The sequence below is a fragment of the Yersinia sp. 2541 StPb PI genome (assembly GCF_052217145.1).
GTDB classification, from domain to species: Bacteria; Pseudomonadota; Gammaproteobacteria; order Enterobacterales; family Enterobacteriaceae; genus Yersinia; species Yersinia enterocolitica_E.
The window spans coordinates 1,498,343-1,729,028 of the sequence record NZ_JAZGQB010000001.1; the positions used below are offsets into that span (position 1 = coordinate 1,498,343).

Sequence of the window (230,686 nt, forward strand, 5' to 3'; positions counted from 1 at the left end):
TTATTGGTGAAGGGTTGGTCAGAACCGGTGTTGCTTATCAGGTGGGTGATTGGCTGGTCAAGGTCGCCGGTCACAGTGAAACCAAAATGCTGGCGTTATTAATGGTAACAGTTGCCGGATTGGGCGCTTTTATGAGCTCTACCGGAGTGGTGGCAATCTTTATCCCAGTGGTACTGAGTGTTGCCAGCCGGATGAAGATTTCGCCGGGGAGGTTAATGATGCCGCTGAGTTTTGCCGGCTTGATAAGTGGCATGATGACGCTGGTGGCAACGCCGCCAAATATGGTGGTTAACAGTGAATTACTGCGCGAAGGTATCAAAGGCTTTGGCTTCTTTGGCGTTACCCCTATCGGCATTATCATTTTGCTGATGGGTGTCGCTTATATGTTAGTGGCTCGGCGCTGGCTGGGCGGGAAGCAGGAAAGCTCAGAGAAAGAACAGCAATGGAAACGCCGCACTTTCCGCGACCTTATCCGCGATTATAAATTGACTGGCCGTGCGCGCCGTTTGGCTATCCGCCATGATTCTCCTTTGATTGGCCGTTCTCTTGACGAACTGCATCTGCGCGCCCGCTATGGGGCGAATGTGGTGGGGATTGAACGCTGGAAGCGTTTCCGGCGTGTGATGGTGAGTGCCACCGGTTCATCTGAATTACACGAGAACGATGTCTTACTGATCGATATGTCAGATTGCGACATAGATTTACGTGAATTTTGCACTGAACAGATGCTGGAACCGATGGTGCTGCGCGGTGAATACTTCTCAGAGCAGGCGCGCAACGTCGGGATGGCCGAGGTTTCGCTCATTCCTGATTCCGCCCTCTTGGGAAAGAGTCTACGTGAGGTCACTTTCCGTACCCGCTATGGTTTGAATGTGGTAGGTATTCGTCGTAATGGTAAGACTTTGGAAGGCAAACTGGTTGATGACAAATTGCAGTTTGGCGATATCTTACTGGTGATCGGTGATTGGAAACTGATTCGTCAGTTACAGTTAAAGACCCGTGATTTCATCGTACTGAACCTGCCGGCGGAAGTGGATGAAGTGGCACCGGCCATTTCGCAAGCCCCACATGCATTATTCTGTCTGGCGTTGATGGTTGCCATGATGATGACCGACGAGGTGCCAAATGTGATTGCGGCATTGGTAGCCTGTTTACTGATGGGGCAGTTCCGATGTATTGATATGGAAAGTGCTTATCGTTCAATCCATTGGCCGAGTTTGATTTTGATCATCGGGATGATGCCCTTTGCACAAGCATTGCAAAAAACCGGTGGGGTAGATTTGATTGTCCGTGGTTTGATGGATGTGGCCGGTGGGATGGGGCCGCGCGTCATGCTGCTATGTTTGTTTGTGTTGTGTGCCACGATTGGGCTGTTTATCTCTAATACTGCCACGGCAGTTCTAATGGCACCGATTGCGATTGCTGCTGCGCGGGAGATGTCGGTCTCGCCGTATCCCTTTGCGATGATTATTGGTATTGCAGCTTCAGCGGCCTTTATGACGCCAGTTTCGTCACCGGTGAATACCTTAGTATTGGGGCCAGGTGGTTATAAATTCGGTGATTTTGTCCGCATGGGGGTGCCATTTACGATATTAGTCATGATTGTTAGTGTGATGGTGGTGCCGGTGCTGTTTCCATTCTGATTGGGATGCTACAGGGTAAGAGTTGTGTTTAGTTCGGTTGATATGAGATTGGTGCTCACCTTGCCCCTTGGTGCCTCAACCGCCAAAGGGGTCACAAGCGCGTGACCCCTAAAACGGGTGTCATGCCCGTTTTCCTTGCCTATACTCTTCGCTCGACAGCTCAAATGTGCTTTTGAAAATCAACTTCAATTTCAACTTCAACTTCAACTTCAATTTCAACTTCAACTTCAACTTCAACTTTAATCCAGCGAATCGAGGCTGATTTCATCCAGTGACAGGCTAAAGCTGGGCACGAAGACTTCCATAAAGTAATCCATTTCCGGGCTTTGGCGCATGGCGAGGGTTTTCTCCAACCGCGCTTTAGCTTGAATAAACTCATTATTACCGGCGGATAATTCTTCCAAACATTTGAGATAAGCACATAGAGCATCTGCCTGTTTAACCAGTGCTTTTTCCTCTTCGCTATAATAATGCTCATCCAGCAGACAGCGGAAATCTTGCTGTAATTCTTTTGGCAGCATTTCAATCAGTTTTTGTTGAGCAACTTTTTCTATCTTCTTGTATTCATGGGCAATCTGAGGATTGTAATACTTGATAGGGGTGGGTAAATCACCGGTTATCACTTCACTGGCATCGTGGTACATCGCCAGCAGCGCAATACGGTCGGCATTGAGATTGCCGTTAAACTTACGGTTCTTAATGATAGCTAACGCATGAGCGACAAATGCCACCTGCAAACTGTGTTCAGAGACATTCTCAGTGCGAACATTGCGCATCAGCGGCCAGCGGTTGATCAGTTTCAGACGAGATAGATGGGCGAAGAAGTGACTCATAGTTTTCTCTCTATTCAATATATTAACCATAAGATGATGGAAACAATCTGCATACGAGGATAACATCAAATCGATTTTATCAATGAGATAATGAGTTAATTAAATATTCTCACAATGTCTCAATTTTGTTTATTAAACCCTCACTTTATCTTTGTGTTTCATTCTTGCCATCCATTCTATCTCATTAATTATAAAAGAAATTATTTAACATTAGCTCTATTGAATTAGTGATGTGAACTCATTATTCTTTTTTTGTCCATTTTATGGATTATTAAATTTCAGCATATAAATTTTATTTAAATTATAAAGCTAAGGATAGTTATATGAAATTATTATTTATTCCTATGTCAATTTTATTATTCAGTGCGACAACACAAGCTCAGGAGGAATTCTGTGTAGGGGGAAATTTGGGGCCGTTCAGTGAGGAGTTTTGCGCTACGCATAACGCCGCGAGGGATAAGCAGCAAGAGCAACGAAGAATAGAACGTTGCAATAAGCTGATTAAACAACAAGGTTCTGCAATATCTTGGAGCATTAATGATTCGGTGAGGGTTTTAATTGACCGTCAACAAAGGGAAGAACTAGGGTGTTTAAGATAATCACTGCATAAATAAAACAGGGCTTGCTATACAAGCCCTGATTAATTACTGGTGGTAGGTCTCCAAAAACCGCCCCAGTTTCCTCACTGCCATCTCCAGCTCATCCACGCGCGGTAACGTGACAATCCGCACATGATCAGGGTATGGCCAGTTAAAGGCGCTGCCTTGAACCAACAGCACTTTTTCCTGCAATAGCAGATCCAATACCAGTTTCTGATCATCTTTCAGGTTAAAACGCTTCTGATCAATACGTGGGAACATATACAACGCGCCTTGAGGTTTCACGCAGGAAACCCCCGGTATTTGGTTGATCAGTTCCCAGGCACGGTCACGCTGTTCGTACAAGCGCCCGCCTGGCTGAATAAACTCGCTAATGCTCTGATAACCACCTAATGCCGTCTGAATGGCATGCTGCATAGGGACGTTGGCGCACAGACGCATTGATGCCAGCATCTCTAAACCTTCAATATAACCTTTAGCGTGTTTTTTAGGACCATTCAGCACCATCCAGCCCTGACGGAAACCGGCAACACGGTAAGTCTTGGATAAACCATTGAAGGTCACAGTTAACAAATCAGGCGCCAGAGCCGCAATAGAATGATGCTGAGCCTCGTCATATAAAATCTTATCGTAGATCTCATCGGCGAAAATAATCAGGTCATTTTGACGGGCGATTTCAACAATCTCCAGTAACAGCTCTTTGCTGTATACCGCGCCGGTCGGGTTATTCGGGTTGATAATCACAATCCCACGGGTACGCGGCGTGATTTTACTACGGATATCATCTAAATCAGGGAACCAGCCCGACTCTTCATCACACATATAATGTACGGCGGTACCACTTGAAAGCGAAACTGCCGCCGTCCATAACGGATAATCTGGTGCAGGTACCAGCATTTCATCGCCCAGATTCAGCAATGCTTGCATGGATTGCACGATCAGCTCAGAGACCCCGTTCCCAATGTAGATATCCTCGACTGTCAGGTCACGCATATCCCGTGCCTGATAGTGCTGCATAATAGCTTTGCGCGCCGAAAACAGGCCTTTGGAATCGCAATAGCCCTGCGCAGTTGGCAAATTACGGATCACATCCACCAGAATTTCATCGGGTGCATCGAAACCAAACGGAGCAGGGTTGCCGATGTTCAGTTTCAGAACTTTATTACCTTCTTCTTCAAGACGCTTAGCTTCTTTTAGCACTGGTCCACGAATGTCGTAACAGACGTTGTCCAGTTTGCTGGATTTCTCAATGGGGGACATAAAAAATTGAGCCTTTTGCTGGTAAAAGCGTGTCCTCAGCGTGGAACACTGCAAGGTATCCAATGTACTCCGACGCTGCTGCTTTTTGAAGTTCTATGCACATCTTTAGTGCGAATAGCTGCTCTTATTTTAAATGACTGCCAGCTTCATTGGTATGGAATATAACCGATGTTTTCGTCTTTAAATCCACTGGTTTATGCCTTATTTATTAGTTTATCTGAAGTTTTATTTCGGCTGATTGCGTGACATACAGCAGTTACCAACAAAATATATCTATAAGATGAGGTTCACTTTCGGTGCCAAAATCGCGGGTTGATACCGATGATAATGAGACGCGATTATGCTGCATCGTATTAGCTGGGATCTCAATCCAACAATTTATATCATCATACATATTATTAAGATGTGAAAAGAAACAAAATTGTAGATAGGAAAACTATTAAGAATAATTAATGTTAAATAGGCTGAATCTTAGAGAATATCTATGTTAATAGTTGAATTTACTCAATTAGATAAAAAACACACATAGAGATATATTGATATTTTTTGATATTTCGAAAAGGGTTAGTGCAGATTTGTTTAATTAAAATAGCATTGCAGCACTTAAAAATGCCTGAGGAAAAGCAAGATCCTAAAGGGAAAAAATCTTCATTAATCGAAGATTTAGTGGCTTTTTATGACCGTATTCACAAATAAATACATAACTTACTCAATAGATTTTTATAAAAAGAGATAACGGTAACGAAATATAAGTAAATTTTTTGCCCTACTCTAGTGAGTGGGGTACTGTCATACTTAGCGTTGTCCCTTATTGATGGCGCGATACTTATACACCAGGGTAGTTTGTAATTAGAATTCAAAAAAGTGAAGAATACACTATGACAAATGCAAATCGTCCGATAATTAATCTCGACCTCGATCTGCTTAGAACCTTTGTAGCTGTTGCTGACTTGAATACTTTTGCCTCTGCTGCCGCAGCGGTTTGTCGCACTCAGTCAGCAGTTAGCCAACAAATGCAACGGTTAGAACAGTTAGTCGGTAAGGAGTTATTTGCCCGCCATGGGCGTAACAAATTATTGACTGAACATGGTCTCCAGTTACTTGGCTATGCCAGAAAAATTTTGCGTTTCAACGATGAAGCTTGTACGTCACTTATGTACAGCAATATAGAAGGGTCACTCATTATCGGTGCATCTGATGATACTGCCGATACGTTGTTGCCTTTCTTGCTGAACCGAGTGGCGACGCTATATCCTCGGCTAGCGATAGATGTGCGGGTAAAACGCAGTCCATTTATCGCTGATATGCTGAGTAATGGCGAAGTGGACCTGGCTATTACTACAGCCAAGGTCGACACTCATCCTCATGTGATCTTAAGGACATCACCTACGCTTTGGTACTGTTCCGCCGACTATCAGTTCCAGTCCGGTGAATCGGTACCGTTAGTGGTGATGGATGAGCCAAGCCCATTCCGCGATATGGCAATAGAAAACCTGACCAGAGCCGGTATTGCATGGCGAATCGCCTATGTAGCCTCTTCACTTTCTGCCATTCGTGCGGCAGTCAGGGCAGGGCTGGGTGTGACCGCCAGGCCAATAGAGATGATGAGTCCTGATTTACGCGTACTGGGTGAAACAGAAGGGCTACCTCGGTTGCCTGAAACACATTATGCATTATGTAAAGACAATCAGTGTGGCAACGAATTGGCTTTAGCCATTTTCGATGCCATGCAGACGGGCCACCAACATGGCTTGCAGTCTGGATCGGATTTAGTGCTGGATTCTGATTATTTAATAGACGAGAACAGTTGATCGTCTAACGTGACTAAAAAATCGTAAGCCCCTTATTTTAGGGGCTTTTTTTTTATTTATAACTTTTAAAAAAACAGTTTTCTACTGCTCCAGTTTAATTTCATGCTTAAAACGTCGTTTTATTTCATTTAGCGGTATATCTGCGTACTGGATCAGGGGGAATAAACCAGATAAAAATAGTGGTTAATATTTCTTCTCATTTTCTGCTATTTGTTTTTTATTAAAACAGTGTTCCATTATTTATTTTTTTTAAAAAACAACTTTTCATGCCGAATATTTATGAAATAACACTCAAAACGTGTTCTGGATCAAAAAAATACCCCTAGCTAGTGAGTGGAAGAACCGGTTATTCCTGAGACAATGGTATAGTTAAAGCGAAGTTTCCACGTTGGGTTATAGGTGTATGTTCTGACTTAACAAATTACTGACTCGATTTAGCTTTATACTTCGCACCAAATGTTAAGTAAGATCGTGCGTTTGTAAATTAATCTGTAGTTACTTTTGTCAAAGTTGACAAAAGGTTACTGAAAGGAGTAAAAAGCCCACAGTAAAACACTGGCTAAACAGTTGTAAAGACAGTGTGTTTCGTGTGGTTTTTATCCTTCCCTTTGAATCGATGTGGTGCACTAACTGCCAACATAAGAGCAGGATGTCCGACGCCACTTTTGATGAGTAAGCAATGAGTATGTCAACAACCACTGAAGTTATCGCTCATCATTGGGCGTTCGCTGTATTTCTGATCGGCGCTATCGGGTTATGCGGCTTGATGCTATTGGGTGCGTTCTTTCTGGGTGGGAGAGCTCGGGCCCGCGCCAAAAATGTCCCCTATGAGTCCGGTATTGACTCGGTCGGCTCGGCGCGTATGCGTTTGTCCGCCAAGTTTTATCTGGTCGCCATGTTCTTCGTTATTTTCGATGTTGAAGCCCTGTACTTGTATGCGTGGTCAATCTCTATTCGTGAGAGTGGCTGGGTAGGCTTTATCGAAGCAACCATTTTCATTTTGGTGCTCTTGGCTGGTTTGGTTTATCTGGTGCGTATCGGCGCGCTGGATTGGACTCCTACGCGTTCTAATCGCCGAGTGAGCAAACCGAGCATAGTCAAATACGCCAGCAGTCCTCCACAAGATATACCTAACAGTCTTGGTGTTGCAGGTCGGCAGCAAGCGGGCGATAAATCGGTCACGATTTGAACCGCATGTATGCTAGCCCGTAGGGTGAGTCTCAACCATGAGGCTCATTAATCCCGATGAGCTGACTCAAGTCAGTGATTCGGGTGAGTGAAAGTAGCTAACAACCCTGCAGCTCTAAGTACAAAGGGTATAGTGGTCAATAAATACAGCGAGGCATTAACATGGACTATACGCTCACCCGCATAGACCCTAACGGTGAGAATGACCGTTACCCCCTGCAAACTCAGGAAACCGTCAGCGGCGATCCTCTCGAGCAACATGTCCACCGTAGTGTTTACATGGGTAAACTTGAGAACGCCATGCACGACATGGTGAACTGGGGGCGTAAGAACTCTCTTTGGCCGTATAACTTCGGTCTTTCCTGCTGTTATGTGGAGATGGTGACCTCGTTCACTGCCGTACATGATGTGGCACGTTTCGGTGCGGAAGTGCTGCGTGCTTCTCCGCGTCAGGCTGACTTCATGGTCGTGGCGGGCACTTGTTTTACCAAAATGGCCCCGGTTATTCAGCGCTTGTATGAACAAATGCTGGAACCCAAGTGGGTTATCTCCATGGGTGCCTGTGCTAACTCCGGCGGCATGTACGATATCTATTCCGTAGTACAAGGCGTGGATAAATTCCTACCGGTCGATGTGTATATTCCTGGCTGCCCACCGCGCCCTGAAGCTTATATGCAAGCACTGTTACTGCTACAAGAATCTATCGGTAAAGAGCGCCGTCCTCTCTCTTGGGTTGTAGGTGACCAAGGCGTTTACCGCGCCAATATGCAACCAGAAAGAGAACGTAAGCATGCTGAACGAATTGCAGTAACTAACCTGCGTACACCTGACGAGATCTAAGCTTATTATTTTGGCAAAAATAACGGCTCAGGATCGCGGTGCGTAAGTGATTTGTTTTGGGAATGAATGATTTTCTTCCAGAACATGTGTGCGGCAAATGACCACAAAATGACACATTCAGTGTGGTGAAAAAACAGTGTGGTGAATAAATAATGACCGATTTAACGACGTCCGATAGCACTCAGCCTGCATGGCAGACCCGTGACCATCTCGATGATCCGGTGATTAGCGAGCTGTCGAACCGTTTTGGGCCTGAGGCCTTTGTTGTTCAAGCGACCCGTACCGGTATGCCCGTGGTATGGGTAAAGCGTGAGCAATTGCTGGAAGTAATGACGTTCCTGAGAAAACAACCGAAGCCGTATGTCATGCTGTTCGACTTGCATGGTGTCGATGAGCGTCTTCGCACTCACCGCCAGGGCCTCCCTGAAGCGGATTTTTCTGTTTTCTATCATCTGCTTTCCATCGAGCGTAACCGCGACATTATGCTGAAAGTGGCACTGTCTGAAAAAGACTTGCACGTGTCCACAGCGACTAAGATTTTCCCCAATGCTAACTGGTATGAGCGGGAAACTTGGGAAATGTTCGGTATTACCTTCGATGGTCACCCACATCTGACGCGCATCATGATGCCACAGACTTGGGAAGGGCACCCGCTGCGTAAAGATTATCCGGCGCGTGCTACCGAATTCGATCCCTTTGTGCTGACCAAGCAGAAAGAGGATCTGGAGATGGAATCTCTGACCTTCAAACCCGAAGATTGGGGGATGAAGCGCGGCACCGAAAACGAGGACTTTATGTTCCTTAACCTCGGTCCGAACCATCCTTCTTCACATGGTGCGTTCCGTATCGTGTTGCAGCTTGATGGTGAAGAGATTGTCGACTGCGTACCGGATGTGGGTTACCACCACCGTGGTGCGGAGAAGATGGGTGAGCGCCAGTCCTGGCACAGCTACATCCCCTATACCGACCGTATCGAATATCTGGGTGGTTGTGTTAACGAAATGCCTTATGTGCTGGCAGTTGAAAAGCTGGCGGGTATTGAGGTTCCTGATCGCGTTAAAACCATCCGGGTAATGTTGTCTGAATTATTCCGTATCAACAGTCACTTACTGTATATCAGTACCTTTATTCAGGACGTAGGCGCAATGACGCCAGTGTTCTTCGCCTTTACCGATCGTCAGAAAGTGTATGACTTGGTTGAAGCGATTACCGGTTTCCGTATGCATCCGGCCTGGTTCCGTATTGGTGGTGTGGCGCATGATTTACCTCGCGGCTGGGAACGTTTGCTGCGTGACTTCCTTGACTGGATGCCAAAACGGCTCGATTCCTACGTCAAAGCGGCGTTGCAGAACAGTATCCTGAAAGGGCGTTCTATCGGTGTTGCTGCTTACAATTCCAAAGAAGCACTGGAATGGGGTGTGACCGGGGCTGGCCTGCGTGCCACCGGGGTTGAGTTTGACGTGCGTAAATGGCGTCCGTATTCCGGCTATGAAAACTTTGATTTTGAAGTTCCGGTCGGGAATAACGGCGACTGTTATGACCGCGTGATGCTGAAAGTGGAAGAGTTACGTCAAAGCCTGCGCATTCTGGAGCAATGTTATAAAAACATGCCAGAAGGGCCATTTAAGGCTGACCATCCACTGACGACGCCGCCGCCGAAAGAACGTACGCTGCAACATATCGAAACGCTGATTACCCACTTCCTGCAAGTTTCATGGGGTCCGGTAATGCCAGCTAACGAATCATTCCAAATGGTTGAAGCGACCAAAGGGATCAACAGCTACTATCTGACCAGTGACGGCAGCACTATGAGCTATCGCACCCGGATACGTACGCCAAGCTATGCCCATTTGCAGCAGATCCCCTCGGTTATCCGTGGCAGCCTGGTATCTGACCTGATCGTCTATCTGGGCAGTATCGATTTTGTAATGTCTGATGTGGACCGCTAATTATGAGCTACCAAAAAGAGACTCAGAATCATAACGAAAGCCAAAATGTGGTGGATCTGGCAGTCAATGCGGCTGAACCGGCGACCACAACTGAAGTTTTTGAGTTGAGTGCTGAAGAACGTGATGCTATCGAGCATGAAAAACACCATTACGAAGATGCCCGCGCCGCGTCGATCGAAGCACTGAAAATTGTGCAGAAACAACGTGGTTGGGTGCCGGATGGGGCGATTCACGCCATTGCTGAAGTGCTGGGTATCCCGGCCAGCGATGTCGAAGGTGTGGCCACATTCTACAGTCAGATCTTCCGTCAGCCGGTTGGGCGCCATGTGATCCGTTATTGTGACAGCGTGGTGTGCCACATCACCGGTTATCAAGGGATTCAGGCCGCGATTTCGAAGAAACTCAGTATTGAGCCGGGCCAGACCACGTTTGATGGCCGCTTTACGCTGCTGCCAACCTGCTGCTTGGGCAACTGTGATCGCGGTCCGACCATGATGATCGACGACGATACCCACAGCTATCTGAAACCTGAAGATATTGAGAAGTTACTGGAGCAATATCCATGACAACTAATTCGGGTTTTACCAAAGAGGTTATTCGCACGCCAGAAATGCATCCGCTGACCTGGCGTTTGCGCGATGACAAACAGCCGGTATGGCTGGATGAATATCGCAGCAAAAACGGCTACTTGGGTGCTGAAAAAGCGTTAAAAGGCATGGCAGCCCCTGATGTTGTCAATTTGGTAAAAGACGCTGGCCTGAAAGGGCGCGGCGGCGCAGGCTTTTCCACCGGTTTAAAGTGGAGCCTGATGCCAAAAGACGAAAGCATGAACATCCGCTATCTGCTGTGTAACGCCGATGAAATGGAGCCGGGTACCTATAAAGACCGTCTGCTAATGGAGCAATTGCCTCATCTGCTGGTGGAAGGGATGTTGATCAGTGCATTTGCGCTGAAAGCTTACCGCGGCTACATCTTCCTGCGTGGCGAATATATCGAAGCTGCCGTGCATTTGCGCCGTGCGATTAGCGAAGCAACCGAAGCCGGCTTGCTGGGCAAAAACATCATGGGCAGCGGTTTTGATTTTGAACTGATTGTTCATACCGGTGCTGGCCGTTATATCTGTGGTGAAGAAACCGCCCTGATTAACTCGCTGGAAGGCCGCCGCGCCAATCCACGTTCCAAGCCGCCTTTCCCCGCATCGTCCGGGGTATGGGGCAAACCGACTTGCGTCAATAACGTTGAAACCCTGTGTAACGTTCCGGCCATTCTTGAGCACGGCGTTGACTGGTATCAGGGGATCACGGCGGGTAAGAGTAACGATGCCGGTACCAAACTGATGGGCTTCTCTGGCCGGGTGAAAAACCCAGGTCTGTGGGAACTGCCATTTGGTATTTCGGCGCGTGAAATTTTGGAAGATTACGCGGGTGGTATGCGCGATGGCTTGAAGTTCAAAGCCTGGCAGCCGGGTGGGGCGGGGACCGACTTCCTGACCGCTGATCATCTGGATTTACCGATGGACTTCGAGAATATTGCCAAAGCAGGTAGCCGGTTAGGCACTGCACTGGCGATGGCGGTAGACCATGAAATCGGTATGGTGCCGCTGGTGCGCAATCTGGAAGAGTTCTTTTCCCGTGAATCCTGCGGCTGGTGTACCCCTTGCCGCGATGGGTTGCCGTGGAGCGTGAAGATCTTGCGTGCATTGGAGCGCGGCGAAGGTCAGCCGGGCGACATTGAGACGCTGGAACAACTTTGCCGCTTCTTGGGGCCGGGTAAAACCTTCTGTGCTCACGCGCCGGGCGCGGTTGAACCACTACAAAGTGCTATCAAATATTTCCGCGAAGAATTCGAAGCCGGGATCGCAAGTAAAGACTATGGCAATACCCGAGCCATAGCCGGTATTCAACCGAACCTATTAAAAGCGCGCTGGTGATACTTTGGGTAATATATGAGATACGTTGAATGTAGGCTCTCAGTGTACCCAATAAGAAAGTTTTTATAATTAACGCTTGAAAATAACCAAATAATTTGCGTGGCGGCAAGGCGGCAACGAAGAGAAACGCCGGGAGTTTAGTGAACTAAATGACCGGTGTGAACGACGGCAGCCAACACAGCAGCAGCGTAAAGAATGACGGTTATTTCAGGCCACTTGGAAGCATGCATATGGCTACGATACATGTAGACGGCAAAGAATACGACGTAAACGGGGCCGACAACCTGTTACAAGCTTGTCTCTCCCTGGGACTCGATATTCCTTACTTTTGCTGGCATCCGGCGCTGGGAAGCGTCGGTGCTTGCCGCCAATGTGCGGTAAAGCAATACCAAAACGCCGATGATACCCGTGGGCGTTTGGTCATGTCCTGTATGACCCCGGCCACCGATGGAACCTTTATTTCCATTGATGACGGCGAAGCCAAAGCGTTCCGTGAGAGTGTGGTTGAATGGTTGATGACTAACCACCCACACGATTGCCCGGTCTGTGAAGAAGGGGGTAACTGTCATCTGCAAGATATGACAGTGATGACCGGACACAGTTTCCGCCGCTATCGCTTCAGTAAACGGACTCATCAAAATCAGGATCTCGGTCCGTTCATCTCGCACGAAATGAACCGCTGTATCGCCTGTTATCGTTGTGTGCGTTACTACAAAGATTACGCTGATGGCACCGATCTGGGTGTTTATGGCGCACACGACAACGTCTACTTTGGTCGTACTGAGAGCGGCACGCTGGAAAGCGAGTTCTCTGGCAACCTGGTAGAAGTGTGCCCGACCGGGGTATTCACCGATAAAACCCATTCCGAACGGTATAACCGTAAATGGGATATGCAGTTTGCGCCAAGTATCTGCCAGCAGTGCAGTGTGGGTTGTAACACCAGCCCTGGCGAACGCTACGGTGAGTTGCGCCGCATCGAGAACCGCTACAATGGCAGTGTGAACCACTACTTCTTGTGTGACCGTGGCCGTTTTGGCTATGGCTACGTCAACCTGAAAGATCGCCCACGTCAGCCACAACAATTGCGTGGTAATGACTGGATCCACCTGAATGCCGAACAGGCAATGCAGGGCGCGGCGGATATTCTACGTCAGGCGAAGAAAACCATCGGTATCGGTTCACCGCGTGCCAGCTTGGAGAGTAACTTTGCGTTACGCGAGCTGGTCGGTGCGGAAAACTTCTATACCGGCATTGCCGCGAGTGAACAACAACGCCTGCAATTGATGCTGAAAGTGCTGCAAGAAGGTGGGGTTTACACACCATCGCTGCGCGAGATTGAAAGCTATGATGCGGTGCTGATTCTGGGTGAAGATTTGACCCAGACTGGCGCACGTATCGCACTGTCTGTCCGTCAGGCGGTGAAAGGTAAAGCCCGTGAAATGGCCGCCGCACAGAAAGTGGCTGACTGGCAAATCGCGGCGATTATGAATATCGGTCAGCACGCTAAACATCCGCTGTTTATCACTAACGTTGATAACACCCGTATGGATGATATCGCGGCGTGGAACTACCGCGCACCGGTGGATGATCAGGCACGTTTAGGCTTTGCTATCGCTAACGCGCTGGATGCGTCGTCACCGGCGGTCACGGATCTGGACCCTGCGCTGAAAGGCAAAGTGGATATCATCGTGCAGGCTCTGGCGGGCGCGAAGAAACCACTGATCGTGACCGGCAGCAATGCAGGCAGCGAAGCCATCATTGCTGCGGCAGCTAACGTGGCAACCGCGCTGAAAAGCCGTGGCTCTGATGTGGGTATCACCTTTGTTGCCAGTGCAGCGAACAGCATCGGCTTGACCATGATTGGCGGCGGCTCACTGGATAGCGCGCTGGAATTGCTGACCTGTGGTGATGCTGACAGCGTTATCGTGATGGAGAACGACCTCTATCGCCATGCGGCGCAAGACAAAGTTGACGCCGCGCTGGAGCAAGCAGCCAACGTGATCGTGGTTGATCATCAACGCACCGCAATCATGGCAAAAGCAGACTTGATTCTGTCTGCCGCCAGCTTTGCTGAAAGCGACGGTACGCTGGTCAATCAGGAAGGCCGCGCTCAGCGTTTCTTCCAGGTTTACGATCCAACCTATTACGACGACCCGAAAAAACCGGAAAACAACAGCATCATGCTGGAAAGCTGGCGCTGGTTGCACTCCTTGCATTCAACTTATACCAGTCGCCATGTAGACTGGACGCAACTGGATCACGTGATTGCGGCTTGTGTTCGCGCATTACCACAGTTGGAAGGTATTGTTGAAGCGGCACCGGATGCGACCTTCCGTATTCGTGGTCAGAAACTGGCGCGTTCACCTATCCGTTACAGTGGCCGCACGGCTATGCGCGCGGATATCAGTGTGCATGAACCGCGTCAGCCACAGGATATCGACACGCCGTTCGCTTTCTCAATGGAAGGGAACAACAGCCCATTGGCCGATCGTCAGCAGATCCCATTTGCTTGGGCACCGGGCTGGAACTCACCGCAGGCATGGAACAAATTCCAGGCTGAAGTGGGGGGGAGCTTGCGCTTTGGTGATCCGGGTGTGCGCCTGATTGAAGCAGGTGAGGGGACGCTCGGTTACTTTGATTCAGTACCGGCAGCCTTTACCGCTCAGGTTGATGGCTGGCAGATTGCCCCTTACTACCATTTGTTTGGTAGTGAAGAGATGTCGCAGCGCTCAGATGTCATCCAGCAGCGCATGCCAGCACCTTATGTGATGGTCAATCCAGCCGATGCTGCAACGCTCGGGGTTAACCTCGGTACGCTGGTGGAATTCAACTGTGCCGGTCAGACATTGCGTCTGCCAGTGCGCCTGAGTGAAACCTTGGCTCGGGGTCAGGTCGGCTTGCCGCTTGGCTTACCGGGCATTCCGCCGATTATGGTGGGTGCGCGTGTTGAGAATCTGCGGGAGGCAGTATTATGAGCTGGTTTACCCCTGAATTGATTGAGATTTTAATCTCTGTCCTGAAAGCGGTAGTGATTCTGTTGGTGGTGGTGACCTGCGGCGCATTTATGAGCTTCGGCGAGCGCCGCCTGCTGGGCTTGTTCCAGAACCGTTACGGGCCAAACCGTGTCGGTTGGGGCGGGTCATTGCAGTTGGTTGCTGACATGATCAAAATGTTCTTCAAAGAGGACTGGGTTCCGCGCTTCTCCGACAAGGCTATCTTTACATTGGCCCCGGTGATTGCCTTTACCTCACTACTGCTCTCTTTCGCCATCGTCCCGGTCAGCCCGACCTGGGCGGTTGCGGATCTTAATATCGGTATTCTGTTCTTTCTGATGATGGCCGGGCTGACGGTATATGCCGTGCTGTTTGCCGGTTGGTCCAGTAATAACAAATATTCTCTGTTAGGGGCGATGCGTGCATCTGCGCAAACCCTGAGCTACGAAGTGTTCCTCGGCTTATCATTGATGGGCGTAGTCGCACAGGCGGGTTCGTTCAATATGCAGGATATTGTTAACTCTCAGGAACACGTCTGGAATGTGATTCCGCAATTCTTTGGTTTTCTGACCTTTGCCATTGCGGGTGTTGCAGTATGTCACCGTCATCCCTTTGACCAGCCAGAAGCTGAACAAGAGCTGGCCGATGGTTACCACATTGAATATTCCGGTATGAAATTCGGTCTGTTCTTCGTCGGTGAATATATCGGTATCGTGACCGTCTCTGCTCTGATAGTCACTCTGTTCTTCGGTGGTTGGCAAGGTCCGTTCCTGCCGCCATTTATCTGGTTTGCGCTGAAAACGGCTTTCTTCATGGTGATGTTCATTCTGATCCGTGCATCCTTGCCGCGCCCACGTTATGACCAAGTGATGTCATTCGGCTGGAAAGTTTGCCTGCCGTTGACCCTGCTGAATCTGCTGGCGACTGCCGCGGTCATTTTGTACAACGCTCAATAAGGGGTGAATGAACCATGACGTTGAAAGAGTTAGTGGTTGGTTTCGGCACCCAAGTGCGCAGCCTGTGGATGATTGGCCTTCATGCCTTCCACAAGCGTGAAACCCAAATGTATCCTGAAGAGCCGGTTTACCTGCCGCCGCGCTACCGTGGTCGTATCGTGTTAACGCGTGACCCTGACGGTGAAGAGCGCTGCGTTGCTTGTAATCTGTGTGCTGTTGCTTGTCCGGTTGGCTGTATCTCATTACAGAAAGCTGAGCACAAAGATGGCCGCTGGTATCCTGAGTTCTTCCGTATCAACTTCTCCCGCTGCATTTTCTGTGGTTTGTGTGAAGAGGCTTGCCCAACAACTGCTATCCAGCTAACACCGGATTTCGAAATGGGTGAATTTAAGCGTCAGGATCTGGTGTATGAGAAAGAAGACTTGTTGATCTCCGGCCCGGGTAAATATCCTGAATATAACTTCTACCGGATGTCCGGTATGGCAGTAGACGGCAAGCAGAAAGGCGAAGCCGAAAACGAAGCCAAACCGATTGACGTTAAAGGTCTGATGCCTTAGGAGCCGCTTTCCATGGAATTTGCATTTTATATTGCAGCATTGGTGGCAGTGGTGGCGACTATTCGCGTCATCACTCACACCAACCCGGTACATGCGCTGCTGTACCTAATTATCTCTTTACTGGCTATCTCGGCGGTGTTTTTCTCGCTGGGTGCTTATTTCGCCGGTGCGCTGGAAATCATCGTCTACGCCGGGGCCATTATGGTGCTGTTCGTGTTCGTGGTGATGATGCTGAACTTGGGCAACGTCGAACAACAAGAGCGCGACTGGCTGAAACCGAGTTTGTGGATTGGCCCCGGCTTGCTAGCACTGGTGCTGCTGTCGGTACTGATTTATGCCATCAGTTCAGTGACTGATTCCGGTATTAGCGGTGAAATGGTCGATGCCAAAGCTGTGGGTATCAGCCTGTTTGGTCCTTATGTGCTGGCAGTTGAACTGGCGTCAATGTTGTTGCTGGCCGGTCTGGTGGTTGCCTTCCATATCGGGCGTGAACATAAGCCGGGTGACGTGATGGGCGCGAGCGACAGCGCGAAAAGAAAAACGGAGGAACAAGCATGATCCCTCTACAACATGGCCTGATTCTGGCGGCCATACTGTTTGTGCTAGGGCTGACGGGGTTGCTGATTCGTCGCAATCTGTTGTTTATGCTGATAAGCCTTGAAGTGATGATCAACGCAGCGGCGCTCGCCTTTGTTGTGGCGGGCAGTTATTGGGGTCAGGCTGACGGTCAGGTGATGTATATCCTGGCGATCACGCTGGCAGCAGCGGAGGCCAGTATTGGCTTGGCATTGCTGTTACAGCTATATCGTCGCCGTCATACTCTGAATATCGATACAGTCAGTGAGATGCGCGGATGAACCTATTATATTTAACAATTCTGCTGCCACTGCTGGGCTTCTTGCTGTTGGCATTCTCCCGTGGGCGCTGGTCTGAAAATACCTCAGCCACGGTCGGGGTGGGATCGATTGGCCTGACGGCGTTGGTCACACTGTATGTTGCAGTGGATTTTCTTAGCCAAAAGGCCACCGGTGTCCAAGTCTTTAACCAGACGTTGTGGAACTGGATGTCGGTTGGCACCTTCAACATTCCGTTGACCCTGACACTGGATGGCCTGTCGCTGACCATGTTGTCTGTGGTCACCGGCGTGGGTTTCCTGATTCATATGTATGCCTCTTGGTATATGCGTGGGGAGGAGGGTTATTCTCGTTTCTTCGCCTACACCAACTTGTTTATCGCCAGCATGGTGATTTTGGTGTTGGCAGATAACCTGATGCTGATGTATCTGGGTTGGGAAGGGGTGGGTCTGTGCAGTTACCTGCTGATCGGTTTCTACTACACCAATCCTGCCAACGGCGCGGCGGCGATGAAAGCCTTTATCGTGACTCGCGTTGGTGACGTATTCCTCGCCATTGCCCTGTTCATCCTTTATCAAGAACTGGGTACGCTGAATATTCGCGAGCTGATGGTATTGGCACCGCAGAAACTGGAAATGGGCTCTACTGCCATTACCTGGGCGACGCTGATGTTGCTCGGTGGTGCGGTGGGTAAATCGGCACAGTTGCCGTTACAAACCTGGTTGGCCGATGCAATGGCAGGCCCAACCCCGGTCTCCGCGCTTATCCATGCGGCAACCATGGTGACTGCAGGTGTCTACCTGATTGCGCGTACCCACGGCTTGTTCCTGATGGCGCCTGAAGTGCTGCATTTAGTGGGTATTATCGGCGCGGTAACCCTAGTGCTGGCAGGCTTTGCCGCGCTGGTACAAACCGACATCAAGCGGGTGCTGGCTTATTCCACCATGAGCCAGATTGGCTACATGTTCCTGGCGCTGGGCGTTCAGGCGTGGGATGCGGCTATCTTCCACCTGATGACCCATGCCTTCTTTAAAGCGTTACTGTTCCTCTCTTCGGGTTCAGTGATTCTGGCCTGTCACCACGAGCAGAATATTTTCAAAATGGGTGGTCTGCGCAAGACGATCCCATTGGTTTATATCTGCTTCCTGGTAGGTGGCGCGGCATTGGCTGCACTGCCAGTGGTTACCGCAGGCTTCTACAGTAAAGACGAAATTCTGTGGGGTGCATTGGCCAGTGGCCATATCAATCTGATGGTCGCCGGGCTGGTTGGGGCATTCCTCACCGCGCTGTATACCTTCCGTATGATTTTCATTGTGTTCCACGGCGAGCCAAAAACCAAAGCGCATCCGGTTAAAGGGGTAGCTCACAGCCTGCCGCTGATTGTGTTGCTGGTGCTGTCGACTTTCGTCGGCGCGCTGATAACACCACCGCTGGCGGGTGTGTTGCCAGAGCTTCACTTCGGTGAAGAGGGTAAAATGCCACTGGAAATCTTCTCCGGCGTGTTAGTGGTTATCGGGATTGCACTGGCTGCGGCACTCTATCTGGGCAAGCGTCAGTTGGTCAACAGCATCGCGCAAAGTGCGCCGGGCCGCTTCTTTACGGTCTGGTGGTTCCATGCGTGGGGCTTCGACTGGCTGTACCACAATGTGTTTGTCCGCCCGTATTTGTGGATTGCAAGGCTATTGCAGCGTGATCCGCTGAACTCACTGATGAATACCCCGGCGATACTTTCGCGCTGGAGTAATCGCGGTTTGACGCTCAGTGAAAATGGACAGGTGCGTTGGTATGTCGCGTCTATGGGTTTGGGTGCAGTCGTCGTACTGGCTCTGTTGCTTTTCGTTTAATTAGGGACACAAAACGCCATGCTATTACCTTGGCTAATTCTTCTCCCCTTTATCGGCGGCCTGCTGTCTTGGCAGTGTGAGCGCTTCGGTACTAAGGTACCGCGTTGGATAGCGCTATTCGCGATGGGGCTGACATTAGTGCTCTCCTTGCTGTTGTGGGGGCAGGGCAACTATTCACTGGTTAACCCAGCGGGTATCCCGCAGTGGCAATCAGAGTTCATCTTGCCGTGGATCCCACGGTTTGGTATTGAATTCCATCTGGCGCTGGATGGGTTATCACTGCTGATGGTGGTGCTAACCGGCCTGCTAGGTGTGCTGGCTATCCTCTGTTCGTGGCGTGAAATTCAGCGCAATCAGGGCTTCTTCTACCTGAATCTGTTGTGGATTCTGGGTGGGGTTATCGGCGTGTTCCTCGCTATCGACATGTTCCTGTTCTTCTTCTTCTGGGAAATGATGTTGGTGCCGATGTACTTCTTGATTGCCTTGTGGGGTCACAAAGCATCAGACGGTAAAACCCGTATCGCGGCGGCAACCAAGTTCTTCATCTATACCCAGGCCAGCGGCCTTATCATGCTGATTGCCATTTTGGGGCTGGTGTTTGTGCACTACAACGCCACCGGTATCTGGACCTTCAACTACGAAGATCTGTTGAAGACGCCGATGTCCCACAATGTGGAATATCTGCTGATGCTGGGCTTCTTTATCGCCTTTGCGGTAAAAATGCCGGTTGTGCCACTGCACGGTTGGTTGCCAGATGCACACAGTCAGGCGCCAACTGCAGGTTCTGTCGACCTGGCGGGGATTTTGCTGAAAACCGCAGCTTACGGTTTGCTGCGCTTTAGTCTGCCGCTGTTCCCGAACGCCTCTCATGAGTTTGCACCTATCGCCATGTGGTTAGGTGTCATCGGTATCTTCTACGGTGCGTGGATGGCCTTCTGCCAGACTGATATCAAACGCCTGATTGCTTATACCAGCGTGTCGCACATGGGCTTTGTATTGATTGCCATCTATACCGGCAGCCAACTGGCTTATCAAGGTGCGGTTATCCAGATGATTGCCCACGGCTTGTCTGCCGCCGGTATGTTCATCATCTGTGGTCAGTTGTATGAGCGCCTGCATACCCGTGACATGCGTCAGATGGGCGGCCTGTGGGGCCGAATCAAATACTTGCCTGCACTATCGCTGTTCTTCGCGGTAGCGACACTGGGGATGCCGGGCACCGGTAACTTCGTCGGCGAGTTTATGATCCTGTTTGGCAGCTTCCAGGTGGTTCCGGTGATTACCGTGATCTCTACCTTTGGTCTGGTCTTTGCTTCGGTTTATTCGCTTATCATGATGCAGCGTGCTTATTATGGTGCGCCAAAATCACAAGAAGCGTTACCGGGCATGAGCGCAAGGGAACTGTCCATCATCCTGCTGTTAGTGGTGTTATTAGTGTTGCTGGGGGTTTACCCGCAGCCGATTCTTGATACCTCCCATGCTGCGATGAGTAATGTACAGCAGTGGTTCAATGCTTCATCTATTACAACTACAAGGCCGTAATTCGCCATGACAATAACTCCTCAACAACTGATCGCAATGCTACCGCTGTTGATCGTCGGATTGACGGTGGTGGTTGTGATGCTCTCCATTGCGTGGCGACGCGATCACTTTATTAACGCCACCCTGACGGTCATCGGGCTTAACCTGGCGCTGCTGTCACTCTATTTTGTCGGCCAGGTCGGGCCGATGGATGTCACGCCGCTGATGCGGATTGACGGCTATGCGATGTTCTATACCGGGCTGGTGATTGTTGCCAGCCTGGCAACCAGCACCTTTGCTTATCCTTGGTTGAATGGCTATCCAGATAACCGCGAAGAGTTCTACCTGTTGGTGCTGATTGCCACCATGGGCGGCATTCTGTTAGCCAGTGCCAACCATCTGGCGTCGCTGTTCCTGGGTATTGAGCTTATCTCCCTGCCGCTGTTTGGCCTGATTGGTTATGCCTATCGCCAGAAGCGTTCACTGGAAGCTAGTATCAAATACATGCTGCTGTCTGCGGCAGCATCGTCATTCCTGCTGTTCGGGATGGCGCTGCTGTATGCTGAGTCTGGCAGTTTGTCTTTCGCCGGTCTGGGCAAGAGCCTAAGTGACTCCGCTATCCACCAGCCGTTGATTCTGGCGGGCCTCGGGATGATGATTGTTGGTCTTGGCTTTAAGTTGTCGCTGGTGCCGTTCCAACTGTGGACGCCGGATGTGTATCAGGGTGCTCCCGCTCCGGTATCTACCTTCCTGGCGACCGCCAGTAAGATTGCCATCTTTGCGGTAGTCATGCGCTTGTTCCTGTACGCGCCGGCCGCCGACAGTGAAGCGGTGCGTTTGGTGCTCTCCTTGATTGCGGTGGCATCAATACTGTTCGGTAACTTAATGGCTATCAGCCAGACCAACATCAAGCGTCTGCTGGGTTACTCTTCTATCGCGCACCTTGGCTACTTGCTGATTGCGCTGGTGGCGGTGCAGACCCATCAGTTGGCACTGGAAACCGTCGGTGTTTATCTGGCCGGTTACCTGTTCAGCAGCTTGGGTGCGTTCGGTGTGGTTAGCTTGATGTCTAGCCCGTATAAAGGCCCGGATGCAGAATCGCTGTTCTCTTATCGTGGTCTGTTCTGGCATAAACCGATTCTGTCGGCGGTGATGACCGTAATGATGCTATCACTGGCCGGTATCCCAATGACGTTGGGCTTTATCGGTAAGTTCTTTGTGGTCGCAATGGGTGTCAGCGCCAACCTGTGGTGGTTGACCGGTGCGGTGGTCTTAGGCAGTGCCATCGGCCTGTACTACTATCTGCGTGTGACGGTGAGCCTGTTCCTCAGCGCGCCGGAAACACTGGTGCGTGACACACCAAGCAACTGGGCATTGACTGCTGGCGGTGTGGTGGTGCTGATTTCTGCGATTTTGGTGCTGTTCCTGGGTATTTACCCGCAGCCGTTGATCTCGCTGGTTCAGATGGCTCAGCCACTGATGTAATTGATTGTTAAGCCTGTTCCCAAACCCCCTGTTAGCCGAAACGCGCAGGGGGTTTTGTTTTTTACCCGGTGCTGAAATTAATGTTATTTAAGGTGGGGGTGGGGTAAAACATGGAGCGGTGAACACATTTTTTTGAGATATCTTTATCAGTGATTATTTCACTCTATTCTTAAGGATATTTATGTTGTGCTGTATACCTTCACCTCCATCAATTAATGATAATAACTCTTATACAAAATATGATTCTGTGGATGATTTTTTATCGCTATCAGATGAAATAGTTCCAACGGCCGGTTTTTTTAAAGATAAAGAAACAATCAACTTCTTGCTTGATAGGGCGAAGGGAGATGAAAAATTCAATATGGCGATGATAGAAAATGCATATTTAATTACAAATAAAAATGATACATATATGAGAAACCCTTATGTTGACTTAATCGACAAGGTTAACATTTCTGCGATTAACTCTTTGAATATTTTGCAGAAAAAAATAGATGAAGGCAGTGATATTTATATTAAAGCTGGCGAATTGCTCAATAAAGTCATCATTAATCATTTCATTGGCACAGCATCTGACTTAAAAATAGATGATATCAATATTGATAATTGGGTAAATAGAAACCCGCTAACTAAAGCGCTGAAGTTTTGTATTAAAGATAATCATGGGCAGGCTGATATTAATGCGGTTATCTCAGAGAGAGTCATTCAGTACTATCAATCTATAAAAAACGGAGTGTCTTTTTTAGATTGCGACCCTGAGGTACTTACTAATAGACTGCTTTTCAATATTTTTAATTTCCAAACACAAATAACACCATATGCTAATGAAAAGGGTTATTTTAGCGAATGGACAGCAAATGGTGATAAGCAAATTTTTAATAAACGCGCGTGTATCGCGCTTCCAAATTATGCATAGTGTTTATTATGTGACTTTTATCTCATTACAAATGTAATGATAACAACAATATTTATATTTTTGTGACAAAAATACGGAATATTGCTCATCAATTCAGGTAAACTGCTCGACTTTCACTCAATCGATATTGCTTTGATACTTTCGCGCAGGTAACACTGATGAACATTATTCTGATGATTGCCATTACCACCGGCATTCTCTCGGGTGTCTGGGGCTGGGTAGCGGTCAGTTTAGGGCTAATCAGTTGGGCTGGTTTCCTTGGCTGTACCGCCTATTTCGCTTGCCCACAAGGTGGTTTAAAAGGATTACTGATTACGCTGTTAACCTGCCTGAGCGGGGTGTTCTGGGCGATGATGATTATCCAGGGCAGTGCCTTGCAACCGGAATGGACCATCCTTGGGTATGTTTTAACAGGGCTTGTGGCGTTTTTGATGTGCATCCAGGCCTGCCAGCAGTGGTTATCATTTGTTCCAGGTACTTTTATCGGCGCTTGCGCTACTTTTGCCGGTAATGGTAATTGGAAGCTGGTGGTTGCTTCATTGTTAGTCGGGGTGGTATTTGGCTACGCTATGAAGAACAGCGGGTTGTGGTTGGCGGCGCGGCGGGGTCAAGGGAGGCGCTCCTTGGGAGCGCCGGTTGATATTGATTAGATGATCCGGTTCGGTTGATAGTCGTTCAGGTTATCGGTTCGGTTGATAGATACCGGATCAGGTTTCGGTTGATAGTCGTTCAGTTATCACCTTACCTCTATCGCCTCAACCGAGCAGGAGGGCTAGCCGGCCCTCCTGCACCTGCGGCTTGCGCGAAATATTACTGCTATTCGCAGTGCCCTCCGGCAGTCGTTGGCCTTATCGAGCCAGCGCGATTCGCTCCTGCTCAAGCGCGCTTTTCGCCGAGGTATTCGTCCCGTCCTTGGGACTCACCCCTTCGGGGCCACTGCAAGCAGCGTTCAAATCTGCTCCCGGCAGATTTGTCCATGGCGGCTCACTCGGGCCATCGTCTTTGTCGGTAATATTCCTGATTGCGCTCAAGGTCAAAATCAAAACCTTGCTTTTAGGTTTTGACGTTTAAAGCACATTTGAGCTGCCGAGTGAAGAGTGTAGCAAGGGAAATCCGCCATGGACGGCGGATTTAGGCGTCACGCGGAGGGACCCGCGTAAAGCCGTCCCGCCAGCGAAATGATGAGTGAGGGGACCCGCGAAGTGGGCAAGCGATACGTGCGCTAGCGCAGGGGTTCCAAGGGGGTTACGCGCTTGTAACCCCTTTGGCGGTTGAGGCGCAGGAGGTCAAGTGAACACCGATCTCATGTCAACCGAACCGAAAATCTGGACGACTATCAACCGAAACCTGATCCGGTATCTATCAATCGAACCGATAATCTGAACGAATATCCCCCGAAACCTGCTCCGGTATCTATCAACCGAAATAATACCGAATCAGATAAGATGATTCGCCACTTTAACCACGATCTTACGAATCGGTGCGATGTCACCTAATGTTCCCATCGGGCGATGTAACTCGCCGGGGAACAGCAGGGCAATATCACCCGGCGCCAGTGTTAACAAGGTTTCGGTAGTAATACCTTCAAACAACCCATAATCCCGCTCGCTATCAAAATCCATCGTCGGGCGCTGGCCCTGTGTGGATGGCGACGCACCAATCACTTCACTACCTTCCAGCAAAATATGAATATCAATATAGTAACGGTGTAATTCAGGGGCTTGTTCATATAGTGGCTTGGTCGCGGCGATAATATGATTTAAGTAAATCTCACGCCCTTCGATTTCTTGCTCGCCCGCTGGCAGGTTAACCAAATCCATTTTGCAGATAGCCGCTAGGGTGCGGCGGATAACATCTGGATAGATTGGATTATTCGCCGCGCTTTTCAGTTCATCAAGTATCATAACTCTTCCTATATGCTTATGTGGCCCGCGCGTTTAGGCGCAATGACTCACGCTATTTTCATGCTCCAGCGCGGCAATACAGTGCTTAACCACACCGGCGACGTCGGGCGAAATATCTATCTGGATAACATCCGGTTCACTGATACCCGGTACTTCCAGGGTTGCGAATTGGCTTTGCAACAGGCTTTCAGGCATAAAATGCCCAGCGCGCTGCTGCATTCTGTGTAGCACCAAATCGTAATCACCGCTCAGCCACAGAAAACGTATCCCTTGATTGCCGGCACGCAAACGATCGCGATACTGCTTTTTCAGCGCCGAACAGACTAAAAAACCGACTTCATTTTTCTGTTGCAGGCTATAGGCCACATCACTTAACCGTTCTAACCAAGGGGCACGATCAACATCATTTAGCGGCTGACCTGAGGCCATTTTTTGGATGTTGGCGCGCGGGTGTAGGTCATCACCATCAATAAACTTGGCGTTAAGCGCTTGTGCCAGCGCTTGACCGACGCAGGATTTCCCCGTGCCGGATACGCCCATAACAATAATGCATTTCCCAGACATAATGTTCCTCTGTTCCCAGTCAATTGAAGCATTAACCAACGTTATTGATGGGACGAATAACGAAGGTCGCTAATCTCCCAATCACTTCAAGCGAAGGTTAAACTGCAACTAACATCCCGCCATCAACAAACAACAGATGACCATTCACGAAATCAGAGGCTTTGGAGGAGAGATAAACCGCAGCACCAATCAACTCTTCCGGGTCTCCCCAGCGAGCAGCCGGTGTCCGTTTACATAACCAATCAGTAAAGGCTTTATCATCTACCAACGCTTTTGTCATATCCGTTTTGAAATAGCCAGGTGCGATACCATTGACCTGAATATTATAGCGAGCCAGCTCAACACACATACCACGAGTTAGCATTTTTACCGCACCTTTAGAGGCGGCATAGGGGGTAATAGTGTCGCGGCCTAATTCGCTTTGCATCGAGCAAATATTGATAATTTTGCCGCGTTGACGTTTAACCATATAGCGGGATACGGCCTGTGAAACCAAGAATACGGACTTCTGGTTGACCGCAATCACGTCATCCCAATCTTTTTCTGGGAATTCAGTAAAGGCATGGCGGCGCTGAATGCCGGCATTATTAATTAAAATATCTATAGCACCGATGCTACTTTCTATTTGTTCAATGGCTTCATTAACCGCATCGTGATTAGTCACATTAAAGGCGGCAGCATGAGCAATAAAACCGCTAGCACGTAATTCCGCCACGGCTTTTTCCGCTCGTTCTGCGGTAATATCATTAATAATTATCTCTGCACCAAATTCGGCCAGGCCTTTCGCTAATAAAAAACCAATGCCTTGAGCAGATCCCGTAATTAATACTTTGCGGTTTTCTAACGAAAATAAATTCTTCATAATAAATTCCTGATGGAAATGGCGCTTATTAAGCGACATTATAAAATAAATATTATTGAATAATGACTGGGTGAAAACATGTGCATATCAAACCGTTTTCCGCTTGGGTAAACTGTGATGTAGATCACTTTAAATCATGTTACAACAAGCTGTTACCACATACGTGAGCGATATCCCCTTGATGAAGGGGAAATACTGCTGTTAGCCGGTTTTTTTGCTGTTTTATTGCAAGGTTTCAGTTTAACTTATTGATAATAAACTAGATTAATAATATGTCACCTGGCTGTTATTGTATTTTAAAGCAGTAACATGCTTTTCATTACACAAGCTAACAGTGCATAATCATATTACCCATTGCGCACTCTTGTTCCAGGTATTTGCCATGAAAAACCAGCGTGTTACGTTACAGGATATCGCGTTACTTGCAGGCGTGACCAAAATGACTGTCAGCCGCTACTTACGCACGCCGGAAAAAGTGGCTCCAGAGACGGCTGAGCGTATTGCTCAAGTGATGGCGGAGGTTAATTATGCTCCTGATTCTGAAGGGGAAAATGGTTTCAATCAAAAGATCCCGCGTATTGGTATCTTGATACCTTCCTTTAATAACCAGATTTTCTCTGACTTGCTGGCGGGTATTGAATCGGTAACCGCTGCCACCGGCTATCAAACGCTGGTGGTTAACTATAACTATGATAAAGAACGTGAGGAGCAGCAGATCGTTAATCTGTTGTCCTGTCAGATCTCAGGTCTGATACTCACTGATTCAGAACATACCTTACGTGCTGATAAGTATTTGAATGCAGCCGAAATTCCGGTTGCACAAGTGATGGATTTAGAGCCACAGTTCAACCGTATTACCGTTGGTTTTAATAATTATCAGGCTGCTTATGATATGACAGCGACACTATTGGCCAGTGGTAAGCAGAATATTGTCTATTTTGGCTCGATGTCAGATGTACGAGATCGCAAACGTTATCAGGGATATAGCCAGGCGATGATAGATACAGGATTTACGCCATTGCATATCACTCCTAATAAGGTCTCTTCTGTCTCGATCGGGGCTGGGATGCTAGCTCTGGCACGACAAATGTATCCGCAGGTTGATGCTATTTTCTGTACTAATGATGATATGGCCGTCGGCGTGTTACAAGAATGTCTGAAAATAGGCATGGCGATACCGGCTGAAATGGCAATTTCGGGTTTCCATGGCTTAGATATCGGCCAGGCAACCACCCCGGTGCTGGCCAGTGTTACCACCCCACGGTTTGAAATGGGTAAAGTTGCAGCGGAAATTCTGATTAAGAAAATAAATAAAATCCCTACAATTGAACAGGTTGACCTGCATTACCGCATTTCACTCGGTGGGACTATCTGATCTTCTTATCACCGCTAGCAGCCATGGTTCTGGATGATGGCTGCGAATCACTTTGGTCAATGGCCGCTAAATTATCCCTCCGTCAATCAATAACAAATAACGGCAACCGATAACATTTTACTTAGTTAATTCTATAAGTTCTTAACCGGCATTTGCCTGGCTGAAACAATTCAGCACTGGCAATGATAGGTCGATCACGTTACCGGTAACATGTTTTCTTAACATGATTTACAGTGACCTATATCACAAAATAAAACATTGAAAACGGGTCTTATAACGACATTCGCTGAATGGCTAAATCATCCGATGATTACCTGCCGCCATTCTGGTTTTTTATGATTTATTGACATGATCAGGTACCCGTAATGAAAAACAGCAAACAAGCCGTATTAATCATCGCTCCGGTAATGGACTATTTAACTGAAAAATTGGAGCAAACCTTTACTGTTCATAAACTCTTCCAGGTTACCGATCATGCTGAGTTTTTTGCAGAACAGGGGCAGAATATTAAAGGCATCGTGACCCGTGGTGATATTGGTGTCAGCAATGAGGTGTTGGCACTGTTGCCTGAAGTGCAGATAATCTCAATCTTTGGCGTCGGTACCGATGCGGTGGATTTAGCAACCACCCACGAGCGCAATATTATTGTTACTACCACTCCCGGTGTACTGACTGACGATGTTGCTGATACCGCGCTGGGGCTAATCATTGCGACTTCTCGTCGCCTGTGTCTGGCTGATAAATTCCTGCGTGCCGGACAGTGGCCGCACAGTACTTTGCCATTATCATCTAAGGTTACCGGCAAGCGTCTGGGGGTCTTTGGTATGGGGCAGATTGGCCAAGCCATTGCTCGCCGAGCGGCGGGGTTTGATATGCAAATTGCCTATACCGACAAAGCACACAACGAAACTCTGCCCTACCAATATATGCCTGATCTTATGAGTCTTGCCAGCCAAAGCGATATTCTGGTGGTCGCAATCTCGGGAGGGAAAGACAGTGCCGGTTTGGTGAATAAAACCGTTTTTGCTGCGATGCCTAATCACGCCATTTTGATCAATATTGCCCGGGGCAGTATGGTGAATCAGGATGATTTAATCCTTGCGTTGCAGCAGCAAAATATTGGTGGTGCGGGCTTAGATGTTTTTGCCGATGAGCCTAATGTGCCACCAGCATTGATCGAGATGGATAATGTGGTCTTGCTGCCACACATTGCTAGTGCAACGACGGAAACTCGAATTCAAATGAGCGATATTGTCTTCTCAAATATATTAGCCCATTTTTCTGGTGAAAAAGCCCCTACGGCGATCACCTATAAATAATAGATAATTACTTTTAATTAAATATTAAAAATGGCCAGTGAATTTTAATTAACACCAGAAAATAAACTTCTGTTTATTTGCTTGCGGCATTCCCTACACCATTATTCATGGTGCGGGTAATACTCTGCTATTATCATGAGGCGTGTTTATATGGACAGTAAGATCCCTAATGCCCGTTGGTTTCGCGTTATTGTTCCAATAATGATTGCTTGTATTATTTCTTTTATGGACCGGGTAAATATTAGTTTTGCATTACCTGGTGGTATGGAAAGTGATCTAGCAATTACCAGTCAAATGGCTGGTTTAGCGGGCGGTATTTTCTTTATTGGTTATTTATTTCTACAAGTACCGGGTGGCCGTATTGCGGTTCATGGCAGCGGCAGAAAATTTATTGCTTACTCTCTTTGTGTTTGGGCCGTCGTTTCGATTCTGACCGGTTTTGTCACTAATCATTATCAACTGCTATTCCTGCGCTTTGTGCTCGGGGTGTCAGAAGGCGGCATGCTGCCAGTGGTGCTGACTATGGTCAGTAACTGGTTCCCGGAACGCGAAATCGGCCGGGCCAATGCTTTTGTCATGATGTTTGCCCCAATTGGCGGCATGTTCACCGCACCGCTATCGGGTTTCATTATTAATGCTCTGGACTGGCGTTGGCTGTTTTTCCTCGAAGGTTCACTGTCAGCCGTGGTGCTGGTGATGTGGTGGTTTGTTATCAGTGACCGACCAGAGGAAGCTAAATGGTTGTCGGCAAGAGAGCGCGATTATCTGGTGACTGAGTTGGCGCGGGAACGGGCTGAACGGATGCTCGATGCTCCGGTGACCAATGCGCCATTAAAGGCGGTATTCCTGAATAAAGGCTTGATGAAACTGGTCGCACTGAACTTCTTTTATCAGACCGGCGATTATGGTTATACCTTATGGCTGCCGACCATCTTGAAAAACCTAACCGGCGGTAATATGGCTTCCGTCGGTATTCTGGCGATTTTACCCTTTATTGCCACCACTGCCGGTATCTACCTCATTTCTGCCTTGTCGGACAGAACCGGTAAGCGCCGGCTGCTGATTATGGTTTCCCTGTTCTGCTTCGCCGCCGGTCTGGTGACGTCGGTGATTTTCCGCCACAACGTACTGGTCTCTTACTTGGCACTGGTGGTGTGCGGGTTCTTCCTCAAAGCCGCAACCAGTCCATTTTGGTCAATTCCGGGCCGTATCGCGGTGCCAGAAGTGGCGGGTGGCGCACGCGGGGTGATCAATGGCTTAGGCAATCTGGGCGGTTTCTGTGGCCCGTATCTGGTAGGCGTGATGATTTTCTTCTATGGACAGAGCGCGGCAGTTTGCATGCTGGCAGGCTCCCTGATTATTGCGGGATTGATAACCTTAACCCTGCCGAAAGAGTGTGATGTTGAAGTTAGCACGGCGGGGAAGGGCATCGCTGACAAAGGTTTGGCTAAAGCTAAACGCGCTTAAGCCGTGGTGGGGTTTTGGTGGATAACCACTATGCCCCGCCATTTATCACCGGAGAATTTCATGAATCTACAACAGCAATTAGCTCGCTGTCAGCAGCATCAACAACTACTGCAATTGCCTCATTTCAATCATGAAACGGCCTGGCGGTTGGGTGAGAAAATAAAGTGTCAGGCTGAGCGGCAAGGCGTGGCTCTGGCCATCGATATCACGGTAAATCGTCAGACACTGTTTAGTTATGCCATGTTGGGGACTAGCGCTGAAAACCATGACTGGCTGCGACGTAAGCGCAATGTGGTAGAGCTACTTAATACCAGCTCTTATGCCGCTGGCTTGATGTTACAGCAGCGTCAAACCTCACTGGAAGCACGCTATGGTGTCAGCTTGCGGGATTATGCCGCCTTGGGCGGTGGCTTTCCGTTACAGGTTCAACAGGCTGGTGTGATTGGTAGTGTGAATGTATCCGGCGCCCCCCATCTGGATGATCACAATCTGTTGTTACAGGTATTGGCAGATTTTATCGGCCTGCCTCTGAGCAGCATTGAACTTTTAACGCCCTTGAGTGAATAAGGAATGGCGATGAACGCGACCCTCACCCGAGTCACGCAACGTATTACTGCGCGATCCGTAGCCACCCGTACTGCCTATTTGCAACGTATCAGCGCGGCTAAGGAAAATACAGTTCGCCGTTCGCAACTGGCCTGTGGCAATTTGGCGCACGGTTTTGCGGCCTGCCAGCCGGACGACAAAATAGCGCTGAAGAACATGGTACGCAGCGATATCGCGATTATTACCTCCTATAACGACATGCTATCGGCACATCAGCCGTATGAACATTATCCGCAACAACTAAAAGATGCCTTGCATGCTGTGGGGGCGGTCGGCCAGGTGGCGGGCGGTGTTCCGGCGATGTGTGACGGGGTGACGCAAGGGCAGGATGGCATGGAACTGTCGCTGATGAGCCGCGATGTAATTGCGATGTCTGCGGCGATTGGCCTGTCACATAATATGTTTGATGGTGCACTCTATCTTGGGGTGTGTGACAAAATTGTCCCCGGTTTGTTGATGGCGGCGTTGTCATTCGGTCATTTACCGGCGGTTTTTGTCCCCGCCGGGCCGATGGCCAGCGGCCTGTCTAATAAAGAAAAAGTGCGAGTGCGCCAGTTGTTTGCGGAGGGCAAAGTCGATAGACAGGCTTTATTGGACGCGGAAGCTGCCTCCTACCACAGTGCCGGTACCTGTACTTTTTACGGCACCGCCAACTCCAACCAGATGGTGATGGAGGTGATGGGGTTACACTTACCCGGCTCTTCCTTTATCCAGCCCAATACGCCGCTACGTGATGCGCTCACCGCCGCTGCCGCCCGTCAGGTCACGCGCCTGACAGAAACCAGCGGTAGCTATTTACCCATTGGTCAGTTGGTGGATGAAAAGGTGGTGGTCAATGGCATTGTGGCACTACTGGCGACCGGCGGTTCGACTAACCACACCATGCATTTAGTGGCGATGGCGCGCGCGGCGGGGATCATCATCGATTGGGATGATTTTTCTGAGTTATCGGAAGTGATACCACAGTTATGCCGCATTTATCCCAATGGCCCAGCAGATATCAACTACTTTCAGGCGGCCGGTGGTGTAGCGCTGCTGGTAAAAGAGCTGTTGCAGGGCGGTTTACTCCATGAAGATGTCCATACCGTGGCCGGATTTGGCTTGCAGCGCTATACCCAAGAGCCTTATCTGGATCAGGGGCAATTATGTTGGCGTGACGGGGCACAGCAATCGCTGGATGAAACTGTTATCGCCAGTATCGCGATGCCTTTCTCACCACATGGCGGCACCAAAGTCTTAAGTGGCAACCTAGGGCGGGCAGTGATGAAAACCTCGGCAGTACCGCGTGATCATCAGATCATTGAAGGCCCGGCCGTGGTGTTTGAAAGCCAGCACGACGTTGGTCCGGCATTTGACGCAGGCGCACTGGATCGCGATTGCGTGGTGGTGGTGCGTTATCAGGGGCCGCGTGCTATTGGTATGCCGGAGTTGCATAAACTGATGCCACCATTAGGTGTATTACTGGACCGTGGCTTTAAGGTGGCACTGGTCACCGATGGCCGCTTGTCTGGTGCGTCAGGTAAAGTGCCCTCAGCCATCCATGTGACACCCGAAGCGTATTGCGGTGGTTTGCTGGCGAAAATCCGTAATGGCGATCGGGTGCGTGTTGATGGTGTCACTGGCGAGCTTTCACTGTTAGTGGATCAAGCTGAACTGGCTGCCCGCCATACCGACTTGCCAGATATTGCTGCCTTCCACGTAGGATGTGGCCGTGAATTGTTTGGTGCATTGCGCGAACAACTTTCCGGTGCTGAGCAAGGGGCTTGTTGTATCCGTTTTTAGTCATAAAACAGGGGGAAGGGGCATCAGTAACTCTTTTTCCCCTCATATTACTTGCCATACAGATTAATCCTGAAAACTCCATTTCCACCTTGAATCAATATTACGCCGGCTATTTTCGACTATCCTTATGAGATGTCCTTTTTTCACTCATGGAGAACGCATATGAACCGAGATAAAGAACAGCAAACCTCGCTGGATGACGATCTGACTATGTTGACCGATACGCTGGAAGAAGTGCTGCGCGCCTCGGGTGATGCGGCTGATGAAAGCTATCAAGAGATTAAAGCCCGGGCGGAAAAAGCATTAAAGGAGGTTCAGAACCGTTTGAATGGCCGCAGTGAATGCTATATCAAGCGGGCGAAAGCACTGGCGTGTTGCACCGATGATTATGTGCGTGAAAAACCTTGGTGCAGCGTAGGGATAGGGGCGACTGCTGGCTTGATCGTGGGGCTATTGATCGCCCGTCGCTGAAGGATTGACGGCTGATCACTGGATCCATTACCAGGGGCTGCGGCCCCTTTATTTTTCAATTGCCGCTTTGCTGCAACGCGACATAATTGGAGTCTAGCCAGTAGACACCTGTGCTGAGTGCCAGATAACACTTATTGAGTATACAAAACCATCAATATCAAATATTAGTGTGATAACTAACAATAACTTTTGAATCTGACTTTTCTTATTATTCACGCCCCGTATAATCCCACTCTTTCTGTTGATTTGCCGAGGTGGTCGTGAAACAACTTTCTGGTTTGCTGGGTGAATTACGGCAGAAATTACGTGCCGGTTTCCCTGACCAGGCAGGTATCCGGCAAATTATCGTGCCCGCACCGGGTCGAATCGGTAGCCAACTATTAGAGTGGCTGGCCGCCCAATGCCATTTCCCACAATTTTACTGGCTCCATCGCGAAGGTCATGAAGAGGCTGCGGTCTGCGGTCAAACTCGGCTCTTCAATGATATGCAAGCGGCTGATCATTTTATTCAGCAGCATCGGGATGCGAGCGGATTACGTATTTGGGGCTTGAATGCCTTTGAACCGGTGATCGTTAACCAACCCGCTGATGGCGCGCCACTGGCGCAGGCCAGTTTCCTGTTTCTACCCCGCATTGAAATATTACGTCGGGGTGAGCAGACCTATTTAACGCTCAATTTGGCCAGCGACTTCTCCCTACAGCAAGATGCTCTGCACGCAATTAGCTTTATCGACCAACTGGTGGCTGCCAGGCCGTTGCCTGCACTTGATACTCAGGTGCAACATGCCCGCCATATGCCGGAATATCCGCAGTGGCGCCATCTTATTCAGCACGCGTTGGCTGAGATTGAGCAGCAGAAGATGGAGAAAGTGGTTCTGGCGCGTGCCACCCAACTGACGCTGGATAAGCCTCTCTCCAGTGGGGCATTTATGGCCGCCAGCCGGCAGGTCAATCACCACTGTTTCCACTTTATGCTGCGTTTTGATGCGCGGCGCGCATTTCTCGGCTCCAGCCCTGAGCGTCTCTATCTACGCCAGCAGTTGCATCTGGAGACTGAGGCTCTGGCGGGCACGGTATCCAGCGCAGAAACCCCCGAGCAAGCGGCAGAACTGGCCGATTGGCTGATGCATGATGAAAAGAATCAACGCGAGAACTTGTTGGTGGTGGATGATATCTGTCAGCGATTGCAGGGCGGGGTGGCAGCAGTTGATGTAATGCCACCGGAAATCATCCGCTTGCGTAAAGTGCAGCACTTGCGCCGCTGCATTCATGCTCAACTCACCCGCGCCAGCGATACCGATTGCCTGCAACGTCTACAACCGACGGCGGCCGTCGCCGGTTTGCCTCGCAATGTCGCGCGACAGTTTATTGCGCAATATGAACCTTTTTCCCGCGGCTGGTATGCCGGTTCGGCCGGCTATCTTTCGGCAAAACAGACTGAATTTAGTGTCGCCCTGCGTTCTGCCAGGGTAGAAGAACAGCAGGTCCATCTGTATGCCGGAGCCGGTATTGTGGCCGGCTCTGACCCGGAACAGGAATGGCAAGAAATTAACAATAAATCAGCCGGGCTACGCACCTTGCTGGAAAGTCAGCTGTAGGATAATAAAATGCCGTAATTAACCGCACTCATTATGTGGGCGGATTGTGACACCTAAGCGGCAGGTGTAAACTGTGAGCACTTTCCTTACTTATAACCATTAATCAGTCACTCCGGGCTTTTTTAACAGGATGAAGCACTATCCTCATGTTGATTATCGGGGTCGCAGTGTCTGTTAACTGACTGTTGAGCGAACCATGTCGACAAGTGTTTTTAACCGTCGTTGGGCGGCGTTGCTACTGGAAGCCTTGACCCGCCACGGTGTGCGTCATATCTGTATTGCTCCCGGCTCCCGCTCGACGCCGTTAACACTGGCGGCAGCGGCCAATCCTGCGCTGGTTTGTCATACCCATTTTGATGAGCGCGGTTTGGGCCATTTGGCCTTAGGTCTGGCAAAAGCTTCCACCGAGCCTGTGGCCGTTATTGTCACTTCCGGTACTGCCGCCGCCAATCTTTATCCTGCTCTGATTGAAGCCGGGCTGACCGGTGAGCGGCTGGTGTTATTGACCGCAGATCGTCCGCCAGAATTGATTGATTGCGGTGCCAATCAGGCTATTCGTCAACAAGGGCTGTTTGCCAGCCACCCTACACTAAGCCTCAATCTGCCGCGTCCGACCCCCGATATTTCTGCCAGTTGGCTGGTTTCCACACTCGATAATGCGATGGCGCAATTACAGCACGGTGGCTTGCACATTAACTGCCCGTTTGCCGAACCCTTGTATGGTGGTGATGAGCACGCCTATGCCGAATGGTCTGCCACCTTAGGCGACTGGTGGCAGGAGTGCCATCCGTGGCTGCGTCAATCCTTATCTGTGCCACAAGGCCAGCAAGCGGACTGGTTTTTCTGGCGACAAAAGCGCGGAGTGGTGATTGCCGGGCGCATGACGGCACAAGAGGGGCAGCTACTGGCTGAATGGGCTGCTCTGCTCGGTTGGCCGCTGATCGGTGATGTGTTGTCACAAACCGGTCAGCCGCTACCTTGTGCTGACTTATGGCTTGGGCATCCCACCGCTAAAACTATTCTCTCGCAGGCGCAGATTGTGCTGCAATTGGGTAGCAGCCTGACCGGTAAACGGCTGTTGCAATGGCAGGCTGGGTGTCAGCCGCAAGAGTACTGGTTGGTCGATAACCTGCCCGGTCGCCTCGATCCGGCGAATCATCGTGGCCGCAGAATTATTTCACTGGTGAATACATGGCTGGAGGAACATCCAGCACAGCGTCGCACGCCGTGGGCCGGTGAGCTGACCGTCTGCTCGGAGAATGCTCAAGCCCATGTGGCTGAAGCCTTGAATGAGCAATTTAGCGAAGCCGCGGTCGCGCATCAACTGGCAGAATTATTGCCGGATAATGGTCAGTTGTTTGTCGGTAACAGTTTAATTGTGCGTTTGATTGATGCGTTGGGCCAACTGCCTGCTGGCTATCCGGTTTACAGTAACCGTGGTGCCAGTGGCATCGACGGTTTATTGTCAACGGCAGCCGGTGTTCAGCGTGCAACCGCTAAGCCGACGTTGGTTATCGTGGGTGATTTATCGGCCTTATATGACCTTAATGCTCTCGCCTTATTGCGCCAAAGCTCGGCCCCTACGGTGTTGCTGGTGGTGAACAATAATGGTGGGCAGATTTTCTCGTTGTTGCCTACCCCAGAAGCAGACCGCCAGCGCTTTTATTGTATGCCGCAAGATGTGAGTTTTGAGCACGCCGCAGCTATGTTCAGTCTGCATTATGCTCGACCGGATAGCTGGCCCCAGCTCCAACAACAGGTGGCGCAATGCTGGTTGCAAGGTGGCGTTACATTGATTGAAATCGTGGTGCCGCCCAGTCAGGGGGCAGAAACACTGCAACAACTGGTGCAACAGGTGGCCCAATTATGACGCTGGCTTGCCGTAAACTCGATCCCCACCCGCAGTCTCCCGCCCGGCATCATAGTGGGCCATGGTTGGTGTGGTTACATGGTTTGTTAGGCAGTGGTCTGGATTGGTTGCCGGTTGCTGAGTTATGTGGCGATTATCCCTCGCTGCTGATAGACCTGCCCGGCCACGGTAAATCGGCCGCCGGGACTACCTGTGGTTTTGCGGATATCAGCCGTCAGTTAGTACAAACGTTACAGGCTAACGGTATTCGCGAATATTGGCTGGCAGGCTACTCTTTAGGGGGGCGAATTGCGATGTATCACGCCTGCTATGGTAGCCATCATGGTTTGCAGGGCTTATTGGTCGAAGGGGGTAACCTCGGGCTGGAAAGCACTGAATTGCGTGAAAAACGCTTGCAGCAAGACCGCCTGTGGGGCCAGCGTTTTCGCCAAGAGCCGTTGCCGCTGGTGCTGGCTGACTGGTATCAACAGGATGTATTTGCTGATTTAGACCCACAACAGCGCGAGAAATTGGTGTTACTGCGGGCGGACAATCATGGCCCATCAGTCGCTGATATGCTCGAAGCAACGTCACTCGGCCATCAACCTTGGCTGCTACCGGCGTTACAACGGCTCACGGTCCCTTACACTTATCTGTGTGGCGCTCGCGACCATAAATTCCAGCAATTGGCTGTTCAATACCAGTTGCCATTACGCACACTGGCACGTGCCGGACACAATGCACATCGGGCGAATCCCGGTGCTTTTGCCGCGCAGGTACTTTCATTTTTATCACAGTCTTCATTTTTGTCACTCCCCCGTTAAAGGAATGCTTACTATGCTTTATCCGAGCGAAGAACAGTTGTACGCCGCTATCGACTGGCAGGATTGCTCTACTGGATTTGAAGATATTCGTTATCACAAATCCAGCGATGGTATTGCCAAGATAACCATCAACCGCCCCCATGTGCGTAACGCATTCCGCCCGTTAACGGTTAAAGAGATGATTCAGGCGCTGGCTGATGCCCGCTATGACGACAATATCGGCGTGATCATTTTGACCGGCGAAGGCGACAAAGCGTTCTGTTCCGGTGGTGATCAGAAAGTCCGTGGCGACTACGGCGGTTATAAAGATACCAGCGGCGTCCATCATCTGAACGTGTTGGATTTCCAGCGCCAGATCCGCACCTGCCCGAAACCGGTCGTGGCAATGGTCGCGGGTTATTCCATTGGTGGCGGTCATGTATTACACATGATGTGTGACTTAACCGTCGCCGCCGATAACGCTATTTTCGGCCAGACCGGGCCAAAAGTCGGTTCATTCGACGGCGGCTGGGGTGCGGCCTATATGGCGCGTATTGTCGGCCAGAAAAAAGCGCGTGAAATCTGGTTCCTGTGCCGCCAATATGATGCTAAACAAGCCTTGGATATGGGGCTGGTGAATACCGTGGTACCTATCGCTGAACTGGAACGTGAAACCGTGCGTTGGTGTCGTGAAATGCTGCAAAACAGCCCCATGGCACTGCGCTGCCTGAAAGCCGCATTGAATGCTGACTGTGATGGTCAGGCGGGTCTGCAAGAGTTGGCCGGTAACGCCACGATGCTGTTCTATATGACCGACGAAGGTCAGGAAGGGCGTAACGCATTCAATGAGAAACGCCAGCCGGACTTCAGCAAATTCAAGCGTAATCCGTAATGCGCGCGGCCACGCTTTACCACTATAGCCTTCCGATGGAAGCGGGAGTGATATTGCGCCACCAGCGGCTGAAAAGCCGCGATGGGCTATTGGTTAAATTACAGCAGGGCGACCAGATTGGCTGGGGAGAAATTGCCCCCTTACCGGAGTTCAGCCAGGAAACCCTGCCTGAAGCTCAGGTTGTGACACAGCATTGGCTGCAAAACTGGGTGAATGGGGCAGAACCTGAATTTGATGCTTTGCCATCAGTTGCTTTTGGCCTTAGTTGTGCGCTGGCGGAGCTGAATCAAACGCTGCCATTAGCGGCAAATTACCGCAAAGCACCACTGTGCACCGGTGATCCAGATGAGCTATTTGCAGTGTTACAAGCACTGCCTGGGGAAAAAGTCGCCAAGGTGAAAGTCGGGCTGTATGAAGCGGTGCGTGATGGCATGATTGTTAATGTGCTGCTGGAAGCTTTGCCGGATTTGACACTACGGCTGGATGCCAATCGTAGTTGGACGCGGGCGAAAGCTGATGGGTTTGCGAAATATGTCAATCCTGAACTGCGTGCACGCATTGCATTTTTGGAAGAACCTTGTAAAACCCGCGCCGAGTCTCGAGAGTTTGCCCGTGACACGGGGATTGCTATCGCTTGGGATGAGAGTGTGCGTGAGGCTGATTTTAAGGTTGAAGCCGAACCCGGCGTGGTAGCGATTGTTATCAAACCGACGCTGGTGGGCAGCATCAGCCGCTGTCAGCAACTGGTGCAGCAAGCGCATCAGGCGGGATTAGTGGCGGTGATCAGTTCCAGCATTGAATCCAGTCTTGGCTTAACCCAACTGGCACGGCTGGCTGATTGGCTGACACCGGATACCGTGCCGGGGTTGGATACACTGAACCTGATGCAGGCACAGTTAGTCCGTCCGTGGCCGGAGAGTCCCTTGCCTATGGTGACAACCGAACAGTTGGCCGTGCTATGGCACAGTTGAATGATTGGCCCTGGCAATATTCTTCTCCCTGGACTTACTCTTCTCCTTGGAAATACTGGGCCAATCTGCGACCTCAGGCGATCGCCATCCGCTCGGGGTCACAACTGATCAGTTGGCAACAATTGGCGGCTGATATCGATAGCCTGGCGGCAGGTTTTCAACTGCAAGGTGTCGCCCCCGGTAGTGGTGTGGTACTGCGTGGTAAGAATAGTCACACATTGTTGATGGCCTATCTGGCGGCATTGCAGTGTGGCGCGCGCGTTTTACCGCTCAATCCACAGTTACCTGATGCGTTGCTGGCACAGCTTCTGCCCCAGTTGGATATTGATTTTGTGCTGAACCTGGCAGCCCCGCTGTCAGCGGCTCTCTGCTTCACGCCACTGGTACTTGATACCGATAACTCCGTTATGACACCGGTTGTCTGGGATAGTCTACGGCTGGCGACGATGACATTAACGTCGGGCTCTTCCGGTTTGCCCAAAGCCGCAGTGCATTCGCTGGCGGCGCATCTGGTTAGCGCCGATGGCATATTAAAGCTGATGAGTTTCACCTCGACGGATAGCTGGTTGCTGTCGTTACCGCTGTTTCATGTTTCGGGGCAGGGTATTGTCTGGCGCTGGCTGAGTGCCGGGGCCACTTTGGTGTTGCAGGAGGGGATGGCATTGCATGATGCTCTGGCCGGATGTAGCCATGCATCGTTGGTGCCAACCCAACTGTGGCGTTTGTTAGCGAACACTGACACTCGTCTAACACTGAAAGAGGTTTTGTTGGGGGGCGCGGCTATTCCAACTGCGCTGACGGAGCATGCCGAAACCCGTGGCATCCGCTGCTGGTGCGGTTATGGGCTGACGGAGTCGGCCTCAACGGTTTGTGCCAAACGTGCCGATGGCTTGCCCAGTGTGGGGGTTGCGCTGGCGGGGCGCGAGGTAAAACTGGTAGCAGATGAAGTATGGATAAAAGCAGATTGCCTTGCGGCGGGTTACTGGCAGCAGGGAAAGTTGCAGCCCATAACCGACAGCGAAGGGTGGTTTCATACCCGTGATCGCGGGATGTGGCGGCAAGGTGAACTGCATATTCTCGGGCGGTTGGATAATCTGTTTTTCAGTGGTGGCGAGGGCATTCAGCCGGAGGATATTGAGCGGGTTTTGTCACAGTATCCGGGGATACAACAAGCTTTCGTCGTGCCGATGGTTGATGCTGAATTCGGCCACCGACCGGTCGCGGTGATAGATGCTGCCGATGAGGTGGATGAGGTGAGTTTATCAGATTGGCTGATACCACAATTGGCGGTATTCCAACGACCAATTGCGTTTTACCGCTTACCGGCGGCGCTTAAGCTGGGGGGGATTAAGGTATCCAGACAGGCGGTTATTGATTTTGTGGCTAAGTTGATTTGATGATCGGGTTCGGTTGATAGACGATTAGGTGACAGGGTTCGGTTGTTAACTCGGTGCTTTAACAACCGAACCTGATCGCTGGCAACCATCAATTGAGCTGATCACCTAATCGGTTACAATAATAATGCTAATTTAGCCCCAGCGCCTTTTTAACCCCATCACCATAATCCGGGTGAACCTGAGTAAACAACGCCACCTGACGGCGCTGAATCTCTTCCGGTACTTGTGACAACTCACCGGCAATGCGGGTAAACATCCGCTGATGCTCCTCTTCACTCAGCAGGTTAAACAACGCCCGTGGCTGGGAGAAGTAATCATCATCCTCACGGTGATTCCAGTGATCTGCTGCGCCTTCCAGTGTTAATGGCGGTTCGCTGAAATCAGGTTGTTCCTGGAACAGGCCAAAACTGTTTGGCTCATAAGTTGCACCATTACCGCTGTTACCATCAACACGCATTGCGCCATCGCGATGGTAGTTATGGAACGGGCATTTAGCACTGTTGACAGGGATCTGATGATGGTTCACACCTAAGCGATAGCGTGCAGCGTCGCCGTAGGAGAACAGCCGGCCTTGTAACATCCGATCAGGGGAGAAACTCACCCCCGGCACCACGTTAGCTGGATTAAATGCCGCTTGCTCAACTTCGGCAAAGTAGTTTTCCGGGTTACGGTTCAGTTCGAAGAAACCAACATCAATCAGTGGGTAATCGCCGTGTGGCCACACTTTGGTCAGATCAAACGGGTTGTAAGGTGTTTGTGAGGCTTCATGTTCTGGCATCACCTGAATTTGTAGATTCCAGCGCGGGAAGTCTTTACGCTCAATAGCGTCATACAGGTCACGTTGGGAGCTTTCCCGATCAGTTCCAACCAGTTTTTCAGCCTCATCATCCATAAGGTTTTCAATGCCTTGCTGGCAGCGGAAATGGAATTTAACCCAGAAACGCTCATTATTGGCATTGATAAAACTGAAGGTATGGCTGCTGAACCCATGCATATGACGATAAGATTTTGGCAGACCACGGTCACTGAAATCGATCGTTAACTGATGCAGAGACTCAGGGAGTTGGGAGAAGAAATCCCACTTATAAATAGGGTTGCGCAGGTTAGTGCGAGGGTCACGTTTAACCACGTGGTTCAGGTCAGGGAACTTCAGCGGGTCACGTAGATAGAACACCGGCGTATCGTTACCCACTAAATCCCAGTTCCCTTCCTCGGTATAATATTTCATGGCGAAGCCACGAATATCACGTTCGGCATCGGCAGCACCACGTTCACCAGCCACCGTTGAGAAGCGGACAAACATTTCGGTTTGTTTGCCTATTTCTGCGAAAATCTTTGCGCGGGTATATCGGGTAATATCGTGGGTAACAGTAAAGGTACCGTAGGCACCGGAGCCTTTAGCATGCATGCGGCGTTCTGGGATCACTTCACGATCGAAATGGGCCAGTTTTTCCAGAAACCACACATCTTGTAATAGCATTGGTCCACGTCGGCCCGCAGTAACGACATTATTATTATCAACAACGGGTGCGCCCGCGGCAGTAGTTAATCCTTTCTTTTTGCTCATCATTTTCTCCAGTATGGCTGTTGAATTGATTGCTTTCTTAGGTGTTTTACAGCATTACATCGCGCCAAAAGCCTGATTGACAAAATAATAATTTAAACAACAACAAGGGGTTATTCTTTGATCTCCACACTAGTTGTAGCCTTATTGGTTGTATTCAGCAAATAGGCATACCTTATCGTTGTTATTGTTAGCATAATACGGACCTATAGCTTAAATATTTACAATCATTTGAATTACTGTGGTATTTAATCGGTTTTTGGTATGTTTATGCTGTTTTTTTCGGTTAAACTCGGACAGGAAAAACCTGTCGGCCAGAGTTTGCTCACGGGTGACATCACGAATAACGAGAGAAAAATATGAAAAAGCATTTAATCGCGTGTGCAGCCAGCCTGCTGTTTGTGGCGGGTTCCGCCAGTGCCGTGAGTTTTAATGGTGAAGTCGGCAGTGATTACACTAATTTAGGTTTTGGCATGGGCACCAACACTGGCGGTTTGGCTATCAATGGTAACTGGGCACGTAGTGATCACGATGGTGATGTCTACGGACTGGGGCTGGGCTTCAACCTCCCCCTCGGCCCAATGATGGCAACAGTCGGTGGCAAGGGTATCTATATGTCACCGGAAGACGGTAGCAGCGGTGGTGCAATTGCGATTGGCGGTGGGTTAACCTATCCGATCAACAAATCGTTCACTCTGTACGGTGAAGGTTATTTCGCCCCGGAAGAGCTGACCAGTGGCATGAAATCCTATAGCGAAGCTAACGGTGGCTTGCGCTGGAGTGTATTCCGCCCGTTAACCGTGGATGCCGGTTACCGCTATATCAATATGAAAGGTAAAGACGGACATCGGGATAACCGTGTGGCGGATGGCGTGTATATCGGCGCTGGCTTAGCATTTTGATTATCCTTCGTTCTTGAAGCCACAGGGGTGTTAGCTTCGCTTGCGAACCCGAATCACTTACTTGTGTAAGCTCATTGGGATGCGTTCGCTTGCTGCCTACCTGCGACTCCAATTACTTTGGATAATACATGAGTAATATTTGATTAAAAAAGGGCGCATTCCTGACAGGATATGCGCCCTTTTAATTGGGGAGGGTATTAGCCGACAGCCGGTAATGCGCCAGTCACTATCCCCACTTGAATAGCAATGACCATCACACCGCAGGCAAATACCGCAGCCAGTGCTGGTTTCCCACCCCAGACCCGATAGTGCCCTTGATGGACCTTACGGGCTTTCCACGCCAGCATTGCAGGCAGCAGTAATGCCAGAACTGACAGCGCCACCGCAGCAAAGCCCAATGCCATAATAAAGCCACGCGGGTAAAACAGCGCAAACAGCAGCGGGGGGGTGAAGGTGATAACCCCTGTTTGCAGGCGGCCTCGTACTGAATTACGACGTTTAAATAAGTCGGCCAGATAATCGAACAACCCTAAGGCCACACCAAGGAATGAGGTAGCCAGCGCCAGATCTGCAAACAGGTGTACTGCCAGCTCAACGTGAGGTGAGGCCACGACATCGCGTACCGCTTGTAATAAGCCGTTCAAACCCGCCTGTTGCGCCAAAATACCGACAAAGGTATGAGAGGAAATAGCCCCAAGCGTGGTCAACTGCCAGAAGATATAGGCAACCAGCGGAATAGCGCTGCCGATAATAAATACCCAGCGCAACTTGCGAATATTACCGCCCATGTAATTGACGATACTCGGCACACTGCCGTGGAAGCCAAATGAGGTGAATATCACCGGAATAGCGGACAGTGCCAACCCTTGTTCCAGCGGCAGTGTCAGTAGGTTGGTTTTTTCGATATGTGGCATCATCAGTGCCAGCATCACAATCAGAAAAATGATTTTGGCGCTAAATAAGATACGATTGAATAAGTCGACTGAGTGGGTGCCGATACAGACCACACCGCCCGCGACCAGTGTAAACAGTAATACGCCGAGTGAGGTCGGAAACGATTGTTGCGTCCATTGGCTGATACTGGTTGCCAGTAATTCACCGGCGCCGCTGATATAGGCAGCAGTCAGGGCATACATCAGAAACATCATACTGAAACCAGTCAACCATTGGCCCCGGTTGCCAAGATAGCGTTTGGCCAAAGTACCAAGCCCGGTATCTGCCGCTTCATGCTGATAAACTTCAACTAGCAGTAAAGCGGTGTAACACATTAATATCCAAAGAGAAATAAGCAATGCAAGTGTGACACCAAAACCCACGCCTGCGGCTGCCAATGGCATCGCCAACATACCTGCACCAATAGTGGTGCCGGCAACGATAAATATACTGCCCAGAGTGCGATTCTTCACGCTTTCCTCTACTACATGACAATTTATTGGAATTATTGAGTGCAGCAGGGTAGTGGATTGCCCTGTTTGTGTCAAATGGACGTTACGCAAGGTGTAAACTTATAGTTACGTTTGTTGGTGTATTGAAGAGTCGACTTTTATCGGGGTTAATTATTCAGATAATAGATAAACGTTGTGTTTATGTAATCAGATTCATAAAGTGAATATATAAGCACTGACGGAGAAAAAAATGATCAGAGTTGAGATGTTGAGTACCGGAGATGAAGTGCTGCATGGGCAGATTATCGATACCAACGCGGCATGGCTGGCTGACTATTTATTTAATCAAGGCTTGCCAATCAGCAGTAGGGAAACGGTCGGTGACTCACTTTCGGCACTGATAGAAGTGCTGACCGAACGCAGTCAGGTTGCTGATGTGTTGATTGTCAACGGCGGGCTGGGGCCAACCAGTGATGATCTGAGCGCTCTGGCCGCCGCACGCGCCGCCGGAACGGAGCTAGTTGAACACCCGGAATGGATCGCGCGTATGGAGGCTTTCTTCCATGAGCGCGGCAGGGTGATGTCGGCGACTAACCGTAAACAGGCACATATTCCGGCTAATGCTGAAATGCTGGATAACCCAGTAGGTACAGCGTGCGGTTTCGCGTTACGGCTAAATAAGTGCCTGATGTTCTTCACACCCGGCGTGCCATCAGAGTTTAAAGTAATGGTTGAACAGCAAATCATGCCACGTTTACGTCAACATTTTGATGTGGCCGAACCCCCATTATGCTTACGTATGACCACTTTTGGCCGCTCGGAAAGTGATTTGGCACAGGAACTGGACCCACTGCGACTCCCTGAGGGGGTGGTGTTAGGCTACCGTTCATCTGCGCCGATTATTGAATTGAAGCTGACCGGTCCTGCCTCGCAACATCAGGCGATGGAACAGGTATGGCAGCAGGTGAGGGAAGTGGCGGGGAACAGCACCCTATTTGAAGGTACGCGAGGGTTGCCGGCATTGTTAGCTGAGCAATTGAACCAACGCGGCTTGCTACTGGCGGTGAGCGAACAATTTACCGGCGGGTTGATGAACTGGCAGTTGCAGAGTGCTGGTGTGCCATTGGCGGGCGGTGAATTGCTACCGGCGCATTGTCAGGAGACATTAGACGAGATTGCCTGCCGTGCACAATCGTTATCTATGTTGTGCGGTGCGCAAGTGGTGCTGGCGGTCGGCGCTATGCAAAATGATCACCTGAGCGTGGCTCTGTATACCCCTGAAGGAACATTTGCTCAAACAGTACGTTATCAGGCCAGCCGTCATGGTCTGCGTATTCGCCAGGAAAGCAGTGCGATGCTGGCGCTGGATATGGTGCGCCGTTGGTTGAATGGTCGCCCGGTGTGCGGTCAGCATGGCTGGCTGGATGTGGTTAAGATTTTGTAGTTAATCAATAACTCTCGATTATAATATAAAGGCGCGTATTTAAATTGCGCCTTTTTTATTATATTCATATTATTTATTACCCTGGTTTTATATTTATTGCTGCTCTGTTGTTTTATTTTTATTTCTTGTTTTATTTTTACACTTGCGTTATTTTCACTTTATCTATTTAACTGCGTAGGTGCTGACTTATATCGATTTTTTTGAATTACTTGAATCGGGCGGTTTTATTATGATTCGTAATTATTTATATTTTAGTTATGTTAAGTGCCAATTATTATCAAATGCCATCACATGCCAAAAATGAGATGTTATCCTGACTGCTGGCTTGTGTTTGTTTTACCAAAGATACAATCGTCGGTTAATGTTCCTTTTCATAAAAATAAACTACCGCAATGTAAGGAAATATCCACATCTACTAGGGGATTTCTTTTATCGCATATTAAACGTTAAGGAAGGTAATTATGTTTCCTAAGATAAATATAAGTAGTTTGTTATGTGATAAAACACTGGTGAGATATTTTATCATATTATTGATAATGGCTTTTCTGCTAATGTCACCACTCAGTTTTGCCGAAAATCGCCCCGGTTTTGTTTGTGGTAAATTTAATGTTCATGTAATGGAAGTGCCTAAAGAATATATTATCTACTGGGCGGAATATGAAGGGAAAAGTTCCTGGACACCTGGCTTTACTAAAAATAAAAAAGGCTGCGATGCCAATTTTACCTCTTTACCCATGATAGCCAGTTGGCCGGATATGCAACCGGGGGATCAGAATCTGTGGTATGAGCAAAGACTGGAGTATGAAGGGCTAATTATAAGTGTCAGACCATTTAAACGTTCTGATACTGATATCACCTATAAGCGTGATTTTTTTCTAAGAAAACAAAATGATATAACTTTTGAACCAGTTATTTATATCGATAAGTTAGGGTTGTTTTTTGTTAAAGCCACCAAAAAATTAAATAGAGGCCCTCCGCCAGATAAAAATGATCCTTATTGGTCTTATTGGTTTGATGAGAATATTAATGGTTATTACTGGGCGGAAGTTAACGGGAGGATATCAGTGATATTTGATTGTGTCTGGCTCCCGTTGGAGAAAAGGTATTACAGGTGTGAGGCCCTTTTTGTGATGCCGGAAATTGACTCACTTATTGAGGTTTCTTTTACAGCAGAAAAGTTACCACAGTGGCAAGCCATTGTCAGTAATACCCAACAATTTCTTTTATCGCATATTAAACGTTAAGGAAGGTAATTATGTTCCCTAAGATAAATATGAGTAGTTTGTTATGTGATAAAACACGATTGAGATATTTTGTCACATTATTGATAATGGCTTTTCTGCTAATGTCACCACTCAGTTTTGCCGAAAACCGCCCCGGTTTTGTTTGTGGTAAATTTAATGATCATGTAATGGAAGTGCCTAAAGAATATATTATCTACTGGGCGGAATATGAAGGGAAAAGTTCCTGGACGCCTGGCTTTACTAAAAATAAAAAAGGCTGTGATGCCAATTTTACCTCTTTACCCATGATCGCCAGTTGGCCGGATATGCAGCCGGGGGATAAATCGAAATGGTATAAACAGGGGCTGGAGTATGAGGGATTAGCAATCAGCGTCGAGCCATTTAAACGATCCGATACCGATATCACCTATAAGCGTGACTTTTTTCTAAGAAAACAGAATGATAGAACCTTTGATTCGGTTGTTTATATCGATAAATTAGGGCTGTTTTTCGTTAAAGCCACCAGAAAATTATTCCGGGCAGAACCACAGGATAGGAATAGCCCTTATTGGTTTGATGAGGATGTTAATGGTTATTACTGGGCAGAAGTTAACGGGCAAGTGCCGGTGGTATTTGACTGTCAGTGGCTGCCGTTAGAGAAAAGATATTATATCTGTGAGGCCCGTTTTGTGATGCCAGAAATAGGCTCACTGGTTGAAGTCATTTTTACAGTAGAGAAATTACCGCAATGGAGAGCCATTGTTAGCAGTACTCAACAATTTCTTTTATCGCATATTAAACGTTAAGGAAGATAATTATGCTACAGCAAAATAGCAATGCAGGTAAGTTACAACTTAATGCCGCCGATCTGGCCTGCGCCCGGCAATTATTAGAAGCAAATAAGGAGAGTAAAGACCCCGGCCCGATGTATGATTTTTTAGCCAGCAAAGGCGATCGCTATGCCATATTAGCCAATGGTGTAGCCAGGGGGGATTCTATCGCTGGTGCCATGGCTATTCACAATATGGAAAGTGTGGGGGTCCGTCATAATAAACACCTCACTGAAACGGATATTAAGCATATTCGTTATGATATGGCGCACGGCTATCTTAATACCCAACAAAACAGGCTGGGCGATAGCTCGACAGGAATTATCTATGGTGATATTGGCCATAAGCAAGTCGCACAGTTTCACAATAGCGTCTTTAGGAAGCATGGATTACCCGCTGAGGCCTGGACGTTAACCGAGGTTTTCAACGCGATGACTGAAGATAGTCGGCCAATTTATTGGGAACAGACGTTGAGCACAGGCGGCAGGCCATTTGAAGAACTAAAGCACTCGTTTAAAACCTATCAATTGATGGCTTACAGCTCGTCGTTTGGTCCTGATGATACCCAAAAAAGCACCCGCCAATGGTTGGACAGAATGGATTCTCTCCCAGGCTATTGGGCCTTAGCCAAAAGCAGTACCAGCCAACTCTTTAGCTCCGACGAAGAAGTCGCACCAGTCTCAACCGAGATGTGCAATATCGACATCAATATCACCCCAACCCCACAAGCGGTTCAGCGCATTGCCGATGAAGATCAAGCCCAGCGCGATGTCACCAACGGCTATCTGGTGAATAAACCCACTCACAGTTTCTCCTTTACTGACGGCAGCCTGGATAAAACCGATTTTGCCTCGGTGCAGATGGGCGCTATGGCATCGGGCGGGGTTCGCCCGGGTGAAGTTCAGCTTGATCCCAATATCCAGCCCAGCCGCTATTTATCTGATTACTATCTGGAACGACCCAGTTATATGCTGCCGGAAACCGGGCTGTTTGATGCCGCCACGCTTAATGGCTTATCAGCACAAACCACGGTAAACACTTATGTTGACCCGCTGCTGCTGGATTTAAGTGGCAAGGGGGTCTCCATGACCGGCATTGAAGATGGGGTGCTGTTTGATACCGATAACAGTGGCACGCTGAAACGCACCGGCTGGGCAGGGCCGGATACCGGTATGTTGGTGCTCGATAATGGCAGCGGGAAAATCGACAATATCAGCCAAATGTATTCGGAATATTACGGTGGCACGGCCGGTGTGAAGGGGCAGCCGGGGGAAAAACGCTATCAGGACGGTTTTGCCGCACTGGCCAGTGAAGATGACGATAGCAATGGCGCGATTGATAAACATGATCCAATCTGGCACAAATTGCGTATTTGGCAGGATAGCGCCCATAACGGCAGGGTCGATCCCGGTGAGTTGAAAACGCTGGATGACTGGCGGATTACGCAAATCAAAGTTAATGCTAACGCGGTTGAGGATAATCGTCAGGGCAATAGGGTGCTGGCGCGTGGCGTTTTTGTGATTAACGGCAAACTGCAAGAAATGCTGGCGGTGAATTTTGTCAGTTCACCGGTGAGTAACACCGTCACTAAGCGTGGTAATGAGGGGGCAATTATTCGTTCTGTCACCGCTGAAACGACCACCACCGCTTATGTGCATCTTGCTGATAAAGGCGCTGCGTTATCAGCCAATATTCTGAAAACAAATAATATCTATGGCGGCAGCAGGGATGACATCTTAACCGCCAGCCCTAAAGGCAGTTGGTTAGTCGGGCGCGGTGGCAGTAATACCTATATTGGTAAGAGCGGCAACGATGTGTTTGTTATCAGCGCCAGTGATGATCCAACGCGAATTCGTGGCAATGGCGGGCGCGATACGGTGTTGATTGTCGGCGATAAAGGGGTAGCGCTGAATATGGCGCGCAGTGGTATCACTATTGCGCAGGGCGGCGATGGTGACGACATTATTGTCAGTGGCGGCAATAACAGTGTGTTTATTAAAGGCGGTAACGGCAACGCCACACTGGTCGGCGGCGGTGGTAATGACGTACTGGCCGGTGGCAGTGGCAAGAACCGTATTGTCGGCGGTAGCGGTAAAGCGGTTATTTATGCCGGATCACAGGGCGATACCATCTATGCCGCTGAGCAGGGCAGTATTATCCACGCTGGCGGTGGGGCAGATCGCATTTATGGCAATAAGGGCCATGATGTGATTGAGGCCGGTCAGGGCAATGCGCTCATTGATGGTGGCGGCGGTATCAATCTGGTCACCCTGCATGGCAGCTATGCGGATTACGCCATTACCCGCACTGACAGTGGCTACCAGATAAGGGATAGCGTGGCGGGTCGTGATGGCACCCTGACACTGAAAAATATTCAAAAACTGAATTTTGCTGATATCTCTGCGGTAGATCTGAATACCAATAATATTATTCCAGTCGATGATGTGTTGTCGTTTAGTCAAACAGGCAGAGCCATTCATCGGCACTGGGCGCAGCGTATTCCGGCTGCCCGTTTGCTCGCCAACGATTTACAGTTTAATGGAGGAACGCCTGGCTACCTATCTTCGGTCGGCGATGCGGTGGGCGGCACGGTCAAGCTTACTCTTCAAAAGGATGTAATATTCACACCTGATAGAACATTCACGGGAGTAATGAGTTTTAAATATCAAGTAAAGAGTGCCACCGGTGAGCAGGCTATTTCTGTGGTTGATTTATCCAGCGGAGAATCTGCGCTGATGCAGGCAACGGTAACGCTATTAACACCCGATATCCCGCAAGATCCCTTGGTCGCCAAACAAACTTATTTAAATAAAATCAATGTGATACCTGTCTGGTCTGATTATACCGGTAAAGGTGTACGCATTGGTCAGTTTGAACCGGGCGGGCAGTTCGCCACCGGCCCAGAGATTTTTGATATTCAGCATCCTGATTTAAGCGCCAATGTTGACCCCTCCTGGCTAGAAACACAACGGAGCGCCGGAACACTGCCCGCCGATGTTTCCAACCATGCCACGATGGTGGCCGGTGTGATGGTGGCGGCAAGAAATAATCTCGGTGGGGTGGGAGTGGCCTATGATGCCACTTTAGGCGGGCACTATCTTAGCAACGAGGGGGCGGATTTTACCACCCTGGGTAAGATGTCCAGTTATGATGTGGTTAATCACAGTTGGGGCTTCGCCCATGATTTTGCTCTGAGTAACTTACCGGGCAACAGTGTTAATTTACCGAATATACTGAACATGACACTGCAATATGCTGCGGAAAATGGCCGTGGCGGATTAGGCACCATTATTGTTAGTGCGGGAGGTAATCAGCGTGAACAGGGTGGCAGCGCGCAGGGTTCACTCATCAATAACAGCCGCTTTGGTATTCAGGTTGGGGCGGTCAAGGCGTTGGCTGATCTTTCCACCCTTCAGCCGCGGTCAGTGCCTTTCTCTAACCCTGGCGCCAGTTTGCTCGTGTCGGCTCCGGGGAGTCAGGTTATTTCCAGCAGCAACCAGCTTGAAACCGAGCGTGGTGCCGTGTTTGGTGCCAGATACAGCACTGAACAAGGAACCAGTTTTGCCGCCCCCATAGTTTCAGGGATTGCCGCATTGATGTTGCAGGCCAATCGGAATCTGGGTTACCGCGATGTGCAACAGATCCTCGCTTTGTCGGCTCGTCGGGTGGATGATTCAGGCACCCAATGGCGCAGCAATAATGCCAAAAATTGGAATGGTGGCGGTATGCATGTGAGCCATGATTACGGTTTTGGTGCCGTGGATGCGCGGGCGGCAGTACGTTTGGCTGAAACATGGATCCCCCAACAGACCGGTGCTAATCAACAGGTATTGGAGAACAGCTATGATTACCCGGCAGGAGGTAGGCTATCTGCTGGGGAAACAAACGATTCATATCTTACTTTGGCCGATGATCTCAATGTTGAGCAGGTCGAAGTTGATTTTAGCGCCAATGTAGGTCGCTTGGGGGATTTGACCGTGAGATTACTCTCGCCGGGTGGCAGTGAAAGTATTTTGGTTGATGGTGTTGGCAGAAAAAAAAGCGCAGATAGCCCCCATGCTACGGATACCGGTAGCACTCTTGCAGGCGATTTTAACTATACCTTTATGTCTACACATCATCGGGGTGAGAACTCGGGTGGGATATGGCGATTAGCGGTTAAAGATGCCAGTAATGGTTTACCCATCAGGTTGAATAGTTGGTCATTACGGCTGTTTGGTAACAATCTGAGTGCAGATGATACCTACTTTTATACCGACGAGTTTGCCGACCAAGCTGCGCGGCAACCCGCCCGCATGCTGCTTAATGATGCCGTTAATGGGACGGCTGGTGGGCGTAATACGCTGAATATGGCGGCGATATCCGGCGATGTTGTGGCTAACTTAGCCCGAGGGAACGCTAAGTTAGGCGGGGCTAATCTGACGCTTCGCTCACCGGAGACTATCCATAATTTGATCAGTGGTGATGGTGACGATAGCCTCACTGCGGGTGGTGGTGGTAGCTTGCTCGATGGTGGGCGGGGCAAAAATGTGCTAACAGGGGGCACAGGTAAAGACGCTTTTGTGGTTCGTCAGCGCGCCAATGGCCGGGATGAGATAATCAATTTTGATGCCAACAAAGGAGAAACTATCCACCTGGTAGGTTTCTCAGGTTTAACATTCGGTGAGTTACGCTTAAGACAACAGCGGGGTGACATTGGAATATCACTGCCAGATAAGCAAAGTATTCTTATTAAGAATCGACAAATTAATACGTTAGGGCCACAAAATTTTGTCTTTCAGAATACCTTTAGCGCCCCCGTCGGCTATGTAAACAGCACGGTATCGATAAATGACTCAGTGCCAGCAGAACCCGAGCAAATGGGGATTATGCTCGACGGAGGGGCCAGTGGCATCAGTTTAACTGTTGGGGAAAATGGTAAAATGATTGCCTCACTCGCGGGAACGGTCTATCAGCGTAAGGATGCAGAGCCTGGTGTGTTTGTGGTGTTACAGCAAGAGGGTAAAACGGACTTTGGTAATGCTGTTCGGGGGTTCCGACATGGTATTGATAAAATTGATTTGAGTGGCGTGGGGATTCGGAGTTTTAGTCAATTAACGGTGACGAAAAGAAACGCGGTGATTATTAATGGGCTTGCACTTATCCAGGGAGTAAATGTTGACTCTTCAGCGCTCAACCCTGAAGGGGAGAGTATCAACCTGATGTATTTGGATGGGTTGGATGTTGAACAACTCGATGCGAACGATTTTATTTTTTCAGCCACTGATGCCATGCAGGCGGATGCCCCCGTTATCGATGACGATGTGACACACCTGATAACTATAATGCCTGATTTTGTTGATTCTAACCCTGAATTTGCTGGCGTTTATCCACCGCCTAAAATGCCTCAGTTCCTTGCTCATACCCTGACTGCAAGCAGCTATGCACCATGAGCAGGTTATTAGCGACATAATTTAGATACCCACTCAGTTGAATGGGTATTTTTAATGTGGGTTTTTAATGATTTTGCTTATGGTTTATTTTACCTGCGCGTTTCTTACATCTTTGCCTGCTTTCCAAATGCGGTATTTCACATCAACTCCTTTTGGTACATAAACCACGATCGGTAGGCGACTGTTATAGCGCTGCATAGCGGCGTCCCCCAGATTGGCGGCGACAAATTGTGGATGGCGGCTGTTATCCGGGCAAGCCATCATGGTTGAGGCCGGTTCGGAGATTTTATCCATCACCAAATAGTCAAAGCCCCAGCCAGACAAGGTTCTGGTTTCCAGATTGCCACCGAGCATATGGCGGTTGCAATCAACTTCAATGGTTTTACCGATCAGCAATTCAACTTTGAAGCGGCTTTCGTCTTCTTGTGGCTCGAGGAAAATGACCTGGCGGCTCATGCCTTTTTCAGCTTGAGGATAAGGCGCAATCTTCTCTAACGGCTGTTGTTGATTAAGTGGTGGCTCAGTAGCGGCAATAGTGCTGGCAGAGGCGGCCATTAACAGGCTGGTTATGGCGATTGACAGTCTTTTCATCTTTTGTCCCTATGATTTTAATTCCAGATGCAAAAATATCATCTATTCAACAGGCTGATTATAGGTGAAATCCGATTGGCTGATTTATCTATCTGCTTAAAGCTCGATTTCAATATCGCCCTTTGGCTGACAACAACAGGGCAGGATCTCGCCGGCCTGAATAAAAGCTAAAGGTTGCTGCGAATAGCAGACTTCGCCTTTCAGCAAGCGCAGGCGGCAGGAGCCACAATAGCCAGAGCGGCATTGGTATTCGATGGGTACCTGATGATATTCAAGCGTTTCTAGCAAGTTACGGCTGTTCGCGGGCCGGTTAAGTTGAACACCGGTGGTGCTCAACTTGATAATGGATTTCATGGATTACAGCTCGAAATCGCTCAGGTCGTCAGCACTGACTTCTGAATCAATTTGACCGACCAGATAAGAGCTGACTTCAACTTCCTGCGGTGCCACCTGCACGTTATCAGACACTAACCAGGAGTTGATCCACGGAATAGGGTTGGTTCGAGTAGCAAACGGCACACCCAGCCCCACCGCCTGCATGCGGATATTGGTGATGTATTCCACGTACTGACACAGAATCTCTTTGTTCAGACCAATCATGGAACCGTCACGGAACAGGTATTCAGCCCACTCTTTCTCTTGTTGGGCGGCCAGAACGAACAGGTCATAACACTGCTGTTGGCACTCTACGGCAATTTCGGCCATTTCCGGGTCATCTTCGCCAGAACGCATCAAATTAAGAATATGCTGGGTACCAGTTAAATGCAGGGCTTCATCGCGGGCAATCATTTTGATGATTTTGGCATTGCCTTCCATCAATTCGCGCTCCGCAAAAGCAAAGGAGCAGGCGAAACTGACATAAAAACGGATGGCTTCTAGCGCATTGACGCTCATTAGACACAGATAAAGCTGTTTTTTCAGCTCATGCAAATTGACGACGACAGTTTTACCATTAACTTGATGGGTGCCTTCCCCCAGCAGGTGGTAGTAGCTGGTCATTTCGATCAAATCATCATAATAGGCTGAGATATCTTTTGCGCGTTTGAGGATCTCTTCGTTGGTCACGATATCATCGAAAACTATCGACGGATCATTCACGATATTACGGATGATATGGGTGTACGAGCGTGAGTGGATGGTTTCTGAGAATGACCAGGTTTCCACCCAGGTTTCCAGTTCTGGAATTGAGATAAGCGGCAGTAAGGCAACGTTAGGGCTGCGGCCCTGAATTGAGTCCAGCAAGGTCTGGTATTTCAGGTTGCTGATAAAAATGTGTTTTTCATGATCTGGCAGTGCGTTGTAATCGATACGATCACGGGAGACATCTATCTCTTCTGGACGCCAGAAAAATGACAATTGCTTCTCAATCAGTTTTTCGAAAATAGCGTGTTTTTGCTGGTCGAAACGCGCCACGTTAACGGATTGACCAAAGAACATCGGTTCAAGCAACTGGTTATTTTTATTTTGCGAAAAAGTGGTATAGGCCATGATTTCCTCAGGGGACAACAATGCAAGGGCAAATGAAGAATGGCCCTGCGATAACCGTATTTGCGATTATCGCGTAGGGCCAGAACTATAAATCAGATCTTACATGCGCCGCCTTCACAGTCATCATCACCCGGCTGACTTTGAATATCTTCCTGCACATCATCAGCACCGTCGCGGGTGTTTTGATAGTAAAGGGTCTTCACACCAAATTTGTAGGTAGTCAGCAAATCTTTCAGCAATTGCTTCATCGGCACTTTGCCAGATGGGAAGCGGGTTGGGTCATAATTGGTGTTAGCTGAAATCGCCTGATCGACGAATTTCTGCATTAAGCCGACCAGTTGCAGGTAACCATCATTATTTGGCATATCCCACAGCAGTTCGTAAGCATCTTTCAAACGCTCATATTCAGGCACAACCTGGCGTAAAATGCCATCTTTCGAGGCTTTGATACTGACGTAACCACGCGGTGGCTCGATACCATTAGTGGCATTCGAGATCTGCGAAGACGTTTCAGATGGCATCAGCGCAGACAGTGTGGAGTTACGCAGGCCGTGAGTCTTAATATCGTTACGCAGCGTTTCCCAATCGTAGTGCAGTGGCTCGTTGCTGATGGCATCCAAATCTTTCTTATAGGTATCGATCGGCAAAATACCTTGCGAATAGGTGGTTTCATTGAACCACTGGCAGGCACCTTGCTCACGAGCCAACGCGTTAGAGGCTTTCAGCAAGTAGTACTGAATCGCTTCGAAGGTGCGGTGAGTCAGGTTATTAGCGCTGCCATCGGAATAACGCACGCCATTCTTCGCCAAGTAATAAGCAAAGTTAATCACCCCAATACCTAAGGTGCGACGGCCCATCGCGCCACGCTGCGCGGCGGCAATAGGGTAATCTTGGTAATCGAGCAAGGCATCCAGCGCACGTACAGCCAGTACCGCCAACTCTTCTAAATCGTCAAGGCTATCAATGGCACCTAAGTTGAAGGCAGACAGGGTGCAGAGCGCAATTTCGCCATTCTCGTCATTGATGTCATTGAGTGGTTTGGTTGGTAATGCAATTTCCAGACACAGGTTTGACTGCCGCACGGGGGCAATTTTCGGGTCAAACGGGCTGTGGGTGTTGCAGTGGTCAACGTTCTGAATATAGATACGGCCAGTCGAAGCACGCTCTTGCATCATCAGAGAGAATAACTCAACCGCTTTTACCCGTTGCTTACGGATGCTGCTGTCTTGTTCGTATTGGGTATAAAGGCGTTCAAACTCATCCTGATCAGCGAAGAACGCGTCATATAGCCCCGGTACATCCGATGGGCTAAACAGGGTGATATCTTCACCTTTTAGCAGGCGTTGATACATCAGTTTGTTGATTTGGACGCCGTAATCCATATGGCGCACGCGGTTGCCTTCAACACCACGGTTGTTCTTCAACACCAGTAGGCTTTCAACTTCCAGATGCCACATTGGGTAGAACAACGTGGCAGCACCTCCACGCACGCCACCCTGTGAACAGGATTTCACCGCAGTCTGGAAGTGTTTATAGAACGGGATACAACCGGTATGGAAAGCTTCACCACCACGGATTGGGCTACCTAACGCACGGATACGACCCGCATTGATACCGATACCGGCACGCTGTGACACATATTTAACAATGGCACTGGAGGTGGCATTGATAGAATCCAGGCTGTCACCACACTCGATTAACACACAAGAACTGAACTGACGAGTTGGGGTACGCACCCCTGACATAATCGGTGTCGGCAGCGAAATCTTAAAGGTTGAAACCGCATCATAGAAGCGTTTCACGTAATCGAGACGAGTTTCGCGCGGGTAGTTAGAGAACAGGCAGGCGGAAACCAGAATGTACAGGAATTGGGCACTTTCATAGATCTCACCGCTGACGCGGTTCTGCACCAGATATTTACCCTCCAACTGCTTAACCGCAGCGTAGGAGAAGTTCATATCGCGCCAATGGTCGATGAAAGTGTCCATCTGTTCGAATTCTTCTGCGGTATAATCTTCCAGCAGATGCTTGTCGTATTTACCCATTTCCACCATTTTCGCGACATGATCGACGAGTTTTGGCGGTTCAAACTGGCCATAGGCTTTTTTGCGCAGATGGAAAATAGCCAGACGCGCAGCCAGATACTGATAGTCAGGCGCATCGCGCGAGATAAGATCGGCCGCTGCTTTGATGATAGTTTCATGGATATCGGCAGTCTTAATGCCATCATAAAACTGAATGTGTGAACGCAATTCTACTTGAGAGACCGAGACGTTATGTAAACCTTCTGCGGCCCAGTCGATGACCCGGTGGATTTTATCCAGATTGATGCGTTCTTTGCTGCCATCGCGTTTAGTAACAAGTAGGCTTTGGTTCATGTGTTCTTGACCTTTTATCCCCGTTCTTCATGCACAAACAGCACAAATTTACACTCTCTATGATTACGAAAATCATTGAGGCTGTAGTGTATTGTTCAGTATGTAAACACTATATGTAGGGGGTGGGTAGTGGATAGATAACAAGATAGTGAGTATTGCGGCTTTTGGCAAGTGAACAAGATCGCTTAATTGTGTGGATAACTTGGGGGTGAATTGTTACGAAACGCTCTCAGACTGCGCCATCACTGGATCTTACCTACTGTCGCTTTGGGGGATAAGATTTTACTGAAAATCTTAAAAAGTGGATCGTTTGCCGGTTTATTAAACATTAGGAAAATCCCCTTCATCTTTCGCGCCGTAGCGGTGTTGGCTATCCTCACTCACCCCAGTCACTTAGTGGACTAAGCTCCTGGGAATTTGTTCGGTTGCCGCCTTGCTACAACGCGAAATCTATTGGGTATTGTTTGATTTTTATACTCCCCACGCGATGAGTTTATTCGCTATCTCGTTGAGTATGCACCATATAATTCACATCAACATTACCGCCAAGCTTAAAACGATCTGTTATCGGATTGTAATGTAGCCCGATAATGTGGCGCTCACGCAACAGGGTTTGATCAACCCAACCGATAAGTTCTGATGGGCGAATAAATTTTTTCGAATCATGGGTGCCTTTCGGAACCATTTTCAATATATATTCTGCACCGACCACGGCCATCAGCCAGGATTTGGTATTGCGGTTAATAGTTGAAAAGAATACGTGGCCACCGGGTTTGACCAATTGAGCGCAGGCGCGGATAACCGAGGCGGGATCTGGCACGTGTTCGAGCATCTCCATGCAGGTCACCACATCGTAGTGTTGTGGGTGTGCTTGCGCGTGGCTTTCAACTGTTTCTTGTACATAATCCAGTTTGGTACCGGTTTCCAGCGCATGTAGGCGAGCCACTTGCAACGGCTCATAGCCCATGTCCAGACCGGTGACGTGTGCTCCTTCCCGAGCCATGCTTTCGGCCAAAATTCCACCACCGCAGCCGACATCCAGCACTTTCTTATCAAAAATACCGCCAGAGCGCTGTAAAATGTAATCAAGACGCAGCGGGTTAATGCGATGAAGAGGTTTGAATTCACCTTCTAAATCCCACCAGCGAGAGGCAACTGCCTCAAATTTAGCGATTTCTTGCTCGTCGACATTCTGATGGCTAGCTGTGTTATCTACACGCATGGAGAGTTCTCACTGTTCTGTTTCTTTGCGCAGATTATACATGTTCCCTTCCAATTGACGCAGAATAATACCGTTAAGTTAGGCGGATAAGCCCGACATAAAGTCGTTTCGACAAACATCACGTAGTTTCGCCAAAATCTGGGTTTTGTGATATAGTTTCGTACCTTTAAATCCGGTAATTAGTAGAGGGATAGCGGCTCAATGAGCGACCTTGCCAGAGAAATAACACCGGTCAACATCGAGGAAGAGCTGAAAAGCTCCTATCTGGATTATGCGATGTCCGTTATTGTCGGACGTGCTTTACCAGATGTCCGGGATGGACTGAAACCGGTGCACCGTCGCGTACTGTATGCGATGAATGTACTGGGTAATGACTGGAATAAACCATACAAAAAATCGGCCCGTGTAGTCGGGGACGTTATCGGTAAATATCACCCGCATGGTGACAGCGCGGTCTACGACACAATTGTGCGTATGGCCCAGCCGTTCTCACTGCGCTATATGCTGGTGGATGGGCAGGGCAACTTCGGTTCCGTCGATGGCGATTCTGCTGCGGCGATGCGTTATACCGAAATCCGTATGTCTAAAATTGCTCACGAATTGTTAGCGGATTTAGAAAAAGATACCGTTGACTTCGTGCCTAACTATGATGGTACGGAACAGATCCCCGCAGTGATGCCAACCCGAATCCCTAACCTGTTGGTTAACGGTTCGTCAGGTATTGCCGTAGGGATGGCAACCAATATTCCGCCACATAACCTGTCTGAGGTTATTGATGGCTGTCTGGCTCTGATCGAAGATGAAAACATCACCATTGAAGGGTTGATGGAGTTCATTCCAGGTCCAGATTTCCCAACAGCCGCCATTATTAATGGTCGCCGTGGTATTGAAGAGGCTTATCGTACTGGCCGTGGCAAGGTCTATATCCGTGCCCGTGCTGAAGTTGAAGCTGACGCGAAAACCGGCCGTGAAACCATTATTGTTCACGAGATCCCGTATCAGGTGAACAAAGCACGGTTGATTGAGAAAATCGCTGAGCTGGTCAAAGAGAAACGCGTAGAAGGCATCAGCGCGTTACGTGATGAGTCTGATAAAGACGGCATGCGTATCGTGATTGAGATTAAACGTGACGCCGTCGGGGAAGTGGTTCTAAATAACCTCTATTCACTGACGCAACTTCAGGTGACTTTCGGTATCAATATGGTGGCTCTGTCTCAAGGGCAGCCTAAATTGCTTAACCTGAAAGACATTCTGGTTGCATTTGTGCGCCACCGTCGTGAAGTGGTGACGCGTCGTACCATTTTTGAACTGCGTAAAGCACGTGACCGCGCACACATCCTTGAAGCATTGGCAATTGCACTGGCTAACATCGATCCGATTATCGAATTGATCCGCCGTGCCGCCACTCCTGCTGAAGCCAAAGCGGGCTTGATTGCCAATTCATGGGAATTAGGCAACGTGGCGTCAATGTTGGAACGTGCCGGTGATGACGCTGCCCGCCCTGAGTGGCTGGAAGCTGAATACGGTATCCGTGACGGCAGATATTTCCTCACCGAGCAACAAGCTCAGGCAATCTTGGATCTGCGTTTGCAGAAACTGACGGGCCTGGAGCATGAAAAACTGCTGGATGAGTATAAAGAGCTGTTGACCTTAATTGGTGAGTTGATCTTTATTCTGGAAAACCCGGATCGCCTGATGGAGGTTATCCGTGAAGAATTGGTTGCTATCAAAGAGCAATATAACGACGCACGTCGTACTGAGATAACGGCTAATACTTCCGACATCAACATCGAAGATCTGATTAATCAGGAAGATGTGGTTGTGACGCTGTCCCATCAGGGCTACGTCAAATATCAACCGCTGACGGATTACGAAGCTCAGCGCCGTGGTGGTAAAGGTAAGTCGGCTGCCCGTATCAAAGAAGAAGACTTCATTGATCGTCTGTTGGTTGCCAATACCCATGATACTATTTTGTGCTTCTCCAGCCGTGGCCGTCTCTATTGGATGAAGGTCTATCAGTTGCCGGAAGCCAGCCGTGGTGCACGTGGTCGTCCGATCGTCAACTTATTGCCGCTTGAGCCAAATGAGCGTATTACCGCCATTCTGCCAGTGCGGGAATATGAAGAAGGCCGTCACATCTTTATGGCGACCGCCAGCGGCACTGTGAAGAAAACCGCTTTGACCGAGTTCAGTCGTCCACGCAGCGCCGGTATTATTGCCGTCAATCTGAATGAAGGCGATGAGCTGATTGGTGTGGATCTGACCGATGGCAGCAATGAAGTCATGCTGTTCTCTGCATTGGGTAAAGTGGTTCGCTTCCCTGAGTCACAGGTCCGTTCGATGGGCCGTACTGCGACCGGTGTACGTGGTATCAACCTCAATGGTGATGATCGGGTTATTTCTCTGATTATCCCACGTGGTGATGGCGAAATCTTGACTGTGACTGAAAACGGTTATGGTAAGCGTACCGCAGTGGAAGAGTACCCAACCAAGTCCCGTGCGACTCAGGGTGTTATCTCCATTAAAGTCAGTGAGCGTAATGGTAAGGTTGTGGGGGCTGTTCAGGTGGCTCCGACTGACCAGATCATGATGATCACCGATGCGGGTACTCTGGTACGTACTCGCGTATCTGAGGTGAGTGTCGTGGGGCGTAATACCCAAGGTGTGACGCTGATCCGTACCGCAGAAGATGAGCATGTCGTTGGTCTGCAACGTGTTGCTGAGCCAGAAGAGGATGATGAAATCCTTGATGGCGAATCATTAGAAGGTGAAGAGGGCGGCGAAGACGATGCTGCACTGAATACACCAGAAGATGAAGATGCTGCTGATGAAGCAGAAGAAGGCGATGCTGAAGATGAGGACGACAACGTATAATGCGTTGTTGAAAACAAGAGCCAGCTTACGAGCTGGCTTTTTTATGGGCTATTGGTAGTGTATTCTGTTGCTCATGCAGCCTGTCTGGCCCTACTTTCCACCCTGGAATCAGATTGAAATATCTCTCTTCATTTCGCACGACACTGAAAATATCCCGTTACTTGTTTCGGGTATTGGCCATTATGTTATGGTCACTTGGTGCACTGTTGACCACTTTTTATATCCTGAACATCCTCAACGAGAAAAAATCTGACATCCGTCAGGAATATAATACTAACTTTGAGCAGGCTCAGAGCTACATCAGGCACTCTGCCGATATCATCCGCGATATCAAATATATGGCGGAAAACAGATTAAATCAGGATTCGGCGAGCAGTGATATCGCTGCTGGCGCTTTTATCAAAAACAAAACGACACCACAATATCATCCGCTTAATACCGGTGCGGATTGTGCTGCACTTAATTCGTCGCGCCACTCTTCATTAAGTTCTCTTAGTAACCTGATTCTGTACTGGAAAGAGAACTTTGCTGCAGCTTATGACCTTAACCGGATATTCTTTATTGGCAGCGACACTCTGTGCATGGTGGATTTCGATATTCGCAATACCCCGATGGAGCAGGAGAGTCTGCTTAAGTCATTGAATGAAAATATTTTAAAATATCGAGATGCAAAAAATCAGGATAAAGACAGCACGTTGTATTGGATAGTACCGGGTGTGCGGCCTGAAATTGGTACCTTATATGTCCTGACCCCCCTCTATGTGGGCAACAAGCTAGAGGCAATGGTGGGTACTGAGCAAACTATCCGCCTGGAGGATTTTATCTCTTCCGGGACATTGCCTGTCGGCGTGACATTACTTGATCAGGATAATGAGCCGGTATTACGGTTAGCAACAGGGGAACGGTATGCTTCGATGTTAGACGATTACCCTGATTCTCCGTCTTATTTTGGCTACGTTGATGACTACAACTCGCTTATTCTAAAAAAGAATTTACTGCCATCAACCCTCAGCATCGCTTATTCCTTGCCGGTTAGAACGATAATAGATACATTCAAGTTATTAATTTTTAATGCATTTCTTCTGAATGCGCTTTCTGGTGTTGTGATCTTTACTCTGGCGTGGCTATTTGAGCGAAAAATGTTCCATCCAGCAGAAGATAACGCTTTGAGGCTGGAGGAACATGAACAGTTCAACCGCAAAATTGTCGCTTCGGCTCCTGTGGGCATTTCTATTCTGCGCATTAGTGACGGGACCAATATCCTCAGCAATGAATTGGCACATAATTATATTAATTTGCTGACGAATGAGGATCGCGAACGTATTACACGCATTATTTGTGAGCAGCAGGCGAACTTTGTCGATGTCATGACCAGCAATAACAATAATCTACAAATTAGCTTTGTTCACTCCCGTTATCGTAATGAGGATGTGGCTATCTGTGTGCTGGTTGACGTCAGCTCGCGGGTCAAAATGGAAGAGTCACTGCAAGAGATGGCGGCGGCGGCGGAGCAGGCCAGCCAATCAAAATCGATGTTTTTAGCCACGGTCAGCCATGAGTTGCGCACGCCGCTATATGGGATTATCGGTAACCTCGATTTGTTGCAAACCAAAGAGTTACCTCACGGTGTTGAGCGGCTGGTGACGGCGATGAATAATTCGTCAGGCTTATTACTCAAAATTATCAGCGACATCCTCGATTTTTCTAAAATAGAATCTGAACAACTGAAAATTGAGCCGAGTGAGTTCTCTACCGTGGAGGTGATAACCCATATTACGGCTAACTATTTACCGCTGGTGGTCAAAAAACGCTTAGGTCTCTACTGCTTTATTGAGCCTGATGTACCACGACAGATGCTCGGCGATCCTGTCCGTTTGCAACAGGTGATTTCTAACCTGTTGAATAATGCTATAAAATTTACAGATACTGGCTGTATTATCTTGCAAGTACGGGTGCGCGGTGATTATCTGGAATTCCGAGTGCGAGATACCGGCGTGGGGATTAATTCACGTGAGATTAACCAGTTATTTGATCCATTCTTCCAGGTTGGAACTGGAGTGCAGCGCCATTTTCAAGGGACGGGGCTAGGCCTGGCTATCTGTGAGAAGTTGGTCAACCTGATGGATGGCGATGTTGAAGTGGTTTCAGAGCTAGGAATGGGCAGTATTTTTGCTATCCGCATTCCATTATATTTTGCCGAAAATGGCAATCGGGCTAAAAATGCCGTATTACCGCAAAGCGACCGTTGGCAAGGGAAAACCTTGTGGTTGGATATCCGCAATGCGCGGTTGGAAAGCTATTTACTTGATTTATTGCGTCATTTTGGAGCCACGATCCGGCGTTACAGTAATGAACAGACCTTGCAGGATCAAGTGCTGATTTGTGATTACTTACCGCAAATAAACGCACCTCTATCGACGTGGATTCAAATCTCCATTGAGCACATTGGTCTGCCACAAGAGACGCGTCCAGGCTATTGGTTACTGAGCACATCGACCCTACTCGAGATTATCCCGCTATTGGACCAGATATTGCTGGAACAACCATTGGTTGAGTGCGCGCCATTACAGTTGCCAGCACCGAAAGCAAATCAGGATGAGAATGCAGACTTGCAAATTCTGGTTGTGGACGATCATCCCATTAATCGCCGCTTGTTAGCCGATCAGCTCACCACTCTGGGCTACCAAGTGATTACCGCGAATGATGGGTTGGATGCTCTGGCAGTATTGAGTGCCAATAATGTCGATATTGTACTGACTGACGTGAACATGCCAAATATGGATGGTTATCGTCTGACTCAGCGCCTGCGGCAGTTAAACCATCATTTCCCGATCATTGGTGTAACCGCCAATGCATTAGCTGAAGGCAAACAACGCTGTATTGAAGCAGGGATGGATAACTGTTTGTCCAAGCCAGTGACACTGGATACATTGCGCCAGATGTTGGTTTACTATAGTGACAAAGTCCGCCGTTCACGTTAAAGCCTTCGTACTTGAAGCCGCAGGGGTGTTAGCTGCACTCATTCACCCGAATCACTTACGTGAGTAAGCTCTTCGGGATTTATTCGTTTGCTGCCTACCTGCAACTCCAATTACTTTGGCTTATATCTTGGTCTTGAAGCCGCAGGGGTGTTAGCTGTTTAGGTCGTTTGGTTGTTATAACGAGAGTTAATGCATTAATAGCATGAATGGAAAAATGGATAAAAATAAGCCCGAGGTCACTGAGCAAATTTTGCTGAGCAACACCGGGCTTGAGATTATATCGGTAGATAAAGATTATTGTTCTTTATCAACCTGACTAATGGTTACAGATGAAAGATAGTTTAACAGCGCGATATCATTATCTACGCCCAGCTTCATCATGGCCGATTTCTTCTGGCTACTGATGGTTTTAATGCTGCGATTGAGTTTTCTGGCGATTTCAGTCACTAAGAAACCTTCAGCAAATAACCGTAAAACTTCACTCTCTTTCGGTGATAAACGTTTATCACCGTAACCATTAGCACTGATTTTCTCTAGCAGTTTAGCCACGCTCTCTGGGGTGAATTTCTTCCCTTTTTGTAGTGCGGCCAATGCCTTAGGCAAGTCGGCTGGTGCGCCTTGCTTTAATACTATCCCATCAATATCCAAGTCCAAAACTGAACTAAGAATAGCGGGATTATTATTCATGGTCAGAACAATTATGGCTAAATCTGGGTAATGCCTTTTTATATATTTTATCAGAGTGATGCCATCACCGTACTTATCCCCAGGCATGGAGAGGTCGGTAATTAGCACATTGGCATCAAGTTTAGACAAACTGTTAATAAGCGCTGTAGAGTCTTCAAACTCCCCGACAACGTTTACCCATTCAATTTGCTCAAGCGACTTTCGGATGCCAAACAACACAATTGGATGGTCATCAGCAATAATTACATTAAGGTTGTTCATGGTTATGGGTTACCTTGCTGCAACAGTCTGGTGACGAAAGAATCAATTTGACTGATGCTATTTTCGATCTTCAACCGATCGCCATCTGCGATATGCTGTTCTAATGTTTCACATAGCTGTTTGCCAAGTATCAGGTTCAACATAGCAAATACGCCTTTCAATCGATGTGCGGTCTGCGAAAGCGATATGAAATCACGTTGCTGAACTTCAGTATACAGTTTCTTCAGATCTACCGGTACTGTCTCAACAAATAAGGAATAATAGTCACTGGACTTTAGTTGTTGCTCGTAGGTACTTATATCATCAGCAGCAATGGATTCAGACTCTTCAGGTGACTCATCTGATAAGATTCGTTGTTCGATTAATAATAATATTGCATCAATGACAGCGCTGCCCAAATTATAATTTACCCGAATATAATTATCCTGCAACTGCTGTAAACCCACCTCGTCTGAGACTAGCAATAAGGTAAAGTTATCATACTGTTGTGGGTTATCCGTTAAGGTTACATCGTAATCCCGCCCTGGCAAACGATCATCCGCGACAATGCAATTGGCGCCGAATGAATTCAATAACGTGGTGATAATTGAACGTACTTCTTCTGAAGTTATATCTAATAGCGCCGTAACTCCGTCCAATAATTTTTCTTGCTCCTCTACTTGTTCATTTTGGATAGCCATGGATACACGGATAGTATAGCGAGTACCTATATCTACTTTACTGCGAATCTCAAGTTGGCCGTTTAATTTCTTACATAATTGGTTACATAAAAAGAATGTTAACCCCGAGCCATGGTTGTATCGGTCAACCAATGTTTGACTGAGGAAAGGATAATTAAGATTACTGATCTCTTCATCAGAAATACCGACACCAGTATCGGTTATCTGGATAATCAGTTGTTCTGGATGCCCGGGTTCGTGGCCAACATTGAGCGTGATTTTCCCATAAGCTGTGGTGATAACAGAATAATGCAGTAGCAGCGACAGTATTTTACGTAAGATTTTTTCATCGCCGATGTAATCCTGATCGATATTGACATGATAGTGATTAAACAGCGTTAAACCTTTCTGATTTATCGCAGGCAGTACCTCCAGCAGTAGCGCATCGATTAATGCTGATAGAGAGAAGGCCCCCTGTTCAGGCTGCCAGTCCTGAGTCTCCAGCCGCGTCAGGAGGGTAATGTTATCTATCAACTCGGCGATAGTGTCAGTTTGCGCTACCAATTTGGCTTTCAGATTCTGTTGTTGCTGTAAGTCGGTGGTGTTCTGGAGCTCATGGGCTATCTGATTGAGGTTGTTGATAGGTTGATTCAGCTCAATCCCCAAGTTGTGCAACATCAATTTGCGGGCTTGCAGGTTTTTGTCGTATTCACGCCTTGCTTGTTGCAGCTTTTTATTTACCAGTACCTCTTTATCCTGATCATGAAGCAGGAACAGATAGGTTTCTGGTGAAATCTGGCTGCGGAACATCCGAATCTCATAAACTTCATTATTTACCGTGCCCTGAATCACCCCGTGGTGCTGTTCTGCCATATGAGCAATTTTTTGCAGATTTAGATGGGGCATCAGGTTATCGGCAATCTGGTTACTAGCGACTACAGTGCTGTTGCTGAAGTTATAGACCAATAACCCTTGTGGCAGGCTGGTAATAATCTCCTGACTCAGTGATTTCTGTGTTTCTAACTGTTCGACCATATCTGCACTTGGGCGCACATATTGGCGGCGCACAAAATAGATGCCTAAAACAGCCAGTACTAGCAACAATATATTGGACAAAAGGAGCCAAAAGTTGTTTCTCAGCAAATCAATGGCTAACCCCCCGACCGGGACACGATAGACAATTTTCAGCGCGGCATTCGCCAGAGGGGCTGAAAATTCTAGCCAGGAACCATTCAATGCCACGCTGGTTGCTACAATGTCCTCGGGCGCCATACCTTCATTAATGGGAGTCTTATCTTGTTGCAGCAAAAAGTTAGAACGCGCCATGTTGGAAGGTATTAAGTCATTAATTGGTAAGTCAAAAGCGATAACGGTAGCCAAATGCCCAGGATGGTTAAATGTGGTTCTCAGCGTAAAATAGTAGGCGTTCTGAAAGCGAAATTTACGTAACGGTGAGAAACTCTCACGTTCATCTAAGGTATTGGCCTGTTGCAACATTTCCGCGCGCCGAGATTCAGCAGCAACGGTCAGGTAACTTTCTTTAAAACGCGAAGTGACTTCTTTTAATGCCTGGGTGGTGATGAGTGTCAGACTATTATCTTGGCCGTTAAGATAATACATCGAGTAAGTATCATTTTGTGACCCCCAATGGCTATCAAGATAGTCAGATATCTGCAAGATCATCGGCAGTGTTGCTGGCTCGTGATTGCCAAAAATGACCGAGTCAGTTTTTCTGCGCGGCTTTTCGATATAGTAAATATCAGGGCGTAGCCGGACCTCTTGTGCGGAGAGGATACTTTTCTCAGACATATTGGGGTTATTGGCTAAATCGTATATCTGATAGGTATGATAGCGGTAATCATCGATACGTTGTTGCAGGCCTGCGGCGATAGTCGTTAGCGCGTATTTTTTTTCTGCCAGATAGGCATTGGTATAGTTGTAGCTATACAGGCCCATCGTGACGAGCAGCAGGACGATAAACAGCCAGAAACAGCGAGTGATATTCGCAGAACTGGTAGATAACGAGTTATTTTGCATAACGATAATGCATATTCCTTGATTAGCGCGTGACGGCTCTGGCGCTGGCAGTGACGGTCAGTAATAGTAACGCCACACAGCCAAAAGCCACCGATAAATTGCTTAATTGTGCGACAAACCCAATTGCCGCAGGCCCGGCTAAAATCCCGGCGTATCCGATGGTGGTAATCGATGCTACCGCCAAATTGGCTGGCATCACGGTTTGGTTACCGGCGGCGGTAAATAAGATAGGCACGACATTGGATGCCCCAAGCCCTACGAGCATAAAGCCCAAAAGAGCGGCAATTGAGCTATCAACGCTTATCGCAATGATAATCCCAAGCGCAGCACACAGACTGCCACCTAATAATACCTTGTATCGGCCCAATCCGTTGACAATCCGATCGCCATTCAAACGCCCGAGTGTCATGGCGATGGCAAATACCGCATATCCCATTCCCGCTTGTGAGGGGTCCATACCGCGCAGTGTAGTCAGGAAAACCGCACTCCAGTCAAGCATCGAGCCTTCGGCCAGAAACATAACAAAGCACAGGAAGCCAATAAACATCACCCAACCACGCGGCAAAACAAACAGTGGGCCGTCATGGGCTTCTCCGCTACCTCGTAGCAAATTCTTATTGGCAGTGAGCAGGAGAACAATCATTAGCACCACGGTAGCGATAATCGCCGCCAATGGGCTTAGCCCCAACCATAATAAAGCACTCACGCCACCAGCACCGGCAATCCCTCCGACACTAAACAGACCGTGGAAACCGGACATCATGGCCCGGCCACTGGCTTTTTCAACAATAACCGCCTGAATATTCATGGCGACATCTATTATGCCCATAGCAGCACCGAATACGAGCAGAGCGAGAGCCATCGTCACCGGGGTATTCATCAGGACTAACAAGGGAAGATCGAGGCACAGCACTGCCCCTGCCAGTAAAATCACTGGGCGGCAACCCCATTTTGCCGTTAGTACCCCAGTCAGGGGCATTGCCAGCATCGAACCGATACCAATACACAATAGCAGTAAGCCCAACGACGCATCGTTAAGACCGATACGCGCTTTGGCAAAAGGCACCAGAGGGGCCCAAGCGGCCATACCCAATCCTGCAATAAAGAATGCCAGTCGGGTCGAGACTTGCTGTGCAACACCTGGCTGCAATGTTTGTTGGAGTACTTTGGTGGTCATGAGGTATCAGATCTGCGATTGAAACGAACAAGTGATATTGACAGATGTTTCTATCACAAAGAGAAATGCGGGTCGAAGGGATTTGTCTGGATTAGTAGAATAGTTGCTTTTTATATACGGTTGCTTGCGGGCACCCCATGACTCTAAGCCCTATATATGCATGGCATAGCTGGCCTCTCTTTAGCTACTCATTAGGCTAAAATGTGGTTTTTATCATCCTAAATACACCGCAGGATAACCGTATCACTCAATAAGATTGTGGCTTAAAATCAAAAATGATTAGCCGAGGATTATTTCTAGTAGAGAGTGAACCGTTCAATTATTCATCGTTGATGAATAATTGAACGGTCATCCATAGGGCATTATAATCACTGATTAGATATTTTTAAGCTATTTGTGCTTAAATAAAACCATGAAACTATATTATTCGGCTACTATTTCATCTTGTTAATACGTGCTCACTATGAATATACTTAACTATATATTATTGGCAATAAAAAAGCCGGTCAAAGACCGGCCGTAACACTAACTAATTATCTGGCCAGATAAGCCACAATGTGAATAAAAGTAAAAATAATGATGATAGCGGATGTATTATAGCCCTCGATTATTGTATTTTACTTATCAATTTGTGCTGCTGATGTATTTTTTCAACATGTTGTTTTATATGTAAATTATATTTGTTCTTGATTATAAGTGCTATATTTTTAGTGTTTTTAATATTTGTTAAAGTTCGCCAGTATTTACATTTTGAAATACTTTGCTGGGTATATGAAACATTATCCGTCACTTAGTAGCATTTTCTGTATAGATTAATCCTAATCTTATTCCCACAATAGAGAAACCCCATTGGGAGTAATTGCTCGAAAGAGCAGTGGCATAATCAAATCTAATAATAGAGGATAATAACGATGAAACTTCGAGTTCTTTCTCTGCTGGTTCCGGCTTTATTAGTCGCAGGTAGTGCAGGTGCAGCTGAAATTTACAACAAAGACGGCAACAAACTGGACTTGTTCGGTAAAATTGATGGTCTGCATTATTTCTCTGACAATAAAAGCAATGATGGCGATCAGTCCTACATGCGTTTCGGCCTAAAAGGCGAAACACAAATTAATGACCAACTGACCGGTTATGGCGAGTGGGAATATCAGGCAAACCTGAATAAAGCTGAAAGTCAGGATCAAGGCAACTTCACGCGTGTTGGCTTTGCGGGTCTGAAATTTGCGGATTACGGTTCTCTGGATTACGGCCGTAACTATGGTGTGCTGTACGACGTAACTTCATGGACTGACGTGCTGCCAGAGTTTGGTGGCGATACATATGGCGCGGATAACTTCCTGTCTCAACGTGGTAACGGCATGGCGACTTACCGTAACACCAACTTCTTTGGTCTGGTGGACGGCCTGAACTTTGCGCTGCAATATCAGGGCAAAAATGGTAACGGTACTGAAACCAATAATGGCCGTGATGTACAAGGGCAGAATGGTGATGGTTACGGTATGTCCGTATCTTACGATTTGGGCTGGGGTGTGAGTGCGTCTGCGGCGATGGCCAGTTCTCTGCGTACTACTGATCAAAATAACCTGAAATTTGGTCACGGTGACCGTGCAGATGCATACACCGGTGGTTTGAAATACGATGCCAACAATGTCTATCTGGCGGCTAACTATACTCAGACTTATAACCTGACCCGCTTCGGTGATTTCGGCAATAACAATGCCGATGCAGGTTATGCTAACAAAGCGCAAAACATTGAGTTAGTGGCTCAATATCAATTTGATTTCGGCCTGCGCCCATCCGTGGCTTACCTGCAATCCAAAGGTAAAGACCTTGGCAACGGTTATGGTGACCAGGATCTGTTGAAATACGTTGATGTCGGCGCAACTTATGCCTTCAACAAAAATATGTCCACCTACGTTGATTACAAAATCAACCTGTTGGATGAAAATACCTTTACCAAAAACGCCGGTATCAACACTGATGATATCGTAGCTGTTGGTGTGGTTTACCAGTTCTAATTCTGATTACAGGATAAGTTCTGAGGCAGAACGCGGTCAATCTGGCCGCGTTTTTTTGTGTCGGTCATCAGGCTGGTATTGTTAGGACAGGATGTTTATCCGCCGAAGGCAGCTCTTACGTGCATTGAAAACAGCCGATGGTTTATCAAAAGGCGCGCCATTTTTAGCCGCACAGACTTTTTTTGACCAATTTTGGTGTGAAGTTTAACCAAACGAATCGAATTTCAATTTTTTCTAAATGAAACACTAGACATATCATCGCGCTATAGATGATAATGCTGCCCATTGGAAGGATGGCCGAGTGGTTTAAGGCAACGGTCTTGAAAACCGTCGACTGTAACAGGTCCTAGAGTTCGAATCTCTATCCTTCCGCCAAATTTAAAGCCCAAGCTTATTGCAAGCTTGGGCTTTTTGCTTTTTCAGCGGGAACAAACAGAGAGCGGCTATTACTTGGCCTGCGCCTCGAGAGTAAATGTCTCTTGAATCACCGCCATCTCTTTAACCATGATAGTTTCCGTGCGCGCTTTTGCCACGCCACGGCAGCCTTCACCATAGTGTTCACCTTCCCAACGCCCAACCAATGCTGCACCAACTGCGTTACTCATCACATTAGTGGCAGAACGGCCCATATCGAGGAAGGGATCAACACCCATCAGTAGAATCAACCCTGCTTCCGGGATATTGAACTGGCTCAACGTTGCGGCAATAACCACTAATGAAGCACGTGGAACCCCCGCCATGCCCTTAGAAGTCAGCATTAGAATCAATAACATGGTGACTTGCTCACCCATGCTCAAATGGATATTACATGCCTGAGCAATAAATATGACCGCGAACGAACAATATGCCATGGAGCCTACAAGGTTAAAGGAATAACCAATCGGCAACACAAAACTGGCAATTTTGTTGGATACGCCAAACTCTTCTAATTTCTCTAACGTACCAGGGAAGGCCGCTTCAGAACTTGAGGTGGTAAAAGCTAACAGCGCGGGTTCGCTGATGCCTTTAATTAAGCGCAGCGTGCAGCGGCCAATCAGAAGTATCGAACAACCAATCAAAATAAGCCACAGCAGGCCGAGGGTGAGATAGAACTCGCCCATAAAGATACCGGCACTGACTAATACACTTAAGCCACGCTCAGAAATCATGGCTGAAATGGCAGCGAATACGGTCAGAGGGGCAAACAACATGACGTAACCTGTGAGTTTTAGCATCAGGTGTGCCAACGAATCTAATACCGAAACGATAGGGGTAGCTTTTTCACCGATGGCGGACAGGCTAATTCCCATAAATATAGAGAACACAACAATTTGCAGGATTTCATTGCGTGCCATCGCATCCACAATACTGGTTGGGATAGCGTGTGAGATAAACACCTTAGCCGAGAATGGTACTGGTGCGATACCGTCAACAGCGCTGGCAGTTTCCGCCACGAAGTTAATCCCATCACCGGGTCTTAACAGGTTAACAATCACCAACCCGAGCAGAATGGAAATGAATGCGGCGCAAATGAACAAGAACAGCGTTTTTGAGAAAACGCGTCCTAAGGTTTTGGCATCCCCCATTTTGGCAATCCCAACCACTAATGTTGAGATGATTAATGGAGCAATGATCATTTTGATCAATCGCAGGAAAATATCGGTGAAAATAGATATTTCAGATGAGTATGATTTAGCGAACTCAGGGCTGCTAAAGGAATTAATTAAAAATCCGACAATAATACCTATTATCAGACCCAATATGATCATTGTGGTCAAATTTTTTGATTTCATAAGGATTCCATTTATAAGTAGGGTGGTATCGTTGCTCTAAACTTAATTAATAACAGTGCTGATGTTGTATTTGCCTCTATATTAATCACGGTGCAGGACGAAGCGAATGACGCAGCGCAGTGCACCGGATTATTAGAGTGTTTTTTCTATTGCTACAGTTAATGAAATACTAAATGCTAAACTCGAGTTTCAATAATGGTGCATGTTGCTGAGCACCATAGACGTCAGTATCGCCTACTGCACCCGATACCAGGCTGCGCGGCATGACTACCTTGACAGCATTGGCGGGATCGAACCAAACAATGCGGTGTACAAATTTGGGGTCAATTTTATAGAGTTGCGCAATCAGTTCTTTTTTAAATTGCCCTGATGCTTTAATGCTTGAATATATCTCTTTATCCTTAAATAAAATGTCCAGCACTAATTCATAAGGACCGGCATTTTTCGATCTGACAACGTGTGCCAAATCTAAAATTGATTTTTTCATGCTACCACTCCTTCGGTTGTTACATTTTCCAGGCGGAATTTAAATGCAACTTCTGGTGTGTATTCCATCAAATGATAAATGGAGAATTCATAAACCAGTCCCGCTCGAATATCTGACGGAGAGAATGGGAAGGCCAAATTACCCGCAGTAGCTATTCGCCCGGCATAACCATAATGAAGCAGAGTAGAGCGGGCGAGTGAACATATGCTATCAGCCATGGCTTGAGTCGGGGCGACAACATCCAGCAAAATACCCAATTCATAAGAAGTGGTATCCGGCTCTGGCTCCATTTTGCCCATGACACCGTTCTTGCCGTACAGATGAAAATTGAGCTTCACCGCATCAGGATCGATTTTGAGGTTTTTTTCGACACTGTTGCGTACTTCGACCAAAATATTATCAATACCGGCAATCATAATGGAATCACGGGTGCCGGCAATACTCAGGGTACGATAGCCCACCGGACGTGCGCCTTCCAACTTCACGGTGTATGGCGTGTTTTCATGTACTGACCCGCTGACACGAACCTGGCCGTTGCCGACATTTTCAAAGCGACAGGCTTTCAGGTTCAACACGCCGCCGGGGCCGGGTAAGAAATATGGGTCAGATTTTTCATACAAGGTATGTGCCGCGGCCGAGGTTTCGGTAAATTGACGTTTCTCGTTGAAGGTTTTTAAGGTAAAGCCAGTTTCGTCCAGAATACCCATTGCGCAGTCGGAGCCTGATCCCGGTGTTGCTGCAATAGCAGCACATTCCAAAATCTTGCCACAATGCAACGCCAGACCTTCATCGAATCCCCTCATAATCGGTAACGCCGCAAAGCAGGCGGGATCATAAGCACGGCCACCTAACACCACTTGTGCGCCCGCTTGCAATGCTTCCTGAAAAGGCTCGATCCCCATTTGAGCAACGATATAGGTTGTGGCATCAATGGCTTCATGAGTCAGTTCAGGGACAAAATCCAGCGACTGAATCTTGCCGGCATCAAGGGCGGCGTGCACCACTTCTTTACTGACGTCGGCAGGGATAACAGCCAGCGTAAAGTTGAGCGATTCCTCTTTGGCAATCTCTAAAATTATCTGGCGACACCACTCCAGGTGCGGTGCAGCACCTGAACCACCCGCAGTACCGATAACCACAGGAATACCATTTTTCACCCCTGCGGTTATCATATAGCGCAGATCGCGTTTTACTCCAGCGCGGTCGGTAAAAGGTTTACCGGCACCCAAATAGTGAGGGCCGGGGTCAGAGGATCCAGCATCTACGGCGATTAAATCAGGTGACTCCTCCATCGCTTTCATAAAGCTCTCTTCCGGGAATCCGTACCCCAAGATGGCCGTTGGTGAGAGAATTTTAAAGGTCTTAGACATATCAGTTAGCCTTTGCATTAAGTTGCGCGATGGTGCGAGACATCTCGTTGAACACAATGTTCATCCCTTCATCAAAACCCATCCCCGGTTTGATTAGCATCCGCATCGGACGGGAGGCGATAGCGACATGCACACAGGTGCGAGCGCTGATATCGGTTTCGTTACAAGTCCCCCCCTGGTACGCTTCCATCCCTTTTTTATTGCAGTAAAGAACCGCGTCCACGATGTTGTGAATACTGCCCAAATCAGGGGTTTTGATCTGCACCATGTGACAACTACCCGCATCAGTAAAATCGATGATGTCTTGATAGGTGTTACACCATTCATCGGCCACAATTTTGACTTTCGAACCGAGTTTTGCCAGATTGCGGGTAATCTCAGTTAACAGGCGGATTTGGTCTGGTTTATTGCCCGCATCAACCGGCCCTTCGATATACAGATCCAGATCGCCGGCTTGTTCTTGCAGACTGGCGATATATTCAGCGCACCGCATTGGGTCCATATCAAAAATCAGGCCAATGGTGCCGTAAACATCAATATGCAGATTCGGTTTGTAGTTAGGATCAACGCGCAGTTCAGCCACGCGTTTGGCTAACCAACTCACATAGTCACGCAGTTTTTCGCCATTGCGGCCCAGTTTTTCATCAACGTTGTTGATAAGACCATGTGGCAGAACATCGACGCCTTTAACGATCATTTTATCCACAGCGATATAACGGTCATCGCCACTTTGACCAAACAGCGGAATAGGTTTGGCAACCAGCGGCAGATGCCATTCGTCACACACTACCTCGGCTTTTAAACGCCCGGTAGCTAACGCAGTGGCATCCAGCAATGCCTGAGAAAGGCCGTAACGAATGGCGGTATGTAGCTGTTTGCCATCAATGGTCACGTCGTCAAAGAAACGGGCATTCAGACGAAACTCACTGACATCGCGCCCTTCCAGTAGGGGTTTGATATGTTTTTCTAAGAAAGGAACAAAATTTGCTGCGATAAACAAAGGATCACGACCACCAGCGCCTGAGTATTGCACTGCGGCACAGTCACCCACTGCCACGGCCCCATTTTCTAAAATTAATTGGATGTTGACGCATTCACCTGCCTGCCGAATTGACGTGAATCCCTCAGTCACCGGCTTGCCTTGATAGATAAACCCATCCAATTTCGCGCCATTTTTGATTGTTTGTTGGTCATCGAAGTAGAAAGATGAGTAACCTGCGGTGAACAGAGCGTGTTTGATTTTCATTATGGTCTTCCTATTAATTTACTGTGCGATACAGCGTTAATGTCATCAATAATCATTTGGAATGAAGGTACACGGCCTTCTTCTTTAGCGCGTTCAGCAACAAAATCATGGTGGAGTGCTAGTACATCTTCAGGCAGGGGTACTGAACCCGGATCGAAGACGCGGATGGCGCCGTGGTTATCGCGGATAGGCATCATTTTGCCGGAGTTACAGGTGGCGGGGGCAAATGGCACATCAAGGACTCCCGCTTCAAAGGCACGTACGGTACCTATCGCAATATCGCCCTGACCCAGTTCCAGCACTTTGTTCATAACGGCGCGAACTTCACGTTTAATCAGATCAACCTCGCGATCGACCTCCAGACAAGGTGGGAATTTTTGGTCACGAACCATGTTCAGCATTTGGTTCGAGGCTCTTAATCCTTGACCATTTGCCTCGGCAGTTGGGATCCCGTAGGCCTCATGTGGGCTTTTGGTAATCACCTTGGTAGCACCGGCCATCCCCGCTACTGCGGCCCCCCAAGAGATAACCGCGAATGCACGGGACTCATCTTCTGGGAATCCCCCCATCCATTGATGGAACACGGTACTCAACTCGTAATTGTCGTAGCCATTAGCGTGGAAATATTCATGAGCCAGCTCGCGTAATGATTGGATAGCCGCGATATCTTGCACAATATTACCCACCTGGCCGTAGCCCACGGTGATAGACCGGACACCTTGTTCCAGCGCGAGTAAACCTTCAATAATCGCGACCGCATGGGACACAAACGGCGGGATTAAGGTGCCGGTCAATGGGCCAAATGGCTCGCGGTTAATACGAATACCATGCTCTTCATATACCCCAATCAAGCGATCGCAGTACTGCCAGTCACGAATGGATTTCTCCAGCGTTACGCGTTTTGCATAAGGAATGTTGTAGGAGATCCCGCCGCCTTCGTAGCTGGTAAACCCACTGGCCATTGCTATCTCGGCCAGCAGCCGTGCATCAGGTGTTCCGTGACGGATCTGCAACGGTTTAGACAAACTTTCAGTAATGCTGCGACAAGCTGTTACACCGTGGTTGACGACCGGTAAACCATTGAGTTTTGATGTCCCTGCTTCGATAGATTTTTGGATGCCGATGGCTGCATCTTCGTAACGATTAAGGCGGGTATAGGCATCAATCGTGGTGGGTAGGAGGTCGCAATCTTTTTGCAACGCTGTCAGCAGTGCGATATGTTCTTCGATTAATGCGACCCCAGCACGAGGTTGGCTCAACGTAATGCCTTGGCGGTCTGCTTCAAATAATGCCCGGGCAAAATTTTTCGACTCAGGAATTGTTTGCTGATACTTAACGCCATCTTCAAATTTCTCAACGTCTTTGCCGGTGTGCCACGTTTGTAAGACGTGAAAACGTTCTGACATAAAGTGATCTAAAGAAATCTTTTTGTTGCGAAGTTCCATCATGACTCCAGTTTTTACTTGTTCAAAATTCGAACGCCAGTTTGGGCGGCAGCTTTAGGAAAGCGACGGGCGACATTGGCGAGCAGGGGAAGTAAACCTTGTGTATCTCTGTAATATTCAAACTTGCCGGGGAGCAGAACCTGCTTGCCCTCATCATCTAAATTGCGATATTTCAGCCAGTTATGAATATCGAATGATTCTGCTCGGGATAGCCACCCGCCAGTGCCAATCACCTTTTTAACCAGGCTTAAGTCGCGACCGACCTGTAGGTCAATATTGCCTGCGCAGGTACAAACCTGTGTTTTTTTGCCCGCATGACGTTCAGTGGCATATCCGACACAAATCCCAGCCAACAATTGGTCGAAAACAACTTCTTCGTCGCTACGGGGTAAATAGCCCGGATGTGCAGTGATATGGGTTAAATATCGATAAAAAGCATCAATTTGACTTTGTTGGTGTGAGAAGTAATGAGCAATCATCGGCATACCGGTTTCGCCGGCATTCATCGCTGAAACGCGCATCCCCAGGTCACCTTCGACGGTTCGTTTAATCAGCGGTTCTGGGATCCCGTGTATCACGGTGTCGGGCAGCATATGACTGTTATAGGAGGAGTAAACATCGGTGGTGGCGCCCCCCATATCTATCAACATGAACGTTTCCCAATCGGGTACGTATTGGCGAATTTGTTGCACCAGTTCGAAGACTGAATAGGGCGTAGGCAGTGGGTCTTCACCCGTTTGATCAACAATGACGTCTAAACCTTTCCCTCTAATAATCTTCTTAAGGAAAATGTTGCAAATAGCCTTACGCGCATCAAATGGATTAGGGCTGTCGAGATTGGGCAGCACGTTATTAACGATGGTTAAATCTTTATCACCGAGGATCTCCAATACGTCATCTTGCAAGTCGCGATTTCCGGCATAAATAATGGAGCACTTCAATTTAGATTGAGCCAATAGTTTCGCGTTCGACAGGCCATGAGCGTAGTCACCGCCGTCAGTACCACCGGTAAATAACAGGATATCCGGCGGTGATGCTTCTAAAGCCCGTACATCTGATTTATTCAGGTTATAGGCGAAGTGTTGTGACACTTTAGCCCCCGCAGAATGCGCGGTGACCTTGGCGGATTCGAGGGTAATATTGGGCACCAGCCCAATAGCAGCAACCGCTAATCCGCCTTTGGCCGATGAGGAGTAATCAATATTGACCTGCCCTGACGCTAATAAAGGGCGTGCATCGGCAACATTCAGGATCTTATTCAATACCGAAAAAAATCCTTCAGCCAAATGGTGTGGCGTAGTAGGAGATAATGCATAATTCTTCACATCAATATGGTCATCATCTCCCACCTCGAACACTGCCCCTTTTGTCCAGGTGGAGCCGATATCGATAGAAACGGTGATCATTGCACGCCCCCAGCCGCTGCTTCTGGTTGCATGGCATGTTCAATATCGCCTTTCATTAAAGAACAGACTAATTCCAAATCAGTGTCGGGTGCGAAGACGCGGTTGAATCCCATCTCTTTGAATTTTGACTCAATTTCTGAGAATGCATGTTTACCAATAACCAAATTTCCGCCGACATACAGCAAGATTTCGCCAATTCCGCGTTCAATGCAGTTCTCACGCATACCAATACAATCCACTTCACCGTGCCCATAGATAGAGGAGATGACAATGGCGTGAGCACCGGTTTCAATGGCAGCATCAATATATTCATCCTGACTCACCATCACTCCGAGATTGATGACGTTGAAGTTGTGCATTGTAAACACTCGGTCTAGCACCTTATTACCAACAGCATGGCAATCAGCACCAATGACGCCAATAACAATTGTTGGATTTTGCATGTTAAGTCCTCTATGTAGATTACGATCCGTATATTGGTTTTGTGAGTAGAGAGCTAAATTTATTTTTTTAGCCCTCTACGCGTAAATCAAGATTATCTATTTTATTCTTCAGGTATCGATGGCAATTCACTGGGAATTGGCTGGCTTATAATGTGCTTTTCCAACAAATTAAATACAATTGATTTATTGTCAGGACATCTTGAAAAAAATAAAAAAGCAAAATAAATTATTTTAAATTGGCAGTTTAGATTGAGTAAATTCTTTAAAATCAATCTCTTGTTTATGTTATTTGTTTTTTGTTAATGCATGGTTATAAATATAATTAAAAATGAATGTGATTATTTAGAGTGAAAGTGTGATCTATATAAAAGTTATGGGTTAATTCTGTTTGTGTGATGCTGATCATATTTATATTTCTAGGGTTTAGTTTTGTTTTCTGTTGGTTGGCTATATTTAATGAATTAATATGAGATATTTTATAGATGTGAGAGTTATAATGTTAAAGATAATAGTGAGTTATTATCACATTAGCTGAATATTAAAAATCAATGATGTTTGCGAAAATAATATGTTCATCAACGCACGCCACCCACAACCATTTTGACAATATGAATATGCGGATAGTGCTTAATTATCTGTGGTTGATGCAGTGTGCTGATAAGACGGTCTAGATCGTGTCGTTGATGATTGAACAGCAAACCAATAACGCTGCCACTGTGGGCTACGTTCAAACCATAAATTCCGCTGCGCTCAACGATATCCAGTAACTGATGAAATTCAGGCTTAGGCAGCATTGACTGGCTGGCGACGGCACTTAGCGTGGTGGCTTCGCCCAAACGATAGTGGCACTGGGTATCGTTAGCCTGTTGAAACAGTTGCATAGCATTGGCTAAGTTGGCTGCCTGTTTAAGTAACAAGGGTTGGCGATTTCGTTTATGGAACTCTTCGGTTAACAGCGTTTGTGTACTTTCAAGTAGCAGAATGTCGATGTCGGGTCGCCAGGTAAAGGGATGATGACTTTGCGCGGTCTGGTGATCAAAAAGGGTGAGATCTTTAAATATCGTGCTGTCGGTGGGTTCAACTGCCACGCAGAGTTTGGCCAGTGATTCGTCACTCAGTGATTTACCCAGTAAGCGGCTGGTCGCGATAGCTGTTGCGGCAATATCGGCGGTGCTACTGGCTAATCCTTTAGCCACGGGAATAGTGGATTCAAACGCAATGCAGATATTCTCGCTATATTGGGCAGGCTCGCCAAAATGCGCCAACACTTGCCTGACCATGTGACGCATACGCGGTCGTTCACGCCAGCTCGGTTCCCCTTCGGTAACTGAAACGGTGCTAAACCAGTTAATCGGGCAAGAGATAAGTTTTTCTCCGCCAAAAATCCACCCTTGGATCAGTTCACCGCAAGAGGCTGGGCAACGGGCTTCAGCCATGAGAAACAGCCTGTGGCCAGATGTGGTCTGGATGCCTGATATAACTGACGGATTGAATGCCGTTCTTATGCACTACTGGCCCCTTGGAACAAATAACTATTGCTGACAACATACTCAGATTGCCTGCAATAGTGGTTCATGACTGATATCAATTTGGTGGGCAGTAAAAGCCAGAACATCACTAAGATTGACGACATGACCAATCACTAACAGTGCGGGGGCATGTAATTTTTTACGTACAATTTCATCTTTTAGCGTGGTCAGTGTCCCTTTTGCTATCTCTTGCCGTTGCTGGCTGGCATACATCACGGCGGCGGCGGGGGTGTCGGGTGATTTACCTCCGTCGATTAGGCGTTGGCAGATCTCCTCTTGTCGCGTCATTCCCATTAATACGATTAACGTCCCATCCAGTTGGGCCAAAATATCCCAGTTTTGTGGTTCATTTCCCTGACACATATGCCCGGTGACCACATGAAAGCTGGAAGCGTAGTGCCGATGGGTCACGGGGATTCCGGCATAGGCTAAACCGCCAATAGCTGAGCTGATACCTGGAATTATCTCAAAAGGGATCTCTTCATGGGCAAGTGCCTCGGCTTCTTCTCCACCTCGGCCAAATACATAAGGGTCGCCTCCTTTAAGACGAACAACATTTTTCCCCGCCAGGGCATGCTCGACCAAGATTTTATTGATCTGTTCTTGTGGGACTGGATGATGATTTGAGGTTTTCCCCACATTAATAATTTGGCAATGGGGTGGTGCTTGAGAAATTAACTCAAGATTAACCAGACGGTCATGCACAATAACTTGAGCTTCACGAATGGCTAGCAATCCTTTTACAGTGATTAGAGATGCATCCCCCGGTCCCGCCCCAACTAACAATACTTTTCCTTTACTCATTCGAGCAACCTTTATGGCCGATAAGATTTTTAATTTTATTAAAATTAATCACCAGAAATGCGTTATATAAAAACGGCATATGATTATTAAACTCCGCATCATTATTCATAAATATGAGATTATATATTTGACCTTGCTCCCAATATTTAATCATTTTATGGAATGATCTCTTTCAAATATTTCGCATTTGATGTTTGTTTTTGTAACTATATGATTTTCATATTAAATTATGGTTTTATTTTATTTGTGTTAACGCTAAAGCATCAATATTTAAATGTGCAATGTCCTTCGTTATAGTTTTGGTTTATTCGCTTATTTTTTATCTTTAATATGATATTGCTATTGATAATCATGAGGGCTATCACAAAAATGACGGAGACCCATGTCTATCTAAATAGAAATGTGTATTTTAAAAATCAAAAAAAGAAGCGTCGCTATCAATATTTGAATATTAGTTGTGCCCAGGTACACAACTATTTAATCGGTGTTTTATGAAATAATGGGTGAGCTATAATGCGGTGTAAAATTCCTAAAACTGATTTATTAGTGACATTTGAAGCTGTTGCTCAATATGAAAGCTACACGCGAGCGGCAGAAAAGTTAGCGTTAACCCAAAGTGCTGTTTTCCGTCAAATTACAGCATTGGAGGAGCTACTTAATGTGTCATTATTCCACCATGTCCGTAAGCGAATTTTCCTCAATGATGCGGGTCGTTATTATCTTGGTTTAGTCAGAGATACATTGGAGCAACTGGAAAGAGATACGCAAAGCATTATGTCTTACCAGTCAACTCAGCAAGTGTTGGAGCTGGCGGTTACACCAACATTTAGCACACATTGGCTCATTCCAAATCTCAGTGACTTTCATGAGAAGCATCCTGAGATTGTCCTTAATTTAGTGGCGCTGACTACGCCTGCTGATTTTCTGAATTTGAAATACGATGCGGCAATTATGCGTGAGGATTTCTGTAGCCCGTGGGCTGAAAATGAGCACTTGTTTGAAGAAGAGCTAGTGCCTGTCTGCAGCCGGATGTTGTGGCAGGATGAGAAAAAAGTGATGCTTGCAGAGCAGTTGATGGATGAACTTACGTTGCTTCATCAAACAACTCGTTTAGATTCGTGGCATGACTGGTTTACATTATCAGGCGTTAATAGCCCTAAAGTACGAATGGGGCCACGTTTTGATCTTTTATCGATGCTGATTTCTGCTGTGCGCTCCAATCTTGGCATGGCGTTATTGCCCCGATTTGCTATTCACAAGGATTTGGAAAATGGTGATATGGTCATTCCATGTGATTTACCCATGAGCACCGGAAACCACTTTGTACTGACCTACAAAGAAGGTAAAAGAGGGTTGAGAAGCTTGCAAAAATTAAGTCGTTGGCTCCATGATAAATCTAAAGAGGAAGAGCTAAAAAGAGCATGGGTTAATTAATTTTTCAAAGCGACAGATAAAGAATTATATTTTTTAAAATAAAATATATGTTTTGAACGTAGGATTAAATTAATGTCGTGTTCTAAATTTACGATGATAATTGAGTTGTCGTATTTTTATGGCATATTACCATAGCGCAGCCATTTCTGGTGTGTGCCTATTTTTAATGGGTTATTACCTTGATTTTTCTTTCTTTTTCGGCTGTGGAAATTGTTCTGGAGTTATTCACCAATACGCATTATGTGTTGCAGATAGAACAATTGCTTTTTATTTTACTCTATTAATAATAGCACGATGATACCAGCGACTTACTGAGGTTTTTTTATTCTTTGATTTTTTAAATACAAAGGGTCAGCGATATTTTCTTACTATTTCCCATTCAGCTAATCGAGTGAAAATAATGTATAAAAATGATTTTTTTTACCAAGATCTCTTCCCTCTGTCTGAGGACCGCACAGAATATTACTTGTTAACGGATAAGTATGTTTCCACTATCGAGGTTGATGGCAACGAAGTATTAAAAGTTGAACCTGAAGCGCTGACATTAGTCTCCCAGCAAGCGTTCCATGATGCCTCATTCTTCCTGCGCCCAGCACATCAGCAGCAAGTTTCTGCCATTTTGCATGATCCGCAAGCGAGCGAAAATGACAAATATGTCGCATTGCAATTATTGAGAAATTCGGAGATTTCAGCCAAAGGTATTTTGCCGAACTGCCAGGATACGGGCACATCTACCATTGTGGCGAAAAAAGGCCAACGGGTTTGGACTGATACTGATGATGCCGAAGCATTATCACGCGGCATCTATAACACCTTCCGCCAAGATAATCTGCGCTACTCACAAAATGCGGCGTTAGATATGTATAACGAAGTGAATACCGGTACCAATCTTCCTGGGCAAATTGATATTTTTGCTACCTCGGGTATGCAATATTCGTTCTTGTTTGTGAATAAGGGCGGCGGCTCCGCCAATAAAGCAGCGCTTTATCAGGAAACAAAAGCGGTGTTGGAACCGGCAAAACTCAAAGCCTTTTTAATTGAGAAAATGAAGAGCCTGGGAACGGCTGCTTGTCCTCCTTATCATATTGCTTTTGTTATAGGAGGTACCTCCGCAGAATTAACCTTGAAGACCGCTAAACTCGCCTCGACAAAATATTACGATAACTTACCTGGCGAGGGTAATGCGTTCGGTCAGGCTTTCCGTGATAAGGCGCTGGAAGAGGATCTGTTACAAGCTTCACGTGAATTTGGCTTGGGTGCTCAGTTTGGTGGCAAATATTTTGCACATGATGTTCGGGTTATTCGTTTGCCGCGTCATGGTGGCTCTTGCCCGATAGGGATGGCAATTTCATGTTCTTCTGATCGGAACATTAAAGCCAAAATTAATAAAGAGGGCATATGGCTGGAGAAATTAGAGCGCCACCCTGAGCGATATATTCCTGAAGATTTGCGGATTAATAACGAAGGGACGGTAGTTAACATTGATCTTAACCGCCCGATGGATGAAATTCGTCAACAGCTTTCACTTTACCCGGTATCCACCCGCGTATCACTCAATGGCCCGTTAATTGTTGCCCGCGATATTGTGCATGCCAAGCTGCAACAGCGTTTGGAACAGAACCAGCCATTACCTCAATACATGAAAGATCATCCCGTCTATTATGCTGGACCTGCAAAAAAACCGGATGAATTGGTATCCGGCTCGATGGGGCCAACGACTGGAGGGCGCATGGATCCTTATGTCGATCTGTTCCAATCCCAGGGGGGCAGCTTAATCATGTTGGCAAAAGGCAATCGTAGCCAGCAAGTCACCGAATCATGCCATAAGCACGGTGGTTTCTATTTGGGCAGTATCGGCGGTTCTGCGGCCATTCTGGCGCAGGAGTATATCGAAAGTCTGGAATGCCTTGAGTATCCCGAGCTGGGAATGGAAGCTGTGTGGAAGATGGAAGTCAGGAACTTTCCGGCGTTCATACTCGTTGATGACAAAGGCAATTCATTCTTTGATCAAATTCAAATCAAGGCCTGTGCCGGTTGTCAGAAATAACGTTGTGTTGAGGAAACCACGATGTACGAAGAGCGTTATCAGCAGCGGCAGCAACATCTTAAACAACAGGTTGAGGAGCGGGTTGCTGCCGCGACAAAAAACGGCGGGATCATTATTGTATTTACCGGTAATGGCAAAGGGAAAAGTACCGCCGCATTTGGAACCGCAGCCAGAGCCGTTGGCCATGATATGCGGGTAGGTGTGCTTCAATTTATCAAGGGGGACTGGGAGTGTGGTGAACGTAACTTACTGGAGCGTAACGGGGTCGAATTTCATATCATGGCAACCGGTTTTACTTGGGATACCCAAGATAAAGCGGCGGATATCCAAGCGGCCAGACTAGTGTGGCAGCAGGGCGCGCGGATGTTATCTGACCCTGGTTACCAGCTTGTGGTTTTAGATGAGCTCACTTATATGCTCACTTACGGTTATTTGAGCTTGGATGCGGTGTTGGCGGCGTTAAAAAATCGGCCTGTACATCAAAGTGTGGTCATCACCGGGCGAGCTTGCCATCGGGAAATTATCGCACTGGCAGATACCGTTAGTGAGTTACGACCAGTGAAGCATGCATTTGATCATGGAATTAAGGCGCAGAAAGGTATCGATTGGTGATGGGAATCCGATTATGATAACTGCTACGCTTATTTATTCATCAATCTGTTGTTTTATGAAGCGGGATACAAATAATTTGTTGATAACGCTTGATTGTTTGTTCTGAGTTATACTATATTGCGCGCCAAGGAAACGTAGTAACGTTCCAAAAAATTTCGCCGGCATAGCTCAGTTGGTAGAGCAACTGACTTGTAATCAGTAGGTCCCGAGTTCGACTCTTGGTGCCGGCACCAATTAAAAACCCGTTATCTGAATAAGATAGCGGGTTTTTGCCTTTGTACTGCTGCCACTGCTGATTTTCTGCTGTCCCCCCTCCTGGGTTATTTCTTTTTGTGATCCCATTCTCTTTTTGTCTGTTCTCTGCTTGTTATCTATATTCAATTATTGTTGGCTGATCACAGCATGGGCGTTGAACGCCGAGCAGCAACCCAATGACTAAAAGCTATCAGGGAGTTGGCGGTATGGAGAATCGGCTAAACGTGCTATATCAGGCAGGGGTTATTGATAAGGACATCTGCGATGGCATGAAAAAGGTTGTCGCACAGTTGGAAACGGTATGGGCACTGCCGGTGCGCACGGAGCAGGGGGAAATGGCGCTCACGCATATGGCAAATGCATTAATGCGCAGTCGCCGTGGTGAGGAAGTTGGACCACTTGATGATGAATTGTTGGCTGAAATCAGAGCCTCTGACGCGTTTCCACAAATTTTACAGATCCATTTGGCGCTGCTGTCACGGTTTAATTTGGCCCTGCACCCAAATGAAGAGGGGTATTTATTAGCTAATCTGTTGAGCTTGTGGATGGCGCATAAAGGTCAATGCCAGTGAGTTTTGCCTTCATGTTAAATATTCAAAAAAATGATTATTAGGCTTTTAATCTGATGGAGTCTAGCGGCAAGCTATGTCTCCCGGCCTTGCACCTAAGTCATTCGGTGTAGGTAAGTCAGTTTCCGTACTCAGATTTTCGTCACGGGTAGCGATGTGGCACTGGTTTTCGCTATTGTGTCTGGTCACCCAGTACTCGAAGCGCTGTATGACAGACTCGGCAATGTTATTCAGGGGGCAAGGTGAGTAAATTCGTGGTGGTAGTCATAGACAGCTTTGGTGTGGGAAGCATGGCCGATGTGCCTCAGGTCAGGCCGCAGGACCTCGGTGCGAATACCTGTGGGCATATTCTGGAGCGTTTTCCGCAATTGAGTCTAGCGACACTTGAACAATTGGGGCTCATCAACGCTCTGGGGTTCGCGCCGAACGTGATGAAACCTTCGCTAACGGCGGTGTACGGCAGGGCAGCGCTGCAACACGAAGGCGGTGACACCTTTATGGGGCATCAGGAAATACTGGGTACCCGCCCACAGTCACCGCTGCGTATGCCGTTTTCCGAGGTGATCGATAAGGTCGAGCAAAAACTGGTCGCGGCGGGTTGGCATGTCGAACGTCAGGGAAGCCGGTTGCAGTATCTGTTGGTAAATCAGGCCGCGGCGGTCGGTGATAACCTGGAAGCGGATCTCGGACAGGTGTTTAACATCAGCGCTAACCTGAGTGCGATTTCGTTTGCTGATGTCCGTGCCATTGGTGAGACAGTGCGTAGCTGTGTGAAGGTTGGGCGGGTGATTGCTTTTGGTGGCTTGCTAGCGAGCAATGAGCAGCTACTCGCTGCCGCAGAGGAGAAACAGGGTCGTTATATCGGGATTAATGCACCACGCTCAGGGGTTTATCAACAAGGATTTCAGGTCGTACATCTGGGCTATGGCGTAGATGCCAGCGTTCAAGTTCCACAGCAGCTCTATGATATTGGTATTCCAACGGTGCTGGTGGGCAAAGTGGCCGATATCGCACTCAATCCGCACGGTACCAACTATCAAAATCTGGTCGATACCCAGACCATCATGGATATCACCTTGGCGGAATTGCAAAAACCAGGAGATGGATTTATCTGCACTAACATTCAGGAAACCGATCTGGCGGGTCATGCGCAGGATGTGGCGCGCTACGCCGAAAGGTTGCAGGTAGTGGATCAGAATCTGGCGATCTTGATGGGGCGAATGCAGCAGGATGATTGCCTGGTGGTGATGGCGGATCACGGTAATGACCCGACAATTGGGCATAGTAATCACACTCGCGAGAATGTGCCCTTACTGGTGTGGCGACCCGGTATTGCCGGAGGGGAGATTGGTTACCGCACAACGCTGTCTGATGTAGGGGCCACTGTTTGTGATTTCTTTAACGCGGCCCCGCCACAGAACGGCAGGTCCTTTATGGCGCAACTGTGCGCCTTATCTTCCTCACGGCCCGAGAGTTAGCATCATTGAGCGGCAGCATAATTGATGCTACGGGCTACATCTATGCGCAGGTATGTTCGCCCATTGCCGATACCTACCAGCACCGCGGGTTGTGCTGTGCTGGGGCGGTTTGCGGCAAACTGACATCGAATGCCCGCATATGTCGCCTAACAATCTGATACCGAAGCAATACTCACCGAGCTATTATTCGGTCGGTATATCAAAAAGTGCTGGGAACTAAAACGGGCCTATGTTCACCGCAATTGAGCCGATGCTAACTATTCTTCGCCAATTGAGCGACTAATCGATTAACGCCATCACTCATATTAGTAAATTTAGTCAGTTGGGTACGGGTCACTACGACGAAAACCCCAATGTTCTTTTCTGGAATCATCGCCATATAGGTAATAAATCCACCGCCACCACCGGTTTTTTGCATAATTCCTGGTAGTTCGGTATTAGGCGCCATGTAGACCCAGCCTAACCCCAGTGCGTCTGCCTGACCGGCAACATCCATACCTTTTAATGACACCAAATCACGACGTTGGAAATAGAGCGCCTGTTCACGTTTGGCTGAGCTTTTGCGCGCGCTGTTATCAGAAGCTAAGAATTGCTGCATCCAACGCTGCATATCTTCCGGTGTTGAGTAAATCCCACCACTTCCCGCCGCCGCAAGGGTATTTTCACAACGGCTACTGCCTACTCCGACCATCAGACGGTTACATTGTTCTGCCGTTGGGGTCAGGGTGGTGTTTTTCATCCCCAACGGAGCGGTGATTTTGTCACGCAGCAAACTGCTATAAGGCTTGCCTGATGCCCGTGACAGCGCATCGGCCAGCAAGTCGTAGGCCAAATTGGAGTAGGCGGCTTTAACCCCAGGCGGCACGGTGACCGTGGCCTGCTTCATCCATTGCCAGCGGTTATCTTTAGTCGGCCAGGTAAACACCGGCCTTTTTTGTGGGCCACCGGGTTGCTCGCGCGGCAGGCCACTGGTGTGGCTGGCTAGATTCAGCAAGGTAATCGGCTGTTTTGCGTTATAAGCAGGGACTCGTGCGCCCTTAGGTGCGTATTTTCGCAGGGGATCGGTCAATTTTACCGTGCCGTCATCGGCCAGTTTTACCATCACTTCACTGGTCATTAGCTTGGTAATTGATGCAATGCGAATCAGTGAGTCTGGCCGTGGACGCAGGTTGTTACCGGGTTTGGTTTCCCCAAAACTACGGTTTACCACTTGATTGTTATCAATAACCACCAGAGCCATTCCCATGGCACCACTGTTATAGAAAATATGTTCGGCATATTGATCAACAACTTGTGAGGTCAAAAGCTCTGTCTTGGCATCGCTGTGCAATGGAATAGTGAATAGAGCAGCGGCCAGTAGCGGGGCAGTGAAATGTTTCAACAATCTTTTATCCATGTTCAAAAACAAAGTAAGTGGTCGTGTGCTTATAGTAATCGGATATTGGCATAAAACATGCTGAAATTTTCAGACAGACGAAAAATTTACATTACCGGGAAGTACTTGCCGGGGGGCACGCCAAAAACGCGCTGAAATTGATCAATAAAAGCGCTGAGGTTTTCGTAGCCGACATCCAACGCGACATGGGTCACGGGTATTTTCTCTGCCAGCATTTCCAGCGCGCGCATGAAACGTGCGCGTTGCCGCCAGTGGCTAAAACTATAGCCTGTCTCTGCGATGAAACGACGGCTCAGTGTTCGGGGTGACATTCCAGCCCAGTGTGCCCATTGATCCATTCTCTGTTTGTTAGCTAGGTCACTCAGTAACTCATGCGCGACCTTTATCAGCCGTGGATCTTGTGGCATTGGTAATTCAAATGGTTCGGCAGGTAATGATGCAATTTCGTCTAGCATCACCGCCATAATCCGCTGCTGGTTCTCAAGTAATTCCCCTCGGGGCCATTGCGCTGCACGATTTACGGTTTCTCGTAATAAGCCACTTAATTGCATCGTTCGCGGCTGTGTAGCGGTAAAGACGCACAGACATCTTCGCGCAAATATACACTCCAGCCGTGAAAAGGGCCGTGCGAGCGGAAACCGTGCTGTTGATGAGGGGGAAGCCAGACCACATGTGTTGCCGGTACCACCCATTGACCCTCGGGTATGACGATAGTTAGCAAGCCATTTATTGCCGCTAATAATTGGCCCGCACTGTGGCGATGCGGCTGCGTCATTCGCGCTAGCTTGTCGTGACGCTGTACCACGGTCAATACTGGCATCGTTGTCAGCATCAGTTGTGAAGGATCAATTAAATGAGATTGCATGGCGTAAAAACCGTATTGAATGACTCAGATACGTTATCAAGGCCACAAGGATATTGCTAGTCTGGCATTCTCAGCATTGGCGCTGGATAACGGGAGTCACCATGATGAATTCGCAACAGGCAAAACAATTTCTCCAACAGGTATTTACTGCTTTGGTTGACTCGAGCTATAGCACCCAGGATGTTGCTGCATTTTTTTCGACCGATTATCAACAGCAAGCTGATGGTAATCAATTAGATTATGAGGCGTTTATTCGCCATGTGCAGGTGTTGAAAAGCACACTTGCTAGTGGAACCATCACGCTGGAAAAAGTGATGGCGGATGGTGATCAGATTGCCAGTGTGCATCTGGTTGATGTGGTCAAAAAGAGCGGGCAAAGGGTCTTGATGAAAGTTATCGCTTTTTACCGCATCGAACATGGGCTGATTCAGTGTGTTGAAGAATTGACACATCTGATCCACGGCGAAACTCAGGATCGTGATTTAGGATCGCGAGTTGCTCACTAGCGGGATATCGTTAAACGAATGAAATCCTGCGGTTAGTTGAGCAGAATCATAAGGTTATTCTACGTAATAAAAAACGCACCGGTGTTGGCCGATGCGTTTTGTGGTTAAAACCGAAAATCAATTAGCTTTCAGTCACAGGCTTTGGAGCCACATTGGATGATTCTTTCATGCCAAGGTGGTTGTTGCCCCAGCACTGTTCATATTTCCAACCGGTTAGTTCTTCAGCAACCGCTCTGGCATGGGCCGGAATATCTGCCATGGCACCGCCACCTTTAATCCGCTCAATCTCTTCTAGCAGGATTTTGTGATTATTACGGTCCAGTTTCATTTGCGTGGTGTAATAGATAGCCACCAGTGCCAGAGCGATAACGCCGATGGCAAATACCCCTACGATGGCTTGCACGGCAACTTCCGGTTGGCTCGATTGCCCGGAGACAAAACCAAAGCGACTTAATGTCCAGCCCATGGCGAAAACAATAATCGAACGTACCATTTTACCTGCAAAGGTCATGGCTCCGGCGTAGATCCCTTCACGGCGACGGCCGGTCAATACTTCGTCCACATCCGCCAGGAAGGTATAAACCGTCCACGGAATATAATAAATCCCCCCAGTGCTTAAACCGAAAACTGCGGTAATACAGAACAGTACAATGACAGTTGTTGTTTGCGACCAACCAGTGAAATAGAGCGCAGCATAGGCAATCACACTGACAATAACCACTTGCAGAGCGATGCGGAACGGGCGAGCAAAGCCCATTTTGACGCAGATACCGATAAAGACGGCGGTGGAAATCAACTGCATTATTGAACTGAAACTATTGAGCTGAGAAACCAGTGCGGCATCTTGACCTAAACCAAAAATAATAAAGTAGGTAAATGCCGATGCGAATAACCACTCCGCGCCAAAGCCGAACAGATACATACCCAGATGCTTGCGGAAAATGCGCAGATGGAAAGTAGACGCCATATCAACACACAGCTTTTTCAGCGCCTGGCCGAAACTGCTGGTGGTTTCACGGACCACTTCGCTCGCTGGGCGTTCCCATGATGAGCTATAAAGCCAGATCATCGCGCAGCACATAATCAGACCGTAGGCGATACCGGTATAAAGGAAGGGGGTTGCAGAATCTTTACCGTAAATGGCAATAAACTGACCGGGAATGAAAGCGGCCAAAAAGTTTGCTACTTTACCGAAAATGGCTTTAGAACCAGTTAATTTGGAGCGTTTGGCAAAATCGGTGGTCATCTCGGTCGCCAATGTTTCATATGGCACCATGATGGAGGTATAAATCAGTTCAAACAGCGCGTAGGTCAGTAGGTAATACCAAAAGCCAAAACCGCTCATCCATAACATTGGATAGACAAGTACCAGCGGGATACCCAGTAAGATAAAGAAGCGACGACGACCAAAGATGCGGCCCAGTCTGGTGTTATAGAAGTTATCGGTGATATAACCCATTACTGGATTACTAATCGCATCAAGAATACTGGCGATTGAGAAAATAGTCGCAGCCTCTACGACTGATAGCCCGCAAAAGGTGGTGTAGAAATACATCAGCCAGGCTCCGCTGATTGCCAGTGCCCCACTTCCCAGTAAGTTGGCACTCCCGTACGCCAGCGTATGCCTTGTTGAAATCTGTTTACTCATTTTTACTGCCACCTCAAATTAAAACAATGTTTCATTAATAATGGATAATCGTTTTCTTTATAAAGGTATGGCGTTTATAAAAATGAGTGTTCGATCACGAAAAAGGGTTTTTCGGCCAGAAAAGGCGCCTATTACAGTAAAAATTGATATGAATCAAATTAGTAGCTAGGGTGGATATTCAGCAAAAAACAGAATATCCATGATAATGCGAATAATCGATAATGCCATTTTGTGACAATAATGACCGTGACACGTGTGGCAAGATTTTAACCAGCAAAATGAAAGACCATTACTAGAATTAGCGCTATTACTTACAGTGTGAAAATATCACTTTTGTGAAAGGGCGAATTATTGCGGGCATAGCCCATGAATAAATGTTGGTTGCAATCGCGGCTGACAGTGAAGGACGTAGAATGGCAAAGAAAAACCCCTATTATGATGCCAGTAAGCCACACCACACTGAGTTTGGATTTCAGAATCTGGAGCCGGTTGTTCATCATCCACAAGATTTGAAGCGTTGGCGTGAAGAGCGAAAACGCCAGTCGCTACCAAAACCGCCGCAGCAAGGATATGCGCAGTTTGTCACTGATTGGTGGCAAGCGGCAGATTTTAGCGGGCAGCAGGATGCGTTGTGGTGGCTAGGCCATGCGTCACTGTTATTGCGGGTCAGTGGGAAAACGGTTTTGTTTGATCCGGTACTCTCCGGCCGTGCCTCGCCGCTCAATTTTTACGGGCCAGCACGGAGAACACCGGTACCTGCCAGCGTAAAAGAGTTACCCCATATAGATGTGGTAGTGATTTCTCACAACCATTACGACCATTTGGATGTGACAACGATTAGCCAATTATTGCGCCGCTTTCCTAAGCTGATTTTTCTGGCACCGTTAGGGTTAAAAAGTTGGTTACTACAGCAGGGTGCTCGCCATGTTCATGAACTGGATTGGTGGGATAAACACCTCGCAGCTGAATTTGAGTTTCATTGTGTACCGGCACGGCATTGGAGCATGCGTACCCCCTGGGATCGTAACCAAAGTTTGTGGTCTGGTTGGGTGGTCAAGCGTGATGATATTAACTTTTACTTTACCGGTGATACAGGTTATTGCCAGCAACTATTAACCATTGGCGAAAGGTTAGGGCCATTCAATTATGCCGCCTTGCCCATTGGTGCTTATGCCCCGCGGTGGTTTATGCAGGCCCAACATATGGATCCACAGCAGTCGGTGCAGTTATTTAAACAATTACAGCAGCCGATGACAGTACCGATTCATTGGGGGGTGTTTGAACTGGCTGACGAACCACTGGATGAACCACCACAACAACTCAAGCAGGCATTAACTGAAGCGGGTATGAAACACGACAATTTTGCACCGATTAAAATTGGTGCACGAATATTGCTGGGGTAGGGGGGTTCAGTGGGTAATTTTCAACCCACTGAAACCAATCGGTATTTTCTCTATTTATACCGATGCTGAACTAGATCCTAAATTGATTCACGGCACTGGTTAAATCAGCAGCCTGAGCTTGTAACGCCGCAGATGCTGCGGTGGATTCCTGCACCAATGCGGCATTTTGCTGCACCATGGTATCCAATTGCGCGACCGCACTATTTATTTCGTGGATGCCGCGCATTTGTTCATCGGCTGCGTTGGTTATTTCAGACATAATGGTGGTGACATCCGACACGCTGCTGACGATTTCGGTCATGGTATTACTGGCTTGACGTACCTGGCCGGAGCCAGATGCCACACTGCTGACTGTCGATTCGATCAGCGTTTTGATCTCTTTCGCTGCCTGTGCACTGCGCTGCGCCAATGTACGAACTTCCCCTGCGACCACAGCAAAACCGCGTCCTTGCTCACCCGCGCGTGCCGCTTCTACCGCCGCGTTAAGTGCCAGAATATTGGTTTGGAAAGCGATACCGTCGATCACACTGGTGATATCGCCGATCTTGCCAGATGCCGCTTCAATCGATTCCATTGTGGTGATGACTTTAGCTATCACGTCGCCACCACGTGAAGCATCGTTAGCCGCCGAAAGTACCGCAGTATTGGCCTGGCGCGCTGCGCTGGCGGAGTGGGCCACGGTTGCCGAGATTTGTTCCAACGCCGCTGAGGTTTGCTGCAAACTGGCGGCGGCAGACTCTGTGCGGCCCGACAGATCCTGATTACCTGCCGCTATCTCATTGGCTGCAATCCGTACTGATTCGCTGGTATCACGGATTTGCGCCATTACTACACTCAGTTTGTCGGCAAAATTGTTGAACGAAAGGGCTATTTTTGCCACTTCATCACGGCCTTCTACCGGCAGTCGCTGAGTTAAGTCTTCTGAGCCGGAGCTGATAGCATCCATGGCTTTATGCACATGGGTCAGCGGTGCCAGAGCACGTTTGGTAATGAGGCTAATAATGACAACAGCGATTAAAATAATAATCACCAGCGTCACCAGTGATGTGGTCAGTAACGACCGCATGCCGGTGGTAGCTTGAGCTTTGTCCAGGGCGACAACGGTAAACCATTGAGTCCCTGGTACTGCTTGGGCCAGCAGCAATTTACTGTTATCGCCAATATTGGCAGCGACAGGCTCAGTTGCTGTTAACAGTGTTTTAAGGTCCAGCGTCGGCGCAATATCGCTCAGTGGCTTAAGGGCTAGTTTCGCATCTTGATGAGCGATAATGGTGCCATCGGCATCGATTAACATACCAAAACTATCTTCAGTCGGGTGTATGGATTTCACGTTTGCAATCACGCTGTCCATGGTGACATCAGCAGCCAATACCCCTTTAACGCTGCCGTCCTGAATAATCGGCAATGCGAACGTTACCACTAACTGATTGGTTCCAGCATCAACATAGGGTGGGGTGACCACGGGTTTGCCCGCTTTTACCGCTTGTAGATACCATGGCCGCCCAGTGGGGTCGTAGCCAGCTGGAATACCATCGGGATTAGAAAAAATCGCGGTTTTGTTCGCGTAACCGATATACACGTTGATGAAGTTACCTGCGGCTGCAACTTGTCGCAGTGCCGCTGTCGGGTCTGCCGTCAGTGCGCTGTCTTTTAGTGACACAATCATTTGTGTTTTGGAGGCAACCCAATCGGCGATCCCGACACCATGACTGGCGGTAACGGCGGTCAGGGTATTATCTATGGCACTATTGTTATATTTACTGGCAACCGAGTAGTTAAAATAGGTGTTAATGGCCAGAGAGCCTGCCACGATGATGATACAGGCAGCCAAGATACGTGAACGAATGGAATCAAGCATAGAGCGTCCTAAATAAGAGGGAAGGCATGATTCAAGTAACGGCTTGGCAGAGATAAACTTGAGCTGTGTCACAGTAACAAACTGTAATTAATACGCCATTGTTAATACTTCTTTATGTAACGGTGACAAAGTAGGTGGATTTTATTGACATCTATATTCAATAAAAACATAAGCTTGATTATTCCTTTCTGCTTCATTTGAAGGTAAAAATTCAAATAAAGTTGAAAAAAATAGTGACATCAAAAGGGTAAAATTAGCATCAATGCAGCTAAAGCAGAGGTTTTCAGGCTGCATTGATGCTGAGGGATGGCAGTAATAAGAGGGTGGTTAGATTAAAATTTATACTGCAAACCTATAGCGATAGTTTGATGTTGTTGAGCAATGCCGGCGCTATTAGCTACATTTGCAGAAACACCTGCACCAGTGTCGATGATTTGTGTATCTCCTTTTCCTTCGGCATGCCTGTTCCAGGACGCTTCAACAAATAATTTAGTGTTATCGGTGACGTAGTAGCCCGCATCAACCACTACTGCGTAATAGCGAGAGCCTTTGCTGCTGTCTTTAAATGAAAGTTGACGTAAATAGTGTTCATCATCACCATAGGCATTTACCCAACTGCTGTATTTCAGCAAGGTATTAAACTCAAATTTTTGATAATGATAGCTCCCGGCTAAGCCAAGATAGGGCATTTCAAACTTTTGCTTATAACCAATGCCGGTAACACTATCGGAACCTGTAAATAGGTTATTGCCTTTATTGTAATTATAGTTTCCACCATAAGATGTCCAGCTATTATTATTGCGCTGATAACCGGCCATCATACCAATACGGTAATTGTCTTGCTTTAAAAGCCAAAGCTTTGCATTAAGATCGATTTCATTCGCATAATTTAAATTGGTTTTTTCGTGATGAGACCAATCAGTCCACTTCGATTGCCCTAACGTCTTCCAATCATAATCATCCATGACCCCCTTCCCAGGTGATAATGTGGACCATCCGCGCGCGGTTAATGTTAACCGTGATAACAGATCCCATGATATATCCATTTTTACAATAGGCGTGTTTTCCGCTTTCCAATCTATCTGGCTTAGTTTGTGACCATTATATTGGCGCTGATAAACAAACTCTTGTGATTCTGCATTCAATAACCCCAATGAGGAGCTAATCGTCAGACCATCGTTTATATCTGAGTGATAGCTGGCTACTGCTGTATGGCAGGTGATAATCAGCGGTAATACAGCAACACTTCTCTTTACCCATCTATTCTTTTCCATCATTAACCTTTAATCCCTTTAAAAATAGAAGGTAAAAGTTAACATTGACGGGAGATTAATTTTTTAAAATAAAGATTAAAAGAAAATTAAACGTATTAAAAATATTACTTAATAATGGCGCACTATAATGCATTAATATGAGCCGGGCCTGATTACCCGGCTAAATGGTTTTCAAAACTCATTAACCAGCCATTCGTCGGCTTCATCAAACATTTCTTCAACCAACCGGTTCAGTACTGATTTTTCTTGTTTATTAGCATCAGTATTGATGCCATTGGCTTGCATTGGTTTAACCTTAACTTCAGCATCAGGAAACACCCGATGCACCCGCTTGGTTAACTCTGCCTTAATCATTTCAGCGGCGTTGGGTAGGCCGGCGACATTCCGTTTGTCATAAATCAATTCAACACGCATGGCTTTTTCCTGAATGAGTAAATACTGTATTAATATACAGCACTGGCGAGTGGCAGACAACGCTGTTTTACACGGATTGAGGCGAGAAAACGACTATTACTGATTTTTTAACGTCAATAAAATAACCGCAGGTGATTAATTGTGGGAGTCACTGGCGGTTATTTTATGTGTGGGTGCTTATCTGATTGTTTATACAAGTGATTTATTTTTCCAACTACAACTGAGCACCGGTGTTTATCTAGATGGGGGCTAGTTTATTTCCAGCCAGCGAGCATCAACCACCACACCCAGTATCTTACAGTTGCCATTGAGTTCGATTAATCGATAGGAGGGATTCAATGGTTTCAAATACTTAACACCAGCATCAACAATGAGTTTCTTAAATGTTGCTTCGTTATCATCAGTCAGTTTGGCAATAACAAAATTACCGGGTAGCGGCTCTTTTTCCGGGTCAACCAGAATAATCATTCCTTCAGGAAAACTGATCCCTGAAGGCGATGTCATGGAGTCTCCTTTAACGCTGAGCCAAAAAGCGTTGTCATGGGCATTTTTGGTCGATTCCGGCCAGATTTCAATATCACGCAGCGTATAAGGCTCTATTGCCTCATACCAGTTACCTGCACTTATCCAACTGATTAACGGATAGCTGTTAGCAACTGATCCGGCCGGTTTATCATTTAGCCCATTACGCGCCGAGATCGATAAACTTTCGGCCATTTTCGCCAATTCTTTCGCCAGAGAAGGGCTAAAGCTGCTGATTGGTTCATTGAGTATTTTGGCAAAAGCAGCGGCGTTGGTCACATTGAGCGGATTTATGCCGTTAAGGAATTGGTTTACGGCACTTTGCCCAACCCCTAATTCGTGCGCGACAGACTCTTGGGATATACCCAGTACTTTTTTCTTGGCATTAAACAGCTCTTTCAGCCGCTTAGCGTCGTCTAACTGTTCTGGCGTCAATGGCTTCTTTTTCATCAGTCAATTTTATTACCGTTAGCAATAATATCCAATCATCTGCGGTGTTGACTATAAAATCACTTGCGGTAATAATCAATCAAAATATATCAGGGAAACGTATGAGATCGTTCTGGCACGCATCACTGCTATCCAGATATGTAGCATAGGTTGTTCCTGTTTATCACAAGAAGACGGCGGCCAGACTTACGGTGGTTTCCGTTGTTGAGCAATCGATAGGCTGAGGTGTCATCACGGTGCCCTGCCTTTTGTGGAGTAATTATTTATGAGTTCAATAAACGGTACACAAACCGGAAGCCACAGTCAGCAGAACCAAAACATGAGAGATATTCAATTAGTCCTGGCGCGCTGGGGAGTATGGGCAAGATATAGCTCCGGGCTGGATTATTCATCTATCGCTGCGGGCTTTAAGGGGTTATTGCCTGATACGTCTAAGAGTAAAGCCTCCTGTTGTGATGATGACGGTCTGGTTGTCGATGGTTGCGTTGCTCGATTAAAACAATACCGGCCAGATGAATATGAATTGATCATCCGTCACTATGTGCTTAATCAATCCAAGCGAGCAATTGCTCGTCAGCAGAAAAGAGATGAAAAACTGGTGCGAATTAATATGCAAATGGCGGAAGGCTTTGTTGATGGCTGCCTGGCAATGTTGAATGTGAAATTAACTATGGACCCTTTAATAGAGAATTTACATATTTATGAAGAAACACTCACGCGGTCCGCAAAAAGTGTATTAGTCTGACATTACTGGTTAGTTTGTTACGCAATTATCATAATTTAAAATCTCGCTTTGGTGAGGTTTTTTGTTTTTTAGTTGATGTGTATTTAATTAAAAATAAATCTATTTTTTATAAAAAAACACTAACGCGGTCCGCAAAAAGTATATTAGTCTGATATCACTGGTTCGTTACATACTGATTAAGAAAGAGGAAAGCCCCGCATGGTTGGGGCTTTCCTCTTTCTGTTAGTCATACGCGCAAGTGTATCGGCTTGGGAGGTATTAAATGAGTGAACAAAATCCACTGCCGTATTGGTGGGCAGGATCGCTTGCTCTATTTTCAGCGCTGAGTTTACAGGATTACATCTTTATTCTGGGTACTATTATTAGCGTAATATTTACCATCAAAACTTATTACGTTAATTTACGGGAAAAGGACGCAATAATTAAAGAAGAGCAGAGACGAACAGAAATTCTACGGGATTTTTTGCGTAATAAAACAGTGGCCGATATTCCAGCCGCAATTGCGGTATGTAATGACGCGCTACACAAAATGGAGAGCTGACATGACGCCTTCACTGCGTAAGAAAGTTTTGGGTGCCGCAGCCGGTGGAGCAGTAGCCATTGCCGGAACATTGCTGGGTGGGCACGATGGTTTTGAAGGACGTAAGTACATCGCCTACAACGACGTAGTGGGCGTCATGACGCTGTGTGATGGTCACACTGGTAACGACATTATCCAGGGAAAACTGTATAGCGATCAACAGTGTGATGCGTTATTACAGCAGGATTTACTGGTGGTGAAAAAGTCGGTCGATGATGCGATACAGGTACCTGTGGGAGATTACACCCGCGCAGCGCTCTATTCATTTACCTATAACGTCGGTAAAACCGCATTTATCCACTCAACCTTATTAAAGAAACTCAATAGCGGAAATATAACCGGCGCATGCGGGGAGTTGCGGCGCTGGATTATGGCGGGTGGCCAGCGCTGGCAGGGTTTGGTTAATCGGCGTGAGATTGAACATGAACTTTGTCTGACACCGAACCTGACGGCAATGAAAGCGAAAGCCAGGGAGGGCAAATGAATAGGCGTGTCATCACCACGGTGTTGCTCGCGATATTACTCATGGGGCTGATGGCCAATACCTATCGCTTGAGTGCCAAACAAGTGCAGGAGCATGCGGAGTTACAGGCTGAACGAGTTGTTAATCAAACATTGGATAACACCATCGCTGCCTATCAGTTAAACGATGCGGCTAATCGGGCTGCCGTTGCACGGCAGTTGGAAAATGAAAGGGTACTGCGACATGAAACTGAGGATCGTCTCAAGCGTTTTGTGGCGGCAACCGCAACTGACAACTGCGCTGTCAGCCGTATGCCTGAGCCTGGCATTAGTATCTTGCGTGAATAAGCCGGCCCTTCAGGTGGTGAAATCCCCCTTATTACTGCCACCTGAGTCGGCGATGACCCAGTGTGAAATCCCGGAATTTGTTGGTTCCACATGGGGTGACAGTAGTTTATATGCGTTGGCACTCAAGCGAGAGTTACGCCTCTGTAAAGGACGGCTTGATGAGGTCATTCGTTGGCGTAATAACCAAATCGATAATCCACTACCGCCGTGAGACGACAAGCTTATCCCCGAACGGGGCAACCATTTACCAGGAGAATAACTATGACCGGTAGTAATGTCAGATATCTCATTTTTTATCAGGTGAGCCTATGAATGCTGCACTAATCAGGCAACTGGCCGCTGCCGCATTATTGGGCAAAACAGATGCGGAAGGTCGTATCTATTCAACTGATGCATGGCCGGTAACCACTTATCCAGCCATTTTGTTACAGACACCACTTGAAGTAAAAGAGTCTATTGGCCGCAATGTACCGCAGTTTAATACCATGACCACCTTACGCATTAGCGGACATATCCAACTAAGTGAGGCAGTAAATCGAGTCACGGAAGCGGCATCGGCACTTGAGCGTTTGTGTGAACAGATTCAACGGGCAGTGATTAACAGTTATGAACTGACTCGCCAGATTCATCAATTTGCCAAAGTGCGTACCACGATGGGTATCGATACCAGCAGCGAGCAACATTTTGCTGAAGTGAAAATAGAACTCGATCTTGAGTATTACCAAGGGCCGGAAGACTTCTTCCCAGTAGAAACCACGCCACTGACAGGTATCGACATTGCGATTGATATGCCTGATGGCACCACAGACCCGCTGATCGCCATCACCCTTTCGGAGTAACCCTATGTTTGTAAAACCGATGACTGGCCGCGCAGTGCGTGACCCGGTCAAGGGCACCTTTTTGCCTGAATCTGGCGCAGAGGTTCCTGATAACCCATTTTGGCACCGTCGTATTCAAGACGGTGATGTGGTGCAGGTTACGGTAAAAACAGCGAAACCTGCATTTTAAGTGTTAACAACGGAGAGTAAAAAATTATGACAATTCCTTTCACTAATATCCCGAGTAATCTGCGTACGCCACTGTTCTTTGCCGAGTTTGATAATTCCCAAGCTAACACAGCGAGCACCCCTCAACGGACTTTGATTATCGGGCAAACCCTGGCGGAAAGCACTTTGCCCGTCAATGTGCCGCTGCTGGTTTCATCTGTCGCCACCGTTGCCGGTTTGTGTGGTGCAGGTTCAATGCTACATGGGCAAATGGCAGCATATCTGGCCAATGACAGCGCTGGCGAAATCTATCTTCTACCATTGCGCGACTCTGAAGCTATGGTTGCTGCCATCGGTAAAATTACCGTGACGACCCCGGCATCAGCAACCGGTGTTATCTCACTGTATATCGCCGGTATTCGTGTACAAACCACGGTAGTGCCGACTGATGATGCCAATACCATCGCTCTGGCGCTGGCAGCGGCAATCGAGAGTAAACCTGAATTACCGGTAACGGTTGCCCATACTGGTGATGGCGTATCGGAAGGCGCTGTTGTGGTGCTAACAGCCAAAAACAAAGGAGCACATGGCAACAATATCGATCTGCGTTTGAACTATTTGGGGAGTGCCGGTGGAGAGACCACTCCGGAGAGTCTGGTGTTGTCGATCACCCCGATGGCAGGCGGTGCAGGCGCGCCTGAACTGGCAAGTGGCCTGGCAAACTTACAAGATCGTACCTTCGATTTCATTATCAACCCTTACACGGATACCGCGTCATTGGATGCCATCAAGGCATTCCTTTCTGATAGCACCGGGCGCTGGAGCTATAGTCAGCAACTGTATGGTCACAGCTTTGCCGCTCACTCCGGCACCTATGGTCAACTGACTGCGGCCGGTGAACTGCGTAATGACCAACATGCCTCATTGCTCGGGATCCATAACTCGCCGACACCGGCTTACCTCTGGTCAGCCGCGTATGTTGGTGCTATTGCACAAAGCTTGCGTAATGATCCCGGCCGCCCACTGCAAACGTTGGCAGTAAGTGGTGTATTGGCAGCGCCCCTTTCTAGCCGTTTTACCCTGACTGAGCGGAATAACTTGCTGCATAGCGGTATTTCAACCGTGACGGTGGCGGACGACGGGACAGTTCAAATCGAAAATATCATTACGACTTATCAGACCAACAAATACGGTGCTGCGGATGATAGTTATTTGCAAATTGAGACCTTGTTCTTATTGATGTTTGTCACGCGCTACCTACGAACTCAGGTGACCTCGAAGTTTGCTCGCATGAAGTTGGCTGCCGATGGTACCCGTTTTGCACCAGGCTCGGCCATCATCACGCCAAATATCATCCGTGCCGAGCTGATTGCTCAGTATCAGACCCTAGAATTTAATGGCTATGTTCAGGATGCCAAAGGTTTCGCCCGTGGCCTGATAGTTGAGAAAAATGCCAGTAATCCAAATCGTGTTGATGTGTTGTGGACCGGTGTGCTGATTAATCAGTTGCGTATCTTTGCGGTTCTCAATCAATTCCGTCTGCAAGCGGCTGTTTAACCCTTAGCCATTTAATGCACTAACAAAATAGGAAATAAATTATGAGCGATACTTCAAACCGCCTGGCAGGTACGGCTTATGTCACCGTTGATGGCATTACTATTATGGTGGCCGGTCAGTTCAAATACAGCCCTTCAAAGGTAAAACGTGAAACCGTCATGGGCATGGATGGGGTACATGGCTATAAAGAAACCGTGGTGGCACCGTCCATTTCCTGCACTATCCGTGACAGCGGCGGGGTCTCTATCAGTGATTTTAACGACCAGACCAATGTCAATATTGTCTGCGAATTGGCGAACGGCAAAACCATTATTGGTAGCGGCATGTGGTCGGTGAGCACGTTGGTGGTTGACAGCACTGAAGGCACGGTTGATGTGAGCTGGGAAGGCGGTTCGGTGACGGAGAATTGATATGACTGTACTGGAGCGCAGTAAAACTATTTCACTGGTGAAAGCCATTCAACACGACGCAACCAAGACCACCTACGAGGTGGTCGAGCTTAGTGAACCGACACTGTTGCAAGTACAGCAATTCTACGATGAGCAAACCAAGTCAGGTTCGCTCAGCGGTATGGGATTGCTGATTGCCTTGGTCTCAGGGGTGCCGCGTGAGGCTATCAAGAAAATGGCTTTTACCGACTATAAAGCCTGTGAGGTTTATATGATGGGTTTTTTAGCCTACTCCCCAACAGGGGGCGATGGCGCGAAATAATCGCTGACGTCACTTACTATTATAGCTGGGGGCCGGGCGATGCCTGGTCCCTGACCTACAGTAGCTTAATGTGGTGGTGCCAGCAGGCCGGGCGGATTAATAAAATTAAGGCTGGCAAAAATGGCTAATAAATACAATATGAATACGGTTTCTCCATTATCTAAAATACCACCTCAAATATTCAGTAACTATAAATTAGCTGGTGGTGGAAACACAATTATTGCTGTTGGAACTGCGGGAGTGGAATGGCTTAATAATGGTGCTGATGAGGCCCGTAAAATAAATACAGCGGCGAGGAACGTTAATGCACCTATTGATCAATTTAGTCAAATAAGTGGCGCTATGCGTATTCGAGGTGTTGAACAAATGGCTGCGATAAAATCAACTGAGCAGCTCTACAGCAATTTGAATAATATGCTATGGGGCCATAATGTTCAGGGGCTGGCGCAGCTACATGAGTATGGGTTTGACATTATCAGTAATGAAAATGGCACGGTTGATGCTACAGCAACAATAGCTAAAATTGCCGAGGATTTTCCACAAATGGCACCCCAAGTACAAAGTAAACTGACGAATGCTCTGAAAATAGACGGTAATACTATTGAGTTGCTGCGAGAGGGGGCGCAACTAAAAGATTTGCTGGCTAAATCTACTCTATTTGGCCTAACTATTGATCCTGAGCTTAATATACAATTGACAGAGTTAGACCAGAACACCGATGAGTTAAGTGCTGCTTGGGATGGTCTGAAAGATAAGCTATCTAACATCGGATACGAAATTCTTGTCTCTGATGGCTCAGTGGCTGATGGCATTGGTGGTTTAACTGACACGCTGACTTATGGTCCAGATAATTTTGCCATAATGCGTACTTTAGGGGTAATCAGTGGTAATGATTCGGCGAAAATGCGATGGGCATATAATAATACAGATTTTAAAAAACAACTTAATTGGTATGAAATAACCATGCTTAATAGCGGTCTTATGACTGATGGATTTCGTAAGAAATATCAGGATCATATTAAGCCCAATGATGCAGAGAAAATAAATTATCAGACTGAAAGTGCGGGTGATATTTCCGGACGCCGGCCAATTAAAATTGAGTCCACTCCATTAACCGATCTTTTTAATCTGGGATCCGGGGTTGAAGTTGAAACTCAAACACAAACGCAGAACACCTGGAGCAACAATCGCATAACTGAATTCGGTGCTGAAGATCCCTATTCCCTTAGCCCCTCATCTTCTCTTGTACCAGATAATAATATAGGCAGCATCCCTACAGCTGAATCACCTTTTTATACTGACTCAGTGGGGGGCTTTAACGTTAATGCTATTGCTGATGTTATCGCTACCGCGATGCAGAACAATCGGGTGCAGATTGAATTGACGTTAATCGACAGTCGAAGCGGTGAAAGCTTAGTGATCCCAACTCAGGGAGGCAGCAGAATAGCTCACGCCATGCAGATGTAATTCCCTATTAATATCCGTAAAAATTAACCAATCAGCATATCGATATAACCCGCTCCGGCGGGTTTTTTATTTCCTAATGTCTACTACTGGACAGGAGAACGAAATGTCACTTATCAATAACGCACTATCAGCGCTCTTGGGAGGAAGCGACGACAGTTGGCAATGGTCGGAACACCTCCATCAAGCCTCCTTTCGGGGAGTGCCCTTCGTGGTCCTGAATAGCAAGGGCAGTTTTGGTCGTCGTCAGGCAGTGCACACTTACCCTTATCGCGATACCAGCTATATCGAGGATTTGGGGCGCAGTACGCGGAACATTGTTTTAACTGGATTTTTGGTACAAAACAGCCAGATCTATGCCGCACCTGATGTAATGACTCAGCGCGATTCATTGATCGCAGCTTGTGAAATGGCCGGGCCAGGGACATTGGTCCACCCAACCTTGGGTGAGATGACTGTCAGCATCGCTGACACGGGGCTGAAAATTGATGAAGGTGTTGGCAGCGAGCGGGTATTCGCGTTCAGCTTAACCGTTATCGAATCCGGCTTACGTGCCTTTGCCATCACCGGTATGGCTGAAATGAGCGCGTCTGCGCACTCCTCTTGGCTGGGATTGAGCGCCAAAGCAGTCGCTGGTTTTATCTCAACGGTAAAAGGAGAGATGCGCTCGGCCACTCAGGTAATAAAAACCTTGAAAAGTACGGCGGAATTTTGGAGCCGAATGGTAACGAATACTGCCAATGAGGCCAGTAATCTGGGTAACGCACTGCGCTCAACCTTTGGCCGAAACCGTTATGGCCGCTTTAACCACGGTACTGTCGGTGGCAGCAGTTCGGGCGTGACGGAAGCTGTGAACCAGCAAAGTGATACCACCAACTTACCCATGTTAGTGGCGCAACGGCTGGCGTTTATCGTCGAAGGGCGAGCGGCAATCAGTGCTGCCGTGAATGAGTTACTTGCGACTAACAGTGTTGAGGGGCATGCCGACAAGTTACTCACTCTGGTTAACACGCTGCTAAATGGTGGTTTTAGCACACTGGATGTTATCCGCATGATGGAAAGCCTGACAGCGGCTCACTACGACGCCTTCCGAGCCAATAGCAGTGATATCGCAATTGCTGACGCCAGCCATCATTTAATGATGACTTTATGCGCCGGAGGGATGGCTATCGCGGCGGCGCAGTATCAACCGGAAAGTTATGACGATGCTGTCGCTGTACTTGGCAGGGTCAGTAAGGTGATTGATAGCTCAGCACTGGCCGCCGCCGATCGCGGCAATGATGAAACCTACCGTGCACTGATGCAAATGCGCGAATCTATCGTGGCGCTATTGCAACAGTCCGGGGCGAATTTATCTCGCATCAACGAGGTTAGTTTTAACCGCTCACTACCCGCGCTGATGCTGGCGAATCGGTTATATCAGGATGCGCTACGTGGTGATGCACTAGTGAAAATGGCGAATCCGATTCATCCGGCATTTATGCCAATTCGATTTAGGGCATTGAATCTATGAATAATAAAATGCCAAGTGATGACTTAACACTGGAGGTAGGTGGCAGAGCGATCACCGGTTGGAGCAAAGTTCAGGTCACGCGGAGCATTGAAAAATTACCCAGTAGCTTTGAGTTATCGCTGATGGATCGTTATCCCGCCAGTGGAGGGCAGCAGTGGATTAACCCTGGTGCTCCTTGCGTGGTTAAGTTGGGTAATGATGCTGTGTTAAATGGCTATATTGACAGTTGGGATTGCGCTATTGCGGCCACAACACATCAAGTCAGTGCCTCGGGGCGCAGTAAGTGCCAGGATCTGGTGGATTGCTCTGCTGAATGGACAAACAGCGTGATTAGTCAGTCCACGGTGTTACAGATTGCGCAAAAACTGGCCGAACCTTACGGCATCGAAGTGACCTCTGATATTACCGATATGACCATTGTGCCGAAATTCACTCTGAATTGGGGGGAAACGGCGCAAGCGGTGATTGATCACGTCACGCGCTCTGCTGCATTGCTCTATTACGACCAGCCGGATGGCAACTTATATCTGACCCGCGCTGGAACGCATAAAGCTGCAAGTGGTGTGGCACAGGGCATCAATATTCTTAGTGCCAATCTTCATACCGATATCAATCAACGCTTTGTTGATTACATCGGCGTGGTGCTCTCTTCCAATGCCGCAGCCAGGCATTCTGCCTCGGGTGGGGATAACACCTCGGTGCGAGCTACCACGCGAGACACACTATTGGCCGAACAATTTCCGGCCCGCCATCGTAACCGGGTCATTATCGTCGAAAGTACCGTGAACTCGCCACATTTGCTGAAAGATTGCATCGAATGGGAAATGAACCGCCGCTCTGGTCGCGCCAACGTCTTGACAGTGCAAGTTGACAGTTGGCGCGATCGCGATGGCCGGCTATGGGAAGTTAATACATTGATTCCCATTACTATTCCAGCATTTGGGCTTAATGATGAGCTGTGGCTACTCTCGGAAGTGGTTTATGCCAAAGATGAGAAAGGGACGACGAGCAAAATGACCCTGATGCCACCTGCTGCCTTCACATTCCAGCCTTACAACATTAAGTGACATAGGGGCTAACTATGAATGACCTAACCGGGCAAATTTCGACCCTGTACCGGCAGATAAAAATGCTGTTGGGACTCGGGCGAGTGAGTGCCGTTGACGACAGTGACGGGATACAAACTGTGCAGTATCAAACCCAACTGGAAGTCCACTCTGATACCCCCAGGCTGGCTGAGTTTGGTTTTTCATCGGGATTGCCCGCTGGCAGTGACGTGGTTATCGGTTTTCTGGGCGGGGACCGATCCAACGGCCTGATCATCGCCTCCAACCATCCGGCTTATCGCCATTCAGGACTAACAGCCGGAGAAACGGTGATTTATTCCCAGTGGGGGCAATTTATCAAACTGACGGAAAGTGGGGTAATCATTGAGGCTAACAATCAGCCGGTGACAATCAATAATGCTACCGCGGTGACGGTAAACGCATCGGTAAAAGTAAGGCTGAATACGCCGTTACTCGAGGTTAGCGGCGATATTGTTGATAACGCAGACAGCAATAACATCACGCTGAAAACCTTACGTGACGCCTATAACAGCCACAACCATCAACTCAAAAATGTACAGTCGGGCAGCGCGACCCTTACCAGTGAGACGCCCGCTAAGGTGGTGCAATGACAACAGATATTAAAACGGTTTGGGATGTCGATGCCTCATTGGGGGATTGGCAGACAGGTCGCGGGGGAGTGCTGGATGGCGATGATTTGCATACCGCTATTTTACTGAGTTTGTTTACTGACCGTCTGGCGCGAATTGATGATGCTATTGATGGCGATGATCGCCGCGGCTGGTGGGGGGACAGCGGGGCGCTATCAGCTATTGGTTCGCGGTTGTGGTTATTGCGGCGGGAAAAACTTACCACTCAGGTTGCGATCAAAGCCGAGGACTACGCGGCAGAAGCATTGGCGTGGCTGACCGAGGATAGTGTTGTGGCGGCCATAAACACCCGGGCACAAATAATTTACCCCAATACATTGCTGTTGATTATTGCTTACCAACAACCGGGTAAAGCCCAATCTTCAGTGAAATTTTCATGGGTATGGGAGGAGTAATTCATGCCATTTAATCGACCCACGTTAAGTGAATTGCGACAACGCAATCAGTCTTATATTCAATCGGAACTGAAAACCGGCGGCAACTTACTGCGTTTCTCCAATATTGGCGTTATCAGTGACGCAGATGCGGGGATGGCACACCTGCACTATGGCTATCTGGATTATATCGCCCAGCAAGCCACGCCATACCATGCCACCGACGAGTACCTTGCGGCTTGGGCGGCACTGAAAGACGTGTTTCGTAAAGCAGCAAATCCGGCTACTGCGACTGACGTTCGCTTTAGTGGGATAGCCGGACGAACTATTCCTGCTGGCCGCTTGCTTAATCGGGCCGACGGCTATCAGTATCGGCTTGATAATGAAGTGAAGATTTCTCCAGATGGCCACGTCCTGGGAGCTATTACTGCCATTTTACCCCGTCCATTAGAGGATGCGACTGGCGGCGGTAGCCGGGGTAACAGTGCGGCTGACACCCTGCTGACGCTAGATATTGCTATTGATGGTGTTCAGGCCACCGCCACGGCACTGAGTAAAATTTCCGGCGGTGCGGATATTGAATCTGAGGATGCATTTCGTTCCCGTATGCTATTGGCTTACCAGAATATCCCGCAAGGTGGTAATGATACCGACTATCAATCTTGGGCATTAAGGGTACCGGGAGTGACCCGTTGTTGGGTAAAACGGCGGCTGATGGGGGCAGGGACTGTCGGGGTTTATATTATGTGCGATGACAACGACCACGACGGTTTTCCGCAAGGTAGCGACGGTATTTCATCTCTGGAATCATGGGGTGCGGTAAAAGCCACTGGTGATCAACAGCGGGTGGCAGATAATATTTATCCACAGCAACCGATCATCGCGCTGGTCTATGTTTGTGCGCCAGTTGCACAACCCATTGATTTTATTATTAGTGGGATATCGCATGCCGACAGTGCTACCACGACCGCCATCAATGCCGCTATCGATGAGGTGTTTTTCAGCGAAGGTGAACCCGGTGGCAAAATCTTGTGGTCATCACTATTACTGGCAATTGGTGAGATCCCGGGAACCGGGGGCTTTATTATGCAATCTCCGGCGGCCAATATTGAGTTACAAACTGGCAAACTCCCCATTAGGGGTACGGTGAGCTACCTATGAGTCGCTACTCTGTCAGTGAATATACCACCGCTTTGCAAGCATTAATGCCGATGGGATTAGTCTGGCCACGGCGACCGGATGGTGTGCAGACTGATGTCTTGCGGGCGCTGGCGAATGCGTATCAGCGTAGCGATGAAGATGCGCAAGATTTGCTGTCTGCGGCATTCCCGGCAACGGCGACGGCTATGTTACCTGAGTGGGAAGCCACTGTGGGGCTACCGGATCTATGTGCCATTGGTGAAGTAGACAGCATGATCCAGCGCCAGCGGGCAGTGGTGTCGAAATTGTTTGGCATCGGCGGCCAGTCTGCGGCCTATTTTATCCGTGTGGCCAAGGCATTGGGTTACTCCATTGCTATCACCCAATACCGACAAGCATGCGCAGGTATGTCGGTATGTCGTGATGCATTGAACGGTGACGAGTGGCCATTCACGTGGTTGATTACTGCACCCGAAACCACGCTTCATTATGCTCAATGTGGCCTCACTTATTGCAATGATCCGCTGCGGTCATGGGGAAATAAACAACTTGAATGCCGGTTTGCGGTGTTAAATCCGTCTCATAGCATTCTGAAGTTTGGCTACGTTAGCTAACTAATCAATTTCTATTAATTTAAAACGCCTTAATTGGTGAGGTATTACTATGCAAAAAATTGGAGATATTCCTAATTCACGCGCCGACAATAATGGCGAATTTACCGACGGCAATGTCGCCGGCGGCGTTCCCCCAACGATATTACCGGCTGAATGGTTTAACACCTTACAGCGGGAATTAATGAGTGTTCTTTCTGCCGCGAATATTGATGCTGACAGTGAGAAGTTTGATCAGGTGGCGACTGCTGTCTCTAAATTAATTACTGATGGTGGATTTTTAAAAACAGCCAATAACCTTGTGGAAATTAAAAATGCGGGGGCGGCAGCCGTTGCAAGTACTCTCTTAAACCTTGGTTTGGGAGATGCAGCTAAATTAGGTGTTGCGACTAACGCACAAATGACAGCCGGTACTGCGTCAAATCTACTGCCAAGTGTTGCGGCGGTCATGAATCTATTCAACAAACGGGCTTTCACCGCGAATGACTATATTCGAATCCCTGATGTTCCTCGCGGACTAATTGTACAATGGGGGCTGGTAACTTCAGGGGACAGCGGTGATGCCCCATGGATTTACCCGACGCCGTTCCCAAATACACGACTGGGCGTGTGGGGGATATTTCACCGTCTTGGCGTCGCAGGTACGGATTTTCCGACTATCTCGTTCAACAACATTTCAGACCCCACGCCGAAGACTCTGACAAATTTTCACTTGCGCGCTAATAGCGTAGCGGGTGCCTTTTCAGCATTTGTATTCGCAATAGGAAACTAAGATGACTACTGCTTATTTTTCAACATCATTGAAATCATTCATTCCTACAACATGGAAAGAGGATGGAACTTACACCGAGGATTCGTGGCCTGTTGATGCAGTTTTGGCGACAGACGAGGAAGTCGCGATGTTCTGGAAACAGACGCCGCCAAAGGGGAAAATGCTAGGCGTCATAGCTGGACGTTCTGAGTGGGTAGATGTACCACCGTCGCCAGCCCTTACAGCGGATGAACTGGCAGCAAAGGCTCGCAGTTATCGCGATGCTTTTATTATTGCGACCGACCCGATGATGGTCAGTGATTATTGTATCGACGATACCCCACTAACCCAAGCCCAACGTACCGAGCTAACAGCAATCCGCTCTGATTATCGTGCATGGCCAACAAGGGAAAACTGGCCGTTGATTGATTTACCAGAACTGCCACAATGGCTTTTAATTGAAGCTGTCAATCAAGGTTATCGAGTACCTGATTGGCCGGTCGTAAAATAGTGCCAGTGCTCTAAGCCGGGCTTAATAGCCCGGCCTATTCATATTGACTCTACTGAGTAACAGCTATGAGTTCAGTTCTCAGCCACAACTGGCTCGTTAGCGACCCCATTTCATGTTAAATTCGCTATCTTGGGCCATTGCGTTGCATAAGTGCCTTGATTACAGGCGAATCACGGGAATCTAGGTATCAGTATGTTTACATATAAAGAAATATCAGCGCTGAACGAACTGGAATTGATCGTTTATAATTACATCATAAAAAACACTGATAAAGTGATGTATATGACCATCAGAGAACTGGCTGATGCAGCGGGTGTTTCTACTACCACGGTTTTACGATTCTGCAAAAAAATGAATTGTGATGGTTATTCTGAATTCCGGGTGCGGTTTAAATTATATGTAGAGCATGACGAAAAACCACCGGTTAGTTTTGGTATCAGTGAGATAATTAGCTATTTTAAAAGTATTAATAATAGCGAGTTTGATGACTTATTGGATATGGCTGCGGCACAAATAGCCGCCACGCGCCGAATTATTTTTGTGGGTATAGGAACCTCTGGGGCGTTAGGGAAATACAGCGCGCGTTTCTTCTCGAATATTGGCAAGTTTAGTACTTATATTGACGATCCCTATTATCCTATCAACAGCGATATGTATCAGGATGCTATTGCTATCATATTTTCCGTCTCGGGTGAAACCGAAGAGATTATCCGTATTGCTAATCAGTTCAGTTTACATAATTGTAAAATAATCAGCCTGACAAACAGTGATAACTCAACGCTGGCCAAAATGGCCGACCTTAATATCTCCTATCATATGCCACCTATTGTATTGGAAGGGCATTATAATATTACCACTCAAATTCCAGTATTATATATAATAGAAACTATTGGTAAAAAACTCCCGCAATTAATTAATAAAAAAGCACCATAAAACACTGTGTTTTTTGAGTGTAACATATTCCGATTCACGATTTTTGTTATATCGTGACTTCGCTTTTCTTTTTGCTAGAATCCAATCTCAATCGGCTACGAATATTAATAATAAGCCAATAACGCTCTGTTTATCTTACGCTCAGTACCCGCGACAGGAGATTAATAATGGCAATAGATTACGCACTGACCGCTCAGGAAATTATCCAATATATTGGCGGTGATAATAATGTGATTAATGTCACACATTGTGCGACCCGTTTACGGTTTATATTGAAAGACAATAAAATTGTCGACAAAGAACGTTTAAATCGTGTTAAAGGGGTCATCACCGTTATTGAAGCGGGTGGGCAAATGCAAGTGGTGATCGGTAATCATGTCGGCGATGCTTATAAACATGTCATCAGCTTGATTAATGTCGATGAAAGTGCCCCGGTTGCTGCACCCAAGGTCGGTATTGTTAGCCGTTTGATGGATATTATCTCCAGCATCTTCGCCCCATTCCTTTACCCGTTAGCCGCCTGCGGTATTTTACAGGGGATTATTTCATTTCTTGCCGCCATTGGCTGGATGGATGCGGCGAGCGGCACCTACCGTATTCTGAATTTTGTTTCCTGGACCGGTTTTACCTTCCTACCCGTGCTGGTGGCCTTTACCGCTGCCAAAAAATTTAATGTTAATCCTTTCACCGCAGTCATTACCGCTTGTGCCCTGATCAGTCCTGATTATATGAATATGCTGACGGCCAATAAAATTACTACGCTGAATTCGGCCGATCCAGCCGTTCAGCAGCTAATGCAAGAAGCACTGAATAATCCGCAAGTGGCCCATATTTTAAACACTATCGCTGGTATTCCCTTATCATCGCCAACCTTGGATTTCTTCGGTATTCCCGTGCAATACCTGAGCTATACCGCCTCGGTTATTCCGATTATTTTGATGGTATGGGCCATGTCTTACGTGCAGCGCTTCTTTGAGCGGATCCTGCCAATGGTGGTGCGCAATCTATTCACCCCAATGTTCTGTATTGCCATCATGGTGCCACTAACGTTATTGGTGTTCGGCCCGGTGGGTAATCTGATCGGCGGTGCGATTGGTGGTGTTTATAACTCTCTTTATAACCTTAGCCCGGCAGTGGCTGGGTTTATGGTCGGCGCTTTCTGGCAGCCGCTGGTCACACTGGGTGTGCATTGGGGGATCACGCCTGTTACCGTTGGTAACTATGCGACGCTGGGTTATGACACCTTTACTGGCTTACAAGCTTCCGCTGTCTTTGCCATGGCGGGCACCATGTTTGGCGTTTACTTAAAAACCCGCAATAGTGAGATGAAGGGTATTTCACTGTCGGCCGGTATCACCGCGTTGTTCGGTATTACCGAACCGGCAATTTATGGTGTGGCACTACGCCTAAAAAAACCGTTCTTATGCAGTTGTGCTGCTGGCGGAATTGGCGGTGCTATCGCAGGGGCATCTAATGCGGTGTCATGGAGTTACTGCTTACCGGGTATTGCGGTATTACCGGTCTTTTTCAAAGAGGGCCATATGGCGCAGTTCCTTGGTTTCTTGCTGTCGATCACGGTAGCGTTCGTGTTGGGCGCACTTTTCACTTGGTTGGTTGGGTTTACTGATGAGCCTGAAAGTGTGCAACAGCAAAACAGCGCTAAAGCATCTGGCGCGCCGATTACTCAGGCGCAAATGAATCGGGGTTAACCGTTTAAATATTCAGGTGGGCCATCCCGCCATTGATTTTCATTTCAAGGGCCTACAGTTGCCCACAGTATTAAGGGAGAAAATAATGTGCCACAAACAATTACCGAAAGATTTCTTATGGGGCGGCGCAGTTGCAGCACACCAGGTTGAAGGCGGCTGGGATAAAGACGGCAAGGGTGTGAGTATCGCCGATGTATTGTCGGGTGGTGCGCATGGAATTGACCGGGTGATGACTGATGGCGTACAGGACGGCTACCGTTATCCTAACCATGAAGCGGTTGATTTTTATGGCCATTACAAACAAGACATTGCGCTGTTTGCTGAGATGGGCTTCAAATGTTTCCGTACTTCTATTGCCTGGACGCGTATCTTCCCGAATGGCGATGAGCAGCAACCCAATGAGGCCGGGTTACAATTTTACGATGATATGTTTGATGAGTTACTGAAACACGGTATCGAACCGGTCATTACTTTATCTCATTTCGAAATGCCCTGGCATCTGGTGAAAGAATACGGTGGTTGGAAAAACCGTCAGGTGGTCGATTTCTTCGTGAAGTTCAGTGAAGTGGTGATGGCGCGTTATAAAAGCAAAGTTAAATACTGGATGACCTTTAACGAGATCAATAATCAGCGCAACTGGAAGTATCCGTTATTTGGTTATTGCTGTTCGGGCGTAGTGTTTACTGAGCAAGAAAATCCAGAGGAAACGCTGTACCAAGTGCTGCATCATCAGTTTGTTGCCAGTGCTAAGGTCGTCAAGCTTGGTCATGCCATTAATCCTGAGTTCAAAATTGGTTGTATGGTGGCGATGGTGCCGTTGTATCCATTCTCCTGCCATCCTGATGACATGATGTATTCAGTAGAAGCTATGCGTGAGCGTTATCTGTTTGGTGACGTCCATATGCGCGGTTACTATCCTTCCTATATTCTAAATGAGTGGGAACGTCGCGGATTCACCATCAAAATGGAAGAGGGTGATCTTGATACTCTGCGTGATGGCTGTGCTGATTATATGGGGCTGAGTTATTACATGAGTAATGCCGTTTCTGCTACTAACCCTGGCAGCGGTAATTCACTTTCTGGCTTTGAAGGCAGCGTGCCAAATCCACACGTTAAAGCGTCAGACTGGGGATGGCAGATTGACCCTGTCGGCTTACGTTATTCACTGAGCGTATTGTACGAGCGCTATCAAAAGCCGCTGTTTATTGTTGAAAATGGTTTTGGCGCGATCGACAAAGTGGCTGCCGACGGTATGGTCCACGATGATTACCGCATTGCTTACCTCAAAGCCCACATTGAGCAAATGAAAAAAGCGGTATTTGAAGATGGTGTTGATTTAATGGGCTATACCCCATGGGGCTGTATTGATTGTGTATCATTCACTACGGGTGAATATAGCAAACGTTATGGCTTTATCTACGTGGATAAAAATGATGATGGCACTGGTACTATGGCGCGTTCACGCAAATTAAGTTTTGACTGGTATAAGCAAGTGATTGCCAGCAATGGTGAAGTGCTCTAAACCCGCGATAACCCCGTAATGTTGGAAAGGCTGATTATAATTTTGGCCTTTCCATTAATTTCCCCTCGCCCCATTTTACCCATCACTTCAGGTGAACAAACGCAGTTTGTTACATTTCTGGTTGATTAAAAAATATATTTAAATTCAGTTAATTAGAGCTTATTCCTCCTGTCTGTAGGATGTGGCTGACATATCCTTAAAAAAAGCTGGGTTATTCTCTTACCCTAAGCGATAACATCATTCTTTGCATGGGATATTCGTCAGGGTTAATTCAGTTTTTTTGTGTAAAAAGGATTAGAAATGAAAGGGCAGTTATTAGTTGCAGCGCTGTTGGCCGCCAGTTTTTCAGTCTGTGCGGCGGAACATGCTCATTGGGGATATGAAGGTCAGGAAGATCCTGCCCATTGGGGAAAGCTCTCACCGGATTTCTCACTGTGCGAAACAGGTAAAAATCAGTCGCCGGTTAATATTCACGGAGCATTGAAAACCCATCACAGTCAACTCGAGTTGGCTTTCCAACCAGGTAAACAGCAAATCGTGAATAACGGCCATACGATTCAGGTGAATGTCAGCACTGGCAATACCCTGAAACTGGACGGCGATACTTTCACATTACAGCAATTCCATTTCCATACCCCAAGTGAAAATGAGATTGATGGCAAACAGTTTCCGTTAGAAGCTCATTTTGTTTATAAAGATAAAGATGGGGCACTGGCTGTGCTCGCACTCATGTTCCAGCAGGGGGATGCAAATCCACAACTGGCACAGGCTTGGCAGCAAATGCCAACGGCGATTGACCAAATGGCGATATTAAATAAGCCTCTTGATATCAAAGCATTGCTACCCAAAAAGTTTGATTTTTATCGCTTTAGTGGCTCACTAACCACACCACCTTGCTCTGAAGGTGTCAGTTGGATGGTGCTTGAGCAGCCTGCGAGCGCTTCTGCTGAACAAATTAATCAATTCCGCTCTGTGGTTCATCATACGAATAATCGCCCTGTACAGCCACTTAATGGCCGAGTCATTATCGATTAAAACTACGTATGAGTCGCACTATCCTGTCTTCTGGCAGGTAGTGCGCGTGGCTTTTTGCCGTCTGGTTATTTTACACCATAGCCACATCAGTCAAATCCCACAAACAAAAAAACCAACCCTAACGGATTGGTTTTCTTGAGGTATTTTGGTCGGCATGAGAGGATTTGAACCTCCGACCCCCGACACCCCATGACGGTGCGCTACCAAGCTGCGCTACATGCCGATGCTATGACGGTTATACTACATTTTACCGTTATTAATGCAAGACTTGGCAAAACGTTCGCTTGTTTTTTGAGCGCACCAATGCCTGTTTTTAGAGCTAGTTCGCAATAAAACGTTTTATATCCGTCAACACTTGCAGCAGTAATGGAAGCTGAGGCTTTTCATTTTTGATTTCATTGCCTTGCTCATCATAGGCGCGGTATTCACCGTTATTATCTAATACAACGGTTTGTGTTGGCGTAGTAATAACTAACATGCCATTGTCACCGGTTGCCACCCAGTTATTATTGCGCTGTGCGGCGAATAAATCTTCCCCTTGCGAATAATCCTCAGGCGCTGTTTTGACGTGTAACAAACGTTGCATTAGCGTTGTCATGATATCTTCATGGTTGGTCAGTTTATTCACGGCCTGCGCTGGCGTGCCTGGCCAATGAACCACTAATGGCACTTGCAGTTGTTGGCGATTAAAGCTGCTGCTTGCACCCCAGGTATCATTGCCGCTGTCATTAAATTCAACACCATGGGCTGCAGTAATAATAACTACGGTTTTATCGAGCTGACCGCGCTGTTTCAGTGTATCCAGAATAGTCGCAATCTGTTGATCTACATCTTTTGCGCCTGCCTGGTAGTGACGGATAAAGTCAGTCGGTAACGCAACCTTCTGCCCGATTACCGGGTCTTGTGCTTCAACTGCCCCGTTGAGGTTAATGTATGAGAACCATGGTGCATTATTGTTGAGCGTGGACAGCCATTGCTGCCACTGTGCCGTGGTTTCGCTATCCGGTTGCACTGCGGGAGTTGGTAATGTGAAATCAGCTAACAGTGCCTGGCGGTAGAGTGGTGACTCAAAACCATCGGATGAGAACAGACCAAACTGATAACCCTGCGCGCTTAATGCTGTAACAAACGCTGAGGGTTCGCGCGCGGAGAGAATACCGTCTAAATAAGTAGGCGAAATGCCATAAAACAGGCCAAATAAGCCCGTATCCTGACGGTTGCCTGAACTGTAGTGGCTGTCAAACTGAATGTTGGAACGGCCAAATTCGGCCAGGGTAGGCATGTCTTTTTGCAGGCTACTGGCACGAATACCATCAACCACAATAAGCAACAAATTATAACCACTGCCTTTATCGCTGAAGGTAATTGGGTTGAGTGGATATTCAACCGCCAGTGCATCTGGATTACCTTGTTCCACCAGGCGACGCTGATATTCCTGCTGATCGAGCAGGCCGTGTTTCTCAAGGAACTTACGGGCGGTCATCGGGTAAGAGAGTGGCAGGTTTGCGCGTTGCATACTGATTGGGCGATAAAAATTGGCATCGGCCCAAATATAAATCAGATGAGAGGCAAAGAACGCAGAAATAAACACCGCCACCAACGGCTTAACAAAGCGTTGCCGGTTAAGGCTGCGTAGTTTTTGCCAGGCCCAAGTGCCGAAAAGCATCTCGACCAGGAAAATGACAGGCACGGCAATAAACATTAATTGCCAATCACGCGCCAGCTCGGTCTGGTCTGGGTTAACCACCAATTCCCATACCACCGAGTTAAGGTGTAAATGGAAACGGGTGAAAACTTCGGTATCAACCAACAGCAGAGTCAGGCCGGCAGTGGCAAAGGCGGCGGAAAGGAAACGGAGTAGTCGCTGCGACATCACCACAAAGGTGAGTGGGAAGATCACCAACAAATAAGCAGCAAAAACGATAAAACTAAAGTGCCCGAGCCAACTGACGAGGGCATAGATACGGCCAACCAGCGATGAGGGCCAATCGGAGACAAACAGATAGCGGCTACCCAGCACCAGGCTAAACAGGATATTAAACAGGGCGAACCAGTGCCCCCAGCTGATCATCTGGGAGACTTTTTCACGATAGCGCTGACGATTTGTCACCATATTGAGATTGCAGTCTTGGCCGATAAATTAATGAGCTTTATCTTCACTTATCGAAGCTTGAAGAGCTTCAGCGAAAGAACGTGCCAATACTTTGCGCTGCGCTGGGGCCACGCTAGTATTGATCAAATTTGTTACCATATTCCCCAACACCATCAAAGAAAGATTGGTGGGAGTACGGTTTTTTTCCATTACGCTGACCAATTCTGACAGCAGTTTTTCGACTTGTTCGTCGCTATAACGGGATGATTGTGCCATAAAAAGTGTGCTCAATACCTGACAAAGTCCCACATCTTACCGTATAGAGACACGCTTTTCCGCTATTTTATAGCATTAAGAATCATTAGCCATTAATTGAGGGGCGCGAATGCTTTAGGGTTGCAGCTCTCAGGCATCAGTGATTGAATACGCCCCTAGCCAAAAGGAGTATTTATCATGAGTCTGGATATTGACCAGATAGCCTTACATCAGCTTATCAAGCGTGATGAACAAACGCTTGATGTGGTGTTGCGCGATTCTCTGTTACCTGCCAATGCTGTAGTTGAAGAAATGATGGCCGAACTGCATCGTGTTTACAGCGCCAAAAGCAAAGCTTACGGGCTGTTTAATGAGCAGAGCGAGCTGGCTGAAGCGCTGAAACGAAGCCGTAAGGGTGATGAAGACTTCCTCAGTTTTAGCCGTGCTGCCACCGGGCGTTTACGTGATGAGTTAGCCAAATATCCGTTTGCCGAAGGCGGTGTGGTGCTGTTTTGCCAATATCGTTATCTGGCGGTGGAGTATCTGCTTATCTCGGTACTGAGCAGTTGTAATAGTATGCGAGTGAATGAGCAACTTGATCTCAGTACCACTCATTATCTCGATATTAACCGTGCTGATATTGTCGCCCGTATCGATTTAACCGAATGGGAAAATAATCCAGAATCCACGCGTTACCTTACGTTCTTGAAAGGGCGGGTAGGGCGCAAAGTGTCCGACTTCTTTATGGATTTCCTCTCTGCAGCAGAGGGGCTGGACACCAAAGCACAAAATCGGGGCTTATTACAGGCGGTTGATGATTACTGCGCGGATGCTGAACTTGGCAAAAATGAGCGCCAGGCATACCGTCAGCAGGTTTATAGCTATTGTAATGAGCAGTTACAAGCCGGTGAAGAGATTGCGTTGCAGGCGCTTTCTCAAGAGCTACCAACGCTGGGTGAGAAAGATTTTCAGCAATTCTCGGCTGAACAGGGTTATGCGTTAGAAGAGAGTTTCCCAGCAGATCGCGGTACTTTGCGCCAGTTAACCAAATTTGCTGGCAGTGGGGGGGGGGTGAGTATCAATTTTGATGCATTGTTGCTGGGTGAGCGTATTTTTTGGGATGCCGCGACAGATACGTTGACTATTAAAGGCACTCCACCCAATCTGCGTGATCAGTTACAGCGTAATTCAGGCAAAAAGTAACGGTTACCACCGTGACGATAGCCAATAAAAAACGCCGCATAAGCGGCGTTTTTTATTTCGGCGTCCCGAATATCGAAAGCGACGCGATTAAACGCGAACGAAGTCGATATGAGTCAGTTTTGGCTTGAAAGCGTGACGCTGAACAGCCTGTACTTTAACTTTGGTTTCTTTACCGTCAACAACCAGAGTCAGTACGGAATCATAAAAGCCCGGTTTCAATTCAAGGTTCTTGGTGGTGTCATGGTCAAGAGCAATAGAGATAGCTGCTTCAGAACCACCGTAAATGATTGCCGGAAATTTATTTGCTGCACGCAGGCGGCGGCTCGCACCCTTACCCTGGTCGTTACGTACTTCTACATTGATAGTGGTCATTTTGTTTTCTCTTAAAGAAAATTTACCCTGCTACAGGCGACCCAGCAACAGGTTCGATACTCGGCTTTGATTGGGTAAACCCAGAGCAAAGCGGGCGGCATTCTAGCGAAATATCGACCAGACAGCAAATAAAACTGCGAAAATCTCAGGCTAAATGCGGCTCAGGCAAGGGAGTCAGCCCGCCGGAAACGGCCCTGATAATCAAATATCTTTTCTCTAATTTGCCACCATTGCCCACGACGGCGGGCCACGACAAAATCGGGATAACGTAACAGGGCTTGTTGCGCGATGATATCGGCCGCCGTTTGCCATTTCAGCGCCACACCGGGTGCCCGTTGGTGTGGACGCAGGAAAATTTGTTCAAATGCCATACGTTGCGCGGCGGTGGTTAAGCGAAAACGTTCGCTGGTATTAGTGCCGTCTTCGTCGTAGTAGGTGATTTTCAGCCACTCACCCTTTGCGTCATGGCCCGTCTCCAGACTCATACCGCCACAACGCAGCACCAGGGCATCTTTTAATTTTAACGCGGCTTTCAGCATATCATCGGGATCGACCAGAACCTCCTGGCACTGGTGACAACGGCGGGCGGCAATGTCATTTTCCGCCCCACAATGCGGGCAGCACTTAAAGCGAAAGCGATAATCACATTGCGCCCGCACGCCTTGTTGGTCCTCAAACCACCCCTGACAGCGGCGACCATAGTGTTCAATAATGTCACCCGACTCGGTACATTTTCCCCAGAAGATATTGGCAAAGCCGCAATCTGGGCAAAATACCTGAACCGGCTGACTGCCACTATGCGGCTTGCTGGTACCCACTTCAGGGGTAAAAAGGTCATGGGGATTGCCAGCGTAATCCAGAATCAGGCAATCTTCTTTACCCGGTGATAACCGCAAACCTCGGCCGACTATCTGTTGATACAAACTGACCGATTCCGTGGGGCGAAGAATGGCAATCAGATCAACATGGGGGGCATCAAAGCCAGTGGTTAACACCGCCACATTAACCAAATAGCGCAGTTGCTGCTGCTTAAAGGCAGTGATTAACGTATCGCGCTCATTAGGCGGGGTAGTGGCGCTCACCAGTGCAGCCTCGTCTTTTGGCAGCAAGCCATACACCTCTTTGGCATGTTCAACTGTCGCGGCAAAAATCATTACCCCGCGACGTTGAGCGGCATATTCAATTATCTGGTTAACAATATGCGGAGTAATTCGTTGCTGCTGCTTAAGTTCACGGTCTAAATCTGCTTCTCGGAACAGGCCGCTACTGTTGCTGGTCAGGCGACTGAAATCATACTGTACCACGGGCATATCCAACCGCTCTGGGGGGACCAGAAAACCGTGCTTGATCATGTAGCGCAAGGGTAATTCATAAATACAATCGCGAAAAAGGGACTTTTCATCACCACGGGTAATACCGTGATAATGGAATTGATAAATCCAGCCTTTTCCCAATCGGTAAGGTGTGGCGGTCAATCCCAGCAAGCGCAGTCGGGGGTTGGTGGTACGTAAATGCTGAATAATTTGCTGATACTGGCTGTCATCGTCATCACTGATACGATGGCATTCATCAATAATCAGTAGTGAAAAGGCACTATCAAACAGGGGCAGGTTTCGTGCCACTGACTGCACACTGCCAAACACTACTTTTCCTGCGCTTTGGCGTTGCTGCAAGCCAGCGGCGAAAATATCAGCCTCTAAATCGTAGGCGCAATATTTGGCGTGATTCTGTGCTACCAACTCTTTGACATGAGCCAGCACCAGAACGCGCCCGCGAGCCAGTTTCGCCAATTCGGCGATCACCAGACTTTTGCCTGCCCCGGTGGGTAGAACAATCAACGCAGGCTCACTGTGGCGGCGAAAATGGGCAAGAGTGGCATCGACAGCCTCTTGCTGATAGGGGCGCAGTGTAAATGCCATTAGTGCACCAGCCCGATGGTTTTCAACCCATTCTCCCCGCAACCCTTTTCCGCGCGTATGCGTGACATTTCTCTCTCTTTATAATGAAAAACTTTTGACTATTATGCCTGTCGGAGGCTGTTGGCGCGAGGCCCCAAGTTAGCACTGATGGGGTGGCGTGATAGACGCGGCGCACTCTGGGGGTAAGTTGTTTCTCAATAACAACTTTTTACGTAACTGTTCCTAGGATGATATGGCAACCGCCGCTATACTGATGAATCTGGTAGGCAGCAAATGATTTTCTCCCAACTGCTTCATTCATTTCACACCGTATCATGAGCATCCTGCTGTCGTTGGCGGGTGTGATTGCGGGTATCGTGCCCGTCAGCGGTACGACAAGACAACAGGCAAAGTAGATTCAATGCGATTGGACAAGTTTTTATCTCAGCAATTAGGTGTCAGCCGGGCGTTAGTCGCGCGCGAGCTGCGGGCAAAACGAGTCACTATTGATGGCGAAGTGGTCAAAAGTGGTGCGATTAAGCTGACATCGGAACAAGACGTGAGATTTGATGGCAACCCATTACAACAAACCGTTGGCCCACGTTATTTCATGCTGAACAAACCGCAGGGTTATGTGTGTTCGACAGAAGACCCAGATCACCCGACCGTGCTGTATTTCCTTGATGAGCCAGTGGCATACAAACTCCATGCCGCCGGGCGTTTGGACATCGATACCACCGGATTGGTACTGATGACCGACGATGGTCAGTGGTCGCATCGGATCACCTCACCGCGCCATCATTGTGAAAAGACCTATCTGGTGACGCTGGAACACCCATTGGCTGATGATACCGCGCAACAATTTACTGATGGTGTACAGTTGCATAATGAAAAATCTCTCACCAAACCGGCTCAACTTGAGGTTATAGAGCCTCAGTTGGTGCGTTTAACCCTCAGTGAAGGGCGTTATCATCAGGTAAAACGGATGTTCGCGGCGGTGGGAAATCGGGTTATAGAGCTGCATCGTGAGCGAATTGGCGACATTAAACTTGATGACGATTTGGCGCCAGGCGAGTACCGCCCGTTAACCACAGAAGAGATTGCCAGTGTCGGCGCGCCTCATCTGTAATTGATTTTCTATTACAGCGCGGGCTGTCTTGCCGTTGATATTACACTAAATAATTCGAGTTGCAGGAAGGCGGCAAGCGATAGAGTCCCGATGAGTTGACGGGAGTCAATGATTCGGGTGAAAGAGCGTAGCCAACGCACATGCGGCTTGAAGTATGACGGGTATAACCCGCGGTAGGTTATTGAAGGAGTTGTTGAACGTGCATGCCAGTACCCAAAATGAAGAGAAGAACCGGACATCCCACGTTGGCTTGATCTTTATCCTCGGTTTGTTATCGATGCTGATGCCTTTGGCAATTGATATGTATCTGCCGAGTATGCCGATTATTGCACAGGAGTTTGGCGTAGAGAGTGGTGCGGTGCAGATGACTCTAAGCGCCTATGTGCTGGGGTTTGCCATCGGACAAATGTTCTATGGGCCAATGGCTGATAGCCTCGGGCGCAAGCCGGTTATCTTTTGGGGTACGCTAATATTTGCGCTCGCGGGTATGGCTTGTGCCATGGCGCAATCAATCGAACAACTGATTAACTTGCGTTTCCTGCATGGTTTGTCTGCCGCCGCCGCGAGTGTGGTGATTAATGCATTGATGCGCGATATGTTCACTAAAGATGACTTCTCTCGCATGATGTCTTTTGTAGTGTTGGTTATGACCATCGCACCCTTGCTGGCACCGATTATCGGTGGTGCATTGTTGGTATGGTTTAGCTGGCACGCCATCTTCTGGACCATGGCGGGTGCTGCATTGGTCGGCGCGATTTTGGTTGCACTGTTTATTAAAGAAAGCTTGCCGCGAGAGAAACGGCAACGATTCCATTTGCGCACCACTATTGGCAATTTTGCCACGTTATTCCGCCATAAGCGGGTACTGAGCTATATGTTAGCGAGCGGTTTCTCTTTTGCTGGGATGTTCTCATTCCTCAGTGCCGGTCCCTTTGTTTATATCGATTTAAACGGCGTTTCTCCACAAAACTTTGGCTATTATTTTGCGCTGAATATTGTCTTCTTGTTCTTGATGACCTTGATTAATAGCCGCAATGTACGCCGCTTCGGAGCGCTTAAAATGTTCCGATTTGGCATGCTAGTGCAATTTGTTATGGGGATCTGGTTGCTGGTGGTTTGCGCCACTGGGATGGGGTTCTGGGCGTTGGTATTGGGTGTAGCGGCTTATGTCGGTTGCATCGCCATGATCACCTCGAATGCGATGGCGGTTATTTTGGATGATTTCCCACATATGGCCGGTACTGCGTCTTCTCTGGCAGGGACCCTACGCTTTGGTATTGGTGCGGTGGTAGGAACGCTGTTGTCGATGGCGCCATCCCGCAGTGCCTGGCCAATGGTAAGCTCAATGGCATTTTGTATAATTGTGGCCATGTTGTTGTATCTTTATGCCAGTCGCCCACATAAGGATGCGGTGAAATAACTATCGTCGTAATAACTATCGCCGTAATCCTTATCAAGGCTAAGTTGCTGGGGCTTATCAGTTAATGGTTATTGCAAGAAGGTGAGGGGGCGTCTTAGGGCGTTCCCTTCACTGACATTATTTATCCTCAATGTACTCATTATTTATTTATTCAATTATTTTCCTCGTCGACTCATTTATTCCCGTCAATATCGCCCGAATTGCCACTTAAAAATGCGCGGTTCTTGCGTTCAATCAATATAATAAGCATGCATATCATTATTTATTGCATAGTTATGATTGGCACCATATTGTTAACTTTTTGAGCGAACATATAAAAAATCGCAAATTGTTATTGAAGCGTTTTTATCAGATATTTCTGTCAGTCGAATAGTTACGTATGTTAGTAAATTTATATATTTATCAATTGATTAATTTCATTTTGAGCTATAGAGATAACATGTGATTGTTCATCAAATGTAAAAATTTCGCGAGCAATAAGTAATGGGTTTGCAAGAAAAATGGTTGAGATGGTCGCCATAAAGGTATAAATATAACGAAAAATGGGATCTAAATCTCAAACCGGTGGTTTCAGTCTGGATATGCAGGGCTGACACACGATTAAAAAAACAACACAAAAATGGCTTTGTTGGTTTTAAGTTTCTAAATTGTTATCAATGTTGTGTTTTGATGAGGGGTGAATCAGGCACAATGCCAACTTAGCGGCTATAACTTTAGTGAGTGTGAGTCATTGTGGTGCTTTTGTAATTTTTGAATTTTTATTTTTACTAGGAAAAACACGTGAATAATATCCAACTTTCGGTAGTACATCGTCTGCCGCAAAGTTACCGTTGGTTATCAGGTTTTATCGGGGTCAAAGTTGAACCGATACCACTGACGGCGATAGACGATAGCAATAATGATCTTATGGGGCTGAAGTTACTCAGCCACGATGGCAGCCATGCGCAGATTATCATGCAGCGGCTCCACCTCTCTCTACAAGAGATACAAGTGGATTCCGCGATAGTCGAATGGGAAGGCGAGCCTTGTCTATTTGTTCACACTCAGGATGAGAGTGCTACTATGTGTCGCCTGAAAGATGTCGGTGTCGCCATTGCCGAAACCCTGACCGCCTTGTACCCCTTCTAATTAGCTATTGCGCGTTGGTCGGTGTCATGGCGCTTGGGTATGCCCCGCACCAGACCTCAATCTGACGTATCCGCAAATTGTAGCAACTGCTGTGTATACTGCTGTTGGGGCGCGGCAAATATGGCCTGACAGTCACCTTGTTCTACTACCTCGCCTTGTCTTAATACAATCACCTGATGGCAGAGTGATCGCACTACCTGTAAGTCATGACTGATAAACAGATAGCTGAGCTGATAACGCTGCTGAAGGGATTTCAGCAAAGCCAGAATTTGGGCCTGTACCGACTTATCCAATGAAGAGGTCGGTTCATCAAGAATCAGTAACTGCGGTTGCAAGATCAACGCACGGGCAATGGCAATGCGCTGGCGCTGGCCACCAGAAAACTCGGTTGGATAACGATAACGGGTGACCGGATCTAATCCCACTTCTTCCATCGCTTTAATCACCCGTTGTTCACGATGTACCGCACTGAGTCTTTGATGAACTTCCAGCCCTTCGGCGATTATCTGCTGCACATTCAGGCGTGGGTTTAGCGCTGAGTAGGGATCCTGGAATACCACCTGAATTCGGCTGCGATAGGGCAGCATCTGTTTAGGGGTAAACTTGTGTAATGGCTGCCCGCTAAACCAAATCTCACCTTTTGAGGGTAACAAGCGCAGCAATGCCAGCCCTGAGGTGCTTTTCCCTGAGCCTGATTCACCCACCAAACCAAGGCTCTCACCGGGATTCAGGGTGAAATTAAGATCGTGCAAAGCATAATGGTAATCAACGGTACGTCGTAATAAACCACGTTTAATAGGAAACGCCACCTGTAGACCTTTTACTTCAAGCAGGGGTTTTAGACCCGGCGTGAGGGGCAGTGGGTCACCTTGTGGTTCGGCGTCTAATAATTGGCGGGTGTAGGGGTGCTGTGGGGTACTAAACAGCGCCTGACGGCTATTCTGCTCCACCTTGCGGCCTTCGCGCATCACTGCCACGTTATCTGCCAACCGGCGCACGATATTCAGGTTATGGGTGATAAATAGCAAGCTCATGCCCATCTCTTGCTTTAACTCTTTCAGCAAACTCAAAATCTGGGCTTGCACCGAAACATCCAGCGCAGTGGTAGGTTCATCGGCAATCAGTAATTTAGGTTGGGTCAATACCGCCATCGCAATCATCACCCGCTGGCGTTCTCCGCCGGAAAGTTGATGAGGGAAATCGCCCAAACGCCCTTTGGCATTACGAATACCCACCCGGTCGAGACATTGAATAATCTCAACTCTGGCCGCCTCCCGGCGCATACCGCGGTGCAGTGACAACACTTCTGCCAACTGTTTTTCAATGGTATGCAGTGGGTTGAGTGACACCATAGGTTCTTGGAAAATCATTGAAATCTGATTGCCGCGCACTTTTCGCAGCGTCGGTTCATCGGCATGCAGCAGAGATTGCCCGGCAAACAGAATATCACCGCCCGGGTAGACCACCGGTGGTGAAGGCAGTAAACGCAATATTGATAACGCGGTGACACTCTTGCCCGAACCCGATTCCCCGACCAGTGCCAGTGTCTCACCAGCATTGATTTGCAATGACAGCTCGCTGACCACCTCGCGATCAATATTCGCCTGGCGAAATGCAACACTGAGATTTTGAATATCCAGAAGTGGTGAAGTCGCCATATCAGTACACCTTACTTGGGTCAAAGGCGTCACGTACTGCTTCGCCGATAAAGATCAACAGAGATAACAGCACTGCCAATACCAGGAATGCGGTGATGCCAAGCCAGGGAGCCTGAAGGTTATTTTTACCTTCTAATAACAGACCGCCTAATGACGGTGACCCCATCGGCAGGCCAAAACCGAGAAAATCCAGTGAGGTTAGTGTGGTTATCGAACCGCACAGGATAAAGGGCAGGAAGGTTAGTGTTGCCACCATGGCATTGGGCAACATATGGCGCGACATAATGACTCGATCACCTACTCCCATAGCTCGTGCTGCACGGATATAGTCATAATTTCGGGTACGTAGAAATTCTGCTCGCACCACACCCACTAATCCCATCCAGCCAAACAGCACGGTGATGGCTAACAGCCACCAGAAGTTGGGTTGGACGATGCTGGACAGTAGAATCACTAAAAATAGTGTCGGCATCCCCGACCACACCTCGATAAATCGTTGCCCCCACAAGTCAATTTTGCCGCCGTAATAACCTTGTACCGCGCCAGCACAGATACCAATTACGCTGGAGAACAGGGTTAATGTCAGGCCGAATAACAGCGAGATACGGAAACCATAGATGACTTTGGCTAAGACATCGCCGCCAGTACTGTCGGTGCCCAGCAAGTTGGTCCGGCTAGGTGGCGAAGGGAAAGGGACATCAGTCGCAAAATTGATGGTGTTATTGCTAAAACGTATGGGTGCCCAGATGGCCCAGCCATTGTCATTAATCCGGCTAATCACATAAGGGTCTTGATAATCTGCCGCCGTGGTTAAAATCCCACCAAAAGTGGATTCGCTGTAATTAACCATAAAAGGCATATAAATTCGGCCCTGATAGTTCACCAGCAGCGGTTTGTCATTGGCGATCAGTTCGGCAAACAGACTGATAATAAACAGTGTCAGGAAGATCCACAGTGACCAGTAGCCACGGCGATTATTGCGAAAACGCGCCCAGCGGGCCTGATTAATAGCACTTAGCCGTATCATTATTGGCGGCCCTCAAAATCAATCCGTGGATCAACCAGGGTGTAGGTGATATCACTGAGGATATTCAGCAGTAAACCAATCAGGGTGAAAATATAAAGAGTGCCAAACATCACTGGGTAATCACGCTGCAAAGTGGCGTCATAACCCAATAGCCCTAAACCATTAAGTGAAAACATCACTTCAATCAACAGCGACCCGGTGAAAAACATGCTGATAAAGGTGGCAGGGAAGCCAGCGATAACCAACAACATGGCGTTGCGAAAGACATGGCGATACAGAATTTTTTCTTCGGGTAACCCTTTAGCGCGCGCAGTCACCACATATTGCTTGCGGATTTCGTCAAGGAACGAGTTCTTGGTCAGCATCGTCAGCGTGGCGAAGCCGCCAATGACGGTAGCCAATACCGGTAAAGTGATATGCCACAAATAGTCGGTTATTTTGCCGTACCACGGCAGGGTATCAAAGTTACTGGAAACCAGCCCCCGTAGTGGGAATAGATCGAAATAACTGCCGCCGGAAAACAACACCACCAGTAAAATCGCAAACAGAAACGAAGGAATGGCATACCCGATTATAATGAGAGTACTGCTCCAGGTATCAAAAGCTGATCCATTGCGCACCGCCTTTTTAATGCCTAATGGAATAGAAACCAGATAAATAATCAGCGTGCTCCATAGCCCAAGTGAAATAGAGACCGGCAGGCTATGTTTCACTAACGACATTACCGATTCACCCCGGAACAGGCTGTCGCCAAAATCAAAGCGGACATAGCTCCATAGCATATCGAAATAGCGCTGGTGCAGCGGCTTGTCAAAACCAAAGCGTTGTTTGATTTCGGCAATAACTTCTGGGTCTAACCCGCGTGAACCGCGATAGTTGCTATCACCCACTTGTGCCGCATTGAGGCCGACTTTAGCCCCCCCCAGCCCACCATCACCGCCACCGGCGGTAAATCCACTGGAGTGACCCAATTCAATATTGGCAATCGCCTGATCAACTGGCCCACCCGGTGCAATTTGCACAATAAAAAAGTTGATGGTAATGATTGCCCACAGCGTGGGAATAACCAGCAATAGTCGCCGTAATAGATATCCACCCACAGCAGCCCCCTAGTGACGTTCTGTTGGCAGACGAGCTGCCTTGTTGACATCAAACCACCAGCTATCAAACCCAAGCGAATAGGTGGGGCGGTCTGCCGGCATCGAGAATTTATCCCAATAGGCAAAGCGGGCATGGTTGGAGTACCACATCGGAATCATCAGATAGTTCCAGGTCAATACCCTATCAAGTGCCCGGCCAAGGGACTGTAATGCCTCTGGCTGATCCTGATGTTTGATAATCTCTGCGATCAATTGGTCAATAGCCGGATCTTTAATCCCGGAGGAGTTATAACTGGAATCGATATAAGCCGAGCTCCACCAAATTTGCAGATTTGGGCTAGGGTAGGGGAAGGCACTGTAAACCGTCGGGATCATATCGTAATCCCGACTGCGCAGGCGGTTAACAAACTGGGAGCTGTCAACCTCGCGGATATTCATGGTAATGCCCAAACGCTGCAAATTATGTTTAAACGGTTGAACATATTGGAAGTTACTGCCACTGAGTAACAGCAATTCAAAAACAAAAGGCTTACCGGTTTTGCTGTTAACCAATTGCTGATTTTTCACTTCCCAGCCTGCTTCGCTGAGCAATTCCCGTGCTTTTAACAGATTATCCCGTGAGTCGCCGCTGCCATCAGTTTGTGGCGGCTGATAAATCTGTGTGAACACCTCTGGTGGTACTTTGCCCTTCAACGGACCCAGCCAAGCCAGTTCGGCACTATCTGGATAACCTTTTGCCGCATATTCAGTATTTTGGAAGAAACTATTGGTGCGTTGATAACTATTGAAATAGAAGGCTTTATTCATCCAGTCAAAGTCAAAAGCTAACGTCAGTGCCTGGCGAACTCGTCGATCGCTAAAAATCGGGCGCTGAACGTTAAATGCCAGCCATCGGGTATTTTGTGCTGAGTTGTCGACAATATCCTGCTTGGCGATATAATTTTTCGCAAAATTACCCCCGACATATTGTGTCGCCCAACTCTTCGGTGAGGTTTCCTCACGGAAATCGAATGCACCGGCTTTAAAGGCTTCCAATGCGACTTTATCATCCAGATAGTAGTCGTAGCGGATGGTATCAAAATTATATTGGCCACGGTTAACCGGCAGATTGGCTGCCCAGTAATCTCTCACCCGTTCATAGGTAATAAACTGGCCCATCTTATATTTGCCGATGCGATAAGGGCCGCTGCCAACGGGGGGCTTGCTCAGCGGATCACTCAGTTTATGGTTTTGCCAGAAATGAGCAGGCATCACCGGTAAGCCAAACAAACCTAACATTTTATCTTTATTCGGTTCCGGGAATTCAAAACGCACTGTCAGCCGGGAAATGGCTTTTACCTGTACGCCTTTATAAATAATGCGAAATTGTGGCACACCTTCGGTCATAAATTTATTGAAGGTGAAGGCGACATCCTGTGCGGTAATAGGGGTGTTATCATGAAAACGGGCACGTGGATTTATATCAACTTCAATCCAGTGTAAGTCAGGCGCAAAACGTGCGGACTCGGCAATTAATGGATAGTAGCTGCCAATCTCATCGTCTGAGGTACCAAATAGTGAGTCATACAGCCGTTCAGTGCGTATCGCCGGGTTACCGCGCAATGCATAACGGTTAAAGTTATCAAAGGTACCAATGGCCGATAGCGTGATATCCCCACCCTTCGGGGCGGCTGGATTGACGTAATCAAAATGGCTGAAATCGGATGAATACTTAGGTTCACCCAGTATGGCAAAAGAGACGCCTTCTTTGATGGTTTCAGCCTGTAGGCCAAAACTCAGGGCTGAAAGTACCAAGGCAGCAAATAGGCGTGGCAACATATTGGCGGTAAGCTCCTGCGTTTCATTCTGATAATAATAATCTTAAACGAAATTACCAGTTTGCAGGGGATTAAAGCAAACATTAAGCCAAATAACTTACTCGAATCAGCTCATTCGAGCTGTGTATGCGCAGTCAGGCCGCAACGTCAATTACTTTGAATATGTTTTTTTGTTACTATTTTTTATTATAAAATATGACGAGATCTTTAACAGATAATGGTTTGCTGAGTAAGTAACCTTGTAAGTAGTTTACGCCATGATGTGCCAAATACTGGAGCTGTTGCTCTGTTTCAACACCTTCAGCGACGGTTTCAATATTGAGTTTATTTGCCAGCATCAGTACTGCGTCTAATACCGGTGCTGCTACGGTATTAATGCCGATGGTGCTGACAAAACCACGATCAATTTTAATATAATCTAAAGTAAAACGTTCTAAATAGATCAGGGCGCTATGACCGGTACCAAAATCATCGACAGCAATTTGTATCCCCTGAGAACGCAGCCAGGCAAATTGTTTAATAGCGAGCTCTTCTTCAACCATACCACGCTCGGTAATCTCGAATACTGGTGCCAAGATATCCGTATTTAATTGCTTTAACATCTGAGAAACATCTTTGCGGAAGTTATCATCAGCAAGATGGACAGGGGAAATATTAAAGGCCAGTTTAGTCCCAGCCGGAAGGTGGTCTGCTATTAATTCACTGTCTTTGATGATTAACTCAAATAGATGCCGGGTTAATGGCTGAATCAGATGTTGAGCTTCCGCATAGGGAATAAAAAGATCCGGGGATATACGCCCTTCAATAGGATGTTCCCAACGAATAAGCGCTTCAAGGCCAGATAATGAACGATCATGTGAACGAAATACTGGTTGATATTCAACGAAGAATTCGCCGCGTCGAATACCGCGCAAAATTTCAGCTTCAGCACTCTGGCTGGCAATTAAAATATAATAAGCAAGGATTCCAACCAGACCGGCAAGTAATAGCCCTCCTAATAGGGTCATGCGAATGTCATCAGCTGTCAGGCTAGTATGATAAATCAATATTTTAATCGGGTAGCCCGGTAGCTGGATCTCACGCGAGGCGCGTGCCGGTAGCTGGCTGATAGGTAAGACTTTAGAGTCAAAAGTCGTTACCGCTAATTCATCAATAATAATGGCTAAGCCGTTGACTTGATTATCTGAATAATTCAGCAATAAATAAGGGTGTAAGGTTAATTCTAATGTCGCCAATACACCGGTATTGCCGCGCCCAGCTTCACGCAACCACACCCCGACCGCAGGTTTACTGGGCATCATGGGGGTGCCTTGCTGAATTTTAAAGTCCAACGGCTGATGTAAGTTTATTTTAGGATATAGCGCACTGACAGCGACTTGCATATCACCTGTTGCTGAAGAGCAATAAGCGATACTGTCTCTAACCAATAAAAATGCTCTGACACCATTAGTAAATGCAGCCCGATAGTGGAGTGCCGGGCTGGCTTGCTCACAACTTTTGTCACTTAGCGGGATAAGTTGAGACATAGTGGTAGTCAGTTCATTTAGAAACTGGGAGGCGTAGGAGATAATATGATCACTTTGTGTTGTTAATTTACGTTCACTACTGCGATAAAGTAATGACAAAGTAATAATGACAAAGCAAATAAAAAAACAGAGTGCGAGGATGACACTTTTTTTTACAAGATGGCGTCTGGATAAAATATTGCGGGAGAACGCACTGTTTGAACCCATGTTACGCCGCTCCTCAGCATGATCGATAAAGTGTTATGAGTATAAGTTAAGTTAGCAACGCAACGCTACCAGTTTGCCAATGCGCAGGGTTAACAGTAATTAGCCTATCCAATTGAATCTCTATTCAATATAAATAAAAGATGCGGTTTAAATGCATCAAATAACTGAAACAAGCAGCGTTCATTTATACCGATATATTTTTGGCAATATGCTTCGATAAAACAAATCCCCAGCTTATTAACACGACCTATATAATTTTATAAGGATAAATCGTTGGTAGAGATCTCTGATCGCCAGAAAAGTCTCAGCTAAGCGGGAATTATCTTACACAGAAAATTCTTGGATTTCGCGCCCTCCAGCCAAAAAAGGAGGTTTCCTACAAATTGACCGGAAATTGGGCTGGTAGCGGAAGGATAAGGAGGTATGTTCAGACAATAAAAAACGCTGCCAATGGCAGCGTTTTACAGTTTCGTTTGGTATCTCGGACAACAGGAATAAAAATCAGCTAACTGCGCGAACCGCTACTTAGGACACGACGGCCATCGCGATAACGCTTATTCCAATAATCTTCATTTAGGCTCGATATCGTCACACCGACACTGGTCGATGCATGCACAAATTTATCGTTACCTAAGTAGATACCTACATGGCGGCCAGTCGAACCTGCACGGAACAGCACCAAATCACCGGGGCGCAATTTAGTTCGTTGGATTGTTTTGCCAAGATCCTGCTGCTCAGAGGTTGAGCGTGGCAAATCCATACCAAATTGTTCACGGAAAGTGGTTTGTACAAATGCGGAGCAATCAATACCGCGTTTGCTGCTACCGCCTAAACGATAACGAACCCCTTTCCACCCTGCATACTGTTCTAAAATCTTCGACTTGACGTCAACGTTGCGTACCATCGCTTCGAATTCATCCTGAGAGGCTTGCAGTAAAAGCCCATCTTTGTCATTAACTGCACGCATCTCAGTTTGCGCATTATGTAAGTTCGAAGTCTGTGATGAACTACACGCGGATAACATTACCGCTGCTGCAACCGCAGGAATTACCCGCAGAATATATCTCATAATAGGTTGAGACTTGACCATTGTTGTTGTTTTCCCTTGCTGTCCTTACGACGGATGTCGCTACCAAAAAAACCAAACGAATCGAGATTATTGATTGAGATCCGATTAGACAATCACTTAACTGAATAACTGTGCTAGAACGCACAATATTAATCATGCAAGAGGCGAATGACCCAAATCCGAACACAAACGTTTTCGAGATTACCGTAATGATTAATAAAAGGCGAGACCTTTTACATCCATTATTATAGCTAAAGGTTATGTAACATAATGTAAAATTTCAGATTAAAAGTGGATAGCTGGATTTGTAGCCGTTTGGTAACAATAAATGAAGGAAAAGGTTAAGGTGAGAGAAAGGCAAAAAATGAACTTTTTTGCCTTAATATAAAGCCAATAACGCTATTGGCTTTTTGCCCCTGGTAGATTCCGGTTAATCACATCAATTATCTTGTCACTTAATGGCGTCAGCAATACCCAGCTTATCCCAACCAGCACTATCGACAGTGAGCCGACCGCAATGTCAGTAAACCAATGCGCGCCAATCATCACCCGTGGCATTGAAAAAATAACGACGATCAGTAGGGCGATGGCAAAAGCACCGCGGGAAAAATAGCGCAGCATAAAGCAGGCAAAGATCATCAGCATCATGCCATGGTCGCCAGGGAAACTATCACTGGAGGCATCTTTGGTTGGAATACCGGTTAATTCACTGACGCGATTTATATTTTCAAACGTCAGTGTCGGGCTGGGATGCGAAACAGGCAGCAGATGACCTAGTTGATTGAGGACCACCGCAGTTAATAGCATAACAAACCCGGTGACTATCAGGCGGCGGCGACCCGCGGGTGTTTCCTTCATATAGAAGTACAAATAAAGCAGCCCCATAGATATTAGGGAAATAACATCAAAAATCCGGTTGTTGGTGATAGCCACCCAATGCAGAAATGACGTGCTGGACAGCAGGTGTTGGTTAAAATAGAAGAATATTGCCGAGTCTATTTTAAACCAAATGCCATGGTGCGCCGGGATATACCAAGATAAGAACAAAGCAATCCCAAGAAAATTGAGCAGTAGTATTGTCGGTAAATTACGCCGAGTCATGCGGGGCCTATAAATTATCAATGTATGAATTGTGTAACAAATAAAAATCGAGGTATATCATACCCCTTTATGTAGTCTGATAGTCAGTAATTGATGCTGTAGCATGTTCCAATCCGCTTCAGAGGCACTAATCAGCTCAATTCGGCTGTCCAGTGGTGCTATTTGACGTGTTTCTATTTGCAAGTCAGCACCTTGCCGGTTAACCACCAAAGTGCCTTCGGCAATACGCATAACACCTTTGACCCGCTCCACTGGATTTAACCGTATCCATTCCAACAATGGAACCGTATCAAACACTGTCTCAGCATTAAATACCCAACCACAGCTCTGATAACCTTGCCCCTGATTCAGCGCTCGCCGCCAAGGCTCGATCCCTTTTAAACGGAGTGCCGCCAAGCCTTTTTGTCGCCCTGAACCGTGGTGATGGGTACCGTCAGGCAATTCATTATTATTACTGTGTGGGATATCAAGCAGGGCCGCATCTACCTTTCCTTGTTCTGCATAATAAAGTGGACGTGGCATGGATTGGCGGTCATGCCATTGCTGCAATGCACTGTAGTCCTGTGAGGTGTAGGTATCCTGCTTATTTGCCACGATGATATCTGCGGCCGCCAGTTGGTCGCGGAAGTTCTCATTTTCGGTATAACGCGGTTCACTTAACTGGCGGGCATCGACCAGACAGAGGGTGGCACGCAGGTCAATCCAGGGTTGGTAAATATCGGAGGTTAATAAAGACAAGATCTGTTTTGGATGGCCCAATCCAGTCGGTTCGATTAATAACCGATCCGGTTTTGCCTGCTGTAGCAGCATATTCAAACCCACTTGCATCGGTAACCCATTAACACAACACATGCACCCGCCCGGTATTTCTTTTAATACCGCACCGCTGTCTGCTAATAGCGCACCATCAATACCAATCTCACCAAATTCATTAACCAGTACCGCCCATTTTTCATTTTGCGGTTTTTGTGACAATAAATGGCGAATGGTGGTGGTCTTACCGCACCCCAAAAAGCCAGTAATCAAGTTCGTTTTTGTCATCAGAGGCCTCCTACCGTAAATTTATTTTCAATAACCTCTCAAGAAAAGGCTCATGGGTGTCGATGTTATCAGAAGAGGATATAACACCAGCCAAGCTTATTATTAAACGAAAAAGGCTAAAAGGCAGACAATTTCCTAGGTATGTTAGGAACCTCGCCTAATAGCGTTGCAAGACTAAGCAATATAATTCACTTCTACGAGGAATCTTAGTGAGTTATAAACGGAGTCGGGCAATAAAAAATGCTCGCTCATTCCCATCGCTCTGGCTGGAATCCTCTATCATTTAAAATGACAGATATGAGAGTCGAGGTGGTTATGATGAATTTTCGAGTGCTAATTATCGTAGCAATAATGTTTTCATGGATAGTCTCCTTTGCTGCAAGTAGTGCGCAATCTACCCGGTCTGCTACAGGAACAATTACATTTTTTGGTGCTATTGTAGATAGTCCATGTGATACCGCTTTCATCGAGAGTATCATTACCACACGCTGTTATCGTAATGGTGAGACATTGACTCAACGGCAAGTTGTTTCTGCTAATATGCCTCTCACTGCCCGTTTACCTGGTAATTTAGCTTCTTCCCATCTGGAATGGTTGAACCCGCAGCGTAGTCTGGGAATTTTCACCGTCACTTATCTCTAATATATTCAAACAATATGACGCATTCCTACAAGCACGGCTTATCACAGTGATAAGCCGTGTTAGATGGATGATGCGATTCAAATGAAATCATCTTGTTTCGCTACAATGATATTGTTCGACCACATGATATACTAACCCTCATTCAGACACCCTTTGGTCAGGCCAATTTGGTATTAGTCACGCCAATACCTGATGCAGGAAATAAGGTTATGCGGTTATATCAGGAAGTGGGCAGTCAATTGCGTGAGGCGATTGTCAGCGGGCAATACAACTTAGGCGATCGTTTACCGCCTGAGCGTGACATCGCCGAAAATTTCAGTGTCAGTCGCAGTGTGGTTCGTGAAGCACTGATTATGCTGGAGCTGGAAAAATTGGTGGAGGTACGCAAAGGTTCAGGCGTCTATGTGGTTAACGTGCCCGATATGCCAGCAAACGGTGAATCCGCAGTGGCCTCTGATAGTGGTTACGGCCCATTTGAATTACTGCAAGCCCGCCAATTACTGGAAAGCGAAGTTGCCGCTTTTGCTGCCATGCAGGCGACCAAAACCGATATCATCAAAATGCGTCACGCCATCGAGCAGGAAAAGACTGCACTGGCTGCGGGGGCAGTGGATGAAAGCGCTGATGAGTTGTTTCATTGCCTACTGGCACAATCGACGCAAAATAGCGTGCTAGCCAATATGGTTACAGAGGCCTGGCAAGCGCGCAAAACCAGCGCCATGTGGCAGGTTGCTCACCGTCACACCCTGGATTTCAGCTACCGTTGGCAGTGGTTGGAAGACCATCAGAAAATCTTGCAAGCGGTGTTACGCCGTGACAGCAAAGCGGCTAAGCAAGCCATGTGGCAGCACTTGGAAAATGTAAAACTAAAACTGCTCGAGCTTTCAGATGCCAACCATCCTGATTTTGATGGTTATTTGTTTGAGTCTGCGCCGTACCAGCTTGAAGAATAATTTACCCTTCGGCCTTGAAGTTGCAGCGGTGTTGGCTGCACTCACTTACCCGATTGGAATTAATGAGCCTCACTCTTGAGGCTCACCCTGTGAGCGCGCTAAATTAATCCTGCTGCGCCAAACGTTTTACACTCTCTTTCGCGCCAAATTGTTGCAAGCTGAGGTAAGCCTCGGTGACTGCATCAACAAATACCGGCTGCTGTGGTAAGGACTCACCAAACAGCGACTTCAGTGAGAGCAAACTCTGTACCCGGGCCACGCCATCTTCACTGCTGGCGACACATTTTTTAAAGCTGTCAGCCATCGGATCACGGATATCTATGGCCTGGCCGTTATCGTCGATCCCTCCTACATAGCGCATCCAACCGGCGATACCTAATGCCAGACAGCGATAAGCGCCGCCATGTTGTAAATGCCAACGCACGGAATCGAGCATCCGTTGTGGTAATTTTTGGCTACCGTCCATGGCAATTTGCCAGGTGCGATGCTTTAACGCCGGGTTGCTGTAGCGCTCAATCAATTGATCAGCATAGGCATTAAGATCCACCCCGGTAACGCGCAAGGTTGGGGCCTGTTCATCCATCATCAGGCGACGGGCGGTGAGGCGATAGTTACTGTCGGCCATACAATCATTAATATGTTGATAACCGGCGAGATAACCCAGATAGGAGAGGTATGAGTGGCTACCGTTTAACATGCGCAGCTTCATTTCTTCGAATGGCAAGACATCATCGACCAATTGTACTCCAGCCACTTCCCAGTCCGGGCGGCCCGCGACAAATTTGTCTTCAACTACCCATTGAATGAACGGCTCACAGGCAATACCACAAGGGTCTGCTACGCTCAGGGTATCGGCAATTTGTTGCAAGGTTTCAGCGGTGGCGGCTGGAACAATACGGTCGACCATAGTATTAGGGAAGGTGACATGTTGACTGATCCAACTAGCCAGTTCTGGGTCTCGGGCCATAGCCAGGCCGAGGACGGCATTTTTCACGACATGGCCATTTTCTGGAATATTATCGCAAGAAAGCACAGTAAAAGGTGGCAGGCCGCGTGAGCGACGTAAGCGCAGGGCTTCTACCAGAATACCGGGAGCGGAGGTTGGCGCATCGGGTATCGCCAGATCTGCGCGGATAAACTCATTTTGCAGATCCAATTGGCCGCTACCCGGTTCGATGCAGTAGCCTTTCTCAGTAATCGTCAGTGAGACAATCGCCACTTGTGGTTCGGCCAATTTTTCCAATACTTGGATGATGCCATCTAATCGGGCATGGACTGACTCGCATACCGAACCGACAATAATGGCCTGATTACCTTGCGCCCCTTTTTCCAGCACTGAGAAGAGATGATTCTGTTGGCGTAAATTTTGAATCAAAACGTCGCCACCAAACAAGCTGACTTCGCAAATGCCCCAGTCGCCCCCTTGTTTATTTAACACCCGGTCAGTGAGCAGTGCCTGATGGGCGCGATGAAATGCACCAAAGCCAATGTGAACAATGCGGCTTTTCAGTGCTGTTCTATCATAAGTAGGCTGCTGTACGGTTGAGGGAAGGGGGCTGTTGGCAATGGTGTTCATACGTGGCTCCAAAATCATTCACCCCACGATTATTACAAAGGGGCTGACATAAAAGGTGGCAAATAAAAAGTTGTTAGACCAGTTTTAGTCGGCTGTTTGTAGGAAAGAAGCCACACCATACTGACCATTTTCTTTTGCTCGTTGCCATGAATATCGGCTTGCAGTGTAAAGCCATATGACAGAAAATAAAATTGGTAAGTCCAATATTGGTTATATTCGTGAGGTGGATCAACCAATGAGGTTTTGCTTTTTGACACCCAGCGGTTAAAAAGTAAGGATAAAGCTGAGTGATACCTCTTGGAAATCGGTATAACAACATTTTTAGCACCTGAACAGTTTACGCAGAGAAGGTAAAAATAAATGGAACAAACATGGCGTTGGTATGGCCCGCATGATCCGGTGTCGCTGGATGATATCCGTCAGGCGGGTGCAACTGGAGTAGTGACAGCATTACATCACATCCCGAATGGTGAAGTATGGCCGGTGAGTGAGATCAAGCAACGTCAGGCAGAGCTTGCCGCAAAAGGTTTGGTGTGGTCGGTAGTTGAAAGTGTCCCGATTCATGAAGAGATCAAAACGCACAGTGGCAACTATCAGCAACATATTGAAAATTATCAGCAAACGCTGCGTAATCTGGCTGCCTGCGGTATTGATACCGTGTGCTATAACTTTATGCCAGTGCTCGACTGGACACGCACAGATCTGGAATATCAACTGCCAGATGGTTCCAAAGCATTACGTTTCGATCAGATAGCATTTGCTACCTTCGAACTGCATATCCTTAAACGCCCTGGTGCGGTGAATGATTACACTGCGGAAGAACAGGCGCAGGCAGCAGATTACTTCGATGCGATGACTGAAGCGGATATCGCCAAGCTGACGGGCAATATTATTGCTGGTCTGCCGGGGGCTGAAGAAGGTTATACACTGGATCAATTCCGTGCACGTTTGGCGGAGTATGACGGCATCGATAAAGCGCAACTGCGTGAAAATATGGCTTACTTCCTGCAAGCCATTATACCGGTTGCCGAACAGGTTGGTCTGCGTATGGCGGTACATCCCGATGATCCACCGCGCCCAATCCTTGGCCTACCGCGGATTGTTTCCACCATTGAAGATATGCAGTGGCTGAAAGAGACAGTTGATAGTATTCATAACGGTTTTACTATGTGCACCGGCTCTTATGGGGTGCGGGCTGACAACGATCTGGTGAAGATGATCGAAACCTTTGGTGATCGTATTCATTTTACGCATTTACGCTCGACCTGCCGCGAAGGGAACCCAAAGACCTTCCATGAAGGCGGCCATCTGCAAGGCGATGTGGACATGTATTCCGTCGTCAAAGCCATCTTGACCGAAGAGCAACGCCGCCAGACTGCCGGTGATATGCGTCCGATCCCGATGCGCCCAGACCACGGTCATCAGATGCTGGATGATTTGCATAAGAAAACCAATCCGGGCTATTCGGCGATTGGCCGTTTGAAAGGGTTAGCTGAGGTGCGTGGTGTGGAGTTGGCGCTGAAGCGGGCGTTCTTCCCTGAGCTAAAATAACCCGCCATCTTTCAAACTGCAGGTGTGTTGGCTGCACTCAATAACCCGAATCACTTACTTATGTAAGCTCATCGGGGTTATCTTGCTTGCCGCCTTCCTGCATCTTGAAATCTATAGGGTATAAAACAGTTAAGGGCCGGTTTTCCGGCTCTTAACATATTGAAAAATTAAGAATATTGGGTATTATTCAGCGCGGCCCATATAACGGCGTTCTGCAATATGAATACGGATTTTCTCACCCGGGCTAATATATTCCGGCACCTGAATAGATAAGCCGGTGCTCATCACAGCAGGTTTGTTGCGAGCACTGGCCGATGCGCCTTTAATGCTTGGGGCGGTATCAACAATTTCCATATCAACGGTCTGCGGCAATTCCAGCGCCAATAATTGACCATCCATCGTCAGAACCTGCATGCCTGGCATGCCCCCTTCAGGAATAAATAACAGCTCTTCTTCGATCTGTTCTTTTTTGAAGTTATAAGGGGTGAAATCTTCATCATCCATAAAGATGTATTCGTCGCCATCGATGTAAGAGAAATTCACTGATCGGCGGGTCAGGGTGATGGTATCGAGGATCTCATCGCCTTTAAAACGCTCTTCAACTTTTAAACCGGTCCGCACATCAGAAAACCGCATTTTATACAGGGTACTTGCGCCACGGGCGCTTGGGCTTTGCACATCAATATCTTTCACCAGCAGTAACTTGCCGTTGAGGTTGACCGCCATACCACGTTTTATTTCGTTAGCTCTAGCCATTTATTAACCGCCAATCAGGATTGAAGATAAGTTGCGACAAGTTACTCGCGCCGCCAGTTTCAGGCAAGCAAATATCGCCGCCATATTTGAAGTCGCTGGGGGTATTCGCTTGCGGCCTGGCGGCAACAGTAAACGCTTTGGAGATAGCGCTAAAAAGAGTGTTATTCCGGTGTAAAAATGACCCTATTTATAGACCGGTAACCAACCCAATAGTGCGGCAATATGGGTAATGGCATTGATCAAACCAAACAGGATGATAAAACCAATCATCAAACGCCCGCCGGGAGCACGATAAACAGCCAGTGGGAAGCGTTTACGGCTGGCCCGCGCCATCAGCGCTGGCACAATTACCGCCCAAATGGTAGCCGCTAAACCGGCAAATCCAATGGCATATAAGAAACCATTCGGGAACAGCAGCGCACCGAGGGTCGGTGGCACAAAAGTGATCAGTGCTGATTTAGTCCGCCCGTTACGGGTATCACTAAATTTAAAGAAGTCGGCGATATAATCAAACAACCCCAGAGATACCCCAAGGAATGAGCTAGCCAGCGCCATATAAGAGAAGGCATTGAGTAACTGGCTGGTGGCCTGACTGGTCGAAATGGTGTCCATCTGTTTTAGCAGGCTACCGATGTTGCCACCGTCAGCAATCACCTGTTTGAAGGCGTCACGGGCGATATTACCTTGAATAGCATACTGCCATAGGACATAAATGATTAACGCGATCAGGGTGCCGTACAGCAGGCTGCGCACCACTGCTTTGCTGTCTTTGTGGTAGTACTTCACCAGCCCCGGTACATTACCGTGATAACCAAATGAGGTCAGTAAGTAGGGCAGTGCGGCCAGCGCATAAGGTAAATAGTGGGCGCTGCTATCAGTTTGATTGAATAGAATGGCACTTTGTACATGGCTAAACATGTCACCAACCGACATGACAAATGTAATTACCATTCCGCCGATTAATATCGTACTTAAGCGATCCACTGCGCGGGTCGATAACCAAACGATAAATGCGACCAATAACACAAAGATAAAGCCAGCACCGGTCTGACCAATCCCCACGACATTTTGCAGGGTGTGAGAAATGATTGAGCCACCGGCGGAGATATAGGCGTAGGTCAGGATGTAGAGCACAAAGGTTATCGACAATCCATTGATGGAACTCCAGATCTTACCCAGCAGGTCTTGTACCATGGTGTGAAAGCTGGCCCCGGTGGGGTAGTTCAGGTTAGCTTCCAAAATCATCAAGCCAGAAATCAGCATACAAGCCCAGGTATAAATCAGCAGTATTACTGAGCCGCTGAACCATACCCCGGCTGTGACGATTGGGATTGAGAACATTCCCGCACCTACAGCGGTTCCGGCGACTATCATCGCTCCGCCAAGAACGGAAGGGCGTGATAACGGTTGGGATACATCCATCGACATCGGTAACTCCAAATATCCTTCATCTTTGCCGCTACAGCAGAATTTGTTGCCTTGCTGTAACGTTAATGACGCGGGCTATAAATGATAGGTTAGTGGTTCTTTTGTACTAGCTTAATGGTACATGTTGGCGAGGATTCTGTAAACAGACGAATATACTCATGCCGATCATATGATCAGTGATTAGTCTGGTAATGGTATTAACTTGTGATTGAATATCGTACAAACTGGGATTGTAACGGTTAAAAAGTGAACTGATGGTGCGGAGGTGAAAAGCACCGCCTATGGCATGGATCGGTTATTAAACCGCCGAGCAAGGATAGTGCTGGTAGTTAATGGGGGTGATTGCTATTGTCTGCTGTTATTCCACCAGCCTACAGGAGCCTGCTGATGGACTGTCGCTCAGATTGCGGTGCCTGCTGTATTGCTCCTTCTATTTCCAGCCCGATCCCCGGTATGCCATTCGGTAAGCCTGCCAATACCCGTTGTCTGCATTTGGATGAGACTATGCGTTGCGCCATTTTTCATTCCCCTTCTCGCCCGGCAGTATGTGCCAGCTTACAAGCATTGCGGGAGATGTGCGCTGATACCCGAGAACAAGCGTTGGTCTATTTGATTAAGCTGGAAGCGGATACCGCCCCTTCGTGATAGAACGGGCGGCATTATTACGACAGGTCTGATAGGCGCGTTACTTCATATTAGCCATCGGTGTTGCTTCGATGACGAGTGTTTCCAGTGGTTTTAGCGTAACAATCACCGGCTTACTGTAATCGAGTGGCAGAGTTGCATTGGTGCCATATACCGTTTTAAGTGTGAAGCTCGTTGCTTCGCCGCTCGGAATTTCGAAGTTTTTAGTGAGATCTAAATAGTAACTTTGTTCTTTGTCGGATGGATTACGCAATCCAAATACCGCTTTATCTTTATTCCACGAGGCCCAGCCATAAACGTCCAGTGCCGTAGGGTCACCGCCAATCCAATGGGTATCAACCAGCACATCGCTATTTTTCCGTGACCATTTAGCGGCGGTCGCCAGCGTATCCCATTTGTTGTTATTTAACATGGACGGCGTGATGTAAAGCTCTTGTAGTTGGGTTCCCGTTGCAAAGTAGCTCCAGACCTGATCAGCAAAGTCATGGTCGGTCTGCACTTTTTCCAACCCAAAATAGGCATTTTCCGCGCTAACAATGCCGTGGTACATCAGCGAGTTTATCGGGAATAGCGGGCCTTTGCGCACGATGGAACGGTAGGTTTCAGCATCGCGGTAGGTCATCCATTGCTGAGCGGGGGAACCTTTGCCAAACAGGTTGATATCATCGCCCTGACGCCAGATAGCGTCCGCGTAGAACAGCCATGAGGGGCTGGCATCGGTGCCGGTGGTCAGGTTGATAAACAGATCTTTATTGGCCTCGCGCATGTTTTTAATCAGCTCGATGGAGGCGTCAAAGTCAGAGGCGAACTGGCTGCCTGGGATATACGAATTGGCGTTGCCCATACCGTCTAGCTTGAAGGAGGTGATATGTTCGTTTTTGATAAGCTTAATGATTTGCTCATTAAAATTACGGAAGTAATTGGGGCCGGAGAGTGCGAATTTCCCATCAACGGTTTCGAAGCCGTTTTCTTTGGCATGTGAGACGCGAATATCGCGCGGTTTGTTATAGCCTCCCCAAGGTGACAGCCATAAACCTACCGAAGTATGTAAGCTGTCAGCTTTCTGTTTCACTCCCCCGAATCCCTTACTGAATGCTGGGCCGAACAGCCATTTACCGGTGCGGTCATCCCAGCCGTCATCCAGTAGAAAACCATCAAGTTTTACCCCGCGTTTTTTAATCAGTTCGTCGGCGTAGGTATCCATCCGGTTGAGTACTTCTTGCTCGGTGTAGGTGGTGAAGAAACCAATATCCATCCAGCTATTGTAGTGAAGGTAGGGTTGATATGGGCGCGCGCGCATGCTGTTGATAAATTGGTTAAAGCTGCGACGCAACTGGTTGTTTTCTTCAAACGTGCCGAAATACAGGGTGAAGCTGACGGGCGTCTCCATTTTAATCGGTGTTTTTAACGCGACATTCAGATTAGTTGTTGTTTCATATGCATAGGTATTGACGATCGGTTTTTCCGGCAGAATAAAGAAGCTGTCAGCGATAATGGGGGAGCTATTAATTGCGCCGTCCACATAAGGTGCCTGGGATTGCCCTTTGGTTGGGAAGAAGGTGATTTTCGCAACATCCCGTGCCTGACCTTTGGCCTGAATACGGTAGTCAATACTGGCGTATTGACCTTTTAGTACGTTGAGCACCACGGTGACATCAAAATCTTTATGTTCATAGTCGATATGAATTGCATCATCTTTTTGGCTGACATTTTTAATTTTAAAATCGGCTGCGTGAATAACCTCTTCGTTGGGCAGTGTTAGAAAGAACAACTCCACCGGCGCAAGCTTGTGGCCTGAAAGCTTATCTTTCATCACCACCGCTGAGTTTGTATCGTCAAAAGAGAGGGAGATTTTATTGTTATTCAGCAAGTATTCGGAGGCAAAGGCGCCATTGCTCATCAGCAATAATAATAACGAGCTCTTTATGATTGTTCTCATACGATATCCTTGTTATTTGAGGTCCAGAAAGGTTATTTGCATTTTGAGTCGGTGCTTTGAGTCTGATAATGATTAGAATTCATGATGTTACCCGACGGTAGCCGGGCAACATTTTGATGACACAAGATTTATAGCGAGGTTTCAGTTTCGGGGATTAACTTATTAGCTGATCCACAGACGATGATTTTACTGCGCACGACGTCTTTCATGGCATCCATACCGACGCGCATGTAATAGCGTGGGTCGTTACCTTCCGGGTTATCGCCAAACCATTTTTTCACCGCCGCTGCGAAGGCGATTTTCAACTCAGTTGCTACGTTTACTTTGCAAACACCCAGTTCAATGGCTCGTCTGACATAGTCATCAGGGACATCGCTTGCACCATGTAGAACCAATGGAATATCGACGGTTTCATGGATTTCTGCCAGGCGCTGGAAATCAATTTTGGGCCGTTTGGCGTACAGGCCGTGGGCTGTTCCGATCGCAACCGCGAGGCTATCGACACCGGTAAGTTCCACAAAGCGACGCGCTTCTTGTGGGTCAGTGAGAAAAGCACTCTCCTCATCGACATCCATATCGTCTTCCACCCCCCCCAGACGCCCTAACTCAGCTTCAACGCTACAATCGTGGCGATGACAAAAATCGACGACACTCTTCACCAGAGACACATTCTCAGCAAATGGGAAGTGGCTACCGTCAATCATCGCACTGCGTACACCGGCGTTGACCTTGCGGCTGATATCGTCCAGTGACTCGTGATGATCGAGATGCAGCGCGAGCGGCATGCCATAACTTTCAGAGTAGGCTTCGCACAGTGCGTAGATTTCTTCAAAAGCGATGTGCTTAAAGGTGCCGGGCGTACCTGCAAGGATCACCGGTGATTGCATCTCTTTGCAAACTTCTAGAATGGCCTGAATGGTTTCCGCGTTATGGATATTAAAAGCAGGTACGGCGTAGCGCCGAGCCTGCGCATCCTGCAAAAGATATTTGGTAGAAATAATGCTCATGTAGTGATCCTCTCAGCCTTTCCAGGGATGAATAACGACGCCTTTCACTACACGGTTTACCGTGCCGCTGGCGGAAGGCGTGTCGGGGGCGATACCTGCCTTGATAGATTCGCTGAGAGCGAAAATCTGTGTGTACATCAGGAAGCAGAACGCCTGTTCGACATCAATAAATTCTCGGGCTGCGGGTAACAAAATATGCGGGCCTGCGTCGATTTCTGGGCTGGATTCGGCACAAATCGCTACGACGCGCATCGCTTGTTGGTCGCGGCGCAACTCAGCCAGCAAATCGAGGTCGTATTGACGGGTATAAGGGTGGCTTGAAACAAACACCACAACCAGCGTTTCAGCGTTAACCAGTGATTTTGGTCCGTGGCGAAAGCCGGTGGGGGACTCATAAAACGCCGCTAATTTACCAGCCGTTAGCTCCAGCACTTTCAGTGCTGATTCGCGCGCCACGCCTTGTAATCCGCCACTGCCGAGGTAAACAATCCGTTTAAAGGGAAGGTCACCAAATACGGCAGTGCTAAAGTCGCCCTGCGAAGCAACTATCTGCTTACAGCGCGTTGCTACATCCTGAAAACTGGTGCTGTTGATGACCTCGGGGGCGAAGACAGCCAAACAACTGGCCATCATGGTGCTGATGCTACTGGTCATGGCGAAACCACGGTCATGGGTTTCGGTTGGCATTAACAGCGCCAGTGCGTTATCACTTTTCAACGCATTGTGATACAAGCTGCCGGCTTCATTGCAGGTGATGACCAGATGGTGGCACTGGCTGACGAGTTGGTTGGCTAAGTCCACTGCGGCGACGCTTTCAGGGCTGTTACCAGAGCGTGCAAAGGAGATGAGCAGTGTCGGGCGCTGGGGAGATAAATAGTCAGCAGGGTTAGTAACGAGGTCTGTTGTGGGCACTGCGACAAAATTTCTCTCGCTATGGCGCGACAGCCACGGCGCAATAATATCGCCGATAAATGCTGAGGTACCAGCACCTGTCAGGACAATCTGTAGGTCAGATGTTTGCAGGAGCGGCGCAAGGAAAGTGTCGATATCGTTACGTTGACGTTCAATGTTTTTTAACGATCGGATCCAGCTTGCTGGTTGCTGGCGGATCTCTTTTTCAGTCCAGGTTGATGTGCCGCAAGTACCGGCAGATTGGGTTTCGCTCATAACTCAGTCCTTAGTAGTACATATTCAATGGGTCAGTACAAAGTAGAACATGACAATCTTTCGTTTCATTTCATTTCATCAATTTTATGTCTAAGTGAAAATCTATAGAAAAGAAAACGAAAGGTCAATATAAGAAAAGTAATAAAACGAAAAACGTGATCTGAAAGTGGGCTTTTTGTTTTTATTTTATTGATTTATATGAATATATTATATTTATTTAATAAGTGGGTTAGAGCATAAAGAAAGGAAAGGAAAGGTTTGTGGCGGAATTGGCCACAAACCAAAGTGATATATAATGAAAGGTCTACAGGACGATTCGTTGTCCATCAATCCAAATGGTTTGTAGCATGAGCCGTGAATCAAGTGCGATAATGTTGGCTCGTTTGCCTGCCAATAGAGAGCCGTATTTGTGGTCAAGCCCCAGCATTTTGGCAGGGTGCAGCGAGGCCATATGAATTGCATCCGCAGCAGGTACACCCACGTTATTGACCAGATTTCGCACCGCTGCATCCAACGAAAGTGTACTTCCGGCCAGCCCGCCAGAGGCAGTACAGACAATACCCTGTTGCATTGTTACTGGATGACCGCAAATCGCATAGTCACCATCAGGCATGCCAGCCGCGCTCATCGCATCGGTTATCAGCAATATTCGAGGCTTGGCGCAGCTACAGCAAAGGCTCATTACTGCGGGGTGAACATGGTGACCATCTGCTATCAACTCAAGCCATGCTCGCTTATCGGTGAGCCCTGCGCCAACCATGCCGGGATTACGGTGATGAAGACCTGTCATACCGTTAAAGCAATGCACCAGTCCATCGGCTCCCACATCAAACGCACGAATAGTTTCTTCATAGTTCGCCGCGCTGTGGCCGAGCATGACCTTTATCCCCTGGCTTTTTAGATGCTTAATTGCCGCCAGCGCACCCGATTTCTCAGGTGCCAATGCCACAACACGTAATGTGTTTTGTGACACGTCAATCAACCTATTTAGCTCGGTAATGTCCAGCTCACGGAACAGCTCCGGTGGATGTGCCCCTTTGTTCTGCGGGGTGAAGTAAGGGCCTTCAAGATAGCTACCCAACACCGTCGCACCTTGTCCACCTTGATGGTAGCGCTGCGCAATACGCCGCAGTGCACACTCTATTTCCCCAAGGGGAGCGGTGACGGTGGTCGGCAACCAGCCACCCACCCCTTCGCGTGCTTTATACAATGCCAACTGATCCAGTATCTCTGGCGAGTCATCCATGACATCGACACCATCACCGCCGTGGACATGAATATCGATATAGGCTGGGCACAGTAGTTCAACGTCGCGCAGCGTAACCCCTGCGGGGATTGGCTCGATGGCCACGATGGTGTTGCCATCTATGTGTAACTGATGATCGTCGAGCCAGCCATGCTCGGTTAGCACCCGTCTGGCCCGCAACAGTGCTGTCATATTCCTTCCTCGACAGGGGCGGCTTCGCGATAACGGCCCATTTCGTCCACCAAACTGGTCAACCCTCGGTGACCACACTCTAGCGCCTGAAGGCGAAACTCTTTACTACTGAGGCCATCGCGCTCCAGCACCATCTCCAGCAAAAGCTGTAGATTTACTCCGGTGATCACTTCACGTTCTGCTTTCTGCATTGCCAGCGTCGAGGCCACGCGGAAGGGGGTACCTCCGAGCAAATCCGTCAAAAAAATTAGCCCTTCTTTTTCATCCAGATTAGCTAACGCCTCTTCAAACTGAGCGGTAAGCAGCGCGGTGGAGGAGCTTTCAGGAAAATCGATGGCTATCACTTGCTGTTGTTCGCCAAGTATTTGTTTCATCGCTTTTTCCAGTCCGGTGGCAAACCCACCGTGACCGCTAAGAATAATGCTTAACATGGAGTTTCCTCTTGCTTACAAAAAGTGGCCAAATTTTCCAACAACGCCTAATACCACGGTCAGCCCGATGAGTCGCAGAGGGCTCCAGCCACGGCGCACTAACCAGTACATCGTGAGGGTGTATACCAGTGGAAGGAAGGCTGGCATCAGTTTGTCGATAACATCGGTTTGTAGCTTAACCACAGCATCGCCTGCGGTGATTTCAAGCGTGGTGGACAAGCGAACGTAGGTGGCGACAAGTGCACCGATCACCGTCATCCCAACGATAGACGCCGCTCGCCCCACTTTAAGTGTATTGGCTTTGATAAGCGGGATAGCCGCGACACCCATGCGATAGGCATAGTGAGCAAGCCCGAAACGAAGCCCAAGATGGACGACATTAAACATCACGAGAAATACGATGGCGCCGAGGATCGAACCTTGCAGAGCCAAACTGGCTCCAATACCGCCACAGATGGGGAGCAAGGTCAGCCAGAACATCGCATCACCAATCCCTCCCAGTGGCGCACCAACGGCGATTTTCGTACTTTGAATACTGTTCACATCCTGTTTTGAACGTTCCATCGCCAGTATGATGCCGATGACAAACGTCACCAAGAAAGGATGGGTGTTGAAGAACCCCATATGGCCTTTCATCGCCCGCGCCAGATCATTTTTATTGGTGTGGATCTTTTTCAGCGCGGGCAATATGCCATACAGCCAGCCGGAAGCCTGCATACGCTCATAGTTAAATGAGGCTTGCAGCAGCATGGAACGCCATGCCACGCGGTTGATATCTTTCTTTGTCAGCTCCGCACCGATACTTTGGTCTTCATAGATATTGTCGTTGCTATCAATGACCGGCTTTTCAGTGACGTTAGCGCTTGGCAGAACCTGAGTATTAGATGCCATCTTCGAATTCCTCTTTCTGAGTGCTGGAAGTCTGCTGCGGAGTTGAGTCTTTACGCATGAAATCGATTAACGCCATTGCCAAGGCTGCGGCGGCAATCGCCAGTACCGGCAGTTTCAGCCAGGCCGCAGCAACAAAGCCAAGAATGAAGTAGGGGATATAAACGTTTTTCATCATTATTTTCAGCAATACGGCAAAGCCAATTGCAGGCATGATGCCACCGGCGACACCAAGGCCATCTATCAGGCGGGCTGGCAAGACATCAATGACCGTCTTCGCATGCTCAGCACCAAAATAGATGGGCAAGAATGCACACAGAAAATAGAACGTCCCCAGAGCCAGCAGGGCCAGATAATTAACGCGTTCAATGCCGTCGGTATCCGCATTTGCCGCCATCCGGTCGCAGCGCGCCATCACACCAGACATGATAGAGAACAAGAAGGTGATGCCCATTTGCACCGCCACGGCGAACGGCACGGCAACCCCAACCGCGACCTCCGGTTTTACACCGGCAGTAATAGCAAAAGCCGTGCCGACAATAGTACCGATAATCACATTCGGCGGCTGGGCACCGGCCAGTGGAGCAAGCCCCATCCAGACCAGTTCCAGAGTACCACCAGTGAGTATCCCCATATGAAGGTCGCCAAGGATCAGGCCAACCAACGGCCCAAGGACCACCGGGCGGTGCATATGTGTCAGGCCGTTGAACATATCCAAGCCAGCAATAAAGGCCAGAATCCCCAACGCGGATGCCTGTAATAAGCTAATTTCCATAGAAAATACCTCAGAGGAGTTTGTAGAGATCCTGAGCGGGCTCGGTCGGCACGCCCTGAATAAAACATTCCACCCCTGCTTTTCTCAGGCCATAGAAAGCGGCAATATCCTGATCATCGACAGAGACGGTTTTCGCTATTTGTTGTTTACCTTCGGCATAATGCATGTTGCCGACATTGATTCGGGCCACGGGTACGTCACCGTTGACCAGCGTTAGAAAGTCTTCGGGACTTTTGCAGACCAGTAAAATTTTCTGCCGATCGGTTGCACGATGAATATTGTCGATCACTTTTTGCAGTGGCCAGAAGCGCACGGCAATCCCTTCTGCCAGAACCATTTCCATCAGGTTTTGTTGAACCTGATCTTCGGCAACTTCATCATTGGCAACCAACACCAGATTTGCTCCGGCAAAACCAACCCATTGAACACCAACCTGGCCGTGAATCAGGCGCTCATCAATACGACTTAATACAATGTTTGGCATGTTTTATTCCTTATTATCATTGTGTTAATGGGATGACGATGTTCCCATGCAGGCTGCATGGTACTGGCGCAATACATCCTGAATATGGTCAATAATCAGTTCGTGCGGTGTTGCCGCGAGCCGGCCTTCACGGACCTTAACGTATTGAAGTGGCAGATACTGGCTGATCAACGGCAAGGGCAGCGGTTTGTCCGTTAAATTATTTACTAACCGAGCATAAGCCTCGTCAATGTGGTGATCGGGCCAGTAGTAACGAACGCGATCAGAATAGCTGTAGCCGCGCGCCAGACGACGTTCATCGTTATTACCGTGATAATGCTGTTTCCAGTGCTCCGGGTGTTCCTGCATGACGCTTTCCAGCACATCTCGTAGCCCTGAACATTGGTATGCGGGGCGGAGTTCCTGCTCGATAGCGGCCAGTGAAAATAGCGCTTCACGTAACGCGAAAGTGAGTGCCGGACCCACTTTCAAAATGGCAAAGTGGTGCTGAACTAGCTGTTGTAGGGCGAGCGGAGTTTGGTAATCGGTGGAGTGAGCTTCAAAGACCATCGTGTCAAACTCTTCGATAGTCTGGCTCAGAGCAAGAGATTTCTCAGGTTGATAATCAATAACATGAGTATGATCGAATTCTACACCGGGTTGGACGACTAGCCCGATAATGCGTGGCCACAGGTCGTGCAGACCTTGTTGTTCAAAAGCATGACGATGAGCCTCGAGCGTTGCTTTTGCCGCTTGGGGAGAGGTAACCATCAGCGTTGACAGCGTTTCATGTGCTCCTCCTGGAACAGGGACTTCCGTTCCAATAACATAAACCAGATCAGACGAACCTTGTTTTTCCTTGCGGGTCTGTTCTGCAATTAAGGCAAGCCTTGCTGCTCTCCCGGCGACGATTTCATCTGTTAATGGCACTGGGTCATCCGCACAAGACATACTGCAATCAAGGTGAATTTTCTTAAAGCCAGCCGCGACATAATGGCGAATAAGTTCTTCTGCATGAAACATCGCTTCTGCGGCTGGGGCGTTTTGCCAGCGATTTGGCCCCAGATGATCGCCCCCTAACACCAACTGATTGCGAGGGAAGTGGTGTTTATCCGCCATTTGCTCAACAAAACCACGGAAGTCATCTGGGGTCATACCGGTATAGCCGCCATACTGATCCACCTGATTGGAGGTGGCTTCTATTAATAAGATGGATTGCGCGTCCCGGGCGTGGCGCATTGCTGCTTCCAGAACCAATGGGTGAGCAGAACAGACGGCAAAAATGCCACATCGCTTATCGTGCTTATGGTCGGCCACAAACTCGGTTAAATGTTTCACTTTCCTCTCCGTATGGGGTTTTGATTACTTATGCCTTTCGGTTTGTTTCATTGATACTGCTTTATGGGTTGATAAAAACAAAACGAAAGATAATGGAAATGGGATCTGTTTCGCAAAAGAAACATAATGAAAGGCTTTTTTATCGGGTGGTAGCACGGTTTGGCCTGATGTAAAGACTTGCTTTCCGGCAAAAGAAAGGTGTTAATAGATAAAGTGAAATGAAACGAAAGGCTTTTGGGAAGGATCTGATATGAGCAATACCGATTCAGTAATGGACAAGCGTATAACGGGTACCAGTGAAAGGCGTGAGCAGATCATTCAGCGGCTTCGTCAGCAAGGAAGTGTTCAGGTTAATGATTTATCGTCATTCTTTGGTGTTTCTACGGTGACTATCCGCAACGATTTGGCCTTTCTGGAAAAGCAGGGGATTGCTGTACGTGCATACGGCGGTGCGCTGGTGTGTGATGCTGGCACACCTGGCGTTGAACCCACGGTAGAAGATAAAAGCTCCCTTAATATTTCTTTAAAACGCGATATTGCTCGCGTTGCTGCAAATCTGATTAAACCTGGGCACCGCGTGATTCTAGACTCGGGCACGACCACTAATGAAATAGCGCGTCATATGCGTAATCATAAGGAGGTCATTGCTATGACAAACGGTATGAATGTGGCGAACGCGCTGCTTGAGGCTGAGGGCGTGGAATTGCTGATGACAGGAGGGCACTTACGCCGCCAGTCCCTTTCCTTCTATGGGGATCAGGCTGACCAGTCCTTGCAAAATTATCATTTCGATATACTTTTTCTGGGGGTAGACGCCATCAGTCTTGAGCGCGGTGTGAGCACGCATAATGAAGACGAAGCTCGCCTAAATCGCCGAATGTGTGAAGTCGTGGAACGCATCATTGTGGTCACTGATTCCAGTAAATTTAACCGCTCCAGCCTGCATAAAATAATTGATACCCAGCGCATACATATGGTTATCACCGATAAAGGTATTCCAGAGGAAAGTTTGAATGGATTACGAAAAGGTGGGATTGAAGTGCTCCTTGTTGGGGAATAAAAACCGTCTCTTGACCACCTGTTAGCCTACCCCTATTAAAGTAAAGTCCCCGCCAATAGGCCGGGACTTTGTCAGTAATCTAAGGGGAAGCGTGCTGTTCGGGCCGTAAACGACGCGAAACGCCGGAGTGCCCGTTGGTACGCTTAACCCTTGGTTCTTCTGGTGGCTAAGCCCCAGCAGGAACCGCATGCGCGGTGTTTTTCAGCACCGGTCCGGTATACTTCTCAATCTCAAGCTGCGCCATTTGCCCACAGTTACCCTGCGCCAGACTGGAAGAACCAATATCGAAAGTCAGGCAGTTGATATTGCCGTTCTTACAAAGGGAACCCGGTACCGCTGGATCCGCCGGGTCAAACCATGCCCCTTCGCTGATGCGCACCACCCCTGGACGTACATCTTCAGATACCACAGCACCTACCAATATCTGCCCACGGTCATTGAACGCACGGACTAAATCGCCATTAACAATGTTACGCCCCTTGGCATCCTGTGGGCTTATCAGTATCGCTTCCCGATCGGCCACGGCGTATTTTTCACGTAGTGGTGTGTTATCTAACTGTGAATGCAGCCGGTTGATTGGGTGTGCGGTGTTTAGCGACAGTGGATATTTCTTCGCTTCCACCCCGCGATACCATTCATGAGGTGGCATCCAGGTCGGGATCCCCTGACAATCGGCGTATTCCATTTTAGCGATAGTATCGGAGTAGATCTCAATCTTGCCAGATGGGGTACCCAGCGGGTTGAGCAATGGATTGTCACGATAATCAGCAAAGCGTACCCACTGCTGGTTCGCTTCGGGGATAGGGAAGCGAATGTAGTTGTTCGATTGCCAGAACATATCGAATGGCGGCAGGGCGACCCGTGCGGTACGGGCCTGTGACTTCATATCGTCGTACATCGCTTTCAGCCACTGAGTCTCATCTTTGCCCTCGGTAAAGGCATCAATCACCCCCAGCTTGGTGGCCATCGCCGCGAAGATATCAAAATCATTACGCGCTTCATGCTGTGGCGGTACGCACTGGTGCATCGGGAAGACATAAAGTTGTGAGTAGTCGCCGCCCATTTCCAGATCATTACGCTCATAGCTGGTGGTCGCCGGTAATACAATATCGGCGTGCTTGGCGGTGGCGGTCCAATAGGGTTCGTTAACCACAATGGTTTCAGGGTGCTGCCAGGCTTTCACCAGATTGTTGGTATCCTGATGCTGATGGAAAGTATTGCCACCGGCCACATAGACCATTTTGACATCTGGATAGGTGACTTTGGTGCCATTGAAATCAATGACTTTCCCTGGATTGGCCAAACATTCGGCAATCCGCGCCACTGGAATCGGCGATGGTGAGTTCTTCGGTGCACTCCCGGCAGAAATCCCCGGTAAAATGCCGCCCTTGGCCGTTGGGCTACCGCCAGAGGAGTAGTGATAGCTGAAGCCAAAGCCGCCACCCGGCAGGCCAATTTGGCCCAGCATTGCCGCGACCGTGACCAGTAACCAGTGTTGCTGCTCACCGTGATGCTGACGTTGAATCCCCCAACCCCCCATAATCATGGTGCGCTGTTTAGCCATATCTCGCGCCAGTTGGCGCAACACATCGGCATCCACACCACTGATATCCGCCGCCCATTCTGCGTTTTTCGGCTGACCGTCAGTTTCACCGAGCAGATAGGCCTGGAATTTATCAAAACCAATAGTGTAGGTTTTTATAAAGTCAGGATTATGCAGTTTTTCTGTCAATAGCGTATGGGCGATACCGATCAACATGGCGCTGTCGGTATATGGCCGTGGCGCAATCCATTGTGCATTGGTGAATTTAGCACTGTCGTTATGCACCGGATCAATACTGATAACTTTGGTACCTTTCTTTTTCAGCGCTTCAAAACCAGTTTGACCCACATGATCGGGGATATTCCAACTGTTTTTCAAGGTGATCATTGGGTTACAGCCCCAGAGGATCACCAGTTCACTGTTATCTACCACGTTTGGCCAGGCCGTCTGCTGTTCGTAGACCTCCATTGACCCCATGACGTGGGTCATAATCACCTGTGCCGCACCGGTTGAATAGTCACCGGCATAGCCCAAAAAACCCCCACTCAGGTTCATTAAGCGTTGTAGTAGCGTGCGGCTGTTATGTAGCATCCCCACACTTTTCCAGCCATAAGATCCGGCGTACAGCGCTTGCGGACCGTGGTCTTTCTGCACCCGCACAATTTCGCCGCATACCAGTTCAGTGGCTTTATCCCAACTGACGCGTACCCACTCATCCCGGCCACGCAGTTCGGTATGGCTGCCGGGGCCGCCTTCCAACCAACTTTTACGCACCATCGGGTATTTGATGCGGTTATCGGCATGCACCTGATAGGGTGCCATAGTGATCAGGTCATTCGGCCATGGATCATCTTTGACAGGTTGCACACCGATCATCCGGCCGTTCTCAACGATAGCTTCAAATGCGCCCCAATGAGCGCCGGTCAGAATACCTTTTTGCGCCTGACGCAGTGCCAGAAACTGAGGTAATGCCTGACTGATGGCTTGGGCTAATGCAGATTTGGGCCACAGGCCACCAACGATAGGCAATACAGCCAGTGCGCTGGTTCCGAGTAAGAAGCGACGGCGGCTCATTTCTAACGGTTGTTGTTCGTATTTAGTCATTTTCGCCTCTTATTTACAGCTTGGCCGGCATATCACTGGCATGTTTTTGTACATACTGTGTCATCACACGCAACTGTTCCTGAGTCAGGGAGGTGCGTGGTGCCATGCCTTTGATTACCCCAATCCATTGGTTAGCGTTGAAGCGATCCAGTGCGGTTAAACCGTGGCAGCCGGTACAGTTGGCCGACATCATATCTGCGGCATAGCGCCAAATTTTCTGTTGATCATCAACGAGTTGTTTCTTAGATAACCACACCTGTAGTGCAACTTGATGCCAAACCAGATTGGTTTCTGCATCGGTTTGCGTATTCAATGTTTTCAGCGCTTTTTGTGCGTCCTCGCCCAGTAATACACTCAGAATACGTTTCCCTTGTGCGGCATAGAACACTTCGGCCACCCCATCTTGCTGCCAGCCTTTAACATCAACCAACACCTGATCACCTTGCTGTTTTACCACTTCAACTTGTGTTGAGGGCATCAGGTTACCGGCGTTATGGCTGTCACCAGCATTCATAAAGAAAGGCTCGGTGGCGATGGTATATAAAGTGGTCGCCGTTGCGGGTGTTTGTGCCGCCGCCGTTGCCAACTCTGCCGCGCCAGCCTGGGTCACCTCACTCATATCCGGCAGGATATGGGCCACACCTTTATGGCAATCGATACAGGTTTCACCTTGCTTAATTGCCACCGGATGCTGAATCCGCGCTTCAGCACTTTGTCCGGTGATATCCATCGCATCAAAGCTGTGACATGAGCGGCAAGTGGCCGAGTCATTCTCTTTTAGCGTTTTCCATACCGACTGCGCCATGGCGAGTTTATGGGCTTCATATTTCTCAGGTGTATTAATAGTGCCAACCATTTCACCGTAGATATCTTTGACCGCGCGGATTTTGGTCCACAGATAATCAAGCGGTTCGTGTGGCACATGGCAGTCAGCACATTCAGCACGGATGCCTTTGGTGTTTTGGAAGTGGACACTGCCTTGATATTCAGCCAATGGCTGTTGCATGGTGTGACAGGACACGCAGAACGCGGTATCACTGGTTTTATGAAAGACGGTGGCGGTACCTGCTAATAGTGCAGCACCAATAATGATGCCGATCAGCAGGAGCCATAACCATCCCCACCGGCGTCGCTTCACGAAGCCAGTTTGTTTCTTGCTCATAAATTGCCCCACTTAATATATCTAATAGTTATTGGTAAAACGAAGTTATCTAATGCCTCGATACTCAAAAGGCCAGATAATCTGCCAACAGACCCTTATCCACTAGCGATAAGTATTTCCCATAAAATAAGTAGGTCTATTGTAGGGGGATTTGGTGCTGATGACTAACTCGTTAGGGGTATTTAGCAATATTAGTTCAGATTTGCTGAATATAAATGCGAGGTATCAGTCAGTTTTAGCGCTATACCACAAATAACTCTCTGAATTAAAGGGTTATATACCTTGTTATATAACCTAAATAATTCAAGTTACAGGAAGGCGGCAACGAAATGAACCCAAGGAGTTGAGATAACTCAATGACTCGGGTGAGTGATGGCAGCCAACGCACATGCAGCTTGAAGTATGACGGGTATAGCGCTATTTTTTAGTCGAAGGGATAATAGAACTGCTTATTTAACCATAAATCGATGGCATGACGACTGGCTTCAAAATGAGGTTCGGGTAATTCCCGCGGATTGCACCATAGCCATTGCTGACACTTGTCTGGTTCTTTCAGCTCTGGCTGCCCACCGGCGTGTTGCGCCAACAAGCAAACGGAAACGGTATGTTTACCTTCTGCGCGCCAGGTGGCGATGTTATTGCATAACGCGATAACACTTATATCTTTGATATTTAAGCCTGTTTCTTCGGCTATTTCACGTTTTGCGGCTTGTTCAAAAGACTCTCCAGCCTCCATGTGACCACCGGGAATCGACCAATAAGGGGCGTGCTGACCGCAACGTTTACCCAGTAACACCTCACCTTGTTGATTAACGATAATGACACCCACACCGACTGCAACGGACATTGTACGGACTCCTGTTAAATGAAGGTCAGCAACCATCAGCTATTATGGTTTTTTTACTGCTGACGGAGTTATATTCACCACGAAAATGTGCGGGCTGTCAAAAATCCATCAAGAATAGAAGCAGAAAACTTGCATATATTCTCAGTCGGAAACACACTACTTGAAACGTTTCAGCGTTATCTCGTCACCAAATGATAAAGGGTAACGCTCCTTTTTCTCATTAAAGCTGAAACGATTCAATTTCAGCAAGAGAGGAGATTTATGTTCCAGTTATCTACGCAAGATATCCATCTGGCTGCACAGGCAGACAGCAAAAACGATGCTATTACTCAGGTTGCTGCAGCACTTACTCAGGCTGGCTGTGTTGCCGCCGCTTATGTCGATGGCATGCTGGCCCGCGAGCAGCAAACCTCTACTTACCTGGGTAATGGCATTGCCATTCCACATGGTACCACTGATACTCGCGACCTGGTGCTAAACACCGGTGTGCAAGTTTTCCAATTCCCGCAGGGTATTGCATGGGGCGAAGATCAAACCGCCTATATTGTAATCGGTATCGCCGCGCGTTCAGATGAACATCTGGCATTGTTACGCCAACTGACCCATGTATTAAGTGATGATGCCGTTGCTGCACGTCTGGCGAAAACTACCTCGGCTGAAGAGTTACGCAGTTTGCTGATGGGTGAGCAAAAAACCGCTGAATTCCATTTTGACACGTCACTGATCGCAATCGATGTGGCGGCTGACAATCTGATCACGCTGCAAGCACTGAATGCCGGTCGCTTGCAACAAATTGGCGCAGTAGATGCTCATTTTGTCAGCGATGTCATTACCCGTGAGCCACTCAATTTGGGACAGGGTATCTGGCTGAGCGACAGTACTGAAGGTAATTTGGTCAGTGCTGCCACAGTAAGCCGCCCGGTAGCTGCATTTGAGCACCATGGCGAAAAAGTGGCGCTGTTGCTGACGCTCTCCGTGGCCGATGACCAACCGCTGTCGGTATTGAACTATTTAAGTGATTTACTGTTGGCGAAAAAAGCTGACGCTTTGCTGAACGCTGATGCTGCCGCCTTGCTAGCGTTGCTCACCAGTGAGTATGTCGAGCAGAATGAAGTATTAAGCGCTGAGTTTGCTATCCGTAATGAACACGGGTTACATGCGCGCCCAGGGACGATTTTAGTCAATACAATCAAACAGTTTACCAGTGAAATCACCGTGACCAATCTGGACGGCACCGGTAAACCCGCTAATGGACGTAGTCTGATGAAAGTTGTGGCTTTAGGGGTTAAAAAAGGCAATCGCCTGCGCTTTACCGCCAGTGGTGAAGATGCACAAGCAGCATTGGATGCTATTGGTGAAGCTATCGCCGCCGGTTTGGGCGAGGGGGCAGCATGAGCAGAAGAGTTGCAACCATCACGCTGAACCCAGCTTATGATCTGGTGGGTTTTTGCCCTGAAATTGAACGCGGTGAAGTTAATTTGGTGAAAACTGCCGGCCTGCATGCCGCTGGTAAAGGGATTAATGTTGCCAAGGTGCTGAAAGACCTAGGGATTGATGTCACGGTCGGTGGCTTCCTGGGTAAAGATAACCAAGACGGTTTTCAACTGTTATTCAGCGAGCTGGGTATTGCTAACCGCTTTCAGGTGGTACCGGGCCGTACTCGCATTAACGTCAAACTGACAGAAAAAGATGGCGAAGTGACCGATTTCAACTTCTCCGGTTTTGAAGTCAATAAACCGGATTGGGATCGTTTTGTCACTGACTCGCTGAGCTGGTTGGGGCAATTCGATATGGTCGCGGTCAGTGGTAGCTTGCCCGAGGGCGTAAACCCTGATGACTTTACCGATTGGATGAAACGCCTGCGTAGCCAATGCCCGTGCATTATTTTCGACAGCAGTCGTGAAGCATTGGTCGCAGGCCTGAAAGCCTCACCTTGGTTGGTGAAACCCAATCGTCGTGAACTGGAGATCTGGGCGGGTCGTCCATTACCTGAATTGGGTGATGTGGTAGAAGCTGCACACGCTCTGCGTGATCAAGGGATTGCTCATGTGGTGATTTCTCTCGGGGCTGAAGGGGCATTATGGGTCAATGCGTCGGGTGCCTGGTTGGCAAAACCACCCGCCTGTGAAGTGGTCAGTACCGTCGGTGCTGGTGACTCCATGGTCGGTGGCCTGATTTATGGTTTGTTAATGCGCGAGTCCAGCGAGCACACGCTGCGTCTGGCAACAGCAGTTGCAGCTTTGGCGGTGAGTCAGAGCAATGTTGGTATTACGGATCGCCCGCAGTTGGCAGCCATGATGGCAAGAGTCGACCTGAAACCCTTTAATTAATCCCTGGAGGCGAAATGAAAACGCTACTAATAATAGACAGTTCGCTCGGGCAGGCCAGAGGCCACCTTGCGACACTGATGTTGGGTGCTGCGGCGGCAAAAGCAGGACTGAGCTGGGTTGAGAATGCCACTGATGCAGAGCTGGTGATTGTCGCCGGGCAATCAGCCCCGGCTGACAGTGCGCTGAACGGTAAAAAACTCTATATCGGTGATGTGGAAAAAGCGGTGCGCGATCCTGATGGTTTCCTGGCGCAAGCCATTGCGCAGGCTAAACCTTACCAGGCTGCGGTTGCTGTCGCACCCGCGACCACCACGGTGGCTGGCCCGAAACGTATTGTGGCTATTACCGCCTGCCCGACAGGCGTAGCACACACCTTTATGGCTGCTGAAGCCATTGAAAGTGAAGCGAAAAAACGTGGCTGGTGGGTGAAGGTAGAAACCCGAGGCTCCGTTGGTGCCGGTAATGCAATTACACCAGAAGAAGTGGCTGCGGCTGATCTGGTGATTGTTGCTGCGGATATTGAAGTGGATTTGGATAAGTTTGCTGGCAAACCGATGTACCGTACCACGACAGGTTTGGCGCTGAAGAAAACCGTACAAGAACTGGATAAAGCACTGGTTGAAGCTGAAGTCTATCAGCCTAAAACCGGCAGCAGCACCGGTACCAAAAAAACAGAAACCGGTGGTCCTTATCGTCACCTGCTGACCGGTGTGTCTTACATGTTGCCGATGGTGGTTGCTGGCGGCTTGTGTATTGCCCTGTCATTTGTGTTCGGTATTAAAGCCTTTGAAGTGAAAGGCACATTGGCTGCCGCCTTGATGCAAATTGGTGGCGGTTCTGCTTTTGCGCTGATGGTACCTGTTCTGGCCGGTTTCATTGCATTCTCAATTGCTGATCGTCCGGGTCTGACCCCAGGCTTGATTGGCGGGATGTTGGCAGTGAGTACCGGGGCGGGTTTCCTCGGCGGTATTATCGCAGGTTTCCTGGCCGGTTATGTGGCGAAAGCAATCAGCACTAAGCTGCGTTTGCCGCAAAGTATGGAAGCACTTAAACCGATATTGATTATTCCACTGGTAGCGAGTCTGATAGTGGGTTTGATTATGATTTATGTGGTCGGTACGCCGGTGGCAAAAATCATGTCAGGTCTGACTAACTGGCTGCAATCCATGGGTACCGCCAATGCCGTGTTGTTGGGGGCTATCCTCGGCGCCATGATGTGTACCGATATGGGGGGGCCGGTGAACAAAGCCGCCTACGCGTTTGGTGTGGCACTCCTGAGTTCTTCTGTTTACGCGCCGATGGCCGCTATCATGGCCGCAGGGATGGTTCCTCCGCTGGCGATGGGACTAGCAACACTGTTGGCACGTCACAAGTTTGACAAAGGTGAGCAGGAAGGGGGCAAGGCTGCACTGGTTCTGGGGCTGTGCTTTATCTCTGAAGGGGCAATTCCGTTTGCTGCCCGTGACCCGATGCGTGTCTTGCCGTGCTGTATCGCCGGTGGTGCGCTGACAGGTGCATTGTCTATGGCATTCGGTGCGCAACTGATGGCCCCACACGGTGGTTTGTTCGTGTTACTGATCCCTGGGGCAATTCATCCGGTGCTGCTGTATCTGGTGGCAATCATTGCCGGTACCGTATTGGCCGGTGGTCTGTATGCGATGTTGAAACGCGCTGATGTCGTGGTCGCAAAAGCGGCATAAGTCTGGCATCATAAGCTTCACCCATAAAAAACCGGCCTTATGTGCCGGTTTTTTTTATGTTTACTCACTGTGATTCGGCTAAATACCATTCAGCTAAACGTTAGCTTGTGAGTTCAGCTTGTGACTTCAGCCAGGCTATCTCTTCAGCCCAAATATCAGGATTGACCGTTTCTAAAATCAGCGGGATATTATCAAAACGGGGATCACGCATAATATAGCTGAACACGGTTTTACCAATATTGCCCTCACCGAGACTGTGGTGTCGATCGACCCGGCTGTTAAATTCACTTTTCGCATCATTAAGATGCATACCGCGCAGATACTGAAACCCGACGATATCGCTAAGTTGCTTGAAGGTATGTTCGCAATCTTCTTCCGTGCGCAGATCATAACCGGCAGCAAAAGCATGGCAAGTATCAATGCAGACACCGACGCGGCTCTTATCTTCCACCCCATCAATGATGGCGGCCAGGTGCTCAAACTTAAACCCCAGATTACTGCCCTGACCGGCGGTGTTTTCAATCACCGCTGTCACCCCTTCACTGACATCGAGCGCCATATTGATAGATTCGGCAATACGTGCCAGACACTTATCTTCATCAATTTGCAGTAAATGGCTGCCTGGGTGGAAATTCAGTAATGACAGCCCCAGTTGTTGACAGCGGGCTATCTCGTCGATAAAGGCTTCGCGGGATTTCTCTAGCGCTTCAGTGACGGGATGGCCCAGATTAATCAGATAGCTGTCATGTGGCAGAATTTGAGCGGAGCTATAACCGTATAGCTCACAAGCTTGCTTGAACTTCTCTATCACATCTTCTGCCAGCGGTGCGGCACGCCACTGACGTTGATTCTTGGTAAACAGGGCAAAGGCGGTGGCCTCAAGTTCGTGCGCCCGAATAACAGCCTGGTCTACACCACCTGCTGCGCTGACATGTGCACCGACAAATTTCATTCCATTCTCCTTTGATAACCGGGCCATTATGGCACTGATAACGCCATGATTGAATGGGCGAAGCTGCAAGGAAAAGAAAAGGGCCGCGAGCGGCCCTGAAGTGACATGTTTTATGCCGCGATATGTTGCACCAGCAAATTGATGCCGGTCCCACCGACTATCAGCCAGACAAACAGCAGCAGTGCCAATAATAACGGTTTTACCCCAGCCTGACGGATAGAGCCCACATGAGTGGTCAGTCCGAGTGCGGCCATCGCCATCGCCAGCAAAATGGTGTCCAGTGTAATCAGGTGATTCACCCATGCCGCAGGTAATAGATTCAGTGAGTTAAACCCGGCCATCAGAATAAATATCACTGCAAACCAAGGAATAGTGATGGCACTTTTTTCCCGTTTTTCACTGCCGGCTTTGATGTTGCAACGCGCCAAATAGGCTGAGAGTAACAACAGGAATGGAGCCAGCATCATTACCCGGATCATTTTAGTAATCACGGCGGCGTTTTCAGTTTGATCACCGATGGCATGCCCGGCGGCAACCACCTGTGCGACCTCATGAATCGTTGAACCGGCAAAAATACCAAAGGTTTCCTGACTAAACGGCAACCATTGGTAATGCAGGTTTAGCTGATACAACCATGGGTAGACAAAAATGGCGAGCGTGCCGAAAATCACCACAGTGGCGACAGCAACCGCCACTTTGCTGGCATCAGCTTTTAGCACCGGCTCGGTGGCCATAATAGCTGCGGCGCCACAAATACTGCTACCGGCACCAATTAACATTACGGTTTGCTGGTCCAGACCAAATACCCGTTTACCCAGCCAACATGCCAGCACAAAGGTTGAACTGAGGGTCAAAAGGTCAATAACCATACCGGTAGCCCCCACATCCGCCACTTGTTGAAAGGTCAGCCGGAAGCCGTATAAAATGATACCCAGACGCAATAAATGCTGTTTGGCGAAGACGACGCCATCAGAGCAGACGGATTGTACCCACGGATACAAGGTATTGCCGACCACGATGCCAAACAAAATGGCCAGCGTCAGTGCCCCCAACCCCATATTGATAAACCACGGCATATCACCCACGTTGAGCGCCAACCCGGTAATCACGCCGGTTAACACCAAGCCCGCAATATAGCGGCTTAGGGGGAACTGATGTGTTCGAGGGAGTTCTTTAGTATGAGAAGTCGCCATGTTTGTGTCCTGTGTTCTGTAAAGATTGCACACAGTTTAACGACTTCAATCTTAATAGATAAATTCATTATATATTTATAATTAATCTATATAAGTGGTAAGGGCGGTGATGGCAGCGCCCAACACCTGATTTTGCCTATCTCTGTGAGGGAGCGTGAATGGCCATGAAGTTTGGTATGATATACATAACGGAAATGTACACGGGCGGGGGTATCCCCATAACCGTCAAGGCAGCAGTTTTGATATGAAGAAAGCAAAACATGAAAAGTCGCTGTGGGTGATATTGGTGATTGCCTCACTTATTTATTTGTTGATCCCTCCTTATTTGATCGCTTATTTTTTCAAGTTATATAACTTGAATCCTTTTCATATTGTCCCGCTACCCCATTTTAATCCCTTTAAGAGTGAACGTGGGATTCCTTTATCTCAAACGTTTAGCTATTTATTATTTATCTGGTTGATTTTTAACGCGGTTATCAGCGCTATAGTGGCTATTATTTACCGCATATTCTTTTATTCAGATGATAATGAATAGTATTCTTACTGCTTAATTTCATCCGCTGATAACCTCCCGATTTTACTCAAAGGTGTTAGTCTTATACGGTAATAGAGGCTATATACCCGCCATCGTTCATGTTACAGGTGTGTTGGCTGTGCTCGCTCACTCGAATCACTTACTGGTGTAAGCTCATCGAGGGTTCTGTTGCTTGCCGTCGGCCTGTATTTTGAAATCTATTGGGTACACTTTTGTCCGTCAGTTATTGTATTAACAACTAATTAGGTAGCTCGTTTCATCCAGTCACTGACGAACAGAGTGATGATAGCGTCCTCCATTTTTTACTACAGAGACCGTTATGCACATAACCTTACGTCAACTTGAAGTCTTTACTGAGGTGCTAAAAAGCGGCTCTACGACCCAAGCCTCGGTTGTGCTCGCGCTTTCACAATCGGCAGTCAGCGCTGCGTTGGCGGATTTGGAAGGGCAATTGAGGGTGCAACTGTTTGATAGGGTCGGTAAGCGTTTAGTCACCAATGAGCATGGGCGGTTGCTTTATCCCAAAGCATTGGCATTGCTGGATCAGGCAATTGAAATAGAACAGCTTTTTTTGCAGGACTTAGGCGCGTTGCGGATTGCTGCCAGCAGCACTATTGGTAACTATATGTTACCGGGCATGATTGCCAAATACCGGCGTGACTTTCCCGACACACCGCTGGAATTGAATATCGGTAACAGTCAGGATGTGATTGAAGCAGTGGCAGATTTTCGCGGTGATCTGGGGCTGATTGAAGGGCCGTGCCATATGCCGGAACTGATGACTAAAGCCTGGCAACAGGATGAGTTGGTGGTGTTTGCGGCCCCAGATAATCCGTTATGCCATAAGATGCTGACACTGGAAGAACTGGCCGATGCAGCTTGGATCCTACGTGAGCGCGGTTCTGGCACTCGCGAAGTGCTCGATCACTTACTGTTGGCAAAATTACCGCATTTCAAGTTGGTTATGGAGCTTGGGAATTCAGAAGCGATTAAGCGGGCGGTGCGTTATGGCATGGGAATCAGTTGTTTGTCGCGCCGGGTGATTGCCGATCAACTGGCCAACGGCGAACTGATCGTACTCAACATCCCTTTGCCACCACTGATACGAACCTTATATCTGATTCATCATCGGCAAAAACATATCTCTAACGCCTTGCAGCGCTTTCTCAGCTACTGTCAGGAAGAGGTCTGAACCGCAGAATTAGCCGAGAGTGAGTTACTCCTGTAGGGATAAGGTTTTTAAGCGTTTTACACCAATGATATTGGCTATTGCGGCAAGAATACCCGATAGAGAGAGGCTTTTACTGGCAAATGAGCTTTTGCTAATAATTGCACCGGGATCATGAAGGTATCTTATATCAGCGCATTGTTACTATCCGAGTCGGTGGGATTTGTTACAATCCCGCCTTATTTTTTAAGGGTGGATTAGGGTAAGAATGACTCAGCAAAATACTAAAATCCCAGTGCAGCAGGGTGCGCAGCGTTTACGTCGGGAGCTTAAATCACGGCACTTAGCCATGATTGCTATCGGTGGTTCTATTGGTACCGGTTTGTTTGTTGCCTCAGGGGCAACGGTATCGCAAGCAGGCCCGGGTGGAGCATTGCTCTCCTATGCATTGATTGGCCTGATGGTTTATTTCCTGATGACCAGTCTCGGTGAGCTGGCGGCATTTATGCCGGTATCAGGCTCATTTTCAACTTATGGCTCCAAATACGTCGAGGAAGGCTTTGGTTTCGCCCTTGGCTGGAACTATTGGTACAACTGGGCCGTCACTATCGCTGTTGACTTGGTCGCGGCACAATTGGTGATGAATTACTGGTTCCCAGACGCACCAGGCTGGATTTGGAGTGCGCTGTTCCTCGCCCTGATGTTTTTACTGAACTACATCTCAGTAAAAGGCTTTGGTGAAGCGGAATACTGGTTCTCACTGATTAAAGTCACCACAGTCATTATCTTCATCATTATTGGTGTAATGATGATTAGCGGCATTATGAAAGGCGGTGAGAGCGCGGGTTGGCACAACTGGACCATTGGTGATGCACCCTTTGCAGGGGGCTTCTCGGCGATGATTGGTGTGGCAATGATTGTTGGTTTCTCTTTCCAAGGCACTGAACTGATTGGTATTGCGGCCGGTGAATCAAAAGATCCAGGTAAAAATATTCCACGCGCAGTGCGCAAGGTGTTCTGGCGTATTTTACTGTTCTATATCTTTGCTATTTTGATTATCAGCCTGATTATTCCGTATACCGATCCAAGTCTGTTACGTAATGATGTCAAAGATATCAGTGTTAGCCCATTCACGCTGGTATTCCAGAATGCAGGTTTGCTGTCAGCGGCCGCGGTGATGAATGCGGTTATCCTGACGGCAGTGTTGTCAGCGGGTAATTCGGGGATGTATGCCTCAACCCGTATGTTGTTTACCCTGGCCTCAGAAGGTAAAGCGCCACGTATCTTTGCCAAGCTGTCTGAGGGCGGGGTGCCACGTAATGCTCTGTATGCCACCACGGTAGTGGCCGGATTGTGCTTCCTAAGTTCAATGTTTGGCAACCAAACTGTGTATCTGTGGTTACTTAATACCTCAGGTATGACTGGCTTTATTGCTTGGTTGGGTATTGCTATCAGCCATTATCGTTTCCGCCGTGGCTATATGATGCAAGGCCGTGACTTGAACGACTTACCGTATCAGTCTGGTTTCTTCCCGATAGGGCCGATTTTCGCCTTCGTACTGTGTTTGGTTATTACTTTGGGGCAGAACTATCAGGCTTTCTTGCAAGACCGCATTGATTGGTATGGTGTGACTGCAACCTATATTGGTATTCCATTGTTCCTGGTGATTTGGTTTGGCTACAAATTGAGCCGTGGCACTAAGGTTATCAAATACCAAGAGATGGAATTCCCGAAATGGCGTGATGACAGTGAAGATAATCCTGAGCCGACAAAGCCGGTGATGACCGCTGACTAGTTTTTAGCGCTAATCAAAATTAAGCCATAGTGATGGCAGGGCGATAATCTTATCGCCCTTTTTTTGGGCTGTAAGCTGGTGATTATTTAAGCAAAGTTAAGCAAATAATTTCGCTAACTTCTCTTTATTGCCCTTTTGAATGCGGGGATAAATCAGGCTTATTGATTAAATAATATTATAAAATAAGGATTTACATCGTATTGTACCTAATTGTTTATCGCAATCTTATTGATAAGTATTATCGTTTGTTTTATTGTTAGCGCCATCTTATAAGGAACGATAAGGGGAAGCGGTGCAACAGTCGTCACGGAGCATGGCCAAAGGGGGGGTTAGCGATGCTGGTTCACCCGATTCACTTACTCGTCTAAGCGCATCGGGACGCAGTTCACCCGTGACTCTAATTACTTTGGGTATATTTTGGCAGTAACAGATTTCATAAAATAATAATTAGGCAGAAAGGGCCGGAAGCGATATTTCTGCTGTGGTGAGCTATTGCCGACATTAATAAAAAATAAATTTTCACCTGTCCGCCAGGCGGCATTGCTGCAAGTAAAAAACGCCTGCTGAAAAGGTTGTTGATAAATTTACACCTCATGGAGATCGTGTAATGGTTAAGGTTAACAAGGGTTTTAGAAAATCTCACAGTGCGGCATTAGTGATAGCTGCAATTATCTCATCTCAGGCATCCGCCGCTGAAACAAAAAATACCACGGCAACTGACACCATGGTTGTCACGGCATCCGGTTTCCAGCAACGCATTCAAGATTCTGCGGCATCTATTTCTGTGGTTACCCGCGAGCAGATTGAAAATAAAGCCTATCGTGATATTACCGATGCGCTGAAAGATGTTCCCGGCGTTGTTGTCACCGGTGGTGGTAGCCACAGTGATATCAGTATTCGTGGCATGTCCGCTAAATACACCCTGATTCTGGTGGATGGTAAACGTGTTGATACCCGTAGCACCCGCCCTAACAGCGACGGTTCAGGGATTGAGCAAGGCTGGCTGCCACCACTTGCCGCCATTGAGCGTATTGAAGTTGTACGTGGCCCGATGTCCTCTTTATATGGTTCGGATGCCATGGGAGGGGTAATCAACGTTATTACCCGGAAGGTGGGTAAAGAGTGGCAAGGCACGGTGCGCGCAGATGCCACCTTGCAGGAGGATTCAGACTCCGGCGATATATATCAGACCAATGCTTACGCTTCTGGTCCATTAATTGATGGCTTGCTGGGATTGAAAGTTAGCGGGCTTCTCTCGCATCGTAGCGAAGATAAGATAATCGATGGCTACAATGAACAGCGCATGAGAAACGGTGCGGCAACATTTACCCTGACTCCCGATGATAAAAACGAATTTGATTTTGATATCGGCCATTATGTGCAGGACCGAAACTCAACCGCCGGGCGTTCAGTGGCATTAACCGGTAAAAGCAGTGACGTGCAATATGACCGTAATAATTATGCGATTACCCACCACGGTTATTATGATTTCGGTAATTCAACCAGCTATGTTCAACGAGATGAAACCCGTAATCCATCACGTGACATGAAGAGTGTTGATAATATCTTTAATAGCCAAACCTCATTCCTGTTCGATAGCCATACTTTAATTCTTGGCGGTCAATATCGTTATGAAGAGCTGAATGACAAGGGTAATCAACTAGCCTCCGCCAAAGATTTGACTAAATTGACCCGTTGGAGTTGGGCGTTATTTGCAGAAGATGAATGGCAGATGACCAATGATTTCGCGCTGACCGGTGGTGTCCGTATGGATCAGGACGAAAACTACGGTACTCACTGGACACCACGTCTGTACGGTGTCTGGCATCTGGCTGAACAATGGACATTAAAGGGCGGGGTATCTGGTGGCTATCGTTCACCTGATTTACGTCAGGCCACGGAAAACTGGGGACAAATCACCGGCGGTGGTCGGGGTGATCCTGCTATCATTGTCGGTAATGCCAACCTGAAACCAGAAAGAAGCCTCAGCCAGGAAATTGGTGTGCTGTGGGATGATCAGGAAGGTATGAATGCCGGTGTGACACTGTTTAACACTGATTTTAAAGATAAAATCACCGAGGTACGCCGTTGTACTGATACCACGGGCAATGCGTCCGGCCAATGTATGATCAATGGTACCAGCTATAAATTTATTAGTGATCGCACCAACGTGGATAAAGCCATGACCCGTGGTGTGGAAGCGACTTTCGGTTGGGAAATCAATAAAGCCTGGTCACTGACATCGAACTACACCTTTACTCAATCTGAGCAGAAAAGTGGGCAATTCTCGGGTCAACCGTTGAACCAGATGCCTAAGCACATGTTGAACGGTACGCTGAACTGGCAGGCAAATGAAGAATTAGCCACCTGGGTTCGGGCTAACTACCGGGGTAGAACATCAGAGTATCTTGATCGTACCAGTATGGGCAATAAAACGCCGTCTTACACTTTTGTCGATTTAGGGGCTAACTATCAACTGACCAAAGAGTTCCGTTTGATGGGAGGCGTGTATAACGTACTGGATAAACGTGTAGATATCGAAGTTAACGATAAAGTGCTGGATGGGCGCCGTTATATGGTTGGTGCCAGCTACGATTTCTAATCTCCCTTTGTCCTTGAAGCCACAGGGGGGTTAGCGGCGTTCACTCACCCGAATCACTTACTTGAGTAAGCTCATCGGGATTTGTTCGCTTGCTGCCTACCTGTGACTCCAATGACTTTGGGTACTCCCTTTGTCCTTGAAGTCACTGGGGGGTTAGCGGCGTTCACTCACCCGAATCACTTACTTGAGTAAGCTCATCGGGATTTGTTCGCTTGCTGCCTACCTGTGACTCCAATGACTTTGGGTACTCCCTTTGTCCTTGAAGCCACCGGGGTGTTAGCGGCGTTCACTCACCCGAATCACTTACTTGAGTAAGTGATTCGGGATTAAGGAACCTTTTGAGGTTCCTCCTGCATAATTAACTCAAGCCAATATCAATCACTTTTTTGAATGCGGCGCGTTGTGACACACGTTGATACCAACGTTCCACGTTCGGTAGTGATGGACGTTCGATCGACAGGTTAAACCAGGCATAGGCCAGGCACCCTAACGGGATATCCCCAATACCGAATTTATCGCCAGACAGATACGCTTGTTTCTCAAGTGCGTGATCGGCAATTGCCATCAGGGTATTGAGTTGTGTCATACCCTGAGCAATTTTCACTTTATCCTGCTGTTCTGGTGGGGTGCGTACCAACCCGATAAACACCGCTTTAAAGGGTTCCACCATGCTGGAAGTGGCCCAATCCATCCACTTTTCTGCCCCTGCGCGTAACTGTGCATCAGGTAAATAAAGTGCACTATCGCCGTATTGTGCGGCCAGATAGCGGACAATCGTATTGGACTCCCACAGGATGAAGTCTCCATCTTGCAGGCAAGGGATCAGGCCATTTGGATTCATTGAGCGATACAGGGGATCATTGAGCTTGCCATATTGGCCACCGACATCAATGCGCTGATAGCTGATACCCAGTTCTTCTAAACACCAAAGTACTTTTTTGACATTGGTCGAGTTATTCCGACCCCAAACAGTCAGCATATAATTCTCTCTATTTATTTGATTTTTATCTACCAACGCCCCTGAAACAGCGTTATTTAACGCCGTTGCCAATGGTGGATATCCCAGTCATGCAGTATTGCCAAATCCACTAATTCATTACCGGGATTAATCACTGCCGCATGATCAACATATTCCAGTAGCGGCTTGTCATTAATCGAGTCGCTGTAACCGTAGGTATGCTGAAAATCTAACTGAGGCGACGCCATGAGCCACTGTTTTAACCGTTCGACTTTGCCTTCACGGTAAGTCAGGGTGCCATAGGTCTTGCCGGTGTAGCGGTTATCCTCCACCGCAACACCGATAGATAATGCTGCATTGGCAGAGAAATGCTGCGCAATAGGGGTAACCAAATGTTCGCCGGTAGCTGAAATAATCACGATGTAATCACCGCGATTACGGTGCCAGGCCAGTAGCTTCCTGGCTTGCGGATAAATTCGTGGCAGAATATCTCGCTCGATAAAACGCTCAACCCAGCCAGCAACTTCAGCCGTATGTTTGCCGATTAAGGGCGACAATGTTGATTCCATATAACAGGACATCGACATCTGCCCTTGATAGTACTGTTTCATCAAATACTGTTCTTGTTCTGCCAGCTCACTAGGAGCCAGCCCTTTATCAACCAGCCAGCGTAACCAAAGGCCGGAGCTATCATCACTGATCAGCGTTTCATCGAGATCAAACAGGGCCAAATCCATTAAGTCACCTCCCGGCTGACAGAAAGATTGAAGTGAAACTTAACAGTGCATGTGCTGGGCATCTGAAATTCCCCGACGGAAAAAAGGGTATCAACCGTTAAGCTAATACTTTCTAGCAAAACATGGAAGCTTACTTAGCACGGCAGGGTTGCTAGCTCACCCCGATACAGTTATGGATGGCAGATTATCTGAATATTAAGACAACGTTATGACTCTGGTTTTCGATGTTGCCGGGCAGGTGATACGGCATTGTTATCAGTAATGAAAGAAATAACATAGAACGGATTGATATTGGTGAGTTACTCAGTTTCGGTGTTAATTGTTTATATCGTTTAGATATAGATTGTTAAGTATCTAGTCGAGAACGCTCTTAAAACTGCTTTTTATCCTTAAATGACAGGTTATTAACGCGGTTTGTCACTAAACGCCCGATGGCTAAAGAAAGAGTGTTGTCGTCTGTCTGCTTTCACCCCACAGCCCAGGAGCTGATTATGCTGATTATTCGTTTATATGGTTGTCCAGTTTTCATTGGTTCTGAGCAAAAAAAGCAACCGACTGAAAATCCTGGAGTGAAACATGAGTCATCAAACACTAAGCAACCCATTATTTGTTAACCCAACCGCGGTTAACCCATTATCTGCCAACACATTACCACTATTGGATCTTTCCCTGCTTAATGGCAGTGAAACTGAACGTCAGGCATTCTTAGTCGATTTACGCCATGCCGCACGAGATATCGGATTCTTTTATCTCACCGGACATGGCATTGACCCCGCGTTATTACAACAAATCCAAACCTTATCCCGTGAATTTTTTGCCTTGCCTGATGAGGACAAACTGGCGGTGGCCATGGTGCGCTCGCCACATTTTCGTGGCTATAACCGTGCGGCCTCTGAGTTAACGCGAGGCCTACCGGATTGGCGCGAGCAGTTCGATATTGGCGCGGAAAGAGCCCCATTACCGCAAACGCCAGATACGCCAAGTTGGGCGCGGCTGCAAGGGCCAAACCAGTGGCCAGCGGCATTGCCGGAATTAAAACCAACAATACTGCAATGGCAGCGGGAAATGACCGGAATGGCACTGCGCTTGCTGCGGGCTTTCGCTCTGGCATTGGAACTGGATGAACATGCATTTGATGAGTTGTATGGCGATAAACCCAATGAACATATCAAGTTGATTCGCTATCCAGGGCGTGAAACCACACAAAGCGGTCAGGGGGTCGGTGCGCATAAAGACTCCGGTTTCCTCAGTTTCTTATTGCAAGACCAGCAACGCGGCTTGCAGGTGGAGGTGGAGGAAGGGCGCTGGATTGATGCCGCACCACGACCCGGCACCTTCGTGGTCAATATTGGAGAGCTGCTGGAGCTGGCCAGTAATGGTTATCTGCGCGCCACGGTGCACCGGGTGGAAACACCTCCTGCCGGTACAGACCGGTTATCTATCGCCTTCTTCCTGGGGGCGCGTCTGGATGCGGTGGTTCCGCTGTATCAACTGCCAGCGCCGCTGGTGGCGCAAGCGCGTGGGCCAGCCAGTGATCCTCATAACCCGCTGTTTCGTGATGTTGGGCTTAATTATCTCAAGGGCCGTTTGCGCTCTCATCCCGATGTTGCCGAGCGTTACTACCCTGCGCAACTGAAGCTGTAGGGATTGGAGAAGTTCATCGCGGATCGTCTGCTGGCAATCTACCTGGCGCACTGATTTTTGGGTCGCTTGAATTAAAAACTTTATTTTTGGGATGATGATAATGACTAAAACACGTATTTCCGGCCTGATTAGTGCCACCTTACTAACTGCATGGGTGTCTTCTTTTAGTTTGTCAGCACAGGCAGCCGAAGCGCTGCGGGTAGCCGCCGATCCGGTTCCTCATGCAGAAATTCTGCAATTTGTGCAAAAACTCGATCCCTCTCTGAACCTGAAGGTCATCGAGATCCCCAATGGTGTGAACTCGAATGAGTTGCTGGCACACGGTGATGTCGATGCCAACTACTTCCAGCATGTGCCTTATCTGCACTCCCAGGAGCAGGCGCTGGGGCAAAAATTTGCCGTGGCCGCAACGGTGCATATTGAGCCACTTGGCGTCTATTCCCACAAACATAAAACCTTTGCTGATGTCCCGCAAAATGGCACGGTAGCGGTGCCGAATAACGTGACTAATCTCAGCCGTGCGCTCTATTTACTGAAAGATCAGGGACTGATTACCTTGAAGCCGGGCTTTACCGATCCGGCTAAAAATCAGGCGACGCCGAAGGATATCGCGGACAATCCAAAACACCTGAAAATTTTAGAGATTGAATCACCGCAAATCCCTCGTTCATTGGATGATGTTGATTTAGCAGTGATTAATGGAAATTATGCGTTGGAGGCAGGGCTTAATCCGGCGAAAGATGCATTAGGACTGGAGAAAGCTGCCGGTAACCCTTATGCCAATATTCTGGTCACCACCCCCGCGCTGGCCAGTGATCCACGAATCAAACAATTGGCGAAAGATTTACAGTCACCCGAAGTGGCGAAGTTTATCACTGAGAAATACGCCGGTTCAGTTATCCCTGTGGCAGGCCTTAAATCATGATTAGCATCGAACGCCTGAGTAAAACCTATCCACAAGGAGGGCTGCCAATGGTGGCCCTGGAGGAGGTCTCGCTTGAGATCCCGACAGGCTCGGTGTTCGGTATTATTGGCCGTAGCGGGGCAGGTAAAAGTACCTTAATCCGTTGTCTAAACCTATTGGAACGGCCCACTTCGGGCCGTATTCAAGTGGATGGCCGGGAATTAACTACACTTTCAGACCGTGAATTGCGGCTGCAACGGCAAAATATCGGCATGATTTTTCAGAATTTCCATTTACTTCATTCACGTAATGTATGGGACAACATTGCTGTTGGTTTGGAAATTATTGGGATGCCCAAAGCGCAACGCCAGCAGCGCGTTGCGGAGTTATTGGATTTGGTTGGCTTGAGTGACAAGGCTTATGCTTTCCCCTCGCAGTTATCGGGCGGACAAAAACAGCGCGTGGGAATTGCCCGAGCGCTGGCCGCCAAACCGTCATATTTGTTATCTGATGAAGCGACTAGCGCGCTGGACCCTGAAACCACCGCATCGATCCTGGCATTGCTCAGTGATATCAATCGCCAACTTGGATTGACCATCGTGTTGATCACTCACGAATTGGAGGTGGTGAAATCCATCTGTGATAGCGCAGCACTGTTGGAGCGGGGGCGGGTGGTGGAAACCGGCGCTATTGCTGACTTATTGGCATCAACACATTCCCGTTTAGGGCGTTCATTGCTTCCCGCTCGGGGGCCGGCGTCGTTGTCTGGTGCGCCAGTGGCGGAGCTAACCTTTTTCGATACCTTATCGGCTTCCCCCGTGCTCAGTGAGTTGGCGCAGCAACATGCCGTGGGGGTAACCCTACTTGGCGGTGGGGTGGAATCGATAGGTGGCCAGCGGGTTGGGCGTTTGCAGGTTGATTTCAGCCACCCAGACGGCGGGTTGAGTTTAGCTGAGGTCTTACAATTTCTTAATGAGCGTGGCGTGAGGGCAGAACTGATATGAACAGCGGCATGAGTTGGCAAGATCTGCTGGCACTGGTCACCAATGCCACCGGCGAAACCATCTATATGGTGGTAATTGCCACCTTTTTCACTGTATTGATTGGCTTACCACTGGGGGTGTTGTTATTTATTTCGCGCCCCAATGGGGTTTTGCCTGCGCCGCGCTTGAATACATTGGTCGGTGCCATTGTTAATCTGGGGCGCTCAATGCCCTTTGTGGTGTTACTGATTGCGTTGATTCCGATTACCCGTTGGATTATCGGCACCACGTTAGGCAGTACCGCGGCCATCGTGCCAATTACTCTGGGGGCCATCCCATTTTTTGCCCGAGTGGTCGAAGCGGCCTTGGATGAAGTGGATAAAGGGCGGATTGAGGCAATTTTATCGATGGGCGGCTCGGCACGCCATGTGATTCAAAAAGTTCTATTGCCAGAGGCACTTCCCGCTTTATTGGCCGGTATTACCTTAACTGTCGTGATGCTGGTGGGATTCTCATCAATGGCGGGGGTTATTGGTGGCGGTGGATTAGGTGATTTGGCTATTCGTTATGGTTATCAACGTTTTAATAATGAAGTGATGGTAGCGACATTAATCATATTGGTCATTTTGGTTCAGGGCGTACAAAGCCTGGGCGATAGATGGGTCAGGTCGTTGGCTCACCGGCGCTAAAATTTATCACCACCTATATTTGATATAACAGCCGCGGTATTGATTGCTGTGGTTTCACTGCGTAATAATGGACGTTGCCGCTATCAACGCGGCAACGTCCTGTCAGCAGGAGATTAACCGTTTAGTGCTTGTGCCAAGTCCGCAATCAGATCCTCGGTATCCTCAATACCCACCGACAAACGTAGCAATTGTGGCGTAATACCGTGTTTCAGCCGGGTTTCTAAGGGGATGGAGGCATGAGTCATGCTATATGGCTGGCTGATTAAACTTTCCACCCCGCCCAAACTTTCGGCCAGGGTAAACAGATGTGAGCGTTTGATTACCGCGCGAGCGTATTCATCATCCCCTTTCAATCGCACAGAAATCATACCGCCGAAACCCGCCATTTGCCGTGATGCCAGCTCATGTTGTGGGTGGCTTTTCAGCCCTGGGTAATAGACATTTTCAACTTGTGGTTGCCCTTCGAGCCACTCGGCTATCTGCTGAGCGCTGTGATTATGTCGCGCCATGCGCAAAGCCAAGGTGCGCAGTCCGCGTAACGTCAGAAAGCTGCTGAAAGGATCTAAAATTCCGCCCACCGCATTGTGCAGAAAGCCTAACTGTTCTGCCAGTTCAGGGTTATTGCCCACCGCCGCGACGCCAGCGACCACATCAGAATGGCCATTAAGGTATTTGGTGGCGGAATGCACCACAATATCAAAGCCCAGTTCCAGCGGGCGCTGGATGTAAGGGGAGGCGAAGGTATTATCGGCCACACTGATAAGTTGATGCTTTTTGGCAATCGCCGCAATGGCCGCCAGGTCAGCCAGTTTCAGCAATGGATTGGTCGGTGTCTCCACCCAGATCATTTTGGTTTCTGGCAATATTGCTTGTTCTAATGCCTCGGTATCCGCAGGGGAGACATAGGTCACTCGCAAACCGGCCGTTCGGCTGCGAACTTTTTCCAGCAGGCGATAGGTTCCACCATATAAATCATCCACGGCAATGATATGGCTACCCTGATCCAGCAGTTCAAGCACAGTTGAACAGGCTGCCAGACCAGAGGCGAAGGCGTAACCTCGAGTGCCCCCTTCCAGTTCCGCAATCGCCTTTTCCAGCGCGGCACGCGTTGGGTTGCCGCTGCGCGAATATTCATACCCAGTATGCTCGCCGGGAGCGGGTTGTGCGAAGGTGGATGTCGCGTAAATTGCGGGCATCACCGCACCGGTGCTATCGGGGGTATAACCGGCATGAACGGTTAAGGTATCGAACTTTGCCATAATAAAAATCCTTAATATGAGAAGATTAAGCCAGCTTTTGACGCCAGGTATTCAAAACATCAGTGCGGGTAATCAAGCCAAGGAAACGCTCTCCATCCAACACTACTGCTACATGGCCATCATTGAATGTCGCCAGTAGAGAGCGGTAATCGGCCTCTTTTTGTAATGTGTTCACTTGATGGGTCATAGCGGCACTGGCCGGTAATTTGAAATGGCTGGCATCTGCTTGTACGGTGTTCAGCAAGTCCCATTCGTCGATTAACCCGACCACTTTTTCGCCGTCTAATACGGGTAGTTGGGAGATGTCATATAGGCGCATTCGGGCGTGAGCCACGGCCAGCGTGTCCTGCGGTGAAACAGAAATTGTTGCGCCGTCCTCATGACGATAAGTGATGAAATCACGCAAATCGCCATACTGGGGCTTGCTCAGCAAACCTTGTTCCATGAGCCAGTAATCGTTGAACATTTTGGACAGGTACTTGTTGCCGCTGTCGCAAACGAAGGTGACCACTCGCTTTGGTGTGGTTTGCTCGCGGCAATAGCGTAATGCTGCGGCCAGTAGGGTGCCGGTAGATGAGCCTGCCAGTACCCCTTCTTCCCGCAATAGCGCGCGTGCGGTGCTGAAGGCTTCAGCATCATCGATGCGATAAGATTTTTTTACCTGAGAAAAGTTGCTCAGTGGCGGGATAAAATCCTCACCAATTCCTTCGACCAGCCAGCTACCCGCATCGCCAATCTGCGAGCTGTCGACGTAATCTGCCAAAATAGATCCCGCAGGATCGGCCAGTACGAACTCGGTGGCGGGTGAAACCTCGGCAAAGTATTGGCTCAGGCCGCTCAGGGTGCCGCTGGAGCCAACACCCACCACGATGGCATCGACCTGCCCATCCATCTGTTGCCACAGCTCAGGGCCGGTCGATGTCCGGTGCGCCGCGGGGTTTGCCGGGTTATTGAATTGATCGATATAGAAAGCCCCCGGTGTTTCCTGCGCCAGACGCAGAGCATAGTCCTGATAATAAGCCGGATGCCCTTTGCCCACATCCGAGCGGGTCAATAGCACTTGTGCGCCCAATGCTCGCAGGTGGAAAATTTTCTCCTGGCTCATTTTATCCGGTACCACTAATAGCAGTTTGTAACCTTTTAGCGCCGCCACCAATGCCAACCCAAGGCCGGTATTGCCAGCGGTGGCTTCAATGATGGTTCCGCCGGGTTGCAGCAACCCTTCTTTTTCAGCTTGCTCAATCATCGAGAGCGCGACACGGTCTTTAATCGACCCACCGGGATTTTGATTTTCCAGCTTGACGAACAGTTGGCATGGGCCGGTATCAAAGTGGGTCAGTTCCAGTAGCGGGGTGTGGCCGATAAGATCAAGTACCGAGCGTGGGATAGCCATTGCATACTCCAGCATTATTTGTTTAACAGCATAAATTGTTTAACAGCATGAATTTGGATAACAACTGATGGGCTGGATAATAGCGCTAGCGGCTTAAGCATTAAAAAGAACAAATAACCTGTCTATATTACCTTTTGTTATATATTTATGTTTTTTTAGACGTTTAGGTGCTTAGGTGTAAGGATGTTCAGACAGGAAGATGGTTAGCCGTATAGCCATCGATATTCACAAAAAACAGTCTCTTTACAAAACAAAACGTAAAACTACGCCCAATTGAGCCAGCAATGGGATAAATTTAGAAAAGGGACTGAAATATGACTAAGCTAATATTTCAGTCTAAGTGAAAAGACGTTATTTTTTCGCTAATTGGACAGTGGTTGGTTCTGGGAATACCACTTATTTCCAATTATTAGCAAGGATACTCTGGCGACCTCATGATGAAATTTATCCTCCCCTTTAAGATAAAGAAATTAACCTTCAGTGCTGGCTTATTGCTTTTGGTGCTGCCCGCCGCGCATGCGGCTGGAGACCCGGCTGCTCCGCCGGTAGATGCCAAAGCCTATGTGCTGATGGATTACAACAGTGGAAAGGTGTTGGTGGAAGGGAACAGTGACCAGCGCCTCGATCCGGCCAGTTTGACTAAGATTATGTCCAGTTATGTGATTGGACAGGCCATTAAAGCGGGGAAAGTGCACCCTGATGATTTAGTGACCGTGGGGAAAGATGCCTGGGCTACGGGTAATCCGGCATTACGTGGTTCCTCACTGATGTTTTTGAAACCGGGCGATCAGGTAAAATTGTCCGATTTGAATAAAGGTATTGTGATTCAGTCAGGCAATGATGCCAGTATTGCGTTGGCCGATTATGTGGCTGGTAGCCAAGACAGTTTTGTTGGCCTGATGAACAATTACGCCAAAGCCTTGGGCCTGGCGAATACTCACTTTATGACCGTCCATGGTCTTGATGCGCCAGGGCAGTACAGCACTGCGCGGGATATGGCGGTATTAGGTCAGGCACTGATCCGCGACGTGCCGGAAGAGTATGCGCTGCACAAAGAGAAAGAATTCACTTTTAATAAGATTCGTCAGATTAACCGTAATCGTCTGCTATGGAGCACTAATCTCAATGTGGATGGCATGAAAACCGGTTTTACCTCCGGTGCGGGGCATAATCTGGTCGCATCTGCAACCGAAGGGCCAATGCGTTTAATCTCTGTGGTGTTAGGTGCACCCAGTGATCGGGTTCGCTTTAGTGAAAGTGAAAAACTGTTGACCTGGGGCTTCCGTTTCTATGAAACCGTGGTGCCGATTAAAGCCACCAAACCTTTTGTGACGCAGAAAGTATGGTTTGGTGATACCGGCGAGGCCGAGCTTGGGGTGGCAGAGGATGCCGCTATCACTATCCCGAAAGGGCAGATGAAGGATCTTAAAGCCAGTTATAAGTTGGATCAAACGGAGCTGCGTGCGCCGCTGGCCAAAAATCAAGTGGTCGGAACCATCGATTTTCAGCTTAATGGCAAGACGATTGACCAACGCCCGCTGGTGGTATTAAACGAAGTAAAAGAGGGCGGTTTCTTTAGTCGCATCTGGGACTTCGTGATGATGAAACTCAGTCAATGGTTTGGTAGCGTATTTGGCTAGTTTAAAGAAGATGATTGATTAATATGCTAAAAGGGCTACTGAAAAGTAGCCCTTTTAGCATATTAGGTGACCTATCACTGATATAAATCAGTTACAGGCAACGATCTTGATTGCTAACCCCCCTCGGGAGGTTTCGCGGTATTTAGAATTCATATCTTTGCCGGTTTCATACATCGTTTCGATGACTTTATCCAGACAAACACTGGGTTCGCTAGTACGACGTAGCGCCATGCGCGCAGAGTTAACGGCTTGCACCGCAGAAATTGCATTACGCTCAATACACGGCACTTGAACTTGCCCTGCCACTGGGTCACAGGTCAGCCCTAGGTTATGCTCCATCGCGATTTCTGCTGCAATGCACACCTGAGCAGGGCTACCGCCCATCAACTCAGCCAAGCCTGCTGCGGCCATGGAACAGGCCACACCCACTTCGCCCTGACAACCCACTTCAGCGCCGGAAATAGACGCATTCATTTTATACAGCGCCCCAATCACACCAGAGACCAGGAAGTAGCGACTGTATGAGTTCTCATTTACCTGACGAATGAATTTGTCGTAGTAAGATAAAACTGCCGGAATAATGCCACACGCGCCGTTAGTCGGGGCAGTCACGACCCGCCCGCCCGCAGCGTTCTCTTCATTGACGGCTAATGCATACATATTAATCCAATCGACAACCATCATCGGATCCGAGTTATTTTTATCGGTACTAACCAGCATTCGGCGCAAAGCTGCGGCGCGACGTGGTACTTTCATTGGACCAGGCAATAACCCTTCAGTATTGATGCCGCGCTCAATACCGGCACGCATCACTGCCCAGATTGCGGCAAAGTGAGCACTTATTTCGGCTTTGCTGTGCAATGCCAGTTCATTTTGCATCACTAAACCGGACAGTGATAAACCGGTATCTTTACAGTGCTTTTGCAAGTCACGGGCAGACTTGAACGGATAAGGCACAGTAATCGCTTGGCTATCTTCCTGACCAAAGTGTGCTTCATCGACAATAAAACCACCGCCGATGGAGTAATACGTTTTACTGAAAATACAGTCATCACCCGCATGAGCGCTGATGGTCATACCATTTTCGTGCAATGGCAGGTTAGTGCTGTGGAAGTTCATCCCGCCATTGGCCGGGAAATCAACTTCGTGGCTGCCGTTTGCCAACAGCAGACGTTCCCGCAACTCTACATCGCGGATAAAACCAGAGATTGCATCAATATCAACGGTATCAGGCAGATTCCCCGCCAAACCCATAATAATCGCAATATCGGTATGATGGCCTTTACCGGTAAGAGACAAAGAGCCGTAAACATCAACAGTGATTCGGGTGACGGCAGAAAGATGCCCCAGTTCGATTAGGTCATCGGTAAACAGCTTGCCAGCCTTCATTGGGCCGACGGTATGAGAGCTGGATGGACCAATACCAATCTTGAAAATGTCAAAAACGCTGACCATATATCGCCCCTTAAAGGTTCTAATTATTAAAGTGATGACATTGCCGTGGTAGGAAGCCGGAGCGGACGCTCCGGTTTTTGAAACAATTTACAACATCAGACCATGATAACTGGCTGGCCGTGGACGTTGGCCAGCCTCAGAATCATTTACCGAACAGGCTGAACAAGATTGCAGAGATAGCAATCAGGCCCATGATAACCACGAATACGTTGCTGATATGGCCGCTGTACTTACGCATCGCTGGAACTTTATGGATTGCGTACATTGGCATCAGGAACAACAGCATCGCGATGATTGGGCCACCCAAGGTTTCAATCATACCCAAAATGCTTGGGTTCATGGTTGCGACGATCCAGGTTGTTACCAGCATGAACAGGGCAGTAATACGGTTCAGTTTGTCATGATTGATGGTTTTGCCTTTGCTACGCAGAGACTTAATCATCATGCCATTAAAGCCTTCACGTGCGCCCAGATAGTGACCCAGGAAAGACTTGGTGATAGCGATAAAGGCAATAACCGGCGCCATGTAGGCAATTATTGGAGTATTAAAGTGGTTAGCCAGGTAAGACAGAATAGAAATGTTCTGGCTTTTCGCATCCGCCAGATCCGCAGGAGACAGGCTCAGTACGCAACTGAAGACGAAGAACATAACGGTGACAACCATCATGATGTGAGCAAAAGCCAAAATGCGTGAACATTTTTTCTCTGCATCTACGCCGTACTCTTCACGTTTTGATACTGCAAACGCCGAGATGATAGGGGAGTGGTTGAATGAGAACACCATGACCGGAATAACCAGCCACATGGTCATCCACAGACCGCTACCAGTACCGTTGCCGTCCATTGATACATGTTCAAATATTGCACCGGTCCAGTTAGGGATCAGGTACACAGCCAACAACATCAATGCTGCAACAAACGGGAATACCAGAATACTCATTGCTTTTACAATGGCATGCTCACCAAAACGCACGATAGTCATCAGGCCCACGATCAGAATCAGGGACAAAATAGCACGCGGTGGTGATGGTAGATGCATCTGGTGGGTAATGAAGCTATCAACGGTGTTGGTGATTGCCACACTGTATACCAATAAAATCGGGTAGATAGCGAAGAAGTAAAGCAGGGTAATCAACTTACCTGCGCCGATACCAAAGTGCTCTTCAACCACTTCAGTAATGTCTTCACCTGGGTTTTTGCCTGACAGCACAAACCGGCAGAGACCACGGTGAGCAAAGAAGGTCATCGGGAAAGCAATGATGGCCATTACAATCAGCGGCAGAAGGCCGCCGATACCGGCATTGATAGGCAGGAACAATACGCCTGCACCGATTGCAGTACCGTACAGGCCCAACATCCACATGGTGTCACTTTTACGCCATGTGCTTGATGAAACTTTTCCCGGGGAGGCAATAGTGCCTGCTTGAGTAGTGTCCATAAAGATCTCCACTGTGAACACGTTAATTTAAAATTAAGAGCCGAAAGTTAGATACCCGCTATGCATTATCGAGTTGCATAATCAGGCGAAAAATTCAGTCAAAACGATTCGTTTAAAATTGGTGCCCTGGTTATTACTTTGGTGCCGTAATCGTGCTTTATACCTAAATTGTCAAGTGCAAAATTTAACCGATATTAAGAAGATGAATTCGCGGTATCGGATATTTTTGGTGTTCTTGGAAGAACAATAGTTTTTGCTGGCGGCAAGATAGCGATTTGCAGTGAAAACTACCGTGATCATGCTCCCAAATGCTTAATAAACTCGCCGCCGATCATTTGTTACGAATTTAAAACTGATTGTTATGTAAATGTTTATGATTTATCACTAGAAATAATGAAAAGTATACTTTCCCTTCTGGCCGATAAATAAACAGACTATTCTTTATTCCTTGCTTCTTGGCGTGCAATATATTTTAACCACGCTTATGGATCTAGCGGAAATCGATTTTTTCACTGATTTATTGATGAATATCATTAGTTTAAAACAACAAAAATAATTTAACTTGTTGATTTTTAATGTTATTAAATCAATTATCATGTGATGGTGGTTTATGGAATTGATGATAAATTCAACAGGAAAATAAGAGGAAAAAAGACAATAGGCATAGTGAGGGGGAATAAGTCAGCGCATGATTATTAGTATCGAGCCCTATATTTGTCATATAAATTTTTTCTGTCACTAATTTGTCTGACAATAAACTAACGTTATTCTTTTATTTAAATGCGTTAAATGAACACTAAATGTTAAATTAATTTACCTTAAATCTTTATACTGTTGCATGTTCATTTAATAATGGAATTGTGTTTTAGAAATTTGATAGGCAAAGAGTAATTTAACCACAAATATAATATGGTTATTTAATGTTGTGCTATTCTGCTTAAATATAATCCAATTTTTACTTGATATATACGGATAGGTTTATCGACCCGGTATTTACCGGGTTAAGATTTTTGCTATGTAATCAAGTCTAACAGTCGATTTTGATGCCATGTTGTAAAAAGAACTGGCTGAACTCGGCATCAGGCTGGCGGTCGGTGACTAACGCATCAAACAGGGTCAATGCTCCAATGCTGGCAGGTTTTATTTTACCGAACTTACTGTGGTCGGCCACCAGGATTTTCTGTTGTGATTTGGCCATAGCTCGGTGCTTTAACAGAATTTCATCGAAGTTGAAACAGGTGGCGCCATACTCAATTGAAACGCCGGCTGCGGAGATAAAAGCTTTGTTTGGGCAGGCATTGTCCAGCTCATTGTGCTGACTGATCGGTGTGAAAATATAGTTATTGGGTTTGAATTCACCACCGCACAGAATCACTTTACAGTTGGGTTTGTCTTGTAAGGAAAGAAAGGTGTTAAGGGAGTAACAAATGGCAGTAAATACCAGTTCTTCGTCTATCTCGTCGATAATAGAGGGAATTGTAGTGCCGCAGTCAAAAAAAACCGTATCATTTTCGGCGATCAACCTTGCTGCCAACTGACCAATACGGCGTTTTTCTTCCACCTGTTTGGCTTGCTGGTCAGAAACAAAATAGTTATTGGCGTTATTGCTTTTAGGGTCCATCACCACATAACCACCCAACAAAATCACGGCGGTCGGCTCGGCGCTAAGATCACGGCGAATAGTCATTTCAGAGACTCGCAGCAAATTGGCCGCGTCTTTGAGGTGGATTTTGTCGGAACGCTTTAGGGCCTGAGTAAGTTTATTGATTCGTTCTGCACGGCGGGTTTCCATAAGCTATTCCTGACAAACAATTATTAATACCATACGTTGCACTATAGTTTCTTATAATACAACGTATTGCAATAAATAAGCCCGGCAGTAGCCGGGCTGACAATCGATTCGAATCTAAACAATCGATTAATAGACTTACAATGAGTTAGTAGCTTGATGCCACGGCCTGTTGGCCCGAAACAATGGTTACACCAGAGCTGGTACCAATGCGTGTCGCCCCTGCGTTGATCATGATTTCTGCTGTCTTTTGATCACGAACTGCACCAGAGGCTTTAACGCCTATTACCGGACCAACCGTAGCACGCATCAATTTAACATGTTCTTCTTTGGCACCACCGGTGCTGAAGCCTGTTGAGGTTTTCACAAAAGCTACGTCAAGCTCACGACACATTTCACAAACTTGTACGATTTGAGCATCACTTAGCAGGCAGGTTTCTAATATTACCTTCAACGGTGTAGTGGCGCAAATATCACGTACAGCCTTAATATCGGCTTTAACTTCGGCAATTTTGCCACTTTTTAGCCAGCCAACATTGATAACCATATCAATCTCTTGCGCCCCAGCGTTGATTGCTGCCTGAGCTTCAAAGGCTTTTGCTTCAGTCAGACCCGCACCCAGTGGAAAACCAATGACTGAGCACACCTTAACCGTACTACCGGCTAACTGTTGGGCGGCGACTGGCACGTATCCAGAATTAACACATACGGCATAGAAATGATGCTGTTTAGCTTCTTCACACAGCTTGATAATTTGGGCTTCCGTGGCATCCATTGCCAATAGAGTATGGTCAATGTAATTAGCATAATTGATCGTCATGATTTTTATCCTTTTGTTCATCTGTAAGTTATCACTACTGTTATAATAGTAACATTATCAGAGGAAAACAAAGGTAATTCTCACATATTCAACTGTTTTACATTTTATTTTGTTATTTTAATTACATTTTAGCGGCTTAAATGCACCGGTAATCAATAGGTGACTTTCTTTTGTAAATTGATTTTAAAGGATTATTTTATAATGTGACTGGCGGCGGTGGATATTGCCGATCTTTTAGAGCCATCGGCAATGTGAGATTTATAACCTAGCGTGACTAGCTTCTGACCCATCCTCTACTGATAGGCAGAGCAAAACTAATACGATAAAGGCGAGTCATACCACTTGCGATAGCGTCACCGAATAAATTCCATACTAACTGTGCGAATAGGCAACCAATAATCCCTAATAAGAAGGCACCCACCATATCTAATGGCCAATGAACACCCAGGTAAATACGTGACCATGCAATGGCGGCCGCGACGACCATCATGCTGACTGCGGACCAGAGTTTGTGCCAAAAAACAAAGGCTAAGGCAAAGGTGAAAATAGCAGTGCCGTGATCACTTGGGAAAGAACTGTCGGGTGCATGGCTCATAAAGTTATAGCCAAAACCGACAACAAAAGGGCGATCGTGTGGGATAAGCATCCCGATACAAGCCGCTGAAAGCATAGAGAAAGCAAGAGCGATTGCTGCCTTGGTTACCACTGCTCGCTGCAAGTTAATGCTATCTTTTGGCCCCCATAGCCACAGTGCCACCAGTAACATGGGGATAATCATGATCAGGTCACGTGCGATGAAGGTCGCAAAAGAAATCATCCATGGCGGTGATGCCGGGGTCGCATTTATCATGGAAAAGAAAAAATAGTTCATTTGTTCCATTATTCAGTACCTTTATCGCGGCGGTAAAAACCGCTAATCATCCAAAACAGAGCCAACTGGCTCAGCCATACCCACCAACCCGCCCACAGGTTATGAGTAAGAAAATGTGCCCCGCGCATAATTTGACCAAACCCCATCAACATGCCAAGACCAATACCGAGCAACCAACACAGCGAAGCCAACCGAGGCCGCTCGGGGTAGAACAGGAAGAACAGTGCCATCACGGCAAAACCGCTGGATGCATGGCCACCGGGAAAACAGTGGCCGGGACCTGCACCTACAGGAGCGGTACCCATCAGCGCATAACTGATAGCTTTGCCACCGTACTCCACCAGATCCCAAGGGCAGGAGTGGGCGCTGACGGCCTTTAGCACCCCAACTACCAATGGACCGCTGCCAAACAACAACATGGTCGTCACCAAGCGCCCATTACGGCGATAAATCCCCCATAACAATGCCACCACGGCAGTACTGATAATGGTTATTTTCAATAATCGGTGGTTGAGTAAATCCAGCCAGTAATTGTTTTCCCATGGAAAATTTTGCCCGACGGGATCAAACCAGTAATTACTGATAAACCAATCTAGTTGCTCGTTGTTCGACAGCCACAGAAAGAGCAATCCACAGATCACTAACCCAAAAACCTGCCAAAAATAGAAGGATAACGGCAACGAGTAAAGGGAGTTTGTCTTAATTATCTGTGCTGTTGAGGCATTATTTAATGTCACTGGAGTGACATCGGCTTGAGAGGTGGGTTTACTGGTCTTCACGAAGTAACCTGAAGCGGAAATAGGGAATACTAATACTGTAATAATATTGTCTTAAGAAAGCCTTAAGGGGCAGATGGCGCGATATGGACGAGAGTAGAAATAGGCAGAACTCAAATTTCAGGCAAGAAAAAACCCGATTAGTCTTGAACCTAAGAAGGCGGGACTATCGGGCTCCTCAATATGGGGACATCAAAGAAAAGCAGTGGCATTAAATCAGACCCCAGTCCAGTAAGAAAGTTCTGGGGAAATAAAAAAAGTATAAAATAATGTTTAGCTTTTTCCGCAACGGCCTTTTTAGTGTACTAGCCTAATACTCCCGGCCAGATAATAACGATCAACGAACCTGCCAATGTTAATAGTACGTTGGCGATGGCATAAGTCCCTGCGTATCCTAGTGCCGGGATGTTACTGCGGGCAGTATCGCTGATGATGTCCATGGCCGGTGCGCAAGTGCGAGCACCCATAATGGCACCAAAAAGCAGAGCACGGTTCATGCGTAATACATAAGCGCCAAAGAGAAAGCAGATGACGACTGGGACCAGACTCACGATTAGGCCAGAGATAAGCATCTGTCCACCGACCGCGCCCAAGCTGCTATTAATACCGCCACCTGCACTTAATCCGACGCCAGCCATAAAGACCATTAACCCGAACTCTTTCACCATATTCAACGCACCTTGCGGGATATAGCCAAAAGTAGGGTGGTTAGCACGTAAAAATCCGAGCATGATGCCAGCCATTAATAGGCCGGCAGCATTACCAATGCCGAAACTGAAATTACTGAATTGGAAGGTAATTAAACCAATCATCAATCCGAGAATAAAGAAGGCACAGAAAGCCAGCAGGTCGGTGACCTGACTGTGAATAGAGATAAAGCCAATTTTTTCTGCCACGCTTTTAACGCGCCGTGCATCACCGCTGACTTGCAGTACGTCGCCTTTATTCAATACTACGTTGTCATCAATCGGCATTTCAATTTGGCTGCGGATCACCCGGTTTAGGAAACAGCCGTGGTCAGTCAATTTTAAGTGGCTGAGTCGCTTTCCAACAGCATTGCTATTTTTAACCACAATTTCTTCGGTAACAATGCGCATGTCCAGCAGGTCACGGTCGAAAACTTCTTTACCGTTACGAAAACTGGGATCAAGACGGGAGTGAGCGTCAGGGTAACCGACCAGTGAAATCTCGTCTCCCACTTGCAGCACCGCATCACCATCTGGGTTGGCTAAAATACCATTGCGGCGAATACGCTCAATATAACAACCCGTCTGGCGGTAAATACCTAATTCACGTAGATTTTTACCATCTGCCCATGCCACCAGTTCCGGGCCAACCCGGTAAGCGCGAATGACAGGCAAATAGACCTTACGCTGGCTATCGGTATCCAGACCGCGCTCCCGAGCAATCTGCTGAGCACTGGTCGGTAAGTCCTGGTGTTGGAGTTTGGGCAAATAACGTGCGCCCAAAATCAGGCTCACCAGCCCGATAAGATAGGTTAGGGCGTACCCGAGGCTCAGATTATCCTGCGCGTGTTGCAACGCCGGGTTATTGGCGATGGTATGGCGCAACGTATCACCTGCACCGACCAAAACCGGTGTGGAGGTCATGGAGCCTGCCAGCATCCCGGCAGTCAGGCCAATATCCCAGCCAAATAATTTACCCAGCCCCAACGCCAGAATCATTGCGCTACTTACCATGACCAGAGCGAGCATCAGGTAGTTTTTACCGTCGCGGAAAAATATAGAGAAAAAGTTTGGACCGGCTTCAACACCGACACAAAAAATAAATAGCATAAAGCCCAGATTCAGCGCTTCAGTATTGATGGTAAAGTGCTGTTGCCCAAGCAACAGTGATACCACCAACACACCAATAGCATTACCTAATTGAATAGGGCCGAGTCGCAGTTTACCCAGGCACAACCCCAAGGCTAAAACTACGAATAACAGCAAGATGTAATTGCCGTTTAACAGATTTGCGACGTTTATATTCACGAGTATGACTTTCTATTTAGCTCGAATGACCACGATGTATACGCTCTTGGTTTAAAGGTAGAAGGGGCATTTCTTTAAACTCAGAATATTTATCGCTAAACAGCACATAAAGGCAGGCGATAGTGGGAGTTATTCTAATCTGTCTGCTGCGAGACAGCCAGTAATAAGCAGGAAGTTTGGTCTCGCTAGAAGGATATGCTTTGTTACCAATTATAGATGGGCTTATATGTTGTTTGTAGGTCGCTTCGTCTGGTTTCCTGAGGCGGTTTTTACTGTGTGGTACTAGAGTCCCAGCAATAAAAAAAGGGCGCTAAGCACCCTTTTTCGAATAAAACCAAATAATATTGGCGAGGAAACGCTCTGTGCGGCTGACCAGATTACTGGAATAGGCTCAGATTTTCTTTAGCGTATGCTTCAAAATCTGTGCAACCGCCAATGTGTTTCTCATCAATGAAGATTTGCGGTACGGTTTCTACCGGTTTGCCGACGGTTTTTTCCAAATCAGCTTTGGTGATACCTTCCGCATGAATATCGATGTAACGGAATTTAAAATCGTCGCGTTCAGTTTCCAGTTTTTCTGCCAGTTCTTTAGCACGGACACAATAAGGACATCCAGGACGCCCGAAAATCACAGCAAACATGTAAAACTCCTTAATTAAATTGAGCTATCCCCGCCATTTCTCAAACAGGGGTAATCACTTCGCCAACAGCTCTTTCTATCTTCAACTGTTAAATGACTTCTAGCGCATTACTCACTCTTACTGCGGTCTACTATGCCCTTTGACGCGGTGAAAAAAAAGCAGGATTTGCCTGTTAGTTTGATTAATCGTACCTATTTGCTTATCGGTACTGTTACAAGTTGTGGGGATTCAATACACTGTATAAACGCTTATGCAGAGCCTATCGGAGGTAAAGATGCGCTCGTTAGGAGATATGCCCCGCATTGTGATTATTTCAGAAGTGCTGGGGATGCTGTTACTGGTTGTTGCCTACCTAAGTATTAATGGCTACTTGTCATTATCTGGTTCAATGGGAACACCAGCTGTCGCCATTATTATGATTTTTGTCGGGATTGGCCTGATGCTCCCTGCCGCTGCGTGTATTGTTTGGCGCGTAGCGAGTGGTTTTGGCCCACTATTAGGTAGCGCCGATAGAATATCAAGGCCGCCATCCAACAAAGAATCAGAGGCAGAGCAGAGCAAAAAGGATAATAAACCCGATCAGGATAATGACTGAGTCTTTATAAGGGCATTAAATTTGTCGGTATTGATCATAGCACTGTCGGTTAATATTCCGTAAGCTATGCCACTTTTCGTCTTATGAGAATCGTGAGGTAGGTAGTTATGGATTCACTCATCGTCCCGGATTTAGCCTTATTACGGCGTTGGCTGGATCAACTCGGTATCTCATTTTTTGAGTGCGACTCCTGTCAGGCGCTGCATTTGCCGCATATGCAGAACTTTGAGGGCGTGTTTGATGCCAAAGTTGATTTGGTTGATAACATCATCTTGTTCTCGGCGCTGGCTGAAGTCAGGCCGACGGCCCTTATCCCGTTAGTCGCGGATCTGAGTCAAATAAATGCCAGCTCGCTGACGGTTAAAGCCTTTATCGATATTCAGGATGATAATTTGCCGAAATTGATTGTCTGCCAGTCACTGACGGTAGAAGTGGGTGTCACATTTGCTCAATTTGGCTATTTTATGCAGCAGTGTGAAGAGCAGATTTCGATGATCATTCTGGAAGCGCGTGCCAATGATTTACTGTTTATTGGCAACAGTGACGACGATGAATCGCTACAGACGGCGACGGCTTATCCGGTTATCCACTAATATCCCTTCATTAAATGTGCCGCTGATAGCGGTGGCACACTGTTATTTCCCCTGTAAACCATAAGATATTCTGCTTTTTACCCTACTTTGCCAGATATTTATCGCCGTTTATGCCATTAGTGGCGCATTACATAGATAGAATGTGCATAAAAAATCGATAAAAGGCGTTTTTTACCCTAGAGTATGGTACGGATTGCCAAGTGCGGTTATGCTGCTGTTTCTGCAAAGGGCATAATATTCCTCCGCCTAAACAGTGATTATTCTTACTAGGTGAATAATCACTCACCGTGCATAGTCATGCATCTGGTGCAGGTGGCAATAGCACTCGGCAGGGCAAAGGTGTTGTATCCTAGCGGATACAAATTTAGCGCACGACTTCACCCCCTATTCTGGAGGAGTTAACGGATGTTCACCCATCGTAAAAAGTGGTTATCGGGTGTTGCTGCTGGCTTATTAATGGCCGCGTCCGTCTCAGCATCTGCTGAGGAAAAAACACTGCACGTTTACAACTGGTCCGATTATATCGCACCCGATACGCTGGCTAATTTCCAAAAGGAAACCGGCATTAAGGTTGTCTATGATGTGTTTGACTCCAACGAGGTGTTGGAAGGTAAGTTGATGGCCGGGAGTACCGGGTTTGATTTAGTGGTGCCATCAGCTAGTTTCCTTGAGCGCCAATTGTCTGCGGGTGTCTTTAAGCCGTTAGATAAAAGTAAGCTACCTAATTATAAAAATCTCGATCCTGAGTTGTTGGCGCTGGTCAGCAAACACGACCCAGAAAATAAATATGCTATTCCTTATTTGTGGGCGACAACAGGTATCGGCTATAACGTCGAGAAAGTGAAAGCTGCGCTGGGGAAAGATGCGCCAGTAAACAGTTGGGATCTGGTGCTGAAACCTGAAAATCTTGAGAAGTTGAAAAGTTGCGGTGTCTCTTTCCTGGATGCACCAAGTGAGATCTTTGCAATTGTACTCAATTACTTAGGTAAAGACCCAAACAGTATTCAGGCGACCGACTACACCGGTCCTGCCACTGAATTATTGCTGAAACTGCGGCCGAACATCCGTTACTTCCACTCTTCACAATATATTAATGATCTGGCAAATGGTGACATCTGCGTCGCTGTCGGTTGGGCCGGTGACATCATGCAGGCCTCTAATCGGGCCAAAGAAGCGAAAAATGGCGTGAATGTGGCCTACAGCATTCCGAAGGAAGGCGCATTAGCCTTCTTTGATGTGTTTGCGATGCCATCTGATGCTAAAAATCAGGATGAAGCCTATCAGTTCCTGAATTACCTGATGCGCCCTGATGTGATTGCTAATATCAGTAATCATGTGTTCTATGCCAACGCCAACAAAGCGGCAACGCCATTGGTAAATGCAGAAGTACGTGATAACCCTGGTATTTATCCGCCAGCGGATGTGCGCGCCAAAATGTTCACGCTGAAAGTACAAGACCCGAAAATTGATCGTGTGATCACCCGGGCTTGGACAAAAGTGAAAAGTGGTAAATAACCCATTGGTGTGGATCAGTAGCTTGCGTTCAACGCGTGGCTGATATCACATTGATGGAAAGTGAAATGAACGAGGGTAGGGGCAGGGAGTTTATCTTCCTGTTCCTGTTTTTTATTGTGCCGCACCTTAAATGCGGCCTGTTCTGCTTTTACGGAGAGCACGCTGAGTGAATGATGTAATTCCCCGCCCGCAGCCAAAATCCCAGAAGGTGTTTACACCCTTGTTGGAGATCCGCAACTTAACCAAGTCATTTGATGGTCAGGCCGCGGTAGATGACGTCAATCTGACTATCTACAAAGGTGAGATTTTTGCGCTGTTAGGGGCTTCAGGCTGTGGTAAATCCACCCTGTTGCGGATGCTGGCCGGTTTTGAGCAGCCGACTCAGGGGCAGATAGTGCTCGATGGGCAGGACTTGTCTCATGTGCCGCCGTATCAGCGCCCGATCAATATGATGTTCCAGTCTTATGCGTTATTTCCCCATATGACGGTTGAGCAAAATATCGCGTTTGGCTTGAAGCAAGACAAGTTACCTGCTGATGAGATCAAAAGCCGCGTCGCAGAGATGCTGACATTGGTGCACATGCAAGAGTTTGCTAAGCGTAAACCACACCAACTCTCTGGCGGGCAGCGTCAGCGCGTGGCTCTGGCCCGTAGCTTGGCCAAACGGCCAAAACTGCTGTTGCTGGATGAACCCATGGGGGCGTTGGATAAAAAGCTGCGTGATCGGATGCAACTGGAAGTGGTTGATATCCTGGAGCGGGTGGGGGCGACCTGTGTGATGGTTACCCATGACCAGGAAGAAGCGATGACGATGGCCGGGCGCATCGCCATTATGAACCGTGGCAAGTTTGTGCAAATTGGCGAACCGGAAGAGATTTATGAACATCCGAACAGTAGATTCAGCGCTGAATTTATCGGCTCGGTGAATGTATTTGAGGGAGTACTAAAAGAGCGGCTGGATGATGCATTGGTGATTGACAGCCCTGGTCTGCGCCATCCATTGAAAGTGGATTCTGATGCCTCGGTGGTAGACGGTGTCCCGGTATTTGTGGCTCTGCGCCCGGAAAAAGTGATGTTGTGTGAACAAGTGCCAGAAGATGGCTGCAACTTCGCGGTCGGTGAAGTGGTACACATTGCTTATCTGGGGGATTTATCCATTTATCATGTGAAGTTACACAGCGGGCAGATGCTGAGTGCACAGCTACAAAATGGTCATCGCTACCGTAAAGGGATGCCAACATGGGGCGATGAAGTGCAATTATGTTGGGATGCTGACAGTTGCGTGGTTTTGGGTAATTAAGAGCCTTGGGGAGTTAATATCGTGATGTCTAAATCTACCCGTGGGGCAGCAGAACCACCGACCCGTACTGTCGGGCCGATTAAGGCTTTTGTCCAGCGTTACCAAATGGCGCATGGCCGTAAACTGGTTATTGCCATGCCTTATTTGTGGCTATTTCTGTTGTTTATGTTGCCGTTCCTGATTGTATTCAAAATCAGTCTGGCCGAGATGGCGCGCGCCGTACCCCCTTATACCGATCTGGTTACCTGGCTGGACGGCAAGTTGGATATCTCGCTCAATCTTGGTAACTATCTGCAACTGCTCGATGATCCGCTGTATATCGATGCTTACCTGCAATCATTGCAAGTGGCTGCGGTGTCGACGCTATGCTGCCTGATTATCGGCTATCCATTGGCTTGGGCGATTGCACACAGTAAATCATCCACTCGTAATATCTTATTGCTGTTGGTGATTTTACCTTCATGGACCTCATTCCTCATTCGGGTTTATGCCTGGATGGGTATTCTGAAAAACAATGGAATCTTGAATAATTTCCTGATGTGGACCGGGATTATTGATCAACCGCTGATTATTCTGCACACCAATCTGGCGGTATACATTGGTGTGGTCTATTCCTATCTGCCATTCATGGTACTGCCAATCTATACTGCGCTGACCCGACTGGATTATTCGTTGGTGGAGGCGGCGCTGGATCTGGGGGCCAAGCCATTTAAGACCTTTATCAGTGTCATTGTGCCATTGACCAAAGGTGGCATTGTTGCCGGTTCCATGTTGGTGTTTATCCCTGCGGTGGGTGAGTTTGTTATCCCTGAACTGCTCGGTGGGCCGGACAGCATTATGATTGGTCGTATTTTGTGGCAAGAGTTCTTTAACAATCGCGATTGGCCGGTTGCCTCGGCGGTTGCGACGGTGATGTTAGTGCTGCTGATTGTGCCGATACTCTGGTTCCACAAGCATCAGAATAAAGAGATAGGAGGCCCGGTATGAATAACCTACCGGAAGTACGTTCGGTCTGGCGTCGGGTGATCCTTATTGTCGGTTATACCTTCTTGTATGCGCCGATGTTGATGCTGGTTATCTACTCATTTAACAGCTCTAAACTGGTAACCGTATGGGCGGGGTGGTCAACCCGTTGGTATACAGAGCTATTTAATGATTCAGCGATGATATCTGCCGTTGGCCTGAGTCTGACTATTGCCGCCGCCTCCGCCACGATGGCGGTGGTTCTGGGGACAATAGCCGCGGTGGTGATGGTGCGTTTTGGCCGTTTTCGCGGTTCAACCGGTTTTGCTTTTATGCTGACAGCGCCGTTGGTGATGCCCGATGTGATTACCGGTTTATCATTGCTACTGCTGTTTGTTGCTATGGGGCATGCTATCGGTTGGCCAGCAGAGCGTGGCATGTTCACCATCTGGCTGGCGCACGTCACCTTCTGTACTGCCTATGTGACGGTAGTGATAAGTTCTCGTCTGCGTGAGCTGGACCGTTCTATTGAAGAAGCCGCCATGGATTTGGGGGCCACACCACTGAAAGTGTTCTTCGTGATTACCGTGCCGATGATTGCACCGGCATTAATCTCCGGCTGGTTATTGGCCTTTACTTTATCGCTGGACGATTTAGTGATTGCCAGCTTTGTTGCCGGCCCAGGGGCGACAACCTTGCCGATGCTGGTCTTTTCTAGTGTGCGGATGGGGGTTAATCCAGAGATTAATGCCCTTGCCACACTTATCTTGCTGGTGGTTGGGATAATCGGTTTAATCGCGTGGTGGTTTATGTCCCGTTCGGAAAAGCAGCGGTTGCGTGAATTACGAAAAGCTGCCCGTAGCTGATTGCCGTTAAAACTGTTAGGCTTCATTCTGCTTTAACGCCGCTGACCAGCGGCGTTATTGTCAGGGATAACATTAGGTTGCAGCAACCGGACTGAGGGCAGATAGGGCGACATGAGAAAACTATTTTCATCCTTAGCATTTTCATCCTCTGCAACGACGCCAGTACCGGTCCTCATCGCCGGTACTGCCATTATTGCTACCCGTATCCTCGGCGTATTATTATTGGTTGCGACTCTGGGGTGGGTGGGTACCGGCGAATTTATCAGTGAAAGTCTGCAAAGCTGGGATTTTGGCCTGATCTTCTTGGCCAGTGTGGTGCTATTGCTGTTAGAGATTGTCTGCGGCGCTGCGGTGTGTTATCGCAAGAACTGGGCGCGTTGGTGCTATTTGGCGTGTCAGATTATCGCGAGTGTTTATTTGTTGATGGTGTCACTGGACTGGTTGTATTTAGATGTTTTTCGGGTTGAAGGTGATACCGGCAGCGAAATTCTACATAGCCTACTGTTACAGAAGATCCCTGATGTGGTGATTATCGGTTTGCTGTTTTTCCCCTGGTACCGCTATTTCCCTCAGTCAAAATGAGTGTTTAGCGCGGCACAATGCTACAATTCGCCTCATCAACAGCCTCGGCTGCAAATTACTCAACTTCTCAGATTATAACGGTCAATATTAATGCATTGCGCACAGTATACGGCGGGTCGCTGTCGTTCCTGCCAGTGGCTGGATAAACCCTATCCACAACAACTGGCTGACAAACAACATCATTTGGAGAGTCTGCTAGCTGGTCACCCTGTGGTTCAGTGGTTAGCGCCGGTTTTCGGGCGTGAGAACGCTTTTCGTAATAAAGCGAAAATGGTGGTCAGTGGTAGTGTTGAACGGCCGCTATTAGGGATGTTGCATCGTGACGGTACCCCGGTCGATTTATCTGACTGTCCACTCTACCCGGCCAGTTTTGCCCCGGTCTTTACCGTGCTGAAAACGTTTATAGCTCGCGCCGGTCTCACACCCTATAACGTTGCACGTAAACGCGGCGAGCTTAAATTCCTGTTATTGACTGAAAGTACTTATAGCGGTGAGTTAATGCTGCGCTTTGTACTGCGTTCTGAAACCAAGCTGGTGCAATTACGCGCAGCACTGCCATGGTTACAGCAGCAATTGCCTCAACTGGCTGTTATCTCGGCTAATATTCAGCCAGTGCATATGGCAATCTTGGAAGGGGAGCAAGAAGTCCCGTTAACTGAACAGCAGGCGCTGCCCGAACTGTTTAATCAGGTGCCGCTGTTTATCCGGCCACAAAGTTTTTTCCAGACCAATCCTCAGGTTGCCGCCTCACTGTATGCCACGGCACGGCAATGGGTGCGGGAGCTGGATATCAGCAGTATGTGGGATCTGTTTTGCGGAGTAGGTGGTTTTGGTTTGCATTGTGCCAGCACCGAGACGCAACTCACCGGTATTGAAATCAACGCGGAAGCCATCGCCTGCGCACGCCAATCGGCGCAGCAGTTGGGATTAAAGAATGTCAGTTTTGCTGCACTGGATTCCACCCGTTTCGCCACCGCAGAAACGCAAGTGCCGCAGTTGGTATTGGTTAACCCCCCACGGCGTGGCATTGGTGCTGAACTGTGTGACTATCTTGCTCAGATGGCACCTGAATTCATACTCTATTCAAGCTGTAATGCGCAGACAATGGCGAAAGATATCAGCCTATTAGCCGATTACCATATTGAGCGGGTGCAGTTGTTTGATATGTTTCCGCATACCGCCCACTATGAAGTTCTAATCTTACTTACCCTGCGGCCTTGAAGTAGTAGGGTTGTTAGCTACCTTCATTCACCCGAATCACTTACTTGAGTAAACTCATCGGGATGCGTTCGTTTGTCGCCTACCTACAACTGCAATGACTTTGGGGAAGTTATTAAATCAGTTTGGAAACCACTTATCATTGATAGCTTTATATGTCCCATCGGCTTTCACTGCATCAATGGCTTTATTCAACTTCTCCAACAATGCGGTATTCTCCGGGCGTACCGCAATGCCAAGGCCAGTGCCGAAGTATTGTGGGTCGGTCACATGTTCGCCAACTGATGCCAGGTTCGGGTTGGTTTTCAGCCACTCATTCACTACCGCAGTATCACCAAACACCCCATCAATACGGCCATTTTTCAGGTCAATGATGGCATTCTGGTAGCTGTCATAAGCCACCGTCTGAATTTCAGGATGTTTGTCCTGCAAATACTTCTGATGAGTGGTGCCATTTTCCATCCCGATTTTCTTGCCTTTCAGATCGGCAAAAGAACTGAATTTACCTTTTGGTGCAATCACAATGGCGGAGTTTGCATAGTAAGGTTGGGTGAACGCGACCTGCTTGCTACGCTCAGGGGTAATATCCATGCCAGAAATGACGGCATCATAACGTTTGAATTTCAGCGCTGGGATAAGACTATCAAAAGCCTGATTGGTGAAGGTACAGTTGGCCTCCATTTGTTTACACAACGCTTTTGCCAGATCCATATCGAAGCCGACGATTTCGTTATTGGCATCCATTGATTCAAATGGCGGATAGGTGGCTGAGGCAGCAAAACGAATAGTTTCTGCGGCAGTCGCGCTGAAAACCATACCACTTAGTAGGGTTGCCAATAGTAACTTTTTCATGCTTAAACTCCTGTCTGAATTTTTTAAATAAAATGAGCTATTAGTTATTGATTTTATTATAACTGGTGGTTTTTCATCACGTTCTATTTGGATGAATTATGGTATTTACATTGCCATTTTATGAATTTATATGCAAGTAATGTGATTAAAAATTTAATTTTATTTTAATCACTGGAAGGACAGGACAGGCGAGAGGTTTGGGTTTGGTTGACAGCAAATCGGATCTAGTTTCGGTTGATAATCGTTTGTGATCAGGTTCGGTTGACATGAGTGCGGTGATCACCTCGCCATGTGGTGCCTCAACCGCCAAGGGGGTTACAAGCGCGTAACCCCCTTGGAACCCCTGCGCTTGCGCACGTATCCCCAGCCTGCTTCGCAGGTACCCTCGGCTCATCATTTCGGCTAGCGGACGGCTTTATTATGGCCTCTTTGAGGCTAGCCTCCGGGCCAACGCAAGCGTTGTTCAAAACTGCTTCGCAGTGTTGTCGCGTCCCTGCTCATGACGCCTCAACCCGCCGTCCATGGCGGATTTCCCTTACTCCACTCTTCACTCGGCTGCTCAAATGTGCTTTTAAACATCAAAACCTAAAAACCATGGTTTTGAATTGGCTTTTGACGTTGAGCGCAATCAGGAATGTTGCCGACCAGGAGGGAGGGTAGAGTGAGCGGGCATGGACAAATCTGCCGGGAGCAGATTTGAACGCTGCTAGCAGCGGCCCCGAAGGGGTGAGTTCCAGGGATGGGACAAATTACCCCCGCGAAAAGCGCGCTTGAGCAGGGATGCGAATCGCGCTGGCTCGTTAGCCCAAAAGACGCAGGAGGTTTACCCGCAGGGCAATATTTCGCGCAAGCGCGGGATTGCATAAGGGGCCACGCTTATGGCCCCTTTGCCGGTTGGTTCATTGGAGGTCAGGTGAGCTGTGAAGCCCTAACAACCGAATATGATCACTAAACAGCTAACAACCAAATTGGTCACAAAATCAAAAGAATAATCTTAATTGCGCCGCTCAAACGCCAGTGCTCTGCGTTCCACCAATCTCATCAGCAACGTCAGCAAACCATTCACGCACAGATAGACAATCCCGGCGGCACCAAACACCATCACGTCATAGGTACGGCCATACATCAGTTGGCTATAGCCCATAACTTCCATCAATGTGATGGTATAAGCCAATGAGGTACTTTTGAATACCAAGACCACTTCATTGGAATAGGATGATAATGCGCGCTTAAAGGCAAATGGCAGTAGGATGCGTAACGATTGGGCTTTTGACATCCCCAATGCTTCGCAAGATTGCCACTGACCCGATGGAATTGCCCTAACTGCACCGTAGAACAGTTGCGTAGTATAGGCCGCACTGTTCAATGCCAACGCAATCATTGCGCACAACCAAGGTTGCGACAATAAGCTCCATAACCACGGATATTCACGGATAGCGGGGAATTGACCTGGACCGTAATAGATCAAAAAGATCTGCACCAGCAGCGGGGTGCCGGTGAACAGTGTGATATAAATTTTAACCAGTGGCGTGATAATCGGTGTTTTTAGCGTTAACACAATGGTAAACAGCAGCGACAACACCAGTGCCACCAACAGTGATGCAATCGTCAACGTCAGGCTGGTATGCAGCCCTTTAAGGATCTCGGGTAAATATTCCAGCATCAGGATGGGCTCCGTTCAAAACGAGTGGTACGGAGTTCAATCCATTTGAGCACATACTGGCTCAGCAGAGTCACCACCAAGTAGATTGCCGCTGCAATTACATACCAAGTGAAAGGTTCCTGGGTCCGGGTTGCAATACTTTTGGTTTGTAGCATCAGGTCATTGACGCTGATAAGTGACACTAACGCCGTGTCTTTCAGCAGCACTAACCACTGATTGCCCAAGCCTGGCAATGCATGACGCCACATCTGCGGCATGATCAAACGGAAGAAGATGGCCGCCTGACTCAAACCCAATGCCTGACCGGACTCCCACTGCCCGATAGGCACTGCTTTCAGTGCGCCGCGTAAGGTTTGCGAGGCGTAAGCAGAATAGAGCAGGGCGAGTGCGATAACACCGCACAAGAACGGACTCACCTCAAAATTATCGATATTGAGCTTAATGGGGAGCTCAAACAGATAAAGATTCAGGGTAAAACCGTCCGACAGCATCATCAACAACTGGGAGGAGCCGAAATAGATAAACAGGACCACCAGAATCTCCGGTAGCCCACGCAAAATGGTGACCCAGCCGGTAGTCAGGTAGCTGACCACTTTCACCCGTGATGATTCACAGACGGCAAACAGCATCGCCAGAACCAGACCGAGGGCCAGTGCACAAACGGCAAGGCCGACGGTCATACCGGCGGCGCTTGCTAAAGGTTGAAATTCATTCATGGGTGTTTAGATTACTGCTGGAACCATTTTTTATAAATTGTCTGATAGGTGCCATCTGCTTTAACTTTCGCCAGTGCAGCATCTAACTTACCCTGTAACTCGGTGTTGTTCTGACGCACTGCGATACCTAAACCGGTACCGAAATAGTCAGCGTCAGTCACTTTGTCACCCACCGCAGCGAGTTGGTTATTCTGCTTCAACCACTCGTTGACGACCGCAGTGTCGCCAAATACTGCGTCCAGACGGCCATTTTTCAAATCAAGAATAGCATTCTGATAGCTGTCATAAGGTACGGCGGTAATTTCAGGGTGTTTTTCCATCAGGTATTTCTGATGGGTAGAACCATTCTGCATCCCGACTCGTTTGCCTTTCAGGGCCGCCAAATCAGCCACTTTACCTTTCTCAGCGATAAACAGTGCGGAGTTATCGTAATAAGGTTTAGTAAAGGCTACTTGTTTTTGGCGCTCAGGGGTAATGTCCATACCTGAAATCACCGCATCAAAACGTTTGAATTTCAGGCTTGGGATCAAGCTGTCAAAGGCTTGGTTGGTAAAGGTACATTCGGCTTGCATCTCTTTACACAGCGCATTAGCCAGATCGATATCGAAGCCCTGCATTTTATTATTAGCATCAATAAATTCGAATGGCGGGTAAGTGGCTTCAGCCGCGAAACGGATAGTTTCCGCGGCAGAGGCGGACAGACTGATACTGGCAAGGACGGCCGCTATTATTAATTTTTTCATCGCAAATTCCCAAATAGATATCAATGTGACAGATAGCTGGCAAAAGCTTCGGTTGTTGGTTGTGTAAAGTGGCTGGCATCACCTTGTTCCACCACATGACCGTTTTCCATGTAGACCACACGGCTGGCCGTTTTGCGGGCCACTTCTACCTCATGGGTAACAATCACCTGAGTGATGCCGGTGCCGGCCAATTCACGGATGATACTGACGATTTGTGCGGTAATTTCCGGGTCAAGTGCCGCTGTGGGTTCGTCAAACAGCAAAACTTGCGGCTCCATCATCAACGCGCGGGCAATCGCCACTCGCTGTTGTTGGCCACCAGAAAGGTGCAGGGGGAAGCGGTCAGCAAAATCAGTCAAACGCAACCGTGACAGCAGCTTCTGTGCCCGTGCCATGGCTTCATCTTTTGATAGACCCAGCACACGGCAAGGGGCTTCAATCAGGTTTTGTACCACTGACAGATGTGGCCAAAGATTATATTGCTGAAACACCATCCCCACATTTTGGCGCAATTCGCGAATCGCTTTTGCACCGGGAGCCTGAGTAAAGTCGAAGTGATTACCGGCGATCTGCAAAGTCCCTGAACGGGGCATTTCCAACAGATTGAGTACGCGCAGTAATGAGCTTTTACCTGCACCGCTTGGCCCTAATAGCACTAAGGTCTCGCCGGCCGGGCAGTCTAATGTAATGTCGAACAGCGCCTGATGTACGCCGTAATAACAGTTAATTCCGTTAAGTTGAATACTCATGCGCCAAATCTGAATAGCCAATGATGCGGTGAATGGTAACTTCCGCGGCATACTTATGCAATCTTTGTGCGTTAAAATTTATTAATAACCAGAATAAACCCAGCAAAACAGCATAACATTTGGATTTGACTGATATCCGAGGGAATTTGTCACGCGATGCATAAATCTGACAGAGCTATCCCCGTTATCTTTCAAATTGCAGGGGGGTTGGCTGCTCTCGCTAACCCGAATCACTTACCAGTGTAAGCTCATCGGGATGCACTCCTTTGCCGCCTACCTGCAATCCGAAATCTATAGGGGATACTCATTTTCTTTCAAATTGCAGGGGTGTTGGTGGCATTTTGGGCTGGTTAGTGATCACCCAGTAGCTGCCGCAAGCTCCCTGCCGGTGCAGATACCCCCATAAAACGGATATCGTCGACAACCCAGCATGTCCCTTCACGTATCATCAGCACTTCGTCTTGCCACATCACCGATTGGCCACCTGCAGTTTGATGCGTCAAATTAACCCGCAGCGGAATATTTCTGGCATCGGTATTGGGAATGGTTGAGGCACTGGCAACGTCGGCACTGGTACTCCCTCCCCGCAGGCTGGTGAAAATATCGCCGTTTATGGTTTGAGTTTTATTCACCTGGGTCGTAGTGCGGTTGCCAGTCTGTTTTCTGGCAATCTGAATTTGCTCGTACAACGCCTGACTCAAATAAGGGCGAAATTGGGCCGAGAGATTATCATCAGGCAAGCCACTTTGATGACCAATTTGTTGCACGCGGAGGTCATAGAATTTTTGCGCTACGGTATCCGGCCCACCTTCAACACAAGGTGCAGTACGGCTGCTGATATCCTTATAAGCGGGATCAACGGTGCTGGTACAGGCGCTAAGTAGAATGGCAAGAGGAAGAACAACGGCAATATTTTTCTTTTTCATATGATGACCTTAGGTGAAAGAATCTGTTATGAAAGTTATTTCAGTATATACCCAAAGTCATCAGAGTTGCAGTTGGTCAGTAAATCAACCATTTCCACCAATTTTTACCTAGGGTGCTGTTTTACTTAGCGCATAACTTACCGTGCTCTTTCAGCCAGCGGGCGGTACGGATAATCCCTTCGTCCAGTGAGACAATGGGCCGATAGCCTAATTCTTCTTCAGCTCGGTGGGTATCCAACGTTAGATCAAAATTGAGCTTAGCGACGCCATAATGTGTCAGCACCGGCTCTTTTTCTGCTTTATTCCCCAGTTTCTCCATGGCTCTGGCCATGATATCCATCATCGGGTAGGGCACGGAGCGGATACGGCATGTCATATCCAACTCTTCCAGTAAATGTTGCACGATGGTGCGCAACGGGCGGGGCTGCTGATTGGTAATATTATAAGCGCGACCGGACAGCGTATTCTCACGTTGAGTCGCCAGCCACATCGCATGCACTGCATTTTCCAGGTAAGTCATATCCACCAACGCATTACCGCCACGGGGTAACAGCAAAGTGCCATAATACTTAATCATCTGTAACAGGCGCGGCAGCATCACGGTGTCGTGAGGGCCAAATAACCCCTGCGGACGTAAAATAGTGAAATGGGTTTGTGGATTGGAAAGTGCTAATTGTTTGATAACCTCTTCACCGGCAGCTTTACTGCGGGCGAACTCGTTAGCAAAACGTGCCGGGCGGAAGTCCTCCTGAATATTTCGATGGTGGTGATAATCGAAATAGATAGCAGGTGAGGAGATATGAATAAAATTCTCCACACCATAGGCTGCGGCCCATTCCCCCAAACGGCGTGTGGCGCGCACATTAGCCAGTTCGAACGCCTGTTCGGTGCCCCAAGGAGAGGTAAAACTAGAGCAATGCCATAGGGTATCGACGTCTGCCAGCATGGCTTTCGCCTGCGAGGAGACCAGGTTTGTCAAATCTGCATGAATAAATTCAGCACCTATTTTTGTCAACAATGCGCCCATCGCCGGATTGTTGCCGGTGGCGATGACTTTAATACCCTGACGACGGAGATATTCAACGGCATTTCGGCCTAACCCACAGGTTGCACCGGTGACCAATACCTTCATAGCGAATTCGGTTCCCACCAAAAATCAGAATGCTAGCGTTTGGAATCATTCGCCCAGCAAATAAGATGCCATTCTTTCGTGAAATGCGGTGCTATGCAATCAGAATCCCCTGCTTACTTGAATTTGCAGCGTTATTAGCTGCAACGCCCATTAAATAGGGGATGCATCACGCCGTTTGATTTAAGGCTCTGATTCGTTGTGCGCGGGTGCGGTAGGTTCACGATCATATTGCTCGGCCAGCGCCGCGATGCGTTTTGCCATTCCACGGAAAATAAACAGGTGTGCTGGCATCATTACAAACCAGTACAGTAAACCGCTAAAACCGGCCGGATGCCACCACGCCCGCACATCAATGCTTCGGCAGCCACCTAAATCCTTGATAGTAAAAGTGAGACGGCCCAGACCCGGCGCTTTCATGCCGAACATCATGGCTAATTGGCGTAATGGTTTGATTGTAATGACTTTCCAACCATCAATCAGGTCGCCTAATGCCAGTGTTTCCCGCTCTGGGCGGCCATATACCACGCCACCACCGGCGATGTCATCCATCCAGGCGCGGATTTTCCATAACGGATTGCCATAAAAATAACCTTCTTTACCGCCGATTTGTTGCACCACGTGCCACAGCGCCTCACTGGAGGCGGTAGTCGATAGCTGGCAACCGGCCTGTTTAGGGTAAAATCCGTAGCCGGGCCGCCAGCGGGCGCGGGCCTCGGGGTCGTAGCCCCAGTCGGCGGAGTCGACCACTTCATCTTCACGGCGCAGTGTCTCTTTGACCGCGTCGTCAAAACTTATCAGCTGTTGTGGGATAAGCGCCTGCAAAGCCTCACCATTGGCTGGTAAATCATGGTTCAATCCGGCAATCAATGCACTGGCAATCGACGTGGGTACCGAGGTGACCAGATTGATGAAATAAACCGAAATAAACCGGGTAGGGAGTGGGATCGGAATCAGCCAACGCCGTTTACCACTGATCGCAATAAAGCGCTCAAACAGGGTCTGATAACTGATGTATTCCGGCCCGGCAACCTCGAAAATTCGGTTATCTTGTGCCGGATGGTTGAGTAATTCAGTCAAATACACCAGCAGGTTATCCAGTGCAACGGGCGAAGATTTAGAACGAACCCAGCGTGGCGGGGTGAGGATGGGCAGGTTATAAACCATATCGCGCATCACTTCAAACGCGGCCGAACCGGGGCCGACGATAATACTGGCGCGCAGTTCGGTGACCGGAATGCCGCTTTGGCGCAGCAGTTCACCGGTTAACTTACGCGCAATCAGATGAGGCGAGCTGTTATCCTCGGGTTGTAATGCACCTAAATAAATAATCTGTTTCACCGTGGGCGATGAGGTTGCGGCGCTGTGTTGTAGCGCCGTTTTCAGATTATTAGCAGCAATACGTTCCTGTTCAATCAAGTCCTGCCCGTCGCCCATACCATGAACCAGATAATAAACGACATCAATATCTTGCAACGCAGCACTGAGGGTGGTTGGCTGATAAAGATCAACGAAGCGACAATCGACTCCCGACCACTGTTGCTCTTTTAACCACTCAATGCGGCGGGCGGCGGCAATAACATGGTGTCCTTGTTGGCTGAGCTTTGGAACCAGGTGCTGGCCGATATAGCCACTGGCACCTAATACCAATATCCGTTGCGGTGTCATGAGCGCTGCTCGGTCAAAAATTCACGCCACAGCGCAACCACTTTCTCCAGATCATGGCGGCTGATATTGAGGTGAGTAATCATTCGAGTTACCGGGCCTGCACTGATCAATATACCGCGTTCACGCATCCAAGGGCCAAGCTTGGCGGCAGCCTCGGCGGATTGCTTAATATACAGTACGTTGGTCTGCGCTCCGGGTGCTGCAATTTCGATATCCAATGCGCGCAGTTGCTGCTCTAGCCATATTGCATTGTCATGGTCATCTTTTAACCGGCTGACATTGTGCTCTAAGGCATACAAGCCTGCCGCGGCCAGAATACCCGCCTGACGCATACCGCCACCGGTCATTTTACGCCAGCGGCGGGCGCGTTGAATATACTCAGCACTGCCGCACAACAGGGAACCCACCGGTGTGCCCAACCCTTTTGAGAGGCAAATCGTCAGGGTATCGCAATACTGGCTGATCTCGCTTAGTGGCACATTTAAGGCGACGGCAGCATTAAAAATACGTGCGCCATCGATATGCAGTGCCAGTTTCTTCTCTCGAGTCAGCGCCCAAGCTTGCTGTAAATAACGAAGAGGCAACACTTTGCCGCTATGGGTATTTTCCAAACTCAACAGCCGGGTCTGAGCAAAATGAATATCATCGGGTTTGATGGCTGCCAACACTTTATCCAGTGGCAGGGTACCGTCATCATTGGCTTCAATAGGTTGTGGCTGAATGCTACCAAGCACTGCCGCGCCACCAGCTTCATACAGATAGTTATGGGCTTTCTGACCGACAATATACTCTTCACCCCGCTGGCAGTGGGTTAATAGTGCCACCAGATTGGCCTGGGTGCCGGTTGGTAGGAACAGTGCCGCTTCCTTACCTGACAGGCTGGCGGCTTTAGCTTCCAAGGCATTAACCGTTGGGTCATCGCCATAGACATCATCACCCACTTCAGCGTTAGCCATCGCATTGCGCATTGCGGTGTCAGGTTGAGTTACTGTGTCACTACGTAAATCGATCAGCATAATTTTCTCGCGGTCAGAATAAGAAGATATTCTTCATCATAGCCAGATTGATAAAACAAGAAAGGAGTGAAAGGTATTATTTAGCTATTTGGTGAGTAATATTTATCGTGATAACTGATAATTAATTCGAATTGGCATTATTGGCTGATTTATTAGGATTTTTCTCGCTGGGCATAGACCAAACACGAAGATGTATTAATTTCCTCCAGGCATTTGCCTTGTTTATCGGTAAAAAACCGCGTTTCCAGTTCGTGGGCATCAGCCTTATCCAATAATATGAAACCGTATTGCTCCAGCAAGGTATCTATGCCGCGGGTAGTGATACCAAACGTCCACTCTTCGCCAATACTGCGCACACGTTCAACACTCTCTTTTGCGCCATATTCCGGGTTGTGCTGGGGTAAGCCTTCTTCGTCGGTTAATACCGAGAGTTCCGTCAACAGATGAGCGTAAACAAAGTCGCAGATAATTTGGCTACCTTCATTGCAGTAGTCACTTATGGCACTAAACAGTGTTTTTACCTGTTCTGGCTCGAGGTACATCAATAACCCCTCCAGCAGAAACAGGCATTTTTCACCCGCCTGTAACGGGATATCCGCCAGAATGTCCGCCAGACTTTGCAGATTAAAATCAAGGGGTAAAAAAGTTAGATTGGTAGGTGGGGTGATATCGCACTCACGGAGTTTCTCTATTTTAGATTGTTGCATGGCTGGATGGTCTATCTCATAAACCCGGCTATGTTGCAGTGCGTGATAGAAACGAATTGCTCTTGAATCAAAGCCCGCACCCAGAATAAATATTTTACTAAATCGACCCGCGGTTTTCTTAAATAGATCATCGATATACAAGGTTCTGGCGACAATATAAGGGTAAATTCCTGCCGGGGTAGCGATATGTAAACTATCATCGCCCAATAGAAAGGTTTTCTGCATCATAGAAAAGAATGAATGGAAGGTCTGGCTTAGAATAACCGCCACGTAATCATCACTTTTAAAATAAGGCCGTTTATCACCGTATGACTTTGCCCGCAGTAAACAGGTTAATTCAGCCGTAGCCGAAGTCCCTGATTTGGCTCTCTTTGACATAATGACACCACCATAAATAAAGTTAGCGTGCTGCTTATATAGCTACTAACAATTATCCTGATAAATAATGGCAACCACTGATTAAAAGACAGTACGCCTCTATTTGCTATTTTGCTGGGTGACGAGTAAAAAATGTCGTTTATGACACATAAAATATAAGGATAATTTCTGTCTCAATCAGAAACTGGAGGGGGGAAACAATGAAAGTGATTAAAAAACCACTTTCATTGCTAATTATTCTGTTACCAGATGGCTTAGGGAATCAGCGGAGCCAGTTGGTTTTTGCCAGCTCGACCACCTCATCGCCACGGCCATTAATGATAGCCCTTAGCATGTAAAGGCTGAATCCTTTGGCTTGCTCAAATTTGATTTGTGGTGGCATCGACAGCTCTTGCTTGGCGGTGACCACATCGAGCAAAACCGGCCCCGGATGAGCGAAAGCACTCTCTAGTGCGGCATCTAATTCGGAGGCTTTCTCGACCCGAATCCCTTTGATACCGGCGGCATTGGCAATGGCGGCAAAGTCTGGATTATGCAAGTCAGTGCCATCGGTCAGATAGCCACCGGCTTTCATCTCCATGGCGACAAACCCCAGAACACTGTTGTTAAACACCACAATTTTCACCGGCAGTTTTAATTGTGCCAGAGTGAGAAAATCCCCCATCAGCATGGTGAAACCACCGTCACCGCATAAGGCAACCACTTGCCTGTCAGGGGCCGTTGCTTGCGCGCCAATGGCTTGTGGCATGGCATTGGCCATCGATCCATGGTTAAACGATCCCAGTAAACGCCGCTTACCGTTCATTTCCAGATAGCGGGCCGCCCATACCGTCGGTGTGCCGACATCACAGGTGAATATTGCGTCATCAGTGGCATGGCGGCTAATCTGTTGTGCCAGATATTGCGGGTGGATGGGTTGATTATCATTGGCGATCGCCAAACCATCCAGATCTTTACGGGTGGTACGGTAGTGCTCTAACGCTTTTTGCAAAAATGTGCTGTCACTTTTGACTTCTAGTTGTGGCAACAGCGCGCTAAGCGTGGTTTTGATATCGCCGACCAGCGCCATATTGACCGGGCAATGCGCACCAATACTGCCGGGGTTGATATCAATTTGGATGATATTGGCGTTGGTTGGATAGAATGCACGGTAGGGGAATTGTGTTCCCAGCAGAATCAGGGTATCGGCATTGAGCATGGCATGATAGCCGGAGGCAAAACCAATCAGCCCTGTCATGCCAACGCTGTAAGGGTTATCCCACTCAATATGTTCTTTCCCGCGTAGGGCATGTACTACCGGGGCTTGCAGCATTTCAGCTAACTTCACCACTTCATCGTGGGCGTCAGCACAGCCGCTACCACACATTAGCGTGATATTTTTCGCCTGATTAAGCGTTTGCGCCAAAATGTTCAACTCACTCATCAGCGGCTGAACTAGCGGTAATTTGGGTGTTTGCCACACGATGGCGGCATCTTCTGGTGCAGGTTGTAACGCCACGTCACCTGGCAATACGATCACTGATACGCCGCGATTGAGGATAGCTTGACGCATGGCGATTTCCAGCACCCGTGGCAACTGTTCCGGGTTAGAAACCAGCTCACAATAGTGGCTGCATTCGCGAAACAGTTCTTGCGGATGGGTTTCCTGGAAATAACCACTGCCAATCTCACTGGAGGGAATATGTGCGGCAATAGCCAATACGGGGACATGATTACGATGACAGTCAAACAGGCCATTAATCAAATGCAAATTACCCGGGCCACAGGAACCGGCACAGACTGCTAACTGCCCGGTGAGTTGTGCCTCAGCCCCGGCGGCAAAGGCGGCCACCTCTTCATGGCGAGTACCCAGCCATTCGATAGTGCCCATCCGATGCAGACTGTCACTCAGGCCATTGAGTGAGTCGCCGGTTACACCCCATATTCGCTTAACACCTGCTTGTTCCAACGTTTTTGCGACCAGTGTTGCCACAGTTTGCTTCATAGTTGTGTTCCCTCAAGGATTAATGGCGAGTCATTATTCTATGAGGTCAAAGTATGGCGCGTTTGGCAATAATTGCGCCATTAATGGAGGCTAATCGGCATTCAGGCTAGTTGGACATCACCTTGTAACTGGCAGCTACAAGCTAACACATAACCTTGAGCAATCTCTTCTGCTGTCAGCGTCATGGTGCTGCTGGTGGTATATTCGCCATGCAGAATACGGGTTTTACAAGAACCACAAACACCCGCGCGGCAGGCGGCCATCACCGGTACTTTGTGTTGTTCCAAGGCGAATAGCAGGGACGTACCCACCGGGACTTTAACACTGCGCAAAGGATGGCTGATGGTCATCGTCAATTCATTACCGCTATCGACAACGTCGTCACGGGTGCGGAACTGCTCTTTCTGGAAATGATCTGCTGGAACTGATTGTTCGCGGCAATACTGCTCAACCCAATCCATATAGGGCGCGGGCCCACAAGTCATCACCCGGCGGTGGGCAATGTCAGGTGCTACCTGTTGCATTATTTGTGCATTGATTCTACCTGCAACGAACCCATCGCTGGCCTCTGATTCAGCCATCAATGTGAGCTGTAATTGTTGTGGATAGCGCTGTAACAAGGCCTGCCAGCTAGCGGCAAAAATGACATCTGCTGGTGAGCGCACATTAAATATCACCCGGATATCTGCTTGTGCACGCCGTGCCAGTAAGTCACGACACATCGACATCACGGGAGTGACACCACAGCCAGCAGCTAGCATCAGGTAGTGGTCATCATCAGCGTGAGCACAAGTAAAATCGCCCTGAGCATCGGAAAGCCACAGGTAATCCCCCACCTTGACTTGCTGGGTCAACCAGCGTGATCCTTCCCCATCAGCTAAACAGCGCACGGTGAGCTGGATAAACGGACTTAAACCGGGTGTCGAGGAAAGCGTATATGCCCGCAGCGTTTCATCACTATTGCGAATGCTTACCAAGGCATATTGGCCCGGTAAATAAGGATAAAAATCGTGATTAATTAACCGCAGGCTCCAGACATCGGGTGTTTCTTGCCAGATGGAATGAACTTGCATGCGGTTAGGGCACAGGGCGGTAGGACAGTCGGTTGGGATAAAATCAGCGGTTGGGATAAAATCGGTCATCAAAACCTCACAACGAATCAGGTCATTTTCGGGCAAAAAAGCCATTAATAGTGCCCGACCAGTGGCAATAAACCACTCTGGCCGGGCAATGTGCCATTACTTAATGAGCCAAAATATTGACTTAACTCCCCAAAATCGCACTCATATCTTGCTCTACGGTGGTAATAGGACGCATACCAAATTTCTCGTAGAGGATGGCCATCAGGTTGTCAGTCAGGAAACCTGGCGCGGTCGGGCCGGTATAAATATTTTTGACACCCAATGACAACAGGGTCAGGAGAATGACAATGGCTTTCTGTTCAAACCATGACAGTACCAGACTGAGTGGCAGGTCATTGACGGTACAACCCAGTTTTTCTGATAATTTAACCGCCAGCATGATGGCGGAGTAAGCATCATTACACTGGCCGACATCCAGCAGGCGTGGCAAGCCTTCCAAGGTACCAAAATCCAGTTTGTTGAAGCGATATTTGCCGCAAGCCAGTGTCATGATGATGCAATCTTGTGGCACACTGCGGGCAAAATCAGTGAAATAGCTACGTTCTGTACGGCTACCGTCACATCCCCCGACCAGGAATACATGACGCAGCTTTTTAGTGGCGACCAAATCAATAACGGTATCTGCCGCATTCAACAAGGTCTGGCGGCCAAAACCGACAGTAATCAAGTGTTCCAGCTCATTATACGGGAAGCCAGCCATCCCCAATGCCTGTTCAATGACGCGGGTGAAATCTTCCCCATCCAGGTGATTAACACCCGGCCAGCCAACAATACTGCGGGTCCAGATACGATCACCGTAATTGCCTACGTTCGGGTCAATGATACAGTTAGATGTCATTAGGATCGGACCGGGGAATTTGGCGAATTCGGTCTGCTGATTCTGCCAGCCACTGCCATAGTTACCCACCAGATGTGGATAGCGTTTTAACTCAGGGTAGCCGTGAGCAGGCAGCATTTCACCGTGGGTATAAATATTAACGCCGGTTCCCTGAGTTTGCTCCAACAGCATTTGTAAGTCTTTGAGATCATGACCGGAGATCAAGATAGCTTTACCGGCAACCGGGCGCACATTCACCGACGTTGGCTGTGGATCGCCATAGGCTTGGGTTTCGCCGTGGTCCAAAATGGCCATCACATTGAAGTTCATTTTGCCAATACCCATTGCATTATTCAGTAGCGTGTCGACATCACGCGGTTGGGTACCCAACCAGGCCATATAAGCATGATAATCAGCATAAATCTGCTCATCGAACTGCCCCAGGACATGGGCATGTTCCATATAGGCCGCCGCCCCCTTCAGTCCATACAAGCACAGCATGCGCAAGCCGTGGATATCGTCACCGACGTCAGCTTTATCGTTGTTTAGCGCAAATTGCAGCGATTGTTGTTGCAGGGTAGGGATATCGTCGGACAGTAGTTGTAGCTCAGCCAGTGGGTGATCAACCGTGATAGTGCTATCAAGCAAGCGGCAACGAATGGCCAGTGATTGGCGCAATAAGATGGCTTCTTTCGCGTAACCGACGATTCTGTCTGAGTCGAAATTCACATTGGTCAGGGTCGAGAAAAAAGCTCTGGGTGCAAAGCTATCAATCTGATGATCGATAATACCAAGTTCGCGGGCGGTCAATGCCCATGCGGAAAGCCCTTGCAGTACAGCAACTAATAGGTCTTGTAAATCAGAGGTTTCGGCGGTTTTTCCGCACATCCCCTGCGCGTAAGAGCAGCCGTTACCCGCAGGTGTTCGGATAGTTTGTTCACATTGCACACAGAACATAATTATTTTTCCTTTTAAAGTTGCATTTGTAATGCGTGTTTAAAAGCATAGAGGTGCACCCGAGGTTTAAAAAGGCTTTTTTAATGCAACTTTCACTTGTTTTGATTTGGCGCAACTTTTGCTGCGAATGAGAATTTATTCACTATTAGGTAGGAACAGCGCACAGTGAATCGGCTGATCCACGGCGCTGGGTAATAAAGTGATTAAGAAAAGAAAGCGATCAATACCGGGGCCAGTAAGCTTAGCAAGAAACCGTGGACGATAGCGGCAGGGACCATCTCCAGCCCACCACTGCGCTGCAATACCGGCAAGGTGAAGTCCATAGAAGTGGCGCCACATAAGCCAAGCGCCGTGGAGCGGCTACTGCGGACTAAGGTTGGAATCAGCATGATTGCCACTAATTCACGCGCCAAATCGTTAAAGAATGCGGCACTACCAATTACTGGGCCGAACGCATCAGTCAGCAAAATACCAGACAGTGAATACCAACCAAAGCCAGAGGCCATCGCCAGCCCGGTTTTAACTGGCAAACCGATCAGTAGTGCAGCAAGCATACCACCGAGTAAGGCACTGATTGCTACCACAAATGCCACCATGGTGCCACGGCGGTTCAACACTATCTGGCGCAGTGTCATACCACTGTTACGCAATTGAATCCCCACTAAGAACAGCAGGAAAATCAGTGCCAACTCGCTGCCTTTGGCGGCAAACTGCAACCACTCCCATTGGCTTAGACCCAACAGGAAGCCAACAATGACTACGCCGCACAGTTTTAATGACTCTAGCGCCATATGCAGACGTGAGGGTAATGCTTCCTGCCGATGAGTATTCTTCCACGGTATTTTGCGTTCGAGCAAAAACAGTGCGAGCAAATTGGCACAAAAAATACACAGAAAAAAGATGCCGGTGTACTGGAAAATGAGCAGCAGGTTAGCGCTGAGGTTTTCCAAAAAGGCCAAGCTGATCCCCATAAAAAATAAAATAACGTAAACCATCCAGCTTAATAAGCGGTTGATTAATTGAATTAATGGTTTGCGACTAAGTGGGATCAGATAACCAATAATTAACGGCAAAAGTATGATCAACAATCCTGAATACACGAGTTATACCGTCCTATACCCTTCTTCATTGACGTTACTGTGGTGTTAGCTGCACTTGCCCACCCGAATCACTTATCGATGTAAGCTCATCGGAATGAATGAACCTACTTGAGACTCACCCTGTGAACGAGCATGAATGTTATGCAAATCGGTTCGAGACCGATTAATCATTCGTTTGTGGACTTGTTGTAACGCCAATGACTTTGGTTATCATGAGCAGATGAATAATGAGCTGTGGCGCAATAAGCTATCTAAAATCAGCGGCAGAGTAAAGCAGTACGCACGGGCCGCGGCACTTGACCCGTAAGGTTTTTTTGCGTCTGGCGTCAAGACAATCGACTATGATTGCTGAGTTAACAGTGTTATCTGTAGTATCAGTATGAATAAATTCGCACCGGAGGCGTAGCATGTATCTTGAACGTGTTGATATTGTCGGTTTTCGCGGTATTAATCGTATTTCATTGAGCCTTGACGATAATACTGTGCTAATCGGTGAGAACGCCTGGGGTAAATCCAGCTTATTAGATGCGCTCACGTTGCTGTTGTCTCCCGAACCTCAACTCTATCATTTTACCGTGCAGGATTTTTATTATCCGGCAGGGGACGAGACGGCTAAAGAGCGCCATTTACAGGTTATTTTTACCTTTTGTGAGAAAGACATTGGTCATTGGCACTCCCCACGTTACCGCCATTTAGCCCCATTATGGATAAAAAATGATGATGGTCTGCATCGTATTTATTATCGGGTCGAGGGGGAACTGGCTGATGATGGCACGGTGTGTACCTGGCGTACTTTCCTTGATTTAGAAGGCCAGCCACTGTCTTTGCACGATATTGAGAAGTTGGCACGTGGCGTTATTCGTATCCACCCGGTATTGCGATTGCGTGATGCGCGCTTTATGCGCCGGCTCCGTAGCAGCACCGAAAACAGCCATGCACCTGATAAAGTGGCGTTGAACCAGCAATTGGATCAATTAAGCCGTGAGTTGGTCCGTAACCCACAGAAACTGACTAATTCAGAATTACGCCAGGGCTTGGAGGCGATGCGCCAACTGCTGGAACACTATTTTGCCGAGTCTGGATCGCAGTCCGCCGGTTTGCGTAATCACCGTTATCGGCCACAACCGGAACGTGAAGCTTGGCTGGCCCTCGACAATATAAACCGGATGGTGGCTGAGCCGAACAGCCGCAGTATGCGGTTGATACTTTTAGGGATGTTCTCAACGTTATTGCAGGCTAAAGGGCCATTGAGTCTCGATCCCCATTCTCGGCCCTTGCTACTGGTAGAAGACCCTGAAACCCGCTTGCATCCGATAATGCTGTCCGTCGCCTGGGGGTTGCTCAGCCAGCTCCCTCTGCAACGGATTACCACGACAAATTCCGGTGAGTTAGTGTCATTAGTGCCGATAGAGAGCATTTGCCGATTGGTGCGCGAATCGGCAAAAGTCGCGACTTATCGTATTGGCTCTCGTGGCATGAGCCCTGAAGATAGCCGCCGTATCGCTTTCCATATTCGTTTCAATCGGCCCTCAGCCCTGTTTGCTCGTTGCTGGCTGCTGGTGGAAGGTGAAACAGAGATCTGGTTACTCAATGAGTTTGCTCGCCAGTGTGGTTACCACTTTGAAGCTGAAGGAGTAAAAGTTATTGAGTTCGCTCAGAGTGGTTTGCGCCCGCTGCTTAAGTTTGCCAACCGGATGGGCATTCAATGGCATGTTCTGACTGATGGCGATGATGCCGGTAAAAAGTATGCCGCCACGGTGCGTAATATGGCGGACAATGGGCGCGATCATGAACGGGATCGCCTGACCATATTGCCAGCACCAGATATGGAACACTTTTTATATCGCGCTGGCTTTGATGATGTCTATCATCGGATCTCAGCAATTCCTGCCAATGCCAAAATGCAGCCGCGTAGAGTGATTGAAAAGGCGATTCACCGTACCTCAAAGCCGGATCTGGCTATTGAGGTTGCCAGTCAGGCCAAAGAGAGGGGGGTAGAATCTGTCCCCCTATTACTGAAAAAAATGTTCTCTCAAGTAGTTTGGCTGGCGCGTGGTCGAGCCGATTAGCACCAGATCACTTCAACACGGGTCACGCCACGTCGTGAGTAAAATGCGTGGCTAACGCCCCCTCAAGTTGTGCAAGTAACTCATAGCGGCGGCGATATTCTGCCCGTTTTTTGCTAGCAATATCTTCAATCGGTTTACGCGCGATTTTGGTCGGTAAATTGAAATGGCCTTCTGTGCACGCTTCTCCGCCAACAGACAACCAAAAACTGTCATAGTCAGCATGCAATTTCTCTTTTTTCTTGGCCCGATAGCGCCAGTTTTGATAAATGTGCGTTTCATTCCCCACGGCTTTAATTTGTGTTATTCCCATTAACTCTGCCAGACAGCATGCGGCTTCCAATACCAAACGTTTAGGGAATAAACCATGACAAGCTTTAGTGCTGGTGTGAATTGCGCTGTGTGGTGTTCCATTATCGGCACCTTGTAACCCACCAATAAACAATGTTTTTTGCTGTTGATAGTAAAACAGGCTGAAAGTCAGCACCGCCAGCGTTTGCTGTTGCTCATTTGCCAGCATCAGCGTAATTTCTCCCTCCTTATTGAGTTTTGGAATAACACCCAAATAAAGAGAATACTTTTCCTCATTCTTGCCAATTAATTCAGCCAGTTTATAGGGCGAAGTATGCAAGTAGTTGCTACGTAATGCTGCAGGCATACATTGGTTTACCAAGAGGAAATGATCCTGTAGCACCCCCAGTTTTTGGCGATTATTGAGCGTGTTAGTCAGATAAGGACGATGCAACTTACAAGGCAAATCGGGTTGTGCGCGCAGTATACTGTTTAGTAACGGTTGTTTTACCAGTACACCCAATAAACGAAAGGTCAGTTTTGGGCTGATAAGGGTCCGGGCGATAAATTTAAGCCGAAACCGCAACTTTTGCCATGAGCCGCCCAGAGCCTGACTACCTTTGAATAGCAATGTAATTAACCCCCAACGGTTAATATTGTTGGGGATTGATGCTGTGTTATTGATGTTATGCATGATTAAATCCGTAATATCGCTGTGTTTCTGGCGCTATTCAAACAAACGGGAACTAAACAGAGGCTCAATGCATCTTAGATTTCGCCTATAGCACGGTTGTATTGATATTTGGTTTAGTTAAATGAGAATTTCTGATGCTATTTTCAGCAGATTGAAAAATTGACGAATAGGGAAGGTAATTGATTTGATTCAGTTCAGTCGCAGTCAGCGCCGATGGCTTACCATAATTGCCGTGTTAATTATCGGGGGGTTTTTCCTCATCAGACATCTGACGGCCCCAGCCCCGGTGCAATACCAAACAGTAAAAGTTGCCAATCGTGACTTGCAACAGAATGTTCTGGCAACCGGCAAACTCGATGCGGTACGTAAAGTTGATGTGGGTGCACAGGTCAGTGGCCAGTTGGAAAAACTGTATGTGGAGATTGGCGATCAAGTTAAGCAAGGACAATTGCTGGCGATGATCGACCCGCAACAGGCACAGAACCAAATTAAAGAAGTAGAGGCGACATTACAGGATTTGAATGCTCAGTTGGCACAGGCGAAGGCTGAAATGCAACTGGCCGCGGTCACCCTGCGCCGCCAACAGGATTTGGCAAAATTACAGGTGGTATCACGCCAAGACTTGGATCAGGCCAGTACCACGCTGGCAGTGAAAAAAGCGCAGGTAGAGACGATTAATGCGCAAATTAATAAAACTAAAGCCAGTTTGGATACAGCCAATATTAATCTCGATTACACCAAAATTTCTGCGCCAATGGATGGCGATGTGGTGCAAATCACCACCTTGCAGGGGCAAACAGTGATCGCCGCTCAGCAAGCGCCTAATATTCTGACGTTGGCGGATATGAGCACTATGTTGGTGAATGCGCAGGTATCCGAAGCGGATGTCATTCATCTTAAACCGGGGATGAAAGCTTCATTTACCGTGCTGGGTGATCCTGGGAAACACTTTGATGGGGTGTTAAAAGATATTCAACCAACACCAGAAAAAGTAAATGATGCCATTTTCTACTCGGCACGTTTTGAGGTGCCGAATCCAGATCGCTTATTGCGCCTGCAAATGACTGCGCAGGTTTCAATTCAACTTGCCAATGTAAAACAGGCAATGGTTATTCCGTTATCGGCCTTGGGTGATGAGTTAGGGACTAACCGTTATCAGGTCGCGGTGCTGAAAGACGGTAAAGAAGAGAAACGTGAAGTGACGATTGGTATCCGTAATAACGTTGATGCACAGGTGATTTCTGGTTTGAATATCGGTGATGAGGTCATCGTTAGCCGCGGTGGCACGGAGGAGACGTAATGACGGCATTGCTTGAGTTAAAAGGCATCCGTCGTAGCTATCAGTCCGGTGAAGAGACCGTGGATGTATTGCAGGATGTCTCACTGACAATTAATGCCGGTGAGTTAGTAGCAATTATCGGCGCTTCCGGTTCGGGTAAATCGACGCTGATGAACATTCTGGGTTGTCTGGATAAGCCTAGTGCTGGTGTTTACCGCGTCGCAGGGCAGGATGTGGCGGTATTGGATAATGATGCACTCGCGGCTCTGCGCCGTGAGCACTTTGGCTTTATTTTCCAGCGTTATCATTTGCTGCCGCATCTCAGTGCTGCCCACAATGTCGAAGTACCGGCGGTCTATGCCGGTTTGGGTAAAAATGAACGCCGCGAGCGGGCCAATATGTTACTCACCCGTCTGGGGCTGGGCGACCGTGTCGGGTACCAACCCAACCAGCTATCTGGTGGGCAGCAGCAGCGTGTCAGTATCGCCCGTGCTCTGATGAATGGTGGGCAGGTGATTTTGGCTGATGAGCCAACCGGTGCACTGGATAGTCATTCCAGCGTTGAAGTTATGGCTATTCTGAAACAGCTACAGCAGCAGGGGCACACGGTTATTATTGTGACTCATGACCCTACTGTTGCGGCTCAAGCTGAGCGGGTTATCGAAATAAAAGATGGCCGCATTATGGCGGATTCAGGCTCGAAAACGGTGCAAGCAGTGGCCGCTTCTGAGGCAATTAGTCTGACGCCACCCGCTCCATCATGGCAGCAACTGGCGGGTCGTTTCCGCGAGGCTTTATTAATGGCCTGGCGTGCTATGTCGGCCAATAAAATGCGCACGGCCTTGACCATGTTGGGCATCATTATCGGTATTGCCTCTGTTGTCTCTATTTTGGTAGTTGGGGATGCGGCCAAACAACTCGTTCTTGCTGATATCCGGGCTATTGGCACCAATACTATTGATGTTTATCCCGGCAAAGATTTCGGTGATGACGACCCCAGTACCCGGCAGGCATTGGTTTATGACGACATGGCAGCACTGAAAGCACAGTCCTACGTCAGTGCTGTATCCCCGACCATCGCAGGCAGTATGCGGCTCCGCTATGGCAATATTGATGTTGCCGCCAGCGTATCGGGGGTCAGTGAACAGTATTTCCGTGTATATGGTATGAAACTCGAACAGGGAACGGCCATTACCCGTGAGCAGGTTGAACGCCAGTCGCAAGTTGCTGTTATTGACCGTAATACCCAGCGCCGCTTGTTCCCGCATATGAAAGACGTCGTAGGGCAGGTCATATTGGTGGGGAATATGCCTGCCACCGTGGTTGGGGTGGTAGAAGAAAAGCAATCTATGTTTGGTAGCAGTAAAGCGCTGCGAATATGGGTACCTTACAGCACCATGGCGAGCCGTCTGATGGGGCGTGCCTACTTTGATTCGATAACTATCCGCATTAAAGAGGGGTATAGCAGCAAAGAAGCTGAGCAGCAGCTAGTGCGGTTGTTGACGATGCGCCACGGCAAGAAAGACATATTCACCTATAACATGGATAGTTTGTTGCAAACGGCGGAAAAAACTACCCGTACCATGCAATTGTTCCTGACACTGGTGGCAGTAATTTCATTAGTGGTGGGGGGAATTGGGGTGATGAATATTATGCTGGTTTCGGTGACCGAACGCACTCGAGAGATTGGTATTCGCATGGCTGTAGGGGCGAGATCCAGTGATGTTATGCAGCAATTCCTAATTGAAGCGATTCTGGTTTGCCTGGTCGGTGGAGCTCTGGGTATCACGCTATCCTTTGCCATCGGTCTGGTTGTAGAGATGTTTCTGCCTAACTGGCAGATAGCTTTCCCGCCGGTTGCATTGTTCAGCGCATTTTTGTGCTCTACAGTGATAGGTGTGGTGTTTGGTTATCTACCGGCCCGCAGTGCTGCTCGACTAAACCCGATTGATGCATTAGCTCGAGAATAAATTGGCTCGAGAATAAATTAGCTGGTGAATAGATCAGTCAAAGGATTGAACTTGGTTCATATGGCCGCATATTAGAAGTATGAGAAATAAAAATGCCAGTCATCGTTGGCTGGCATTTTGAAACGCAATCGATGTTAGTAGCAACACGCCGCCCGGGAAATACCTTTGGCACCAGACTGTTTCGCTGATGGGCAGGTGCAGGCGAGTGAATGCGTGGTGTCAGGCCATTGCAGCGAGCTCCTGCGGTATGGCTTCTTGCAATAGGACCTCTAACCCGAGTGGAACTATCAGGCTGGCATGGTTTCCTTTTGGTCCCTGATGGACATCAAAGTTAACCATCTGACCGGCTTTTAATGTGCGGTAGCCATCCATCTGAATAGTTGAATAGTGAGCGAAGATATCTTCGCCGCCGCCCTCAGGGCAAATAAAGCCAAAACCTTTGGCATTGTTGAACCATTTAACAGTACCCGTCTCCATACTTCTACGTTCCTCGCAAGGCTATTCTAGTTTGAGATGAGGTAATAACTGGTTAAAGTGAGCGCGAATTGGTTAAAACTCCAACAGCTCACGAAAATACACTCTAGTGGAAATGGCCTTAACGTCAAGGGGAGGGCTTTTGTCTGACCAAGGCAGTTATTCAAAGTTTGATGTAGCTAACGCTATTGTGTTTATCTGGTTACAATTTAATCACTTTTAACGCAAAAAAACCGACTTCTTTCTCTGGCGGCGTTATGGCATAAGTGATGTTAAAATAATAATAGATATCTGCATGAAATGGTCTTATAACCGGAGTGAGGTATTGCTCCTGTATGGTTCTGTGAAACGATGGGCAGGCAATGGGTAACAACAACGATTGGCTAAATTTTGAACATTTAGTCAAAGATAAACAGAAAGAGGCGCTCAAACCGCCGTCTATGTATAAAGTTATACTTAACAACGACGATTACACACCGATGGAATTTGTGATTGACGTTCTGCAAAAGTTCTTTTCTTATGATATTGAACGTGCAACACAACTGATGCTCAATGTGCATTATCAAGGAAAGGCGATTTGCGGTGTTTTTACTGCTGAAGTTGCAGAGACGAAAGTCGCACATGTAAATCAATACGCCAGGGAGAACGAGCATCCATTGCTTTGTACGCTGGAAAAAGCCTGATTAAGGCAATTATTGGGAGGTGCCTATGCTCAATCAAGAACTTGAACTCAGTCTCAATATGGCTTTCGCCAGAGCGCGTGAGCACAGACACGAGTTTATGACCGTGGAGCACCTATTGCTGGCATTGCTAAGCAATCCGGCTGCGCGGGAAGCGCTGGAGGCGTGTACGGTTGATCTGGTAGCGTTACGCCAGGAGCTGGAAGCGTTTATCGAACAAACCACACCAACATTACCTGTTAGCGAAGAAGAGCGTGACACCCAGCCTACGCTCAGTTTCCAGCGCGTGTTACAACGTGCAGTTTTCCACGTCCAGTCCTCTGGGCGCAATGAAGTCTCGGGTGCCAACGTGTTGGTCGCCATCTTCAGTGAACAAGAGTCTCAGGCGGCCTACCTGCTGCGTAAGCATGATGTCAGCCGTCTGGATGTAGTGAACTTTATTTCCCACGGCGCTCGTAAGGACGAACCGGGTCAAGCACCGAATGCAGAAAACCCGGTAAATGAAGAGCAGGCAGGAGGGGAAGACCGTATGGAAAACTTCACCACCAATCTGAATCAACTGGCTCGGGTGGGGGGCATTGACCCACTTATCGGTCGCGACAAAGAGCTGGAACGGACTATTCAGGTATTGTGCCGTCGGCGTAAAAACAACCCGCTGTTGGTCGGAGAGTCCGGTGTCGGTAAAACGGCTATCGCAGAAGGCCTGGCCTGGCGTATCGTGCAGGGCGATGTTCCTGAAGTGATGTCGGAATGCACTCTGTACTCACTGGATATCGGTTCACTGCTGGCCGGAACCAAATACCGTGGTGACTTTGAAAAGCGTTTCAAAGCGCTGCTGAAACAGTTAGAAAATGACAAAGATAGCATCCTGTTTATCGATGAAATTCATACTATTATCGGCGCAGGTGCTGCCTCCGGTGGGCAAGTGGATGCAGCTAACCTGATTAAACCACTGCTTTCTAGTGGCAAGATCCGGGTCATTGGCTCTACCACTTATCAGGAATTCAGCAATATCTTTGAAAAGGATCGTGCACTGGCACGGCGTTTCCAGAAAATTGATATTACTGAGCCGACACCGGAAGAGACCGTTCAGATTATTAACGGCCTGAAACCGAAATATGAAGCACATCATGATGTGCGTTATACCGCGAAAGCGATACGCGCAGCGGTGGAGTTGTCGGTTAAGTATATTAATGACCGCCATTTACCGGATAAAGCCATTGATGTGATTGACGAGGCTGGTGCTCGTAGCCGCCTGATGCCACTTAACAAACGTAAGAAAACTGTCAATGTGTCGGATATTGAATCCGTGGTGGCTCGTATCGCCCGTATTCCTGAGAAGACCGTCTCTGCCAGTGATCGCGATGTGCTGAGAAATCTGAGTGATCGGCTGAATATGTTGGTATTCGGTCAGGATAAAGCCATTGATGCGCTATCTGAGGCGATCAAAATGAGCCGCGCAGGATTAGGGCACGAGCATAAGCCGGTCGGATCGTTCCTGTTTGCTGGCCCAACAGGGGTTGGTAAAACAGAAGTTACGGTGCAATTGGCCAAAGCACTGGATATCGAACTGCTGCGTTTTGATATGTCTGAATATATGGAGCGCCATACTGTCAGCCGCCTGATTGGTGCGCCTCCGGGTTATGTAGGTTACGATCAAGGTGGTCTGTTGACCGATGCGGTTATCAAACATCCTCATGCAGTTCTGCTGCTGGATGAAATTGAAAAAGCCCATCCAGATGTGTTTAACCTGTTACTACAGGTGATGGATAACGGCACTCTGACGGATAACAATGGGCGTAAAGCTGATTTCCGTAACGTCATTCTGGTGATGACCACCAATGCTGGTGTGCGTGAAACGCAACGGACCTCAATTGGTTTTAAACAGCAAGATAACAGCACTGACGCACTGGAAGAGATCAAAAAAGTGTTTACCCCGGAATTCCGAAACCGGTTGGATAACATTATTTGGTTCAACCACTTGTCACCTACTGTTATTCAGCAGGTGGTCGATAAATTTATTGTTGAGTTGCAGGCGCAATTAGATGCTAAAGGCGTGTCGCTGGAAGTCAGTGAAGAAGCCCGTAATTGGTTATCTGATAAAGGCTATGACAAAGCGATGGGTGCACGACCAATGGCGCGGGTGATTCAGGAGAATCTGAAGAAACCGCTGGCAAACGAGCTGTTGTTTGGTTCTCTGGTTGATGGTGGCTCGGTCACTGTTGGGCTGGATAAAGAAAAACAACAACTGGCTTATGAGTTTCAGAGTGCGCAAAAACGCAAAACTGAAGGTGCCGTTCATTAAATGTAAGATGTCCGAAATAAGTGGCGTTGCAGTCGATGGCAAATGAAAGATTCCCGATGAGTGAGTATTGAGTGATTCGGGGGATATCGGCGTTACACGACTACTGCGTCAAGTATACCGGGCAATAAAAAAGGGCGATAAGCTATAAACTTATCGCCCTTTTTGTTTTCCACGATTAGTGACTTTTGCATTTTGCTGTTTATTTCACGATGAATAAACCTACTCAATCGATAAAAAAGAAAACGCAAAACGCCCTTGCCATAAATGGGAAGGGCGCCGGAGGGGGACTACATCCTCAGAGCTCGCCAGTCTTAAACTGGCGACAGATTAGCCGATTAACGGCTACGGAAGACAATGCGGCCTTTGCTCAGGTCGTACGGGGTCAGCTCTACAGTGACTTTGTCACCCGTCAGGATGCGGATATAGTTTTTACGCATTTTACCGGAGATATGAGCGGTTACCACGTGCCCGTTTTCCAATTCAACGCGGAACATGGTGTTCGGCAGCGTATCAAGAACGGTGCCCTGCATTTCAATATTGTCTTCTTTGGCCATCGAATCCTCTAGGTGTTACTACCTTAGTTTTTAACCGGCAAGATAATGCCGAAAAACCCACATTATGTAAAGAAGTGTTGGCGGTCATCGCACCATTTCAGCAAAATTAGTCTGCCGGTAAGAGGGGATAAAGCCTAATGTGGGGTACTTTCTCAACGGTTGATCTTTACTGCATCGCGGATGAAAAATTCAACGATTGCGGTAACCAGCATTCAGCCGGTAGTGGACTAAACTGGAGTTGACTCAACTGCTGCATAAAAAAGTTTCGTGGGATCTCAATCGCACCCAGCGACGCAGTGTGAGCGTTGAGGACCTGACAGTCAATCAGTTCTCCACCTTGACGGGTAAAATGATGACAAAAAACCATTAATGCGCTTTTTGAAGCATTGTCAGCTCGGCTAAACATCGATTCTCCGCAAAACAGTTTACCTACTGCAATGCCATATAATCCGCCAACCAGTTCATTTTCCAACCAAACTTCAACTGAGTGCGCGTGCCCTAATGCATGTAATTGGCAATAAGCTTGCTGTACATCCTCGCCAATCCACGTCCCCTCATCACGTTGCGCAGCACAAGCGCTGACCACATCGGCAAAAGCATGGTTAAGTGTGAGGCGATAAGGACAACGGCGCAGAAAGCGGCGCATGCTGCGGCTAATATGCAAATCTTCTGGGAATAACACCGCGCGCGGGTCCGGTGACCACCATAGGATCATCTCTCCGGGGCTAAACCAAGGAAAAATCCCCTTTTGGTAAGCTGCCAGCAGGCGAGGAGCGGCTAAATCGCCCCCAAGAGCCAGCAAACCATTAGGTTCGCGCAGAGCCAGCTCAGGTGAGGGGAATGCAAATGACTGAGAAGATAGCTGTGTAATGCGCATAAATCCCCCTGATGATATCTTCAGGCTCCATAGCCTTGGTACTTGAAGCCACAGCGTTGTTAGCTGTTACGCTCAGTTCGCTGGGTATAATAAATAACAATGAATACCACTTTTTCTTCAGTGGTTTTTATTCATATTAGCGCGAATTATGCTAATTACCTGCTCGCATCAGGTGACTCATTCACAATTCACGCAGCCCACTGTTCAATGGCGTTGATGGAATTGGTAATAGCGCCCTTTGTGTTGCAATAAACTGTGGTGATTGCCTTGCTCGACTATCTTGCCACCATCCATCACGCAGATTCGATCCATATATTCCAGACCGTATAAACGATGAGTGACCATGATCAGGCTCTTGTGCTGACAGTGTTGGCGCAGCAGAGCCAGAATTTGTTGTTCTGTTTCAGCATCTAACCCTTCGGTAGGTTCATCAAGTAGCAAAAGAGGCGCTGGATGTAGCAAGGCACGGGCAATTCCTAAACGGCGCTGTTCACCGCCAGAGAGTGGCCGGCCACCATCCCCCATCCAGGCATTCAGTCCCTCACTGTTATCAAGTAAGTTGGCTAACCCGACGTGTTCCAAAACCGTTTTCAACTGTGCATCAGATGCCGTAGGGCAAGCCAGCAACAGATTTTCACGTAACGTACTGCTGAAGACATGTACCCGCTGGCTGACCACTGTCATCATTTGGCGCAAGGTATTTTCGTCATAATTGGCCAATGGTTCCCCATTAAGCGTGATACTGCCTTGGCTGGCATCCCAGGCCCGGGTTAATAATTGTAACAGTGTGGATTTTCCACAGCCCGTGCGCCCAAGTAGCGCAATATGCTCCCCTGCGGCCAGTGACAGCGATATATTCTGCAAAACGGGCAAGGGCTGCTGTGGGTAGGTAAAACTCAACCCTGTCACTTCTAGCGCCACCTGTGCGGTCAGCTCTGGACCATTGGTCGGGAATGTCACTTCAGGCTGTTGTTCCATCAATTGCGCAACGCGGGTCGCGGAAGCGATAACTTGCCCCAAGTGTTGGAATGCACCAGCCACCGGCAGCAAGGCTTCAAATGCGGCTAAAGAGGTAAAAACAAAGAGCGCCAGTAATGCGCCTGGTTGATTATTCCCGCCAATACCTTCAGCGGCGAGCCATAAAATTAGCGTGACCGTTAGGCCAGTAGCCAGAATCATTAGCGCCTGCGCTAAACCAGCCAAGGATGCTTGCTGTTGTTGGCGTTTCATCCAGCGTTGTTCAATATCCTGCAACGAGGCACGGAATTGCTGCAACGCACCGAATACCAATAACTCTGCCTGCCCCTGTAACCAAGAGGTCAGTTGCGAACGATAAAGACCACGCAGGTCCGTCAGGTCACGACCAATGGGCTTACCGGCACGGTAGAAGATCAATGGGACGAGCAGTAATAACCCCAGCAGAATTGCACCGAGTGTCAGGGCCAGATTGACATCCAGATAGCTTAAACCAAACGTCACGGCAGCAATAATTGCGATGGCGGCCACCAGCGGTGAGATGACGCGCAGATAGAGATGATCGAGGGTATCAACATCGGCGACCAACCGGTTCAGCAGTTCACTTTGGCGAAAACGGGCAATACCGGCAGGGGAGAGTGGTAGGATCTTCTGGAAAGCGAAGACCCGCAGATGTGCCAGTACACGGAATGTCGCGTCATGGCTGACAACTCGCTCTGCGTAGCGGCCCGCCGTACGGGTAATTGCGGCCCCTCGGACACCGGCTGCCGGTAGTAAGTAGTTAAACGTATATAATCCAGCAGGGCCAGCGATGGCGGTACCCGCAAGGAACCAACCGGATAATGTCAGCAAGCCGATACTGGCCAGCAGCGTGACAATTGCCAGCACGATACCCAGACAAATCAGGAACCAATGGCGGCGATACAACGCCAAAAAAGGAAGAAGTACGCGCATAATTAAAGCTCCTCACTGCGATGGGACAGCAGATTGGCAAATGAACCGTCAGACTGGCTGAGGGTGGAGTAATCACCTTGCTGAATCAGAAGGCCACTATCCATTACCCAGATTTGATCATAACCCAGCGTATCTTCTAACTGATGGGTAACCAGTAGCGTCGTCTGCCTGCGAGAGGCTTCCTCTAGTGCTTTCATCACCAACTGTTCACTGTGAGCATCAAGGCTGGCGGTGGGTTCATCCAGTAGCAATAAGCGGCACGGATTCAGTAA

General features: G+C 48.0%; 196 protein-coding genes and 3 tRNA genes (2 of these 199 cut by a window edge). 105 read left to right on the forward strand and 94 right to left on the reverse strand.

What is annotated here, in order from left to right; all coding sequences use genetic code 11:
- On the forward strand, nt 1-1,643 hold the 3' portion of the coding sequence (locus V1953_RS06630) for an SLC13 family permease (protein ID WP_372569382.1). The gene continues 193 nt to the left of window position 1, outside the view; the window shows 1,643 of its 1,836 coding nt (coding positions 194-1,836); its start codon lies off the left edge, out of view; its stop codon occupies nt 1,641-1,643.
- Nucleotides 1,644-1,882: 239 nt separating this feature from the next.
- Here V1953_RS06630 and yfbR read toward each other — a convergent pair whose 3' ends face one another.
- Entirely contained in the window at nt 1,883-2,476 is a 594-nt protein-coding gene (yfbR, locus tag V1953_RS06635; protein WP_372569381.1) for a 5'-deoxynucleotidase, read from the reverse strand.
- 323 nt (nt 2,477-2,799) lie between these two features.
- Between yfbR and V1953_RS06640 the strand changes: the two genes are divergently transcribed.
- Nucleotides 2,800-3,075, forward strand: a complete 276-nt coding sequence (locus tag V1953_RS06640; RefSeq protein WP_032907645.1) for a hypothetical protein — start codon at nt 2,800-2,802, stop codon at nt 3,073-3,075.
- A 45-nt stretch (nt 3,076-3,120) separates the two neighbouring features.
- On the opposite strand, the gene V1953_RS06645 is transcribed toward V1953_RS06640, so the two are convergent.
- The gene (locus V1953_RS06645; protein WP_083158257.1) at nt 3,121-4,335 is read right to left on the reverse strand and encodes a pyridoxal phosphate-dependent aminotransferase; all 1,215 of its coding nucleotides are present in this window, start codon (nt 4,333-4,335) and stop codon (nt 3,121-3,123) included.
- An 878-nt stretch (nt 4,336-5,213) separates the two neighbouring features.
- Between V1953_RS06645 and rovM the strand changes: the two genes are divergently transcribed.
- From rovM to V1953_RS06725, 16 genes are all read left to right on the forward strand, one after another.
- Nucleotides 5,214-6,146: a virulence transcriptional regulator RovM gene (gene rovM / locus V1953_RS06650; protein WP_083158258.1), complete on the forward strand. Its 933-nt coding sequence runs from the start codon at nt 5,214-5,216 to the stop codon at nt 6,144-6,146.
- Between the two features lie 679 nt (nt 6,147-6,825).
- Nucleotides 6,826-7,335, forward strand: a complete 510-nt coding sequence (nuoA, locus tag V1953_RS06655; RefSeq protein WP_420073483.1) for an NADH-quinone oxidoreductase subunit NuoA — start codon at nt 6,826-6,828, stop codon at nt 7,333-7,335.
- Between the two features lie 161 nt (nt 7,336-7,496).
- Nucleotides 7,497-8,174, forward strand: coding sequence for a NuoB/complex I 20 kDa subunit family protein (locus tag V1953_RS06660; protein ID WP_002210278.1), 678 nt, complete (start codon nt 7,497-7,499; stop codon nt 8,172-8,174).
- Nucleotides 8,175-8,326: 152 nt separating this feature from the next.
- The gene (nuoC, locus tag V1953_RS06665) at nt 8,327-10,123 is read left to right on the forward strand and encodes an NADH-quinone oxidoreductase subunit C/D (RefSeq protein WP_083158259.1); all 1,797 of its coding nucleotides are present in this window, start codon (nt 8,327-8,329) and stop codon (nt 10,121-10,123) included.
- Nucleotides 10,124-10,125: 2 nt separating this feature from the next.
- Nucleotides 10,126-10,689, forward strand: coding sequence for an NADH-quinone oxidoreductase subunit NuoE (gene nuoE / locus V1953_RS06670; RefSeq protein WP_227746524.1), 564 nt, complete (start codon nt 10,126-10,128; stop codon nt 10,687-10,689).
- Nucleotides 10,686-12,053, forward strand: coding sequence for an NADH-quinone oxidoreductase subunit NuoF (nuoF, locus tag V1953_RS06675; protein WP_050132658.1), 1,368 nt, complete (start codon nt 10,686-10,688; stop codon nt 12,051-12,053). Before nuoE ends, nuoF begins: the two co-directional genes overlap by 4 nt.
- A 230-nt stretch (nt 12,054-12,283) precedes the next feature.
- Complete coding sequence (nuoG, locus tag V1953_RS06680; protein ID WP_372569379.1) at nt 12,284-15,028, forward strand: NADH-quinone oxidoreductase subunit NuoG; 2,745 nt, start codon at nt 12,284-12,286, stop codon at nt 15,026-15,028.
- Nucleotides 15,025-16,002 (forward strand): NADH-quinone oxidoreductase subunit NuoH, encoded by a 978-nt coding sequence (gene nuoH, locus V1953_RS06685; RefSeq protein ID WP_049613037.1) that lies wholly within the window; start codon nt 15,025-15,027, stop codon nt 16,000-16,002. Before nuoG ends, nuoH begins: the two co-directional genes overlap by 4 nt.
- 14 nt (nt 16,003-16,016) lie before the next feature.
- Entirely contained in the window at nt 16,017-16,559 is a 543-nt protein-coding gene (nuoI, locus tag V1953_RS06690) for an NADH-quinone oxidoreductase subunit NuoI (protein WP_005191305.1), read from the forward strand.
- 12 nt (nt 16,560-16,571) lie between these two features.
- The gene (gene nuoJ / locus V1953_RS06695; RefSeq protein WP_083158260.1) at nt 16,572-17,117 is read left to right on the forward strand and encodes an NADH-quinone oxidoreductase subunit J; all 546 of its coding nucleotides are present in this window, start codon (nt 16,572-16,574) and stop codon (nt 17,115-17,117) included.
- Nucleotides 17,114-17,416 (forward strand): NADH-quinone oxidoreductase subunit NuoK, encoded by a 303-nt coding sequence (gene nuoK / locus V1953_RS06700; RefSeq protein ID WP_032815102.1) that lies wholly within the window; start codon nt 17,114-17,116, stop codon nt 17,414-17,416. The genes nuoJ and nuoK overlap by 4 nt, the downstream gene beginning before the upstream one ends.
- Nucleotides 17,413-19,257, forward strand: a complete 1,845-nt coding sequence (gene nuoL, locus V1953_RS06705; protein WP_083158261.1) for an NADH-quinone oxidoreductase subunit L — start codon at nt 17,413-17,415, stop codon at nt 19,255-19,257. Before nuoK ends, nuoL begins: the two co-directional genes overlap by 4 nt.
- Nucleotides 19,258-19,275: 18 nt before the next feature.
- Nucleotides 19,276-20,799, forward strand: a complete 1,524-nt coding sequence (gene nuoM / locus V1953_RS06710) for an NADH-quinone oxidoreductase subunit M (protein WP_083158262.1) — start codon at nt 19,276-19,278, stop codon at nt 20,797-20,799.
- A 6-nt stretch (nt 20,800-20,805) separates the two neighbouring features.
- On the forward strand, nt 20,806-22,263 hold the full coding sequence (nuoN, locus tag V1953_RS06715; RefSeq protein ID WP_083158263.1) for an NADH-quinone oxidoreductase subunit NuoN: 1,458 nt from the start codon (nt 20,806-20,808) through the stop codon (nt 22,261-22,263).
- Nucleotides 22,264-22,444: 181 nt separating this feature from the next.
- Complete coding sequence (locus V1953_RS06720; protein ID WP_442847680.1) at nt 22,445-23,179, forward strand: hypothetical protein; 735 nt, start codon at nt 22,445-22,447, stop codon at nt 23,177-23,179.
- 158 nt (nt 23,180-23,337) lie between these two features.
- Entirely contained in the window at nt 23,338-23,829 is a 492-nt protein-coding gene (locus V1953_RS06725) for a DUF1097 domain-containing protein (RefSeq protein WP_083158265.1), read from the forward strand.
- A 786-nt stretch (nt 23,830-24,615) separates the two neighbouring features.
- On the opposite strand, the gene V1953_RS06730 is transcribed toward V1953_RS06725, so the two are convergent.
- From V1953_RS06730 to idnO, 3 genes are all read right to left on the reverse strand, one after another.
- On the reverse strand, nt 24,616-25,083 hold the full coding sequence (locus V1953_RS06730; protein ID WP_083158266.1) for a YhcH/YjgK/YiaL family protein: 468 nt from the start codon (nt 25,081-25,083) through the stop codon (nt 24,616-24,618).
- A 33-nt stretch (nt 25,084-25,116) separates the two neighbouring features.
- Complete coding sequence (locus V1953_RS06735) at nt 25,117-25,647, reverse strand: gluconokinase (protein WP_372569375.1); 531 nt, start codon at nt 25,645-25,647, stop codon at nt 25,117-25,119.
- 97 nt (nt 25,648-25,744) lie between these two features.
- Nucleotides 25,745-26,509, reverse strand: a complete 765-nt coding sequence (idnO, locus tag V1953_RS06740; RefSeq protein WP_083158268.1) for a gluconate 5-dehydrogenase — start codon at nt 26,507-26,509, stop codon at nt 25,745-25,747.
- A 382-nt stretch (nt 26,510-26,891) separates the two neighbouring features.
- Between idnO and V1953_RS06745 the strand changes: the two genes are divergently transcribed.
- From V1953_RS06745 to menE, 12 genes are all read left to right on the forward strand, one after another.
- Nucleotides 26,892-27,884, forward strand: a complete 993-nt coding sequence (locus V1953_RS06745; RefSeq protein ID WP_442850773.1) for a substrate-binding domain-containing protein — start codon at nt 26,892-26,894, stop codon at nt 27,882-27,884.
- Nucleotides 27,885-28,249: 365 nt separating this feature from the next.
- Complete coding sequence (locus V1953_RS06750) at nt 28,250-29,203, forward strand: 2-hydroxyacid dehydrogenase (RefSeq protein WP_083158270.1); 954 nt, start codon at nt 28,250-28,252, stop codon at nt 29,201-29,203.
- A 150-nt stretch (nt 29,204-29,353) separates the two neighbouring features.
- Nucleotides 29,354-30,670 (forward strand): MFS transporter, encoded by a 1,317-nt coding sequence (locus V1953_RS06755; protein WP_372559461.1) that lies wholly within the window; start codon nt 29,354-29,356, stop codon nt 30,668-30,670.
- Nucleotides 30,671-30,730: 60 nt separating this feature from the next.
- The gene (locus tag V1953_RS06760; protein WP_083158272.1) at nt 30,731-31,237 is read left to right on the forward strand and encodes a heme-degrading domain-containing protein; all 507 of its coding nucleotides are present in this window, start codon (nt 30,731-30,733) and stop codon (nt 31,235-31,237) included.
- Nucleotides 31,238-31,246: 9 nt separating this feature from the next.
- Nucleotides 31,247-33,058, forward strand: coding sequence for a phosphogluconate dehydratase (edd, locus tag V1953_RS06765; protein WP_372569374.1), 1,812 nt, complete (start codon nt 31,247-31,249; stop codon nt 33,056-33,058).
- 162 nt (nt 33,059-33,220) lie between these two features.
- Nucleotides 33,221-33,529 carry a DUF883 domain-containing protein gene (locus V1953_RS06770; protein WP_083158274.1) on the forward strand — a complete coding sequence of 103 codons (309 nt, stop codon included), beginning with the start codon at nt 33,221-33,223 and terminating at the stop codon, nt 33,527-33,529.
- Nucleotides 33,530-33,789: 260 nt separating this feature from the next.
- Nucleotides 33,790-35,127, forward strand: a complete 1,338-nt coding sequence (gene menF, locus V1953_RS06775) for an isochorismate synthase MenF (protein ID WP_083158275.1) — start codon at nt 33,790-33,792, stop codon at nt 35,125-35,127.
- A gap of 196 nt (nt 35,128-35,323) precedes the next feature.
- Complete coding sequence (menD, locus tag V1953_RS06780) at nt 35,324-36,997, forward strand: 2-succinyl-5-enolpyruvyl-6-hydroxy-3-cyclohexene-1-carboxylic-acid synthase (RefSeq protein WP_442850774.1); 1,674 nt, start codon at nt 35,324-35,326, stop codon at nt 36,995-36,997.
- Nucleotides 36,991-37,800 carry a 2-succinyl-6-hydroxy-2,4-cyclohexadiene-1-carboxylate synthase gene (menH, locus tag V1953_RS06785; protein ID WP_442851305.1) on the forward strand — a complete coding sequence of 270 codons (810 nt, stop codon included), beginning with the start codon at nt 36,991-36,993 and terminating at the stop codon, nt 37,798-37,800. The genes menD and menH overlap by 7 nt, the downstream gene beginning before the upstream one ends.
- Before the next feature lie 13 nt (nt 37,801-37,813).
- Nucleotides 37,814-38,671: a 1,4-dihydroxy-2-naphthoyl-CoA synthase gene (menB, locus tag V1953_RS06790; protein WP_005191245.1), complete on the forward strand. Its 858-nt coding sequence runs from the start codon at nt 37,814-37,816 to the stop codon at nt 38,669-38,671.
- Nucleotides 38,671-39,642 (forward strand): o-succinylbenzoate synthase, encoded by a 972-nt coding sequence (menC, locus tag V1953_RS06795; RefSeq protein ID WP_083158278.1) that lies wholly within the window; start codon nt 38,671-38,673, stop codon nt 39,640-39,642. Before menB ends, menC begins: the two co-directional genes overlap by 1 nt.
- The gene (gene menE, locus V1953_RS06800) at nt 39,630-41,039 is read left to right on the forward strand and encodes an o-succinylbenzoate--CoA ligase (protein WP_442850775.1); all 1,410 of its coding nucleotides are present in this window, start codon (nt 39,630-39,632) and stop codon (nt 41,037-41,039) included. The genes menC and menE overlap by 13 nt, the downstream gene beginning before the upstream one ends.
- Before the next feature lie 127 nt (nt 41,040-41,166).
- Here menE and V1953_RS06805 read toward each other — a convergent pair whose 3' ends face one another.
- A complete protein-coding gene (locus V1953_RS06805; RefSeq protein ID WP_193784627.1) occupies nt 41,167-42,606 on the reverse strand; it encodes a catalase in 1,440 nt (479 codons plus the stop codon).
- Nucleotides 42,607-42,962: 356 nt separating this feature from the next.
- Here V1953_RS06805 and V1953_RS06810 point away from each other — a divergent pair, with 356 nt between their 5' ends.
- A complete protein-coding gene (locus V1953_RS06810; protein ID WP_442850776.1) occupies nt 42,963-43,505 on the forward strand; it encodes a YfaZ family outer membrane protein in 543 nt (180 codons plus the stop codon).
- A 197-nt stretch (nt 43,506-43,702) separates the two neighbouring features.
- Here the strand turns inward: V1953_RS06810 and tyrP are convergent, their stop codons facing one another.
- Nucleotides 43,703-44,911: a tyrosine transporter TyrP gene (tyrP, locus tag V1953_RS06815; protein WP_083158282.1), complete on the reverse strand. Its 1,209-nt coding sequence runs from the start codon at nt 44,909-44,911 to the stop codon at nt 43,703-43,705.
- 229 nt (nt 44,912-45,140) lie between these two features.
- On the opposite strand from tyrP, the gene V1953_RS06820 reads away from it, so the two are divergent.
- The 4 genes from V1953_RS06820 to V1953_RS06835 all read left to right on the forward strand — a co-directional run bounded on the left by V1953_RS06820 (nt 45,141) and on the right by V1953_RS06835 (nt 53,819).
- Entirely contained in the window at nt 45,141-46,334 is a 1,194-nt protein-coding gene (locus V1953_RS06820) for a nicotinamide mononucleotide deamidase-related protein YfaY (RefSeq protein ID WP_442850777.1), read from the forward strand.
- A gap of 536 nt (nt 46,335-46,870) precedes the next feature.
- Complete coding sequence (locus V1953_RS06825) at nt 46,871-47,578, forward strand: hypothetical protein (RefSeq protein WP_442851306.1); 708 nt, start codon at nt 46,871-46,873, stop codon at nt 47,576-47,578.
- 86 nt (nt 47,579-47,664) lie between these two features.
- Nucleotides 47,665-48,363 carry a hypothetical protein gene (locus tag V1953_RS06830; protein ID WP_442848331.1) on the forward strand — a complete coding sequence of 233 codons (699 nt, stop codon included), beginning with the start codon at nt 47,665-47,667 and terminating at the stop codon, nt 48,361-48,363.
- An 11-nt stretch (nt 48,364-48,374) separates the two neighbouring features.
- The gene (locus V1953_RS06835) at nt 48,375-53,819 is read left to right on the forward strand and encodes a S8 family serine peptidase (RefSeq protein WP_442850778.1); all 5,445 of its coding nucleotides are present in this window, start codon (nt 48,375-48,377) and stop codon (nt 53,817-53,819) included.
- An 84-nt stretch (nt 53,820-53,903) separates the two neighbouring features.
- Here the strand turns inward: V1953_RS06835 and eco are convergent, their stop codons facing one another.
- From eco to ubiG, 5 genes are all read right to left on the reverse strand, one after another.
- Nucleotides 53,904-54,410, reverse strand: coding sequence for a serine protease inhibitor ecotin (gene eco / locus V1953_RS06840; protein WP_442850779.1), 507 nt, complete (start codon nt 54,408-54,410; stop codon nt 53,904-53,906).
- A gap of 96 nt (nt 54,411-54,506) precedes the next feature.
- Nucleotides 54,507-54,764, reverse strand: a complete 258-nt coding sequence (gene yfaE / locus V1953_RS06845; RefSeq protein ID WP_102970384.1) for a class I ribonucleotide reductase maintenance protein YfaE — start codon at nt 54,762-54,764, stop codon at nt 54,507-54,509.
- Between the two features lie 3 nt (nt 54,765-54,767).
- Nucleotides 54,768-55,898: a class Ia ribonucleoside-diphosphate reductase subunit beta gene (gene nrdB, locus V1953_RS06850; RefSeq protein WP_083158298.1), complete on the reverse strand. Its 1,131-nt coding sequence runs from the start codon at nt 55,896-55,898 to the stop codon at nt 54,768-54,770.
- A gap of 92 nt (nt 55,899-55,990) precedes the next feature.
- On the reverse strand, nt 55,991-58,276 hold the full coding sequence (gene nrdA / locus V1953_RS06855) for a class 1a ribonucleoside-diphosphate reductase subunit alpha (protein ID WP_083158299.1): 2,286 nt from the start codon (nt 58,274-58,276) through the stop codon (nt 55,991-55,993).
- Nucleotides 58,277-58,769: 493 nt separating this feature from the next.
- The gene (ubiG, locus tag V1953_RS06860; RefSeq protein WP_372559445.1) at nt 58,770-59,498 is read right to left on the reverse strand and encodes a bifunctional 2-polyprenyl-6-hydroxyphenol methylase/3-demethylubiquinol 3-O-methyltransferase UbiG; all 729 of its coding nucleotides are present in this window, start codon (nt 59,496-59,498) and stop codon (nt 58,770-58,772) included.
- 201 nt (nt 59,499-59,699) lie between these two features.
- Here ubiG and gyrA point away from each other — a divergent pair, with 201 nt between their 5' ends.
- On the forward strand, nt 59,700-62,372 hold the full coding sequence (gyrA, locus tag V1953_RS06865; RefSeq protein ID WP_083158301.1) for a DNA topoisomerase (ATP-hydrolyzing) subunit A: 2,673 nt from the start codon (nt 59,700-59,702) through the stop codon (nt 62,370-62,372).
- Between the two features lie 113 nt (nt 62,373-62,485).
- Nucleotides 62,486-65,353: a two-component system sensor histidine kinase RcsC gene (gene rcsC / locus V1953_RS06870; protein ID WP_442847687.1), complete on the forward strand. Its 2,868-nt coding sequence runs from the start codon at nt 62,486-62,488 to the stop codon at nt 65,351-65,353.
- Nucleotides 65,354-65,647: 294 nt separating this feature from the next.
- On the opposite strand, the gene rcsB is transcribed toward rcsC, so the two are convergent.
- From rcsB to V1953_RS06885, 3 genes are read right to left on the reverse strand one after another with little or no spacing between them, the layout of a single operon-like run.
- A complete protein-coding gene (rcsB, locus tag V1953_RS06875; protein ID WP_005192390.1) occupies nt 65,648-66,301 on the reverse strand; it encodes a response regulator transcription factor RcsB in 654 nt (217 codons plus the stop codon).
- A 2-nt stretch (nt 66,302-66,303) separates the two neighbouring features.
- Nucleotides 66,304-68,997 carry a phosphotransferase RcsD gene (gene rcsD / locus V1953_RS06880; protein ID WP_442847688.1) on the reverse strand — a complete coding sequence of 898 codons (2,694 nt, stop codon included), beginning with the start codon at nt 68,995-68,997 and terminating at the stop codon, nt 66,304-66,306.
- Nucleotides 68,998-69,019: 22 nt separating this feature from the next.
- Complete coding sequence (locus tag V1953_RS06885) at nt 69,020-70,174, reverse strand: MFS transporter (protein WP_083158304.1); 1,155 nt, start codon at nt 70,172-70,174, stop codon at nt 69,020-69,022.
- A 911-nt stretch (nt 70,175-71,085) separates the two neighbouring features.
- Between V1953_RS06885 and ompC the strand changes: the two genes are divergently transcribed.
- On the forward strand, nt 71,086-72,192 hold the full coding sequence (ompC, locus tag V1953_RS06890; RefSeq protein WP_083158305.1) for a porin OmpC: 1,107 nt from the start codon (nt 71,086-71,088) through the stop codon (nt 72,190-72,192).
- Between the two features lie 287 nt (nt 72,193-72,479).
- Nucleotides 72,480-72,567: transfer RNA gene (locus V1953_RS06895), tRNA-Ser, on the forward strand.
- Between the two features lie 71 nt (nt 72,568-72,638).
- Here V1953_RS06895 and V1953_RS06900 read toward each other — a convergent pair.
- The 9 genes from V1953_RS06900 to cobA all read right to left on the reverse strand — a co-directional run bounded on the left by V1953_RS06900 (nt 72,639) and on the right by cobA (nt 82,694).
- Nucleotides 72,639-73,964 carry a dicarboxylate/amino acid:cation symporter gene (locus V1953_RS06900; protein WP_083158306.1) on the reverse strand — a complete coding sequence of 442 codons (1,326 nt, stop codon included), beginning with the start codon at nt 73,962-73,964 and terminating at the stop codon, nt 72,639-72,641.
- 169 nt (nt 73,965-74,133) lie between these two features.
- Complete coding sequence (locus V1953_RS06905; protein WP_083158307.1) at nt 74,134-74,451, reverse strand: DUF4387 domain-containing protein; 318 nt, start codon at nt 74,449-74,451, stop codon at nt 74,134-74,136.
- The gene (locus V1953_RS06910; protein WP_083158308.1) at nt 74,448-75,821 is read right to left on the reverse strand and encodes an acyclic terpene utilization AtuA family protein; all 1,374 of its coding nucleotides are present in this window, start codon (nt 75,819-75,821) and stop codon (nt 74,448-74,450) included. The genes V1953_RS06905 and V1953_RS06910 overlap by 4 nt, the downstream gene beginning before the upstream one ends.
- 1 nt (nt 75,822) lies before the next feature.
- The gene (locus V1953_RS06915; protein WP_442850780.1) at nt 75,823-77,067 is read right to left on the reverse strand and encodes a methylaspartate ammonia-lyase; all 1,245 of its coding nucleotides are present in this window, start codon (nt 77,065-77,067) and stop codon (nt 75,823-75,825) included.
- Nucleotides 77,067-78,512, reverse strand: a complete 1,446-nt coding sequence (locus V1953_RS06920; RefSeq protein WP_083158309.1) for a methylaspartate mutase subunit E — start codon at nt 78,510-78,512, stop codon at nt 77,067-77,069. The genes V1953_RS06915 and V1953_RS06920 overlap by 1 nt, the downstream gene beginning before the upstream one ends.
- Before the next feature lie 14 nt (nt 78,513-78,526).
- The gene (glmL, locus tag V1953_RS06925) at nt 78,527-79,918 is read right to left on the reverse strand and encodes a methylaspartate mutase accessory protein GlmL (protein ID WP_372569364.1); all 1,392 of its coding nucleotides are present in this window, start codon (nt 79,916-79,918) and stop codon (nt 78,527-78,529) included.
- Entirely contained in the window at nt 79,915-80,361 is a 447-nt protein-coding gene (glmS, locus tag V1953_RS06930; RefSeq protein ID WP_083158311.1) for a methylaspartate mutase subunit S, read from the reverse strand. The genes glmL and glmS overlap by 4 nt, the downstream gene beginning before the upstream one ends.
- A gap of 575 nt (nt 80,362-80,936) precedes the next feature.
- Entirely contained in the window at nt 80,937-81,797 is an 861-nt protein-coding gene (locus V1953_RS06935) for a GHMP family kinase ATP-binding protein (RefSeq protein WP_372569363.1), read from the reverse strand.
- 114 nt (nt 81,798-81,911) lie between these two features.
- The gene (gene cobA / locus V1953_RS06940) at nt 81,912-82,694 is read right to left on the reverse strand and encodes a uroporphyrinogen-III C-methyltransferase (RefSeq protein WP_083158313.1); all 783 of its coding nucleotides are present in this window, start codon (nt 82,692-82,694) and stop codon (nt 81,912-81,914) included.
- 513 nt (nt 82,695-83,207) lie between these two features.
- Between cobA and V1953_RS06945 the strand changes: the two genes are divergently transcribed.
- The 6 genes from V1953_RS06945 (at nt 83,208) to V1953_RS06970 (ending at nt 89,089) form a co-directional block, all read left to right on the forward strand.
- Complete coding sequence (locus V1953_RS06945; protein WP_083158314.1) at nt 83,208-84,128, forward strand: LysR family transcriptional regulator; 921 nt, start codon at nt 83,208-83,210, stop codon at nt 84,126-84,128.
- Between the two features lie 400 nt (nt 84,129-84,528).
- The gene (locus V1953_RS06950; protein WP_442850781.1) at nt 84,529-86,175 is read left to right on the forward strand and encodes a fumarate hydratase; all 1,647 of its coding nucleotides are present in this window, start codon (nt 84,529-84,531) and stop codon (nt 86,173-86,175) included.
- A gap of 21 nt (nt 86,176-86,196) precedes the next feature.
- Entirely contained in the window at nt 86,197-86,787 is a 591-nt protein-coding gene (cobO, locus tag V1953_RS06955; RefSeq protein ID WP_083158316.1) for a cob(I)yrinic acid a,c-diamide adenosyltransferase, read from the forward strand.
- Nucleotides 86,788-86,944: 157 nt separating this feature from the next.
- A tRNA-Thr gene (locus V1953_RS06960) sits at nt 86,945-87,020 on the forward strand.
- A 228-nt stretch (nt 87,021-87,248) separates the two neighbouring features.
- The gene (locus tag V1953_RS06965; protein WP_372569900.1) at nt 87,249-87,614 is read left to right on the forward strand and encodes a PRD domain-containing protein; all 366 of its coding nucleotides are present in this window, start codon (nt 87,249-87,251) and stop codon (nt 87,612-87,614) included.
- Nucleotides 87,615-87,853: 239 nt separating this feature from the next.
- Nucleotides 87,854-89,089, forward strand: coding sequence for a phosphopentomutase (locus V1953_RS06970; protein WP_083158318.1), 1,236 nt, complete (start codon nt 87,854-87,856; stop codon nt 89,087-89,089).
- A 253-nt stretch (nt 89,090-89,342) separates the two neighbouring features.
- On the opposite strand, the gene ampH is transcribed toward V1953_RS06970, so the two are convergent.
- The 3 genes from ampH to V1953_RS06985 all read right to left on the reverse strand — a co-directional run bounded on the left by ampH (nt 89,343) and on the right by V1953_RS06985 (nt 91,350).
- Nucleotides 89,343-90,485 carry a D-alanyl-D-alanine-carboxypeptidase/endopeptidase AmpH gene (gene ampH / locus V1953_RS06975; RefSeq protein ID WP_083158319.1) on the reverse strand — a complete coding sequence of 381 codons (1,143 nt, stop codon included), beginning with the start codon at nt 90,483-90,485 and terminating at the stop codon, nt 89,343-89,345.
- Nucleotides 90,486-90,571: 86 nt separating this feature from the next.
- The gene (locus V1953_RS06980; RefSeq protein WP_442850782.1) at nt 90,572-91,036 is read right to left on the reverse strand and encodes a helix-turn-helix domain-containing protein; all 465 of its coding nucleotides are present in this window, start codon (nt 91,034-91,036) and stop codon (nt 90,572-90,574) included.
- A complete protein-coding gene (locus V1953_RS06985) occupies nt 91,027-91,350 on the reverse strand; it encodes an AraC family ligand binding domain-containing protein (protein WP_442850783.1) in 324 nt (107 codons plus the stop codon). The genes V1953_RS06980 and V1953_RS06985 overlap by 10 nt, the downstream gene beginning before the upstream one ends.
- 101 nt (nt 91,351-91,451) lie before the next feature.
- Between V1953_RS06985 and V1953_RS06990 the strand changes: the two genes are divergently transcribed.
- On the forward strand, nt 91,452-91,856 hold the full coding sequence (locus V1953_RS06990; RefSeq protein WP_083158320.1) for a nuclear transport factor 2 family protein: 405 nt from the start codon (nt 91,452-91,454) through the stop codon (nt 91,854-91,856).
- Nucleotides 91,857-91,977: 121 nt separating this feature from the next.
- Here the strand turns inward: V1953_RS06990 and V1953_RS06995 are convergent, their stop codons facing one another.
- On the reverse strand, nt 91,978-93,504 hold the full coding sequence (locus V1953_RS06995) for an MFS transporter (protein ID WP_083158321.1): 1,527 nt from the start codon (nt 93,502-93,504) through the stop codon (nt 91,978-91,980).
- A gap of 374 nt (nt 93,505-93,878) precedes the next feature.
- Here V1953_RS06995 and V1953_RS07000 point away from each other — a divergent pair, with 374 nt between their 5' ends.
- Nucleotides 93,879-94,907 (forward strand): MBL fold metallo-hydrolase, encoded by a 1,029-nt coding sequence (locus V1953_RS07000; protein ID WP_083158322.1) that lies wholly within the window; start codon nt 93,879-93,881, stop codon nt 94,905-94,907.
- Nucleotides 94,908-94,977: 70 nt separating this feature from the next.
- On the opposite strand, the gene V1953_RS07005 is transcribed toward V1953_RS07000, so the two are convergent.
- From V1953_RS07005 to V1953_RS07020, 4 genes are all read right to left on the reverse strand, one after another.
- Nucleotides 94,978-96,765 carry a methyl-accepting chemotaxis protein gene (locus V1953_RS07005; protein WP_083158323.1) on the reverse strand — a complete coding sequence of 596 codons (1,788 nt, stop codon included), beginning with the start codon at nt 96,763-96,765 and terminating at the stop codon, nt 94,978-94,980.
- 332 nt (nt 96,766-97,097) lie between these two features.
- Complete coding sequence (locus V1953_RS07010; RefSeq protein WP_372569358.1) at nt 97,098-98,042, reverse strand: omptin family outer membrane protease; 945 nt, start codon at nt 98,040-98,042, stop codon at nt 97,098-97,100.
- Nucleotides 98,043-98,210: 168 nt separating this feature from the next.
- A complete protein-coding gene (locus V1953_RS07015) occupies nt 98,211-98,453 on the reverse strand; it encodes a DinI family protein (protein WP_005190119.1) in 243 nt (80 codons plus the stop codon).
- Nucleotides 98,454-98,702: 249 nt separating this feature from the next.
- Nucleotides 98,703-99,425 (reverse strand): LexA family protein, encoded by a 723-nt coding sequence (locus V1953_RS07020; RefSeq protein WP_083158325.1) that lies wholly within the window; start codon nt 99,423-99,425, stop codon nt 98,703-98,705.
- 319 nt (nt 99,426-99,744) lie between these two features.
- On the opposite strand from V1953_RS07020, the gene V1953_RS07025 reads away from it, so the two are divergent.
- The 23 genes from V1953_RS07025 (at nt 99,745) to V1953_RS07135 (ending at nt 118,094) form a co-directional block, all read left to right on the forward strand.
- A complete protein-coding gene (locus tag V1953_RS07025; RefSeq protein WP_372569899.1) occupies nt 99,745-100,170 on the forward strand; it encodes an antiterminator Q family protein in 426 nt (141 codons plus the stop codon).
- A 262-nt stretch (nt 100,171-100,432) separates the two neighbouring features.
- A complete protein-coding gene (locus V1953_RS07030; protein WP_083158327.1) occupies nt 100,433-100,711 on the forward strand; it encodes a hypothetical protein in 279 nt (92 codons plus the stop codon).
- A 1-nt stretch (nt 100,712) separates the two neighbouring features.
- Nucleotides 100,713-101,234, forward strand: a complete 522-nt coding sequence (locus V1953_RS07035; protein WP_442850784.1) for a lysozyme — start codon at nt 100,713-100,715, stop codon at nt 101,232-101,234.
- Nucleotides 101,231-101,560, forward strand: coding sequence for a DUF2570 domain-containing protein (locus V1953_RS07040; RefSeq protein WP_442850785.1), 330 nt, complete (start codon nt 101,231-101,233; stop codon nt 101,558-101,560). Before V1953_RS07035 ends, V1953_RS07040 begins: the two co-directional genes overlap by 4 nt.
- Nucleotides 101,553-101,771 (forward strand): Rz1-like lysis system protein LysC, encoded by a 219-nt coding sequence (gene lysC, locus V1953_RS07045; RefSeq protein WP_083158330.1) that lies wholly within the window; start codon nt 101,553-101,555, stop codon nt 101,769-101,771. Before V1953_RS07040 ends, lysC begins: the two co-directional genes overlap by 8 nt.
- A gap of 97 nt (nt 101,772-101,868) precedes the next feature.
- Nucleotides 101,869-102,399, forward strand: a complete 531-nt coding sequence (locus tag V1953_RS07050) for an ATP-binding protein (protein ID WP_442820718.1) — start codon at nt 101,869-101,871, stop codon at nt 102,397-102,399.
- Nucleotides 102,400-102,403: 4 nt separating this feature from the next.
- Nucleotides 102,404-102,568, forward strand: coding sequence for a DUF2635 domain-containing protein (locus tag V1953_RS07055; RefSeq protein ID WP_071843434.1), 165 nt, complete (start codon nt 102,404-102,406; stop codon nt 102,566-102,568).
- Nucleotides 102,569-102,594: 26 nt separating this feature from the next.
- Nucleotides 102,595-104,103 carry a phage tail sheath subtilisin-like domain-containing protein gene (locus tag V1953_RS07060; protein ID WP_442850786.1) on the forward strand — a complete coding sequence of 503 codons (1,509 nt, stop codon included), beginning with the start codon at nt 102,595-102,597 and terminating at the stop codon, nt 104,101-104,103.
- Nucleotides 104,104-104,144: 41 nt separating this feature from the next.
- Nucleotides 104,145-104,513: a phage tail tube protein gene (locus V1953_RS07065; protein WP_042568284.1), complete on the forward strand. Its 369-nt coding sequence runs from the start codon at nt 104,145-104,147 to the stop codon at nt 104,511-104,513.
- A 1-nt stretch (nt 104,514) separates the two neighbouring features.
- Nucleotides 104,515-104,814, forward strand: a complete 300-nt coding sequence (locus V1953_RS07070; protein ID WP_042568283.1) for a phage tail assembly protein — start codon at nt 104,515-104,517, stop codon at nt 104,812-104,814.
- A gap of 120 nt (nt 104,815-104,934) precedes the next feature.
- The gene (locus tag V1953_RS07075; RefSeq protein WP_442850787.1) at nt 104,935-106,281 is read left to right on the forward strand and encodes a chemotaxis protein; all 1,347 of its coding nucleotides are present in this window, start codon (nt 104,935-104,937) and stop codon (nt 106,279-106,281) included.
- A gap of 103 nt (nt 106,282-106,384) precedes the next feature.
- Entirely contained in the window at nt 106,385-107,791 is a 1,407-nt protein-coding gene (locus V1953_RS07080; protein WP_442820721.1) for a DNA circularization protein, read from the forward strand.
- Entirely contained in the window at nt 107,788-108,858 is a 1,071-nt protein-coding gene (locus tag V1953_RS07085; protein ID WP_442850788.1) for a phage baseplate assembly protein, read from the forward strand. The genes V1953_RS07080 and V1953_RS07085 overlap by 4 nt, the downstream gene beginning before the upstream one ends.
- 14 nt (nt 108,859-108,872) lie before the next feature.
- On the forward strand, nt 108,873-109,469 hold the full coding sequence (locus V1953_RS07090; protein WP_083158336.1) for a phage baseplate assembly protein domain-containing protein: 597 nt from the start codon (nt 108,873-108,875) through the stop codon (nt 109,467-109,469).
- Complete coding sequence (locus V1953_RS07095; RefSeq protein ID WP_083158337.1) at nt 109,466-109,903, forward strand: phage GP46 family protein; 438 nt, start codon at nt 109,466-109,468, stop codon at nt 109,901-109,903. The genes V1953_RS07090 and V1953_RS07095 overlap by 4 nt, the downstream gene beginning before the upstream one ends.
- 3 nt (nt 109,904-109,906) lie before the next feature.
- Nucleotides 109,907-111,043: a baseplate J/gp47 family protein gene (locus tag V1953_RS07100; RefSeq protein ID WP_442850789.1), complete on the forward strand. Its 1,137-nt coding sequence runs from the start codon at nt 109,907-109,909 to the stop codon at nt 111,041-111,043.
- On the forward strand, nt 111,040-111,636 hold the full coding sequence (locus V1953_RS07105) for a YmfQ family protein (protein ID WP_083158339.1): 597 nt from the start codon (nt 111,040-111,042) through the stop codon (nt 111,634-111,636). The genes V1953_RS07100 and V1953_RS07105 overlap by 4 nt, the downstream gene beginning before the upstream one ends.
- A 49-nt stretch (nt 111,637-111,685) precedes the next feature.
- On the forward strand, nt 111,686-112,405 hold the full coding sequence (locus tag V1953_RS07110) for a gp53-like domain-containing protein (RefSeq protein ID WP_442850790.1): 720 nt from the start codon (nt 111,686-111,688) through the stop codon (nt 112,403-112,405).
- 1 nt (nt 112,406) lies between these two features.
- Entirely contained in the window at nt 112,407-112,895 is a 489-nt protein-coding gene (locus V1953_RS07115) for a phage tail protein (RefSeq protein WP_442850791.1), read from the forward strand.
- 192 nt (nt 112,896-113,087) lie between these two features.
- Nucleotides 113,088-113,828, forward strand: a complete 741-nt coding sequence (locus V1953_RS07120) for a MurR/RpiR family transcriptional regulator (RefSeq protein ID WP_083158340.1) — start codon at nt 113,088-113,090, stop codon at nt 113,826-113,828.
- Between the two features lie 167 nt (nt 113,829-113,995).
- On the forward strand, nt 113,996-115,537 hold the full coding sequence (locus V1953_RS07125) for a PTS transporter subunit EIIC (RefSeq protein WP_083158341.1): 1,542 nt from the start codon (nt 113,996-113,998) through the stop codon (nt 115,535-115,537).
- A gap of 85 nt (nt 115,538-115,622) precedes the next feature.
- A complete protein-coding gene (locus tag V1953_RS07130; protein WP_442850792.1) occupies nt 115,623-117,059 on the forward strand; it encodes a 6-phospho-beta-glucosidase in 1,437 nt (478 codons plus the stop codon).
- A gap of 300 nt (nt 117,060-117,359) precedes the next feature.
- Nucleotides 117,360-118,094 carry a carbonic anhydrase gene (locus tag V1953_RS07135; RefSeq protein WP_083158343.1) on the forward strand — a complete coding sequence of 245 codons (735 nt, stop codon included), beginning with the start codon at nt 117,360-117,362 and terminating at the stop codon, nt 118,092-118,094.
- Nucleotides 118,095-118,240: 146 nt separating this feature from the next.
- Here the strand turns inward: V1953_RS07135 and V1953_RS07140 are convergent.
- From V1953_RS07140 to V1953_RS07150, 3 genes are all read right to left on the reverse strand, one after another.
- Nucleotides 118,241-118,317: transfer RNA gene (locus V1953_RS07140), tRNA-Pro, on the reverse strand.
- A gap of 96 nt (nt 118,318-118,413) precedes the next feature.
- Nucleotides 118,414-120,207 carry an LPS biosynthesis-modulating metalloenzyme YejM gene (gene yejM, locus V1953_RS07145; RefSeq protein WP_442850793.1) on the reverse strand — a complete coding sequence of 598 codons (1,794 nt, stop codon included), beginning with the start codon at nt 120,205-120,207 and terminating at the stop codon, nt 118,414-118,416.
- A gap of 27 nt (nt 120,208-120,234) precedes the next feature.
- Entirely contained in the window at nt 120,235-120,462 is a 228-nt protein-coding gene (locus tag V1953_RS07150; protein ID WP_372559402.1) for a YejL family protein, read from the reverse strand.
- A 177-nt stretch (nt 120,463-120,639) separates the two neighbouring features.
- On the opposite strand from V1953_RS07150, the gene yejK reads away from it, so the two are divergent.
- Entirely contained in the window at nt 120,640-121,644 is a 1,005-nt protein-coding gene (yejK, locus tag V1953_RS07155; protein ID WP_442850794.1) for a nucleoid-associated protein YejK, read from the forward strand.
- An 87-nt stretch (nt 121,645-121,731) separates the two neighbouring features.
- Here the strand turns inward: yejK and rplY are convergent, their stop codons facing one another.
- Both rplY and V1953_RS07165 read right to left on the reverse strand, forming a co-directional pair.
- On the reverse strand, nt 121,732-122,016 hold the full coding sequence (gene rplY / locus V1953_RS07160; protein WP_004700538.1) for a 50S ribosomal protein L25: 285 nt from the start codon (nt 122,014-122,016) through the stop codon (nt 121,732-121,734).
- 161 nt (nt 122,017-122,177) lie between these two features.
- Nucleotides 122,178-123,935 carry a DEAD/DEAH box helicase gene (locus V1953_RS07165; RefSeq protein WP_442850795.1) on the reverse strand — a complete coding sequence of 586 codons (1,758 nt, stop codon included), beginning with the start codon at nt 123,933-123,935 and terminating at the stop codon, nt 122,178-122,180.
- Between the two features lie 400 nt (nt 123,936-124,335).
- Between V1953_RS07165 and rsuA the strand changes: the two genes are divergently transcribed.
- The 3 genes from rsuA to V1953_RS07180 all read left to right on the forward strand — a co-directional run bounded on the left by rsuA (nt 124,336) and on the right by V1953_RS07180 (nt 127,591).
- The gene (gene rsuA / locus V1953_RS07170; RefSeq protein ID WP_442850796.1) at nt 124,336-125,043 is read left to right on the forward strand and encodes a 16S rRNA pseudouridine(516) synthase RsuA; all 708 of its coding nucleotides are present in this window, start codon (nt 124,336-124,338) and stop codon (nt 125,041-125,043) included.
- A 199-nt stretch (nt 125,044-125,242) separates the two neighbouring features.
- Entirely contained in the window at nt 125,243-126,463 is a 1,221-nt protein-coding gene (locus V1953_RS07175; RefSeq protein ID WP_083158350.1) for a Bcr/CflA family multidrug efflux MFS transporter, read from the forward strand.
- A 780-nt stretch (nt 126,464-127,243) separates the two neighbouring features.
- Nucleotides 127,244-127,591: a YejG family protein gene (locus V1953_RS07180; RefSeq protein ID WP_083158351.1), complete on the forward strand. Its 348-nt coding sequence runs from the start codon at nt 127,244-127,246 to the stop codon at nt 127,589-127,591.
- A gap of 56 nt (nt 127,592-127,647) precedes the next feature.
- Here the strand turns inward: V1953_RS07180 and yejF are convergent, their stop codons facing one another.
- From yejF to V1953_RS07220, 8 genes are all read right to left on the reverse strand, one after another.
- Complete coding sequence (gene yejF, locus V1953_RS07185; RefSeq protein WP_372559398.1) at nt 127,648-129,249, reverse strand: microcin C ABC transporter ATP-binding protein YejF; 1,602 nt, start codon at nt 129,247-129,249, stop codon at nt 127,648-127,650.
- Between the two features lies 1 nt (nt 129,250).
- Complete coding sequence (locus V1953_RS07190) at nt 129,251-130,276, reverse strand: ABC transporter permease (protein WP_442847701.1); 1,026 nt, start codon at nt 130,274-130,276, stop codon at nt 129,251-129,253.
- On the reverse strand, nt 130,276-131,376 hold the full coding sequence (locus V1953_RS07195) for a microcin C ABC transporter permease YejB (RefSeq protein WP_083158354.1): 1,101 nt from the start codon (nt 131,374-131,376) through the stop codon (nt 130,276-130,278). Before V1953_RS07195 ends, V1953_RS07190 begins: the two co-directional genes overlap by 1 nt.
- Nucleotides 131,377-131,385: 9 nt before the next feature.
- Nucleotides 131,386-133,194 (reverse strand): extracellular solute-binding protein, encoded by a 1,809-nt coding sequence (locus V1953_RS07200; RefSeq protein WP_372569348.1) that lies wholly within the window; start codon nt 133,192-133,194, stop codon nt 131,386-131,388.
- Between the two features lie 175 nt (nt 133,195-133,369).
- Nucleotides 133,370-134,926 (reverse strand): cyclic di-GMP phosphodiesterase, encoded by a 1,557-nt coding sequence (locus V1953_RS07205; protein WP_083158356.1) that lies wholly within the window; start codon nt 134,924-134,926, stop codon nt 133,370-133,372.
- Between the two features lie 505 nt (nt 134,927-135,431).
- Complete coding sequence (gene mepS / locus V1953_RS07210; RefSeq protein WP_083158357.1) at nt 135,432-136,016, reverse strand: bifunctional murein DD-endopeptidase/murein LD-carboxypeptidase; 585 nt, start codon at nt 136,014-136,016, stop codon at nt 135,432-135,434.
- 378 nt (nt 136,017-136,394) lie between these two features.
- The gene (locus V1953_RS07215) at nt 136,395-137,096 is read right to left on the reverse strand and encodes a phosphatase PAP2 family protein (protein WP_083158358.1); all 702 of its coding nucleotides are present in this window, start codon (nt 137,094-137,096) and stop codon (nt 136,395-136,397) included.
- A 57-nt stretch (nt 137,097-137,153) separates the two neighbouring features.
- Nucleotides 137,154-138,137, reverse strand: coding sequence for a CobW family GTP-binding protein (locus V1953_RS07220; protein WP_083158359.1), 984 nt, complete (start codon nt 138,135-138,137; stop codon nt 137,154-137,156).
- A 315-nt stretch (nt 138,138-138,452) separates the two neighbouring features.
- Between V1953_RS07220 and V1953_RS07225 the strand changes: the two genes are divergently transcribed.
- Both V1953_RS07225 and V1953_RS07230 read left to right on the forward strand, forming a co-directional pair.
- A complete protein-coding gene (locus V1953_RS07225) occupies nt 138,453-138,779 on the forward strand; it encodes a hypothetical protein (RefSeq protein WP_083163547.1) in 327 nt (108 codons plus the stop codon).
- Between the two features lie 209 nt (nt 138,780-138,988).
- Nucleotides 138,989-139,732 (forward strand): GntR family transcriptional regulator, encoded by a 744-nt coding sequence (locus V1953_RS07230; protein ID WP_083158360.1) that lies wholly within the window; start codon nt 138,989-138,991, stop codon nt 139,730-139,732.
- 103 nt (nt 139,733-139,835) lie between these two features.
- On the opposite strand, the gene V1953_RS07235 is transcribed toward V1953_RS07230, so the two are convergent.
- On the reverse strand, nt 139,836-141,308 hold the full coding sequence (locus V1953_RS07235) for a mannitol dehydrogenase family protein (protein ID WP_372559390.1): 1,473 nt from the start codon (nt 141,306-141,308) through the stop codon (nt 139,836-139,838).
- A gap of 360 nt (nt 141,309-141,668) precedes the next feature.
- Here V1953_RS07235 and uxuA point away from each other — a divergent pair, with 360 nt between their 5' ends.
- Nucleotides 141,669-142,859 carry a mannonate dehydratase gene (uxuA, locus tag V1953_RS07240; protein WP_420073531.1) on the forward strand — a complete coding sequence of 397 codons (1,191 nt, stop codon included), beginning with the start codon at nt 141,669-141,671 and terminating at the stop codon, nt 142,857-142,859.
- A 183-nt stretch (nt 142,860-143,042) separates the two neighbouring features.
- Here the strand turns inward: uxuA and yeiP are convergent, their stop codons facing one another.
- Nucleotides 143,043-143,615, reverse strand: a complete 573-nt coding sequence (yeiP, locus tag V1953_RS07245; RefSeq protein ID WP_083158363.1) for an elongation factor P-like protein YeiP — start codon at nt 143,613-143,615, stop codon at nt 143,043-143,045.
- Nucleotides 143,616-143,646: 31 nt separating this feature from the next.
- Between yeiP and V1953_RS07250 the strand changes: the two genes are divergently transcribed.
- Nucleotides 143,647-143,790 carry a hypothetical protein gene (locus V1953_RS07250; RefSeq protein ID WP_193784630.1) on the forward strand — a complete coding sequence of 48 codons (144 nt, stop codon included), beginning with the start codon at nt 143,647-143,649 and terminating at the stop codon, nt 143,788-143,790.
- Between the two features lie 8 nt (nt 143,791-143,798).
- Here V1953_RS07250 and mtr read toward each other — a convergent pair whose 3' ends face one another.
- Nucleotides 143,799-145,043: a tryptophan permease gene (gene mtr / locus V1953_RS07255; protein WP_372569346.1), complete on the reverse strand. Its 1,245-nt coding sequence runs from the start codon at nt 145,041-145,043 to the stop codon at nt 143,799-143,801.
- 387 nt (nt 145,044-145,430) lie between these two features.
- On the opposite strand from mtr, the gene V1953_RS07260 reads away from it, so the two are divergent.
- Nucleotides 145,431-145,688 (forward strand): YkgJ family cysteine cluster protein, encoded by a 258-nt coding sequence (locus V1953_RS07260; RefSeq protein ID WP_083158365.1) that lies wholly within the window; start codon nt 145,431-145,433, stop codon nt 145,686-145,688.
- A 40-nt stretch (nt 145,689-145,728) separates the two neighbouring features.
- On the opposite strand, the gene V1953_RS07265 is transcribed toward V1953_RS07260, so the two are convergent.
- From V1953_RS07265 to kbaZ, 9 genes are all read right to left on the reverse strand, one after another.
- Nucleotides 145,729-147,627 carry an enterotoxin gene (locus V1953_RS07265; RefSeq protein ID WP_442850797.1) on the reverse strand — a complete coding sequence of 633 codons (1,899 nt, stop codon included), beginning with the start codon at nt 147,625-147,627 and terminating at the stop codon, nt 145,729-145,731.
- 128 nt (nt 147,628-147,755) lie between these two features.
- Nucleotides 147,756-148,634 carry a tagatose-bisphosphate aldolase subunit KbaY gene (gene kbaY, locus V1953_RS07270; RefSeq protein WP_042568261.1) on the reverse strand — a complete coding sequence of 293 codons (879 nt, stop codon included), beginning with the start codon at nt 148,632-148,634 and terminating at the stop codon, nt 147,756-147,758.
- A 12-nt stretch (nt 148,635-148,646) separates the two neighbouring features.
- Nucleotides 148,647-149,801 carry an SIS domain-containing protein gene (locus V1953_RS07275; RefSeq protein ID WP_372569344.1) on the reverse strand — a complete coding sequence of 385 codons (1,155 nt, stop codon included), beginning with the start codon at nt 149,799-149,801 and terminating at the stop codon, nt 148,647-148,649.
- A gap of 304 nt (nt 149,802-150,105) precedes the next feature.
- Complete coding sequence (nagA, locus tag V1953_RS07280; RefSeq protein ID WP_442850798.1) at nt 150,106-151,239, reverse strand: N-acetylglucosamine-6-phosphate deacetylase; 1,134 nt, start codon at nt 151,237-151,239, stop codon at nt 150,106-150,108.
- On the reverse strand, nt 151,236-151,670 hold the full coding sequence (gene agaF / locus V1953_RS07285; RefSeq protein WP_005193054.1) for a PTS galactosamine/N-acetylgalactosamine transporter subunit IIA: 435 nt from the start codon (nt 151,668-151,670) through the stop codon (nt 151,236-151,238). Before agaF ends, nagA begins: the two co-directional genes overlap by 4 nt.
- A gap of 15 nt (nt 151,671-151,685) precedes the next feature.
- Nucleotides 151,686-152,561 carry a PTS N-acetylgalactosamine transporter subunit IID gene (gene agaE, locus V1953_RS07290; RefSeq protein WP_083158369.1) on the reverse strand — a complete coding sequence of 292 codons (876 nt, stop codon included), beginning with the start codon at nt 152,559-152,561 and terminating at the stop codon, nt 151,686-151,688.
- Nucleotides 152,551-153,333 (reverse strand): PTS N-acetylgalactosamine transporter subunit IIC, encoded by a 783-nt coding sequence (gene agaW, locus V1953_RS07295; RefSeq protein WP_005193049.1) that lies wholly within the window; start codon nt 153,331-153,333, stop codon nt 152,551-152,553. Before agaW ends, agaE begins: the two co-directional genes overlap by 11 nt.
- 10 nt (nt 153,334-153,343) lie before the next feature.
- Nucleotides 153,344-153,817 carry a PTS N-acetylgalactosamine transporter subunit IIB gene (agaV, locus tag V1953_RS07300; RefSeq protein WP_083158371.1) on the reverse strand — a complete coding sequence of 158 codons (474 nt, stop codon included), beginning with the start codon at nt 153,815-153,817 and terminating at the stop codon, nt 153,344-153,346.
- A 24-nt stretch (nt 153,818-153,841) separates the two neighbouring features.
- Entirely contained in the window at nt 153,842-155,134 is a 1,293-nt protein-coding gene (gene kbaZ, locus V1953_RS07305; protein WP_442820736.1) for a tagatose-bisphosphate aldolase subunit KbaZ, read from the reverse strand.
- Between the two features lie 250 nt (nt 155,135-155,384).
- Here kbaZ and V1953_RS07310 point away from each other — a divergent pair, with 250 nt between their 5' ends.
- Nucleotides 155,385-156,194, forward strand: a complete 810-nt coding sequence (locus V1953_RS07310; RefSeq protein ID WP_442820737.1) for a DeoR family transcriptional regulator — start codon at nt 155,385-155,387, stop codon at nt 156,192-156,194.
- Between the two features lie 166 nt (nt 156,195-156,360).
- Here the strand turns inward: V1953_RS07310 and torA are convergent, their stop codons facing one another.
- The 3 genes from torA to V1953_RS07325 form a co-directional block, all read right to left on the reverse strand.
- Complete coding sequence (torA, locus tag V1953_RS07315) at nt 156,361-158,841, reverse strand: trimethylamine-N-oxide reductase TorA (RefSeq protein ID WP_083158373.1); 2,481 nt, start codon at nt 158,839-158,841, stop codon at nt 156,361-156,363.
- Between the two features lie 13 nt (nt 158,842-158,854).
- Nucleotides 158,855-160,003, reverse strand: a complete 1,149-nt coding sequence (locus V1953_RS07320; RefSeq protein WP_442850799.1) for a NapC/NirT family cytochrome c — start codon at nt 160,001-160,003, stop codon at nt 158,855-158,857.
- Nucleotides 160,004-160,427: 424 nt separating this feature from the next.
- Nucleotides 160,428-160,850 carry a nucleotide triphosphate diphosphatase NUDT15 gene (locus V1953_RS07325; RefSeq protein WP_083158375.1) on the reverse strand — a complete coding sequence of 141 codons (423 nt, stop codon included), beginning with the start codon at nt 160,848-160,850 and terminating at the stop codon, nt 160,428-160,430.
- A 261-nt stretch (nt 160,851-161,111) separates the two neighbouring features.
- Between V1953_RS07325 and fruB the strand changes: the two genes are divergently transcribed.
- The 3 genes from fruB to fruA are packed head-to-tail and all read left to right on the forward strand — an operon-like array spanning nt 161,112 to nt 164,880.
- Nucleotides 161,112-162,245 (forward strand): fused PTS fructose transporter subunit IIA/HPr protein, encoded by a 1,134-nt coding sequence (fruB, locus tag V1953_RS07330; protein WP_083158376.1) that lies wholly within the window; start codon nt 161,112-161,114, stop codon nt 162,243-162,245.
- On the forward strand, nt 162,242-163,180 hold the full coding sequence (gene fruK / locus V1953_RS07335) for a 1-phosphofructokinase (RefSeq protein ID WP_083158377.1): 939 nt from the start codon (nt 162,242-162,244) through the stop codon (nt 163,178-163,180). Before fruB ends, fruK begins: the two co-directional genes overlap by 4 nt.
- A 14-nt stretch (nt 163,181-163,194) precedes the next feature.
- Nucleotides 163,195-164,880 carry a PTS fructose transporter subunit IIBC gene (gene fruA / locus V1953_RS07340; protein ID WP_442850800.1) on the forward strand — a complete coding sequence of 562 codons (1,686 nt, stop codon included), beginning with the start codon at nt 163,195-163,197 and terminating at the stop codon, nt 164,878-164,880.
- 100 nt (nt 164,881-164,980) lie between these two features.
- Here fruA and nfo read toward each other — a convergent pair whose 3' ends face one another.
- Nucleotides 164,981-165,832 carry a deoxyribonuclease IV gene (nfo, locus tag V1953_RS07345; RefSeq protein ID WP_083158379.1) on the reverse strand — a complete coding sequence of 284 codons (852 nt, stop codon included), beginning with the start codon at nt 165,830-165,832 and terminating at the stop codon, nt 164,981-164,983.
- Nucleotides 165,833-165,942: 110 nt separating this feature from the next.
- A complete protein-coding gene (locus V1953_RS07350; protein ID WP_442850801.1) occupies nt 165,943-167,025 on the reverse strand; it encodes a YeiH family protein in 1,083 nt (360 codons plus the stop codon).
- Between the two features lie 154 nt (nt 167,026-167,179).
- On the opposite strand from V1953_RS07350, the gene V1953_RS07355 reads away from it, so the two are divergent.
- The 4 genes from V1953_RS07355 to V1953_RS07370 all read left to right on the forward strand — a co-directional run bounded on the left by V1953_RS07355 (nt 167,180) and on the right by V1953_RS07370 (nt 173,125).
- Nucleotides 167,180-167,560: a hypothetical protein gene (locus tag V1953_RS07355; protein ID WP_442847709.1), complete on the forward strand. Its 381-nt coding sequence runs from the start codon at nt 167,180-167,182 to the stop codon at nt 167,558-167,560.
- Nucleotides 167,561-167,879: 319 nt separating this feature from the next.
- On the forward strand, nt 167,880-168,752 hold the full coding sequence (yieE, locus tag V1953_RS07360; RefSeq protein ID WP_372559375.1) for a DNA-binding transcriptional regulator YeiE: 873 nt from the start codon (nt 167,880-167,882) through the stop codon (nt 168,750-168,752).
- A 244-nt stretch (nt 168,753-168,996) separates the two neighbouring features.
- Entirely contained in the window at nt 168,997-170,523 is a 1,527-nt protein-coding gene (locus V1953_RS07365; RefSeq protein WP_083158382.1) for an amino acid permease, read from the forward strand.
- A 607-nt stretch (nt 170,524-171,130) separates the two neighbouring features.
- The gene (locus V1953_RS07370) at nt 171,131-173,125 is read left to right on the forward strand and encodes a ligand-gated channel protein (protein WP_083158383.1); all 1,995 of its coding nucleotides are present in this window, start codon (nt 171,131-171,133) and stop codon (nt 173,123-173,125) included.
- A 358-nt stretch (nt 173,126-173,483) separates the two neighbouring features.
- On the opposite strand, the gene V1953_RS07375 is transcribed toward V1953_RS07370, so the two are convergent.
- Both V1953_RS07375 and V1953_RS07380 read right to left on the reverse strand, forming a co-directional pair.
- Nucleotides 173,484-174,104 carry a glutathione S-transferase gene (locus V1953_RS07375; protein WP_442850802.1) on the reverse strand — a complete coding sequence of 207 codons (621 nt, stop codon included), beginning with the start codon at nt 174,102-174,104 and terminating at the stop codon, nt 173,484-173,486.
- Nucleotides 174,105-174,160: 56 nt separating this feature from the next.
- Nucleotides 174,161-174,820, reverse strand: coding sequence for an HAD family hydrolase (locus V1953_RS07380; protein ID WP_083158385.1), 660 nt, complete (start codon nt 174,818-174,820; stop codon nt 174,161-174,163).
- Between the two features lie 576 nt (nt 174,821-175,396).
- Here V1953_RS07380 and V1953_RS07385 point away from each other — a divergent pair.
- The 4 genes from V1953_RS07385 (at nt 175,397) to V1953_RS07400 (ending at nt 179,040) form a co-directional block, all read left to right on the forward strand.
- Entirely contained in the window at nt 175,397-176,464 is a 1,068-nt protein-coding gene (locus V1953_RS07385; protein ID WP_193784631.1) for an isopenicillin N synthase family dioxygenase, read from the forward strand.
- Nucleotides 176,465-176,564: 100 nt separating this feature from the next.
- The gene (locus V1953_RS07390) at nt 176,565-177,389 is read left to right on the forward strand and encodes a MetQ/NlpA family ABC transporter substrate-binding protein (protein ID WP_083158386.1); all 825 of its coding nucleotides are present in this window, start codon (nt 176,565-176,567) and stop codon (nt 177,387-177,389) included.
- Nucleotides 177,386-178,372, forward strand: a complete 987-nt coding sequence (locus V1953_RS07395) for a methionine ABC transporter ATP-binding protein (protein ID WP_372569337.1) — start codon at nt 177,386-177,388, stop codon at nt 178,370-178,372. Before V1953_RS07390 ends, V1953_RS07395 begins: the two co-directional genes overlap by 4 nt.
- Entirely contained in the window at nt 178,369-179,040 is a 672-nt protein-coding gene (locus V1953_RS07400; RefSeq protein ID WP_083158388.1) for a methionine ABC transporter permease, read from the forward strand. The genes V1953_RS07395 and V1953_RS07400 overlap by 4 nt, the downstream gene beginning before the upstream one ends.
- A 113-nt stretch (nt 179,041-179,153) precedes the next feature.
- On the opposite strand, the gene V1953_RS07405 is transcribed toward V1953_RS07400, so the two are convergent.
- Together V1953_RS07405 and V1953_RS07410 are read right to left on the reverse strand one after the other, a co-directional pair.
- Nucleotides 179,154-180,299 carry a trans-sulfuration enzyme family protein gene (locus V1953_RS07405; RefSeq protein WP_083158389.1) on the reverse strand — a complete coding sequence of 382 codons (1,146 nt, stop codon included), beginning with the start codon at nt 180,297-180,299 and terminating at the stop codon, nt 179,154-179,156.
- Nucleotides 180,300-180,324: 25 nt separating this feature from the next.
- Nucleotides 180,325-181,692, reverse strand: coding sequence for a pyridoxal-phosphate dependent enzyme (locus tag V1953_RS07410; protein ID WP_083158390.1), 1,368 nt, complete (start codon nt 181,690-181,692; stop codon nt 180,325-180,327).
- Nucleotides 181,693-182,126: 434 nt separating this feature from the next.
- Here V1953_RS07410 and V1953_RS07415 point away from each other — a divergent pair, with 434 nt between their 5' ends.
- Nucleotides 182,127-183,332, forward strand: coding sequence for a serine hydrolase (locus tag V1953_RS07415; RefSeq protein ID WP_083158391.1), 1,206 nt, complete (start codon nt 182,127-182,129; stop codon nt 183,330-183,332).
- 87 nt (nt 183,333-183,419) lie between these two features.
- Here the strand turns inward: V1953_RS07415 and V1953_RS07420 are convergent, their stop codons facing one another.
- The 8 genes from V1953_RS07420 to V1953_RS07455 all read right to left on the reverse strand — a co-directional run bounded on the left by V1953_RS07420 (nt 183,420) and on the right by V1953_RS07455 (nt 193,116).
- The gene (locus tag V1953_RS07420; RefSeq protein ID WP_083158392.1) at nt 183,420-184,787 is read right to left on the reverse strand and encodes an L-serine ammonia-lyase; all 1,368 of its coding nucleotides are present in this window, start codon (nt 184,785-184,787) and stop codon (nt 183,420-183,422) included.
- Between the two features lie 142 nt (nt 184,788-184,929).
- On the reverse strand, nt 184,930-186,225 hold the full coding sequence (locus V1953_RS07425; RefSeq protein WP_083158393.1) for an HAAAP family serine/threonine permease: 1,296 nt from the start codon (nt 186,223-186,225) through the stop codon (nt 184,930-184,932).
- A 1,027-nt stretch (nt 186,226-187,252) separates the two neighbouring features.
- Nucleotides 187,253-188,017, reverse strand: a complete 765-nt coding sequence (gene deoR, locus V1953_RS07430; RefSeq protein WP_083158394.1) for a DNA-binding transcriptional repressor DeoR — start codon at nt 188,015-188,017, stop codon at nt 187,253-187,255.
- Between the two features lie 145 nt (nt 188,018-188,162).
- Complete coding sequence (gene deoC / locus V1953_RS07435) at nt 188,163-188,834, reverse strand: deoxyribose-phosphate aldolase (protein ID WP_083158395.1); 672 nt, start codon at nt 188,832-188,834, stop codon at nt 188,163-188,165.
- A gap of 274 nt (nt 188,835-189,108) precedes the next feature.
- Nucleotides 189,109-189,714, reverse strand: coding sequence for an undecaprenyl-diphosphate phosphatase (ybjG, locus tag V1953_RS07440; protein ID WP_372569333.1), 606 nt, complete (start codon nt 189,712-189,714; stop codon nt 189,109-189,111).
- Complete coding sequence (locus tag V1953_RS07445) at nt 189,714-190,385, reverse strand: phosphatase PAP2 family protein (protein WP_442821430.1); 672 nt, start codon at nt 190,383-190,385, stop codon at nt 189,714-189,716. The genes ybjG and V1953_RS07445 overlap by 1 nt, the downstream gene beginning before the upstream one ends.
- 401 nt (nt 190,386-190,786) lie before the next feature.
- Nucleotides 190,787-192,475: an aspartate:alanine antiporter gene (locus V1953_RS07450; RefSeq protein WP_083158397.1), complete on the reverse strand. Its 1,689-nt coding sequence runs from the start codon at nt 192,473-192,475 to the stop codon at nt 190,787-190,789.
- A gap of 377 nt (nt 192,476-192,852) precedes the next feature.
- Nucleotides 192,853-193,116, reverse strand: coding sequence for a GrxA family glutaredoxin (locus tag V1953_RS07455; RefSeq protein ID WP_004873700.1), 264 nt, complete (start codon nt 193,114-193,116; stop codon nt 192,853-192,855).
- Between the two features lie 274 nt (nt 193,117-193,390).
- Between V1953_RS07455 and V1953_RS07460 the strand changes: the two genes are divergently transcribed.
- The 8 genes from V1953_RS07460 to rlmC all read left to right on the forward strand — a co-directional run bounded on the left by V1953_RS07460 (nt 193,391) and on the right by rlmC (nt 200,751).
- The gene (locus V1953_RS07460; RefSeq protein WP_083158398.1) at nt 193,391-193,711 is read left to right on the forward strand and encodes a YbjC family protein; all 321 of its coding nucleotides are present in this window, start codon (nt 193,391-193,393) and stop codon (nt 193,709-193,711) included.
- A gap of 107 nt (nt 193,712-193,818) precedes the next feature.
- Complete coding sequence (locus V1953_RS07465) at nt 193,819-194,304, forward strand: YbjN domain-containing protein (protein WP_083158399.1); 486 nt, start codon at nt 193,819-193,821, stop codon at nt 194,302-194,304.
- A gap of 405 nt (nt 194,305-194,709) precedes the next feature.
- Nucleotides 194,710-195,819, forward strand: a complete 1,110-nt coding sequence (gene potF, locus V1953_RS07470; RefSeq protein WP_442850803.1) for a spermidine/putrescine ABC transporter substrate-binding protein PotF — start codon at nt 194,710-194,712, stop codon at nt 195,817-195,819.
- A 166-nt stretch (nt 195,820-195,985) separates the two neighbouring features.
- Nucleotides 195,986-197,119, forward strand: a complete 1,134-nt coding sequence (gene potG / locus V1953_RS07475) for a putrescine ABC transporter ATP-binding subunit PotG (RefSeq protein WP_083158401.1) — start codon at nt 195,986-195,988, stop codon at nt 197,117-197,119.
- Nucleotides 197,120-197,143: 24 nt separating this feature from the next.
- Entirely contained in the window at nt 197,144-198,106 is a 963-nt protein-coding gene (gene potH, locus V1953_RS07480) for a putrescine ABC transporter permease PotH (RefSeq protein WP_372559361.1), read from the forward strand.
- Entirely contained in the window at nt 198,103-198,948 is an 846-nt protein-coding gene (gene potI / locus V1953_RS07485; protein WP_050084992.1) for a putrescine ABC transporter permease PotI, read from the forward strand. Before potH ends, potI begins: the two co-directional genes overlap by 4 nt.
- Before the next feature lie 111 nt (nt 198,949-199,059).
- Nucleotides 199,060-199,530 carry a YbjO family protein gene (locus tag V1953_RS07490; protein ID WP_083158403.1) on the forward strand — a complete coding sequence of 157 codons (471 nt, stop codon included), beginning with the start codon at nt 199,060-199,062 and terminating at the stop codon, nt 199,528-199,530.
- A 90-nt stretch (nt 199,531-199,620) separates the two neighbouring features.
- Nucleotides 199,621-200,751, forward strand: coding sequence for a 23S rRNA (uracil(747)-C(5))-methyltransferase RlmC (gene rlmC, locus V1953_RS07495; RefSeq protein ID WP_442850804.1), 1,131 nt, complete (start codon nt 199,621-199,623; stop codon nt 200,749-200,751).
- 117 nt (nt 200,752-200,868) lie between these two features.
- Here the strand turns inward: rlmC and artJ (V1953_RS07500) are convergent, their stop codons facing one another.
- The 14 genes from artJ (V1953_RS07500) to V1953_RS07565 form a co-directional block, all read right to left on the reverse strand.
- Entirely contained in the window at nt 200,869-201,600 is a 732-nt protein-coding gene (gene artJ, locus V1953_RS07500; protein ID WP_083158405.1) for an arginine ABC transporter substrate-binding protein, read from the reverse strand.
- 994 nt (nt 201,601-202,594) lie between these two features.
- Nucleotides 202,595-203,263, reverse strand: coding sequence for an arginine ABC transporter permease ArtM (artM, locus tag V1953_RS07505; RefSeq protein WP_032899150.1), 669 nt, complete (start codon nt 203,261-203,263; stop codon nt 202,595-202,597).
- Complete coding sequence (gene artQ / locus V1953_RS07510) at nt 203,263-203,979, reverse strand: arginine ABC transporter permease ArtQ (protein ID WP_005184781.1); 717 nt, start codon at nt 203,977-203,979, stop codon at nt 203,263-203,265. The genes artM and artQ overlap by 1 nt, the downstream gene beginning before the upstream one ends.
- An 11-nt stretch (nt 203,980-203,990) precedes the next feature.
- Nucleotides 203,991-204,722, reverse strand: a complete 732-nt coding sequence (gene artJ / locus V1953_RS07515; protein ID WP_005184779.1) for an arginine ABC transporter substrate-binding protein — start codon at nt 204,720-204,722, stop codon at nt 203,991-203,993.
- Nucleotides 204,723-204,742: 20 nt separating this feature from the next.
- Nucleotides 204,743-205,471, reverse strand: a complete 729-nt coding sequence (gene artP, locus V1953_RS07520) for an arginine ABC transporter ATP-binding protein ArtP (RefSeq protein WP_050074082.1) — start codon at nt 205,469-205,471, stop codon at nt 204,743-204,745.
- Nucleotides 205,472-205,821: 350 nt separating this feature from the next.
- The gene (locus tag V1953_RS07525) at nt 205,822-206,397 is read right to left on the reverse strand and encodes a lipoprotein (protein ID WP_442850805.1); all 576 of its coding nucleotides are present in this window, start codon (nt 206,395-206,397) and stop codon (nt 205,822-205,824) included.
- Between the two features lie 121 nt (nt 206,398-206,518).
- Nucleotides 206,519-207,529 carry an NAD-dependent epimerase/dehydratase family protein gene (locus V1953_RS07530; protein ID WP_083158412.1) on the reverse strand — a complete coding sequence of 337 codons (1,011 nt, stop codon included), beginning with the start codon at nt 207,527-207,529 and terminating at the stop codon, nt 206,519-206,521.
- Between the two features lie 180 nt (nt 207,530-207,709).
- A complete protein-coding gene (locus V1953_RS07535; RefSeq protein ID WP_372569328.1) occupies nt 207,710-209,194 on the reverse strand; it encodes a DUF2867 domain-containing protein in 1,485 nt (494 codons plus the stop codon).
- Complete coding sequence (ltaE, locus tag V1953_RS07540) at nt 209,191-210,210, reverse strand: low-specificity L-threonine aldolase (RefSeq protein WP_083158414.1); 1,020 nt, start codon at nt 210,208-210,210, stop codon at nt 209,191-209,193. The genes V1953_RS07535 and ltaE overlap by 4 nt, the downstream gene beginning before the upstream one ends.
- Nucleotides 210,211-210,362: 152 nt before the next feature.
- On the reverse strand, nt 210,363-211,295 hold the full coding sequence (locus V1953_RS07545) for a class I SAM-dependent methyltransferase (RefSeq protein ID WP_372559353.1): 933 nt from the start codon (nt 211,293-211,295) through the stop codon (nt 210,363-210,365).
- 262 nt (nt 211,296-211,557) lie between these two features.
- Nucleotides 211,558-213,279: a ubiquinone-dependent pyruvate dehydrogenase gene (gene poxB, locus V1953_RS07550; protein ID WP_083158416.1), complete on the reverse strand. Its 1,722-nt coding sequence runs from the start codon at nt 213,277-213,279 to the stop codon at nt 211,558-211,560.
- 101 nt (nt 213,280-213,380) lie between these two features.
- Complete coding sequence (gene hcr / locus V1953_RS07555) at nt 213,381-214,352, reverse strand: NADH oxidoreductase (protein WP_420072793.1); 972 nt, start codon at nt 214,350-214,352, stop codon at nt 213,381-213,383.
- Between the two features lie 190 nt (nt 214,353-214,542).
- The gene (gene hcp / locus V1953_RS07560; RefSeq protein ID WP_083158417.1) at nt 214,543-216,195 is read right to left on the reverse strand and encodes a hydroxylamine reductase; all 1,653 of its coding nucleotides are present in this window, start codon (nt 216,193-216,195) and stop codon (nt 214,543-214,545) included.
- 203 nt (nt 216,196-216,398) lie between these two features.
- Entirely contained in the window at nt 216,399-217,295 is an 897-nt protein-coding gene (locus V1953_RS07565; RefSeq protein ID WP_083158418.1) for a lysine exporter LysO family protein, read from the reverse strand.
- Between the two features lie 407 nt (nt 217,296-217,702).
- On the opposite strand from V1953_RS07565, the gene V1953_RS07570 reads away from it, so the two are divergent.
- Nucleotides 217,703-219,364: an ATP-dependent endonuclease gene (locus V1953_RS07570; RefSeq protein ID WP_372569324.1), complete on the forward strand. Its 1,662-nt coding sequence runs from the start codon at nt 217,703-217,705 to the stop codon at nt 219,362-219,364.
- A 22-nt stretch (nt 219,365-219,386) separates the two neighbouring features.
- Here V1953_RS07570 and V1953_RS07575 read toward each other — a convergent pair whose 3' ends face one another.
- Nucleotides 219,387-220,346, reverse strand: a complete 960-nt coding sequence (locus V1953_RS07575; protein WP_442850806.1) for a VirK/YbjX family protein — start codon at nt 220,344-220,346, stop codon at nt 219,387-219,389.
- 187 nt (nt 220,347-220,533) lie between these two features.
- Here V1953_RS07575 and macA point away from each other — a divergent pair, with 187 nt between their 5' ends.
- Together macA and macB are read left to right on the forward strand one after the other, a co-directional pair.
- Nucleotides 220,534-221,646: a macrolide transporter subunit MacA gene (gene macA / locus V1953_RS07580; protein ID WP_193784808.1), complete on the forward strand. Its 1,113-nt coding sequence runs from the start codon at nt 220,534-220,536 to the stop codon at nt 221,644-221,646.
- Entirely contained in the window at nt 221,646-223,595 is a 1,950-nt protein-coding gene (macB, locus tag V1953_RS07585) for a macrolide ABC transporter ATP-binding protein/permease MacB (RefSeq protein ID WP_083158422.1), read from the forward strand. The genes macA and macB overlap by 1 nt, the downstream gene beginning before the upstream one ends.
- A 219-nt stretch (nt 223,596-223,814) precedes the next feature.
- Here the strand turns inward: macB and cspD are convergent, their stop codons facing one another.
- Nucleotides 223,815-224,072, reverse strand: a complete 258-nt coding sequence (gene cspD / locus V1953_RS07590) for a cold shock-like protein CspD (protein WP_083158423.1) — start codon at nt 224,070-224,072, stop codon at nt 223,815-223,817.
- Nucleotides 224,073-224,431: 359 nt separating this feature from the next.
- Between cspD and clpS the strand changes: the two genes are divergently transcribed.
- The gene (gene clpS, locus V1953_RS07595; RefSeq protein WP_005184739.1) at nt 224,432-224,752 is read left to right on the forward strand and encodes an ATP-dependent Clp protease adapter ClpS; all 321 of its coding nucleotides are present in this window, start codon (nt 224,432-224,434) and stop codon (nt 224,750-224,752) included.
- 25 nt (nt 224,753-224,777) lie between these two features.
- Nucleotides 224,778-227,054, forward strand: a complete 2,277-nt coding sequence (gene clpA / locus V1953_RS07600) for an ATP-dependent Clp protease ATP-binding subunit ClpA (RefSeq protein ID WP_050084965.1) — start codon at nt 224,778-224,780, stop codon at nt 227,052-227,054.
- 335 nt (nt 227,055-227,389) lie between these two features.
- Here the strand turns inward: clpA and infA are convergent, their stop codons facing one another.
- The 4 genes from infA to cydD all read right to left on the reverse strand — a co-directional run.
- On the reverse strand, nt 227,390-227,608 hold the full coding sequence (infA, locus tag V1953_RS07605; protein ID WP_002211347.1) for a translation initiation factor IF-1: 219 nt from the start codon (nt 227,606-227,608) through the stop codon (nt 227,390-227,392).
- 166 nt (nt 227,609-227,774) lie between these two features.
- On the reverse strand, nt 227,775-228,485 hold the full coding sequence (aat, locus tag V1953_RS07610) for a leucyl/phenylalanyl-tRNA--protein transferase (RefSeq protein WP_083158424.1): 711 nt from the start codon (nt 228,483-228,485) through the stop codon (nt 227,775-227,777).
- Nucleotides 228,486-228,689: 204 nt separating this feature from the next.
- The gene (gene cydC, locus V1953_RS07615; RefSeq protein WP_442850807.1) at nt 228,690-230,414 is read right to left on the reverse strand and encodes a heme ABC transporter ATP-binding protein/permease CydC; all 1,725 of its coding nucleotides are present in this window, start codon (nt 230,412-230,414) and stop codon (nt 228,690-228,692) included.
- A 2-nt stretch (nt 230,415-230,416) separates the two neighbouring features.
- On the reverse strand, nt 230,417-230,686 hold the end of the coding sequence (gene cydD / locus V1953_RS07620; RefSeq protein ID WP_442850808.1) for a heme ABC transporter permease/ATP-binding protein CydD. It continues 1,497 nt past the right edge of the window; only the last 270 of its 1,767 coding nucleotides appear in the window; its start codon lies off the right edge, out of view; its stop codon occupies nt 230,417-230,419.

What these genes read in the sequence shown, in the direction of transcription:
- V1953_RS07135 (WP_083158343.1), top strand. Translation starts at nt 117,360, where the DNA reads ATGAAAGGGCAGTTATTAGTTGCAGCGCTGTTGGCCGCCAGTTTTTCA.
- V1953_RS06920 (WP_083158309.1), bottom strand. Translation starts at nt 78,512, where the DNA reads ATGGAACTTCGCAACAAAAAGATTTCTTTAGATCACTTTATGTCAGAA.
- eco (WP_442850779.1), bottom strand. Translation starts at nt 54,410, where the DNA reads ATGAAAAGACTGTCAATCGCCATAACCAGCCTGTTAATGGCCGCCTCT.
- V1953_RS07410 (WP_083158390.1), bottom strand. Translation starts at nt 181,692, where the DNA reads ATGGCTATCCCACGCTCGGTACTTGATCTTATCGGCCACACCCCGCTA.
- V1953_RS07575 (WP_442850806.1), bottom strand. Translation starts at nt 220,346, where the DNA reads ATGCATAACATCAATAACACAGCATCAATCCCCAACAATATTAACCGT.
- V1953_RS06830 (WP_442848331.1), top strand. Translation starts at nt 47,665, where the DNA reads ATGGCTTTTCTGCTAATGTCACCACTCAGTTTTGCCGAAAACCGCCCC.
- nuoK (WP_032815102.1), top strand. Translation starts at nt 17,114, where the DNA reads ATGATCCCTCTACAACATGGCCTGATTCTGGCGGCCATACTGTTTGTG.
- artJ (WP_083158405.1), bottom strand. Translation starts at nt 201,600, where the DNA reads ATGAAAAAGTTACTATTGGCAACCCTACTAAGTGGTATGGTTTTCAGC.
- V1953_RS07320 (WP_442850799.1), bottom strand. Translation starts at nt 160,003, where the DNA reads ATGAGCAAGAAACAAACTGGCTTCGTGAAGCGACGCCGGTGGGGATGG.
- potH (WP_372559361.1), top strand. Translation starts at nt 197,144, where the DNA reads ATGTCTAAATCTACCCGTGGGGCAGCAGAACCACCGACCCGTACTGTC.
- V1953_RS07235 (WP_372559390.1), bottom strand. Translation starts at nt 141,308, where the DNA reads ATGAACACCATTGCCAACAGCCCCCTTCCCTCAACCGTACAGCAGCCT.
- V1953_RS07390 (WP_083158386.1), top strand. Translation starts at nt 176,565, where the DNA reads ATGACTAAAACACGTATTTCCGGCCTGATTAGTGCCACCTTACTAACT.
- V1953_RS06985 (WP_442850783.1), bottom strand. Translation starts at nt 91,350, where the DNA reads ATGCAATCTCATTTAATTGATCCTTCACAACTGATGCTGACAACGATG.
- V1953_RS07570 (WP_372569324.1), top strand. Translation starts at nt 217,703, where the DNA reads ATGTATCTTGAACGTGTTGATATTGTCGGTTTTCGCGGTATTAATCGT.
- V1953_RS07125 (WP_083158341.1), top strand. Translation starts at nt 113,996, where the DNA reads ATGGCAATAGATTACGCACTGACCGCTCAGGAAATTATCCAATATATT.
- nuoG (WP_372569379.1), top strand. Translation starts at nt 12,284, where the DNA reads ATGGCTACGATACATGTAGACGGCAAAGAATACGACGTAAACGGGGCC.
- poxB (WP_083158416.1), bottom strand. Translation starts at nt 213,279, where the DNA reads ATGAAGCAAACTGTGGCAACACTGGTCGCAAAAACGTTGGAACAAGCA.
- V1953_RS07405 (WP_083158389.1), bottom strand. Translation starts at nt 180,299, where the DNA reads ATGGCAAAGTTCGATACCTTAACCGTTCATGCCGGTTATACCCCCGAT.
- nuoJ (WP_083158260.1), top strand. Translation starts at nt 16,572, where the DNA reads ATGGAATTTGCATTTTATATTGCAGCATTGGTGGCAGTGGTGGCGACT.
- V1953_RS07525 (WP_442850805.1), bottom strand. Translation starts at nt 206,397, where the DNA reads ATGAAAAAGAAAAATATTGCCGTTGTTCTTCCTCTTGCCATTCTACTT.
- V1953_RS07265 (WP_442850797.1), bottom strand. Translation starts at nt 147,627, where the DNA reads ATGAGAACAATCATAAAGAGCTCGTTATTATTATTGCTGATGAGCAAT.
- V1953_RS06745 (WP_442850773.1), top strand. Translation starts at nt 26,892, where the DNA reads ATGAAAAACCAGCGTGTTACGTTACAGGATATCGCGTTACTTGCAGGC.
- nagA (WP_442850798.1), bottom strand. Translation starts at nt 151,239, where the DNA reads ATGACAGCACTGTTGCGGGCCAGACGGGTGCTAACCGAGCATGGCTGG.
- torA (WP_083158373.1), bottom strand. Translation starts at nt 158,841, where the DNA reads ATGACTAAATACGAACAACAACCGTTAGAAATGAGCCGCCGTCGCTTC.
- V1953_RS07130 (WP_442850792.1), top strand. Translation starts at nt 115,623, where the DNA reads ATGTGCCACAAACAATTACCGAAAGATTTCTTATGGGGCGGCGCAGTT.
- cobA (WP_083158313.1), bottom strand. Translation starts at nt 82,694, where the DNA reads ATGAGTAAAGGAAAAGTATTGTTAGTTGGGGCGGGACCGGGGGATGCA.
- mtr (WP_372569346.1), bottom strand. Translation starts at nt 145,043, where the DNA reads ATGTCGATGGATGTATCCCAACCGTTATCACGCCCTTCCGTTCTTGGC.
- yejM (WP_442850793.1), bottom strand. Translation starts at nt 120,207, where the DNA reads ATGGTGACAAATCGTCAGCGCTATCGTGAAAAAGTCTCCCAGATGATC.
- nrdB (WP_083158298.1), bottom strand. Translation starts at nt 55,898, where the DNA reads ATGGCCTATACCACTTTTTCGCAAAATAAAAATAACCAGTTGCTTGAA.
- V1953_RS06730 (WP_083158266.1), bottom strand. Translation starts at nt 25,083, where the DNA reads ATGATACTTGATGAACTGAAAAGCGCGGCGAATAATCCAATCTATCCA.
- V1953_RS07100 (WP_442850789.1), top strand. Translation starts at nt 109,907, where the DNA reads ATGCCATTTAATCGACCCACGTTAAGTGAATTGCGACAACGCAATCAG.
- glmS (WP_083158311.1), bottom strand. Translation starts at nt 80,361, where the DNA reads ATGCAAAATCCAACAATTGTTATTGGCGTCATTGGTGCTGATTGCCAT.
- V1953_RS07095 (WP_083158337.1), top strand. Translation starts at nt 109,466, where the DNA reads ATGACAACAGATATTAAAACGGTTTGGGATGTCGATGCCTCATTGGGG.
- menC (WP_083158278.1), top strand. Translation starts at nt 38,671, where the DNA reads ATGCGCGCGGCCACGCTTTACCACTATAGCCTTCCGATGGAAGCGGGA.
- V1953_RS07005 (WP_083158323.1), bottom strand. Translation starts at nt 96,765, where the DNA reads ATGCTTGATTCCATTCGTTCACGTATCTTGGCTGCCTGTATCATCATC.
- V1953_RS07015 (WP_005190119.1), bottom strand. Translation starts at nt 98,453, where the DNA reads ATGCGTGTTGAATTGATTTATGACAAACGGAATGTCGCCGGCCTACCC.
- deoR (WP_083158394.1), bottom strand. Translation starts at nt 188,017, where the DNA reads ATGGAAACCCGCCGTGCAGAACGAATCAATAAACTTACTCAGGCCCTA.
- V1953_RS07535 (WP_372569328.1), bottom strand. Translation starts at nt 209,194, where the DNA reads ATGACACCGCAACGGATATTGGTATTAGGTGCCAGTGGCTATATCGGC.
- artQ (WP_005184781.1), bottom strand. Translation starts at nt 203,979, where the DNA reads ATGAATGAATTTCAACCTTTAGCAAGCGCCGCCGGTATGACCGTCGGC.
- V1953_RS07025 (WP_372569899.1), top strand. Translation starts at nt 99,745, where the DNA reads ATGAGAGATATTCAATTAGTCCTGGCGCGCTGGGGAGTATGGGCAAGA.
- V1953_RS07200 (WP_372569348.1), bottom strand. Translation starts at nt 133,194, where the DNA reads ATGTTGCCACGCCTATTTGCTGCCTTGGTACTTTCAGCCCTGAGTTTT.
- nuoH (WP_049613037.1), top strand. Translation starts at nt 15,025, where the DNA reads ATGAGCTGGTTTACCCCTGAATTGATTGAGATTTTAATCTCTGTCCTG.
- V1953_RS06660 (WP_002210278.1), top strand. Translation starts at nt 7,497, where the DNA reads ATGGACTATACGCTCACCCGCATAGACCCTAACGGTGAGAATGACCGT.
- yfaE (WP_102970384.1), bottom strand. Translation starts at nt 54,764, where the DNA reads ATGAAATCCATTATCAAGTTGAGCACCACCGGTGTTCAACTTAACCGG.
- yejK (WP_442850794.1), top strand. Translation starts at nt 120,640, where the DNA reads ATGAGTCTGGATATTGACCAGATAGCCTTACATCAGCTTATCAAGCGT.
- V1953_RS07075 (WP_442850787.1), top strand. Translation starts at nt 104,935, where the DNA reads ATGGCTAATAAATACAATATGAATACGGTTTCTCCATTATCTAAAATA.
- nuoE (WP_227746524.1), top strand. Translation starts at nt 10,126, where the DNA reads ATGAGCTACCAAAAAGAGACTCAGAATCATAACGAAAGCCAAAATGTG.
- menB (WP_005191245.1), top strand. Translation starts at nt 37,814, where the DNA reads ATGCTTTATCCGAGCGAAGAACAGTTGTACGCCGCTATCGACTGGCAG.
- artM (WP_032899150.1), bottom strand. Translation starts at nt 203,263, where the DNA reads ATGCTGGAATATTTACCCGAGATCCTTAAAGGGCTGCATACCAGCCTG.
- V1953_RS06760 (WP_083158272.1), top strand. Translation starts at nt 30,731, where the DNA reads ATGAATCTACAACAGCAATTAGCTCGCTGTCAGCAGCATCAACAACTA.
- agaV (WP_083158371.1), bottom strand. Translation starts at nt 153,817, where the DNA reads ATGCCAAACATTGTATTAAGTCGTATTGATGAGCGCCTGATTCACGGC.
- yeiP (WP_083158363.1), bottom strand. Translation starts at nt 143,615, where the DNA reads ATGGCTAGAGCTAACGAAATAAAACGTGGTATGGCGGTCAACCTCAAC.
- yfbR (WP_372569381.1), bottom strand. Translation starts at nt 2,476, where the DNA reads ATGAGTCACTTCTTCGCCCATCTATCTCGTCTGAAACTGATCAACCGC.
- V1953_RS06980 (WP_442850782.1), bottom strand. Translation starts at nt 91,036, where the DNA reads ATGCAATTAAGTGGCTTATTACGAGAAACCGTAAATCGTGCAGCGCAA.
- V1953_RS07205 (WP_083158356.1), bottom strand. Translation starts at nt 134,926, where the DNA reads ATGGGTTCAAACAGTGCGTTCTCCCGCAATATTTTATCCAGACGCCAT.
- V1953_RS07010 (WP_372569358.1), bottom strand. Translation starts at nt 98,042, where the DNA reads ATGATGGAAAAGAATAGATGGGTAAAGAGAAGTGTTGCTGTATTACCG.
- potF (WP_442850803.1), top strand. Translation starts at nt 194,710, where the DNA reads ATGTTCACCCATCGTAAAAAGTGGTTATCGGGTGTTGCTGCTGGCTTA.
- nuoL (WP_083158261.1), top strand. Translation starts at nt 17,413, where the DNA reads ATGAACCTATTATATTTAACAATTCTGCTGCCACTGCTGGGCTTCTTG.
- uxuA (WP_420073531.1), top strand. Translation starts at nt 141,669, where the DNA reads ATGGAACAAACATGGCGTTGGTATGGCCCGCATGATCCGGTGTCGCTG.
- V1953_RS07105 (WP_083158339.1), top strand. Translation starts at nt 111,040, where the DNA reads ATGAGTCGCTACTCTGTCAGTGAATATACCACCGCTTTGCAAGCATTA.
- agaW (WP_005193049.1), bottom strand. Translation starts at nt 153,333, where the DNA reads ATGGAAATTAGCTTATTACAGGCATCCGCGTTGGGGATTCTGGCCTTT.
- agaE (WP_083158369.1), bottom strand. Translation starts at nt 152,561, where the DNA reads ATGGCATCTAATACTCAGGTTCTGCCAAGCGCTAACGTCACTGAAAAG.
- yejF (WP_372559398.1), bottom strand. Translation starts at nt 129,249, where the DNA reads ATGGCGACTTCACCACTTCTGGATATTCAAAATCTCAGTGTTGCATTT.
- ompC (WP_083158305.1), top strand. Translation starts at nt 71,086, where the DNA reads ATGAAACTTCGAGTTCTTTCTCTGCTGGTTCCGGCTTTATTAGTCGCA.
- nfo (WP_083158379.1), bottom strand. Translation starts at nt 165,832, where the DNA reads ATGAAATTTGTCGGTGCACATGTCAGCGCAGCAGGTGGTGTAGACCAG.
- V1953_RS07465 (WP_083158399.1), top strand. Translation starts at nt 193,819, where the DNA reads ATGGATTCACTCATCGTCCCGGATTTAGCCTTATTACGGCGTTGGCTG.
- V1953_RS06965 (WP_372569900.1), top strand. Translation starts at nt 87,249, where the DNA reads ATGGAGAATCGGCTAAACGTGCTATATCAGGCAGGGGTTATTGATAAG.
- V1953_RS07380 (WP_083158385.1), bottom strand. Translation starts at nt 174,820, where the DNA reads ATGGATTTGGCCCTGTTTGATCTCGATGAAACGCTGATCAGTGATGAT.
- V1953_RS07215 (WP_083158358.1), bottom strand. Translation starts at nt 137,096, where the DNA reads ATGACTCGGCGTAATTTACCGACAATACTACTGCTCAATTTTCTTGGG.
- V1953_RS07365 (WP_083158382.1), top strand. Translation starts at nt 168,997, where the DNA reads ATGACTCAGCAAAATACTAAAATCCCAGTGCAGCAGGGTGCGCAGCGT.
- ybjG (WP_372569333.1), bottom strand. Translation starts at nt 189,714, where the DNA reads ATGGAACAAATGAACTATTTTTTCTTTTCCATGATAAATGCGACCCCG.
- V1953_RS06820 (WP_442850777.1), top strand. Translation starts at nt 45,141, where the DNA reads ATGATCAGAGTTGAGATGTTGAGTACCGGAGATGAAGTGCTGCATGGG.
- V1953_RS07000 (WP_083158322.1), top strand. Translation starts at nt 93,879, where the DNA reads ATGTTGGTTGCAATCGCGGCTGACAGTGAAGGACGTAGAATGGCAAAG.
- V1953_RS07050 (WP_442820718.1), top strand. Translation starts at nt 101,869, where the DNA reads ATGAATGCTGCACTAATCAGGCAACTGGCCGCTGCCGCATTATTGGGC.
- V1953_RS07420 (WP_083158392.1), bottom strand. Translation starts at nt 184,787, where the DNA reads ATGGTCAGCGTTTTTGACATTTTCAAGATTGGTATTGGTCCATCCAGC.
- hcp (WP_083158417.1), bottom strand. Translation starts at nt 216,195, where the DNA reads ATGTTCTGTGTGCAATGTGAACAAACTATCCGAACACCTGCGGGTAAC.
- cspD (WP_083158423.1), bottom strand. Translation starts at nt 224,072, where the DNA reads ATGGAGACGGGTACTGTTAAATGGTTCAACAATGCCAAAGGTTTTGGC.
- fruB (WP_083158376.1), top strand. Translation starts at nt 161,112, where the DNA reads ATGTTCCAGTTATCTACGCAAGATATCCATCTGGCTGCACAGGCAGAC.
- nuoA (WP_420073483.1), top strand. Translation starts at nt 6,826, where the DNA reads ATGAGTATGTCAACAACCACTGAAGTTATCGCTCATCATTGGGCGTTC.
- V1953_RS07415 (WP_083158391.1), top strand. Translation starts at nt 182,127, where the DNA reads ATGATGAAATTTATCCTCCCCTTTAAGATAAAGAAATTAACCTTCAGT.
- V1953_RS06995 (WP_083158321.1), bottom strand. Translation starts at nt 93,504, where the DNA reads ATGAGTAAACAGATTTCAACAAGGCATACGCTGGCGTACGGGAGTGCC.
- glmL (WP_372569364.1), bottom strand. Translation starts at nt 79,918, where the DNA reads ATGATCACCGTTTCTATCGATATCGGCTCCACCTGGACAAAAGGGGCA.
- V1953_RS07385 (WP_193784631.1), top strand. Translation starts at nt 175,397, where the DNA reads ATGAGTCATCAAACACTAAGCAACCCATTATTTGTTAACCCAACCGCG.
- V1953_RS06645 (WP_083158257.1), bottom strand. Translation starts at nt 4,335, where the DNA reads ATGTCCCCCATTGAGAAATCCAGCAAACTGGACAACGTCTGTTACGAC.
- clpS (WP_005184739.1), top strand. Translation starts at nt 224,432, where the DNA reads ATGGGTAACAACAACGATTGGCTAAATTTTGAACATTTAGTCAAAGAT.
- V1953_RS06835 (WP_442850778.1), top strand. Translation starts at nt 48,375, where the DNA reads ATGCTACAGCAAAATAGCAATGCAGGTAAGTTACAACTTAATGCCGCC.
- V1953_RS07370 (WP_083158383.1), top strand. Translation starts at nt 171,131, where the DNA reads ATGGTTAAGGTTAACAAGGGTTTTAGAAAATCTCACAGTGCGGCATTA.
- V1953_RS06640 (WP_032907645.1), top strand. Translation starts at nt 2,800, where the DNA reads ATGAAATTATTATTTATTCCTATGTCAATTTTATTATTCAGTGCGACA.
- edd (WP_372569374.1), top strand. Translation starts at nt 31,247, where the DNA reads ATGAACGCGACCCTCACCCGAGTCACGCAACGTATTACTGCGCGATCC.
- fruA (WP_442850800.1), top strand. Translation starts at nt 163,195, where the DNA reads ATGAAAACGCTACTAATAATAGACAGTTCGCTCGGGCAGGCCAGAGGC.
- infA (WP_002211347.1), bottom strand. Translation starts at nt 227,608, where the DNA reads ATGGCCAAAGAAGACAATATTGAAATGCAGGGCACCGTTCTTGATACG.
- cydC (WP_442850807.1), bottom strand. Translation starts at nt 230,414, where the DNA reads ATGCGCGTACTTCTTCCTTTTTTGGCGTTGTATCGCCGCCATTGGTTC.
- clpA (WP_050084965.1), top strand. Translation starts at nt 224,778, where the DNA reads ATGCTCAATCAAGAACTTGAACTCAGTCTCAATATGGCTTTCGCCAGA.
- artP (WP_050074082.1), bottom strand. Translation starts at nt 205,471, where the DNA reads ATGAGTATTCAACTTAACGGAATTAACTGTTATTACGGCGTACATCAG.
- V1953_RS07020 (WP_083158325.1), bottom strand. Translation starts at nt 99,425, where the DNA reads ATGAAAAAGAAGCCATTGACGCCAGAACAGTTAGACGACGCTAAGCGG.
- nuoI (WP_005191305.1), top strand. Translation starts at nt 16,017, where the DNA reads ATGACGTTGAAAGAGTTAGTGGTTGGTTTCGGCACCCAAGTGCGCAGC.
- V1953_RS06735 (WP_372569375.1), bottom strand. Translation starts at nt 25,647, where the DNA reads ATGTCTGGGAAATGCATTATTGTTATGGGCGTATCCGGCACGGGGAAA.
- V1953_RS07460 (WP_083158398.1), top strand. Translation starts at nt 193,391, where the DNA reads ATGCGCTCGTTAGGAGATATGCCCCGCATTGTGATTATTTCAGAAGTG.
- V1953_RS07530 (WP_083158412.1), bottom strand. Translation starts at nt 207,529, where the DNA reads ATGAAGGTATTGGTCACCGGTGCAACCTGTGGGTTAGGCCGAAATGCC.
- idnO (WP_083158268.1), bottom strand. Translation starts at nt 26,509, where the DNA reads ATGAAGAATTTATTTTCGTTAGAAAACCGCAAAGTATTAATTACGGGA.
- V1953_RS06720 (WP_442847680.1), top strand. Translation starts at nt 22,445, where the DNA reads ATGTTGTGCTGTATACCTTCACCTCCATCAATTAATGATAATAACTCT.
- V1953_RS07085 (WP_442850788.1), top strand. Translation starts at nt 107,788, where the DNA reads ATGAATAATAAAATGCCAAGTGATGACTTAACACTGGAGGTAGGTGGC.
- nuoM (WP_083158262.1), top strand. Translation starts at nt 19,276, where the DNA reads ATGCTATTACCTTGGCTAATTCTTCTCCCCTTTATCGGCGGCCTGCTG.
- V1953_RS06945 (WP_083158314.1), top strand. Translation starts at nt 83,208, where the DNA reads ATGCGGTGTAAAATTCCTAAAACTGATTTATTAGTGACATTTGAAGCT.
- artJ (WP_005184779.1), bottom strand. Translation starts at nt 204,722, where the DNA reads ATGAAAAAATTAATAATAGCGGCCGTCCTTGCCAGTATCAGTCTGTCC.
- yieE (WP_372559375.1), top strand. Translation starts at nt 167,880, where the DNA reads ATGCACATAACCTTACGTCAACTTGAAGTCTTTACTGAGGTGCTAAAA.
- ubiG (WP_372559445.1), bottom strand. Translation starts at nt 59,498, where the DNA reads ATGCGTGTAGATAACACAGCTAGCCATCAGAATGTCGACGAGCAAGAA.
- V1953_RS07090 (WP_083158336.1), top strand. Translation starts at nt 108,873, where the DNA reads ATGAATGACCTAACCGGGCAAATTTCGACCCTGTACCGGCAGATAAAA.
- V1953_RS07425 (WP_083158393.1), bottom strand. Translation starts at nt 186,225, where the DNA reads ATGGACACTACTCAAGCAGGCACTATTGCCTCCCCGGGAAAAGTTTCA.
- V1953_RS07395 (WP_372569337.1), top strand. Translation starts at nt 177,386, where the DNA reads ATGATTAGCATCGAACGCCTGAGTAAAACCTATCCACAAGGAGGGCTG.
- V1953_RS06750 (WP_083158270.1), top strand. Translation starts at nt 28,250, where the DNA reads ATGAAAAACAGCAAACAAGCCGTATTAATCATCGCTCCGGTAATGGAC.
- V1953_RS07035 (WP_442850784.1), top strand. Translation starts at nt 100,713, where the DNA reads ATGACGCCTTCACTGCGTAAGAAAGTTTTGGGTGCCGCAGCCGGTGGA.
- V1953_RS06805 (WP_193784627.1), bottom strand. Translation starts at nt 42,606, where the DNA reads ATGAGCAAAAAGAAAGGATTAACTACTGCCGCGGGCGCACCCGTTGTT.
- V1953_RS06725 (WP_083158265.1), top strand. Translation starts at nt 23,338, where the DNA reads ATGAACATTATTCTGATGATTGCCATTACCACCGGCATTCTCTCGGGT.
- potI (WP_050084992.1), top strand. Translation starts at nt 198,103, where the DNA reads ATGAATAACCTACCGGAAGTACGTTCGGTCTGGCGTCGGGTGATCCTT.
- V1953_RS07225 (WP_083163547.1), top strand. Translation starts at nt 138,453, where the DNA reads ATGATGAATTTTCGAGTGCTAATTATCGTAGCAATAATGTTTTCATGG.
- V1953_RS07455 (WP_004873700.1), bottom strand. Translation starts at nt 193,116, where the DNA reads ATGTTTGCTGTGATTTTCGGGCGTCCTGGATGTCCTTATTGTGTCCGT.
- rcsD (WP_442847688.1), bottom strand. Translation starts at nt 68,997, where the DNA reads ATGCAAAATAACTCGTTATCTACCAGTTCTGCGAATATCACTCGCTGT.
- fruK (WP_083158377.1), top strand. Translation starts at nt 162,242, where the DNA reads ATGAGCAGAAGAGTTGCAACCATCACGCTGAACCCAGCTTATGATCTG.
- V1953_RS07230 (WP_083158360.1), top strand. Translation starts at nt 138,989, where the DNA reads ATGCGGTTATATCAGGAAGTGGGCAGTCAATTGCGTGAGGCGATTGTC.
- V1953_RS07040 (WP_442850785.1), top strand. Translation starts at nt 101,231, where the DNA reads ATGAATAGGCGTGTCATCACCACGGTGTTGCTCGCGATATTACTCATG.
- V1953_RS07065 (WP_042568284.1), top strand. Translation starts at nt 104,145, where the DNA reads ATGAGCGATACTTCAAACCGCCTGGCAGGTACGGCTTATGTCACCGTT.
- nuoN (WP_083158263.1), top strand. Translation starts at nt 20,806, where the DNA reads ATGACAATAACTCCTCAACAACTGATCGCAATGCTACCGCTGTTGATC.
- V1953_RS07375 (WP_442850802.1), bottom strand. Translation starts at nt 174,104, where the DNA reads ATGCTGACTGTTTGGGGTCGGAATAACTCGACCAATGTCAAAAAAGTA.
- V1953_RS07165 (WP_442850795.1), bottom strand. Translation starts at nt 123,935, where the DNA reads ATGGCATTTACACTGCGCCCCTATCAGCAAGAGGCTGTCGATGCCACT.
- V1953_RS06905 (WP_083158307.1), bottom strand. Translation starts at nt 74,451, where the DNA reads ATGAAAAAATCAATTTTAGATTTGGCACACGTTGTCAGATCGAAAAAT.
- macB (WP_083158422.1), top strand. Translation starts at nt 221,646, where the DNA reads ATGACGGCATTGCTTGAGTTAAAAGGCATCCGTCGTAGCTATCAGTCC.
- menE (WP_442850775.1), top strand. Translation starts at nt 39,630, where the DNA reads ATGGCACAGTTGAATGATTGGCCCTGGCAATATTCTTCTCCCTGGACT.
- rcsB (WP_005192390.1), bottom strand. Translation starts at nt 66,301, where the DNA reads ATGAACAACCTTAATGTAATTATTGCTGATGACCATCCAATTGTGTTG.
- V1953_RS06915 (WP_442850780.1), bottom strand. Translation starts at nt 77,067, where the DNA reads ATGAAAATCAAACACGCTCTGTTCACCGCAGGTTACTCATCTTTCTAC.
- V1953_RS07110 (WP_442850790.1), top strand. Translation starts at nt 111,686, where the DNA reads ATGCAAAAAATTGGAGATATTCCTAATTCACGCGCCGACAATAATGGC.
- rlmC (WP_442850804.1), top strand. Translation starts at nt 199,621, where the DNA reads ATGCATTGCGCACAGTATACGGCGGGTCGCTGTCGTTCCTGCCAGTGG.
- V1953_RS06990 (WP_083158320.1), top strand. Translation starts at nt 91,452, where the DNA reads ATGATGAATTCGCAACAGGCAAAACAATTTCTCCAACAGGTATTTACT.
- V1953_RS07055 (WP_071843434.1), top strand. Translation starts at nt 102,404, where the DNA reads ATGTTTGTAAAACCGATGACTGGCCGCGCAGTGCGTGACCCGGTCAAG.
- gyrA (WP_083158301.1), top strand. Translation starts at nt 59,700, where the DNA reads ATGAGCGACCTTGCCAGAGAAATAACACCGGTCAACATCGAGGAAGAG.
- V1953_RS07400 (WP_083158388.1), top strand. Translation starts at nt 178,369, where the DNA reads ATGAACAGCGGCATGAGTTGGCAAGATCTGCTGGCACTGGTCACCAAT.
- V1953_RS07325 (WP_083158375.1), bottom strand. Translation starts at nt 160,850, where the DNA reads ATGTCCGTTGCAGTCGGTGTGGGTGTCATTATCGTTAATCAACAAGGT.
- nuoF (WP_050132658.1), top strand. Translation starts at nt 10,686, where the DNA reads ATGACAACTAATTCGGGTTTTACCAAAGAGGTTATTCGCACGCCAGAA.
- nuoC (WP_083158259.1), top strand. Translation starts at nt 8,327, where the DNA reads ATGACCGATTTAACGACGTCCGATAGCACTCAGCCTGCATGGCAGACC.
- rsuA (WP_442850796.1), top strand. Translation starts at nt 124,336, where the DNA reads ATGCGATTGGACAAGTTTTTATCTCAGCAATTAGGTGTCAGCCGGGCG.
- rovM (WP_083158258.1), top strand. Translation starts at nt 5,214, where the DNA reads ATGACAAATGCAAATCGTCCGATAATTAATCTCGACCTCGATCTGCTT.
- V1953_RS07310 (WP_442820737.1), top strand. Translation starts at nt 155,385, where the DNA reads ATGAGCAATACCGATTCAGTAATGGACAAGCGTATAACGGGTACCAGT.
- V1953_RS07115 (WP_442850791.1), top strand. Translation starts at nt 112,407, where the DNA reads ATGACTACTGCTTATTTTTCAACATCATTGAAATCATTCATTCCTACA.
- nrdA (WP_083158299.1), bottom strand. Translation starts at nt 58,276, where the DNA reads ATGAACCAAAGCCTACTTGTTACTAAACGCGATGGCAGCAAAGAACGC.
- menD (WP_442850774.1), top strand. Translation starts at nt 35,324, where the DNA reads ATGTCGACAAGTGTTTTTAACCGTCGTTGGGCGGCGTTGCTACTGGAA.
- V1953_RS07275 (WP_372569344.1), bottom strand. Translation starts at nt 149,801, where the DNA reads ATGAGCGAAACCCAATCTGCCGGTACTTGCGGCACATCAACCTGGACT.
- V1953_RS07220 (WP_083158359.1), bottom strand. Translation starts at nt 138,137, where the DNA reads ATGACAAAAACGAACTTGATTACTGGCTTTTTGGGGTGCGGTAAGACC.
- mepS (WP_083158357.1), bottom strand. Translation starts at nt 136,016, where the DNA reads ATGGTCAAGTCTCAACCTATTATGAGATATATTCTGCGGGTAATTCCT.
- V1953_RS06935 (WP_372569363.1), bottom strand. Translation starts at nt 81,797, where the DNA reads ATGGCTGAAGCCCGTTGCCCAGCCTCTTGCGGTGAACTGATCCAAGGG.
- V1953_RS07190 (WP_442847701.1), bottom strand. Translation starts at nt 130,276, where the DNA reads ATGATACGGCTAAGTGCTATTAATCAGGCCCGCTGGGCGCGTTTTCGC.
- V1953_RS06900 (WP_083158306.1), bottom strand. Translation starts at nt 73,964, where the DNA reads ATGAAATCAAAAAATTTGACCACAATGATCATATTGGGTCTGATAATA.
- V1953_RS06770 (WP_083158274.1), top strand. Translation starts at nt 33,221, where the DNA reads ATGAACCGAGATAAAGAACAGCAAACCTCGCTGGATGACGATCTGACT.
- aat (WP_083158424.1), bottom strand. Translation starts at nt 228,485, where the DNA reads ATGCGCATTACACAGCTATCTTCTCAGTCATTTGCATTCCCCTCACCT.
- V1953_RS07060 (WP_442850786.1), top strand. Translation starts at nt 102,595, where the DNA reads ATGACAATTCCTTTCACTAATATCCCGAGTAATCTGCGTACGCCACTG.
- V1953_RS06810 (WP_442850776.1), top strand. Translation starts at nt 42,963, where the DNA reads ATGAAAAAGCATTTAATCGCGTGTGCAGCCAGCCTGCTGTTTGTGGCG.
- agaF (WP_005193054.1), bottom strand. Translation starts at nt 151,670, where the DNA reads ATGTTAAGCATTATTCTTAGCGGTCACGGTGGGTTTGCCACCGGACTG.
- hcr (WP_420072793.1), bottom strand. Translation starts at nt 214,352, where the DNA reads ATGCAAGTTCATTCCATCTGGCAAGAAACACCCGATGTCTGGAGCCTG.
- V1953_RS07260 (WP_083158365.1), top strand. Translation starts at nt 145,431, where the DNA reads ATGGACTGTCGCTCAGATTGCGGTGCCTGCTGTATTGCTCCTTCTATT.
- V1953_RS07150 (WP_372559402.1), bottom strand. Translation starts at nt 120,462, where the DNA reads ATGGCACAATCATCCCGTTATAGCGACGAACAAGTCGAAAAACTGCTG.
- cobO (WP_083158316.1), top strand. Translation starts at nt 86,197, where the DNA reads ATGTACGAAGAGCGTTATCAGCAGCGGCAGCAACATCTTAAACAACAG.
- V1953_RS07350 (WP_442850801.1), bottom strand. Translation starts at nt 167,025, where the DNA reads ATGGCGACTTCTCATACTAAAGAACTCCCTCGAACACATCAGTTCCCC.
- V1953_RS07070 (WP_042568283.1), top strand. Translation starts at nt 104,515, where the DNA reads ATGACTGTACTGGAGCGCAGTAAAACTATTTCACTGGTGAAAGCCATT.
- ampH (WP_083158319.1), bottom strand. Translation starts at nt 90,485, where the DNA reads ATGGATAAAAGATTGTTGAAACATTTCACTGCCCCGCTACTGGCCGCT.
- V1953_RS07030 (WP_083158327.1), top strand. Translation starts at nt 100,433, where the DNA reads ATGAGTGAACAAAATCCACTGCCGTATTGGTGGGCAGGATCGCTTGCT.
- ltaE (WP_083158414.1), bottom strand. Translation starts at nt 210,210, where the DNA reads ATGCTGATCGATTTACGTAGTGACACAGTAACTCAACCTGACACCGCA.
- V1953_RS06950 (WP_442850781.1), top strand. Translation starts at nt 84,529, where the DNA reads ATGTATAAAAATGATTTTTTTTACCAAGATCTCTTCCCTCTGTCTGAG.
- V1953_RS07545 (WP_372559353.1), bottom strand. Translation starts at nt 211,295, where the DNA reads ATGTCAAAGAGAGCCAAATCAGGGACTTCGGCTACGGCTGAATTAACC.
- V1953_RS06910 (WP_083158308.1), bottom strand. Translation starts at nt 75,821, where the DNA reads ATGTCTAAGACCTTTAAAATTCTCTCACCAACGGCCATCTTGGGGTAC.
- V1953_RS07080 (WP_442820721.1), top strand. Translation starts at nt 106,385, where the DNA reads ATGTCACTTATCAATAACGCACTATCAGCGCTCTTGGGAGGAAGCGAC.
- V1953_RS06755 (WP_372559461.1), top strand. Translation starts at nt 29,354, where the DNA reads ATGGACAGTAAGATCCCTAATGCCCGTTGGTTTCGCGTTATTGTTCCA.
- deoC (WP_083158395.1), bottom strand. Translation starts at nt 188,834, where the DNA reads ATGACGATCAATTATGCTAATTACATTGACCATACTCTATTGGCAATG.
- V1953_RS06825 (WP_442851306.1), top strand. Translation starts at nt 46,871, where the DNA reads ATGGCTTTTCTGCTAATGTCACCACTCAGTTTTGCCGAAAATCGCCCC.
- V1953_RS07120 (WP_083158340.1), top strand. Translation starts at nt 113,088, where the DNA reads ATGTTTACATATAAAGAAATATCAGCGCTGAACGAACTGGAATTGATC.
- V1953_RS07490 (WP_083158403.1), top strand. Translation starts at nt 199,060, where the DNA reads ATGAGAAAACTATTTTCATCCTTAGCATTTTCATCCTCTGCAACGACG.
- kbaY (WP_042568261.1), bottom strand. Translation starts at nt 148,634, where the DNA reads ATGAGCATTATTTCTACCAAATATCTTTTGCAGGATGCGCAGGCTCGG.
- rplY (WP_004700538.1), bottom strand. Translation starts at nt 122,016, where the DNA reads ATGACCACTATCAATGTAGAAGTACGTAACGACCAGGGTAAGGGTGCG.
- V1953_RS06885 (WP_083158304.1), bottom strand. Translation starts at nt 70,174, where the DNA reads ATGACCACCAAAGTACTCCAACAAACATTGCAGCCAGGTGTTGCACAG.